The organism is Mesorhizobium sp. M0663, assembly GCF_040320585.1.
GTDB lineage: Bacteria > Pseudomonadota > Alphaproteobacteria > Rhizobiales > Rhizobiaceae > Mesorhizobium.
On the sequence record NZ_JAMYPX010000008.1, the window covers coordinates 57,672 to 223,624 of the forward strand.

At 63.3% G+C, this 165,953-nt stretch carries 160 protein-coding genes, 1 tRNA gene, 2 other RNA genes and 4 pseudogenes (1 of these 167 only partly in view); 60 read left to right on the forward strand and 107 right to left on the reverse strand.

The annotated features are described in order from the left end of the window. Positions 1–108: the end of a precorrin-2 C(20)-methyltransferase gene (locus NKI54_RS16715; RefSeq protein WP_352570392.1), read on the forward strand. 651 nt of this gene lie to the left of the window's left edge; only the last 108 of its 759 coding nucleotides appear in the window; its start codon lies beyond the left edge, outside the window; it ends in the stop codon at positions 106–108. Next, on the forward strand, positions 105–869 hold the full coding sequence (locus NKI54_RS16720; protein ID WP_352570393.1) for a precorrin-3B C(17)-methyltransferase: 765 nt from the start codon (positions 105–107) through the stop codon (positions 867–869). Before NKI54_RS16715 ends, NKI54_RS16720 begins: the two co-directional genes overlap by 4 nt. Here NKI54_RS16720 and NKI54_RS16725 read toward each other — a convergent pair. Further along, on the reverse strand, positions 833–1,615 hold the full coding sequence (locus NKI54_RS16725; protein WP_352636681.1) for a cobalt-precorrin-6A reductase: 783 nt from the start codon (positions 1,613–1,615) through the stop codon (positions 833–835). The two genes, NKI54_RS16720 and NKI54_RS16725, sit on opposite strands and share 37 nt — an antisense overlap. Before the next feature lies 1 nt (position 1,616). On the opposite strand from NKI54_RS16725, the gene cbiE reads away from it, so the two are divergent. The 8 genes from cbiE to NKI54_RS16765 are packed head-to-tail and all read left to right on the forward strand — an operon-like array spanning position 1,617 to position 8,668. Continuing rightward, positions 1,617–2,858: a precorrin-6y C5,15-methyltransferase (decarboxylating) subunit CbiE gene (gene cbiE, locus NKI54_RS16730; RefSeq protein WP_352636680.1), complete on the forward strand. Its 1,242-nt coding sequence runs from the start codon at positions 1,617–1,619 to the stop codon at positions 2,856–2,858. Further along, positions 2,855–3,235 carry a cobalamin biosynthesis protein gene (locus NKI54_RS16735; protein WP_352490360.1) on the forward strand — a complete coding sequence of 127 codons (381 nt, stop codon included), beginning with the start codon at positions 2,855–2,857 and terminating at the stop codon, positions 3,233–3,235. Before cbiE ends, NKI54_RS16735 begins: the two co-directional genes overlap by 4 nt. Then, positions 3,232–3,996, forward strand: coding sequence for a precorrin-4 C(11)-methyltransferase (gene cobM, locus NKI54_RS16740; protein ID WP_352636679.1), 765 nt, complete (start codon positions 3,232–3,234; stop codon positions 3,994–3,996). Before NKI54_RS16735 ends, cobM begins: the two co-directional genes overlap by 4 nt. Continuing rightward, a complete protein-coding gene (cobA, locus tag NKI54_RS16745; RefSeq protein WP_352636678.1) occupies positions 3,993–4,799 on the forward strand; it encodes a uroporphyrinogen-III C-methyltransferase in 807 nt (268 codons plus the stop codon). Before cobM ends, cobA begins: the two co-directional genes overlap by 4 nt. Beyond that, positions 4,796–6,109: a cobyrinic acid a,c-diamide synthase CobB gene (locus tag NKI54_RS16750; protein WP_352636677.1), complete on the forward strand. Its 1,314-nt coding sequence runs from the start codon at positions 4,796–4,798 to the stop codon at positions 6,107–6,109. Before cobA ends, NKI54_RS16750 begins: the two co-directional genes overlap by 4 nt. After that, positions 6,106–6,867 carry an adenosylcobinamide-GDP ribazoletransferase gene (cobS, locus tag NKI54_RS16755; protein WP_352636676.1) on the forward strand — a complete coding sequence of 254 codons (762 nt, stop codon included), beginning with the start codon at positions 6,106–6,108 and terminating at the stop codon, positions 6,865–6,867. Before NKI54_RS16750 ends, cobS begins: the two co-directional genes overlap by 4 nt. A gap of 23 nt (positions 6,868–6,890) precedes the next feature. Next, entirely contained in the window at positions 6,891–7,901 is a 1,011-nt protein-coding gene (gene cobT / locus NKI54_RS16760) for a nicotinate-nucleotide--dimethylbenzimidazole phosphoribosyltransferase (RefSeq protein ID WP_352691984.1), read from the forward strand. Positions 7,902–7,927: 26 nt separating this feature from the next. Further along, positions 7,928–8,668 (forward strand): hypothetical protein, encoded by a 741-nt coding sequence (locus NKI54_RS16765; RefSeq protein ID WP_352636674.1) that lies wholly within the window; start codon positions 7,928–7,930, stop codon positions 8,666–8,668. Between the two features lie 78 nt (positions 8,669–8,746). On the opposite strand, the gene NKI54_RS16770 is transcribed toward NKI54_RS16765, so the two are convergent. Beyond that, a tRNA-Lys gene (locus NKI54_RS16770) sits at positions 8,747–8,822 on the reverse strand. A 167-nt stretch (positions 8,823–8,989) separates the two neighbouring features. Continuing rightward, positions 8,990–9,895, reverse strand: a complete 906-nt coding sequence (locus NKI54_RS16775; RefSeq protein ID WP_352636673.1) for a PhzF family phenazine biosynthesis protein — start codon at positions 9,893–9,895, stop codon at positions 8,990–8,992. A gap of 111 nt (positions 9,896–10,006) precedes the next feature. On the opposite strand from NKI54_RS16775, the gene NKI54_RS16780 reads away from it, so the two are divergent. The 4 genes from NKI54_RS16780 to NKI54_RS16795 all read left to right on the forward strand — a co-directional run bounded on the left by NKI54_RS16780 (position 10,007) and on the right by NKI54_RS16795 (position 13,586). After that, entirely contained in the window at positions 10,007–11,299 is a 1,293-nt protein-coding gene (locus NKI54_RS16780) for an efflux RND transporter periplasmic adaptor subunit (protein WP_352636672.1), read from the forward strand. Between the two features lie 2 nt (positions 11,300–11,301). Beyond that, entirely contained in the window at positions 11,302–12,009 is a 708-nt protein-coding gene (locus tag NKI54_RS16785) for an ABC transporter ATP-binding protein (RefSeq protein ID WP_352636671.1), read from the forward strand. Between the two features lie 2 nt (positions 12,010–12,011). After that, entirely contained in the window at positions 12,012–13,229 is a 1,218-nt protein-coding gene (locus NKI54_RS16790) for an ABC transporter permease (RefSeq protein ID WP_352636670.1), read from the forward strand. 114 nt (positions 13,230–13,343) lie between these two features. After that, positions 13,344–13,586: a hypothetical protein gene (locus tag NKI54_RS16795; protein ID WP_352636669.1), complete on the forward strand. Its 243-nt coding sequence runs from the start codon at positions 13,344–13,346 to the stop codon at positions 13,584–13,586. Here the strand turns inward: NKI54_RS16795 and NKI54_RS16800 are convergent. Both NKI54_RS16800 and NKI54_RS16805 read right to left on the reverse strand, forming a co-directional pair. After that, complete coding sequence (locus tag NKI54_RS16800) at positions 13,583–14,311, reverse strand: hypothetical protein (RefSeq protein ID WP_352636668.1); 729 nt, start codon at positions 14,309–14,311, stop codon at positions 13,583–13,585. The two genes, NKI54_RS16795 and NKI54_RS16800, sit on opposite strands and share 4 nt — an antisense overlap. A gap of 7 nt (positions 14,312–14,318) precedes the next feature. Continuing rightward, a complete protein-coding gene (locus tag NKI54_RS16805; protein ID WP_352636667.1) occupies positions 14,319–15,431 on the reverse strand; it encodes an endonuclease/exonuclease/phosphatase family protein in 1,113 nt (370 codons plus the stop codon). Between NKI54_RS16805 and NKI54_RS16810 the strand changes: the two genes are divergently transcribed. The 3 genes from NKI54_RS16810 (at position 15,430) to NKI54_RS16820 (ending at position 16,664) form a co-directional block, all read left to right on the forward strand. Then, positions 15,430–15,567 (forward strand): hypothetical protein, encoded by a 138-nt coding sequence (locus NKI54_RS16810; RefSeq protein WP_156937338.1) that lies wholly within the window; start codon positions 15,430–15,432, stop codon positions 15,565–15,567. The two genes, NKI54_RS16805 and NKI54_RS16810, sit on opposite strands and share 2 nt — an antisense overlap. A 51-nt stretch (positions 15,568–15,618) precedes the next feature. Further along, positions 15,619–16,203 (forward strand): BA14K family protein, encoded by a 585-nt coding sequence (locus tag NKI54_RS16815; protein WP_352589629.1) that lies wholly within the window; start codon positions 15,619–15,621, stop codon positions 16,201–16,203. A 176-nt stretch (positions 16,204–16,379) separates the two neighbouring features. Then, positions 16,380–16,664, forward strand: coding sequence for a PilZ domain-containing protein (locus NKI54_RS16820; RefSeq protein ID WP_352570507.1), 285 nt, complete (start codon positions 16,380–16,382; stop codon positions 16,662–16,664). A gap of 10 nt (positions 16,665–16,674) precedes the next feature. On the opposite strand, the gene NKI54_RS16825 is transcribed toward NKI54_RS16820, so the two are convergent. The 5 genes from NKI54_RS16825 to NKI54_RS16845 form a co-directional block, all read right to left on the reverse strand. Continuing rightward, complete coding sequence (locus tag NKI54_RS16825) at positions 16,675–17,298, reverse strand: hypothetical protein (protein ID WP_352636666.1); 624 nt, start codon at positions 17,296–17,298, stop codon at positions 16,675–16,677. Further along, positions 17,291–17,812: a hypothetical protein gene (locus NKI54_RS16830; protein WP_023676659.1), complete on the reverse strand. Its 522-nt coding sequence runs from the start codon at positions 17,810–17,812 to the stop codon at positions 17,291–17,293. Before NKI54_RS16830 ends, NKI54_RS16825 begins: the two co-directional genes overlap by 8 nt. Before the next feature lie 501 nt (positions 17,813–18,313). Beyond that, on the reverse strand, positions 18,314–19,291 hold the full coding sequence (locus NKI54_RS16835) for a DUF3592 domain-containing protein (RefSeq protein ID WP_023676661.1): 978 nt from the start codon (positions 19,289–19,291) through the stop codon (positions 18,314–18,316). Positions 19,292–19,549: 258 nt separating this feature from the next. After that, complete coding sequence (gene ilvC, locus NKI54_RS16840) at positions 19,550–20,569, reverse strand: ketol-acid reductoisomerase (RefSeq protein ID WP_023676662.1); 1,020 nt, start codon at positions 20,567–20,569, stop codon at positions 19,550–19,552. A gap of 135 nt (positions 20,570–20,704) precedes the next feature. Next, the gene (locus tag NKI54_RS16845) at positions 20,705–21,358 is read right to left on the reverse strand and encodes a TetR/AcrR family transcriptional regulator (RefSeq protein WP_352570415.1); all 654 of its coding nucleotides are present in this window, start codon (positions 21,356–21,358) and stop codon (positions 20,705–20,707) included. Between the two features lie 153 nt (positions 21,359–21,511). On the opposite strand from NKI54_RS16845, the gene NKI54_RS16850 reads away from it, so the two are divergent. Then, on the forward strand, positions 21,512–21,940 hold the full coding sequence (locus NKI54_RS16850; protein ID WP_023676664.1) for an anthrone oxygenase family protein: 429 nt from the start codon (positions 21,512–21,514) through the stop codon (positions 21,938–21,940). Positions 21,941–21,977: 37 nt separating this feature from the next. On the opposite strand, the gene NKI54_RS16855 is transcribed toward NKI54_RS16850, so the two are convergent. Then, positions 21,978–22,430: a MarR family winged helix-turn-helix transcriptional regulator gene (locus tag NKI54_RS16855; protein WP_023676665.1), complete on the reverse strand. Its 453-nt coding sequence runs from the start codon at positions 22,428–22,430 to the stop codon at positions 21,978–21,980. A 100-nt stretch (positions 22,431–22,530) separates the two neighbouring features. On the opposite strand from NKI54_RS16855, the gene NKI54_RS16860 reads away from it, so the two are divergent. Next, on the forward strand, positions 22,531–22,836 hold the full coding sequence (locus NKI54_RS16860; RefSeq protein ID WP_352570416.1) for a Rieske (2Fe-2S) protein: 306 nt from the start codon (positions 22,531–22,533) through the stop codon (positions 22,834–22,836). Between the two features lies 1 nt (position 22,837). Then, the gene (locus tag NKI54_RS16865; protein ID WP_352570418.1) at positions 22,838–23,563 is read left to right on the forward strand and encodes a glutathione S-transferase family protein; all 726 of its coding nucleotides are present in this window, start codon (positions 22,838–22,840) and stop codon (positions 23,561–23,563) included. Here the strand turns inward: NKI54_RS16865 and NKI54_RS16870 are convergent. Next, the gene (locus NKI54_RS16870) at positions 23,511–24,749 is read right to left on the reverse strand and encodes an FAD-dependent oxidoreductase (RefSeq protein WP_352636665.1); all 1,239 of its coding nucleotides are present in this window, start codon (positions 24,747–24,749) and stop codon (positions 23,511–23,513) included. The genes NKI54_RS16865 and NKI54_RS16870 overlap by 53 nt on opposite strands. 74 nt (positions 24,750–24,823) lie before the next feature. Next, positions 24,824–25,234: a winged helix-turn-helix transcriptional regulator gene (locus NKI54_RS16875; protein ID WP_352450047.1), complete on the reverse strand. Its 411-nt coding sequence runs from the start codon at positions 25,232–25,234 to the stop codon at positions 24,824–24,826. A gap of 136 nt (positions 25,235–25,370) precedes the next feature. Here NKI54_RS16875 and NKI54_RS16880 point away from each other — a divergent pair, with 136 nt between their 5' ends. Further along, positions 25,371–26,261 (forward strand): SDR family oxidoreductase, encoded by an 891-nt coding sequence (locus tag NKI54_RS16880; protein ID WP_084641112.1) that lies wholly within the window; start codon positions 25,371–25,373, stop codon positions 26,259–26,261. Between the two features lie 41 nt (positions 26,262–26,302). On the opposite strand, the gene NKI54_RS16885 is transcribed toward NKI54_RS16880, so the two are convergent. From NKI54_RS16885 to NKI54_RS16895, 3 genes are all read right to left on the reverse strand, one after another. Then, positions 26,303–28,222, reverse strand: coding sequence for a potassium transporter Kup (locus NKI54_RS16885; protein ID WP_352450049.1), 1,920 nt, complete (start codon positions 28,220–28,222; stop codon positions 26,303–26,305). Between the two features lie 158 nt (positions 28,223–28,380). Next, on the reverse strand, positions 28,381–30,300 hold the full coding sequence (locus NKI54_RS16890) for a potassium transporter Kup (RefSeq protein WP_352456499.1): 1,920 nt from the start codon (positions 30,298–30,300) through the stop codon (positions 28,381–28,383). A gap of 97 nt (positions 30,301–30,397) precedes the next feature. After that, positions 30,398–31,138, reverse strand: coding sequence for a pyridoxine 5'-phosphate synthase (locus NKI54_RS16895; RefSeq protein WP_352570420.1), 741 nt, complete (start codon positions 31,136–31,138; stop codon positions 30,398–30,400). Between the two features lie 115 nt (positions 31,139–31,253). Here NKI54_RS16895 and NKI54_RS16900 point away from each other — a divergent pair, with 115 nt between their 5' ends. Continuing rightward, positions 31,254–31,658, forward strand: coding sequence for a SpoIIAA family protein (locus NKI54_RS16900; RefSeq protein WP_352691990.1), 405 nt, complete (start codon positions 31,254–31,256; stop codon positions 31,656–31,658). Positions 31,659–31,668: 10 nt separating this feature from the next. Here the strand turns inward: NKI54_RS16900 and NKI54_RS16905 are convergent, their stop codons facing one another. The 13 genes from NKI54_RS16905 to NKI54_RS16965 all read right to left on the reverse strand — a co-directional run bounded on the left by NKI54_RS16905 (position 31,669) and on the right by NKI54_RS16965 (position 45,397). Beyond that, positions 31,669–32,796, reverse strand: coding sequence for an ATP-dependent DNA helicase (locus tag NKI54_RS16905; protein WP_352636691.1), 1,128 nt, complete (start codon positions 32,794–32,796; stop codon positions 31,669–31,671). 147 nt (positions 32,797–32,943) lie between these two features. Then, positions 32,944–33,276 carry a nitrile hydratase accessory protein gene (locus NKI54_RS16910; protein WP_156937343.1) on the reverse strand — a complete coding sequence of 111 codons (333 nt, stop codon included), beginning with the start codon at positions 33,274–33,276 and terminating at the stop codon, positions 32,944–32,946. Between the two features lie 19 nt (positions 33,277–33,295). Further along, positions 33,296–33,955 carry a nitrile hydratase subunit beta gene (gene nthB / locus NKI54_RS16915; RefSeq protein ID WP_352636664.1) on the reverse strand — a complete coding sequence of 220 codons (660 nt, stop codon included), beginning with the start codon at positions 33,953–33,955 and terminating at the stop codon, positions 33,296–33,298. Beyond that, complete coding sequence (gene nthA, locus NKI54_RS16920) at positions 33,952–34,557, reverse strand: nitrile hydratase subunit alpha (protein ID WP_352636663.1); 606 nt, start codon at positions 34,555–34,557, stop codon at positions 33,952–33,954. The genes nthB and nthA overlap by 4 nt, the downstream gene beginning before the upstream one ends. Before the next feature lie 56 nt (positions 34,558–34,613). Beyond that, the gene (locus tag NKI54_RS16925; protein WP_352636662.1) at positions 34,614–37,772 is read right to left on the reverse strand and encodes an efflux RND transporter permease subunit; all 3,159 of its coding nucleotides are present in this window, start codon (positions 37,770–37,772) and stop codon (positions 34,614–34,616) included. Further along, on the reverse strand, positions 37,769–39,019 hold the full coding sequence (locus tag NKI54_RS16930; RefSeq protein WP_023676678.1) for an efflux RND transporter periplasmic adaptor subunit: 1,251 nt from the start codon (positions 39,017–39,019) through the stop codon (positions 37,769–37,771). The genes NKI54_RS16925 and NKI54_RS16930 overlap by 4 nt, the downstream gene beginning before the upstream one ends. 169 nt (positions 39,020–39,188) lie before the next feature. After that, positions 39,189–39,785 carry a LysE family translocator gene (locus NKI54_RS16935; RefSeq protein ID WP_352691993.1) on the reverse strand — a complete coding sequence of 199 codons (597 nt, stop codon included), beginning with the start codon at positions 39,783–39,785 and terminating at the stop codon, positions 39,189–39,191. Between the two features lie 60 nt (positions 39,786–39,845). Continuing rightward, complete coding sequence (ilvN, locus tag NKI54_RS16940) at positions 39,846–40,418, reverse strand: acetolactate synthase small subunit (RefSeq protein WP_023676680.1); 573 nt, start codon at positions 40,416–40,418, stop codon at positions 39,846–39,848. Between the two features lie 66 nt (positions 40,419–40,484). Beyond that, positions 40,485–42,236 (reverse strand): acetolactate synthase 3 large subunit, encoded by a 1,752-nt coding sequence (locus NKI54_RS16945; RefSeq protein WP_352570430.1) that lies wholly within the window; start codon positions 42,234–42,236, stop codon positions 40,485–40,487. Between the two features lie 352 nt (positions 42,237–42,588). Then, positions 42,589–43,749, reverse strand: a complete 1,161-nt coding sequence (locus NKI54_RS16950; protein WP_352691995.1) for a PcfJ domain-containing protein — start codon at positions 43,747–43,749, stop codon at positions 42,589–42,591. Between the two features lie 219 nt (positions 43,750–43,968). After that, a complete protein-coding gene (locus NKI54_RS16955) occupies positions 43,969–44,496 on the reverse strand; it encodes a GNAT family N-acetyltransferase (RefSeq protein WP_352644864.1) in 528 nt (175 codons plus the stop codon). 21 nt (positions 44,497–44,517) lie between these two features. Next, entirely contained in the window at positions 44,518–44,829 is a 312-nt protein-coding gene (locus tag NKI54_RS16960) for a hypothetical protein (RefSeq protein ID WP_352575156.1), read from the reverse strand. Position 44,830: 1 nt separating this feature from the next. Further along, positions 44,831–45,397 (reverse strand): helix-turn-helix domain-containing protein, encoded by a 567-nt coding sequence (locus tag NKI54_RS16965; RefSeq protein WP_352644866.1) that lies wholly within the window; start codon positions 45,395–45,397, stop codon positions 44,831–44,833. 150 nt (positions 45,398–45,547) lie between these two features. On the opposite strand from NKI54_RS16965, the gene NKI54_RS16970 reads away from it, so the two are divergent. Beyond that, positions 45,548–47,374 carry an ATP-binding protein gene (locus tag NKI54_RS16970; RefSeq protein WP_352644867.1) on the forward strand — a complete coding sequence of 609 codons (1,827 nt, stop codon included), beginning with the start codon at positions 45,548–45,550 and terminating at the stop codon, positions 47,372–47,374. A gap of 36 nt (positions 47,375–47,410) precedes the next feature. Here NKI54_RS16970 and NKI54_RS16975 read toward each other — a convergent pair whose 3' ends face one another. The 3 genes from NKI54_RS16975 to miaA form a co-directional block, all read right to left on the reverse strand. Next, positions 47,411–47,797: an ester cyclase gene (locus NKI54_RS16975; protein WP_023676687.1), complete on the reverse strand. Its 387-nt coding sequence runs from the start codon at positions 47,795–47,797 to the stop codon at positions 47,411–47,413. 132 nt (positions 47,798–47,929) lie between these two features. Next, positions 47,930–48,724 carry a GGDEF domain-containing protein gene (locus NKI54_RS16980; RefSeq protein WP_023676688.1) on the reverse strand — a complete coding sequence of 265 codons (795 nt, stop codon included), beginning with the start codon at positions 48,722–48,724 and terminating at the stop codon, positions 47,930–47,932. Between the two features lie 104 nt (positions 48,725–48,828). Next, the gene (gene miaA, locus NKI54_RS16985) at positions 48,829–49,797 is read right to left on the reverse strand and encodes a tRNA (adenosine(37)-N6)-dimethylallyltransferase MiaA (protein WP_352644893.1); all 969 of its coding nucleotides are present in this window, start codon (positions 49,795–49,797) and stop codon (positions 48,829–48,831) included. Here miaA and serB point away from each other — a divergent pair. Together serB and NKI54_RS16995 are read left to right on the forward strand one after the other, a co-directional pair. Continuing rightward, a complete protein-coding gene (serB, locus tag NKI54_RS16990; RefSeq protein WP_023676799.1) occupies positions 49,787–50,674 on the forward strand; it encodes a phosphoserine phosphatase SerB in 888 nt (295 codons plus the stop codon). The genes miaA and serB overlap by 11 nt on opposite strands. Then, on the forward strand, positions 50,671–51,243 hold the full coding sequence (locus NKI54_RS16995) for a GNAT family N-acetyltransferase (RefSeq protein WP_023676690.1): 573 nt from the start codon (positions 50,671–50,673) through the stop codon (positions 51,241–51,243). The genes serB and NKI54_RS16995 overlap by 4 nt, the downstream gene beginning before the upstream one ends. Before the next feature lie 47 nt (positions 51,244–51,290). Here NKI54_RS16995 and NKI54_RS17000 read toward each other — a convergent pair whose 3' ends face one another. The 5 genes from NKI54_RS17000 to NKI54_RS17020 form a co-directional block, all read right to left on the reverse strand. After that, on the reverse strand, positions 51,291–52,808 hold the full coding sequence (locus tag NKI54_RS17000; protein WP_352691997.1) for a DegQ family serine endoprotease: 1,518 nt from the start codon (positions 52,806–52,808) through the stop codon (positions 51,291–51,293). Positions 52,809–52,952: 144 nt separating this feature from the next. Next, entirely contained in the window at positions 52,953–53,915 is a 963-nt protein-coding gene (gene hflC / locus NKI54_RS17005) for a protease modulator HflC (RefSeq protein WP_352644869.1), read from the reverse strand. After that, positions 53,915–55,009 carry an FtsH protease activity modulator HflK gene (hflK, locus tag NKI54_RS17010; protein WP_023676693.1) on the reverse strand — a complete coding sequence of 365 codons (1,095 nt, stop codon included), beginning with the start codon at positions 55,007–55,009 and terminating at the stop codon, positions 53,915–53,917. The genes hflC and hflK overlap by 1 nt, the downstream gene beginning before the upstream one ends. A 162-nt stretch (positions 55,010–55,171) precedes the next feature. After that, positions 55,172–55,690, reverse strand: coding sequence for a dihydrofolate reductase (locus tag NKI54_RS17015; protein ID WP_023676694.1), 519 nt, complete (start codon positions 55,688–55,690; stop codon positions 55,172–55,174). Beyond that, positions 55,690–56,700, reverse strand: a complete 1,011-nt coding sequence (locus NKI54_RS17020) for a DUF4424 domain-containing protein (protein WP_352636652.1) — start codon at positions 56,698–56,700, stop codon at positions 55,690–55,692. Before NKI54_RS17020 ends, NKI54_RS17015 begins: the two co-directional genes overlap by 1 nt. A 140-nt stretch (positions 56,701–56,840) precedes the next feature. On the opposite strand from NKI54_RS17020, the gene cobF reads away from it, so the two are divergent. Beyond that, positions 56,841–57,614, forward strand: coding sequence for a precorrin-6A synthase (deacetylating) (gene cobF, locus NKI54_RS17025; protein WP_352636651.1), 774 nt, complete (start codon positions 56,841–56,843; stop codon positions 57,612–57,614). Between the two features lie 33 nt (positions 57,615–57,647). On the opposite strand, the gene NKI54_RS17030 is transcribed toward cobF, so the two are convergent. From NKI54_RS17030 to NKI54_RS17055, 6 genes are all read right to left on the reverse strand, one after another. Further along, on the reverse strand, positions 57,648–57,989 hold the full coding sequence (locus NKI54_RS17030) for a winged helix-turn-helix domain-containing protein (protein WP_023676697.1): 342 nt from the start codon (positions 57,987–57,989) through the stop codon (positions 57,648–57,650). 81 nt (positions 57,990–58,070) lie between these two features. Continuing rightward, positions 58,071–59,183 (reverse strand): molybdenum ABC transporter ATP-binding protein, encoded by a 1,113-nt coding sequence (gene modC / locus NKI54_RS17035; protein WP_352692000.1) that lies wholly within the window; start codon positions 59,181–59,183, stop codon positions 58,071–58,073. After that, a complete protein-coding gene (modB, locus tag NKI54_RS17040; RefSeq protein ID WP_023676699.1) occupies positions 59,180–59,884 on the reverse strand; it encodes a molybdate ABC transporter permease subunit in 705 nt (234 codons plus the stop codon). The genes modC and modB overlap by 4 nt, the downstream gene beginning before the upstream one ends. Positions 59,885–59,899: 15 nt before the next feature. Beyond that, positions 59,900–60,691, reverse strand: a complete 792-nt coding sequence (gene modA / locus NKI54_RS17045; protein WP_352589558.1) for a molybdate ABC transporter substrate-binding protein — start codon at positions 60,689–60,691, stop codon at positions 59,900–59,902. A gap of 286 nt (positions 60,692–60,977) precedes the next feature. After that, a complete protein-coding gene (locus NKI54_RS17050; protein WP_023676701.1) occupies positions 60,978–61,772 on the reverse strand; it encodes a thymidylate synthase in 795 nt (264 codons plus the stop codon). A 113-nt stretch (positions 61,773–61,885) separates the two neighbouring features. Beyond that, a complete protein-coding gene (locus NKI54_RS17055) occupies positions 61,886–62,197 on the reverse strand; it encodes a DUF2853 family protein (protein WP_023676702.1) in 312 nt (103 codons plus the stop codon). A gap of 162 nt (positions 62,198–62,359) precedes the next feature. On the opposite strand from NKI54_RS17055, the gene ssrA reads away from it, so the two are divergent. The 3 genes and pseudogenes from ssrA to NKI54_RS17070 all read left to right on the forward strand — a co-directional run bounded on the left by ssrA (position 62,360) and on the right by NKI54_RS17070 (position 64,282). Next, positions 62,360–62,715: a transfer-messenger RNA gene (gene ssrA / locus NKI54_RS17060) on the forward strand. A gap of 113 nt (positions 62,716–62,828) precedes the next feature. Further along, positions 62,829–63,368 (forward strand): annotated as a pseudogene (locus NKI54_RS17065) (AAA family ATPase). A gap of 173 nt (positions 63,369–63,541) precedes the next feature. Then, complete coding sequence (locus tag NKI54_RS17070; protein WP_352692002.1) at positions 63,542–64,282, forward strand: SDR family oxidoreductase; 741 nt, start codon at positions 63,542–63,544, stop codon at positions 64,280–64,282. A gap of 72 nt (positions 64,283–64,354) precedes the next feature. Here NKI54_RS17070 and NKI54_RS17075 read toward each other — a convergent pair. Together NKI54_RS17075 and NKI54_RS17080 are read right to left on the reverse strand one after the other, a co-directional pair. Beyond that, positions 64,355–65,170: pseudogene (locus NKI54_RS17075) on the reverse strand (LysR family transcriptional regulator); the annotation flags it as partial. A gap of 101 nt (positions 65,171–65,271) precedes the next feature. Further along, complete coding sequence (locus NKI54_RS17080) at positions 65,272–66,477, reverse strand: multidrug effflux MFS transporter (RefSeq protein ID WP_023676705.1); 1,206 nt, start codon at positions 66,475–66,477, stop codon at positions 65,272–65,274. A 168-nt stretch (positions 66,478–66,645) separates the two neighbouring features. Between NKI54_RS17080 and NKI54_RS17085 the strand changes: the two genes are divergently transcribed. From NKI54_RS17085 to NKI54_RS17100, 4 genes are all read left to right on the forward strand, one after another. Next, the gene (locus NKI54_RS17085) at positions 66,646–67,335 is read left to right on the forward strand and encodes a TetR/AcrR family transcriptional regulator (protein ID WP_352636646.1); all 690 of its coding nucleotides are present in this window, start codon (positions 66,646–66,648) and stop codon (positions 67,333–67,335) included. A 134-nt stretch (positions 67,336–67,469) separates the two neighbouring features. Then, complete coding sequence (locus NKI54_RS17090; RefSeq protein WP_023676707.1) at positions 67,470–68,006, forward strand: SspB family protein; 537 nt, start codon at positions 67,470–67,472, stop codon at positions 68,004–68,006. A gap of 18 nt (positions 68,007–68,024) precedes the next feature. Next, positions 68,025–68,228 (forward strand): DUF4169 family protein, encoded by a 204-nt coding sequence (locus NKI54_RS17095; protein ID WP_023676708.1) that lies wholly within the window; start codon positions 68,025–68,027, stop codon positions 68,226–68,228. Positions 68,229–68,248: 20 nt separating this feature from the next. After that, a complete protein-coding gene (locus NKI54_RS17100; RefSeq protein WP_352450079.1) occupies positions 68,249–68,470 on the forward strand; it encodes a ribbon-helix-helix domain-containing protein in 222 nt (73 codons plus the stop codon). Between the two features lie 3 nt (positions 68,471–68,473). On the opposite strand, the gene NKI54_RS17105 is transcribed toward NKI54_RS17100, so the two are convergent. After that, entirely contained in the window at positions 68,474–70,267 is a 1,794-nt protein-coding gene (locus NKI54_RS17105) for a chloride channel protein (protein ID WP_352636645.1), read from the reverse strand. A 154-nt stretch (positions 70,268–70,421) separates the two neighbouring features. Between NKI54_RS17105 and NKI54_RS17110 the strand changes: the two genes are divergently transcribed. Beyond that, positions 70,422–70,859: a MarR family winged helix-turn-helix transcriptional regulator gene (locus tag NKI54_RS17110; protein ID WP_352622738.1), complete on the forward strand. Its 438-nt coding sequence runs from the start codon at positions 70,422–70,424 to the stop codon at positions 70,857–70,859. Positions 70,860–70,870: 11 nt separating this feature from the next. On the opposite strand, the gene NKI54_RS17115 is transcribed toward NKI54_RS17110, so the two are convergent. Both NKI54_RS17115 and NKI54_RS17120 read right to left on the reverse strand, forming a co-directional pair. Next, positions 70,871–74,992: an AsmA family protein gene (locus NKI54_RS17115; RefSeq protein ID WP_352636644.1), complete on the reverse strand. Its 4,122-nt coding sequence runs from the start codon at positions 74,990–74,992 to the stop codon at positions 70,871–70,873. 94 nt (positions 74,993–75,086) lie between these two features. Continuing rightward, positions 75,087–76,502: an FAD-binding oxidoreductase gene (locus NKI54_RS17120; protein WP_352636643.1), complete on the reverse strand. Its 1,416-nt coding sequence runs from the start codon at positions 76,500–76,502 to the stop codon at positions 75,087–75,089. A 119-nt stretch (positions 76,503–76,621) separates the two neighbouring features. Here NKI54_RS17120 and NKI54_RS17125 point away from each other — a divergent pair, with 119 nt between their 5' ends. Both NKI54_RS17125 and NKI54_RS17130 read left to right on the forward strand, forming a co-directional pair. Further along, entirely contained in the window at positions 76,622–77,107 is a 486-nt protein-coding gene (locus NKI54_RS17125; protein ID WP_352589543.1) for a thioesterase family protein, read from the forward strand. A gap of 147 nt (positions 77,108–77,254) precedes the next feature. Beyond that, positions 77,255–77,452, forward strand: a complete 198-nt coding sequence (locus NKI54_RS17130; protein WP_023676715.1) for a hypothetical protein — start codon at positions 77,255–77,257, stop codon at positions 77,450–77,452. 72 nt (positions 77,453–77,524) lie between these two features. Here NKI54_RS17130 and NKI54_RS17135 read toward each other — a convergent pair whose 3' ends face one another. After that, a complete protein-coding gene (locus NKI54_RS17135) occupies positions 77,525–78,004 on the reverse strand; it encodes an Lrp/AsnC family transcriptional regulator (protein WP_352692070.1) in 480 nt (159 codons plus the stop codon). Positions 78,005–78,094: 90 nt separating this feature from the next. On the opposite strand from NKI54_RS17135, the gene NKI54_RS17140 reads away from it, so the two are divergent. Next, positions 78,095–78,991: an EamA family transporter gene (locus NKI54_RS17140; RefSeq protein ID WP_352692006.1), complete on the forward strand. Its 897-nt coding sequence runs from the start codon at positions 78,095–78,097 to the stop codon at positions 78,989–78,991. On the opposite strand, the gene NKI54_RS17145 is transcribed toward NKI54_RS17140, so the two are convergent. After that, positions 78,992–79,891: a dienelactone hydrolase family protein gene (locus NKI54_RS17145; protein WP_352692008.1), complete on the reverse strand. Its 900-nt coding sequence runs from the start codon at positions 79,889–79,891 to the stop codon at positions 78,992–78,994. It lies immediately after the preceding gene. A gap of 266 nt (positions 79,892–80,157) precedes the next feature. Between NKI54_RS17145 and NKI54_RS17150 the strand changes: the two genes are divergently transcribed. Then, a complete protein-coding gene (locus tag NKI54_RS17150) occupies positions 80,158–80,307 on the forward strand; it encodes a hypothetical protein (RefSeq protein WP_023676719.1) in 150 nt (49 codons plus the stop codon). Between the two features lie 9 nt (positions 80,308–80,316). Next, a complete protein-coding gene (locus NKI54_RS17155) occupies positions 80,317–80,748 on the forward strand; it encodes a hypothetical protein (RefSeq protein ID WP_352692009.1) in 432 nt (143 codons plus the stop codon). Positions 80,749–80,758: 10 nt separating this feature from the next. Here NKI54_RS17155 and NKI54_RS17160 read toward each other — a convergent pair whose 3' ends face one another. After that, positions 80,759–83,071: a glucose/quinate/shikimate family membrane-bound PQQ-dependent dehydrogenase gene (locus NKI54_RS17160; protein WP_352692010.1), complete on the reverse strand. Its 2,313-nt coding sequence runs from the start codon at positions 83,069–83,071 to the stop codon at positions 80,759–80,761. A 252-nt stretch (positions 83,072–83,323) separates the two neighbouring features. On the opposite strand from NKI54_RS17160, the gene NKI54_RS17165 reads away from it, so the two are divergent. Next, entirely contained in the window at positions 83,324–86,047 is a 2,724-nt protein-coding gene (locus tag NKI54_RS17165; protein WP_352692012.1) for an ATP-dependent helicase, read from the forward strand. A gap of 9 nt (positions 86,048–86,056) precedes the next feature. Here NKI54_RS17165 and NKI54_RS17170 read toward each other — a convergent pair whose 3' ends face one another. The 5 genes from NKI54_RS17170 to NKI54_RS17190 form a co-directional block, all read right to left on the reverse strand. Next, a complete protein-coding gene (locus NKI54_RS17170) occupies positions 86,057–87,106 on the reverse strand; it encodes an ABC transporter permease (RefSeq protein WP_352692014.1) in 1,050 nt (349 codons plus the stop codon). Then, positions 87,103–87,900, reverse strand: a complete 798-nt coding sequence (locus NKI54_RS17175; protein WP_352692016.1) for an ATP-binding cassette domain-containing protein — start codon at positions 87,898–87,900, stop codon at positions 87,103–87,105. The genes NKI54_RS17170 and NKI54_RS17175 overlap by 4 nt, the downstream gene beginning before the upstream one ends. 86 nt (positions 87,901–87,986) lie before the next feature. Continuing rightward, complete coding sequence (locus tag NKI54_RS17180) at positions 87,987–89,000, reverse strand: substrate-binding domain-containing protein (RefSeq protein ID WP_352692018.1); 1,014 nt, start codon at positions 88,998–89,000, stop codon at positions 87,987–87,989. Positions 89,001–89,165: 165 nt separating this feature from the next. Then, positions 89,166–90,071: a sugar phosphate isomerase/epimerase family protein gene (locus NKI54_RS17185; RefSeq protein WP_502896976.1), complete on the reverse strand. Its 906-nt coding sequence runs from the start codon at positions 90,069–90,071 to the stop codon at positions 89,166–89,168. Continuing rightward, positions 90,071–91,105 carry a Gfo/Idh/MocA family protein gene (locus NKI54_RS17190; RefSeq protein WP_352692020.1) on the reverse strand — a complete coding sequence of 345 codons (1,035 nt, stop codon included), beginning with the start codon at positions 91,103–91,105 and terminating at the stop codon, positions 90,071–90,073. Before NKI54_RS17190 ends, NKI54_RS17185 begins: the two co-directional genes overlap by 1 nt. Before the next feature lie 195 nt (positions 91,106–91,300). On the opposite strand from NKI54_RS17190, the gene NKI54_RS17195 reads away from it, so the two are divergent. Continuing rightward, positions 91,301–92,326 carry a LacI family DNA-binding transcriptional regulator gene (locus NKI54_RS17195; RefSeq protein ID WP_352692022.1) on the forward strand — a complete coding sequence of 342 codons (1,026 nt, stop codon included), beginning with the start codon at positions 91,301–91,303 and terminating at the stop codon, positions 92,324–92,326. A gap of 10 nt (positions 92,327–92,336) precedes the next feature. Here NKI54_RS17195 and NKI54_RS17200 read toward each other — a convergent pair whose 3' ends face one another. From NKI54_RS17200 to NKI54_RS17225, 6 genes are read right to left on the reverse strand one after another with little or no spacing between them, the layout of a single operon-like run. Beyond that, entirely contained in the window at positions 92,337–93,254 is a 918-nt protein-coding gene (locus NKI54_RS17200; protein WP_352692024.1) for a ribokinase, read from the reverse strand. A gap of 31 nt (positions 93,255–93,285) precedes the next feature. Then, complete coding sequence (locus tag NKI54_RS17205) at positions 93,286–94,161, reverse strand: MurR/RpiR family transcriptional regulator (protein WP_352692026.1); 876 nt, start codon at positions 94,159–94,161, stop codon at positions 93,286–93,288. Further along, a complete protein-coding gene (locus NKI54_RS17210) occupies positions 94,158–95,135 on the reverse strand; it encodes an ABC transporter permease (RefSeq protein WP_352456543.1) in 978 nt (325 codons plus the stop codon). Before NKI54_RS17210 ends, NKI54_RS17205 begins: the two co-directional genes overlap by 4 nt. A 16-nt stretch (positions 95,136–95,151) precedes the next feature. Continuing rightward, positions 95,152–96,684: a sugar ABC transporter ATP-binding protein gene (locus tag NKI54_RS17215; RefSeq protein ID WP_352636635.1), complete on the reverse strand. Its 1,533-nt coding sequence runs from the start codon at positions 96,682–96,684 to the stop codon at positions 95,152–95,154. Between the two features lie 56 nt (positions 96,685–96,740). Further along, the gene (locus tag NKI54_RS17220) at positions 96,741–97,799 is read right to left on the reverse strand and encodes a sugar ABC transporter substrate-binding protein (protein WP_352636634.1); all 1,059 of its coding nucleotides are present in this window, start codon (positions 97,797–97,799) and stop codon (positions 96,741–96,743) included. Positions 97,800–97,841: 42 nt separating this feature from the next. Beyond that, positions 97,842–98,831, reverse strand: coding sequence for a TIM barrel protein (locus tag NKI54_RS17225; protein WP_352636633.1), 990 nt, complete (start codon positions 98,829–98,831; stop codon positions 97,842–97,844). 247 nt (positions 98,832–99,078) lie between these two features. On the opposite strand from NKI54_RS17225, the gene NKI54_RS17230 reads away from it, so the two are divergent. After that, complete coding sequence (locus NKI54_RS17230; protein ID WP_352636632.1) at positions 99,079–100,557, forward strand: esterase-like activity of phytase family protein; 1,479 nt, start codon at positions 99,079–99,081, stop codon at positions 100,555–100,557. A gap of 146 nt (positions 100,558–100,703) precedes the next feature. On the opposite strand, the gene NKI54_RS17235 is transcribed toward NKI54_RS17230, so the two are convergent. Continuing rightward, a complete protein-coding gene (locus tag NKI54_RS17235) occupies positions 100,704–101,492 on the reverse strand; it encodes a L,D-transpeptidase (RefSeq protein WP_023676737.1) in 789 nt (262 codons plus the stop codon). Between the two features lie 191 nt (positions 101,493–101,683). Here NKI54_RS17235 and NKI54_RS17240 point away from each other — a divergent pair, with 191 nt between their 5' ends. Next, positions 101,684–103,156, forward strand: coding sequence for an MATE family efflux transporter (locus NKI54_RS17240; RefSeq protein ID WP_352636631.1), 1,473 nt, complete (start codon positions 101,684–101,686; stop codon positions 103,154–103,156). A 196-nt stretch (positions 103,157–103,352) separates the two neighbouring features. On the opposite strand, the pseudogene NKI54_RS17245 reads toward NKI54_RS17240, so the two are convergent. After that, a pseudogene (locus tag NKI54_RS17245) lies at positions 103,353–104,402 on the reverse strand (MFS transporter); the annotation flags it as partial. Positions 104,403–104,525: 123 nt separating this feature from the next. Between NKI54_RS17245 and NKI54_RS17250 the strand changes: the two are divergent. Beyond that, positions 104,526–105,101 (forward strand): TMEM175 family protein, encoded by a 576-nt coding sequence (locus NKI54_RS17250; RefSeq protein ID WP_023676740.1) that lies wholly within the window; start codon positions 104,526–104,528, stop codon positions 105,099–105,101. A 7-nt stretch (positions 105,102–105,108) separates the two neighbouring features. Here the strand turns inward: NKI54_RS17250 and NKI54_RS17255 are convergent, their stop codons facing one another. Continuing rightward, positions 105,109–105,390: a hypothetical protein gene (locus NKI54_RS17255; RefSeq protein ID WP_023676741.1), complete on the reverse strand. Its 282-nt coding sequence runs from the start codon at positions 105,388–105,390 to the stop codon at positions 105,109–105,111. A gap of 129 nt (positions 105,391–105,519) precedes the next feature. Between NKI54_RS17255 and NKI54_RS17260 the strand changes: the two genes are divergently transcribed. Further along, a complete protein-coding gene (locus NKI54_RS17260) occupies positions 105,520–106,392 on the forward strand; it encodes an SDR family NAD(P)-dependent oxidoreductase (RefSeq protein WP_352636630.1) in 873 nt (290 codons plus the stop codon). A 69-nt stretch (positions 106,393–106,461) separates the two neighbouring features. Here the strand turns inward: NKI54_RS17260 and NKI54_RS17265 are convergent, their stop codons facing one another. The 3 genes from NKI54_RS17265 to NKI54_RS17275 all read right to left on the reverse strand — a co-directional run bounded on the left by NKI54_RS17265 (position 106,462) and on the right by NKI54_RS17275 (position 108,288). Continuing rightward, positions 106,462–106,893 carry a low affinity iron permease family protein gene (locus NKI54_RS17265; protein WP_031211766.1) on the reverse strand — a complete coding sequence of 144 codons (432 nt, stop codon included), beginning with the start codon at positions 106,891–106,893 and terminating at the stop codon, positions 106,462–106,464. A gap of 168 nt (positions 106,894–107,061) precedes the next feature. Continuing rightward, complete coding sequence (locus NKI54_RS17270; protein ID WP_352589494.1) at positions 107,062–107,703, reverse strand: DapH/DapD/GlmU-related protein; 642 nt, start codon at positions 107,701–107,703, stop codon at positions 107,062–107,064. Between the two features lie 96 nt (positions 107,704–107,799). Further along, positions 107,800–108,288 (reverse strand): CreA family protein, encoded by a 489-nt coding sequence (locus tag NKI54_RS17275; protein ID WP_352636629.1) that lies wholly within the window; start codon positions 108,286–108,288, stop codon positions 107,800–107,802. 206 nt (positions 108,289–108,494) lie between these two features. Here NKI54_RS17275 and NKI54_RS17280 point away from each other — a divergent pair, with 206 nt between their 5' ends. After that, complete coding sequence (locus tag NKI54_RS17280) at positions 108,495–109,073, forward strand: SCO family protein (protein ID WP_352570473.1); 579 nt, start codon at positions 108,495–108,497, stop codon at positions 109,071–109,073. An 11-nt stretch (positions 109,074–109,084) separates the two neighbouring features. Then, a complete protein-coding gene (locus tag NKI54_RS17285; protein ID WP_352570474.1) occupies positions 109,085–109,957 on the forward strand; it encodes a 50S ribosomal protein L11 methyltransferase in 873 nt (290 codons plus the stop codon). Between the two features lie 39 nt (positions 109,958–109,996). On the opposite strand, the gene NKI54_RS17290 is transcribed toward NKI54_RS17285, so the two are convergent. Continuing rightward, a complete protein-coding gene (locus NKI54_RS17290; RefSeq protein WP_352589485.1) occupies positions 109,997–110,341 on the reverse strand; it encodes a hypothetical protein in 345 nt (114 codons plus the stop codon). A 36-nt stretch (positions 110,342–110,377) separates the two neighbouring features. Between NKI54_RS17290 and NKI54_RS17295 the strand changes: the two genes are divergently transcribed. Continuing rightward, positions 110,378–112,222 carry an aminopeptidase P family protein gene (locus NKI54_RS17295; protein WP_352692032.1) on the forward strand — a complete coding sequence of 615 codons (1,845 nt, stop codon included), beginning with the start codon at positions 110,378–110,380 and terminating at the stop codon, positions 112,220–112,222. Here NKI54_RS17295 and NKI54_RS17300 read toward each other — a convergent pair. The 24 genes from NKI54_RS17300 to mraZ form a co-directional block, all read right to left on the reverse strand. Continuing rightward, entirely contained in the window at positions 112,212–113,102 is an 891-nt protein-coding gene (locus NKI54_RS17300) for a LysR family transcriptional regulator (protein WP_352692034.1), read from the reverse strand. The genes NKI54_RS17295 and NKI54_RS17300 overlap by 11 nt on opposite strands. A 316-nt stretch (positions 113,103–113,418) precedes the next feature. After that, a complete protein-coding gene (locus NKI54_RS17305; RefSeq protein ID WP_352692036.1) occupies positions 113,419–113,715 on the reverse strand; it encodes an AzlD family protein in 297 nt (98 codons plus the stop codon). Continuing rightward, a complete protein-coding gene (locus NKI54_RS17310) occupies positions 113,712–114,440 on the reverse strand; it encodes an AzlC family ABC transporter permease (protein WP_352575100.1) in 729 nt (242 codons plus the stop codon). Before NKI54_RS17310 ends, NKI54_RS17305 begins: the two co-directional genes overlap by 4 nt. A 120-nt stretch (positions 114,441–114,560) precedes the next feature. Next, on the reverse strand, positions 114,561–115,253 hold the full coding sequence (locus NKI54_RS17315; protein WP_352692038.1) for a DUF2461 domain-containing protein: 693 nt from the start codon (positions 115,251–115,253) through the stop codon (positions 114,561–114,563). Beyond that, complete coding sequence (ligA, locus tag NKI54_RS17320; RefSeq protein ID WP_352692040.1) at positions 115,253–117,460, reverse strand: NAD-dependent DNA ligase LigA; 2,208 nt, start codon at positions 117,458–117,460, stop codon at positions 115,253–115,255. Before ligA ends, NKI54_RS17315 begins: the two co-directional genes overlap by 1 nt. A gap of 140 nt (positions 117,461–117,600) precedes the next feature. Continuing rightward, complete coding sequence (recN, locus tag NKI54_RS17325; RefSeq protein WP_352692042.1) at positions 117,601–119,274, reverse strand: DNA repair protein RecN; 1,674 nt, start codon at positions 119,272–119,274, stop codon at positions 117,601–117,603. A gap of 13 nt (positions 119,275–119,287) precedes the next feature. After that, positions 119,288–120,157 carry an outer membrane protein assembly factor BamD gene (locus NKI54_RS17330; RefSeq protein WP_023676756.1) on the reverse strand — a complete coding sequence of 290 codons (870 nt, stop codon included), beginning with the start codon at positions 120,155–120,157 and terminating at the stop codon, positions 119,288–119,290. A 203-nt stretch (positions 120,158–120,360) separates the two neighbouring features. Further along, positions 120,361–121,308 carry a UDP-3-O-acyl-N-acetylglucosamine deacetylase gene (lpxC, locus tag NKI54_RS17335; RefSeq protein WP_352692044.1) on the reverse strand — a complete coding sequence of 316 codons (948 nt, stop codon included), beginning with the start codon at positions 121,306–121,308 and terminating at the stop codon, positions 120,361–120,363. Positions 121,309–121,587: 279 nt separating this feature from the next. Next, positions 121,588–123,258, reverse strand: a complete 1,671-nt coding sequence (ftsZ, locus tag NKI54_RS17340) for a cell division protein FtsZ (protein WP_352692047.1) — start codon at positions 123,256–123,258, stop codon at positions 121,588–121,590. 68 nt (positions 123,259–123,326) lie between these two features. After that, on the reverse strand, positions 123,327–124,634 hold the full coding sequence (gene ftsA, locus NKI54_RS17345; RefSeq protein WP_023676759.1) for a cell division protein FtsA: 1,308 nt from the start codon (positions 124,632–124,634) through the stop codon (positions 123,327–123,329). Next, positions 124,631–125,572 carry a cell division protein FtsQ/DivIB gene (locus NKI54_RS17350; protein ID WP_023676760.1) on the reverse strand — a complete coding sequence of 314 codons (942 nt, stop codon included), beginning with the start codon at positions 125,570–125,572 and terminating at the stop codon, positions 124,631–124,633. The genes ftsA and NKI54_RS17350 overlap by 4 nt, the downstream gene beginning before the upstream one ends. Next, complete coding sequence (locus NKI54_RS17355; RefSeq protein WP_023676761.1) at positions 125,560–126,486, reverse strand: D-alanine--D-alanine ligase; 927 nt, start codon at positions 126,484–126,486, stop codon at positions 125,560–125,562. The genes NKI54_RS17350 and NKI54_RS17355 overlap by 13 nt, the downstream gene beginning before the upstream one ends. Positions 126,487–126,801: 315 nt before the next feature. Then, complete coding sequence (gene murB / locus NKI54_RS17360) at positions 126,802–127,767, reverse strand: UDP-N-acetylmuramate dehydrogenase (RefSeq protein ID WP_031211769.1); 966 nt, start codon at positions 127,765–127,767, stop codon at positions 126,802–126,804. Beyond that, positions 127,764–129,170: a UDP-N-acetylmuramate--L-alanine ligase gene (gene murC / locus NKI54_RS17365; protein ID WP_352456166.1), complete on the reverse strand. Its 1,407-nt coding sequence runs from the start codon at positions 129,168–129,170 to the stop codon at positions 127,764–127,766. Before murC ends, murB begins: the two co-directional genes overlap by 4 nt. Beyond that, positions 129,167–130,291, reverse strand: a complete 1,125-nt coding sequence (gene murG / locus NKI54_RS17370) for an undecaprenyldiphospho-muramoylpentapeptide beta-N-acetylglucosaminyltransferase (RefSeq protein WP_352456167.1) — start codon at positions 130,289–130,291, stop codon at positions 129,167–129,169. Before murG ends, murC begins: the two co-directional genes overlap by 4 nt. Position 130,292: 1 nt before the next feature. After that, positions 130,293–131,444, reverse strand: a complete 1,152-nt coding sequence (gene ftsW, locus NKI54_RS17375) for a putative lipid II flippase FtsW (protein WP_352456168.1) — start codon at positions 131,442–131,444, stop codon at positions 130,293–130,295. Then, positions 131,444–132,844: a UDP-N-acetylmuramoyl-L-alanine--D-glutamate ligase gene (murD, locus tag NKI54_RS17380; RefSeq protein WP_352570481.1), complete on the reverse strand. Its 1,401-nt coding sequence runs from the start codon at positions 132,842–132,844 to the stop codon at positions 131,444–131,446. The genes ftsW and murD overlap by 1 nt, the downstream gene beginning before the upstream one ends. A gap of 8 nt (positions 132,845–132,852) precedes the next feature. Next, positions 132,853–133,935, reverse strand: coding sequence for a phospho-N-acetylmuramoyl-pentapeptide-transferase (mraY, locus tag NKI54_RS17385; protein WP_023676767.1), 1,083 nt, complete (start codon positions 133,933–133,935; stop codon positions 132,853–132,855). A 24-nt stretch (positions 133,936–133,959) separates the two neighbouring features. Beyond that, positions 133,960–135,393, reverse strand: a complete 1,434-nt coding sequence (locus NKI54_RS17390) for a UDP-N-acetylmuramoylalanyl-D-glutamyl-2,6-diaminopimelate--D-alanyl-D-alanine ligase (protein ID WP_023676768.1) — start codon at positions 135,391–135,393, stop codon at positions 133,960–133,962. Continuing rightward, a complete protein-coding gene (locus NKI54_RS17395) occupies positions 135,390–136,844 on the reverse strand; it encodes a UDP-N-acetylmuramoyl-L-alanyl-D-glutamate--2,6-diaminopimelate ligase (RefSeq protein ID WP_352636623.1) in 1,455 nt (484 codons plus the stop codon). The genes NKI54_RS17390 and NKI54_RS17395 overlap by 4 nt, the downstream gene beginning before the upstream one ends. Before the next feature lie 54 nt (positions 136,845–136,898). Continuing rightward, positions 136,899–138,626: a peptidoglycan D,D-transpeptidase FtsI family protein gene (locus NKI54_RS17400; RefSeq protein WP_352636622.1), complete on the reverse strand. Its 1,728-nt coding sequence runs from the start codon at positions 138,624–138,626 to the stop codon at positions 136,899–136,901. 14 nt (positions 138,627–138,640) lie between these two features. After that, a complete protein-coding gene (gene ftsL / locus NKI54_RS17405) occupies positions 138,641–139,018 on the reverse strand; it encodes a cell division protein FtsL (protein ID WP_023676771.1) in 378 nt (125 codons plus the stop codon). 4 nt (positions 139,019–139,022) lie between these two features. Beyond that, positions 139,023–140,054 (reverse strand): 16S rRNA (cytosine(1402)-N(4))-methyltransferase RsmH, encoded by a 1,032-nt coding sequence (gene rsmH, locus NKI54_RS17410; protein WP_352636621.1) that lies wholly within the window; start codon positions 140,052–140,054, stop codon positions 139,023–139,025. Continuing rightward, a complete protein-coding gene (gene mraZ / locus NKI54_RS17415; RefSeq protein WP_352456172.1) occupies positions 140,051–140,509 on the reverse strand; it encodes a division/cell wall cluster transcriptional repressor MraZ in 459 nt (152 codons plus the stop codon). The genes rsmH and mraZ overlap by 4 nt, the downstream gene beginning before the upstream one ends. Positions 140,510–140,914: 405 nt before the next feature. On the opposite strand from mraZ, the gene NKI54_RS17420 reads away from it, so the two are divergent. Beyond that, positions 140,915–142,030: a cystathionine gamma-lyase gene (locus NKI54_RS17420; RefSeq protein WP_352636620.1), complete on the forward strand. Its 1,116-nt coding sequence runs from the start codon at positions 140,915–140,917 to the stop codon at positions 142,028–142,030. On the opposite strand, the gene NKI54_RS17425 is transcribed toward NKI54_RS17420, so the two are convergent. The 7 genes from NKI54_RS17425 to NKI54_RS17455 all read right to left on the reverse strand — a co-directional run bounded on the left by NKI54_RS17425 (position 142,010) and on the right by NKI54_RS17455 (position 145,992). Continuing rightward, positions 142,010–142,294: a type II toxin-antitoxin system RelE/ParE family toxin gene (locus tag NKI54_RS17425; RefSeq protein ID WP_352636619.1), complete on the reverse strand. Its 285-nt coding sequence runs from the start codon at positions 142,292–142,294 to the stop codon at positions 142,010–142,012. The two genes, NKI54_RS17420 and NKI54_RS17425, sit on opposite strands and share 21 nt — an antisense overlap. Next, complete coding sequence (locus NKI54_RS17430) at positions 142,291–142,566, reverse strand: type II toxin-antitoxin system ParD family antitoxin (protein ID WP_023676776.1); 276 nt, start codon at positions 142,564–142,566, stop codon at positions 142,291–142,293. The genes NKI54_RS17425 and NKI54_RS17430 overlap by 4 nt, the downstream gene beginning before the upstream one ends. Before the next feature lie 151 nt (positions 142,567–142,717). Next, positions 142,718–143,116, reverse strand: an RNA gene (gene rnpB / locus NKI54_RS17435) — RNase P RNA component class A. Positions 143,117–143,175: 59 nt separating this feature from the next. Beyond that, entirely contained in the window at positions 143,176–143,919 is a 744-nt protein-coding gene (locus NKI54_RS17440; protein WP_352575073.1) for a lytic transglycosylase domain-containing protein, read from the reverse strand. A gap of 185 nt (positions 143,920–144,104) precedes the next feature. After that, positions 144,105–144,872 (reverse strand): N-acetylmuramoyl-L-alanine amidase, encoded by a 768-nt coding sequence (locus NKI54_RS17445; protein ID WP_352636618.1) that lies wholly within the window; start codon positions 144,870–144,872, stop codon positions 144,105–144,107. Next, the gene (locus NKI54_RS17450) at positions 144,869–145,588 is read right to left on the reverse strand and encodes a J domain-containing protein (RefSeq protein WP_023676779.1); all 720 of its coding nucleotides are present in this window, start codon (positions 145,586–145,588) and stop codon (positions 144,869–144,871) included. Before NKI54_RS17450 ends, NKI54_RS17445 begins: the two co-directional genes overlap by 4 nt. Before the next feature lie 197 nt (positions 145,589–145,785). After that, on the reverse strand, positions 145,786–145,992 hold the full coding sequence (locus tag NKI54_RS17455; protein WP_023676780.1) for a hypothetical protein: 207 nt from the start codon (positions 145,990–145,992) through the stop codon (positions 145,786–145,788). Between the two features lie 181 nt (positions 145,993–146,173). Here NKI54_RS17455 and NKI54_RS17460 point away from each other — a divergent pair, with 181 nt between their 5' ends. The 5 genes and pseudogenes from NKI54_RS17460 to NKI54_RS17480 all read left to right on the forward strand — a co-directional run bounded on the left by NKI54_RS17460 (position 146,174) and on the right by NKI54_RS17480 (position 152,795). Further along, positions 146,174–150,049 carry a hydantoinase B/oxoprolinase family protein gene (locus tag NKI54_RS17460; RefSeq protein ID WP_352692054.1) on the forward strand — a complete coding sequence of 1,292 codons (3,876 nt, stop codon included), beginning with the start codon at positions 146,174–146,176 and terminating at the stop codon, positions 150,047–150,049. Between the two features lie 82 nt (positions 150,050–150,131). Then, positions 150,132–151,379, forward strand: coding sequence for a BtaA family protein (locus NKI54_RS17465; protein ID WP_023676782.1), 1,248 nt, complete (start codon positions 150,132–150,134; stop codon positions 151,377–151,379). Further along, the gene (locus NKI54_RS17470; protein ID WP_023676783.1) at positions 151,376–152,041 is read left to right on the forward strand and encodes a class I SAM-dependent methyltransferase; all 666 of its coding nucleotides are present in this window, start codon (positions 151,376–151,378) and stop codon (positions 152,039–152,041) included. The genes NKI54_RS17465 and NKI54_RS17470 overlap by 4 nt, the downstream gene beginning before the upstream one ends. A 135-nt stretch (positions 152,042–152,176) precedes the next feature. Then, positions 152,177–152,464 (forward strand): annotated as a pseudogene (locus NKI54_RS17475) (type II toxin-antitoxin system RelE/ParE family toxin); the annotation flags it as partial. A gap of 22 nt (positions 152,465–152,486) precedes the next feature. Then, positions 152,487–152,795, forward strand: coding sequence for a HigA family addiction module antitoxin (locus tag NKI54_RS17480; protein ID WP_023676785.1), 309 nt, complete (start codon positions 152,487–152,489; stop codon positions 152,793–152,795). 24 nt (positions 152,796–152,819) lie between these two features. On the opposite strand, the gene NKI54_RS17485 is transcribed toward NKI54_RS17480, so the two are convergent. Continuing rightward, complete coding sequence (locus tag NKI54_RS17485; protein WP_352692056.1) at positions 152,820–154,199, reverse strand: serine hydrolase domain-containing protein; 1,380 nt, start codon at positions 154,197–154,199, stop codon at positions 152,820–152,822. Between the two features lie 406 nt (positions 154,200–154,605). Between NKI54_RS17485 and NKI54_RS17490 the strand changes: the two genes are divergently transcribed. After that, entirely contained in the window at positions 154,606–155,403 is a 798-nt protein-coding gene (locus tag NKI54_RS17490; RefSeq protein ID WP_023676787.1) for a glycoside hydrolase family 25 protein, read from the forward strand. Between the two features lie 80 nt (positions 155,404–155,483). Continuing rightward, positions 155,484–156,656 carry a lytic murein transglycosylase gene (locus tag NKI54_RS17495; protein ID WP_352465171.1) on the forward strand — a complete coding sequence of 391 codons (1,173 nt, stop codon included), beginning with the start codon at positions 155,484–155,486 and terminating at the stop codon, positions 156,654–156,656. A gap of 150 nt (positions 156,657–156,806) precedes the next feature. Here NKI54_RS17495 and NKI54_RS17500 read toward each other — a convergent pair whose 3' ends face one another. After that, entirely contained in the window at positions 156,807–157,700 is an 894-nt protein-coding gene (locus NKI54_RS17500) for a LysR family transcriptional regulator (protein ID WP_352692058.1), read from the reverse strand. Between the two features lie 123 nt (positions 157,701–157,823). Between NKI54_RS17500 and NKI54_RS17505 the strand changes: the two genes are divergently transcribed. Beyond that, a complete protein-coding gene (locus NKI54_RS17505) occupies positions 157,824–158,555 on the forward strand; it encodes an SDR family oxidoreductase (protein ID WP_352692060.1) in 732 nt (243 codons plus the stop codon). A 164-nt stretch (positions 158,556–158,719) separates the two neighbouring features. Here the strand turns inward: NKI54_RS17505 and NKI54_RS17510 are convergent, their stop codons facing one another. Continuing rightward, complete coding sequence (locus NKI54_RS17510; RefSeq protein ID WP_352456188.1) at positions 158,720–159,940, reverse strand: alanine racemase; 1,221 nt, start codon at positions 159,938–159,940, stop codon at positions 158,720–158,722. A 225-nt stretch (positions 159,941–160,165) separates the two neighbouring features. Here NKI54_RS17510 and NKI54_RS17515 point away from each other — a divergent pair, with 225 nt between their 5' ends. Beyond that, entirely contained in the window at positions 160,166–161,083 is a 918-nt protein-coding gene (locus NKI54_RS17515) for a DMT family transporter (protein ID WP_352692062.1), read from the forward strand. A gap of 35 nt (positions 161,084–161,118) precedes the next feature. On the opposite strand, the gene NKI54_RS17520 is transcribed toward NKI54_RS17515, so the two are convergent. The 4 genes from NKI54_RS17520 to NKI54_RS17535 all read right to left on the reverse strand — a co-directional run bounded on the left by NKI54_RS17520 (position 161,119) and on the right by NKI54_RS17535 (position 164,790). Continuing rightward, positions 161,119–161,808, reverse strand: coding sequence for an RES family NAD+ phosphorylase (locus NKI54_RS17520; RefSeq protein ID WP_352570502.1), 690 nt, complete (start codon positions 161,806–161,808; stop codon positions 161,119–161,121). After that, the gene (locus NKI54_RS17525) at positions 161,809–162,246 is read right to left on the reverse strand and encodes an MbcA/ParS/Xre antitoxin family protein (RefSeq protein WP_023676794.1); all 438 of its coding nucleotides are present in this window, start codon (positions 162,244–162,246) and stop codon (positions 161,809–161,811) included. 604 nt (positions 162,247–162,850) lie between these two features. Beyond that, on the reverse strand, positions 162,851–163,768 hold the full coding sequence (metF, locus tag NKI54_RS17530) for a methylenetetrahydrofolate reductase [NAD(P)H] (RefSeq protein ID WP_023676795.1): 918 nt from the start codon (positions 163,766–163,768) through the stop codon (positions 162,851–162,853). Next, complete coding sequence (locus NKI54_RS17535) at positions 163,768–164,790, reverse strand: ArsR/SmtB family transcription factor (protein ID WP_352692065.1); 1,023 nt, start codon at positions 164,788–164,790, stop codon at positions 163,768–163,770. Before NKI54_RS17535 ends, metF begins: the two co-directional genes overlap by 1 nt. Before the next feature lie 123 nt (positions 164,791–164,913). Here NKI54_RS17535 and tsaA point away from each other — a divergent pair, with 123 nt between their 5' ends. Continuing rightward, positions 164,914–165,474, forward strand: coding sequence for a tRNA (N6-threonylcarbamoyladenosine(37)-N6)-methyltransferase TrmO (tsaA, locus tag NKI54_RS17540; RefSeq protein ID WP_502898227.1), 561 nt, complete (start codon positions 164,914–164,916; stop codon positions 165,472–165,474). After that, positions 165,471–165,782 carry a DUF2293 domain-containing protein gene (locus NKI54_RS17545; RefSeq protein ID WP_023676798.1) on the forward strand — a complete coding sequence of 104 codons (312 nt, stop codon included), beginning with the start codon at positions 165,471–165,473 and terminating at the stop codon, positions 165,780–165,782. The genes tsaA and NKI54_RS17545 overlap by 4 nt, the downstream gene beginning before the upstream one ends. Positions 165,783–165,953: the final 171 nt, after the last annotated feature.

Consider the following 165,953-nt stretch of genomic DNA (forward strand, 5'->3'; position numbering starts at 1 on the left):
GTCTCGATGCGGCTTGCCGACAAAAAGGATGGCCAGGCGCCTTATTTCGCCATCGTGCTGGTGGCCGGCTGGTCGGGCCGGCCAAACGCATTGAGAGCCGAAGCATGAGCGGCCGCCTCACCGTCATCGGCCTCGGGCCCGGCGACGCCGACCAGGTGACGCCGGAGGCAAGCCGCGCCGTTGCCGAGGCAAAATTCTTCTATGGCTACAAGCCTTATCTTGACCGGCTCGATCTGCGCCCCGACCAGATTCGCGTCGCTTCCGACAATCGCGAGGAACTCGCGCGCGCCAAGGACGCGCTGCTGAAGGCTGCGGAAGGCCACGATGTCGCCGTCGTGTCGGGCGGCGATCCCGGCGTCTTCGCCATGGCCGCGGCCGTCTGCGAGGCGATAGAGGCGGGCCCACCCGAATGGCGCGCGGTCGACATCGCCATCGTGCCCGGTATCACCGCCATGCTCGCCGTCGCCGCCCGCATCGGCGCGCCGCTCGGCCACGATTTCTGCGCCATATCGCTGTCCGACAATCTGAAGCCGTGGGACCTGATCGAGCTACGCCTGCTGGCGGCAGCGGGCGCCGGCTTCGTCATCGCGCTCTACAACCCGATCAGTAAGGCGCGCCCATGGCAGCTAGGCCGCGCCTTCGAATGCCTTGCTGCGATCCTGCCCGGCACCACGCCGGTGATCTTCGGCCGTGCCGCCGGCCGTCCCGACGAGCGCATCGAGGTTTTTCTGCTGGCGGACGCCGATGCCGCGAAGGCCGACATGGCGACCTGCATCATCATCGGCTCGCCGGAAACCAGGATCATCAAGCGGGGTGACAAGGCCGCGCTGGTCTACACGCCGCGTTCGGCAGCTGGCCCAAGAACATGACCGACCAGAAAATGATCGACCATCGCGGCAAGAGATTCGACGGTCTCAGCCGACGTGACGTCCGGCAGCGCCGGCCTGCGGATCATCACCACCTCGATTCCCAGCGCTCGCGCGGCCGCGATCTTGCCGTAGGTTGCCTCGCCGCCGCTGTTTTTGGAAACAACGACTTCGATGTGGTGTTGCAGAAGCAGGGCATGTTCGTCGACTTCCCGAAACGGCCCGCGCGCCAAGAGATAGGTCGCGTCGGGCACAGCGAGCCTGGGCTCGACCGGGTCGACACTGCGGATGAGATAATGATGCTGGGGAGCGGCCTTGAAGGCAGCGACCTCCTGTCGCCCGAGCGCCAGGAATACGCGGCGCGGCACCGATCCCAAAGCCGTCACCGCGCTGGCAACGGTGTCGACCAACATCCAGCGATCACCTTCGACCGCCTCCCATCCGGGACGCCTGAGCGTAACGATAGGCACGCCGGTCATGCGCGCTGCTTCCGCCGCATTGGCGGAGATTCGCGCCGCATAGGGATGCGTGGCGTCGATCAGCAGGTCGATCTTGTTCTGGCGGAGATACGCCGCCAGCCCGCCGGCACCGCCGAAGCCGCCGACCCGCACCGGCACCCCCTGCGCGGCCGGGTTTTCGGTGCGGCCGGCCAGCGACAGTATGACCGAAATATCCGGGCGCGCGGCCAGCTTTCCGGCCATTTGCCGGGCTTCGGTGGTTCCGCCGAGGATCAGAATGCGGTGGGTCATCATGCCTGCTGAAGCTCCGCGCGGCGCCAAGCTCACCTCAAAGTGGCTCACGATCATCGGCATCGGCGAGGACGGTGTAGCGGGTCTCGGCGACGAGGCCAAGCGGTTGATCGCGGAGGCCGAATTCGTCTTCGGCGGCAAGCGCCACCTTGCCCTCGTCGCGTCGCTCGCCAAAGGTGAAGCGCGCGCCTGGCCGACACCTTTCGATGCCGAGCTGCGCGACGTGCTGGCGCTCTCCGGCAGACGCGTCTGCGTGCTGGCCTCCGGCGATCCCTTCTACCACGGTGTCGGCGTCACCCTTGCCCGCAAGGTCGCTGCAGAGGGTATGCGGGTGATCCCCGCGCCCTCGGCCTTCTCGCTGGCCGCCGCCCGCCTTGGCTGGCCGCTGCAGGATATCGAGACCGCCTCGCTGCATGGTCGCTCGCTCGACCTGATCCGGCCGTTGCTGCATCCTTGCACCCGCATTCTCGCGCTGACCTCGGACAGCGATGCACCGGGAGCGATTGCCCGTCTCATGACCGAACTTGGCTTCGGCGCTTCGCGGTTGACGGTGCTGGAGGCGCTGGGTGGGCCGAACGAAAGGCTGCGCTCGGCGAGCGCCGGCACTTTCGACCTCGAAAAGATCAACCCGCTCAACGTGCTCGCGATCGAAGTTGAATCGACTTCGCAAGCACGCATCCTGCCGCTGACAGCGGGACTTGCCGATCATTTGTTCGAGCATGACGGCCAGATCACCAAGCGCGAAGTGCGCGCCGTCACCCTGTCCGCTCTCGCGCCAAGACGCGGCGAACTGCTGTGGGACATCGGCGCCGGATCGGGCTCCATCGGCATCGAATGGATGCTGGCCCATCCCTCCATGCGCGCCATTGCCGTTGAGGCCGATCCGGCCCGCGCCACCCGCATCCGACGCAACGCCCCGGCCTGCGGCGTTCCCGGTCTCACCGTCGTCGAAGGTTCGGCACCGCAAGCTCTTGCCGGGCTGGAGACGCCCGCGGCGATCTTCGTCGGCGGCGGCGGCAGCGATGCCGGCGTGCTGGAGGGAGCCATCGATGCCTTGCCTGCCGGCGGCCGCCTTGTCGCTAATGCGGTGACCCTGGAGATGGAGGCGCTGCTGCTTTCCCGTCACGCCGCGCACGGCGGCCAGCTCACCCGCATTGCTATATCCCGTGCTTCGCCGGTTGGTTCGATGCAGGCCTGGCGGCCGGCTATGCCGGTCACTCAATGGAGCTGGGTGAAGCCATGATGGTCGCGGGCATCGGCAGCCGCAAAGGCGTCAGCGCGCGCGACGTGCTTGCCGCGGTAGAAACCGCCCTGGAAGCGCACGGGCTTGCCCTGCCCGCGCTTTCAGCCCTCGCGACCGCGTCTCTCAAGCAGGATGAAGCGGCAATCTTCGCCGCCGGACGCGAACTCCGCCTTCCGGTGATCGTCGTCGAACAGGATGAACTCAAAGCCGCATCTACGACCAGCCGTTCCGACCTATCGCAGGAGCATGCCGGCACGCCGTCGGTTTCCGAAGCCTCGGCGCTTGCCGCCGCCGGCAAAGGCGCAAAACTGCTCGGGCCGCGCACCGTGCTCGGTGCTGTCACTTGCGCCATCGCCATCAGCGGAGATGCGGTATGACCGTTCACTTCATCGGTGCCGGCCCGGGTGCTGCCGACCTCATCACCTTGCGCGGCAGCCGCCTGCTCGGCAGTTGTCCCGTCTGCCTCTATGCCGGATCGATCGTCGCGCCGGAGCTGTTGCAGCACTGCGCGCCCGGAACGAGGTTGATCGACACCGCGCCGATGTCGCTCGACGAGATCGAGGCCGAATATCTGGCCGCCCACGCGGCCGGCAATGATGTCGCCCGCCTGCATTCCGGCGATCTTTCGGTGTGGAGCGCCGTTGCCGAGCAGATCCGCCGGCTGGAAAAGCACGGCATTCCTTACACGCTGACGCCGGGCGTGCCGTCCTTCGCCGCTGCGGCGGCAGCGCTGCGCCGCGAGCTGACCATTCCAGAAGTCGCGCAAAGCCTGGTGCTGACCCGCATCTCCGGCCGCGCCTCGCAAATGCCTCCCGACGAAACGCTGGCCGGCTTTGGCCGCACCGGCGCCACGCTGGCCATCCACCTTGCCATCCACGCTATCGACCGCGTCGTCGCCGAGCTAACGCCGCATTACGGCGCCGACTGCCCGGTGGCGGTCGTCTTCCGTGCCTCCTGGCCGGACGAGCGCGTGCTGACCGGCACGCTGGCCACCATCGAGGCGCAACTGGCCGCCGATCCGATGGAACGCACGGCAATCATCTTCGTCGGCCGCTCGCTGGAGGCGGAGGGCTTTGGCGAAAGTTCACTGTACGACGCGCACTATCAGCGACGCTTTCGCGGACGGGACGGATTGTGAGCGGCAGCAACAGAAACACTACGGTCGAGCAGGCGCTCACCCGGCTCAACTTCAAGCCGCGCCAGCTTGAGCCCGGGCATGTCTGGCTGGCCGGCGCCGGCCCTGGCGATCCCGGCTGCCTGACGCTGGAAGTGCTAGCCGCCCTCGGACAGTGCGACGCGCTGGTTTATGACGCGCTGGTCTCGCCAGAAGTCGTCGCTGTCGCCGAGGGCGCGGAACTGTTCTATGCCGGCAAACGCGGCGGCAAGCCGTCGATGAAGCAGGACGACATAACCGCTCTGCTGGTCCGGCTGGCGCGCGCGGGCCGGCGCGTCGTCAGGCTCAAGGGCGGCGACCCCTATATTTTCGGGCGTGGCGGCGAAGAGGCGCTGGCGCTGGCCGGGGAAACTATCCCGTTCCGCATCCTGCCTGGCCTGACGTCCGGCCTCAGCGCGCTGGCCGCGACCGGCATTCCCGGCACCATGCGCGGCATCAACAAGGCGCTGATCCTGGCGACCGGCCATGCCGCCGGCACCGATGATGATCTCGACTGGGCGGCAATCGCCCGCACCGGCCAGCCGGTGGTCATCTATATGGGCATGGCCAATCTGCCGCTGATCGCCGCCTCGCTGCTCGAGGGCGGGCTGGCGCCTTCGACGCCCGCCGCGGTGATTGTCGCTGCGACGACACCGCAGGAACGGATCGTCGTCGCCACGCTCGCCACGATTGCCGAGGAAACGGCCACAGCCGGCTTGACCTCGCCGGCGCTGATCGTCGTCGGCGGTATTGTCGCGATGCGCGCGGCACTGGCGGGTGAGTCATGACCCGCGCCATCATCATCGGCGCGCCGCGCTCGGGCTCGGGCAAGACCAGCGTCACCATCGGCATTTTGCGCGCACTTGCCCGGCGCGGCCTGAAAGTGCGCGGCGCCAAATCCGGCCCGGACTATATCGATCCTGGCTTCCACACCGCCGCCACAGGCTTGTCCGGCATCAATCTCGACAGCTGGGCAATGCCGCCCGCCCTGCTCAACGCACTGGCCGGCGAAGCGACCGAAGATGCCGATTTCATCTTCCTCGAAAGCGCCATGGGCCTGTTCGACGGGATCCCTGCTGCTCCAGGCCGTTCCGGCTCGGCTGCCGACCTTGCCCGGCTTTACGGCCTGCCGGTGCTGCTGGTGCTCGACGTCTCCGGACAGTCGACCACGGCGGCGGCCGTCGCCAAGGGTTTTGCCACTTACGATCCGGATGTGCGCATGGCCGGGGTCGTGCTCAACCGGCTGGGCAGCGAGCGCCACCGCCGGTTATGCGGCGATGCCATCGAGGCACTCGGCCTGCCTGTCGTCGGTGCCATCCTGCGCGATCCCTCGCTCAACCTGCCCGAGCGCCATCTCGGCCTCGTCCAGGCCGGCGAATATGAGAATCTGATGGCGCATCTCGACCGCCTGGCCGACATGGTCGAGCGCTCGCTCGATCTCGACGCCATCATGGCGCTGGCGGCGCCATTCACGCCTGCGCCGGGCAATTTCGGCGACGCGCTGCCGCCGCCCGGCCAGCGCATTGCACTCGCCGAGGACGCCGCCTTCACCTTCCTCTATCCGCATGTCGCCATGCATTGGCGCAAGGCCGGCGCCGAAATCGTGCCGTTCTCGCCGCTCGCCGATGAGGCGCCTGGCGACGATTGCGATATCTGTTGGCTGCCCGGCGGCTATCCCGAGCTTCACGCCGGCCGCCTCGCCGCCGCCGCGAATTTCAGGGCGGGCATGGCGAGGTTCGCCGCCACGCGGCCGGTGCATGGCGAGTGCGGAGGCTTCATGGTGCTCGGCGAGGCACTCGAGGACGCGTCGGGCGAGACGCATCGGATGCTTGGCCTCCTCGGCCATTCGACCAGCTTCGCCAAGCGCAAGATGAACCTCGGCTACCGCGAGGCACGGCTGCGGTCCGGGTGTCCGCTCGGCAGCCAAGGCACGCTGATCCGCGGTCACGAATTCCACTATGCGCAGATGATTGCGACCGGCAGTGACGAGCCGCTGGCCGACCTCGCCGACGGGCAAGGCAATCCGCTCGGCGCCTCCGGCTACCGGCGCGGCAATGTCAGCGGCACGTTCTTCCATGCCATTGCGAGGGGCGGATGAACGCCTCGCAACGGCAGCTCCTCGAAGACATCGCGCTTTGCCTCGTCTTCTTCACCCGGCTGCCGCTGCCCGGAACCGACTTCCGTGGCCGCAGCTTTGCCGCTGCGATCTGGGCTGCACCGGTCGCCGGTCTCGCCGTCGCTCTGGCCGGTGCGCTGGTCTACGCCATCGGGACAAGGCTCGGCCTAGCCGCAGGTCCTGTTGCCGCGTTGGCCCTTGCCGCGATCTTGCTCGCTACCGGCTGCCTGCATGAGGACGGGCTTTCGGATGTCGCCGACGGTTTTGGCGGCGGCAAGACGCGCGACAGAAAGCTGGAGATCATGCGCGACAGCCGCATCGGTGCCTACGGCGCTTGTGCACTTGCTGTCTCGCTGCTGATCCGCTGGAGCGTACTCTCTGGATTCGCCGGCCCGGCTCATGTCTTCTGGGCCCTCATTGCCGCGCATGCCGCTTCGCGCGGCCTGCTCGGCGCCTTCATGCACCTGCTGCCGCCGTCCCGCAGCGACGGCCTTTCGGCCGAAGCGGGCACCGTCTCGGCTAAAACAGCTGGCATCGGTGCCGTACTCGGTGCGGTCGCGCTGCTGGCGCTTGGGTTCAGTGCTGCCATGTTCGCGCTCATCCTGCTTGCGTTCTTGTTTGCCGCGTTTCGAGCGCTTTGCCTCAACCAGATCGGCGGCCAGACCGGCGACACCGTCGGCGCCCTGCAGCAGCTCGGCGAGATCGCAATCCTGCTCGTCGCTTCCGTTTCCCTGTCTTGACTCTGTTTCGGAGATTTTGCCCCATGCCTTTCAAATCGCTCGATGAACTGCGCGCCGCCTGCCTCGACCTGCACAGCGGCAGCGACGCCGCGGCCAACGCCGTCGCCCACCGCCAGGACACGCTGACCAAGCCGCAAGGCAGCCTCGGCCGGCTGGAGACAGTAGCCGCCTGGCTGGCGCGCTGGCAGGGCCGCGACATACCAAAGCTCGACCGCGTCAAGGTTTTCGTCTTTGCCGGCAACCACGGCGTCACCGCGCAAGGCGTGTCGGCCTTCCCGTCGGAGGTCACCGTGCAGATGGTGGCGAATTTCGCCGGCGGCGGCGCCGCCATCAACCAGCTTGCCCGCATCGCCGGCGCGGAGCTGGACGTCATCCCGCTCGATCTCGATCGCCCGACCGGCGACTTCACGCAAGAGCCGGCGATGGAGGACGAGGTCTTCCTCGCCGCCGTCTCAGCCGGCTACGACGCGATCAGCAAGGAACTCGACCTCGTCTGCTTCGGCGAAATGGGCATCGGCAACACCACGCCGGCGGCGGCCATCTCGACCGCTCTGTTCGGTGGCGGCGCGGAACGATGGACAGGGCGTGGCACCGGCCTCGACGATGCCGGCCTTGTGCGCAAGATTGTCGCCATTGAGGCCGGCCTCAAGCGCCACGCCATGGCGCTGGCCGATCCGCTGAAGATAGCGGCAGCCCTCGGCGGGCGCGAGCTTGCGGCGATCTTGGGCGCAACACTGGCGGCGCGCCATCTCGGCGTGCCGGTGCTGCTCGACGGCTTCGTCTGCACCGCCGCCGCGGCACCCTTGGCCGGGCTGCATCCCGCCGGCCTTGCCCACACTATGGCCGCTCACGTATCGGCCGAATCCGGCCACCGCCGCCTGCTCGAAGCGCTCGGTCTGCCACCCTTGCTCGACCTCGGCATGCGGCTCGGCGAAGGCTCCGGCGCCTGCCTCGCCATCAACATCGTCCGCTCGGCACTCGAATGCCACGCCCGCATGGCAAGCTTTGCGGAGGCTGGGGTCTCGGAGAAGTAAGGCGGAGCCAAGCGCGGATCGCGTTGATGAACAAACGCTCACAGATCTTCGGAGACCCGAAACAGGGGCTTCGCGATATTCTTGCTCGGATCATCAGAGATTTCGACAGCAAGAGCGGCGCCTTTGCCGGGCTGAAATACAATTCGCCGTGGATACTCGCCACCGAGGATTGGGCAGAGCGATCGGGCCATACGGTCGAAGAGCTATGCGAGATGATTTCTCAATGGCGAATCTCAATCTTTTCTGGCGAGCAGACAGACCCGAGAATCGTTCAGATTTTTGAAGATCTTCGCAGCGCCGCGGAAGATTGGCGAACCGAGACAGACTACATCGGTCCACCCCTTCCCTACGATCCTGAAGAGGCAAAATTCCCCAATCGCAAAGAACTGAAAGCGCATACCCTCAGGGCTTGGGATTCTTTGGGATTATCGACGCAGTGGCATCACTACGATGCCCGAGACCTTAGTTTTAGCGGAATTGTCGAAGATAGATTTGGTCACGAAATTAGATTCTCGATGACCTTCAAGCTGGCATATGGTGGTCCAATAAGGTTGTTCTTCCAATTTCCTTACTATTCGGAAGGCGATCCGAGACATCTAGACCTCTTTATGCTTTCAGGCTGTTTTGTCTGTCAGGACCTCCGTTTGCCCGAAGCACTCGACCTTAAATGGACCGTCGGTAAAAGCAGGACAAACTTCGATGCCGTCGACGGCGTCTTGGCCATAGTGCGGGCGATCCTCAGCTGTCTGCGGCCGACTATCCAATAGCGGTTGCATAAATGCGGCCACCCGATAGCGGCGAAACATCCGGCTTTCTAGGTCTTTCCACCAATTTTCTGAAAAATTTGGTGGGTGCGCACAGGATTGAACTGTGGACCCGCTGATTAAGAGTCAGCTGCTCTACCAACTGAGCTACGCACCCACTCGGCCGGCAAAACCGGCGTTGGCGGGCATATAGCCGCCGATATCCGCCATGTCCAGCCCTGCCGGATTCATTTCCCGACAAATCGCACGGGGTCTCGTCATCCCTGGGCGGAGCGAACGCGAAGCGGAGCGCAGACCCTGGGATGACGAAACGTAAGGGTAGGATCAGACAAAAAACCTGCCTTCAGCCACCTTCACCGCATGGCCGCCGATGCGGGCGGCCGCCAGTTTGCCGCCTTCGACATTCAGTTCGAGGCGAATGCGCGAAGGCCGGCCCATCTCCAGCCCCTGCTCGATCCATAGTTGTGAAACACCGTCGGTCGGGCCGTCGAAATGCATGATCGCGCCGGCGAACGCGGCCGCCGCCGACCCGGTCGCCGGGTCTTCGTAGGACGGATTGCCAGGCACCATCATGCGGACATGGAAGGCGCTGTCGTGATGCACCGTCTCGCGGCAATAGACATAGGGGCTGGCGAAGGCCCAATCGCTCTTGCGTGGTGCGAGCTCCGACCAGGCCTGGTTGTCCAGCCTGATCCGGGCGGCCGCCTCCAGATTGGCGACGGGGATGGCCACGTAGGGCACGCCCGCCGACCAGAACGAAACGCGGTGGTTCTCGAAGCCGATCTCGTGCGGTCCGAGGCCAAGGGCGGCGCCGATCGCCTCGGGATCGGCCGACAATGCCAGTTGCTCCGGCAGTTTTGCCAAGTCGAACTCGGCGAAGGTCGAACCGTCGTGCTTGCTGACAGCGCAGCGCACCGGGCCGATATTCTCCTCGAGCACGAAGATGCCGGCGGCCTCTCCCGCCATTTCGGCGAGCGCTATCGCCGAGCCGACGGTTGGGTGGCCGGCGAACGGCATTTCATAGTCGGGCGTGAAGATACGGATGCGGGCCCGGTGCTTCGGGTTGTCCGGCGGCAGCACGAAGACGGTTTCGGAGAGGTTGAACTCGCGCGCCACCGCCTGCATCGCCGCAACGTCCAGCCCATCACAGTCGAGCACCACGGCCAGCGGATTGCCGGCCAGCCGGTTGGTGGTGAATACGTCGTAAAGCAAGTAATTCCGCGGCTGCATCTCAGTAAGTCCTCTGCCTCATTCCCAACATGAGCGAAATTTAATTTGAATTTTGAACCATAAGGCCTGATTTGTGCACTGATGGGATATCACTGAACATAGGGGTCCGGCGTGGACCAGATTGTCAACCTGCCAAAGACGGAATCCGCTTCCGCCATCGAGACGGCGCTCGGGCTCGACCACCAGGGCCTGAAGACAAAACGCCGTCGCGGTTGGCTTTACGCAGTGTTCGCACTGCTTGCCGTCGCCGCGAGTGTCGTCGGCTACCAGTGGTATGCGGGCTCGCCCGCCAAGATCGAGTATACCACGACACTGGCCGCCATGGCCGACCTTACCGTCGCGGTTTCGGCTACCGGCACGCTGCAGCCTCTCACCCAGGTCGATATTTCCAGCGAACTCTCCGGCGTCGTCCGCTCGGTTTCGGTCAACGAGAACCAGCTGGTGAAGAAGGGCGATGTGCTGGCCGCGCTCGACACCGCCAAGCTGGAGGTGCAGATCGAGCGCGCCCAGGCCTCGGCCAAGGCGGCGACGGCGAGCGTCGAGGACGCCACCGTGACCGTGGCCGAAAACGAAAAGGCGCTGGTGCGCGCGGCACAATTGACCAAGCGCGGCATGGCGACGGACCAGTCGCTTGAAGCGGCAATCGCCACCCGCGACCGCTCGAAGGCGGCGCTTGATATCGCCAAAGCCAACCTCGCCATGGCCAATGCCGATCTCAAGGCGCAGCAGACGGATCTTGCCAAGAGTACCATCTACGCTCCGATCGACGGCATCATACTGACGCGCTCGGTCGACCCCGGCCAGACGGTCGCCTCCTCGCTGCAGGCGCCGGTGCTGTTCGTCATCGCCGCGGATTTGAAGAACATGGAATTGAAGGCTGCGGTCGACGAGGCCGATATCGGCGCCGTCAAACCCGGCCAGCATGCGCGCTTCACCGTTGACGCGTTCCCCGAACGGCCATTCGACGCCGAAATCCGCGACATTTCCTATGCCTCGGTCACCACCGACGGTGTCGTTACCTATGATGCAAGACTCGACGTCGACAATAGCGAGCTCCTGTTGCGGCCCGGCATGACAGCCACCGTCTCGGTCGTCACCAAGCAGGCCAGGAACGTGCTCACCGTGCCATCGATCGCCTTCCGCTACCGGCCGGCGCAGACGGCGGAGCGCGGCTGGAGCCTCACCGACCTGTTCACCGGCCGCATGGGGCGCCCGGGCGGCAACCGCCAGCGGCAGGCGGCGACGAAGCCCATCAACGGCTCGCGCACGCTTTACGTGCTGGAGAATGGCCGGCCGCATCCGGTCAACGTCAGGGTCGGCTCGACAGATGGCGAACTGACCGAGATCGTTTCCGGCCTGGAGGAAGGCGCGCAAGTCATTACCGCCTCGCAGCAGCGGAGCTGATCGTGGCATCGGGCGCGACCCTCATCGGCTTCGACAAGGTCTGGAAAAGCTATGGCCAGGGCGAGGCACGGGTGCATGCGCTGGCCGGCGTCGACCTCGCCATCAGACGCGGCGAATTCGTCGCCATCATGGGTCCGTCGGGCTCAGGCAAATCGACGGCCATGAACATCATTGGCTGCCTCGACACGCCGACGGCCGGGACCTACAGCTTTCAGGGCATCGATGCCGGCCGCCTCGACCGCAACCGCCGCGCCGTGCTGCGCAACCTCTATGTCGGCTTCGTCTTCCAGGGCTATAATCTCTTGCCGCGCACCACGGCGGCGGAGAATGTCGAACTGCCGCTGATCTATCGCGGCGTTGGTGCCCGCGAGCGCCGCGGCCTGGCCATGCAGGCGCTTGCCGAGGTCGGCCTTGTCGGCCGCGAGCATCATACACCGGCCGAGCTCTCCGGCGGCCAGCAGCAGCGCGTGGCGATCGCCCGCGCCATCGTCACCAGGCCGACGCTGCTCGTCGCCGACGAGCCGACCGGCAATCTCGACACCGCCCGCACGCACGAGATCATGGAACTCCTGACGCAGCTGAACAGCGAGCTCGGCCTGACCATCGCCATGGTCACGCACGAAGCCGATGTTGCCGGCTATGCCCAGCGCACGATCCGTTTCCTCGATGGCCATGTTGCCTTGGACACAGCCAATCTCGAGATGGCCTAGCCATGATCTGGGAAACCGTTCGCCTCTCGCTCCGCTCCATCCGCCGCAACGTGCTGCGCTCGTTCCTGACGCTGCTCGGCATCGTCATCGGTGTTGCCGCCGTGATCGCCATGCTGACCATCGGCTCGGGGACCACCGAGAAGGTCAAGTCCGACATTTCCAAGCTCGGCAGCAATCTGCTTGTCATCCGTTCCGGCCGTCCGGCCGGGCCTGGCGGCCCGGGAGGGCTCGACCAGGTGGTCCGGCCTCTTGCCTACAAGGATCTCACCGCGCTTGTCGCGCATCTGAACGGCGCGCGCGCTATCGCGCCGGCGTCGCAAAAGCAGGTGCGCGTCATTTTTGGCACCGAAAGCCTGACCTCGGGCGTCACCGGCACCGACAGCGCCTATCTCGATGCCCGCGACTGGAAGCTGGTTTCGGGCCGCCCGTTCAGCGATTCGGAAACCCGCTCGGGGACCGGCGTCTGCCTCATCGGCGAGACGGTGCGCCAGCAGTTCTTCGGCGCCGGCGACCCCGAAGGCGAGATCATCCGCGTCAACCGCACCTCCTGCAAGATCATCGGCTTGCTCGAACCGAAGGGCTATACCGGTTTCGGCCAGGACCAGGACAATGTCGTGCTGATGCCGCTCGCCGCCTATCAGCGTCGCATTGCCGGCAATCGCGACATCGACTCGATCTATGTCGCCGCCGACGACCGTACGCCAACCACAGTGCTGCAGCAGCGCGTCGAGGACATCTTGCGCGACACACGCCGCATCCCGCCCGACCGCGACGATGATTTCTCGATCCGCGACATGACCCAGATCGCCGATGCCATGGCCAGCGCGACCACCACCATGACTGGCATGCTCGGCGCCGTCGCCGGCGTCAGCCTGCTCGTCGGCGGCATCGGCATTATGAACATCATGCTGGTGTCGGTAACCGAACGCACGCGCGAGATCGGCATCAGGCTCGCCATCGGCGCCCATGAAAAGCATATCCTCATCCAGTTTCTGGTCGAGGCAACCGTGCTGTCGCTGCTTGGCGGCATCATCGGCATCCTGATCGGCCTGGCGCTGGCCGGCCTCGCCTCGGTGACGCTGACGATCCCGTTTGCGCCAAGCCCGGCGGTCATCCTGCTTGCGGTCGGCTTCTCCGCGCTGATCGGCATGGTGTTCGGCTTCTTCCCGGCGCTGCGCGGCGCGCGGCTTAACCCGATCGACGCGCTGAGGCATGAATAGGCATTTCAGCAAGTGTCGCCTCCAGACGCTGCCAATTTTTTATGCAACCTGCCCTTGTCGCAGCACATTCTGCAATGATAACAATGCTGTTGGGGACTAAGGGGGGAACAATGGATGAGCAAGAAAGCGCGACTGGCTCTGGCGATTGTGATCGTCGAAGCCGCCTTGGCAGGGCTTTGGTGGAATTTGATCCTTTATGGGATGGACAATCCCGATCGCGTCACCGCTGACTTCCAGCAGGTAATTGGGCAGACGATGGGAACGGCGATGGGCGCGCTCCTGGGTCTCGGCGTGCTGTTGTATTTTGTTGCCGCCCGCAACGACCGCAAGGCCATTGAAGGTAGGCTACGACGTTAGAGTTGGAAACCTTGCTCGCTCGCAAAGTGCCATTCGATCAGCGGTCTCATATGCGGCATCAGCCCGTCCGGCAGGTCGGCTGCATTGCGGATGATTACGGGGCCTTCGATTTCAGGCTCTGACTCGGCCGCGACGAAAGCGCTGATCCGCTGTGCCAGGTCGTCGGCGGAGGCCGTCTCGCGGTAGCGGCGAAAGATCACCGTGCCGCTTGCCGTCGACAGGGCGTAATGGCGCCTGCCGCGTGTCGCGCCTGACAGGTCGAGACCGGTCTCTTCGCGCACCTCGCGGATCATGTTGAAGTCGACGTCGACAAGGCCGTCGCGGAAATCGGTTGGCTCGAACGAACCGGCGGCGAAGTAGATGCGGCCGGCATTGACCGTATGCGGCGCCATGCGGATCGCCACAAGCGCATTGTCGCCGGCGACCAGCATGGCATGGGCGTAGGCATGTTCGGCGCCAGGCACCTGTCGATTGCTGCGCCAAAGCATGAAGGTCGAATAACGCACCGCATGGCAACGGCCGACTAGGCGATTGTCGCGATAGCTGAGAGCGGAAAGCAGCACCACGGTGCCGTCGAAAAGCGCCGGCTTGGCCGCGGTCTCACGCCGCCAGTTCTCGGCGATCGCGTCGGCATGATCGCGCTCGAACGGATGCGGGCCGGAATCGAGCCTGACGTCGATGGCATCGACCGGCAGGATGACGTTGCGCGGCAGATCGAAACTCACGCCTGTCTCACACCATGTCGAGGGCAATTGCTACCGGGCAATGGTCGGATGCCTTCGGCCGGTCCCACCCGGCACGTGGGAAGCGCTCGACCTCCTGGCCCGCTGGAAATATGGTGCGCCAAGGCTGGCCGTTGCGGATGATATCGGGAACCGCGGTGGCGTTCTGCCTGGCCAGCGCGCTCGACAAAAGGATGTAGTCGAGCTGGCAGAGATGCCGCTCTTCCGGTCCGCGTGTGTGATAGAAAGTCCAGCGGTCCATTTCCGGCCGCCGCTCGACCGCGTTTTCACAAAAGCCGCCGGCAGTGAGCACATCGATGCAGGACCGGCTCTCGTCGATGACCTCGAAACGGTAGCCGTCGACGGCATCGCCGGTAATCTTCACGCGCTGCCGGTAGTCGTTCATATCGCCGCAGATTGCCCAGCGCTTGTCGGCGGCATGGTCCTTGCCGAAGCGCTCCTCGATGATCCGGCGCACTGCTTGAGCTTCGGCGATGCGCAGCGGCATTGTCGCTTCACGGCCGTCGAGGCCGTTGCGGGGCGAGCCCATCGACTTGAAATGCACGAGGTAGAGCGTCAACGGCGCGCCAGCCACCGTCAGATCGATTTCCAGGCAGTCGCGCCGGAAGATGCGCTCATTGGCCTGATACCCAAGCGCTGCCAATTCCGGCGTGTGCAGGCCGAATTGCTCGAACGTGACATAGGCGTAGCTGGTCATGCGCACGAATTCGATCGGCTGGCCCTGCGCGGTCTCGTTGCGCATCATCACGGCGACGTCGATGCCGCGCGAATCATTGCCGGCGGTGGTGTATTTCTGCCGGTAGCCTTGCCCCACCATCTTGAACAGATAGCCATATTCGAAGGCCCTCAGCGCCTCGATATTGTCGACCTCCTGCATGCAGATGATGTCGGCGCGGGTGGCCGCGATCGCCAGCGCCGTCAACTGCCGCGTGTCGTCGGATTGGGCGATGGCCCGCGCCTGCTCGAGCATCTTGTATTCGGCCTCGCTCTGAATGTCGAAAAGCGCCAGCGTGCGATCTTCGTTGAGCTGATTGCGGTATCCGGAATAATCAAACCTGTTCATCAGGTTTTCGACGTTGAAGGTGGCAAGGCGCAGCGACATGGCTTTGACCTTTGCCCGCAAGCGCGCCCGAAAACAAGGGCGCAGAAACCAGGCGGCTCTGATTGATCGCGCGCTCGCCATGGTTGACGGAACCTTTTTGTTCATCTTCCGTTCAGATGGAAAGTTCCATCAATAGGCCCTTCCCCGGGGTATTCTGGGCGTGGGGCCTGAATCTTCGGAGAGTGCGATGAAACCGCTCTTTTTATCTTCTGTCAGATCCGGGCTGATGGCCCTCGGTCTGATCGCCGGCCTCTCGGCCCCTTCGCTTGCCGGGCCGATGCCCAAACCCCTGCTGCCGGTGGCGGGCAATGCCGCCGACATCGTGCAAATTCGTGAAGATTGGGCAGGCGGCAATGACAGGCAGATCTGGCGTTGGCGCAATCACGGCGTTCGGCAATGGCACGGCGGCAATGATTGGAGATGGCGGTCCAACAATTTCCGCGGCCGTCATTTCTCGAGACACTGGGACAATGGCGGCTGGGACGACAGCTGGCGTTGGCGCCATCACCGCCGCCATTACCGCGGCGGTTACTACGATGATGGTGCCGGCGCCGCGATTCTTGGGCTGGGCCTGGGGTTTGGCCTCGGCAGCCTATACAACAATTACAACTACTACGATGCGCCCGCACCGCGGCGCTACTACCGGACACAGCGGCTTTCCAGCGCGCATGTCCAATGGTGCTACAATCGCTACCGGTCGTACCGCGCCTGGGACAACACGTTCCAGCCCTATAACGGGCCGCGCCAGCAATGCTACTCGCCCTATAGCTGAGCAGGCCGGTAATAATATCGTCTGGCGCCGCGCGTTGCGGCGCCGATTTTTTCTTACGGCCAGCAACCGCGAAAAATCGCCAGCCTCCACTGGTGATAACGCTATTTTTATCAGGCAGGTCTAATAATCCTCCCGATCAGAACGCCCGAGACGCGAAGATGGCTGGATTGCGTGCGATGGCCGAGGACGAACAGAGGGACAAACACCGGCAGCGCGTCTTGAAGGGCGCGGCGATCCTGACCGGCATGACCAACTCCGAGGTCACATGCACACTGCGCAACATGCATGCCGGCGGTGCCGAATTGAAGGTCTCGATCGACGCGCGCGTCCCCGATGAGTTCCTGCTCTATGTTCCGACCGACGGCATTGCCTACAAGGCGGTGGTCCGCTGGCGCCGCGAGGACCGAATTGGGGTGATGTTCACCGGCACCGAACCAAAGCCCAGCTGGCACTACGGCTGAGATCCCGGCGCTATCCGGGTGGCAGGACTTGCAGTGTCTGCTCGTCAAACAGCGGCTCATCCTGGCCGACGCGAACGAATAGAAGCTTCCGCAGTTCGGGTGATTGCACCTCGAAATACTGAATGCCGTCCGGGGCTTCGCCCCATTCGCCGCACGGCGGTTCGCCGACCTCGTCAGGGTTGGCGACGGTCTTCAATTCCTCACGATAGGCGGCATCGGGACTGAAAACATACCGGAGGATGCGCGCGGGCGTCGCCCCTTCGGTGTAAGGCATGAGCACGCAACGTGTGCCGATGGCTTTCTCGGTCTTCTGCGTAAAAATGCGCTGCAACGCAGCATCGGCGGCCTCGCCAGGCAGCATATCGAAGACTTCGACGACGGGATCGGCCGGCCCGCCGTCGCTGTATTTGATGGCAAGAGCATTGCCGCCAAGCTCGAAATGAATCCGGCGAAAACCGAAATCGCAGCGCTGCACCCAGGCAGCCAGCCCGACATCCTTGTCCGCCAGCCGTTCCCAAGCGCATTTGTCGACAGGCGGACGCGACGGCTTGCTTTGGTCGGCACGAGCGCCGGTTGCCATGGCCATAAGGACCGGCAGGGCGAAGATGCAGGCCGGCAGTCTCTTGCTATTCATCGCTACAACCCGTCAAGCTAAAGGCGTCCCAGGCTGAACCGTCGGGATTGGCTTTGGCGAAATCGGGCCATTCGGTAAAAATCGCGCCGAAGTCAGGCAACAGCAACCCTGCCGGTGCCGGCGAGGCTTCGCGGGAACTCAACTGCTCGGCACCGCCTGCATTGAACGCATAGACCTGCCCATCCCACACTCTGCACAGCCCGGTGCCGTCCTCGAGACCAGCCTCACGATCGTCGTCGGTGCAGGTGTGCCGGATCGTGCCGACAGGAAACGAGTACTTGCCATTGGTCCAGGTAATGTCCGACGGCAGACGAATGTCGGTGTTGGGCACGATCAACGAAAAGACCTCGGTCGTCAGCGCGGCCGGCTCATTGTTGGTTGGCCGGAACTGTATCGTCGCTCCCGAACGCGGCTCGCGATAGGTCGCATGGCTGAGCGAACATTCTGTTGCGTTCGCTGCTTGCAACAGGCTCAGCATGCTCAGAAAAATAGCTGCTGCTTTGTGGATGATCATTTAAGTCCCTTGGAGCAGCATCATTGTGAAGTCTGAGCATCGATGCTTTAGCATGGCCCAAGGCCACGTCGAAAAGAAGAATCGATCATGCGAAATCTCTTGATGCTCATTTCGATCCTAGCATTTTCGTGCGGCCACGCCTTCGCCGCGGAACAGTATGTGGGCATATGGTCCGGGAACAGATCGAACTGTACCGCCGTTGCGGATGTTCAACGCCAGACTGTCTACACATTATACCGCGACGCGCTGTCGGTCCCTGCTCTCGGCTGCGAACACGCAACGTTCCTCAAGACGCCCACGGGCTGGGTGGCGCGGGCCAGCCAATGTTACGGATCCGACCCGTCGGCCGAAGAGCCGTTCTCCCGTGTCATCCATATTGTGGTCGACGGGGCGACGTTGAGACTGACATGGCCGGGCTTCGACAGCGGAGTTCTTGTCAGGTGCTGACGACAAGTGTCCTCTTCCTCTGGATCTACAGCGTCTAGGACGGCAGCTTCAGCATTAGATCACCCCGACAAGCAGCGCGGCTCCACCTATCAAGCCAACGGCGCAGACCCACAGGAGCCAAAGCCCGCTCACCCTGCATTCGAGAACCGCTGCAACTGGGTTGTCGGGATCGTAGTGGACCTCAACCTTGTCGCCCTGGAGGTAGCGCTGCGATTGACCGCTGACGAGCCTCGGCAGCGAAGCCGTCACGTTTGCGCCGAAAGCGATGCGATCGGCGGCGTAGCGCTGGCCGGCGACGCTATAGCTGTAGACGATGCGGGATTTGAAGACTGTTCGCCAGGGCCGATAGCCGCCTCCGGACCTGTCGCGGGTCTCGAATTTCTGCAGGCCCGAGGCGTCGATGCGTCCTGCCGTGATGGGCCATTTGGCCGCCTGTTCCGCAAGTGACTTCTGGGCAAAGCCCATGCGCAGGACAAATAATCCCATGAAAAGCAGCAGGGCCGCGGCGCCGAGGTTCTGCGGCTTGGGCAAAAACGGCCGGACCGCTTCGAGGACGCCGCCGACGGAGAAGACCAATACAAGCGCGCCGACCACCAGCCCGGCCGAAAGCTGGACCATGAACTTGAAGGAGCCGTCGGGCATGGTGCGTTCGATCACGGCCTTGGCTGGATCGGCCGGATTGTAGAAGACGGTTACGCCGGCCCCGTTTGGAAATTTCGCAAGGGTTTCCGCCACGGCAAAGTTTCCAAGGTTCTCCTGCACGCTGTAGTGCGAACTGCGAAATGTCTTGCCGTTCACTTTGTATTCGAAGGTGATTGCCGGGAAGTTGCGGATTTCGGTCGACCCTCTGCTGTCCGAACCGGATCCCGAACTGGTCACCTCGCGAGCCTCGACCCGCGACGAGATGATCTTTCCCGGCGTAGGAGACCAGTGGCTGACCACCCTCACCTCCCACCACTTCAGCAAGGTGACGAGGGAGAGCATGCCGGCAACCGCGCAGGCAAACCCGACCAACAGAAATTTGAGTTCCAACTCTCACCCCCTTTGGCACTTTTGTGCCATGCCCCGCACAGGCATATCACGGTGATGAGGATAGTGCGCCTGTGCAGAAGCCTGGAAACCACACAATCTTGATGCGAAAAGGCCGGCGGATCGCTCCGCCGGCCTTTCTTGATTGGCAATGAAATTGCGATCAGTTCTTGGCCTTGTCGACCAGCTTGTTCATGGAAATTCCCACGCGCCCGCAGGGCGAAGCCCGAGGACGGGTAACGAAACGAACGTGGATTTCCTTCAGTTCTTGGCCTTATCAACCAGCTTGTTCTTCGAGATCCACGGCATCATCGCGCGCAGCTTGGCGCCGACTTCCTCGATCTGGTGGCTGTCGTTGTTGCGGCGGATGCCCTTGAAGCGCGACATGCCGGCGCGGTATTCCTGCATCCATTCCGAGGTGAACTTGCCGGTCTGGATATCCTTCAGCACGCGCTTCATCTCGGCCTTGGTCTCGGCAGTGATGATGCGCGGGCCCGAGACATATTCGCCCCATTCGGCGGTGTTCGAGATCGAGTAGTTCATGTTGGCGATGCCGCCTTCGTAGATCAGGTCGACGATCAATTTGACCTCGTGCAGGCACTCGAAATAGGCCATTTCCGGCGCGTAGCCGGCTTCCACCAGTGTCTCGAAGCCGGCGCGGATCAATTCGACCAGGCCGCCGCACAGCACCACCTGCTCGCCGAACAGGTCGGTCTCGCACTCCTCGCGGAAATTGGTCTCGATAATGCCCGAGCGGCCGCCGCCAACGCCGCAGGCGTAGGAGAGCGCCAGGTCGAGCGCATTGCCCGAAGCGTCCTGGTTGACCGCGACCAGGCACGGCACGCCACCGCCCTTCTGGTATTCGCCGCGCACCGTATGGCCAGGCCCCTTCGGCGCGATCATCACGACGTCGACCGAAGCTTTGGGCTCGATCAGGCCAAAATGCACGTTGAGGCCGTGGGCGAAGGCGATTGCCGCGCCATCGCGGATGTTTGGCGCGATCTCGGATTTGTAGATGTCGGCCTGCAGCTCATCCGGCGTCGCCATCATCATCAGGTCGGCCCATTTGGCGGCATCGGCTACGCTCATCACCTTGAGCCCGTCGGCCTCGACCTTCTTGGCGGTCGCCGAGCCGGCCTTGAGGCCGATGGCGATGTCCTTGACGCCGGAATCCTTGAGGTTGAGCGCATGCGCCCTTCCCTGGCTGCCATAGCCGATGATAGCGACCTTCTTGCCCTTGATCAGGTTGAGATCGGCGTCGCGATCGTAATAGACACGCATTTTTCTTCCTTCCCGTTTTGAACCAGAGCATGATGCCGAAAAGTGTGAAGCGGTTTTCGGACGACATCATGCTCCATCTTTTAGTGTAGAGCCGGATTCAGATTTCAGGTCGATTTGACCTGAAATCATCCGGCTCTATGGGCCCTGCGGCCCGGTTTTTGCCCCGAAAAGAGCGAGAAACTGCTGCGTCGCCCGGACGGCGTCGCCGCCGATCGCCACATCAGTCAATTCCAGCCGGTCGCCAAGCAGCAAGCGGATCTGCACGTCACGGGCGACCAGCCCGAAAAAGGTGCGGAACGCCGTCTCCGCGTCCGAAAATTCAAGGAACCCGGCCTGTCTCCCGGCCTCCAGCACCGGCTTGAGGCGCTTGGCCAGTGCGAAGCGGCCGTTCTCCAGCACGATGGCGCCGAGATCGTCCTTCCCCGAACTAGCATGGCCGACCGCCACCCTGTTCAGCGCGATCGAGGTGTCGCTCGAAATTACCTTGAGCCAGTCCGAAGCGAAGCGTTCGAGGCTCGCCGTCAGCGAAGGGAGGTCGAGCCCCTTGCGGTCGACCGGCACTATCCGCACCTTGGACGCCTGCCATTGTACCGTTGCCGTCAACAGCCCGTCGCGATCGCCGAACCATTTGTAGAGCGTCTCCTTCGAGCAGCTCGCCCGCCGCGCCACGGCGGTCATGGTCAACTGATCGCCCTCTTCGACCAGCAGGCGAAGGGCGGCGTCGAGCACGTCCTTCTGCCGCTCCGTCAGCGCCTCGCTGGTGTCGATGTCGGTCACAGCGTGCAACACAGTTTTTCCTCAGGAGGCAAACTCACCCGCAGTTCAGATACGAGCTCGATGGCGTACCGTACGTTACGGTTCGGATTTATGGCGTATTGCCCGACCCGACGCAAGCCTTTATTTCTGTTTGCTCCATGCGGGGCATCACGGGAGACACGGATCATGCTCGCCGGATTGCTTGCCTTGACCGTTGCCGCAGTGTTCGCTGGCGCGGCTATCTACGTCAGCGTCGCCGAGCAGCCGGCGCGGCTTCGCCTCGATGACAAGGCATTGCTGCAGGAATGGCAGCCTTCCTACAAGCGCGGCGCCGCCATGCAGGCCTCGATCGCCGTCATCGCCTGTATTCTGGGCCTCGTCGCCTGGTGGCTGACCGGCAATCTCGCTTATCTGGTCGGTGCCTTGCTGATCATCCTGCCTTGGCCATGGACGCTGCTGGTGATGATGCCGGCAAATAGGTTGCTGGAGGCGATGGACGCGAACTCCGTCAATCCTGAAGCTCGGACATTGATCGCCAAATGGGGCAATCTGCATCTGGTCCGCGTCGGGCTTGGCGTTCTGGCGACGTTGGCATTCCTCTTGGGCAGTGCCTGACCTCGCCAATCGGTGCCATCTTCGTCATGAAGGCGTGTCACTCCAGGGCGGGCGGATCTCGCAGGCGCCCAAGCAGAGCTGACAGCGCGTCGAGCTCATCATTGGAAAGCCGGGAGCCGACCAACTCCGCGATCGACCGGCCGTAGACAGCCCACATGCGGCGGCGCGTCTCGCGTCCCTTGTCTGTGACGCGGACTGTTTGCCCGCGGCCGTCATCGGCAACTGGAAGCTTCTCGACCTGCCCGTCGGCTTCGAGCCGCGCCAGCAGCCGGGAGATGTTGTACTGCGCAAACAGGGTGCGCTCGGTGAGTTGGAACGGCCGCAATCCGCCCTCGCCCGCCTCGGCAAGCTCATGCAGGACGTCGTACCAGGCAAGCGGCGGCAGGCCACTGTCCTTCAGCGCGTCCTCGGCTCGTTCCAACAACTGGCGCGAAACCCGCATCAGGCGGGCCCAGGCCTTGATGGCTGGAGGTGAAGGAATCCCGGTCATGATTGCATCGTAGGTGATAGATGCAATTGCATCAAGCTTGACGATCGATGCAAATGCATCTATATAGATGCAATCGCATCAATCATGAGAGGCAATTCCGATGAAGCATGAAATCTGCAAGATCGCCGACATTCCGGAAACAGGCAGCCTGATCGCTCCGTTCTTCGGCCGCGAGGTCCATGTCTACCGCAGCGGCGAGCGTATCCGCGCCGCCGCCAACGTCTGCCTGCATTTCGGTGGCCCGCTCGACTGCAAGGACGGCAAGCTCGTCTGCCAGTGGCACGGCGCCTCGTTCGACATGGCGAACGGTGATCGCCTCGAAGGCCCGGCGCGGAAGGGCTCCCGCCTGATGTTTCTCTCCACCCGCGTCGAGGACGGTGCCTTGAACTATGTCTGGGGGGAGTGAGATGACCGACAAGCTCACTCTCGTCAGCCATCATCTTTGCCCCTATGTGCAGCGCGCGGCGATTTCACTTCGCGAAAAGGGCGTGCCGTTCGAACGCATCACGGTCGATCTCGCCAACAAGCCTGCCTGGTTCAAGGCGATATCACCGCTCGGCAAGGTGCCGCTGCTCCGCGTTGAGCATGACGGCCAGGAAACGGTGATCTTCGAATCGCTCGTCATCCTCGAATTCCTCGAGGAAACCCAGCCCAATCCGCTGCATCCCACCGACCCCTATGCCCGTGCCCGGCATCGCGCCTGGATCGAGTTCGGCTCAGCAATCCTCAATGCCATCGGCCGCTTCTATTCAGCACTCACCGAAGCCGCCTTCATCGCCGAACGCGGGGCTCTGGCAGCAATGTTCGATCGCCTGGAAGTGGAACTGGCGAACGGCGCGGCTGGACCATGCTTCGACCGCGAGCGTTTTTCACTGGTCGACGCGGTCTACGGGCCGATTTTCCGTTATTTCGAGGTCTTTGACCGGATCGGCGATTTCGGCATCCTGGACGGAAAACCGCATATCCAGGCCTGGCGCAAGGCATTGCACGAACGCCCATCCGTAAAGGACGCGGTCGCTCCCGATCATGCGCAACGCCTCCATGCATTCTTGCAGGCTAAGGGTTCGCACCTTTCGGAAATCATCCGCCAAAACGATCCGGCCACAGCGCTTCCGCAAGCCCGATCGGCTTGAATGGATTGAGCACCGTTCCTGTAACCATGGAAGCAAGAAACTGCGGCGCCGGCGGGACTTTTGCCAGCGTCGCCACCAGCCTGTCGCGGACGAACGGCATCACAATTGAATCCGATTGATAAAACGGCGTCAGCACCAGCGACAGCGCCTGGAAGACCCGCACATGCCATCGCCGCGCCCCGACATAGGCCCCCAGCGCGGTATCGATACGGTCCGTTCCTATGAGCGCGTAGTTGAGCGCAGCTGCATCGAGCAGCGCCATGTTCGCGCCCTGCCCGAGTTGCGGGCTTGTCGAATGGGCCGCGTCGCCGATAACGGCCAATCGCCGTCCGGCTGGCGTCTTCATCGTGTGATGGCCATAGCGCGCCAGCGAAAGCTGGTCGAAACTGTCGATCTGGTCGGTGAATGCCGCGCATGCAGGCCACAGCCCGGCCAATCTCGCCTTCCATGCATCGAGACCTGCCGCCCATACGCACTCGGCATCCGCCGGCTTCAGGCTCCAGAAGAATGCCGCCATCTTCCCGGCACCGGGCTCAGGCCGGCCGATCGGCAGCACGCCGATCATCACGCTCGCTTTGTCGTAGCGCTGCAGCAGGGCGTGCTCGTCGAAACCCTCGCCGCGCCAGCCGAGCGATGCCCAGAACGCGCCATAGGCGAGCGATCGCGGTTCGCCCGGATTGGTTACGCACCGCCGCAGTTTGGAGCGCGAACCGCTGGCATCCACTACCAGGTCGAACGACCCTATCCGTCGTCCGTTGCCGCAGATCAATGTTGCCCGTTCGCCGGTTTCCAGCGTCTCGAGCTCGATACCTGTCTCGATGGTGATCGCCTGGCGCCGGGCGGCGCGGAAAAGCACGCCGAACAGAGCCGCGCGGTGCACCGCCAGCCCGAAGCGACCGCCGCGCTGGGCATCATAACGGACATCCAGCACGGTGCGGCCAGTTCTGGCGTCTGCACCATGCAGGCGGTCTATGCGGCTGCCCAGCGCCAGAATGTCGTCGAGCAGGCCGAGATCGGCAAGCACCGTCAGCCCGGTCGGCTGCAGGATCAGCCCGGACCCGACCGGCTTTGGCTGGTCGAAGCGCTCGAAGATGGTGACCCTATGTTCGGCGCGCGTGAGATAGAGCGCGGCGGCACGTCCAGCCGGCCCGGCGCCGGCAATCGCGATGTCCAGAGAATTGCCCATCTGCCCGACCCAACCCAGGCCGGACAATCCTTCAGCGCTGTCGCTAAATCAAGCCGCTGTCTCGGCCTTGAGGCTCAGCCCTCGGCAGCATCGAAAATCTTCCGCGCCTCGCGTACAGCGCCGTGATTGAGCTCGGCCCATTGGATCAGCTGATGCAAGGGTCCAAACATCGAGCGCCCGAGATCGGTGAGGCTGTATTCGACGCTCGGCGGTTTGGTCGGAAACACCTGGCGATGCACATAGCCGTCGCGCTGCAGATCGTGCAGCGTCTGGGTGAGCATGCGCTGTGAAATATCGGGCACCAGCCGCCGCAATTCGCCGAAGCGGTACGGCTTCTCGGCCAAGGCCTCCATCAGCAGTGAACTCCATTTATTGCTTATGCCCTGGATCACGTCGCGAACCGGGCAATCCGCAAGGTTTCCGCCACCGCTGCCTGCTTTGTATATCTCGAGCTTCGATCTCAGATTGACGATCTTGCCGTCCATGGCTGGTTCCCTGGATGTGCCTACCTCCCGCAAAACTGCCTTCTTTACGAGGATGGGTCAATTCCTATTTTAGTGCTGGTCTCTTTTTGAGACTAACATATGCACCCGCCGCTCCGGCGCAACGTCAGGACATCTCATGACCGACACCCTTCTCGTCACCGGCGCCTCCGGCCAGCTTGGCCGCGGCGTCATCAATCATCTGCTTGACACGCTCAAGGTCTCCCCTCAGCGCATCATCGCCGCCACCCGCAATCCGGAAAATCTGGCCGATCTGGCAGCCCGAGGCGTCACCATCCGGGCAGTCGACTTCGACGACACCGCGTCGTTGGCCAGTGCATTCACCGGCGCCGACAGGGTTCTGATCATTTCGACAAACGAGCTCGCCGTTCCGGGCAAGCGCCTGAAGCAACATGAGGCCGCGGTCGCCGCCGCAAAAAGCGCCGGCGTTTCGCATCTGCTCTACACGTCGATGCCCAATCCGGAGCCAGGATCGCCGGTACTGTTTGCGCCCGATCACCACGGCACCGAGCAGGCGATCAAGGCGAGCGGTATCCCCTACACCATCTTCCGCAACGGCTGGTATCAGGAGAACCTGTTCATGGCGCTGCCGCACGCCATCGCCTCGGGGCACTGGTACACATCCGCTGGAGACGGCCACATTGCCCATGGCGCGCGCGACGATATGGCAGCCGCGATCGCCGCCGGCCTTGCTTCGAGCGCAACCGAAAGCACGACATACACGCTGACCGGCCCCAAGGCCCACACGATGGCCGAGATTGCAGCCCTCGTCACCGAGGTCACCGGCAAGCCGATCGAAGTTATCCAGCTTTCGGATGAAGCGCTGACCGAGGGATTGAAGGCAGCCGGCGTTCCCGAAGCTTTTGCGCCTGTCATCGTTTCCTTCGACACCAACACCCGCTCCGGCCGGATCGGCATGGTGACCGACGCGGTCGAGACGCTGTCCGGCAGGAAGCCGCAGCCGCTGAAGCAATTTCTTGAAGCAAACAAGGCGGCTCTGGTGAGCTGAGCCTCACAATGGCCGTGCCCTCAAAGGGCACGGCCATCTGTTCAGATAGCCACCTGCGTCCCGATCTCGACCACCCGTCCGGTCGGGATCTGGAAATATTCCGTCGCATCGGCCGCCGTGCGCGCCAGCCCGATGAACAGCTTGTCCTGCCAGACCGGCATGCCGGAATTGGGCGAGGCCTTGAGAGAGCGCCGCGACAGGAAGAAGGACGTCGTCATGATGTCGAACTTCCAGCCCTGTTTGCGGCAGATCGCCAGCGCACGCGGGATGTTGGGCTGCTCCATGTAGCCGAAGGTCAGCGTCACCCGCATGAACAGCTCGTTGACCATTTCCATCTTGACGCGCTCGCTGTCGGGCACAACCGGCTGCGGTGCCGTCACCACCGAAAGGATGACGTTCTGCTCGTGCAGCACCTTGTAGTGCTTCAGGCTGTGCATCAGCGCGGTCGGCGCGCTCAGCGGATCGCTGGTCAGGAACACCGCGGTGCCCGACACCAGATGCGGTTTCTTCTTCAGCAGATTGCCGGCAAGGAAATCGAGCGGGATCTCGTTCCGGCGCGTCTTGTCGAACAAATAGCGGCTGCCGCGGATCCAGGTCCACATAGTCATCACGATAACTGCGGCGATGGCAAGCGATGCCCAGCCACCTTCAAACACCTTGACTATGTTGGCGGCAAAGAAGCCGGTATCGACGAAGGCGAACACGGCCATCAAGGCGATCGCGACGCCGAGCGGCCATTTCCAGATGCGCGTCATCACAACAAAAAGCAGCACATTCGTCACCAGCATGTTGCCGGTCACCGAAATACCGTAGGCCGAGGCCAGGCGGCTGGATTCGCCGAAGCCGACCACCAGCAACATCACCACCAGCGCCAGCATCAGGTTGATGCGCGGCAGATAGATCTGGCCCGACTGTTTTTCCGACGTATGCTGGATAACGAAACGCGGCAGCATATTGAGCTGCACCGCCTGTCTGGTCAGCGAAAAAGCGCCGGAGATCACCGCCTGGCTGGCGATGACGGTCGCCGCCGTCGCCAGCACGACCATCGGAATAAGCGTCCAGCCCTGGTTCATCTCGAAGAATGGATGACCGACAACGCCGCCATTTGCCAGCACGAAGGCGCCTTGCCCGACATAGTTGAGCAACAGACAAGGGAACACGATTGCCAGCCAGGCGAGTACGATCGGCTTGCGGCCGAAATGGCCGAGGTCGGCATAGAGCGCCTCGGCGCCGGTGACGGCGAGGAAGACCGCACCAACCGTGACGAAGGCGACATCGGGCGAGTTGACCAGGAACGACACGATGTAATGCGGGCTGATCGCCAGCAGGATTTCCGGATCGGCGATGATGTGGTTAATGCCGGAAAGGCCGATGGCCAGGAACCACAGCGCCGTGACGGGCCCGAACACCAAACCTACGCCGCCGGTGCCGAATCGCTGTACCGCAAACAGGATCGCCAGGATGGCCAGTGTCAGCGGCACCACATAGGGCTGGAATGTCGGCGTGACGACATTCATACCTTCGACCGCCGATAGCACCGAGATCGCCGGCGTAATGACTGCGTCGCCGAAAAAAAGCGCCGCGCCGACGATGCCGATGCCGAGGATCACCGCCGAGCGCGTCGGGAAACTGTTGCGCGCCAGCGCCATCAGCGACAGCACCCCGCCCTCGCCTCGATTGTCGGCGCGGAGCACGAACATGATGTATTTGATGGTGACGGTGATCGTCAGCGACCAGATGATCAGCGACAACACGCCGAGGATGTCGCCACGGTTGGCGACGTTGCCACCGGCCGATGCATGCAACGCCTCGCGAAATGCATAGATCGGGCTGGTACCGATATCGCCGTAAACCACGCCGAGCGCGCCCAGCATCAGCACCTTGGTGCTGTGCTGCTCAACCTCAGAATGGCTGGATTGTTCGACAGGTTCTGCCTCGTTACCAGCATTGGTAAGGGCCATGGACGACACTCCGGTAAGCGGGCGGTGCTCTACGCTTGCTGCGCTGCAATATCAAGTGCCGTCACGTAATGGCTCCGTCCCGATATTGCGAGTCCTCCACGACTTGGCAGACTCAGTCCGATCGACAGACCACCTGGAATGTCGCAACGGACACGTTTTTAAATAGCCACCTGCGTCCCGATCTCGACTACCCGTCCGGTCGGGATCTGGAAATACTCCGTCGCATCGGCCGCCGTGCGCGCCAGCCCGATGAACAGCTTGTCCTGCCAGACCGGCATGCCGGAATTGGGCGAGGCCTTGAGAGAGCGCCGCGACAGGAAGAACGATGTCGTCATGATGTCGAACTTCCAGCCTTGCTTGCGGCAGATCGCCAGCGCGCGCGGAATGTTGGGCTGCTCCATATAGCCGAAGGTCAGCGTCACCCGCATGAACAGCTCGTTGATTTGCTCCATCTTGACGCGCTCGCTGTCGGGCACGACAGGCTGCGGTGCCGTCACCACCGAAAGGATGACGTTCTGCTCGTGCAGCACCTTGTAATGCTTCAGGCTGTGCATCAGCGCGGTCGGCGCACTCAGCGGGTCGCTGGTCAGGAACACCGCGGTGCCCGACACCAGATGCGGCTTCTTCTTCAGCAGATTGCCGGCGAGGAAATCGAGCGGGACCTCGTTCCTTCGAGTTTTTTCGAACAGGTATCTGGTGCCTCTTATCCAGGTCCACATGGTCATGACAATCACTGCGGCCACCGCCAGCGAGGACCAGCCGCCTTCGAACACCTTGACAATGTTGGCGGCAAAGAAGCCGGTATCGACGGAGGCGAACAACGCCGTCAAGGCCACTGCAACGCCGAGCGGCCATTTCCAGATGCGGGTCATGACGACAAAAAGCAGTATGTTGGTCACCAGCATGTTGCCGGTCACTGAAATGCCGTAGGCCGAGGCAAGCCTGCTGGATTCGCCGAAGCCGACCACCAGCAGCATCACCACCAGCGCCAGCAGCATGTTGACGCGTGGCAGGTAGATCTGGCCGGACTGTTTCTCCGACGTATGCTGGATCTCGAAACGCGGCAGCATGTTGAGCTGCACCGCTTGCCTGGTCAGCGAGAAAGCGCCGGAGATCACCGCCTGGCTGGCGATCACGGTCGCGGCGGTCGCCAGCACGACCATGGGAATGAGCGTCCAGCCTTCGTTCATCTCGAAAAAGGGATGACCGACAACGCCGCCATTGGCCAGCACGAAGGCCCCCTGCCCGACATAGTTGAGCAGCAAGCAAGGGAATACGATCGCCAGCCAGGCGAGTACAATGGGCTTGCGCCCGAAATGGCCGAGATCGGCATAGAGCGCCTCGGCGCCGGTAACGGCGAGAAAGACCGCGCCAACCGTGACGAAGGCGACGTCAGGCGAGTTGACCAAGAACGAAACGATGTAATGTGGGCTGATTGCCAGCAGGATTTCCGGGTCGTCGATGATATGGTTGAGGCCGGACAGTCCGATGGCCAGGAACCACACCGCGGTGACGGGCCCGAACACCAGTCCGACGCCGCCCGTGCCGAACCGTTGCACCGCGAACAGCATCGCCAGGATGACCAGCGTCAGCGGCACCACATAGGGCTGGAACGCCGGCGTGACGACGTTCATGCCTTCGACCGCCGATAGCACCGAAATTGCCGGCGTGATGACTGCGTCACCGAAAAAAAGCGCCGAGCCGACGATGCCTATGCCGAGGATCACCGCCGACCGCTTCGGGAAGCTGCCGCGTGCCAATGCCATCAACGACAGCGTGCCACCCTCGCCCCGGTTGTCGGCGCGCAGCACGAACATGATGTATTTGACGGTGACAGTGATGGTCAGCGCCCAGATGATCAGCGACAGCACCCCGAGGATGTCGCCGCGGTTGGCGACATTGCCGCCAGCCGAAGCATGCAACGCCTCACGGAACGCATAGATCGGGCTGGTGCCGATGTCGCCATAGACCACGCCGAGCGCGCCGAGCATCAGGATCTTGGTGCTGTGCTGCTCGGCCTTGGAGTGGCTGGATTGTTCGATGGGTTCCGCCTCGCTACCAGCGTTGGCAAGGGCCATGGACGACACTCCCATAGACGTGCGGCGCTCTATGCTGCGGGGATGGAAAGGACGCGCTGCCGTGCCGGGAACGCACGGCCTATCGGCTCGCCTTTCTCTACCAGCCACAAGCCTTCAGAAACCGCCTGACCGTTGCGGCCATGCCATACTCCAACGCATCGGCTGTCAACCCATGTCCGATCGACACTTCGGCCAATGCCGGGATGCGCCTGGCCAGCGCCGGCAAATTGCTCACCACAAGGTCGTGCCCGGCATTGACCTGGAGCCCTGCGGCCAATGCGGCATCCGCCGTCTTTCCCAATTTCTCCAATTCCTTCGCCGCTTTTGCCGAATCGGAATGATAGCTGCCGTATGGACCCGTATAGAGTTCGATCCGATCGGCGCCGGTGTCGCGAGCGGCTTTCATGCCAGCGGGATCCGGATCGGAAAACAGCGATACGCGAAAGCCTCCCTTCTTCAGGCGCTTGACAACCGGTGTCAGGAACGCAGCCTCGGCGGCGAAGTTCCAGCCATGGTCGGAAGTCGCCTGCGCCGGGTCGTCGGGCACCAACGTCACCTGCTCCGGCTGGTGCTTTTCCACAAGCGCCAGGAAATCCTCGGTCGGATAGCCCTCGATGTTGAATTCCGCATTCGGGAACTCGTCGTCGATCAGCGCCCTGATCTGCGGCAGATCGGAATGCCTGGTGTGCCGCTCGTCGGGTCGCGGGTGCACCGTCAGCCCATGCGCGCCGGCGGCAAGCGCAATGCGTCCAAGCCCGGTCACGCTTGGCCACGGAAGGTCGCGTCGGTTGCGCAGCATGGCGATGGCATTGAGGTTGACGGAAAGCTTTGCAGGCATTTGCACGGCTCCAGGCTGATCTTGGCGCGCATCTATACCGCCTTTAACGGGAACAGACAGAGGGTTTCAGGTGTTCCAAGGTGTGCGAAGAAAATCGAGCGCAAGGAGTTCCCTGTTGAATTTTCTCGAGGCCGTGCCGGCGGTTCGCCGCATCGACACCGATCGCGAAGATCTTTTCGCCATCGATGTCGTCGGCCATGTCGCAGCGGCTGACGCCGAAAACCTGTTCGGATTGCTGGAGGCGGCCTATGCGCTGCATCCGAAGATCGACGTGCTGGTGCGCCTGATCGACCATGAGGGTGTCGACTGGGCCGACGTATCGGACGAGACGATCGAACAGGGCATAGCTCATGCCGTGGAGCATATCGGCCGCTGCGCGGCGATCGGTGAGCCGAACTGGATACCGGAGGCAATAGCCTTTTTGCCTGCCTCCTTGCCTATCGAACTCCGGCATTTCGAGGCCGAGGACGAGGCCGCCGCCTGGGAATGGCTTGGCGCCAACCCGATCGCCCAGCGCTGATACGACCGCCCTATCGGACGATCGTCAGCCGTTCGGCCGCGCGCGTGATAGCGGTGTAGAGCCAACGCTGCCGGGTTTCCTTGAACGCCCAGCTTTCGTCGAAAAGCACGATCTCGTTCCACTGCGAGCCCTGCGCCTTGTGCACGGTCAGCGCATAGCCATAGTCGAAATCGTCGAAACGTTTCTTCTGCTGCCAGGGGATGTCGCCGTCCGGATCTTCGAATGCCGCCTTGAGCAGCTTGATCTTGGCGACGCCGCGATCCGGGTCGTCTTCCTCCGGCGAAACCAGCAGATTGATGCCAGGCTTGACGGTCTCGCGCGACGAGGTCATCACCTTCCACAGCGACCCGTTGAGCAGTCCCTTGGCCGGATCGTTGCGCAGGCACACCAGCTTGTCGCCGGCTTGCGGATAATCGGCGTTGAACCCCTTCAGCTCGCGCAGCCGCTGGTTATAACGGCGGCGCGTACGGTTGGTGCCGACCAGCACCTGGTCCGCCTTCAGCACCAGTTCCTGGGTGACGTCTTCCTTGCCGATCACTTGCGCCGCGCCATAGTCGCCGCGCATGAACTCGCGGCCCTCGCGCACGTCAAGCGCAAGCCGGATGATCGGGTTGTCGCGCGCCTGGCGGTGGATTTCGGTGAGCAGAATGTCCGGCTCGTGGTCGGTGAAGAAGCCGCCGCCGGAGATCGGCGGCAACTGGCCGGGATCGCCGAGCACCAGGATTGGCGTGCCGAAGCTCATCAGGTCACGGCCGAGTTGCTCGTCGACCATCGAGCATTCGTCGATGACGACGAGCTTGGCCCGCGAGATCGGGCTCTGCCGATTAAGCGAAAAGGTCGGCGACATCGAGGTCTTGCCGGTCACCTCGTCCGCTACTGATTCCTCGCCTTTCGGCCGGTAGATCAGCGAATGGATGGTGCGGGCATTGACCGCGCCCTTGGAACGCAGCACCTGCGCCGCCTTACCCGTAAACGCGGCGAACTGCACCTGGCCGTCGACATGCTCGGCGAAATAGCGCGCCAGCGTCGTCTTGCCGGTGCCGGCATAGCCGAACAGCCGGAACAGCTGCGGCTTGCCGGCTTTCAGCCAGCCGGCCACCGCCTTCAGCGCTTCGTCCTGTTGAGGAGAGAATTCCATCAGCGCGACAGACCGGATTCGCGAGGGAAAGACAAGGTGACTGCCGTCACCATCAATTTTCATCGCCGGCAATCACGCCGCTGCGACAGGGTCAGGCTATCAGTGACGAACAGGAACGTAAAGAGAACAAGGCCAGGCGACCGCAGCTTACCCGGCCCGCTGTGGATCGTTCTCCAGCTGGATCGGCTTGCCATGCGGCGTTGCGTGCGCGGCGCGTTCCCAGGCAGCGGCGAGCGCATCGACGTCGCGCTTTCCGGCAACGCCCTTGGCCAAAAGCAGCTTTTCCAGCGCTGCCAGCCAGTGCTCGTAGTAATCGTGACCGTCGCGCGCGGCGCCCGGCCGCTTCACCTCTGCCGACAAAGCATCCGCCCATTCGCTCCACGAAAACAGCCCGTTGTCGTGCAGTGCTACCGTCATGGCAAAGGCCTCTGCTTGCCACGGCTCGGCAAACACAGGCGCCTCGACACCGGCGGGCAGCATGGCGGCGACTGAGCCCGTCTCACGCCGGCTCAAGGTAGCTCTCCCAGGCATCGATCGACACGACAAGTGTCGGATCGGCGCCCTCGCCCCAGATTTCGCCGCCGGTGAAGGACACCGTATAGACCCATTGCGGGTTTTCGCCCTGGCCGTGCGCATTGGTGTCGGGAAAGACAAAGCCGTCGCGCACAGCCTCGACGACGCCTCGCTTGCCGCGTGCATAGCGCGGCAGTCTGGTGTGGCCGGTCGGATGAAAGTTCTTGGTTCGCACGGGGTCGCCCGCCTTGAACCGCGCAGGCGCGGCGACAGGCCGGTCGGAGCGCCCGCCCTTGGCCAGCACCGCCGGAACGTCCTTAGCCTTCAGCACCCGTTTGGGTGTCGCTGCCGGGTCGACTGCGTCGCCCGTAGCCAGGTCGCGGTCGCTGACGAAACCATGGCGTTTGAGCAGCACCTCCAGCGCCTTGATCCATATCTGGTAGTAGCTTGAGGCATAATAATCCGCTGGATGCAGCGATTCCCGCGCGTGCCGACTCTCGTCGATGGTCCAGGCGCCTATGGCGCCGGCGCACAACGTCACGCCCAGCGCCCGCCTTTCCCAATCGGCATGGAAATAGGGTTCGTCCGGTTCGGGCGCGACCGGCCCGAAACCCATCTGGCCGCCGAGATCCTGCGGCCCGTTCATGCCGGTTCCCGCACCAACGCCGTGCCGATCATGGCATCGCGCGTCACCAGATCGGCGAGCCGTGCCTCATCCCAGCCCTCCGTACCCCGGGGGCGCATCGGGACCACCAGATAGCGCAGCTCGGCGGTCGAATCCCACACCCGGATTGTCGTCCTCGCCGGCAAGGTCAGGCCGAATTCCTCGAGCACGCCGCGCGGATCGATCACTGCGCGCGAACGGTAGGGCGGCGCCTTGTACCAGACCGGCGGCAGGCCGAGAACCGACCACGGATAGCAGGAGCATAGCGTGCAGACGACGAGGTTGTGCGTTTCGGCCGTGTTGAACACCGCCTGCATGTGCTCACCTTGCCGGCCGGTGTAGCCGAGCGATTCGATGGCCGCCGTCGCATCACGCTTCAGCCATGCGGCAAACCCGGGATCAACCCAGGCCTTCGCCACCACCTTTGCGCCGTTACGCGGCCCGATCTTGGTCTCGTAGGTGTCCACTATGGCATCAATCGCCGCCGGATCGATCAGGCCTTTGCGGGTGAGAATCGTCTCCAGTGCGCGCACGCGCGCCGCAAAAGGATCAAGCTCGTTGTCATGGTGGTGATTATGCGGCATGGCGTCAAATTACGATCGCGGACCCCCGGCCGCAAGCACCACGGCTTGGGCCAGCGCTATTCGGCTGCCGCCTTCTGCGGCACCGGTTCTTCCTCCTCGTCGAACAGTGACGGCTGGTCGACCGCTTCGACCGGGCTCGGCTCGCCCCGGCGCCGTGCCCACAGCCTGACCAGCCAGCCGGAAAAATGCTCCATGTAGACGTAAATGACGGGCGTGACGAACAGCGTCAGTGCCTGCGAGGCGACAAGACCGCCGACCACCGCCACGCCGAGAGGCTGGCGCAATTCCGCGCTGGCGCCGGTGCCGAGCGCGATCGGGATGGTGCCCATCAGCGCGGCAAGCGTGGTCATCATGATCGGCCGGAAGCGCATCAGGCAGGCCTTGTGGATGGATTCGACAGGCGACATCCCCTCGCGCCTGAGTTCCAGCGCCACGTCGATCATCATGATGCCGTTCTTCTTGACGATGCCGATCAGCATCAGGATGCCGATCACCGCGATCACCGAAAGATCCATCCCCGCCAGCCGCAGTGCCACCAGCGCGCCGAGCACCGCCGATGGAAGCCCGGTCAGGATGGTGAGCGGGTGGATGAAGCTCTCATAGAGCATGCCGAGAACGATATAGATGGTCAGAATCGCGCCGCCGATCAGCAGCCCCTGGTTGGAAAGCGAATCCTGGAACGTCTTGGCCGTGCCCGAGAAGGCGGTCGAGATCGTCGGCGGCATGCCGATCTTGTCCTTCAGCGCGTTGATGTGGCTCACGCTGTCGCCGAGGGCCACGCCTTGCGGCAGATTGTAGGAGATGGTCACTGCCGGAAGCTGGCCGAGCTGGTTGACGGTCAAAGCACCGGCGGTCCGATCGACGCGGGCGAACGCACCGAGCGGCACCAGGCTGCCGCTCGCCGTTCTCACCTTGATGGCCAGCATCCGCTCGGGCGACCACTCGATCTTCGGATCGAGCTCCATGATCACGTCGTAGCTGTCGGCCGAACCGAAGATGGTCGACACCTGCTGGGTGCCGAAACCGCCATAGAGGCTGGAGCGCAGCGTGTCGGTATCGACGCCGAGGTTCGCCGCCTTGTCGCGGTCGATCACCAGCGTCGCCTGTAGCGCGTTGTTCTGCAGGTCATTGGTGACGTCGGTGAAGGCGGCATGATCGGCAGCCATCGCGTCCGTCAGCCTCTGCGCCCAGACGTTCGTCAGGCCGGTATCGAGGCCCTGAACGGCAAGCTGGTAGGCACTCGCCGAAGAACGCGCGCCGAGCCGCAGGTTCTGCACCGGCTGCATGTAGGTTTCGATGCCGGGCACATTGGCCAGCTGGCGCCGCAGGTCCGTAAGCACCTTGTCGATGTTCGGTCGGTGGTCCTTGTCTTTCAGCTGCACAAACAGTTGGCCCTGGTTGAGCGCATTGTTTCCACTGCCCGCCGACCAGCCGACATGCGCGACGTAGGGCGAATGGGTGAAGACATCCGCCACTTGCCCCTGCAGCTTCACCATCGCGTCAAACGAAATGTCCTGGCGCGCGATGGTCGTCACCGAGACCTGGCCGATATCCTCCTGCGGGAAGAAGCCCTTCGGCGAAATCTGGATCAGCCACACCGACAGCCCGGCGGTCACGAGGAAGACAAGGAAGACAAGGAAATTGTGGCGCAGACAGAATGTCAGCAGCCTGTCATAGCCCCGCATGAAGACGTTTTGTCTAGGGTCCCCGCCATGCGCTGCTTTCTGCTCGGCTTTCGATAATGACAACAGCCGCGAGCACAGCATCGGCGTCAGCGTCAGCGAGACGAACATCGACGCCAGGATGGCGACCGTCACCACCACTGCGAATTCGTTGAAGATGCGCCCGATCACGCCGCCCATCAAAAGCACCGGAATGAACACGGCGACCAGCGAGATCGAGATCGAGATGATGGTGAAGCCGATTTCGCGGGCGCCCTTGAGCGACGCCTCCATTGCCGAGAGCCCGTCCTCCTCCATATGGCGGAAAATATTTTCCAGCATGACGATGGCATCGTCGACGACAAGGCCGACCGCCAGCGTCAGCCCCATCAATGAGACGTTGTCGATGGAAAAGCCGAACAGGTACATCACGCCCAGCGTGGCGATGAGCGAAATCGGTACCGCCACCGCCGGGATGATCGTCGCCGTCACCCGGCGCAGGAACAGGAAGATCACCATCACCACCAGCGCGATGGTGAGCAGGAGCGTGAACTGCACGTCATCGACCGCCTCGCGGATCGATGTCGAGCGGTCGTTTAGCAACTGGATGCTCGCCGCTGCCGGCATCTGATCGTCGAAGGAAGGTAGCATCGCCTTGACGCGGTCGACGACGTCGACGGTATTGGCATCCGGCTGGCGCTGCACGGCCATGATGATGGCGCGGGTGCCGTCATACCAGCTTGCCGTCGTCGTGGTCTCGACCGAATCGATGACGCGGGTCACCTCGCCGAGCCGCACCGGATGGCCGTTCTTGGTGGCGATGATGATGTTGGAGAATCCCGCCGCATCGGTCAGCTGCGTGTTCGCGGTGATTGTCAGCTGCTGTTTGTTGTTCTTGAGCACGCCGAGCGGCGTGTTGCTGTTGGCCGAGGCGATGGCCGTCTGCAGCTGATCGATCGAGATGCCGCGAGCGGCGAGCGCCGTCGGATCGATCTGGACGCGGACAGCGTATTTTTGCTGGCCGTAAATCGAAACCTGCGCAACGCCGTCGATCGTCGACAGCGACGGCGAAATCACATTCTCGGCAAACGCGTCGAGATCAGTCAGCGGAATTGTGTCGCTGACCAGCGACATCAGCAGGATCGGCGCGTCGGCTGGATTGACCTTGCGGTAGCTCGGCGGGCTGGTCATCTCCGGCGGCAATTGTCGTTGCGTACGTGCGATCGCTGCCTGCACGTCGGCGGCGGCTGCATCGATGTCGCGGTTGAGTACGAACTGAATGGCGATCGAGGTCGAGCCGAGCGAGTTGGTCGTCGAGATCGAATCGATGCCGGCGATGGTGGCAAACTGCTTGATCAGAGGCGTTGCCACCGACGTCGCCATGGTTTCCGGCGAAGCCCCGGGCAGCGAGGCCGAGACGTTGACAACCGGAAATTCGGCGCTTGGCAGCGCCGCGACCGGCAGGAATTTGTAAGCAAATAGTCCGCCCAGAACCAGGGCGAACGACATGAGCAGCGTGGCGACGGGCCTGCGGATGCAGAATTCGGAAATCATGGCTGTGTTCCGCCCGTCCGGTCAGCCTCGGCAACCTTCGGAGCCGCCTGATCGCCGGTGCCGGTCGAAGCCTTGCCTTCGCGCACCGCCGCGCCGTTCTTCAGTTTGGTCTGACCCTCGACGACGACACGCTCGCCGCTTTTCAATCCTTGGCTAATTGCGGTGTTGGTGCCTTCTGTCAGCGCGACCTGCACGGGCCGCATTTCAACGGTGTTGTCCGGCTTGATCACATAGACGAACGGGCCCTTCTGGCTGGGCTGGACGGCGACCGTCGGAACGGACGTCATTTGTGGCATGATGCCGGCATCGAGCACGACGTTGACGTATTGGCCCGGCCATAGCGAAAGATCGGCGTTGGGCACACTGGCCCGCGTTGCGATCGTGCCGGACGCCGTGTCTACGCTGGAATCGACGAAATCCAGCGTTCCCTTGCCGATCGGCTTCGGGTCGCCGTCCTTGGTCAGCGTCACCGCACCTTGCTGCGGCGCTGCCAGCGCCTTGTGCAGCAAGGCAAGATCGCTTTCGGGGAGATTGAAGTTCACCTGCAGCGGGTCGACCTGCGTGATCGTCACCAGTGGAGTCGACGTGCTGCTGCCGTTGCTGGTGGTGACGAGATCGCCGACGGCGACGCTGACTGCGCCAAGCCTGCCGGAGATCGGCGCCCTGATCGTGGCGAAGCCAAGCTGGATTTGGTCCGCATCGATCGTTGCCTTGTCGGCGTCGACGGTGGCCGCGGCGGATTTCTGTGCCGCGACGGCCTGATCGTAGGTCTGCTGTGTTCCGGCCTGCCTGGCGACGAGATTTTTGGCGCGCTGAAGATCGGCCGTGGCGCTGGCAAGCAGCGCCTGGTCTTTTGCGAGCGTCGCCTGATCGCGTGCCAGTTGCGCCTTCAACGAGCGATCGTCCAGCGAGAAAAGAAGGTCGCCGGCCTTCACCATCTGTCCGTCCTTGACCGCGATTGCGACGATCTGGCTCGAGACCCGCGCGTTGATGCTGACCACGGCAGGAGAGGACACAAAGCCGATGGCATAGCGCCGGACCGGGAAATCGGCCGTCGAAGCGGTGGCGGCAACCACCGAAGTCGAACGAGCGGCATTTGCTGCTGCAGCGGGTTTGTCCGCCGCCGCCGTGGTCTGCTTCGCCGACAGCATCTGCTGAAGACCGGTCATTGCGGTGGGCGAAAAATAGAGCCACGCCGCCGCAAGGCAGGCTGCAGCGATCACCGCAAATACGATCTTTCCGCGCATCGACAAAAGGCCTTCTCAACGCGACACGCCGATTTCCGCTGGTCGCACTCTAGCTCAACTCGCAGCCTCTTGCCGCGATTTTGCCAGATAATAGAGGATGCCGAAGGCGAAAAAGGGCCAAAACCCGTCATTACGAAGATTTAATGTGCAGTGCACAATAAAACGGCAGCTAGCGCAGCATCGGCCACAATGTCGCCGCCAGCATCACACCCATGGCGATGTTGAACCATTTGAGCCGCGCCGTATCCGCCAGAAAACCGCGCAGCGCCATGCCGAAACCGGCCCAGGTCGAAATGCTCGGCAGCATGACGACGGCGAAAGCGGCTCCGATCAGCACCACCGACACAAACGGGCGTTCCGGATTGGTATAGACGGCCATGGCTGTAATCGCCATCACCCAGGCCTTGGGATTGACCCACTGGAAAGCCGCAGCCTCGACGAAGCGCATCGGCTGGCCCTTCGCCTCGCCTTCGCCGCCGAGCGAGCGCGACATGGCGATCTTCCAGGCGAGATAAAGCAGGTAAAGGCCGCCGGCGATCTTCAACCCGGTATGCAGCACCGGAAAGGCCGTCAACACGGCGCCAAGCCCGAAGCCTACGGCAAGCAACAGCACGAGGAAGCCGAAGCCGATGCCGAGCATGTGTGGCACGGTCTTGACCAAGCCGAAATTCACGCCCGAGGCCAGAAGCATGAAATTGTTCGGACCCGGCGTGATCGAGGTCACGAAGGCATAGACCAGCAGGGCGAATAATGCGTCGAATGTCATGCCGTTCCCCTAATCAATGCGATCGGTGGCAAAGCGACGAGATAGAGCCAAGCTGGATGACTACATCCCTTGCGGGCCGCGGTTCATCGCCGCCACTCCGGTACGGCAGATTTCAACTAGCCCGAGCGGTTTCATGATGGCGATGAACTGATCGAGCTTGGAGCCCTTGCCGGTGATCTCGAAGATGAAATGCTCGGTGTTGGCATCGATGACGCTGGCGCGGAATGCATCGGCGAGCCGGAGCGCCTCGACGCGGGCTTCGCCGGTGCCGGCGACCTTGACCAGCGCGAGTTCCCGCTCCAATGGCCGCTCCTGTCCGAATTCCTGCGACCGCACGGTGAGATCGACGACGCGGTGCACCGGCACGATGCGCTCGAGCTGGTGCTTGATCTGCTCCAGCACGTGCGGCGTGCCGCGCGTCACGATGGTGATGCGCGACAGGTGCTTTTCGTGCTCGGTTTCCGAGACCGTCAGGCTCTCGATGTTGTAGCCACGTCCGGAAAACAGGCCGATGACCCGCGCAAGCACGCCCGGCTCGTTGTCGACCAGGACCGAAAGCGTGTGGTTCTCTGGTTTTTCCGTCTCCTTGGCGATAAAATAGGCGGAGCCGGTCGGTTGCAACTGTGCGTTCATGACATGGATCTCGATTTCAAACTTTTGCGCTAATCTGCTGTTTCCGCACAGCTTCCTCGAACCAGGCTACACCAGTTCCCTGCCCTTGGCGTCGATCGCGTTGGCTACAGCTTCGTCGGTCGCCTCGTCAGGCAACAGCATCTCGTTATGCGCCTTGCCCGACGGAATCATCGGGAAGCAGTTGGCGAGCGTCGCCACGCGGCAGTCGAACAGGACGGGCTTCTTGACCCCGATCATCTCCTTGATAGCGTCATCGAGCTCGTCCGGCTTGTCGCAGCGAATGCCGTGGCCGCCATAGGCTTCGGCGAGCTTGACGAAATCCGGCATCGCCTCGGTGTAGGAGTGCGACAGCCGGTTGCCGTGCAGCAGCTGCTGCCACTGCCGCACCATGCCCATATATTGGTTGTTGAGGATGAAGATCTTGATCGGCGCCTCGTGCTGCACCGCCGCGCTCATTTCCTGCATCGTCATCTGCACCGAGGCGTCGCCGGCGATATCGATGACCAGCGCATCCGGGTGCGCGATCTGCACGCCGAGCGCGGCCGGCAGGCCGTAGCCCATCGTGCCCAGTCCGCCGGAGGTCATCCAGCGGTTCGGCTTCTCGAAATGATAGTGCTGTGCCGCCCACATCTGATGCTGGCCGACCTCGGTGGTGATGTAGGTGTCGAGGTCCTTGGTCAGCGCATAGAGCCGCTGGACGGCATATTGCGGCATGATCACCTCGTGGTTCATCTTGTAGGCGAGCGAATCGCGCGCGCGCCATTTGGCAATCTGCTCCCACCACGGGTGAAGCGCTTTCTTGTCGGCCTTGGCGGTTGCCCGCCACAGCCGCACCAGATCCTCCAGCACACGCCCGACATCGCCGATGATCGGCACGTCGGTGTGGACGTTCTTGTTGATCGACGACGGGTCGATGTCGATGTGGATCTTCTTCGAATTCGGCGAGAACGCGGTGAGCCGCCCGGTGATGCGGTCGTCGAAGCGCGCGCCGATGCAGAGCATGACGTCGCAATCGTGCATCGCCATGTTCGCTTCATACGTGCCGTGCATACCGAGCATGCCCATCCAGTTCTTGCCCGACGCCGGATAGGCGCCGAGGCCCATCAGCGTCGAGGTGATGGGAAAGCCGGTGAGGTCGACCAGCTCGCGCAGCAGATGGCTCGCCTCCGGGCCGGAATTGATGACGCCGCCGCCCGAATAGATGATCGGCTTCCTGGCGCCGGCCATCAGCTCGACCGCCGCCTTGATCTTTTCCAGATCGCCCTGGACCTTCGGTTGGTAGCTGGTGCGCGGCGCCGTCTGCGGCGGGACATAGATACCCTTGGCGAACTGCACGTCCTTCGGAATGTCGACGACGACCGGACCGGGGCGCCCTGTGGTTGCCACATGGAAGGCCTCGTGGATCGTTGCCGCGAGCTCGTTGACGTCCTTCACCAGCCAGTTGTGCTTGGTGCAGGGCCGCGTGATGCCGACCGTGTCGCACTCCTGGAACGCATCCGAGCCGATCAGCGAAGTCGGCACCTGGCCGGTCAGGCAGACCAGCGGGATCGAATCCATCAGCGCGTCCTGCAATGGCGTCACCGCATTGGTGGCGCCCGGCCCTGAGGTCACCAGCATGACGCCGGCCTTGCCGGTCGAGCGCGCATAGCCTTCCGCCGCATGGCCCGCGCCCTGCTCATGGCGGACGAGGATGTGCTCGACCTCGTCCTGCTGGAAGATTTCATCGTAGATTGGCAGAACCGCGCCGCCCGGATAGCCGAAAACATGCTTGACGCCGTTGTCCTTCAGCGCCTGCACCACCATTTCGGCGCCAGTCATTTCGCCCCTTGGCATTTCAGTTCTTGGCATCTCGCGCCGCTCATTCTGTCCACTGCTCATCGGTCTGGTCCCGTACTGTTCGCCATCTGGCGATTGCTGGTCGTTTAGTCGTATTTCGGGCAATAAAAAAGGCCCCCGAGGGAGCCTGTGTCTTGCGCATGGGAGGTCACCGCCCGGCGGTTACACCGCCTTGCCCACGCGCTTTCCTACGAGAATGAGTGCCTTTTTCATGGTGGCGGACAATAGAATTGGTTTGACGCCGCTGTCAACGGCGAATGTGCACTTGGCCTGACGTCGGCACATCCGCCCATTGTGCACCCGCGCCGCCTTTCCGCCGCGCGGGTCTTCCGTTTCAGGCGCAGAGCACCACACCCCTCGCCTTGGCCCAGCGCTCGATGATCTTGCGCTCCTCGAGCGAGGCGAGACGGTTGCCGAAACCGCGCACCTGCACCGCACGGTTTTGCGGGTCGAGTTCGATCGTCAGCAACCGCTCGATCTTGCCGAGCGCCGAGCGCCGCAGCACCCAGATCGAGGCATTGCCGGTGATGCATTTGGCCGCGTATATCGAGACGCAATGATGCATCGCCCGGCTCTCGGCGACCAGATCCTCGGCTGTCTTCAACTGACGGATGAAGAAACGCTCGCCATGCGCCTTTGCCTCCTTGGTCGACGGCTGCCAGTCCCAATCGTCGAGGCGCGAGCCGTCCCAGGCGCGACCCTGCGACTGCGTCCCGGCAGTATGCGTGGCCCGCCCGGCAGCCCGGCGGCGCATTGCCTCGATGCGTTCGATCGCGGCAATGTCTCGATGCCATTCCAGCATCTGCCGACGCAGCGAGGCGAGCGTGCGACCCTTCAGGCTGTACGCCGCATCGCGCTGGTGCACGGCGCCGATATAGTCGCATAGATCGTCGATCTCCTCCTTCGACGCGGGTTGCCCGCAGAAGAACCGTGTCACCTCGCGCCAGAAGGCCAGATCGTTACGTGGCGTGCGCGCGATTTTCGACTTGGCAAGTCGGGCCGCCAACCCGGAATCATCCGTGTAGGACCGGACGATCGCCACCCAAAAGGCCTCGTCGAACGTGAAATCGCCGGGCAAGTTCAAGAAGCAATGCACCTCCTTGCGAGACAGCCACGCACAGGCGCCCGCCTTGTAAAGCGAGTCACCACGCGCCACTGCGATATACCAAGCCTTGCGAAGCGCGATCTCGCCGGCATTCAACGCCGAGCTGTCCAGCCAGATCCCCTCGAGCGCGGCTGTAACCGGGTAGCGCGCATAGAGATGACGCGCCGCGGCCAGCCGCAGCCGCGCGGGGTCGCGCGTCTTCAGCTTTGGACGCCACAGCGCGCCGTCGCGGATTGCCATGCCGGCAAAGCCCCGACGTGCCTCGTCGAGCGCCCGCTCGAAATCCGGAGCGGGACGCGGGACGGGAAAAACCCGCCGCAGCGTTACGGCATATGCTTCAATGCGTTCGCGCTCGGCATCCTGCCTGCGCTGGATCATGGACTTTGCCATGGCCGTTCTTCCTGATTGGAACCCTGTCGGCCGCACGCAATTCCAGCGTCGGCACGGAATGTGTCGATCTGGATCGCCGGGTCATTGACAGGTCTCCTTTCAGGACGACGGATCAGAATGGGCGGCTTCTCTAAGGTCGCCGCCAATTTGACGCAAGAGCTATTCTTTCCATGCCCGCGATGGTCTGACTGGTGTTGCAAAGGTGCATCGTTGTCGCCATCAGCGTGTCCGGCCGACGCGTTTCCAGTAGATGAGGGTGCCTGTCAGCCCGCCATGCGGCTTCAGCGCATAATCCGGTATTTCGCCGGCCAGCGTGAAGCCGAGCTTTTCATAGAGGCCGGAAGCCCCCTCCTCTTTTGCCGTGTCGAGGACCAACAGCGTGCGGCCTTTCTCCACGGCAACGGCTTCCGCCGCCTCCATCAGGCGGGTTGCGATGCCCTTGCCGCGATAATCGAGGCGGGTCATCAGCTTGGCGATCTCGGCCCGGTGCGGCTGGTTGGGAGGGCAGTCGAGCAGCAAGGTGACGGTGCCGACCAGAGCCTCGCCGTTCCAGGCCCCAAGCACCGCCCTTTCGCCTCTGGCGGCCGCATGAAGCGACCTGTTCCAGAAGGCCGCGGCCATCTCCGGCGCCAGCGGATGCATGAAGCTGACCGAGCCGCCGGCGGCGACTGTCCCGATCAGCAGATCCGCCAGCATTTTTTGCGTTCCGTCAGTCCTGGTGAGTGGCCTGATTTCGATCGAACTCATGTGGTTCCCCTGCGCCGTCCGTCAATCGAAATGACTGATCCGCTTCCGCTTCCTGGCCCGCCGGATTTCCGCGATGCGATCGGCGTCTTCCTCTTGCAGATGTCGCCCGCGTTCCAGCAGTTCGAGCGTGTATTCCTCATAGGTCAGGCCCAGCCGCTCGGCCTTGTCCAGCCGCATCAGCATGATCTCGCGGCTCGGCACTTTCCATGCCTGGGCATGGGCGGTCCGCCAGGCAAGAAACACATAGGGCTCACCCTTGCCCCAGGGCGGACCGTTATAGTCGTCAAGCGGCGGACCGCCATTGTCGGAGCGTTTCGGACGGCGCGCCTTCACCTCAGCTCCTGGCCAACGCAACCAGATAGTCGGCGGCGTCCGGCCCCGGAGCGTGAAAGACGCAATCGGATGGCGCGCCGAGCGCCAGGCAGTCGCCGGGTTCGAGCCGGTGAACGATGTCCCCCTCGGTGAATTCCAGCCGCCCGGAGATCAGCCATATCTGTTGCCTGATGAAGGCATAGGACGCCGCCGGGAAACTTACCTTGGCGCCGGCCGGCAACTGTATCCGGATCAGTTCGAGGGGTATGTCGGAGACCGGCGAAAGATGCCGCCGCACATAACCCGTAGCCGGATCGCGCCAGAGCGGCTGGTCACGTTCGCGAAGCAGGCCACCGCCCTGCAATTCCGCCCTTGCGATCAATGTGGACAGCGTCATGCCGAAGGCGGCCGCAATGCGCACAAGGAGCGCCGCCGTCGGGCTGGTCATACCGCGTTCTACCGTGCTCAGCATGGCTTTCGAAACATCGGACCGCTCCGCCAGCTCTGCCAGGGACCAGCCTCGAGCCACTCTTTCGGCATGTATTCGTCTGCCGATGGTCGAGGAGATGTCGTTCGCTATATCATCCATTAATCCAATATATCGAAATTTTTCTACGGAGCAACGGCCGTTTCATCCATTTTTCGCAAACTCCTTAATGTCCGCTAAACCATCCGGCCTCATCCCACCTTAACCCCGTTCGCCTAGGCTCATCGCTTGGAAAAAGGGATCGGCGTGTCCATGCTCGTTGAACGCGAAGCCTCCATTGGGGAACCAACTTTGCTGGAGCGCCGCAGGGCGGAGCAGAACGACAAGCGCATTCTGGGCAATGTCGTGCAATGCGACGGCGCGCGCGCCACCATCAGCGCCTATGCCGACGATATCGAAGGCACGGTCACCGGCCTGTGGAGCGTCGGCAAGATGATCTCGATCAATCTCGGTACATCACGAACCGTCGGCCTGGTCTATGAAATCGGCAAGTCGGATCGTGCCTGGAGCAGCGAGGGCCAGAATCCGATCGAGGTCAGCATCGAATTGATCGGCGAGGTGCGCGACGGTGCCGAACCCGGCGCGAAGCCGATCTTCGACCGTGGCATCACAACCTACCCGCATATCGGCGCCATTGCCCATCGTATCCGCAGCCGCGACCTGCAGGCCGTCTACGATCTCGCCGGTCGTCATTCGATCACCATCGGCACGCTGTCGCAGGACGAGGCCATCGACGCCAATATCGCCATCGACGATACGCTGGCGCGCCATTTCGCCATTGTCGGCACCACCGGGGTTGGCAAATCGACCGCCGTGTCGCTGCTCTTGCGCAAATCGATCGCCGCCCGGCCCGACCTGCGCGTGCTCATCCTCGATCCACACAACGAGTTCGCCGCGTCGTTGCCCGAATATTGCGTCAGGGTCGATTCGACGACGCTCGACCTGCCCTTCTGGATGTTCAAGCTCGAGGAATTTGCCGAGGTGCTGTTTCGCGGCCGCGAGACGGTTCCGGAAGAGGTCGACGCCTTGCGCGATCTCATTCCCGCGGCCAAGAACCTCTACCGCAATCCGAACTCCGGCAACTATCTACGGCGCAGCACCGATGCGCTGACCGCCGACGCGCCGGTGCCCTATCGCATTGCCGACCTCATCAAGCTGGTCGACGAACGCATGGGATTGCTGGAAAGCAAGAACGATCGCCCGACCCTCAGGTCATTGAAGACACGTATCGAATCGGCGGCATCCGATCCGCGCTACCGTTTCATGTTCAACTCGCGCCTGATCGAGGACACCATCCACGAGACGATCGGCAACATCTTCCGCGTGCCGCATCACGGCCGCCCTGTGACCTGCTTCGAAATGGCCGGCATGCCGTCCGAGGTGGTCAATTCCGTATGCTCGGTGCTGGCGCGGCTGGCCTTCGACCTGGCGTTGTGGAGCGAGGGCCGCCTGCGGCTGCTCTTCCTGTGCGAGGAAGCGCATCGCTATATGCCGGCCGATCCGCGCCTCGGTTTCGCGCCGACGCGGCACGCGCTGTCGCGCATCGCCAAGGAAGGCCGCAAATATGGCTGCTATCTCGGCGTCGTCACCCAGCGCCCGGGCGAGCTCGACCCGACCATCCTGTCGCAGTGCTCGACGTTCTTTGCCATGCGGCTCGCCAACGATCAGGACCAGGCGATCATCCGGTCGGCGATTGCCGATTCCTCGGCTTCGACGCTGGCGTTCCTGTCTTCCATGGGCCAGCGCGAGGCCATCGCCTTCGGGGAAGGCGTGGCGACGACGATGCGGATGAAGTTTGAAAAGCTCTCCGAGGATTTGATCCCAGGCACGGCCAAGCGCGAGGACGCCTTGCCGTCCGAAACCGGCGACCAGGTCGACCTCGTGGCGATCGTCGAACGGCTGCGCAACGTGCCGAAATCACGACAGGCAATGCCTTTCGCGGAAGTCGTCGATTCGGGCCGGCAGGCCGGCGATTCGGACTATCGCAAGCCGTCGGCCGCACGCACCCAGCGAAACGACGATTTCGACTTGCGCTACGGCCTCAAGCCGGCGACCTTCGGCCTGCGTCCCCCAGAATGATTGAGCCGAGCGACTTTTAGGCAGCGCTCGCAGATATCAAAGCTGAGTTTCGATGGCTGTCTTGTCTATAACTGACCACACCTGGCGAATTTTCCCTCTCTGAAACTCATAAAATACGTTCTCGGCAAACGAAATTCTCTTCCCGCTTACATCGAGCCCAAGGAACGTTCCCCTTGGCGCGCAGTCGAAGCTTAGCCGGCTCGCTACATAAGGCGGATCGGCAACCAATAGCTGAATGTCGAAGTAAAGGTCCGGAATTTCGTCGAAGTCTCTCACCAACATTTCGAGATAGCCGGACAATCCGAGCTTGCGACCGTTGTGGGTCACTTCATCATGAACAAACCGCCCCAGATTTGGCCAATCCTGCTTGTTCAGGCATGCAATATAGCCTCGGTAAAGACCGGAGAGATCGGATTTAGTCACGGCAACACCTCTATTTCCGCCAAGCCCCGCAAAGGCAGCATCTCAGCTTGAATGGGTGACGTCGGTCTGCGTGCACCGGAAACACAGAAAACGATACCAGACGGCCGGCATCACGAATTCAATGACGGAATTTCAGGCACAGACGCGGTTGCGCCCTTGCCTCTTCGCCTCATAGAGCTGGCGATCGGCGCGGCGATAGAACTCCTCGGCGGTTTCCTTGCGATCCCAGACGGCAAGCCCGACGCTGGTGGTGATTTTCAGTCGGACATTGCCCGTCAGCACCGACATGTTGGCGATCGCCTTGCGGATGCGCTCCGCGAATTTGGATAGCAGCTCGGCGTCCATATTGGGCGTGACCACCGCGAACTCCTCGCCGCCCAGGCGCGCCACCACGTCGTGATAGCGTGTCATGTCCTTGAGACAGTTGGCGACCGCCCGCAACACCTCGTCGCCGACATCGTGGCCGTGGCTGTCGTTGACCTGCTTGAAATGGTCGAGGTCGAGGATCATCAGCCCTACTGGTTTCTCGATGCGACGGAACTCTTCGAGATATTCCTTCAGCGCATCGTCGAAATAACGCCGGTTCTGCATGCCGGTGAGGCTGTCGGTGAGCGCCGCATGCTCTAGCGTCTCCGAACGCGCGCTGAGCGAAACGGTCATGGCGCGCAGCTTGCCTTCTTCCGTCGCCTGCTTTCGGATCAGCGGGTAGATGAAGAAAATGCCGAAGAACAGCGCAGTCGCCAGCAGCACGCCCGTCGCAAACAGCAGCTTGTTGAGATAGACGATTTCATCGAGTTCCGAAGGCGTATTGCTAATGTCGGCGGCCAGGGTTTGCAGGAGCCCATAGGCGTAAAGCGTCACCAGGCCGGCGGCCAGGATCACAAAAATAAAGACGAAAAAGGCTGATTCCGCCTTGTGGAAACGCATCTGCTCCCCGTTGGAAAGTTCGTAACGATCTTATGGCATGCGGGAACTTACGGACAGTTAACCTGGACAACTTCAACGCGAAATGTCCCCTCGGTGTCGACTTTTCAGGTTGCGCTCGAAGGAGGGAGTGAGAGTATCGAGTCGATCCCCTCACCAGGACGCAATCTCTGCCATTCCGGGCCCAATTGGTGCCTGAACCAGGTCGCCTGCCGTTTGGCATATTGCCGCGTCGCGGTTTTCGCGCGCTCGATGGCCTCGGGAAAACTGAAGGCGCCGGCCAGCGCGGCCTGAAGCTCGCGAACACCGATTGCTTTCATCGCCGGCAGGTCGGGATCGAGGCCGAGCGCTGAAAGCTGTTTCACCTCGTCCAGTGCCCCCTTGTCCAGCATGCGGTCGAAGCGAGCATCGATCCGCTCCACCAGCGCCGCTCGCTCCGGCTCGATGACGAAAAAGCGCGCGCTGCTCCTGTCGATCAACGGCCGGCCACGCGCGGCCTGCCAGTCCAGGATGGAACGCCCCGACGCGTCGAGCACCTCCAGCGCCCGCACGATGCGCTGGCCATCCGTCGGCTTAAGCATCATGCCGGCCGCAGAATCCTCGCGCAACAGGATGCGGTGCAATCTCACTGCGCCCTGTTCCTGGAGCTCGTAGCGCCAGCGATCGCGGATCGACTTCGGAATGTCGGGCATCTCCGAGATACCTTCCGTGAGCGCCCGGAAATAAAGCCCGGTACCGCCGACGAAAATCACTGGCCGCTCCGAGAGCGTGCCGTCGTCGATCAGCTTCGTGACATCACGCAACCAGGCGCCGGTGGAATAGGCGGTGGACGGATCGACGTGTCCATAAAGAAAGTGGGGGACGCGGGCGAGTTCGGCAGGACCAGGCCGCGCCGTCAGCACGTCGAGCACCGAATAGCCTTGCATAGAATCGGTGTTGACGATGACACCGCCATTGCGCTCGGCGAGGTCGAGTGCGAGCGCCGACTTGCCGCTGGCGGTCGGCCCGGCTATCAGGATCGCGTTCTTCACGCGGCCTTCGCCCGCCTGTCCGCTGGAATTTTCGATGCCGCTGATCGCCACGCTTCTATCCCATCCCGCCGGCCGCGCATTGACGCCGACGCTAGCGAATATGGCCTCGCGGTCGGTCGGCGCAAGCGCTGTTCGCTGGCTGGCCGAAGGCATCGCCTGCGAACTCGACTTGCCGGAGACCGCCGACGCTTCCGAAATAACGGCGCGCCTGCAGGCCGCGCTTGCTTCCGAACCGATCGACGTGGCCGTCCAGCCGGCTGAGAACAGGCGCAAGAAGATCCTGATCGCCGACATGGATTCGACAATGATCGACCAGGAATGCATCGACGAGCTTGCCGACGAGATCGGCGTCAAGGATCGCGTCGCCGCCATCACGGCGCGATCGATGAACGGCGAGATCGCATTCGAGCCGGCCTTGCGCGAGCGTGTGGCGCTGCTCAAGGATCTCGATGCCGCAATCATCGACCGCATCATCGACAATCGCCTGACGCTAGCCTCCGGCGGCCGCACGCTCGTCCAGACAATGGCGGCCAATGGCGCCTGGACGGCGCTGATCTCCGGTGGTTTCGACATCTTCACCACCCGCATCGCAGCATTGCTCGGCTTTCACGAAAATCGCGCCAACCGCCTGATCGAGCAGGATCGCCGCTTCACCGGCTTGGTCGCCGAACCGATCCTCGGCCGCGCCGCCAAGGCCGAAGCCCTTATCGAGATTTCCGCCCGCCTCGGCCTGACGCCTGCCGATGCCATTGCCGTCGGCGACGGCGCCAACGATCTCGACATGATCCGTCTTGCCGGCATCGGCGTCGCCTTGCATGCCAAGCCGGCCGTGGCAGCCGAGGCAAAGATCCGCATCGACCACGGCGACCTCACCGCCTTGCTTTATCTGCAGGGTTATCGCCGGGAGGAATTTGTCGAATGACGCCGATCCGCACCGAGCGCCTGATCCTGCGCAACTGGGGAGATCGTGACCGCGAGCTCTTCCATCGCATCAATTCCGACGAGCGCGTCATGGAATTCTTTCCGTTTCGGCGCGACCGTGCCCAGTCGGACGCCAAGATGGAGGAGTTGCGCGCGGCTATCGATCGCGACGGCTTCGGCTTCGCGGCCGCTGAGATCGCAGCCACAGGTGAATGCATCGGCTTCGTCGGCATAACCCGAACCGATCATTTGCCATTCCTGCCGCCCGGCACGATCGAGATCGGCTGGCGGCTGGCACCCGAATTCTGGGGCCGCGGCTATGTCACCGAAGCAGCCGAAGCCTGGCTGACCTATGGCTTTGAAAGACTTGGCCTCGACGAAATCGTGTCCTTCGCAGTCAAGGATAACAGCCGGTCCACTGCCGTCATGGAGCGCCTGGGCATGATCGCCGACCCGGCCTCCGACTTCGACCATCCCGGTGTTCCGGACAGCCACACCGCACTCAGGCGACATGTCTTCTACAGGCTGCCACGCACAGACTGGCAGGCAAGAAAAAGGGCGGCCCGCTAGCCGCCCTTTTTCGTTTCAAGATCAGAGTGTTGCAGGCTCTTCCGGACTCAATCCATCCGGATTGTCACAAACCTCAGCTCGCCGGTCTTCGACGCCAGCATCAAAAGCGCGTTCTTGCGCCCCTGCTCCTTCAGCGCGCCGATCCGGTCCATGACGTCCTTGGGCGTGGCGACCGATTCCTGCGCGATCTCGGTGATCACCTCGCCCGGCTGGATGCCGCGTTCGGCTGCCGCCGAATCCTTGGCGACGTCCGTCACGACGACGCCGGAGACATCGGTGGCGATGCCGAATTTCGTGCGCGTCTCCTCATTGAGCTCGCCGATCGTCATGCCGAGCACGGCAGCCGTCGAAACCGCAGGCGCCTTGTCGGCATCGTCCTGGTCGGTGTTGCCGTTTTCACCGCCGCTGGCAAGCTTTTCGCCGTCCTCGAGCCGGCCGAGCGTCACCTTGACGGTCTGCTCGACCCCTTTGCGCACGATGATCACGTCGACCGCCTTGCCGACCGGGCTCTCCGCCACGACGCGCGGCAGGTCGCGCATTTCATGGATGTCCTTGCCGTCGAATTTGATGATGACGTCGCCGGCCTGGATTGTGCCGTTGTCGACCGGCCCGCCCTTGATGACGCCGGCGACCAGCGCGCCCTTGGCGGTCGCCATGCCCAGGCTTTCGGCAATGTCGTCGGTCACCGGCTGGATGCGCACGCCGAGCCAGCCGCGCCGCGTCTCGCCGAACTGGCGAAGCTGGTCGACGACGCCCGAGGCAAGCTGCGACGGGATCGAGAAGCCGATGCCGATCGAGCCGCCCGATGGCGAGATGATTGCCGTGTTGATGCCGATGACCTCGCCGCTGCTGTTGAACAGCGGTCCGCCGGAATTGCCGCGGTTGATCGCGGCATCGGTCTGGATGAAGTCGTCATACGGGCCGGAATTGATGTCGCGATTGCGTGCCGAGACGATGCCGACCGTCACCGTGCCGCCGAGACCGAACGGATTGCCGATCGCCATCACCCAGTCGCCGACACGCATCATGTTGGAATCGCCGAACTTCACCGCCGTCAGCTTGTGCCCTTTCGGATCGACCTTCAGCACCGCGACATCGGTCTTGGTGTCGGTGCCGACCAGCGTCGCCTTGAGCGTCACCCCATCGGAGAAATTCACCTCGATGTCGTCGGCATCGGCAATGACGTGGTTGTTGGTCACCACGATGCCCTGCTCGGCGTCGACCACGAAGCCGGAGCCCAGCGACTGCACCTTTTGGCCGCCGCCGCCCTTGTCGCCGCCACGGTTCTTGAAGAAATCGTCGAAGAAGTCCTGGAAGGGCGAGCCCTCCGGCAGCTGCGGCATCGGCACTGCGCCCGGCCCCTCAGTGCCTTTAACAGTCTGCGACGTCGAGATGTTGACCACGGCGCCAAGCAGGCCGGCGGCGAGATCGGCAACCGAGGGCGGCCCGTCGGCTGCCATCGTCGGCGCCACGAACGACGGAACGGCAACGGCGCCGACCAGAAGCGCAGCGGCCCCGGCGATGAACGTCCGCCTCGCTGCACGCAGAAGGGTGGTGGATGTCATCGAAAGGCCTCCGGGTGTTCTGAAAAAAACCGCTTCGGCAAAAATGCCGGTCCGCGTCATGTTGGCAAGAAATAAGGCACGTTTGCGGCTATGGCTACCGCCAGAGGATAAATCCTCCGTTACGCCGGCGCCCCTGCACCGGCCCTACTGGCCGGTGCCTGGCTGTGCCGCCGGTGCGGCGGGAGCGGCAGGTGCTGGCGCTGGTGCCGCCGGTGCCACAGGCGTTTCCTTGCTGTTCGGGTCGCGGAAGAAGCGGAAGAACTCGGAATTCGGCGACAGCACCATCGTCGTTCCGGCGCTGTTCAGCGCCGTGCCATAGGCATTCATCGACCGATAGAAATCGAAGAAGGCCGGATCGCGCAGATAGGCCCCGGCAAACGTGGCACTGCGCTGGGCTTCACCTTCACCCCGCAGGATTTCAGACTCTTTTTGCGCTTCGGCGACGATTTCGACCACTTCGCGGTCGGCGCGAGCCCTGATCCGCTGCGCTGCCTCGTTGCCGCGCGCTCTCAGCCGCTCGGCTTCGGCGAGACGTTCGGCCTTCATGCGGTCGAAGGTCTGCTGCGAGACTTCGGCCGTGAGATCGGTGCGGCGGATGCGGACATCCTCGATCTGCAGGCCAAGCGAGGTGGCATCGGGCCTCAGCTGATCGCGCACCTCGCGCATCATCACCGCGCGCTCTTCCGAGAGCGCCGCCTCGAAGTCTCGCAGGCCATAGACGCGGCGCAAGGCGGCGTCGAGACGCGTCCTAAGCCGGGCCTCGGCCAGTTCGATCTGGCCGGACACCGCGGCGCGGAACACGCGCGGATCCGAGATACGATAGGCGATAAAGGCATCGACTTCATAGAACTTGCCGCCCGAAACCTGGACGCGGATGTTGTCGAGGTCGAAGCGCAGGACCCTGTTTTCGATCAGCTGGACGGTGTCGGCATCGAAGAAGGAGAATGGCGCCTTGAAATAGATGCCCGGCTGGTTCTTGACGTCGACGATTTCGCCGAACCTGAGCACCAGCGCCTGCTGGCGCGCATTGACGACGAAGACCGACGAATAGAGCAGGAACAGGATGACCGCGGCGATGACCGCAATGACGGGAAGACGGTTGGCCATCACTGGTTTCCTCCGGTGGCCGGTGCCGGCGCCTTCTGCTGCAATGCCGGCAGCGGCAGGTAGGGAACGACCCCTTGCCCGTTGCCTTGCTCGACGATGACCTTGCTCGAATCCTTCAGCACCCTCTCCATCGTTTCCAGGTAGAGTCGCTTGCGCGTCACCTCCGGCGCCTTGGCATATTCGTCATAAACCGAGATGAAGCGCTGCGCCTCGCCTTCGGCCTCCTGCACGACCCGGTTTTTGTAGGCGGCCGCGTCTTCGCGGATCTGTGCGGCCGCACCGCGTGCCTGGCCGAGTTTCTGATTGGAATACTGATTGGCCTGCTCGACGAACTTGTCCTCGTCCTGCTCGGCGCGCTGCACCTCGTCGAACGCGTCTGCCACCTCGCGCGGTGGCGCGGCGTCCTCGATCGAAATGGCGTTGACGTTGAGGCCGGCCTTGTAACCGTCCAGCGTGGTCTGGATGATCTCACGCACCGACGCCGCGATGCCTTGCCGGTCGTCGCGGAAAATGTCTTGCGCCGGGCGCCGGCCGACCGCTTCGCGCATCGCGCTTTCGGCGACCTGCTGCAGCATGCCGTCCGGGTCGGACACGTCGAACAGATAGGCCTTAGGGTCGGAGACCTGATAGGCCACAGAGAACTGCACATTGACGATGTTCTGGTCGCCGGAAAGCATCAGGCCATTGCCGCTGGAACTGCCGCCGCCGATACTGACAAGCTGCTCGGCGATGTTGGCGGTCTCGACCGTTTCGATGGGCCACCAATGGAAATGCAGGCCAGGCTGCGACAGCTCCGCCTTCGGCTTGCCGAACCTGAGTTCCACCGCAACTTCGTCGGGCTGCACGGTGTAGACCGCCTTGAACGCCCATAGCACCACCAGCGCCGCGGCAATCAGCCCGAACACGGCAGGGCTCGCGCCACCGCCGCCCGGCAGCGCGCGCCGCAACCTGTCCTGCCCGCGCCGGATGATATCCTCGAGATCGGGAGGCGAGCCCTGCGGGCCGCTGGGTCCTTTTGGTCCCTGACCCCAAGGCCCCTGATTGTTGCCGCCGCCCCACGGGCCGCCGCCGCCGCTCTTGTCGTTCCAGGGCATGAATGTCCTTTCGCTTGGAATTCCCTCAAGCGCCGGCTCACCGGCGCAAAATCCAATATTATTATTCTATAGGGATGCAGCGGCACGCTTTCAACGCGATCGGCTGCCGCCACTGTCCGCCTTTTGGGTCCATCTAGACCTGTCGCGACCCCTTTGTCGCCTTCAATGCACGTCGCGGCGCCGCTCGTAAACCGAATAGCGTGTCGCATGGCTGTCCTTTTCGCCAGCCTCCACCTCCTGCGAGCGGACGATCCGCCACAGCGCCGGATCGATCGGCGGGAAATGGGCATCGCCGTCGACCGCGGCCAGAACATGGGTCACGTGTAGCCGATCGGCCAACGGCAGCGCCTGAGCGTAGATCTCGCCGCCGCCGATGACGCAGATCTCGTCGGCGCCGGCCATGCAGCGCCCGCGCACCGTCGCCAGCGCGATTGCGTCCTCGATCGAGTGCGCGACTTCGACGCCCTCGGCGCGCCATGCCCTGTCTCGTGTCACCACGATGTTGAGCCTGCCCGGCAATGGGCGGCCGATGCCTTCATAGGTCTTGCGGCCCATGATGATGGGCTTGCCCATCGTATCGGCTTTGAACCGCTTGAGATCGGTGGACAGCCGCCACGGCAACCCACCCTCGCGCCCGATCACGCCGTTCTCGGCGATGGCGACATAAATCGCGAGGTCCATCAGCCGCCGTTTCCGCCATCGGATGGCTCCAGCAGCAATATGTCGATGTCGTGCTCGGGGTAGAAGTTCTGCGCCTTCATCTCGAACGTCGTCGGTCCGATCTTCCTGACGTTTTCGCCGCAAAACGAGACCAGGTTCTTCGGATCGCCCTTGTCGACGGTCAGCTTGAACGTGCCGATGTTTCCCGACGCCCAGTTGCCGCCGGTGGTCAGGATATAGGCGATGCGGTTCTCGAAATATTTAGGGTAGCCGTCGGGATCGTCCTTGGCTGCCTTGCGCACGGCGTTTTCGAAGGCATCGTCCATGCAGTAGCGGGTCTTGTAGGCGGCATACTGGCCCTGGAACTGGCCATCATAGAAGAAGCTGACCGAGGAGGTGCCGCCGACGCTCGGCTTGTAGCGATGCGAGACATGGACCGCCTTGTTGGCCGGAAACGTCGAGCGCCACCAATAGGTCGAGCGCAATTGCCAGAACGGCGTATAGACGGTCTTCATGCCCGAACCGTCATCGGCAGTGTCCTCGATGATGATGCCGCGGTTGACCCAGTCGTCGGCGACCGCTTGCGGCAGCTTTGCCAGCGCTGCCTTGGCCGCATCGCCGAACGGATAGAACGGCACGCCCTGCGCCTTCAGGTCAGCGCCGATGTCGATGCCGAGCGCGAACACCTTCTGCTCGAGCTGCGGCTTTGCCGGCACCCCGTCGATCGTCACTTCGAAGCCGAGGAAATTGTCGCTCTGCGCCTCCGGAATCGCCGGTATTTCTTCGGGGTCGCCTTCGATGTCGGGCATCGGAAAGGCGACGATCGCATCGACATTCTTGTCGGTGTTGTTGCGGAAGACGTAATCGACCGTCACTTTTTCCGGCGAGATGTAGAGATCCTCGCTTTCCATCGCCACCGCATCGCTGCGCGAAAGGATCAGCCCACCGGTGCCGAGTTCGGCGACCGAATCATTGGCGAGCGCAGGCGTAGCCGAGAGCGCCAAGGCTGCGGTCAGGACGTAACGGAACATGGAAGCTCCCCCGGCGAGATGCCAATATGACTCTAGCTGTTCAATGTGGCGTTTCAAAGCCTTTCGGCAAATGCGCCGGCGCCTGCCGGCATGTCGTGTCGGTCTAGACACGCCGGTCCCGATCGGGCAGGAGTTCGCCCATGCGCAAGCTTCTCGTCATCGGCATCGGCGCCGGCAATCCGGAGCACATGACGGTCCAGGCCATTAACGGTCTCAATCGGGCCGACGTGCTGTTCATTCCCGACAAGGGCGCCAAGAAGAACGATCTCTCCGAATTGCGCCGCCAGATCTGCGACCGCTTCGTCATTAATCCGAACTCGCGCCGTGTCGAATTCGAGGTGCCGGTGCGCGCCGAGCCGGCGCCTTCCTACCGCTCGACCGTCGACGACTGGCACGAGGCGATCGCCGCGATCTACGAAGGCCTGATCCGCGATGAACTCCCTGAAGATGGCTGCGGCGCCTTCCTGATCTGGGGCGATCCGTCGCTCTACGACAGTGCGCTGCGCATCCTCGACCGCGTGCGCCTCAGAGGCAGTGTAGCGTTCGAGCTGGAGGTCATCCCTGGCATCACCGCCATCCAGGCACTCGCAGCCAGCCACAAAATGGCATTGAACCGGATCGGCGACGCCATTTTGATCACCACCGGCCGCCGGCTCGCCGAGGAAGGTCTGCCCGAAAACGCCGGCAGCACCATCGTCATGCTGGACGGCAAATGCGCCTTCAACACGCTGGACGACAACGACGTCACCGTCCACTGGGGCGCCTATCTCGGGACGCCCGACGAGATCGTCATCTCGGGCCGGATTGGCGACGTCGGCGACAAGATCGTGAGCACCCGTGAGCAGGCCCGCCGGAAAAAAGGCTGGATCATGGACACCTATCTGCTGCGCAAGCCGGGCGAGCCTAAGAAGTAACAGGGATCACACGCGGCATGAATTCCGCCGGCGTCACGCTGCGTCGATCTCGGCCTGCAGCGCCTCCATATGCGCCGCCGCTGCTGAAGACGCAGCCCGCTCGATCGCGCGGAAGCGGCTGACCACAGCAAGCCCGACCGACGTCAACTGGGCGCCACCGCCTTTTTTGCCGCCCGTCTGTGCCGCAACCAGCGGCTTGCCGAACACGCGGTTCATGTCTTCGACCAGATCCCAGGCGTGCTTGTAGGACATCTCCATGCCGCGTGCCGCGGCCGAAATCGAGCCGAAGGCGGCGATCTGTTCCAGAAGCTCGATCTTGCCCGGTCCGATGCGGCCATCTGGATCGAGATTTATCCGCAAACTCAGCGACGGCATTTGCTCCTCCGCGGTGACGCTATTCTACAAGTTCTGCAGCGATACCGCTATTCCAAAACGATATAGCGAATCATCGGCCGTTCACTCATCCGCCTCGGCGGGCAGGCCGGCGCCGGTATTCGCCCGGTCGAAGCTCACCGTCTTGACCACGCCGAAGACCTGTCGACCAAGCCGAAGCCCCAGTGTCTGCCGCGACTGTTCGGTGATGCGGGCAAGCACGGTTGCGCCATTGCATTCGAGGCCAATCTCGACCGTAGGCCCTTCGCCCGGCTCTATTGCCACGATCGTGCCCGGCAATATGTTGAGCGCGCTGAGGCCAACCGGCTGCTCGGTGGCGATCATCACGTCGCGGGCACGGATGCGGACGCGCACCGGCGCACCGACTGGCGTTGCCAGAAGCGGCACCCGGATCTCGCCCGCCAATGAGCCTAGCACCGTCATGCCAAAGGCTTCGTCGTGGCGCAGAACCGCGGTATCCAGCACGGCACCGCCCTCGCCGCGCTCTTCGGCCGGCAATAGATCCAGACGCTGCATGATCGCTCCGGTCGGACCGGAAGCGGCGACCTTTCCTTGCATCAGCACCACGACGTCGCTCGCCAGCCGCGCCACTTCGGCGATCGAGTGGCTGACATAGACGATCGGGATTTTCGTCTCGTCGCGCAGCCGCTCGATATAAGGCAAGATCTCGGCCTTGCGCCCCTCGTCGAGCGAAGCCAGCGGCTCGTCCATCAGCAGCAATTTCGGACTGGCAAGCAGCGCCCTGCCGATTGCCACACGCTGCTTCTCGCCACCGGAGAGTTTTGCCGGCCGCCGGTCGAGCAAATGGCCGATCCCGAGCAGTTCGACCACGCCATTGATATCCGCGTAACGCTCGGCAGCCGGCGTGAACCAGCGGCCATAGCGCAGATTGCTCGCCACGCTCATATGCGGAAACAGCCGCGCATCCTGGAACACCATACCGATCCGCCGTTTGTGCTTCGGCACGAACAGACCGGCATCGCTATCGACCAGCACGCGGCCCTCTGCCGCGATACGACCTTTGTCGGGGCGGATCAGCCCGGCAATCAAATTGATCAGCGTCGTCTTTCCGGAGCCGGAAGGCCCGAACAGCGCAGTCAGCCGCCCGGCGCTTTCGAAGCGGGCATTGACGGTGAAATCGCCAAGCCGGTGGCTGATGTCGACCTGAACCGTCATTCGATGTCCATCCGCCGGCCGACGCGCCGCGCCAGCACTTCCGAGGCAACAAGTGCCGCCATCGAGATGACGATCGAGATCAGCGTCAGCCTGAGCGCGCCGGCGTCGCCGCCGGGAACCTGCGTGAAAGTGTAGATCGCCGACGGTAGCGTCTGCGTCTCGTTCGGAATGTTGGAGACAAAGGTGATCGTCGCGCCGAATTCGCCCATCGCCTTGGCGAAGGAGAGGATCGCACCGGCAATCAGGCCGGGCAGGATAAGCGGCAGCGTGATCGTGCCGAATACCCATAGCGGATTGGCGCCGAGCGTGCCGGCGGCCGCCTCGATTTTGCGGTCGACGGCCTCGATAGACAGCCGGATGGCCCGCACCATCAGCGGAAAGCCCATCACGCCGCAGGCGAGCGCGGCGCCAGTCCAGCGGAAGGAAAAAACGATGCCGAAATGTTCGGCCAGGAAAGCGCCGGCCGGACCACGTTTGCCGAAAGTCAAAAGCAGCAAATAGCCGGTCACCACCGGCGGCAGGATCAGCGGCAGATGCACCAGACCATTGAGCAGCGTCTTGCCCCAGAACTGGCCGCGGGCAAGCACAAGAGCGATCAGAATGCCCGGCGGCAGGCTGGCAATCATCGCCACGGTCGCCACCTTGATCGACAGCCGGACCGCATTCCATTCGTCGGGAGCGAGATCCAGCAGCCAGTTCATGTGCGGTGCCGTACGTCAGTTGCTCGGCGCGAGGATTGTAAAACCTTGCGCCTTGAAGAGTTCGCCAGCCTTGGCGGATTGCAGGCATTTCAGGAATGCCGGGGTATCCCTGCTCTTCGAATCGGCAAGCTGGGCGACCGGATAGATGATCGGCGGATGGGTACCCGCGGGGAAAGTGCCGACCACCTTGACGCCAGGCTCCGCATGCGCATCCGTGGCGTAGACGATGCCGAGTGCTGCCTCGCCGGTCGATACCAGTTTTAGAGCGGCGCGGACATTCTCGGCCTGCGCCACCTTGCCTTCGACCGAAGACCAGGCACCGAGCGATTCGAGGGCTGCCTTGCCGTATTTGCCTGCCGGCACAGCTTTGACATCGCCCATGGCAAGTTTGCCGTCACCGACGAGCTTGGCAAGATCGAAACCCTTTTCGATCCTGGTTTCAACCTTGGAATCCCGCGGCGCAACCAGCACGATCTGGTTACCGAGCAATTTCACTTCGGTGCCGGGCTTGGTCAGCTTCCTGTCGGCAAGATATTTCATCCAGTCGAGATCGGCCGAGATGAACAGGTCTGCCGGCGCGCCGCTTTCAATCTGCCTGGCCAGCGCCGAGCTCGCCGCGTAGGAAATGGTCGCCGCCTCGCCGACATCGGCCTCGCAGGCCTTGTTGACGGCATCGAGCCCATCCTTCAGGCTCGCCGCGGCAAACACGACCACCTTGTCATCGGCATGGGCCGCCGGCACCGCGGCCATCAGCATGGCGGCGAGACCCGCGATGGCAATCGTCGTCGAACCTTTGCGCGCCAGCATGAAACTCTCCTCGTCTCAGAACGCCCGAAGCCGTCCATCGATATATCCATGTGAACATAACAAGGAAAGGCTCTTTACCGCCGACGGCATTCTGAGCTGAGGTTTTCCCGGCCTGCGATAATCTTCGTTGGATACAGCGGTACCGAGGCCGAAGGAAATATTCACATGAAAATCAGCGACCAGGGATTGCCCGTCAAGTCGACGTCGGCCAATCAAGATGGATGCTGACAACGCCCGAGGGCGCAGCCGCAGTAGGCAATGTCGATATGCACGGTCAGCTATGGTGCTAGACCGCGATCGGCGCCTTGATCGTCGCGTCGGCGAAATAGTTCTCGAGCCGGAAATCCTCGAAGCGGAAGGCAAAGAGATCCTTCACCTCGGGATTGATCCACAGCGTCGGCAACGCCTTGGGCGTGCGCCGCAATTGTTCGCGCGCCTGCTCGAAATGGTTCGAGTAAAGATGCGCGTCGCCGAGCGTGTGGATGAAATCGCCGGGTTTCAATCCGGTCACCTGCGCCACCATCAGCGTCAGCAACGCATAGGAAGCGATGTTGAACGGCACACCGAGAAAGATATCGCCCGAACGCTGGTAGAGCTGGCAGGAAAGCTTGCCTTCCGAAACATAGAACTGGAACAGGCAGTGGCAGGGCGGCAAGGCCATGGCCTCCACCTCGGCCGGGTTCCACGCCGAAACGATCAGCCGCCGCGAATTAGGATTTTTGCGTATCTCCTTCAGAAGATTCGCAATCTGGTCGATGGCGCCGCCATGGCCGTCCGGCCACGACCGCCATTGTTTGCCATAGACCGGGCCGAGATCGCCGTTCTCGTCGGCCCACTCATCCCAGATCGAGACGCCGTGATCGTTGAGATATTTGATGTTGGTGTCGCCGGCCAGGAACCACAAAAGCTCGTGGATAATCGACTTCAGGTGCAGCTTCTTGGTGGTGGTGACCGGAAAGCCGCGGGCCAGGTCGAAGCGCATCTGGTAGCCGAATACCGAGCGCGTTCCGGTGCCGGTGCGGTCGCCGCGATCAGCGCCGTTTTCCAGCACATGCTTCAGAAGGTCGAGATACTGGCGCATCGGCTCCGGTCCGATTCGGGTTGTCAGCCATCATAGCCGAATGACCGTCGGCCGAACACAGCAAAGCGAGACGATTCCAGCAGAAGCCTCACCAGCACCGGCGGCGAGGTTGCTCAGAGCGAGCCGAGCATGCCCAGATCCTTGGCGACGAGGTAATAGAATGTCACCCGGCTCTTGCTGTTGTCGGCCGCCATAGCCTTGCAGGTCTTTTCGATAGCCGCATCCGCCTTGGCACCGTCGGTGACGCCGAGCTTGCCGGCGACCCAGCTGTTCCTGACGCGCTTCAGTTCCTCCGGGTCGGTGCAGGACACCAGCGAGGAATCGCGGTTCCTGAGCGCGATGCCCAGATGCTTGACGATCTTGGCGACCGCGTCGGCATCGGCCGCCGCATCATATTTCTTTACGTCTGCGAGATAATCGGCCATCGAATTTCCCCTCGTCGGCGCCACGGGATCCGGTCGATGAGGATTGTGGCGCGCTGCCGCAAGTATGCGCTAGGTCTCCTCACCGCCACAAAGCTTCGGTTGAGACCGGCTGCAAGTCAACCCCTTGATGATCCACTTTGGCACGGACGAAAGTGGCATTCCGGCCTTTCATTTTCCACCGCCAGTCCCTATATTCGCTTTGTCGGCTCGACCGACTATGGCGATAAACAGGCGATGAAATAAGCCGTTCGGACCCGGGGGCGGTACCCGGCGCCTCCACCAAAAACCGCTGCTCAGGAGCGGCTTTTGCTGGGGGCGAAATAGGATCGACGAAGGTGTAAAGATCGTACTTTTGCCCGGCATTGTACCACCGTTATCGGGCTAAACTTATAGTTGCCAACGACAACTATGCGGAAGCACGTCTCGCCGCGTAAGCGGTGCGATAGCTTCAATTCAAGCCCTAGTGGTTCGCACTTCTAGGCGGGGTTCGGAGGTACCTGGCAACAGAAACCTCCATTTCTCCCTCTCGACATATGCAGAAGCAGGCCCCGCCGGCCGGGCTTTCATGTGCCCTGACGGGTCCAAAAAATCCCTGTCTTCATACTTCCCCCATCCAATCCATGGATCAGAAATGCGAAACGATTCCAATCGGTTTTTCGTGCTGACCGGCGGTCCGGGCTCAGGCAAGACAACATTGATCGACTCTTAAGGTGGCAGGCCTCGCAACCTCGGGCGAAGCCGGGCGCAGCATCATTCACGACCAATTGGCGATAGGCGGCAAGGCCCTGCCCTGGCGGCTCTGTTCGCCGAGTTGATGCTGTCTTGGGAGTTGCGCTCCTACCGGATCGCGGGCGAGCAATCCGGCCTGGTCTTCTTCGATCGCGGCGTGCCGGACACTCTTGGCTATCTGCGCCTGACCGGGGTGCCGGTTCCCGATCACGCCACGAATGCCGCCCGACGCTTCCGCTATGCCAGGCGCGTCTTCGTCGCGCCGCCATGGCCAGAAATCTTTCGGCAGGACAACGAGCGCAAGCAAACGATGGACGAGGCTGAACGCACCTTTCACGCACTCGTCGCCGTTTACACGGAACTAGGCTACGAGCTGGTGCCGCTGCCCTTGGCGCCCGTCGAAACGCGGCTGCGGTTCGTCCTCTCCGAGACAGCGTCGTAGCGAAGCGCCGCAAGCGACGGTTTTGCGAAAGCCCAAGGGCCTCCCATCATCGGAACCTCCGATGGCAGCATTCGTTTCTTCCCGTTTCCCTTCTTCCACGCCTTTGCGGGACAAGGCCTCAGTTTCTCGCCGCGTGTGGTCATGCCCGGCGAGCTGCCTCATGGAGAGATAAGATGAACCAGGAAACCACACCGAAACACGAACGCATCCTGATCGTTGGCGGCAGTTCCGGCATGGGGCTGTCGCTGGCCGAACAGCAGCTTGCCGCCGGCGCCGAGGTTACGATCGTCGGCCGCTCCGAGGACCGGTTGTCGGCCGCACGGCAGCGCTTGCCTCACCCGGAAGGGCTGAGGACGATCGCAGCCGACGTCACAAGCGAGGACGAGGTCCAGCGCCTGTTCCAGGATGTCGGCACGCTCGACCACATCGTCTCGACCGCCGCCGACGTTACCGGTGTCTATGTGTTGCTTCCCGAGATGGATATCTCGGTGGCGCGGAAAGTGATGGATTCCAAAGTCGTCGGACCGCTTCTTCTTGCCAAGCATGGCGCGCCTCGTCTGACGCCCAGGGGATCGATCACGCTGACCTCAGGCATCGCCGCCTATCGTCCAGCGGCGAAAGGCTCGGTGGTGGCAGCCGTCAATGGGGCACTTGGCTCACTCGCCTACGCGCTTGCCGTCGAACTGGCGCCGATCCGCGTCAACGTCGTCTCGCCGGGCTGGGTCGACACGCCGATTTGGGATGCCGTCGTCGGCAGCGGAAAGGCGGCCGCGCTGGAGGCCATGGCAAAGCGTCTGCTCGTCGGCCGGATCGGCCAGGCAGCCGACATTGCCCAGGCCATCACGTCCCTCATGCACAACGGCTTCATCACCGGAACCGTGCTTCATGTCGATGGTGGCCAGCGGCTGGTCTAGTGATGGCCAGATTTCGCGGACCATTGCGAGGAACAGCCGCAAGACCGGCGCTTGAATGCGCCGGTGGCGCCATACCATGGTGACCGGCGTCACCGGACTGCTTCCGACCCAGGGCAGCACGACGAGATTGGCGTCAGCCGCGGAAGCCACGAGACGCGGAACCAGCGCGCAGCCAAGACCGGCTGCGACAAGGCCCCGTATCGCACCCATGCTGGCGAACTCGCCAACCAGCCTCGGACCGTCGGGCAGCGTCGCTGCGAACGCTTCGTCGAACATCCGCCTATAGACGCAACCGGGCTGGGTGACGAGGAAGGCCTCGTCGGCCAGATCGTCGGGCGTTATGGCAGAATATCCGGCCAACCGGTGATTTGCCGGCATTATGGTGACGAACTCTTCCACTGCCACTTGCTCGCTTCGCAGCTCCGGCGCCGCCGCCGGGACGGCTCCGAAATGGAAAGATACGTCCAGCGCCCGGCTTGTCACGCCGGCACGCAACCCACTGCTCTCGTCCGCCCTGAGGTTCAGTTCCACATCGGGATGGCGCCGATGGAATTCCGCCAGCAGAGCTGGCAAGCGTGTCGAGCAAAGCGTCTCCAGGCCGCCGACAGTCAGGCGACCGGCAACCGTGCCGCTCGCGTCGGCGACTGCGGAACGGGCTTCGTCCGCGAGGTCGAGGAGATCGTTTGCGTAGTCCAGCAGGCGTTGTCCCGCCGCCGTCAGCTTCAAGCCACGCCGTGATCTGTCGCACAGCGACGTGCCTAGATCGCTTTCCAGCGCCTGGATCTGTTCGGTCACGCTCGATTGGGCAAGATGAACCCGCTCGGAGGCGCGCGTGATGTTCAAGGTGGTAGCGACCGCCACGAAGGTCTTGAGATGTCGAAGCTGCATGTCCTGAACCCGTCATATAGGCATAGGCTGCTTTGAACCGGGACCGCAAACGTGAAAAGGCCGGGAACATCGCCCGGCCTTTTTGTCTCGATAGGCGAAGTTTACTCCGCCGGCGCTTCCGCGACGTCCCGGCTGCGGCCGAGCGTTATTTTGGCCAGTGTGAAGGAGATCGCCGCGCAGAGCGTGATGCCCGCCACCATCGGCAGCGGCGTGCCGTCGAAAAACACGCCGGCGACGCCCATGGCGACCGCGCCGATGGCGAAGTGCAGCGTGCCCATCAGCGCCGACGCGGTACCGGCGATCTCGCCATGCTCTTCCATGGCCAGCACCGACGTCGTCGGGATGACCAGGCCGAGAAAGCCGTAGCCGATGAACAGCAGCGCCGCCATCACGTCGAGCCGGTCGACACCCGATGCCATCACCGCGAACAGCACCACCATCGTCGTCGCATAGCCGGTCACCGCGACGCGCACCACGCGCTGCAGCCCGAACCGCTCCGACAGCAACCCGGTCAGCTGCGACATGCCGATGAAGGCAACCGCATTGATCGAGAAGAACACGCTGTAGACTGAAGGCGACAGCCCGTAATGATCGATCAGGATGAAGGACGAGCTCGACAGATAGACGAAGAAGCTCGCAATGCCGAAGCCGGCGATGGCCGTCAGGCCAAGGAAGTTGCGGTCGCCCATCAGGAAGCGGTAGCCGGAAAGTGCCGTCCCGAAGGACGAACCGGCGCGCTCCTCGACCGGCCGTGTCTCCTTGAGCGAGGTCGCCAGCAGGATGGTGGCGAGCACGGCCGCGCCCGTCACCGTCCAGAACACGGCGCGCCAGCCGAAATTCTCGATGATCTGGCTACCGGTCAGCGGTGCCAGGATCGGCGACACCGAAAACACAAGCATCAGCAGCGACATCAGCTTGGCGGCCTCGGTGCCGGTATGCAGGTCGCGCACGATCGCGCGCGGCACGGCCATGCCGGCGCTGGCGCCGAGCCCTTGCAGGAAGCGGAAGGCGATCAGCCATTCGATCGAGGGAGCCAGCGCCGAGCCGACGCCGCCGACCATGAACAGCGCCAGGCCGCCGTAGAGTGGCAGCTTGCGGCCGACCATGTCGGAGATCGGTCCGACGACGATCTGGCCGAAGCCCATGGAAAGAAAGAAGATCAGCAGGCTCATCTGCACCGCGGCAGTGCCGGCATGCAGATCCTCACCGATTGAAGGCAGGGCCGGAAGATACATGTCGATGGCAAACGGGCCGATCGCGGACAATAGGCCGAGCACGACCGCAATGCGGAGGAATTTGGCGTTCATGATAGCAGGCTCTTTCGAATTCTGGTTGCCGCCGAGGACCGGCGTGTAACCCTAGGACGTTCCATCCCGTGGAGTTCCGACTCTTCTGCGGAACGAAACCCCCTTCGTGCAAGTCCACAAATTTAGACAGGCTTGTCTAATTCGTCAACCACCTCTATATAGTTTTGCATGAAGGCCAACGTCTCTCCTGACATTTTCCCGCCGCGAGGCCACGAGGCCAAGCGCATGTCGATTGTCGATGCCGCCGCCTCGGTCTTCTGCCGCGAAAGCTTTGCCGGTGCCAATATCGACATGATTGCCGCCGAGGCCGGCGTCTCCCGCCAGACCATCTACAATCATCACGGCGACAAGGAAAAACTCTTCGTTGCCATCGTCCGCGACCTCACCGAACGTTGCAATGCCGGCATCTTTGCCACGATTTCCACTTTTCCCGATCAGCCGAAGGATCTCGAGGCCGACCTCATCGCCTTTGCTGTGCGGATGAATCACAACTGCATCTGCAACCGCGACGGCAAATTCCTGCGCAAGCTGATCCAGACCGAGGGCGGGCGCTATCCCGAGTTGTTCGCCGAATGGCGCGAAGAAGGACCGGGCAGGACATGGCCAGCGATCGCCGCCCGCTTCGCCCGCCTCGCTCATGCCGGCTTCCTTGGTATCGACGATCCCGATGTCGCAGCGCGCCAGTTCATGGCGCTTGCCAATGCCGAGTTGCAGACGACGTTCATGCTCGGCGGCACACCGACCGAGGACGAGGTGGTGCAGTCGGCGACAAATGGCGTGCGCACCTTCCTGCGCGCCTTCGGCAAGCGGCAGCCTGTGGCCCGGGCGAGCAAACAGGGCGCGCTGGCCAGCGCTTGACGATCAAAGCCGTTTGACGATCAAATCGTCGCCAATTGGCTTCGCTTCCGCACGCCGGCGATCTATATCCGGTTTACGCCGCGCTCAAGCTTGATTACAGCTATCAGGACGATTCAACGGAACCCGACAGCCACATGGCCGACGACCACATCCGCTACGACATTCTGGCCCAGGAGGCGTTGCGCGGCGTCATGCGCAAGGTCCTGGCCGAGGTCGCGCGCACCGGTCTCCCGGGCAACCATCATTTCTTCATCACCTTTCTCACCGGCGCGCCGGGCGTGCGCGTGTCGTCGCGGCTGCGCGAGCGCTATCCCGAACAGATGACCATCGTCATCCAGTTCCAGTATTGGGACCTGAAGGTGAGCGACACCGGCTTTGAGGTCGGGCTGTCGTTTTCCGACGTGCCGGAAAAACTGGAAATCCCGTTCTCGGCCGTGCGCGGCTTTTACGACCCGTCCGTCAACTTCGAGCTCGAATTCGACGTCAAGACGGATACCCCGGCTGAACAGGAGACAAAGGCCAAGCCTGCTCCCGAACCGCTGGCCATCGTCGCCGAGAAAAAGCCCGAGACGAAGAAGAAAACCGCCGAGGCGGAAAAGAAGCCTGCCGCGGCCGACGCCGGCGCCAAGGGCGCCGACGTGGTGTCGCTTGACGCCTTCCGCAAGAAGTGACCCGACGGGCGGCGTGACATGGCCGAGATCGTCAATCTCCGTCAGGCACGCAAGCAGAAGGCGCGAGCCGAGAAGGAGCGCCTGGCCGAACAGAACCGGGCGCTGCATGGCCGTTCCAAACCCAGCCGGGATCGCGACCGCCTGATCGCCGACAAGGCCGATAAATTCGTCGCCGGCCATCGCCGCGAAAATTCGGGCGATTCGGACAAATCCGATGCTTGAAGTGTGAGTAGGATCGTCTCGTGAGCCCGGTGGAAAAGCGCTCGGTCACCATTCGCGGCCACCGCACCAGCTATTCGCTCGAAAAGCCTTTTTACGACGACCTGGTCGCCATCGCGGCCGTGCGAAAACTGACGCTCGCCGCCCTTGTCGCCGAAATCGACGAGAGCCGCCCGCGGGATGCCAATCTCTCCTCGGCGCTCCGGCTCTATGTGCTGGATTGGGCCAAGCGCGGCAAGTTGTAGCCTTCAGGCAACGCTATCCTGTTTCCTGCGCCGCGTGCCGAAGCCCAGCAAAGCCGAGCGGTCGCGTTCTTCGGCCTGTTTCTTCGATCTGACGCGCATCAGGTCCTTCCAGCCGACATAGCCCACCAGCCGGGCATTTTCTCGCGTGACGACCGGCAAATGGGACACGTTCGCCATCAGCAGCTTGTCGGAGAGGCCCTCGAGATACTCATCCGGATAGGCCAGCGTGACCTTGCTGCCGGCCAGCAGTTCGCCAAGCGGCGTCGTGCGGTGCTTGCCGGCGCGTCTCCAGCGCAGGATCGCCGGCGGGTCGATGACGCCGAGCACGTGGCCTTCTTCATCGACGACCGGAAAGCTCGGATGCCGCGTCTCGGGTGTGGTCAGGAACGCTGCAGCGCCATGCAGCGTCATCGTCGCCGGCACGCTTTCGACCTCGCTGGTCATCACCTCGCGCACCCTGGTCAGGGCGAACGGATCGACACGGTATTCGCGAACCATGTGATGCCCTCGCCTTGCGATTTTTTCGGTGAGGATCGAACGCTTCATCAATAGCACGGTCACCGCATGCGCGGTGGCAGTCGCCGCAATCAGCGGCACCAGGACATGGGTGTTGCCGGTCAGTTCGACCGCAAAGAAGGTGGCGGTCAGCGGCGCACGCATGGTGCCGCCCATCGTCGCCGCCATCGCCAGCAGTGCCCAGCAGCCCGGATCCGCGGCCGGCAGGAAGCCGGCGAGGACCGCGCCCATCGCCCCGCCGATGATCAGCAGCGGCGCCAGCACACCTCCCGACGTTCCCGAGCCGAGTGCGACCGACCAGATGATCGCCTTCACCACCAACAGGGTGAGCGCGGCGGTCGCTATCGTGCGGCCATCCAGCATGTCGGCGATATTGTCATAGCCGACGCCGAGCGCCTGCGGCTCGATCAGCCCGCCAATGCCGACCACCAGGCCGCCGAGCATCGGCCACCACATCCAGTGGATGGGCAGCTTCTGGAAACCGTCCTCGCAGGCATAGACCATCTGGGTCAGCAACCCCGATAGCAGCCCGGCTGCCATGCCGACCAGCACCCAGCCGGCAAGGCCGGGAAATGAAACCTCCATGCCGCCCTGAAACGGGAAGATCGGCCCCGGCAGATGCAGCATGGTGCGCTCGACCTCGGCAATGATCGAGGCGACCGCCACAGGAATGAAGCTGCGCGGCGTCCATTCGAAGAGCAGCAATTCCACCGCAAGCATGATGGCGGCGATCGGCGTTCCGAACACGGTAGTCATGCCGGCCGCCGCACCCGCCACCAGCAGCGTCTTGCGTTCATTGTCGCTGACCGGCAGCATCTGCGCGATCAGCGAACCGATGGCGCCGCCGGTCATGATGATCGGCCCTTCCGCGCCGAATGGCCCGCCGGTACCGATCGAGACCGCCGACGACAACGGCTTCAGGATTGCCACCTTGGCGTCGAGCCGCGAGCGTCCGAGCAGGATCGCCTCGATGGCTTCGGGAATGCCATGGCCGCGAATCTTTTCGCTTCCGAAGCGAGCCATCACACCGATGATCAGTGCCCCGATGACCGGAACAAATACCGAGGCATAGCCAAGCGGCGTATCCTGCAGTTTCAGGTCGGCGAGCGTGAACTGGCCAAAATAGGCGATGTTCGTGGCAAGCCGGATCAGCTTCAAAAGGGCAATGCCGGCAAACAACCCCGCGGTCGCAACCACCACCGCTATGCCGGCAATGAGCAGCACCCGGGCATCGGTGGTAAAATCGCGCAGATGGCCGGGGTTGGCGTGATCGGACTTCATTTGCAAACCTTGCTTTCTGGCGGCGTGCCGACTTGCGGATGGGTCGCTGGCCGTGCCACCGAAGATGGCGGGCACGAGCCATGTTGGTGCGCTCTGTATCGTAACACGATATAAATGTTCAAGGCCCGTTTGCGGCTTTGTCGGAAAGGAATCGATGGCAGACACTTCGAAGCCACAAAAGCGCGGCGCAACGATCGGGCCGGCCGACTACCAGAGGCTGTCCGAATTTCGTTACCTGATCCGCCGCTTTCTCGAATTCAGCCAGATCCAGGCGCAGGAAGCCGGCCTGACACCACGCCAGCATCAGGCCCTGCTTGCAATCAAAGGGTTTCCCGGCGGAGGGCCAGTGACCATTGGCGACCTCGCGGAGCGCCTGCGCATCCGCCATCACAGCGCAGTGGAATTGGTCAACCGTCTTTGCGAAGCCGGGCTCGTCGCGAGGGACCACGACGAGGAGGACCACCGCCGCGTGCTGCTGCGGCTGACCGAGCGCGCCGACGACAGTCTCGCCGATCTGTCAGCCGCTCATCTCGACGAACTCGGGCGGATCGAGCCGATGCTGAAGCGCTTGCTTGCTGGACGCGACACATAAGGGATGCGCCGTCACCCGCCATTCAGCGACTTTAGCAGATCGTCGATCGACGAGGGATCGAACTTGAGCTTTGGCGGGGGCTGCACTGGCGGTGGCACGTTATTTGCGGCCGGTGGCGCCCGTTCCGCTCGCTCCGCCGCGGCCTTGCGTTCGGCGTCGAGCCTTGCCTTCTCTTCCGAGGCGATCCGCAACGCCTCTTCCGCCCTCTGGCGTTGCTGTTCTTCGGCCTGCGCTGCTTCCTCGGCAGCCTGTTGCGCCGCCTTGGCTTTGGCTTCGGCATCCGCTTCGGCCTTTGCAGCCGCCTCGGCTTTCGCCCTGGCCTCGGCTTCGGCCTTCGCCGCTGCATCCGCCTTCGCCTTGGCTTCAGCCTGCGCCCTGGCCTCCGCTTCGGCTTGGGCCTGCGCCTCAGCTTCGGCCTTTGCCTTGACGTCCGCTTCAGCCTTCGCTTTGGCCTCAGCCTGCGCCCTCGCCTCCGCATCCGCCTGTGCCTTGGCGTCCGCTTCAGCCTTCGCCTTGGCTTCAGCCTGCGCCCTCGCCTCGGCTTCGGCTTGGGCCTGAGCCTCGGCTTCGGCCTTTGCCTTGGCGTCGGCCTCGGCCTTCAGCCGCGCTGCTTCCTGTTGTCTGCGCAGTTCCTCCGCCGCTCTTTCACGCTCGGTTTGCAGCGCAGCGTAGTAGCGCACCTCCCGCCGCAGCCTTTGTTTCTCGAGCAGTGCGGCTTGCATGGCTTCGACCCGCTGCTGCTCCTTTTCCAGCGCACGCTGGGTCAGGAACTGTGCCAGCGGCTCGCTGTCGAACTGCCGTTTGGTGGCGCCAAACGGCCCGTCGACGCTGAAATTCAAAATCGGTTCGGAGCCGACCAGCGCCTCGTCGCCGGGCCGGTAAGCGACCTCGCCCTTGGCATCGACGGTGCTGGTGTTCAGATCGGCGGTGATGTCGGCGGACAGCGTCGCGCCCGGGCTTTCGAATTTGACCGGCGGCGCCCTCAGCGTGCCGCCGGCGATGGTGAAGGCAATATCGGTGTCCTGCGCCGGAAAACTGCCCGCCGCGGCGATCTGCGGCACGAAGCCGGCAGTCTTCGACGCGTCGATATCGCGCCCTATCGCATCGGCCTTGGCGATGAATGCGCCAAAGGCATCGGGATTGAAGCCGGCAATAGTCATGCCCTTGAGCGTTGCCGTGCCGGAACCGGACAGCGCCGCAACCATCGCGTCGACCGATTTGCCGCTGGTCGAAAGCGCCGTCGAGAACTCGCCGCTTCCGCTGATGCCGGCCTCCGGCAGCACGGCTGCCAGATCGGCGCCGGCGAGTTTCATCTGACCGGAGAAAAGCCCGGTGCCGTCATTGTTCTTGAGCTCGAACAGGCCACTCAACGCGCCGCCGAGGAACTTTGCCTTGAGGTCGGAAACGCGGATGCCCTCCTGGTCGAGCTGCAGCGACAGCGCAGCGTCATAGGCGGTGGCAAGCGGACCGGCGGCAAGCGACGCCACCGTCAGATCGAGATCGGCGGTAAATGGCAGACTGGATTTCTGGCTGAACGGTGCCGTCGGCCAGGTCCTGTCATTGACAAGGAAGGCCTGGTCGCCGAACAGCATCACCGCGATCGGATCGAGGTCTAGCTCATCCAGCGACAGCGCGCCGGCAAGATGCGGCAGCCCCTCTTGGATGTCGATATTTACGTCACCGGAAACCGCCGCTTCGTTGACGGCGCCGCTGAGGCCGCTCAGCACCAGGAGACCATTGCCGTAATCGGCATCGGCTGCAAGCGACGTCGACATGCCGGTGCCCATGCCGGGCAGGCCGACGCCGGTCGTCATCAGCCATGGCTCGATGTCGGCCGTTTCAAGGCTGACCTTGCCCTTGGCGGCCGCGCCTTGAGGCGTGTCGGCAATTGTCCCGTCGAAACCAGCTTTGAAGTCATTGCCGGCCAGGCTGAAGCGTGTCGCCAGGCCGCCGCCAAGCGTGCCTTTGGCCGAGACGTCGGTGGTCGCCTCGCCGAGCATGCCGAGCGGCAGTGCCGGCAGACCGTAAAGCGCCAGAAGTGCGGTGGCGTCGGCATTCCTTGCGTTGAAGGTCAGTGTCACCGGCGCTTCGAGAGGCCGGTCGAGCGCCCCTTTGCCGGACAACGACGCCGAAAAAGCCGAGCCACCGGCCTTGCCCTGTGCGCTCATTGCCAGTCCGGTCGTACCGTCGCCATTGTCTGCGGCACTCGTGACCGCGTCGATACGCGCATCCTGGAACAACTCGGGATAGGCAGCAGCACGCTCCGCCAGCCCCTTCAGCACCGCATTATCCGGATAATGCCGGACGGCGACGTCGATCAGCGGCTTGAGGTCGACGGCGACCACCGAGGCGTCGAGCTTGCCGGTCGGGCTCGCCGGGAAATCCTTGATCCGGCCGGTGGCGCTGATCGAGGCGCCGGCAAGTCCGCCGACCGACAGGCGATCGATCTCAAGCAGCCCCTCGCGCAATCTAAGCGCAGTATCGACGCTATCGGCGGTCAACCCGCCGGCGCTGACCGGCCCGGCCTTGATCTGGAAATCGAGGTCGCGGTCGGAAAAGCGGTTGGCGCCCTTGTCGCTGACGAAGATCGAGGCGAAGGCGGCGAGCCCATCGACATCGAGTTCGCCACCTTCCAGTTGCATCAGCACCGATGGCCTTGTGTCGTCGGGCTGGCTGGAATCGATGCGGCCGGAGAACTTCGCCTTGCCTAGGATGAGTTCGAGATCGCTGAAGGCCTGGTGCTTCTCGCTCAAATCCACCTTGGCCTTGAAGCCGGCGGCCGGCAAGCGGCGGATCGCCTCGTCGACGTCCTTCGACAGCCATGCGGCAAAGCCGGAGGGCTGCGCCACCGCCAGAAGCAGCGATCCGGTGAAACCGAAATGGTCCTCGACGCTGACCATGCCGTTGGCTTCCAGCTTGGCGCGGCCGGGCAGCGTGGCGGCCAGCGATTTTACCGCCCAGCCGCCCTCGGCTGGCTCGGCGGACAGGTGCACGTCGCGAACGGTGGTATCGCCTGCCACCACCGCCGGCAGTTTCACCTCGACCGTGCCCGGTATGGTCGGCTTCGGCAGATCGAGCAGCGCCTGCTCCAGCGCCGCCACCCGCTCGGACAGCGTCAATCCGGCACCGGCCGCCGCCCCCACGGCCTCGTCGAACTGCACCTGCGCGCCATTGGCCTCGATCGAGAAATGCGGCTTCAGCCCAAGGTCGACCGCAGCCTTGCCGTCGGCTGTGTAGGGATTGTCGCGTGGCCCGGTCTCGAAGCGGAATTCGTCGACGCCGAGCTTCTGGTGGTCGAGCGAAAACTTGCCGTTCAGCCTGAAGCCCGGGTCCGGTTTGCCGGCGCTGACTTTCAGCGCCTCGCCGCCGGTGCCGCGCAGCTGCGCCGCAGTTCGGTCTGCGCCCGATATTTTGAACTGGCCCGAATAGACGGCGGCGCCCTCGACGAGGCCCACATTGCCGTCGGTCTCGATGACCAGCGGATAGGCGTCCGGCTCGGCCTTGAGCCTGAGCCGCATTTGCCCGTCCGGTTCGGCCTTGCCGGTGGAAGCGGCGATCGTGGTCCGCAACCCGTCCAGCAACAGCGAGCCGTCCAGCCGCCAGGGGCCGGCCAGCGACTTGGCCGAGATCGTCGAGTTGATCTCGGAAATGAGATGGCTGCGCCCGCCTGCGGCGTGGCTGAGCGCGATCTGTCCTTCCGTCACCGTCAGCTTCTCGATGGAGATCTGGCCGGGATCGAAGGGCGAGGACGGCCGTATCGTCCAGTCGACCGTGCCGTCGGCGGCGATGTCGATCGTCGCCTTCGGCCGCACCAGCCGCATGTCGAAGATCAGCACCTCGCCGCGCAGGAATGGCGCAAGTTCTGCATCCATCGAAAAGGTTTCGACGGTCATCGCCGGCTGGCCGTTGGGGCCACCGGCAACGGCGACGTTCGAGAAGGTCACCGAGGGGAACGGCAGCAGCCTTGCCGTCGCATCGCCTCGCACGGTCACCTTGCGGCCCAGGACGGCACTGGCCTCGCGCTCGAAATCGGCGCGGTAACCCGTCCAGTCGACAAAGTACGGCACCACCAGCGCCGCACACAGCACCAGCACAAGAAGCCCACCGAAGATCACGAACAGGCGTGCGAGCATGAACTCCTAGACAGTTGATAGTAAAGTCAGTGGCACTCTACCCGCATCAGCGTGTCGATAAAGAGGCAAATCGGGGCGCGGCAGCGGCCTGATGTCAGTCCTTTCCCGGCAATATCTTGCCCGGGTTCATGATGTTCAGCGGATCGAGCGCCTGCTTGATCGTGCGCATGATGTCGACGCCATGGCCAAGTTCGTGCCGCAGGAAGCCGATCTTGCCCTGCCCTATGCCATGCTCGCCAGTGCAGGTGCCGTCCATGGCGATGGCCCTCATATTGAGCCGCGCCACGAATTTTTCCGCCAGCGCGATCTCTTTCGGATCGTCCACGTCCATCAGCACCAGCACATGGAAATTGCCGTCGCCGGCATGACCGACGATCGGCGCGATCAGGCCCATCTCCGCGATATCCGCCTCGGTCTCGGTGACACATTCGGCAAAGCGCGAGATCGGCACGCAGACATCGGTCGAGAGGCCCTTGGCGCCCGGCCGCAGCGTCAGCGACGACCAATAGGCATCGTGCCTGGCTTTCCACAATTTTGTCCGCTCTTCGGCGACGCTGGTCCACAGGAACGGGCCGCCGCCATTTTCCTCGGCGATCATGCCGAAGGTCTCGGCCTGCTCGGCAACGCCGGCATCGCTGCCGTGGAACTCGACGAACAGGCAGGGGCTCTCCGGATAGTCTAGCTTCGAATAGGTCTTCATCGCCCGCATCTGCAGCGCGTTGACCAATTCTATGCGCGCCACCGGAATCCCCATCTGGATGGTCGCGATCACCGCGTTGCACGCCGCCTCGACGCTGGGAAACGGGCAGACGCCGCCTGAAATCGCCTGTGGAATGCCCTGCAGCTTCAAAGTCAGCTGTGTGATGATGCCAAGCGTGCCTTCCGAACCGATCAGCAGCCGCGTCAAATCATAGCCGGCCGAGCTTTTCTTGGCTCGCTTGCCGGTCGTCACTGCTTCCCCGTCGGCCATCACCGCGGTCAGCGACAGGACGTTCTCGCGCATCGTGCCGTAGCGCACCGCGTTGGTGCCCGACGCTCGTGTCGCCGCCATGCCGCCGAGCGAGGCGTTGGCGCCCGGGTCGATCGGAAAGAACAGGCCGGTGTCGCGCAGGTGCCGGTTGAGGTCCTCGCGCGTGACGCCGGGCTCGACGGTGCAGTCGAGGTCCTGCGGATTGACCGCAATGATGCGGTTCATACGTGACGTATCGAGCGAGATGCCGCCGCCCGGCGCATTGGTGTGGCCTTCCAGCGAAGAGCCGACGCCGAAGGCGATCACCGGCACGCGATGCGCCGCGCATGCGCGCACGATCTCCTGCACCTCCTCCGTCGTCTCGGCAAAGGCGACGCCGTCCGGCGCCTGCGTCGGAATATAGGTCGTGGTGTGCGCGTGCTGGGCGCGGATCGCCTGGCCGGTCTGGAATCGCTCGCCGAGCCGCTGCTTGAGGATGCCGAGTACGGCGGCAATGCCTTCTTCGTTGCGCTCGACCGGATTGAGGTCGCTTAGAGCCATCGATTCCTCCGCGAATGGACCAGCGTCCACCCTTGTTCTGCATCTAGGGATGCGTAGTCTCACCAACCACGCTCTGTCCAGTCCATGCTCATCCCGGCATGACGAGAAGGAAGTTTCCGATGCCCATCCCCGCCCCTTTCGTCTCTCGCGCCATGGACATCGAGGAGGCCTGGATCGACTACAATGGCCATCTCAACATGGCCTATTACAACGTGCTGTTCGACCGGTGCTCCGACGAAGCCTTCGAGATGATGGGGATGGGGCCGGACTATGTAAGGGAACGGCGGCTGACCATCTACACGGCGGAAGTCCATGTCTGCTACGTCCAGGAGTTGCATCTCGACCACAAGGTCACGGTCTCGTTCCAACTCCTCGACCATGACGAGAAGCGGCTGAGGGCCTATCAGGAAATCCGGCATCTCGACGGCTGGCTTGCCGCCACGTCCGAAACGCTGTCGCTGCACGTCGACATGGCTGGCCCGAAGGTAGCGCCCTTCCCCGCCGACGTCCTGGCCAGGGTGGAAGCGATGCGCGCCGCCCATGCCGCCCTGCCGATGCCGGAGCGCGCCGGCCGCTCGATCGGTATTCGTCGTAAGCCGGCTTGAACCACGGTCAAACCGCCGTTAACCTTACCGAGGTTTTAACGTGAACAAGCCGAATTGAGACGTTGAACGACTCAGCGCGGCGTTGGAAAACCGTCCGCATCGAATTGCGATACGGGCGGCGGAGCAGCAGCGGTTCGGGGAACGTGCATGAAAACCGATATCAAGGTCGAGGCGGACAGGCTGGCGGCTGATCCACGCATCACCGACTATGATTTCTGGCGCTCGCTGAAGAACCTCAATAACGAGATCTTCCACATCGCCAACAACAACGAGCCGATCCCCTTCGCCATGATCCGCTGGCGCGCCATCCTGAAGCAGGCGCGGATGAAACGCGGCCACGCCTGAACGGTGGGGGAAGAAACAGACCGGCCGTCCGGTTTGCATTTCTGATGATGTGCTGACGAACGATCCCAAGCGTCAAGGCTGGCGCTTCACCGCCCCGAGCGGCGACCGCGGCGCCACCGGCGACGACTGGATGATCGCCGTGTTGGTCATCGCATAGGGAATGATGCGGTCGATCACCCGTTCGAGTTCAGCCACCGAGCCGACATGCGCCAGCGCGATGAAACAGTCTTCACCGGTGACCCGGTCGCATTGGGCGATTTCCGGCAGGTCGCGGATGATCTCGGCGACGACGGCGAGCTGCCCCGGCACTGGCCGAATGCGCAGCCATGCCGACAATTTCATGCCGAGCGCGGCCGGATTGATGCGCACCGTGTAGGCCTCGATCACACCGCTTTCCTGCAGTCGCTTGATGCGCTCGGCAACGCTCGGCGCCGACAGGCCGACCGAGCGGGCCAGTTCAGCGGTGCTGGTGCGTGCATCCTCTTCCAGCAAGCGCAGGATTTTCAGGTCAGCCGCATCCAGATCGGAATTTTCATTTCGAAGGCGTTTCAGCGCAATGTTCCTTGCTTTCAGAAAGGGAAAAGGCGTAATGCCCGGCCATCATCCATATCAATGGCAAAAATCGCCTGCGATACTGATCCTATGGAAGATCGGACGCAAGCCCCAGCAGCAAGTCCGGCACTCGCCGGCCCCGCCTTTACCCTGGCGAACTCGGTGCCACCGCATCTCTGGTTCGGCGTCAGCGCCGTGTTCCACTATCTCGGGCCGGCCTTCGCGGTGCTGCTGTTCCCGCATGTCGGCGTGCTCGGCATGGCTTGGCTGCGCATCGCCACCGCGGCACTCGTCTTTGCCCCATTGACCCGGCCATGGGCGGTCTTCGCCCGCGCCGATCGCGCGACGCGGTTGTTGCTTGTGGCTTTCGGGGTCTGCCTTGGGGTGATGAATTGCTCGTTTTACCTGGCGCTCGACCGGCTGCCGATCTCGCTGGTGGCGGCGATCGAATTCGTCGGCACCATCGGCGTTGCGCTTGTTGGCCTCCCGCGCAATCTCGCCGCCCTCGCAATCGCTGTCGCCGGCACCCTGTTGCTGATCGACGTCAAATGGTCGAGCGATCCCGTCGGCCTGTTCTGGGCCTTCCTCAACGGCACGCTGTTCGTTGGCTACATCGTGCTCGGCCACCGCGTCGCGCGCGCCGGCGCCGGCGATGGCATCGCCGGGCTGGGTGCCGCCATGGCGGTCGCCCTTCTCGTCGTTCTGCCGATCGGTTTCGCCGATGCTCTGCCGGCTTTCTCGGCGCCGCCGCTGCTGCTTGCGGGGGTCGGCGTCGGCATCTGCTCGTCGGTCATTCCCTATATTTGCGACCAGCTTGCCATGTCGCGGCTGCCGCGCTCCAGCTTCGCGCTGATGCTGTCATTGCTGCCGGTCACCGCAACGTTGATCGGCGTCATCGTGCTGCGGCAGGTGCCGAGCCTCACCGACTGCCTTGGCATCGCCCTGGTGGTGGCCGGCGTGGCGTTCCATAAGCCGGCGCCGGACTGATCAGGCCAGCTTCTCCTTGAGGAAAGCGATCGTCCGGCCCCAGGCGAGGTCAGCCGCCTTCTTGTCGTAGCGGGCCGCCGACGTTTCGTTGTTGAAGGCATGGTTGGCGCCTTCATAGACATAGACCGAGTATTCGACATGGGCCGCGTCGAGTGCCTTCTTGAAGGCATCGATGCCGGCATTGGTGCGGGTGTCGAGCCCGGCATAATGCAGCATGAGCGCGGCCTTGATCTTCGGCACGTCCTCGGCCTGTGGCTGCATGCCGTAATAGGCGACGGCGGCGGCGAGGTCCGGCGCGTTGACGGCCAGCATGTTCACCGTGCCGCCGCCCCAGCAGAAGCCGACAGCGCCGACCTTGCCGTTGCCGTCCTTGTAGCCTTTGAGGTAGGCGACAGTTGCCACGGCATTGGCGGCGACCTGTGCTGGATCGAGCTGGGAAAACAGGTCACGTGCCCTGTTTTCATCGTCCGGTGTGCCGCCGAGCGGTGTCATGAAGTCCGGCGCAAGCGCCACGAACCCTTCCAGCGCCACGCGCCGCGCCACATCGCGAATATGCGGGTTGAGACCCCTGTTCTCGTGCACCACGATGACCGTGCCAAGCTTGCCGGTCTGGTCCGCCGGCCTGACCAGATAGCCCTTCATCTCGCCGGCGCTGCCGGGATAGCTGATGTCCTTGCCTTTCACACGCGGATCGTCTTCCGCCACGATTGCCGCCTGGGCCGAGTTCGCCGCCAGCAGCGGCGCGATCGCGGCAGCTGCCGCACCCGATCCGGCAAGCCTGGTCAATTGCTCCATGAAGCGCCGTCGGTCGAGCGTCAGATGCGTGTATTCGTCATAGGCATCGATCATCGCCTGGGTAATGACAGGCTCGACGACAGTGGGTCCGGCAGGTGTTGTCATGGCGCGCTCCTCGTCGGCCCCCCGCGGCAACATAGAGCCGAAGCTTGCCTGGTCCAGTCACGGCTGAGTGAGGCTGCCATAAGTCCCTGCACGAGGCCGTGATGCCTCGCGCCGCACTGTCGTTAAATTTTGGTCCTTTGTGGCAATGCTAAATGCACGCACCACAATGTAAAAAGAAGGGCTATGCCATACTCGGGCCATTTGGCGAACGAGAATGGCCATTTGGCGGGAAAAGAATGCCTGATTGACGACGAAGGAATACGCCCATGACCTTTCCCTCCCCGCTTCTGGCAAGTGGGTTCGCCCTCGCCGCTATGGCTTTGCTGGCGCTGCGGTTCACGGCCTTCACCGCCTTCAAACGTTCGTTGATCAAGATCCGCGCCAACCGGCACCCGCCCGCAAACACCAAAGCCTGAGGAAAGGTCATGGACGTTCAGGACATCATCAACACCGTCTCCCAGAAATCCGGTCTCAACCAGGCTTTGACGGAAAAGATCGCCGGCACGATTTTCTCGGTGCTCGAACACGAGGCGGAAGGCACGACCCTGTCGAACTTCTTCGCCAAAATCCCGGGAGCAGACGCCCTGGCCAAGCAGTATGATGTCATGGCTCCCGGCGCGGCTTCCGGTGGTGGCCTCCTGTCCTCGCTGGAGGGCGCGCTCGGTGGCGCTCTCGGCGAAAAGACCGGCGCGCTGATCAACGGCGTCGCCATACTCAAGGCATCAGGCCTTACGCTCGCACAGATCAGCCAGGCCGGCACGATGCTGGTCCAGCAGGCCGAGACAGCCGCCGGCCCGCAGCTGACCAGTGAGGTACTTGCATCGGTACCCGACCTGAAAGGGCATCTCGGGCTCTGAAGGAACTTCTCTATTTCGGCAGCGTATAGGCCATCACATAGTCGCCCGGCTTGGTACCGACCGAGCCGTGGCCGCCGGCAACGATGACGACCAACTGGCGCCCGTCGGCTACCGTGTAGGTCATCGGTGTCGACTGCCCGCCCGCCGGCAGCCGCGCCTGCCAGAGCTGTTTGCCGGTCGTCAGGTCATAAGCGCGCACATAGTCATCGACCGCCGCACCGAGGAAGGCGACGCCGCCGGCAGTAATCATCGGCCCGCCAATGCCGGGCACGCCGACCTTGAATGGCAGCGGCAATGGCGTCATGTCGTAGACGGTGCCGTTGCGATGCTTGTAGACGATCTTTCCGGTCCGAAGGTCGGCACCCGCCACATAGCCCCAGGGCGGCGCCTGGCAGGGAATGCCGAGCGGCGACAGGAACGGCTTCAATATTACTGCGTAAGGCGCACCATCATTGCGGTTCAGGCCCTGTTCGCTGCCCTTGGTGTCGCCGGGCGGCGGCACGTCGGCGCGCGGCACCAGCTTGGAGATGAACGCCAGGTATGTCGGCATGCCGAACATCACCTGCCGGACCGGATCGACTGCCACGCCGCCCCAGTTGAAGGTGCCGAAATTGCCGGGGTAGATCAGCGAGCCCTGCAGCGACGGCGGCGTGTAGCGGCCCTCATAGCGCAACTTCCGGAGCTCGATCCGGCAGGCCAGCTGGTCGAACATGGTGATGCCCCACATGTCGGCACCGGTCAGCGGTTTCGGACTGAAGCTCAGGTCCGAGAGCGGCTGCGTCGGCGAGGTATGGTCGCCCTCGATCGCGCCGCCCGGCGCCGGTACTTCCTTGACCGGAACGATCGGCTCGCCGCTGCGCCGGTCGAGCACATAGAGGTCGCCCTGCTTGGTCGGCCCGACCAGCGCCGGCACCACGCCACTTTCCGTGGTGATGTCGACCAGCGTCGGCTGCGCCGGCACGTCCATGTCCCAGAGATCGTGGTGCACGGTCTGCCGCACCCAGTGCAATTGTCCGCTGTTGAGATCGAGCGCGGTGATCGAAGAGGAGAATTTCTCGTCATTGGCGCTGCGTCCGGCACCGAGTTGGTCCGGCGTCTTGTTGCCGAGCGGCACATAAAGCAGCCCGAGCTTCTCGTCGACGCTCGCCGTCGACCACATGTTGGGTGAGTTGTTGGTGTAGGTCTGGTCCGGCGGCAGCGGCGTCGTCTGATCCGGATTGCCGGAATCCCAATTCCACAACAGCGCGCCGGTGTCGGCATCGTAGGCACGGATGACCCCGGACGGCTCCTGCGTCGAATAATTGTCGTTGACCGCGCCGCCGACGATGATCTTGTTGGCGACGATCAGCGGCGCCGAGGTCGAATAATAATAGCCCGGCTTCGGATATGGCATGTTGGCGAGCAGGTTCAGCGTGCCGCCTTCGGCGAAAGTCGGGCAGACCTGGCCATTCGCCGCATCGAGCGCGATCAGCCGGGCGTCGGATGTCGGCAGGTAGATGCGTGTGGCGCAGGGCTGGCCGGCGGCGACCTTGGCATCGGCATAATAGGACACGCCGCGGCAGGTCTGGTGCTGGCGGTCCTTGTCGAGCTTGACCTGCGGATCGAAGCGCCATTTCTCCTTGCCGCTCGCGGCGTCGATGGCGATGGCGAAATTATGCGGCGTGCAGATGTAGAGCGTGTCGGCGATTTTTAGCGGCGTCACCTGATAGGTCGTCTCGCCGATGTCGTCGGGCCCTTTCACGTCGCCGGTGCGATAGGTCCAGGCCGGCTGCAGATTGGCAACGTTTTCGGCGGTGATCTGGTCGAGCGGCGAATAGCGCTGGCCATATTGCGTGCGGCCGTAATAGTGCCATTCGCCAGCCGGCACGTTGCCGCCGAGATCGGCCGTCGGCGTCACCTTGTCGGTGTTGAGTTCACCCGTAATATCCTTTGGATCGGTCGTCATCGAATAGCCGGCGACCGCAAGCGAGGCCAGCACGGCGAGGATCAGCGGCGCGCGTCCGTCGGGACCGGTAAGCCCGCGCCGCGCCCATGGCGTCAGCAGCCACAGCGCGACAAGCACGATGATGCCGCCGCGCGGGCCGAGCTCCCACCAGTCGAAGCCGATCTCCCAGACCGCCCAGGCGAGCGTGCCGAGCACGATCGCCGCGTAGAGCCACAGCGCCGTGGATCTGCGCCTGTAGAGCAGCCAGGCCGCGACAAGGAAAGCTAGACCGACGATGACGTAATACCAGCTGCCCCCCAGCGTCACGAGCCAGATGCCGCCGCCGCCAACCGCCAGGCCGATGAGGAAAAGGATCAGGGAGGTGATGACCACAGCCAAGACGGTGCTCCTTCGACTGGTGCGCTCCGCGACGCGTCCATGGGCAACCCCGCATTGCGTTCCTGCCCCCACGCAACTTTCTCCGGCCCGCCTCCCCTGTCAAGCAAGCTCGGCGTTTTACGGCGCCGGCCCATCGCAAGCCCGGCGTTTTGGTTAGCGGACCCATTCAGATTGTGAGTCTACCGACTGGACAGAGAACAAAACGGAGACACTTCTGGCCTTTCGCTGCCGAATCACTACATTCGGGGGGAGATGTCCGGCTTTTCGGAAGACATGCCCTTTTTTGACGAACCGAACGCGCGGCCCGTGGCCCCGTCGGGCATTGCCGCGCGCGCCATGGCTGCCCGCAGCAACCAGAACAACGCGCCCGATTATCTCAACGGCCTCAACCCCGAGCAGCGGCTGGCGGTGGAAACCACCGAAGGCCCGGTGCTGGTGCTGGCCGGCGCCGGCACCGGCAAAACGCGCGTCCTGACCACCCGCATCGCCCACATCCTTGCCACCGGCAAGGCTTTCCCCTCGCAGATCCTCGCCGTCACCTTCACCAACAAGGCGGCGCGCGAGATGAAGCAGCGCATCGGCCTGTTGATCGGCGAAGGCAATGTCGAGGGCATGCCGTGGCTCGGCACCTTCCACTCGATTGGAGTGAAGCTGCTGCGCAGACATGCCGAGCTGGCCGGGCTCAAATCCGACTTCACCATTCTCGACACCGATGATGTCGTGCGCCTGATCAAGCAGCTTATCCAGGCCGAAGGGCTGGACGACAAGCGCTGGCCGGCCAAGCAGTTCGCCCAGATGATCGACGGCTGGAAGAACAAGGGCCTTGGCCCCGCCGACATCCCCGAGGGCGATGCCCGTGCCTTCGCCAACGGCAAGGGCCGCGAGCTCTACAAGGCCTACCAGGAGCGCCTGAAAACGCTGAACGCTTGCGACTTCGGCGATCTCCTGTGCCACCCGATCCGCATCTTCCGCGCCAATCCGGACGTGCTGAAGGAATACCACAAGCGCTTCCGCTACATCCTCGTTGACGAGTATCAGGACACCAACACCGCCCAGTACATGTGGCTGCGGCTGCTGGCGCAGCGGCCGCAATCCTCCCCCCTTGAGGGGGAGGTGCCCGCGAAGCGGGCGGAGGGGGTCGCCGCAGAAGGCACCGCTAGAGCGTCGAGCACTGCCGCCGGTAGGTCGAGCACTGCCGCACGGACCCCACCCGACCGGGCTTCGCCCGGCCACCCTCCCCTCAAGGGGGAGGGAAGTCCGCGCCTGTCCACCGTAAATATCTGCTGCGTCGGCGACGACGACCAGTCGATCTATGGCTGGCGCGGCGCCGAGGTCGACAACATCCTGCGCTTCGACAAGGATTTCCCCGGCGCCACCATCATAAGGCTGGAGCGCAATTATCGCTCCACTGCGCACATCCTCGGCACGGCGTCCCACCTGATCGCCCACAATGAGGGCCGCTTCGGCAAGACGCTGTTCACCGAAAAGATCGCCGAGGACGACGAGAAGGTGCATGTCCATGCCGCCTGGGATTCCGAAGAGGAGGCCCGCGCCGTCGGCGAGACCATCGAGGCCTATCAGCGCCAGAAGCACAATCTCAACGACATGGCGATCCTCGTCCGCGCGTCCTTCCAGATGCGCGAATTCGAGGACCGCTTCGTCACGCTCGGCCTCAACTACCGCGTCATCGGCGGCCCGCGCTTCTACGAGCGCCTCGAAATCCGCGATGCGCTGGCCTTTTTCCGCGTCGTCGCGCAAGGCGCCGACGACCTCGCCTTCGAGCGCATCGTCAACGTGCCGAAGCGCGGCTTGGGCGAGGCCACCATCCGCCAGATCCACGACACCGCACGCGCGCTGCGCATCCCGATGCTGGAGGCGGCGGCAAAACTCGCCGAGAGCGACGAGCTGAAGCCGAAGCCGCGCGCCGCGCTGCGCGAGGTATCGGCCAATTTCGAGCGCTGGCAGAAGGCGCTGGAAACCACGCCGCACACCGAGCTCGCCGAGACCATTCTGGAGGAGAGCGGCTACACCGACATGTGGAAGAACGACCGTTCGATCGAAGCGCCCGGCCGGCTCGAGAACTTAAAAGAACTGATCCGCTCCATGGAGGAGTACGAGTCGCTGCGTTCTTTCCTCGAACATGTCGCGCTGGTGATGGACGCCGAGCAGAATGCCGAGCTCGACGCCGTCAACATCATGACGCTGCATTCGGCCAAGGGCCTCGAATTCGAAACCGTGTTCCTGCCCGGCTGGGAAGAAGGCCTGTTCCCGCACCAACGCTCGCTCGACGAGGGCGGCCGCTCCGGGCTCGAGGAGGAACGCCGCCTCGCCTATGTCGGCCTGACCCGCGCCAAGAAGAACCTGCACATCTGGTTCGTCTCCAACCGCCGCATCCACGGCCTCTGGCAATCGACCATCCCGTCGCGCTTCCTCGACGAGCTGCCGGAAGCCCATGTCGAAGTTTCCGAGAGCGGCAACTCCTACGGCGGCTACGGCAATGCCTATGGCGGCGCCTCGTTCGCCTCCGGTCGCGGCGGCCAAGGGGCAGGCAGGCAGAATCCTTATGGGGCGTCGCGCTTCGACAACATTGGCGGCAATTCCGGCGCCGAGAAATCCGGCGCTTTCTCCAGCACCTATGCGACGCCGGGCTGGCAGCGCGCCCAAGCCAACCGCACCGAGGCCACCGACCGCAATTGGGGCACCCGCTCCGGCCACCAGGTCGAGCGCATCGGCTATGGCGAAACCGACTCCGGCTACGGCGCCGGCCGCACCTCGGTCAAGGGCCGCACCATCGACGGCGAGCTGGTCGCCAAATCCGTCGCCGACACGCCATCCCCCTTCAGCGTCGGCGACCGCGTCTTCCACCAGAAATTCGGCAACGGCAACATCTCGGCCATCGAAGGCAACAAGCTGACCATCGACTTCGACAAAGCCGGCCAGAAACGCGTGCTGGACGGATTTGTTACTGGGGTTTGAAATCGCCCCTCATCGATACCGCGCCTGGTTCCATTTATGGCCGAGCAGCGACAGGATGATGATCAGGCCGTTGAAGAACTGGACGTAGAAGCCGCTCAGGCCTGCCGCGACGACGCCAGTCTGGATGAAAGAGACCGTGACCGCGCCGATCGCGCCGCCGACGACGGTGCCGATTCCGCCCCAGGTCGGGGTGCCGCCGACGAACACCGATGCCAGCACCGGCAGGAGATAGCCGTCGCCGGCGGTCGGCCACCAGGTGAAGTTGATCATCACCGAGAACGTGCCGGCGATTGCCGCGCCGATGCCGACGAAGACGAACACTTTCACCCGCACGCGCTTGACGTCGATACCCATCTGCTGGGCGCTGTCGGGATTGTCGCCGACCACCTTGACCTGCGCGCCGAAGCGATGGCGGTTGTAGAGCAGCGCCGACAGTACGACGAAGCCGATGGCCCAGAAGATCTGCACCGGAATGCCGTAAAGCTGGCTGGAGAAGATCTTGTAGGCCCAGCTGTCGGCAAGGCCGGTCAGCGCCGTCGACCTGCCCTCGTTGATGATCTGGATCAGGCCGCGCAGCAGGAAGTTCATGCCGAGCGTCGCGATCAGCGACGACAGCCCGCCATAAACGACCAGGGAGCCGACCAGGAAGCCGAGCAGCATGCCGGTGACCATTGCGGCGGCGATGCCGAGGAACGGGTCGTAGCCGGCCTGCACGACCAGCGCAAACACCCAGGAGGCAAAGCCCATCGTCGCCGGAAACGACAGGTCGATCTCGCCGCAGGTGACGACGAAGACCAGCGGCACCACCACGAACAGCGCCACCGGCAGCGTGGTCAGTACGGAGCTGTAGAGATACCAGGTGGTGAACACGATCGGGTTGGCGATCATGAACACCGCCATCATGACGATGAACACGGCAAGCGTGCCGAGCGCGGCGCGGTTGTCGAGGATGAACCCGCGCAGCCAATTGTCAGACGGGTGTCTCCACTCTTTCCCGGCGGTTTCGCCATGCGTGCCGCCGAGGGGGCTCTGCAGATCGGGTTCCATGGTCTTGCTCATCGTGCCGCCCTCTCCGCATCGCCCGCGTCGTGCAACCCCGGCAATCCGCTGGGGTGGGCGACGTCTTCCATGAAATTGATCAGATCCTCGGCCGATTTGACCTCGCTGCGGTCGGCGGTGAGCGCGACCTTGCCGCGGTCCAGCACCACGAAGCGATCGGCGATATCGAAGACGTGGTGGATGTTGTGGCCGATGAACAGGATCGAGCGCCCGCTCGCCCGCACCTGGCGCACAAAGTGGAAGACCTTGGCGGTCTCGGTCAGCGATAGCGCGGTCGTCGGTTCGTCGAGGACTATCAACTCCGCCTTCTTATAGATGGCCCGCGCGATCGCCACGCCCTGGCGTTCGCCGCCCGAGAGCTGGCCGACGATCGACTGTGGCGTGAACACTTTCGAGGTGAAGCCGATCTCGCGCATCAGCCGGCTCGCCTCCGCGATCTCCTTGTTGACCTTTAGCCAGCCAAGCCAGCCGGTGAGCTCGCGGCCCATGAAGATATTGCGCACGATCGTCTGCTGCACGGCGAGCGCCCGGTCCTGGAACACGGTCTCGATGCCAGCGTCGCGCGAGCGCGCAGGGCTCCATCCGGTCACCGGCTTGCCGCGGACGAGAATCTCGCCGCTGGTCGGTTTGACCACGCCGGACAGGATCTTGATCAGCGTCGACTTGCCGGCGCCATTGTCGCCGATCAGGCCGACCACCTCGCCGCGATCGACGCTGAGATTGACCCCACCCAGCGCATAGACCTGGCCGTAGGACTTGCTGATGTCGCGCAGTTCGATGATGCGTTCGGCCATGGCGATCCTCGCTTGATTGTCGCGTGCCGGCCTTTTCGCCGGCGGTCCCGCCGGCCGGGCTCGATCCCGGCCGACGGCTTGGGAGGTCAGCGCAGCGCCTGCTTGGCGAGCTCGGCGACGATCTCGTAATTCTGCGGCGTGACGAAGCCGGCGCCGGTGTCGACATTCATCGGCGCAAGGCCGAGCACCACCTGCTGGCAGAGGCTGAGGATCGGCAGATAGCCTTGCAGGAACGGCTGCTGGTCGGCCGTCAGTTGCACCCAGCCGCCCTTGAAGCCCTCGACGATCTGCGGGCTGGTGTCGAAGCCGAAGTTGAAGATATCGCCGGGCTTCCTGCCCGCCGCCTGCATGTAAGTCGGGACGTTGCCCAGCATCTGTCCGCCGGGATAGCCAACCGCCTTGACATCGGGATTGTTGAGCAGTGCCGCGGTGATCACCGGAATGGCCAGATTGGGGTCGGAAGCCCATTCGCCGCTTGGCGGCGAGGAGAGCTGTATGACCTCGACGCCCGCTTCCTTGAGGGCAGCGACCGTGCCGCGCTCGCGCGCCCCGCGGCTCTCGTTCTCGAACGGGCCGATCATGATCGTCTTGTCGCCGGCCTTGAGCCCGGCCAGCTTGACCGCCTCGGCGCCGAGCGCGCGGCCCTGCTGCTCCTGCTGGGCGCCGACATAGCCGCCGCCGAACGCCGCCGTGACCTTCGGCACCGGCACGTTCTGGTACATCATCTTGATGCCGTCCTTGTGCGCCTGTTCGGCCAGCGGCATGATCGAAGCGTCGCCGGGGTGGCCCATCATGGCGATGCCTTGGGGCTTGACCGCGACAGCCTCGCGCAATTGCTGCACCATCTTCTCGACATCCCACTGGGAAAAGATGTAGTCGACCTTCGGTCCGAGATCGGCTGCCGCCTGCTTGGCGCCATTGTAGACGATGGTGCCGAAGGCATCGCCCTCGGCGCCGCCGACGAAGAAGCGGATATGGACATCCTTGCACCACTGGGCATCGAGCGCCTGCGCCGGCAAGGTCGAGAGTGCGGCGGCGAGCGCCATCGCGGCCGCCGCGACGGTCGAGCGCAGAACTGTCCTTCTCATCGTAATGCTCATGCACTTATCCTCCCTTTGTTCCCTCGCTAGCCGAGGGGTTTTGACGATCGCTTCGGCATTGCGCCGCAATCTTTCGCTGGCCGGCACCTCCCGCCGGCTTGTCCTGTTTTTATGCATGTCGTTATCGCAAAACCGCTGGGCACTTTTGCGCGACATGCATTAGCCTCACACCGGGTTCGGCAGATAGCTCGCGCCTCCCCGGCATTGTTGGAGATAATCCAGTGCCCGCGCCTGGCCGGTGATCTCAAGATCGCCGCGGTAGACCGGGTCGTGCCAGCCCTCGATGTCGATGGCGCCCTTGTAGCCGGCCAGCCGCAGCTCGCTGATCACCCGCGTCCAGTCGCTATCGCCGAAGCCAGGGGTGCGCATCTGCACGAACGGCAGGCGACCGAACACGCCATGTTCGCGGATCACGTCCCAGCGCACCGTCGCGTCCTTGCCGTGGACGTGGAAGATACGCGGCGCCCATTTGCGGATCTGCGGGATCGGATCGATCAGATAGACCAGCTGGTGGCAGGGCTCCCACTCCAGGCCGAGATTGTCGTCCGGCAATTCGTTGAACATCAGCTCCCAGGCGTCCGGATTGTGGGCGATGTTCCAGTCGCCGCTGGCCCAGTTGCCGTCCATGGCGCAGTTCTCGAAGGCGATGCGCACGCCCTTGTCGGCGGCCCGCTTTGCCAGCTTCCCCCAGACCTCGCGGAAGCGCGGCAGGCTGTCGGGCAGCGGCTTGCCGCGGATGCGGCCGGTAAAGCCGCTGACCACATTGGTGCCGAACAGATGCGCGTTGTCGATGATCGTTTCCCACGCCTGGAGCACGCCGCGATCGACTTCACCGCTCTCCAGCGGGTTGCCGAACACCCCGATCGACGAGACGACGACATCGGCATCGCCGATCGCCTCGCGGATCTCGCCTGCCAGCCGTGGAATGTCCTTGCCGCCCAGCGTCTGCCAGAAGAACGGCTGGATGCTCTCGAAGCCGAGCGGCAGAATCTGCCTGACATAGGCGGCCGGGTCGTCCAGATTGGCCCGCACCATTGTGCCGATCCTGATGTCGAGCAGCGGGTTTGGCATCATGATCCTTCCTGTTGAGCGATGGCGACCCGGCGCCCGGTTTCGGCGCTCTCGATCGCAGCGAAAACCATGGCCAGGCTCTTGATGTTGTCGGCGCCGCGCGTCTCCGGCTCGGTGCCGGTTTCGACGGCGCGGACGAAATCCTGGATGATGCCGAGATGGCCGCCGACGCGATCTGCCGGGTCGAGCGGCGGCACGGCTATCGGTTCGGTGCGGTCGAACAGGCCTTCACGGACCGGCCGCACGACTTCCGCCTTCAATCCGTCCGCGCCGTCCCAGACAATGCTGCCGCGCTCGGCGACGATCCGCCATGTACTGTCCCAGCTTGTACGGAAGCCGGCCGCGCACCAGCTGCCGGCATAGGTGAACAGCTTGCTGCCGCCGAGGTCGAAGCTTGCGGTTGCCGACGACCCTTGCCGATACCAGGAGTTGGCCGGCTCCCACTCCTGGCAATAGACGCCGGCCGGCTCGCCGGCGACCATGTAGCGGGCCGCATCGAATGTGTGGATCGCCATATCGAGCAGCAGCACATGGCGCATCTCTTCGCGAAAACCGCCGAAATGCGGCGCAACGAAGAAATCGGCGTGGATGCTGGTTGGCGCACCAATGGCGCCGGAATCGAGAAAGCGCCGGATGCGCCTGACATTGGCGACATAGCGGCGGTTCTGCACGACGGCATGGATGCGGCCGGCGCTGCGGGCCGCCTCGACAATGGCACGCGCATTGTCCGGGCTGTCGGCCAGCGGCTTTTCGGTCAAGAGATGGCAATGGTGGGCAAAGGCGGAAAGCGCGACCTCGCGGCGGGCGGCGGGAACCACGACGTCGAATACCGCGTCGGGCCTGGTCTGGTCGAGCACGGCGTCGAGCTCGGTTCCGATGACGGCGCCGGAAAGCTCGTATTCGCGCGCCCTTGCCCGCGCCCTTTCGGCGTCGATATCGACCAGGCCGACAATGGCGAGCCCGTCGATCTGCTTGGCCGCATCGAGCCAGGCTTTGCTCATCGCGCCGCAGCCGACCAGGACGACATTGATCATCCAGCACTCCTCCCTCTCGGCCCCTCCAGACCGATCGTCACGGCGTTCACGGCAGGGCCGCAAACGTTCTTCCGTAAACGTTTACGAGAACACACCCGATGGCGTAGAATGTCAATTGGCCGATAGCGAAAAACGTGATGCCGGCTTGGCCTGAAGAGCGGCCGGTGCTAGCCAAGCAAGGGGGAGAACTGTCCTTTGGCGTCCAGTATTCACGACCTTGCACGTCACCTGAATATTTCCATCGGCACGGTGTCGCGCGCGCTCAACGGCCGCGCCGACGTCAATGCCGACACGCGTCAGCGCGTGCTCGATGCGGCCAAGAAGCTGAACTATTCACCGAACCAGTCCGGCCGCAGCCTGCGGCGCGGCGCTACCCATTCGATCGCCTTCATGCTGCAGCCGCATCCGGGCGACCAGGAATATGGCGAGCCGTTCTTCATTCCGTTCCTGACCGGGTTGCAGGCCAAGCTCGCCGAAAGCGGCCTCGACCTGATCGTAGTGATGGGCGCGCCGGGCGACTATCAGCAGGAGCGCCTGCGCCGTGTCGTCGAGACGCGGCGGGCCGATGCGGTGGTGCTGGCCTGGACGCGGCGCGAGGACGAGCGCATCGACTATCTGACCCAGGCCGGTTTCCCGTTCGCAACGCTCGGCCGCAGCCGCTCCGGCGGCGATTCCTATCCCTCGCTCGACCTCGATTTCGAAAAAGCCGGGGCTGACGCGGTCGATCGTCTCGTCGCGCGCGGTCACCGCCGCATCGCCGCCATCCGCCCGTCGCTCGACCTCAATTTCGGCTATCTGTTCCTCGCCGGCTATCGCAAGGCGTTGCGGCGGCACGGCATCGAGTTCGACCCCGATCTGATCGCCGACGGCTTCATCAACGAGGCCGGCGGCTACGCCGTGACGCCGAAGGTCATGCGCTCCAAGGACCCGCCGACGGCCATCATCTTCAACAATGACGCGATGGCGCTTGGCGGCTGCAAGGCGCTGGCCGAGGCGGGCATCAAGCCCGGCCACGACGTCGCGGTGATCGTCATCGTCGACACGCCGCTTTGCCGCTATTTTTCGCCGGCGCTGACCGGCTTCCGACCGGCGCTGGAGCCGATGGGCGAGCGGTTGGCCGAAATGCTGCTGGCATCGATCCCGGCTTACGCCGGCGCCGAAGGCGCACGCATCATCCGTGAAGTCTGGCCGCTGGAACTGATCGCGCGCGACAGCGATTGAATCGCGGCGGTCACTGAGCAGGCTCAGATTGAACAAGACCCCCGCGCTCGCGCTCCGGCGTTGCGACCAGCGAGGCAGCGGCGGCATTGGCGGCGGCAAGTGCCGCCTCGACGGGCTCTCCACGCGCAAGCCACGCCGCAAAGGCGCCGACGAATTCATCACCGGCACCGTGGGTGCTGACCACCTCCACCGGCATCGCCGGCAAGGCGAATGCCTGGCCGTCGCGGTCGCAATAGGCAACGCCCTCGCCGCCGGCCGTGACGATTGCAGCCGGATAGAAACCGACGAGCATGCCGGCCGCCTTCGCAGCACCCTCGAGCGTGTCGACGACCGAAACGCCGGCCAGGAACTCCGCCTCGATGGCGTTGACGATGACGATGTCGGTCAGCGCGATCAGTTCGGCTGTCAGCTTTCGCGCCGGCGCCGCATTGAGAACGACGCGGCCGCCATACGCCTTCACCGCTCGCGCCGCGGCGATGTTGGCGGCTTCCGGTACCTCGTTTTGCAGCAGCAGAACCGCCGTTTGCGCGATCAGCTCGGCCGCCTCAGTAATGTCCTTTTCGCCGAGAGTGAGATTGCTGCCCGAGACGATCACCGCGCCATAGTCGCCGCTGTCGTCGAAAATCGCTACGCTCATGCCCGAGCCGGCGCCCGAAGCCACTCCCACGAAGCGCTGGTCGACGCCGTTGCGATCGAGATTGTCGAGAAGCGCGCGGCCGAAATCATCGTCGCCGACAGCTCCGATCATCGCCGCACGCACGCCGGCCCGCGCTGCCGACACCGCCTGGTTGCCGCCCTTGCCGCCGCATTTCGGATGCCAGGCATGGCCGGTGACCGTTTCGCCCTTGCGTGGGCGATCGGGGGCTTCGACCATGATATCGTAATGCAGGCTGCCGAATACGGTCACCAGCGGCGGAGGAGCCGTCATGTGCCCCAGACCTTCATGAGCCGCTTGCCTTTCATGAGTTCTTGTCTTTCCGTTTCGACGTCACCGCAGACATGGTGCGGCCGAGATTGCGCTCCGCCGCCTGGTAGTCGCGTTGCGCGACCGCGACGAACAGCGCGTCGAGAATGTTGAGCTGGGCAATGCGCGCCGCTGCGTTCTCACCCATCAACGGCGAGCCTTGGGCGGTCGAGCAAAGCACGATGTCGGCGACGGCTGCCAATGGCGAGTTGTCATAGTTGGTGATGGCCAGCGTGCGCGCGCCGCTTTTGCGCGCAAGTTGGGTGGCGTCGATAACAGCGCTCGTGTTGCCGGAATGCGAGAAGCCGACGGCGATGTCGTCGGCGCCGAGCAGCGAGGCGGACATTAGCATCATGTGCGAATCGTCGTAGACAGAGGTGCGGATGCCGATGCGCAGGAATTTGTGCGAAACGTCGCGTGCGATCTGCGCCGAGCCGCCGACGCCGTAGAAATCGCGATTCCTGGCGCGGTAAAGCAGATCGGCGGCACGGTCGAAATCGTCCATGTCGAGGATGGCGAGCGTCTCCTCCAGCGCCTGGATGGAGGTGCGGAACACCTTCTGCACGATCTCGGCCGAACTGTCGTCCACCGACAGCTCCTGATGCATCTCGGCGGTCGGCAGGCGGCTGTATTCATAGACCGCCGTGCGAAAGTCGCGATAGCCGGAAAAACCCAGCTTCTTGGCGATCTTGACCACCATCGCCTCCGAGACACCGGCCTCCTCGGCGATCTGCTTGAGCGGTATGGTCTCGTCGAAGCCGCGCCGTCCGAAGACCGTTTCAACCACCTTCGCCTCGAGCGGCGTCAGATGCGGCATCATCATGCGAATGCGCGGTCCTACTGCTTTCAGGTCCAGCCCGGTCAAGGTCATCCACGTCCCCTCGTCACGCGATCGATAAGCATCGCGGCGAGGATTATAAGGCCAGTTGCCAGGAGCTGATAGAAGGACTGCACGTTCATCAGCGTCAGGCCGTTGCGCATGCTGCCAAGAATGACGGCACCCAGGATGGTGCCGACGACGCTGCCCTTGCCGCCCATCAGCGAGGCGCCGCCGATCGCCGCCGCTGCTATGGCGTCGAGCTCCCAGAGATTGCCCAGAATGGGTTCGGCCGCACCCAGCCGGCCGATCAGGATCTGCGCTGCAAGCGCTGCCAGCAGGCCCGAGATCATATAGGCGGCGATCTTGGTGCGGGCGATCGGCACGCCGGCTATGTAGGCCGCCTCCTCATTGCCGCCGACGGCGAGCAGATATTCGCCGAACGGCGTCTTCTTGAGGATGATCCAGGCAATCAGCGCGACCACCGCCACGATGATGACCGCCAACGGCAATCCGAACAGCGAGCCGTTGAAGATGGCACGGAAGCCGGCAGGCAGGCCGAGCACCGGATTGCCGCCGGTATAGATCAGCGCCAGCGCCCGGTAGGTGCTGAGCGTTCCCAGCGTGACGATGAAGGGCTGCAGCCCGACATAGGCGACCAGCACGCCGTTGAGCAGTCCGCAGGCAAGGCCGATGGCGAAGCCAGCGGCGATGGCCAGCGGAAACGGCACACCGGCAACCAGCATCGAGGCCGAGATGACCGCCGAAAGGGCTGCCGTCGGCCCGACGGACAGGTCGATGCCGCCCGAGATGATGACCAGCGTCATGCCCAACGCCAGGCAGGCATTGATGCTCGATTGCTGCAGGATGTTGATCAGGTTACGCTCGGCAAAAAAGCCGGGGACCAGCGCCCCGAAGACGGCAAGGATCACCACCAGGCCGATCAGCGTGCCGGCGTCGCGCACGGAAAACCGGTGCAGGAAATCTGCCCTTGGGCGCGCTGCTGTGTGTTGGGTTATATCGGTCATCCGCTGGTCCTGTCCGTTATGCACCGGCCCGATGGCCTTGCGCCTTGCCGGCCTCAATCTCCGTTTGGGGTATGGCGTGCGCGGCGATCGCGTGTTCGCTGAGACTTGCGCGGCCCAGTTCGGCGGCGACCATGCCGTCGCGCATGACGAGCACGCGGTCGGCGAGCCGGATCACCTCAGGCAACTCGGACGAAACGACGATAACCGAATGGCCTTCGGCGGCGAGCTCCTCGATCAGGTGGTAGATCTCCGCCTTGGCGCCGACATCGATGCCGCGCGTCGGCTCGTCGAACAGAAGGATCCGCGTTCCCGCCGCCAGCCAGCGGCCGATGATCGCTTTCTGCTGGTTGCCGCCGCTGAACAGGCGGATCGGCCGATCGAGCAGGAACGGCCTGAGATTGACTCGCTTCATCTTCTCGGCTGCCACGCGCTTCAGCCGGCGATGGTCGATGAGGCCGCGCGGCGCGAACACGCCCATCGACGCCAGCGCCATGTTGCTGGAGATCGACCGCAACGGCACGATGCCTTCGCGCTTGCGCTCCTCGGGCACCAGGCCGATGCCGGCCGCGATCGCGTCGCGCGGACTGGAAAGTTTTATCGCCTTGCCGTCGATCTCCATTGTGCCTGATGAGGCCCGGTCGGCGCCGGCCAGCAGCCGCAGCAGCTCGGTGCGGCCGGACCCGACCAGGCCGGCAATGCCCAACACCTCGCCGCGATGCAGGTCGAACGAAACGTCACGGACCTTGGTTGCCGAGGCGAGGCCACGCACGCTCAGCCTGATCTCGGGGGAAGCATGCGAGCGGTGTTGTTCCTGGGCAAGCTCGCGGCCGACCATCATCGAAACGACGGCCTTTTCCGACACCTGCGCGAGATCGACGGTTTCGACCACAACGCCGTCGCGCATAACAGTGGCGCGCTCGCAGATGCCGAACACCTCGTCCAGCTTGTGCGAGACATAAACGACGGCGACACCGTCGCGTGCCAGACCGGCAATGACTTCCGCCAGCCGTTCGAACTCGCTCGGCGTGAGGCTCGACGTCGGCTCGTCCATCGCCACGATCCTGGCGCGGTCGAGCAGCGCCCGGGCGATCTCGACGATCTGCCGCTGCGCCACCTTCAGGCTGCCAAGCGGGGCTGCCGGATCGATGGTCGGGTCGATGGCGGCCAGGGCTTCCGCAGCGCGGCTTTCCTGCTCGCGCCGTGCGACGAAGACGCCGCCGCGCGTCAACGGATGGCCGAGAAACATGTTCTGGGCGACGCTGAGGCGTGGCACCTGCTGTAATTCCTGATGGATCATCGCCACGCCCGCGGCGCGTGCGGCGACCGGATTGTTCAGCGTCACCGGCTTGCCATCGATCAGCACGCTTCCCGCCGTCGGTCGGTAGACGCCTGACAGTATGCGCAGCAGCGTCGATTTGCCGGCGCCGTTTTCACCGAGCAGCCCATGGATTTCGCCGGCGCCGACCGAAAAGGACACATCGCTCAGCGCCCGCACGGCCGGAAACACCTTGGAAATGCCCTCGAATTGCAGCCGGGAGATGACTGACATTGCTTCGGTTCTCCAGGCAAGGTGCCGACCCAAGGCCGGCACCTGCCGGCCCTGCTCTACTGGCCCGCTGCCGCGTCCTCGAGCAGCGCCTTGCGCACGGCGTCGCCGGCGCCAGAGTAGCGGTCGGCATTGTCCTTGGTGATCAGCGCCTGCGGCGTGGCGACGACGCGCGGCAGCTTCTGCCCGGCCACCAGTCGCAGCGCCGATTCCAGCGCCACCTCGCCGGTCAGCACCGGGAACGAATCGACGGTGCCGGTCAGCTCGCCGGCGCGGATCGAGGCATAGGCGTCGGAGATGCCGTCGGTGCCGAAGACCGCAACCTTGTCCTGCAGCCCGGCAGCCTTGACCGCCTCGACGATGCCCAGCGCCATGCCGTCATTGTTGGCATAGAAGCCGATCAGATCGGGGTGCTGCTGCAGGATGTTGGTGGCCGCGTCGTAGGAGGTCTGACGATCCCAGTTGCCGGGGACGCTGGCCACGACCTCGAACTTGCCGGCTTCGGTGATGGTGGTCTTGAAGCCGTCGGTGCGCTGGACGGCGGCGTAGACGCCGGCCTGGCCTTCGACGATGGCGACCTTGCCGCCATCCGGCCGGTTCTTGATGAACCATTTGGCGACGCGCACGCCGTTGTCGCGCTGGACATTGCCGACATAGTGCTCAGCCTGCGGGATGACCGCGTCGTTGACGTTGACCACCGGCACATTGGCTGCCTTGGCCTGTTCCATGATCGGCTGCAGGTTGGAGTCGGTCTGCGGCGAAACGAGCAGCACGTTGTAGCCTTGCGTGACCAGGCCTTCGGCGATGGTGAGCTGGCCGAGCTGGTCGCCCTCGCTCTGCGCCGCCTGGTAGACCACGGGCACGCCGGTGCGGTCGCCGAACGACTTGTAGCCCTCTCCCAGCGAGCGCCAGTATTCGTTGGTCAGCGTCTTGGAGACCGCACCCGCCTTGGTGCCCTCGGGCAGCTTGGGGAAGGCCCCGAACTTGGCCTCGAGCTGCGACCAGTCGATGCGATCCTTCTCGGTGTCGGAATTGAGCGGCGCGAGGTCCGCGGAAAACGACGAGCCTATAGACAGCGCCATCAGGGCAGCGGTGGCGGTGGCAAGCAGAAATTTCATGGTCTTTCCTCCCTGGTTGAAAACGGTGATGGCGCCGGAGCTTCAGCTGTCCGGGCCGAGCATGGCTTCCTGGATAATGGCTTGCGACGCGATCGCGTCCTGACGGTCGACGGCGGCTAACATGCGGTTGTCCCCGTCCAGCCGATCGACGACGCGCAGCATGCGCTTGACAGTCGCGATGTTGACTTCGCATTCGTGGATCGGGTCGAGCCCGGTCATATCGGGAAACGTGTCGAAGTAGATGGCGCCGGCGTAGCCGTCGCGGCCGATCTGCCTGAGCAGCTCGATCGTCTGCAGCGTATGCACGGCACCGACCATCAAGCCGTCGTCGCGCTTGGCGTAGCCATCGTTGAGGTGCACGCCGAGCAGCTTGCTGTGGCGTGCCACGAGGGCGGCGGCGAAAGCCGGCTGCTCGTCGGCATAGAGCACATGGGCGAAATCGAGCGTCACGCCGAGATTGGGCAGGCCGATCTCGCGGATCGCCAGCAATGTCGTCGCCGCATCCGGCATCAGGCTGTAGGAGCGCGGCTCGTTGGGTTTGTATTCAAGGCTGATTTGGCAGCCCGGATCATGCGCCGCAACTTCACGAATGCCATCGATTTCGTGTTGCCAGAGCGCTGCGTAGTCCGCCTGGAAGGCATAGTCGAAGCCATCCTGCCCGAGCCACAAGGTCATCAGGCTGGCGCCGGCCTCGCGCGCGGCGTCGATCCCGGCCTTGGTCAGGTCGATGGCCTCGCGGCGAACGGAAGGATCCGGGTTGGTGAAGGCGCCGAGCTTGAAGGCCGGGTTGGAGTAGTAGCGCATGGCGAAACCATTGATGGAAAGCCCGATATCGCCGAGTTTGCGCGCTATTTCCGCAGGCTTTTCATCGACATGGTCGGGGAAGTTGAGGTCGAGATCGGTCAACTCCGCAACCTTCGCCGCACGTGCCGCCATTTGCAGCATGGACGGTTTGCCGACAAGATCGGGCCACTCGGCCTGTGGCCGCGAGGCAAAGGAATTGAGGCGGGTGGCGAAACGATAGGCTGTCATCGGGGACCTTTCATTGTCATAACTTTACATTAGAACTATTATTTGTAAAGTTGTTAATTGCTCGCTCGGCGACGACGAATTCGCCATACCCAGGCCAGTTGCGACCACGAGGGACAAGCAAGCCCGGCACTGTCACGCAAGTATCATGTTCGCGTCCTAGATCGCTTCTCCGAAGGCTTTCGCGGCATCCTCGATGCGACGCGGCGCTTTTTCGGGCCCCGGCAGCTTTGTCACAAAGAGGATTTCCATGAAAAACCTGCACCGAACCGCGTCCCTCGCCGTCGCGCTGGCGATGTTCACCGCCTTGACTCCGGCCTTGGCAGAAAATGCCGCGACCGTCGGCGGCGTCAGCTTCGTCAACAAAGGCTTGGTCGGTGTCGGCCGCATCCCGGCCAGCCAGAAGGACAAGTTCGGCGAGACGTTTGGCTCCGGCTCAGGGATGTCGATCGATGCTGCCGGCTGGACGCATGGCGCCGACGGCTACAAGGGCTCGTTGTGGCTGTTGCCGGATCGCGGCTACAATGTCGTCGGTACTACCGACTACCGGCCGCGCCTCAACACGATTGCCATCGAGTTCGCCCCGATCGCGCCGGGTGCAGTGCCAGCCGCCGGCCAGGAACAGTCGGGCCTCAGGGCGACGCTTGCCGACACCATGCTTTTGACCGACGACAAGGGCGCCGACGCAACCGGGCTCGATCCGCTCAACGGCGTGCGTGCCGCGACCGACGACATGCCGATCCTGCCCGAAGCCAACGGCAAGCTCGCGCTCGATAACGAAGCGATCGCACGGCTGCCCGACGGCACGATGTTCATCTCGGACGAATACGGTCCGAACATCTACCGCTTCTCCGCCGATGGGCGTCTGATGTCGGCAACGCAGCCGCCGGCGGCGCTTGTCCCGATGCGTCACGGGACGCCAAACTTTGCTTCCAACAATCCGGGACCTGGCGCGGCAGACCCCGATCCGAAGGATCCCGAAACCGGCCGTCAGAACAACCAGGGCCTCGAAGGCATGGCGCTGACGCCGGACGGCAAGTTCCTGATTGCCGTGCTGCAGTCGGCACCCAGACAAGATGGCGGCGATTCCGCCTCGACGCGCCAGAACACGCGCGCGCTGGTCTACGATGCCTCGGATCCCGGCCAGCTCAAGCTCGCGCATGAATATGTCGTGCCGCTGCCGGTGTTCACCGATGCCAAGGGCAAAACCAAGATCGCCGCGCAGAGTGAAATCGTGGCGCTGTCGGACAAGACCTTCCTGATGCTGGCGCGCGACAGCGGCAACGGCCAGGGGCTGAAGGGCGACACCTCGCTCCATCGCGAGATCAGCGTCGTCGATGTGTCGGCGGCAACCGATATCGCCGGCACAGAGTTCGACAAGGACAAGCCGCTGGCGCCCAAGGGTGAGCTCGATCCATCGGTGACGCCGGCCAAGCTGACGCCGTTCATCGACATCAACGACAAGAGCGAGCTCGGCCGCTTCGGGTTGCACAATGGCGCGCCCAACGACCGCAACAACCTTTCGGAGAAATGGGAGGCGATGTCGGTGGTGAGCGTCCTCGATCCGAAGCTGCCCGACGACTATTTCCTGTTCGTCGCCAATGACAATGACTTCCTCACGCAGGACGGCTTCCAGGTCGGCGCGGCCTACAAGGCCGAGGATGGCGCCGATGTCGACACCATGTTCCTGGTCTATCAGGTCACGCTCCCAGGCCTCGCCAAGAAGTAGCGGCACCCATACAGGCGGAGGCGCCGAGCGCGTCCGCCTGAGCTGGCGCGATTGAGCGGTCGTGCCCCTTCAGTTGCGGCTCGCCCGCGCAAGGACGGTGTCCTAAGCATCGCAAAACCTGCGACTGACGATCCAGTCGAAGGCACTTACCTCAACATCTCCGCGTCCCTTGGCACGCCTGCATCGATCGGCTCGGCCGTCCTGTTTGACACGGCGGCGATCTTCCCGGCGGCCGACAGGTTCGGGCGCACGAAGACCGGCACGACGCCATCGACGCGGCTGTAGAGGTCGATAATGTCCTGATTCATGAAGCGCACACAGCCGGAGGAAGCGTTCTTCCCAATGGAGTCCCACTCCGGCGTGCCGTGCAGCCTATACATCGTGTCCTTGCCGTCACGGAAGAGATACAGCGCGCGGGCACCAAGCGGGCTCTGCGGGCCGGGCGGCATGCCGTCCTTGTATTTCGCCAGTTCCGGCCGGCGTTGGATCATTTCCGGCGGCGGCGTCCAGACCGGCCACTTCTTCCTCGCCTGAACCACGGCGCTGCCGGTCCATCCGAAACCGGCCTTGCCGAGGCTGACGCCATAGCGAATTGCCTTGCCGCCGTCGCGCACCAGATAGAGGAAGTGCTCGGAAGTATCGACGACGATCGTGCCGGGTTTTTCTCCAGTCGGGTCGGCCACGATTTGACGCACGAATTTCGGATCGACCTTGGCTACCGGGATTGCCGGCAGTTGATAGCCCTCGTCGATGCGCGCGGCATACATGCTTGCGGCATCGCCGAGGGCCGGATCGCTTGGTGCCGCGGGCACCGGCGGCGCCGCCACGTCCGTCGTGGTGCACGACGAAAGAGCCACGGAGGCCGCGCCCAGAGCGGATGCACCAAGAAAGGCGCGCCGGTTCAGGCGCTCAAAAAACAACGGAATATCGGACATGAGCCCCCCGGCTTGCCCTGAGATCCAGGAAAATGCGGCCCCACGCGTGCGGGATCAATATACGATTCCGAAAGGTTTGAGAAATGCTTAGATCAAGGCACGCCAGGCGGAATTTACAGCGCCGCATCGACCTCTCTCGCTAAATCGGCAATCATTGCGGACTCAGACAAGCCTTCGCCGAGTTGCCTGCCATGGACGACAACATGCCCCCGCGCCGGCAGACCGGCGACCTCACCAGTGGGCCTATCCCGCGCACCCTTTTGCTGTTTGCCCTGCCGGTGCTCGGCTCCAATGTGCTGCAGTCGCTCAACGGCTCGATAAATGCCGTGTGGGTCGGCCGTTTCCTCGGTGAAGCGGCGCTGACCGCCACGTCCAATGCCAACCTCGTGCTGTTTCTCATCCTCGGCACCGTCTTCGGCATCGGCATGGCGGCGACCATCCTGGTCGCACAATCCGTCGGCGCTCGTGACCTGCCCGAAGCCCGGCGCATCGTCGGCACCAGCGCCACCTTCTTCTTCCTCGTCTCGGTGGTGTTCGCGGTCTGCGGCTGGATCTGGGTCGATGCGATCCTCGATGCGCTCGGCACGCCGGCCGATGCGTTGCCGCTGGCGCGCTCCTATCTGCGCATCATCTTCCTCGCCGTGCCGATGATGAACCTGCTGTCCTTCGTCATGACGGTGCTGCGCGGCGCCGGCGATTCGCGCACGCCTTTCCTGTTCATGGCGCTGGCCGTCGTGCTCGACGTCGTTTTGAACCCGTTGCTCATCCTCGGCATCGGCCCGTTCCCCGAACTCGGCATCGCCGGCTCGGCCGCGTCGACGCTGATCGGCCAGACGGTAAGCGTGGTTGCCATCCTGATCGTGCTTTATGCGCGCAAGCACCCGCTGCGGCTGGCCGGCGCCAATCTCGTTCTGCTGCGGCCGGACCCGGCGCTGCTGCGCATTGTCGTCTTCAAGGGCGTGCCGATGGGCCTGCAGATGATCGTCGTTTCGGCCGCGGCGCTGACGGTGATGGGCATGGTCAACTCGTACGGCTCGCAGGTCGCGGCTGCCTACGGCATAGCCGCACAGCTCTGGACCTATATCCAGATGCCGGCGCTCGCCATCGGCGCCGCGGTGTCGTCCATGGCGGCGCAAAATGTCGGCGCCAGGCGCTGGGACCGGATTGGACGCATCGCCGCCTCCGGCGTCGGCTTCAACCTTGTGCTCACCGGCATGCTCGTCGCGCTGCTGTTCGTATTCGATCGCGCGGTGCTCAGCCTCTTCCTTGGCAGCGACAGTGCAGCAATCGAGATCGCCACTCACATCAACAAGATCGCGTCGTGGTCCTTCATCCTGTTCGGCATCACCATCGTGCTCTTCGCCACCGTGCGTGCCACCGGCGCGGTGATGCCGCCGCTGATCATCCTGGTGATCTCGGTGCTGCTGGTGCGCACCAGCTTCGCCTATTTCTTCCGAAGCGTGATCGGCGAGGAAGCTCTGTGGTGGAGCTTTCCGGCTGGCTCTATAACCTCGCTCGTGCTGGCCGCGACCTATTACCGCTTCGGCCGCTGGCGCAGCCTGCACATGATCGAGAGCCGGCCGGCTGCCGGCGAACCGCCGGATACCGGCCTCGGCGTACCGCGCCAGCGCGCGCATCTTTCGCCCGAGACACCGAACGGCTGAAAGGTCGGCTCAGCGCGCGTATTTCGCGCCAAACCCGAGAGCGACCAGGGAAAAGACGACAATCATGCCGGCAAAGGCCAGGCTTGCCACGGTCGCACCTGCCACCGTCGACAGAACGCCGATGCCGATGACCGGCAGCGCCGCAAAAACAGCAGATGAAGAAGGCCGAGACGACTTCGGCGCGCCGGTCCGCCGGCGCGATCTCGTTCACCACTTGCAAGCCGCCGCGATAGCCGAGCGCTGCCGCCCCGCCGCACAAGGCGGTCCCGGCAATCATTATGGCCATCGAGGCGAAGACCTGCGCCGCAACGACCAGTGCGACGGTTGGGATCATCAGCGCAAGTGCCGCGAACATCGCGGCTCGGCTCGAAAGACGTGCCGTCGCTACAATGGTGGCGGCCGTCACGATTGCCAATTCAAAGAACAGAGCGCCGGCTTCGGCATGGTTGGTTACCTGCAGTTGCTGCGCCAAAATGCTCGGTGCGAGTGCTGCATAAAAGCCGACCAGCGCCATTGCGCCAAAGCCGGTCACCGCCGGCGCAACGAAACTTGCGCGGATGTCATCGGGCACGGAAAGCCGCGGTCGCATCGAAACGTCAGCCAGTTTCCCCGGCCGCGAAACGGTTTCCCGCGTGCGCCAGACCAGCAGGGTTACAGTCGCGAGCATCGCCAGGTAGACGACGAATGTCAGCCTGAGCGGCCAGGGCGCGTATTCGGCGAGCAACCCGGCCCCCAGCGCACCGAGGCCGAGGCCGAGAAAATTGGTGCTGGTGGCAATCGTCGCCGCCTGTGACTTGTCGTCGGTCGGGAGCAATTCGGCGAGCCAGGCGGTGCCGGTGCCCGCGCCAACGCCGATTCCCAGTCCGCTCAGAATTCGGGCGATATCGAGCCAGGCGACATTTTCGGCGAAGAGGAAAACCACCGCGCTGACGACGGCCACCGCCATCCCGGCCAATGCCATTGGACGGCGCCCGATGACATCGGACACACGCCCTAACATCAGAAGCGCTGCCAGATTGCCGATGACATAGACGGCGTAGACCAGCGTCAAAGTGATCTGCGAGAAGCCGAAGAGCTGCTTGTAGATGATGTAAAGCGGCGTCAGCGCCGTGCTGCCGGCGAAAAGAGCCGCAATCATGGCGGCCACGGCGGCCGCTGCAGCGCGGCCGCCGAGTTCGTGATCGCGCGTCATGACTTGAGCGTGAGCTGTCATTTTTTCGACCTTTTGCTGTTCGGGATCTGACATCCTAACGCCTTTTTCGCGTCAGCCGTTCCCCCTCCCCGGCTTGCTCCTGACAAGTTTGGCAGCTTTGCCGATGGCGCTGAGCGAGATCCTCTTTTAACTTCAGCGGATTGTCAGGGGAGATTCATGGGCAAGGGACGAGTCGAGGCATTCACCGATGGCGTGGTCGCCATCATCATCACCATCATGGTGCTGGAATTGAAGGTGCCGCATGGCGAGGATTTTTCCGCGCTGGCACCACTCTGGCCGATCTTCCTCAGCTATGTGCTGTCCTTCATCAATGTCGGCATCTACTGGAACAATTTGCACAACATGTTCCATACCGTGCAGCGGGTCGACGGCCGCGTGCTGTGGGCGAACCTCAACCTGCTGTTCTGGCTATCGCTGATGCCGGCGACGACAGCCTTCATGGGTGAGAACCATTTCGCGCCGGTGCCGGTTGCCGTCTATGGCGTCGACCTGGCGCTCTGCGCCATCGGCTTTAACATCCTCACCATGGCCCTGCATCGACTGCACGGCAATGAGACTCTCTTCGCCAGGGCGTTGGGCAATGACCTCAAGGGAAAGATCTCGCTGGTCCTCTATCTTTCCGCCATCGCGCTGACCTTCGTCAATCACTGGATCGGTGTCTCGATCTATGTCCTGGTGGCGATGATCTGGTTCGTGCCGGACAGGCGCTTCGAGCGGCTGATCGAGAAATAGGCCCCCTCTAGCCTCGCATTGCTTTCAGCTTTTCCGCTACCGAAGCGGCAAGGTCGGCGTAGCGCTCCTCCAGCCGCTCGGCCGCCTTGATCACTGAAAAATCATGGCCGAATTTTTCCAGCGCCATGCGCAGCTTTTCGACGAATTCGGCCTGTTTTTCGAGCGCCGAAAACAGCGTCATAACTTGCGCTTCGCTGATGTCGGGATTGGCGAGCATTTGTGGCACCTCGCGGCTCATCTGGTCGCCGGTGGCGGTCTGTTCTTTCAGGATCTCGATCCAGTCGGTCAATCGTCAGGTCTCCTTTTCGATATCAGCATGCGCAGCGCCCGCCGATGCGGTCAACCCGAAGATGCCGGCACCGGCTTGCGCGAGCCTCTTTCCGCGCTAAGTTCGCCGCGGCCAGAACAGGAGAAAATCATGACCACCGACGCCGAGATCCAGACCGCCCTGCCCGCACTTGCCTCCGGCAATGTCGCCGTCATCACCGGCGCGGCCAGCGGCATCGGCCTTGCCGCGGCCAAACGGCTGGCGGCGATGGGCATGAACATCGTGTTGGTCGATATTGGCGGCGCACGCCTCGATGAGGCCCGGCGCGCCGTCGCCGCCATCGCCGGCGACAGCGCCGTGATTGCCATTGCCACCGACGTTTCGAAAGCCGACGAACTCGACCGCCTCGCCGAAAGGACATCCGGCACTTTCGGCGACGTGTCGCTGCTGATGAACAATGCCGGCGTCGGCAACAACCCCGGCAAGCCCTGGGAGAACCATGACGCCTGGAAGCGACTGCTGGACATCAATTTCTGGGGTGTCGTGCATGGCGTAGAGGCGTTCGCGCCACGCATGCTGGCGGCGGGAAAGCCCGGCCTGATCGTCAACACCGGCTCCAAGCAAGGCATTACCACGCCGCCCGGCAACCTCGCCTACAACGTCTCCAAGGCTGGCGTGAAGACCTATACCGAGGGCCTTGCACACGCGCTGCGCAACGAGCCGGGCGCCAGTGTCGCGGCGCATCTGCTTATCCCCGGGTTCACTTTTACCGGCCTGACCGAAGGTGCGACCGAAAAGCCGGCCGGCGCCTGGACCGGCGAGCAGGTCATCGACTTCATGCTGGCCTCGCTACTACGTGGCGATTTCTACATCCTGTGCCCCGACAACGAGGCGACCCGGTCCATGGACGAAAAGCGCATGGCCTGGGCGATTGGCGACCTCATCGAGAACCGCCCTGCCCTGTCGCGCTGGCACCCGGACTACAAAGATGCTTTCGCGGCATTCATGACACGCACCGCATGATCCCGAACCGAAGATCACCGTAGCAAAGAATCGGATCCGATCTTCGCAGGTATGCGCCGGACCTTTATATCACGCCGCCGCGTGCTTCTTCGTGTTCCGCTTCTTCGCCATGGCTTTCTCGGCTGCCAACTCGGCAAGCTTCTGATCATGCCGCTTCGCTGCCTGTTCGCATTTCTTGCGGATCTCTTCGACCTCGGTCTCAGTCAGGTGTTCGATACCGATGAAGGTGTTCTGGGCTGTGCTGACCCGGATCAATTCGTCGAGCTTCGCCTGGATCGCAGCGCCATCGCGGTTCTGGGTGTTCTGGATGAGAAACACCATCAGGAAGGTGACGACCGTCGTGCCGGTGTTGATGACGAGCTGCCAGGTGTCCGAAAAGCCGAACATCGGCCCGCTTGCCGCCCAGACGACGATGATCAGGAAACAGACGGCAAACGTCGGCGGCAGGCCGGCAAAATGGGCGACGTTGTTGGCGATCCTGGTGAAAAGCTTCTCAATCATTCAAACTCCCTCAACAGCCGGGCGACGAACCCGGACGGAAGCCGAGTTCATTGTGTCTGCAGAAACAGTTGGCAGCCGCTCCTGGTTCCCTCGTGGCGGAAGGTCGCGGGTACATTGTTGGAGGAGCAGATCGCGCAGGCCGTCGGACCGCTTGCAGATACGCCCGAGTCAGGCGGCGCCGTTTTCCCAGCGGTCGAGGAAAGCCTCGATGGGCAAGGCCTGCATGTCGGGGACTGCCCTGGCCAGTTTCTCGAGCGGCCAGTCCCACCAGGCAAGACGTTCGATCCGGGCCGCAGTTCCCGCGCTGAAGCGCTGCCGCAATGGCCTGGCCGGAACGCCGGCGACGATTGCATAGGCCGGCAGGTCTCGCGTCACCACCGCATTGGCACCGACGATCGCGCCGTTGCCGATCACTATGCCAGGCATGATCACGGCGCCATGGCCGATCCAGACATCATGGCCGATGCTGACGGCTCTCGCCCGCCGCCGGTCGCGGAATGCCTGATCGACACCCAGCCAGCGGAAGTACTCGTTGGGCCGATAGCTGATTTTGTGCTGCGTCAGCCGCTCGACCGGATGCTCCAGCGCATTGATGCGGCTGTTGGCGGCGATCGAGCAGAATTTGCCGATCGTCGTATAGATCGCCTCGGCGTGGCGCTCGAAGTAGGAGAAGTCGCCGACCGTCACCTCGCGCAGGATGACCCGCTCGCCGATCGACGCGTGGCGTCCAAGCTTGCACGCCTTCAGCTCCGCCGTCGGATGGATGCGCGGCTCGGGATCTTTCAGGACAAGGTGTTCGGGACGGTCCATGCGCGCGCTTTACGCCCGCGCGGATAGTCTCGCAAGCCGAGTGCAGCGCCGCGCATCCGTTTGGACGCGCCGAGGACCCTGTAGCACCTTAAGTCTCTATTTCGGCTTGCCGCTGGTCCACACCACGTTCTGGCCGTAGAGCGGCACGGTCGTGACCGACATTTTTGCCGAGCCGTCCTGCACCTGGCGTGAATGCGACAGGTAGATCAGGGTCTCGTTGGCCTTGTCGTAGATGCGGTTCACCACCTGCTTCTTCCAGATCAGGCTGATGCCTTGCTTGAACACCTCCTCGCCGGCCTCGCTCATGTCGATGTCGCCAATGGTGATCGGCCCGGTCTGGCGGCAGGAGATCGAAGAATCGGACGGGTCCTCGAACCAGTTGCCTTTCTGCAGGCGGTCGATCACGCCACGGTCGAAATAGGAGACGTGGCAGGTCACGCCCTCGACCTTCGGATCCTTGATCGCCTCGACGATGATATCGTTGCCGAGCCAATCGACGCCGACCTTGCCGATTTCCTCGGCGGCGGCCGCGCCGGCGCCAATGACAAGGCATGCGGCTAACGCGCCGCCAATCAGTTTTCGCAAAGAGGCCTCCTGCGGTTCGAATTTTGCCGACCTCAGGTGGGACGAACGGCAGCGCTTTGCAAGCAGATCGCCTCCCACAGGATTGCCGGTTGCGGCAACGCGACATCTTTGCGTCGGCGCGACCGAACCGCTAAGAGTGTTCGCCAAAGCCAGGGTCTTCACGGCGCCAACCCGGCGCCCGATGGAATAACGACGGACTTTCACTGATGATGCGTTCAATTCTGGTCGGTATTCTCGTCCTGATGGCCGCCGGAATCGGCTGGCTCACCTTCGACTGGTACCGCGGACATTATGGCGGCGAGCCGTTCGGAGCACCGTTCACGCTGGTCGACCAGAAGGGCGCGCCGGTCACCGAAGCCGCGTTTCGCGGCCACCCCAGCGTCGTCTTCTTCGGCTTCACGCACTGTCCGGAAGTCTGCCCGACCACGCTTTTCGAGTTGGCCGGCTGGCTGAAGACGATGGGCGACGACGGCAAGAACCTGCGTGCCTATTTCGTTACGGTCGACCCGGAGCGCGATACGCCCGAAATCATGAACACCTATGTCAGCAATTTCTCCGATCGCATCCTCGGCATATCAGGCGATCCCGACAAGGTCCACGCCATGGCCAAGTCCTTCGGCATCTACTGGAAGAAAGTCGACACGAGCGACGGCGACTACACGATGGACCACACTGCTTCGGTGCTGCTGCTCAACGCCAAGGGCGATTTCGCCGGCACCATTGCTTATGGCGAAAGCCCGGATGCCGCCATCGCCAAGCTCAAACGGCTGGCGGCGGAAGGTTGACATATCCGGTAATGACGCAGACGCGTTTGTATTTCACCGCGGGCAAGATCGAGGCTGATCGCATCTTCGCGGCGCTCGGTGCGGCATTCGACGATGAGGGCCTGCCGATTGCGGTGCTCGAGGTCGACGAGGACCGCGACATCCACGAAGTATCGCTCTATGCCGACGACGACGTCGATGCGGTCGAGGCGCGGCTTAGGGACATCCTTGCCGGACTGTCGCTGTCGAAACCGATAGCGCGCGAAGCGCTGCCCGACATCGACTGGGTGGCGCGCTCGCTGGAGGGATTGAAGCCGGTGCGGGCCGGGCGCTTCTTCGTCCATGGCGCGCATGACCGCAGGAAGCGCCACAGCGGCGAGCTCGCCATCGAGATCGAGGCCGGCCTTGCCTTCGGTACCGGCCATCACGGCACCACCGCCGGCTGCCTCGAAATGCTGGAGCAGGTCATACAGCGCGAGCATCCGCGCAACGCGCTCGACCTTGGCACCGGCAGCGCGGTGCTCGCCATCGCAGCGGCCAGGCTCGCGCATATACCGGTGCTGGCGACCGACATCGACCCGGTCGCCGTCAAGGTGGCCGCCGCCAATGCGCGGCTGAACCAGGTCAAGGGGCTCATTGAAACGGTGGCGGCGCCCGGTTTTCATCATCCGATCTTTGCCGCGCGTGCGCCCTTCGACCTGATCGTCGCCAACATATTGGCGCGGCCGCTGATGCGTCTGGCGCCGCAAATGGCCGGACATATCGCGCTCGGTGGCTCGATCGTTTTGTCGGGCATCCTCGAGCGCCAGCGCGATGCGGTAATCGCGGCCTATGTCGGCCAGAAATTCCGGCACGTCCGCACCTTGCACCGCGGGGGCTGGGTGACGATTCACCTCAAGCGCTGAGGCGCAGCGCCTTCAACGCAAGCCGGAATCAACTCGGACCTAGCGCGAGTTCGCCGCTTTCTTCAGCTGTTCGCGATCGTAGCCGTGAGCTTTCAGCGTTTCGTCGTCAAAGCCAAGCAGAACGCCGCTCACATACCGGCTCGCTTCGCGCTGGCGAGCTTCGATCAGCGCTTTCACAGCGTTTCTGAAAAATCCGCGTCTAGGTGAAATCGTGGACATGACGGTCTCCTTTGCAGGGCAATAGGACTCTTTCCTCCACGTGAAGAAGGTAAGCCTTGCTGACGCTTTTTGAAATCGCCGATTCTGCATGGCCTCCATGCGCAAAGAGACACGCAGCAACCGGGAATGATCGTTCCGAAAATCGATTCCGATTTTCGAGGTCATGCGCTACGGTCGCGCCAGCATTCGAGGAGAGCCGACATGTTCCAGACCTTCGATTCCGCCGGCGATCCGGCCGTTGGCAAGCCGCGCGTAGCAATGCTGCGCCAATGGTTGGCGGCGAACGGGCTGGATGGCTTCATTGTGCCCCGTGCCGACGAGCACCAGGGCGAATATGTCGCCGATCGCTCGGCACGGCTGAAATGGCTGACCGGCTTCAGCGGCTCGGCCGGTGTCGCCATTGTGCTTGGCGAGCGCGCCGTCATGTTTGTCGACGGGCGCTACACGCTGCAGGTGCGCCAGGAGGTCGATCTCGACATCTTTTCGATCGAGAGCCTTGTCGACAACCCGCCGGCCAACTGGATCAAGGACAATCTCGGCAAGGGCGTGCGGTTGGGCTTCGATCCGTGGCTCCATACGATCAGTGACGTCAAGGCGCTGAAGGCCTCGGCCGAGAAATCAGGCGCGATACTGGTGCCGCTCGAAGAGAATCCAATCGACGCCATCTGGCAGGACCAGCCCGGGCCGCCACTGGGGCCGGTCGAGATCCACCCGATCGGCTTTGCCGGCGAACTGGCCAAGGACAAGCTGGTGCGGCTGGCGGCGGCCACCGAGAAGGACGGCGCCACCCATGCCGTATTGACCGACCCCTCCTCCATTGCCTGGGCGTTCGATATCCGTGGCGGCGACGTACCGCACACACCGCTGGCGCTCGGCTTTGCCGTGCTCGCCGCCGACGGCTCGCATCTGCTTTTCATGGACCAGCGCAAGTTTTCGCGCACCGTCGCGGCCTACCTGACGCAGCTCGCCGAATTGCACGAACCAGGTGAATTCGAAACGGCAATCGTCACCCGGGCCAAGGGCGGCGCAAAAATCGCGCTGGACCCGGTTCTCGCGGCGGACAAGCTCAGAATGCTGGTCGAGGATAATGGCGGCACCGTCATTGCCACGGCCGATCCGGCCCGCATTCCACGCGCAACAAAGAACAAAGCTGAGATCGCCGGCGCACGCGCCGCACATCGCCGCGACGGCGCCGCGGTCGCCAAGCTGCTGTGCTGGCTCGACCGCCAGAAGCCCGGCACGCTCGACGAAATCGCCGTTGTCACAAAGCTTGAGGAGACGCGCCGTCAGACCGGCGAAGAAACGCAGATGCCGCTGCGCGACGTATCGTTCGATACCATCTCCGGCGCTGGTCCTAACGGAGCCATCATGCACTACCGCGTCTCCCGCGCCACCAATCGCAAACTGGAGCATGGGGAGCTGTTCCTGCTCGACTCCGGCGGACAGTACCAGGACGGCACCACCGACATCACCCGCACCGTGCCGATCGGCACGCCAACCGAGGAGATGCGCGAGCGCTTCACGCTGGTGCTGAAAGGCATGATCGGCATCTCCATGCTGCGCTTCCCCCAGGGCACGCGCGGCTCCGAAATCGATGCAGTGGCGCGCCTGGCGCTATGGAGACACGGCTGCGATTTCGCCCATGGCACTGGGCACGGTGTCGGCTCCTATCTTGCCGTGCATGAGGGCCCGCAGCGTATCGCCAAGACCGGTACCGAAAAGCTGCTGGCCGGCATGATCCTCTCCAACGAGCCCGGCTATTACAAGGAAGGTTCCTACGGCATCCGCATCGAGAACTTGATTCTGGTGACACCGGCCGAGGCAATCGAGGGCGGCGACATCGCCATGCACGGCTTCGAGACGCTGACGCTGGCTCCGATCGACAAGCGGCTGGTCCGATCGGACCTTTTAACCCGCGACGAGTTGCATTGGCTTGACGAATACCATGCGCGCGTACTGGCCGAGATCGGACCGATGCTCGACGGCGAAACGCTGGCCTGGCTGGAAAAGGCAACCGCGCCGCTGCCGCACGACTTCAAGCAATAGCCGCGGCGGCAACGCCGGTTGACAGGCTCTGCTCCGCAAGCAGTCCCTGCAAAGCGGTGACGTTGGGAGAACCGGCTCCCTTGCGCCAGAACAACACCGTCACGGCATTGTCTTCGTCAGAGGGCAGTTCGTGCAGCTTTAGCCAGCGGCTTTCCGGGAAACCCGAAAGCACGCTTTTCGGCATCAGCGCTATGCCCATGCCAGCCACCACGCAACCAAGGATGGCATGGTATGAACCAAGCTCGATGGTTTTCTCGGCCATGAACCCTCTGCGCGCATACCATTGTTCCAGCCGCTTGCGGTGCGGACAGCCGTGCTCGAAGGCTATCATGGTTTTGGGCATGTCCAGGTGGTCTTCGACCGAAACGCGCGATGCCGCCGAGACAATGACCAGCTGCTCGTGGAATGCGGGCAGCTTTTCGAACGGAACGTCAGCGATCGGCTCGGCGGCGAACGCTGCATCGAGCTCACCGGCGAGCATGGCGGTCGCGAGAACCTGCGGATTGCCGGTGCGCAACTGGATTTCCACTTCGGGATGCCGTGCATGGTATTCGGCGAGCAGACTTGGAAGCCGTGCCGCGGCGGTGCTCTCCATGGCACCTAGGCGAAGAGTGCCGCGCGGGCGTGGATCGAGCATCGCCGTTCGCGCCTCCTCCGCAAGCGCCAGCAGCCGATCCGCATAGCCGACCAATTTGTGACCGGCCGGCGATACGTGCAGGCGCTTGCCCTCCCGGATAAACAGCTGCACGCCGAGATCCTCCTCAAGCTGCCGGATGCGTGTGGTCACGTTCGACTGCACGCGAAACAGTTTTTCCGCCGCCCTAGTGATTCCGCCCTCGCGCACCACCGTGCGGAAGATGCGCAGATCGGCCAAATCCATACATCTCTCCTGGAGAACATAACGATCTTATTTATTCATTTTAACTGATTATGCCTTTCCCGTAAATCGCCGGTGTAGCTGCCGATCAACACGGCAAACCAAGGGAGATGGAAATGTCGCGTGAGCCCTTCGGCATCCAGCCGATCGATCTAAGCGCATTGACGCCGAAGCAGCGCGAAGCGCTCTATAGCGACGCCGTGCGTGGCGCCCACCAGGAGAGAGCGGAGGCGATCCGGCTGAGCCTGTCGCGGGTCGGTGCGGCAATAGTCGCTGCGGTAAAGCGCATGTGTGCTCTCGCCGCCAAAGCAAAAGTCGATCAGCCGACGAGCTGCCGCGCGAGGATCAGCACGGCAGCACCGGCCAGGAACAGCGCCATCAGGCCGCCGCGCAGCGAGACCAAGCCGGCAACGATCAAGGCTGCCCATTCCGCCGGCCCGGCGCTGAGCGCCGCCGGCGCCACCAGCGTGGTCAGCACCGCCGCCGGCACGGCGCTGAGCCCGGCTTCGACGCGCGGATGGATATGATCGAAGCGGGAGATCACCAGATGACCGCCGATGCGGGTCAGATAGGTCGCGATCGAAGCGGCGATGATGATCCACAAGGTCGTGCTCATGGCCGTGCCTCCACGCCGCTGTGGCGAGGCGGCAGGATGACGGCGAGCAGCACGCCCGCCAGCGCACCTATGGAGACATGCCAGGGCGAGCCGACCGTTTTGTATGCAATGATGGAGGCGGCAGCGCTGGCGACGACCACCGGCAGCCACAGCGGCCGCTTGCGGAAGCTCATGACCAGGCCGAGAAAATAGATCGGCAGCAGGAAATCGATGCCCAACGCATGGGTGTCGGGAATAAGCTTGCCGAACATCGCGCCGAGCGCGCTTTCGATGATCCAGAAAACATAGACCGGCAGCCCAAGCCCCATATACCAGGTGAACCCGACGGTCTCGCCGGCCTCAGCCTTGCGCTCGGCCACCGCGAACTGCGGATCGGTAAGCACGAAGTAGCCTATCGCCTGCTGGATCAGCGGCCAATGCGCGATGCGTCGGCCGATGCCAGCCGAATAGAGGACATGGCGAAAATTCACCGCGAAGATCGACAGCACGATCAGCCACGGCGCGACATGCTGGCCGAACAGCTCGATGCCCACCATCTGGCTGGCGCCGCCGAACACCGTTGCGCTCATCAGGAACGCTTCGAGCACGGAAAACCCGTTGTCGACTGCGAGCGCCCCGAACAGCAACGCGAACGGCGCCGACGCCACCACGACGGGCATGCTGAGCCGCACGCCGTCCCAGAAATCGCTTTTCGCACTGTTTTCGGAGATTGCTTCCGCTGACATCGACCGCTCCTCGGGAAGCGCCTATGTAGGGAGGGCGGCGCGGCTTGTCACACCAATTCGCTTGAGGCAAACGATCAGCGGAAATGACAGCTGAAGCGTCGCGCAAACGCGCTTCCGTGCCTAGCGCGGCGAAGCCTTGCCTTCGATCGCCCTGCCCCAGTCAAGCAGCGGTTTTGCCCGCATGACGAAGTCGACGAGTTCGTCGACCAATCCAGCTCCGTAGATATCGGCCGGCTCGATTGCGTGCCGGACGGCAAAATGCCGGTTGCGGATCGCGGCAGCGAGATCGGGCTCGGCGATATGCTCGAAGCCGCGCGGCGTGCGCTTCATGCAGCCGTCCGGGTCGAACTCGAGGCCGTTCTTCTTCAGCGCCGCAACGAGGCTGCGGAATTCAGCGGACCGCTTCGCGATCGCGTTGCGCAGCGCCAGCAATAGCTCCGGTCCGGGCTGCCACCAGGCAACGGCGGCAAAGCAGCGCTCCAGCCCAATATGGACGTAAAACACGCCCTGTTCCATCTTGGTGCCGTCGGGCGAAAGGATCGCCGACAAATGCCGGTTATAAGGCCGTTTGTCCTTGGCGAAACGCACATCGCGATTAATCCGGAACAGCGACTTCTTGCGGTCGCCGCGCAGGCCGAGCCCCAATGCCATGAAGCGCTCGGAGAGCGTCTCGACCAGATCGCCGAAAGGATCGCGCAGGTCGCGCTCGAAAAGGTCGCGGTTTTCCAAAAACCACTCCCGGCTCTGATGAAAATCCAGCGCCTTGAGGAAGGGAATGGCCTTTTGCCCAAAACCATTGAAGGCAGCAGCCATCACGCGCCCTTGCCGATCCGCTGCAACCAGGTGTCCTCGTCGATCACCTCGATGCCGAATTTGGTCGCATCCTTCAGCTTGGAACCGGCGCCTGGCCCTGCCACCAGAAGATCGGTCTTCGCAGAAACCGAGCCGGCGACCTTCGCGCCGAGGCGTTCGGCCATCGCCTTGGCCTCCGGGCGCGTCATCTTTTCCAGCGTGCCTGTAAACACGATTGTCTTGCCGGCGACCGCACTATCGGCTGAGACGTTCACAATGTACGGCTTCGGGTGGACCTGTGTGAGCAGCGCTTCAAGTACGGCGTCGTTGCGTTCATTGCCGAAGAAATCGCGAAGGGCGCCTATCACCGTATCGCCGATGCCGTTGATCGAAGGAAAAACGGTGTGTGGATCGGCTGCCGCTGCTGTCTCCTTGCCAATGCGGATCAACTCCTCGATCGTCGAGAAGGTTCGGGCGAGCACAGCGGCCGTCGTTTCGCCGATATGGCGGATGCCCAGCGCGAAGATGAAGCGATCGAGTTCGGGTTCGCGGCGGGCGTCGATGGCAGCGAAGAGCTTGTCGAGGCCGTCATAGTTGCGTTCCTCGACGCTGCGTACATTCTTGCGCGTTTTGCCCGATGCGGCCTCGCGCTGCCTGGCCTGCTCCTCCCGTCGCTCCGCCAGCGCCTTGGTGACGGCGGGACGGCGGTCCCGGAGAGTGAAGATATCGGCGGCTGTCTTGACCAACCCGGCATTGAAGAACAGGTCTATGTTTTCAGCGCCCAGGCCTTCGATATCCATGGCGCCGCGCGACACAAAGTGGCGCAATCCTTCGACGGCCTGCGCAGGACAGATCAGTTCGCCGGTGCAACGTCGGCGGGAATCTTCCTTGCCGGTCTTCTCGTTGATCTCGCGCGTTGCCGGCGAGCCGCAGATCGGACATTTGTGCGGGAATTCGTAGGGCACCGCATCTGGCGGACGCTTGTCGGCTACGACGCTGACGATCTGCGGAATGACGTCCCCTGCCCGCTGGATGACCACCGTGTCGCCGATACGCACGTCATAGCCGTCGCGGATCGGCTGGCCGTTGCTGTCCAGACCCTTGATGTAATCTTCGTTGTGAAGCGTGACGTTTTCGACCACGACGCCGCCGACCGTGACGGGCGCAAGCCGGGCAACGGGCGCCAGCGTACCGGTACGGCCCACCTGAATGTCGATCCTGAGCACGGTTGTCATCGCCTGTTCGGCTGGAAATTTGTGGGCAATGGCCCAGCGTGGTTCGCCGGTGACGAAACCCCATCTGCGCTGCAATTCCAGCTGGTCGACCTTGTAGACGACGCCGTCGATGTCGTAGCCGAGCGATGAGCGCTGGGTCTCGATTAGGTGATAGTGCGCGACGAGTTCCTCGACCGATTTTGCTCGGACCATCAGCGGACTGACCTTGAACCCCCACTCCGCGAATTTTTGCACGGAATCGTATTGGGTCGGAGCTGGATCCTTTGAAGTATAGCCCCAGGCGTAAGCAAAGAATTTAAGGTTGCGGCTGGCGGTAACTAACGGGTCCTTTTGGCGGAGCGACCCGGCCGCCGTGTTACGCGGATTGACGTAATCCTGGCCGCCTATCGCCGCCGAACGTTGCTTCAGCGCCTCGAATTCCGCGTAGGTCATATAGACCTCACCGCGTATTTCGATGACCTCGGGCCAGTCCGATCCCTTCAAGGTCTTGGGAATATCGGCGATGGTCTTGAGATTGGCGGTGATGTCCTCGCCGACGACGCCGTCGCCGCGCGTTGCTCCCTGCACGAACACACCGCCTTCATACCGCAGGGAAGCCGATAGCCCGTCGATCTTCGGCTCCGCCGTGAAGGCGATGTTCAGATCCTTGTCGCGGTCAAAGAATCGCCGGCCCCGTTCTATGAAGTCCGCGACGTCCTGGTCGGTATAGGCCTTGGCAAGGCTGAGCATCGGCACCGCGTGGCGCACCTTGGCAAAACCTTCCGCCGGCGGCGCGCCGACCCTGCGTGAGGGCGAATCCTCGCGCACAAGATGCGGGAACCGCTGCTCGATGGCGAGGTTGCGCCGGGTCAGCGCGTCATATTCCGCATCCGTGATTATCGGCGCGTCCTCGCCATGGTAGCGCCGGTCGTGCTCGGCGATCTCCTGCGCCAACCGCTTCAACTCGCTTGCCGCCTCGCTTTCGCTGAGCGAATCGACTGGTTTTTCGTCCATGCACGGCTCCCTTCACGGTGGCGCGACACAATAGAACAGGATTCTCTCATGAGGGAGAGACCAGACACGGAAAATCATTCCTGAACAGCAGGATGGAGCCATACCCTGACTCAGGTCGCGAGCGCCGGAAACGAACTTGTCTAGGCTGCCGCGGTGTTCTCCCGCAGCAGCCGCTCGGCCGCCGCACGCGCCTCGTCGGTGATGGTGGCGCCGGCGAGCATGCGTGCGATCTCTTCCTGCCGCGCCGCCCGGTCCATCTCGGCGATGCGGGTCGAGACCCGGTCGGCCCCGCCCGATTTGGAGATCAGGAAATGCGTCGCCGCGCGCGCCGCCACTTGCGGTGCATGCGTGACCGACAGCACCTGCACGCGTTTTGCCAGTCGCGCCAGCCGCTGGCCGATGGCGTCGGCAACCGCGCCGCCGACGCCGGTGTCGATTTCATCAAAGACCAAGGTCGGCGCCGAACCCCGGTCAGCGAGTGCTACCTTCAACGCCAGCAGGAAGCGCGAAAGCTCGCCGCCGGAAGCGACCTTCATCATTGGACCGGGCCTGGTGCCGGGATTGGTGCGCACCCAGAACTCGACCTGGTCGATGCCTTGTTCCATGCCGTTCTCGGCATCGCTTGCGATCTCGACGATGAACTCGGCCCGTTCGAGCTTCAGCGCCGGCAGTTCGGCCATTACCGCCTTGGTCAGCCCGACGGCCGCCGCATGGCGAAGCGACGACAGCTGGGCCGCCGTAGTGTCATAGGCCTGGCGCGCCGCCGCAGCCTGTGTCTCCAGCGCATGCAGGCGCTCCTCGCCGGCGTCGAGATCGGCAAGATCGGCCGCCATGGTGTCACGCAATTGCGCCAGGTCGTCGACGGCGACGCTGTGCTTGCGCGAGGCGGCACGCAGCGAAAACAGCCGCTCCTCGGCTTTCTCCAGCCGCTGCGGATCATATTCGGTGGCGCGCAGTGCGGCTTCGACGCCCGACTGCGCCGCGTCGAGCGACAGCATCGCCTCGTCGAGCGATTTGACGACATCCTCGAGCAAGCCGGGCGCTTCGGTCACCTTGCGCTGCAGCCGCCTGAGCAGGCTGGCCAGTTGCGGCAAGGGCGAGGACGGACCCGAGAGCACATCCTGGGCATCGTGGACTTCCGAGGCGATCTTTTCCGCCCGCATCATCGCGGCGCGCAGTTCGGCGAGCTCGGTCTCTTCGCCCGGTTGCGGATCGAGCCTGGTCAATTCGGCGACCGCCGCACGCAGATAATCGGCCTCACGGGCAGCTGCTTCGACTTTGGCCCGGTGCCGTGAAAATTCCTGCTCGCAGGTACGCCAATGCCGCCACGCCTCGCCGGTTGCCCGAGCAGCGCCGAGATGGCCGCCGAAACTGTCGAGCAACTCGCGATGGGCGCCGGGATCGACCAAAGCGCGCTCGTCATGCTGGCCGTGGATCTCGACCAGCGCACGGCCGATGTCGCGCATCAGCGTCACGCTGGACGGCTGGTCGTTGACGAAAACGCGCGTGCGGCCGTCAGCCGTCTGGACGCGGCGCAGGATGATGTCGCCGTTGTCCTCGATGGCATTCTCGGCAAGCAGCATGCGAGCCGCGTGGTTGCGCGGCACGTCGAACACGGCGATGATCTGGCCTTGTGCCGCGCCATGCCGCACCAACGAGGCGTCGCCGCGGGCGCCAAGCGCCAGCGACAAGGCGTCGAGCAGGATGGACTTTCCGGCGCCGGTTTCGCCGGTCAGCACCGAAAGGCCGGACGAGAAGTCGATGTCCAGCTTCTCGATCAGAACGATATCGCGGATCGACAGCCTGGAGAGCATGGTAACGCGCCGCTCAGGCGCCGGTGATCAGCTTCCCGGCCTTGGAGATCCACGATCCGGCATTCTCGCGCGGCTCGAGCCCACCACTCTGCAGGAGCTTGTAGGAGTCCTTGTACCACTGGCTGTCGGGATAGTTGGTGCCGAGCACGGCCGCAGCGGTCTGCGCTTCCGACGTCAGCCCCATCGCATAGTAGCTCTCGGTCAGACGCGCCAGCGCCTCCTCGACATGACGTGTGTTCGAATAGTTCTCCACCACGTTGCGGAACCGTTTGACGGCCGCGATGTATTCGCGGCGCTCGAGATAATAGCGGCCGATCTGCATCTCTTTGCCGGCGAGCTGATCGTTGGCGAAGCGGATCTTCTCCTTGGCGTCGTCGGCATATTCGGACGTGGGCCAGCGCGTCACGAGGTCCTGCATCGTCTGCACGGTAAGACGCGCTTCCTTCTGGTCCTGGGTGACGTCCTTGATCTGGCGGTAGTAGCTCAGCCCGATAATATACTGGGCATAGGCCGCATCGTCGGTCGACGGGTACAGGGTCAGGTAGCGCTTGGCCGAACCGATCGCCTCGTCGTAATTGCCCTGACGGTAGTCGGCAAAGGCACCCATCACCATCGATTTGCGGGCGAATTCGGAATAGGGATGCTGGCGGTCGACGGCATCGAACTTGCGGCTTGCCTCCTGCAGTCGCCCGGCATTCAGATTGGCGAGACCCTGATTGTAGAGCACGTCGGCCGGCTCGGTCTGATCGACATAGGTCGATAGATCGACGTCCTTCTCGGACGACATGCAGGCCGACAGAAACAGCGATGGAACGACCACCGAAAGCGCCAGGAAAACAGCCCGCCGCAGCGCCTTCGATTGACCAACTCGCTTGAAAAACATGTTTGGATTCCGCCCTTTCGGCGTCATTTCAGTCGACGGCAGCAGCCATAAACCATAATTGCCTTGCCCGGCAACGCTATCCCCGGCCAATCGCACATTTTTGTGGCGGTTTGGCGCCACCTGGAAAGCTGTGTGATTTGGCCGGCCGGTGATGCATCCATGCAACACAGCTTGACCGCAATGTGGCCGCAAGACCTTAGGAATCAGATCATCCAGGGCGCATAGAGGGGTGCGTTGACGGCGCTCATCTCGGCGGTACGCCCGCGCTCGCGGCGCGTCGTCTCAACGATCTCGAAAGCCGAACGGTCCGACAAGAGACGGCGCAGCGCAGCTGCGTTCAGCCTGTGGCCGCCACGATAGGAGCGGAAGCAGCCGATGAACCGGGCACCGGCGAGCGCCAGGTCGCCCATCGCATCCATCGTCTTGTGGCGCGCGAACTCGTTGGGATAGCGCAGGCCTCCCATGTTGATCACGCGGTTGTCGTCGCCGATCACCAGGGAGTTTTCCAAAGACGAGCCGAGCGCATAGCCGGCCGCCCACAGCCGCTCGACGTCCTTCATGAAACCGAAAGTGCGGGCCCGCGCGACGTCGCGGCGGAAAATGTCGGCGTTCATGTCGGATGCAAAAAGCTGGCGCCCGATCGCCGGGCTTTCGAAATCGATCTCGATCTCGAAGCGCGTGCCGTCATAGGGCCTGAACTCCGCCCAGCAGGCGCCGTTCTCGATGCGAACCGGCTTGACCACCCTGATGTAGCGACGCTTGACCGGCAGCGTTTCGATGCCTGCCTGGTCAATGGCCTCGACGAACATCACTGCGCTGCCGTCGAGGATAGGCACCTCATGGCCGTCGATTTCGATGACGAGATTGTCGATTCCAAGCCCGAAAAGCGTCGCCATCAGATGCTCGACCGTGGCAATGTGCTCGCCTTGCGGATCGCCAAGCATGGTGCAGAGATCGGTGGCGCCGACCTCGGAGACGAGCGCGCGAAATTCGTGGCTTCCGCTCGCATTCGAAAGCTGGAAGACGACACCCGTATCGGCATCCGCCGGCAGGAAATGGACGGTGACCGAATTGCCACTGTGAACGCCGATGCCAGTCAGCGTCGCGCGCGATTTAAGTGTCGTCTGATAGTCGTGCAAAACAATCCCCATAGCCCACGCTGCCTAGGTCCGCTTCATCTGCCCTGAGGGCGCGGCTCTTGATTGATCGGCAGGCAGGGCCACTTCCCCGAGACTCCCAGCAAACCGACTTTGGTCGGTGGCGAAGATAATGATCCCGCAGGGAGACTCCAAATCACGGTTTCTTACTCTTTGTAACTGCGGTCCAGCGCGGGATTGCCCCATAAGTCCTTGTTTTACAATCACTTTTAACGTTTACAGGCGAACAGTTTCCTGCTCGCCTGTTAATAACTGTTACGAACCGTTAACAGATCAATTGGCCTGTCGGCGCAGGAAGGCGGGAATCTCCAACTGATCGTCTTCCTGGACAGCCCGGCTCTGCGGCGTCAGGCGGCCCTGCTCGTCCAGTTGGCCGCGGCGCGGCGCGTAAAGCTGCGGATCCTGGCTGGCTAGGCGGCGCACTTCGGCCGGCGCCTGGCGCAGTTTCGGTTCGCGCGGCTGCGCCGGCTGCAGCCGTGCAGGCTCCTCTTCGCGGCGGGTCAGACCGTTGGTCAGGCGCTTGAGCAACCCCATCGGGCCGCTGTTCTCGTGGTCGGCCGGGCGGATCTTGGCTTCCACTTCGGCCTTCACCTGCGGCGGGAAATCCTCGACCCGCGGCATGCGCTGGGGCGCTGCGGCAACCGGCTGCGGCATTTCACGATGCGGAGCCGGCTGCATCGCTTGCTGAACCACTGGCTGCATCATCGGCTGCGGCTGAGCCGGTGGCGCCTGGAAGATCTTGCTCTGCGGGCGGAAGTCTTCCGCATGGGCGACCGGTGCCGGGCGGGCCTGCGCCATCGCTGCCGCATTCGCCTCGGCGAGCTGAATGGCCTCGGCGACCGGATCGGCAGCACGTGGTTCATAGATCGGCTGCTGGACAGGCGCCGGGCGCATTTCCGTGACCTGAGCCGCCGGGCGGCTGGCCGCCTTCGGCGGAGCCGTGCGGATGGCGATCGGCGCGGCAGCGATTTCGGCCGCCGATTTGTCGATGCCGGTGGCGACCACTGACACGCGGATAACGCCTTCGAGTTCCTCGTCGAAAGTGGCGCCCAGAATGATGTTGGCATCCTGGTCGACCTCTTCGCGAATGCGGGTTGCCGCCTCATCGACTTCGAACAGGGTCAGGTCGCGGCCGCCGGTGATCGAGATCAGCAGGCCCTTGGCGCCCTTCATCGAGGTCTCGTCGAGCAGCGGGTTGGCGATGGCGGCTTCCGCCGCGGCCATTGCACGGCCCTCGCCCGAAGCCTCGCCAGTCCCCATCATCGCCTTGCCCATTTCGCGCATGACCGAGCGGACGTCGGCGAAGTCGAGATTGATCAGGCCTTCCTTGACCATCAGGTCGGTGATGCAGGCAACGCCCGAATAGAGCACCTGGTCGGCCATGGCGAAGGCATCGGCGAAGGTGGTCTTGTCATTGGCCAGCCGGAACAGGTTCTGGTTGGGAATGACGATCAGGGTATCGACGCATTTCTGCAGTTCCTCGATACCCATGTCGGCCGTCTTCATGCGGCGCTGGCCTTCGAAGTGGAACGGCTTGGTGACGACGCCGACGGTAAGGATACCCTTTTCGCGGGCAGCGCGGGCAACGACGGGAGCCGCCCCGGTGCCGGTGCCGCCGCCCATGCCGGCAGTGACGAAGCACATATGCGTGTTGGAGAGATGATCGATGATCTCATCGATGCATTCCTCCGCCGCCGCGCGCCCGACTTCAGGCTGCGATCCGGCGCCGAGACCCTCGGTGACATGCGCGCCGAGCTGGATCAGCCGCTCGGCCTTCGACATCGTCAGTGCCTGCGCGTCGGTGTTGGCCACCACGAACTCGACGCCGCGCAAGCCGGCGGTGATCATGTTGTTGACGGCATTGCCGCCGCCGCCGCCGACACCGAACACGGTGATGCGCGGCTTGAGCTCGGTGATGTCCGGCTTCTGCAGATTGATGGTCATTGTCTTCGTCCTTTGCCTTTCCCGCCGCTTCGCCGCCGCGGCCGCCTATGGGGCTGTCCCCGTCAAAATTAAAAACTGTCTCTCAACCACTGACTCATTCGATGCAGTTTTCCGCCTGTTCCGGTCATCCGAAGACCGGAAATTCCCTTCGCCGGCCGGCTCTCGAAGCTCGCCATCTGTGGATAGATCAGAAGTCCGACCGGGGTCGAGAAAGCCGGCCCCTTGGCCGCCTCGGGCAAGCCTGCCACGCCAAGCGGGCGTCCGATGCGCACATTGCGGCCGAGAATGCGGCGTGCTGCTTCTGGCAGGCCGGCAAGCTGGCTGGCACCGCCGGTCAGCACCACACGCTTGCCGACGGCGTTGCCGTAGCCGGATTTGTTCAGCCGGTCGCGCAACAATTCCAGCGTCTCGTCGATGCGGGCGCGGATGATGCGCGTCATCACCGAGCGCGGGATCTGCAACGGCACCTCGCCGTCCTCGCCGATCGGATGGATGGAAACCAGGTCGCGGTCGTCGGCACTGCCAGGCAGCGCCGAGCCATGCATCACTTTCAGCCTTTCGGCGGCATCGAGCGAGGTCGACAGGCCCTTGGCCATATCCAGCGTGACGTGGTTGCCGCCGATCGCGATGGCATCGCCATGGACGAACTTGCCTTCCGAAAACACCGAGATCGTCGTCGTGCCGCCGCCCATGTCGATGCAGGCCGCGCCCATTTCGAGCTCGTCGTCGACCAGCGCAGCAAGCCCACTGGCATAGGGCGTCGCCACCATGCGTTCGACCGACAGATGCGAGCGGTTGATGCAGAGCTCCAGATTGCGCAAGGGCGCTGCGTCGCCTGTCAGCACGTGCATGTCGACGCCAAGCTGGTCGCCAACCATGCCGCGCGGATCGCGCACACCGCGCTCGGCATCCAGCGAAAAGGCTACGGGAAGCGAATGGATCACCTCGCGCTCGGCCCGCAACGCCTGCTTGGCGCCGGCGGCAAGCACGCGCTTGATGTCGGCCTCGTCGGCCTCATGGCCGCCGAGATTGATGGTGGCCGAAAAAGCCTCGCTCTTCAGCCGGCCGGCAGTCATGTTGACGATCAGCGAATCGACCGTCAGTCCCGCCATGCGTTCGGCGGCGTCGACGGCAAGACGGATGGCGTGCTCGGCACGGTCGAGATCGATGACGACGCCCGATTTCACGCCTTGCGATTTCTGGTGGCCGATGCCGATCACCTGGACGCGATGCGAGCGTCCGCGCAGCAGCTTGCCATCGTCGCGCGGCTTGAGTTTGGCCACCACGCAGCAGACCTTGCTGGAGCCGACATCCAGCACCGTCAGGATGCCGGACCGGCGCGACGAGGCATCGCTATTGCCGCCAAGCCAGCTCATATCTTCGTCTCCGGCTTGCGCTTCAGCATCTTGGGCTTTTCGTCGAGCGCGGCTTGGCGCTGTGTCGCCGCTTCCGGCGTCAACTGGACGACCAGACGATCGGAAAGGCGCATGTCGACGGCGGCGATGTCGCGCGTCAAAAGCCCGTTCTCGTGATCCATCCTGACCAGGTCGGCAATCGCCTGATCCTCACCGTCTTCGGGAAGCTTGATCGTGATGCCGTTTTCAAGCTTGAGGTCCCAGCGCCGTTCGCCGATGCGGATATAGCCCTTGATCCGCGCGGCGAGCTCCGGATAATTCTTGATCTTGGCTAGGAAATCCGGCGCTTTGGCCGGTGCGCCGGTGCCGATGATCAGCGGCAGCAATATCTGTTTGCCGCCGGAGAATGGCGCAATGACGGTGCCGGATTTCTCGATGACCGAAAGCGCGCTGCCTTGCTGCCACAGCGCGAACGGCTCGCGCTCCTCGACGCGCACTTCCAGCGTATGCGGGTAGACCTTGCGCACTGCCGCGGCTTCGACCCAGGGTAGCGTGGTGATGCGTTCGCGCGCGGCTTCGGCATCGAAGCCGATCAGCGAGGTCCAGCCGTCGAGTTCCAGCCTGTCGAGAATATCGATCTCGGACGTTTCGCGGTTGCCGACGACCTTGACCTGGTCGACGGCAAAGCCGGTGCGGGCGGTGACACTCTGGACGATGGCGTCGGAATATCCGCCGAGATAGGCGCCATAGGCACTGCTCGAAACAAGCAGTGCCGCCGACAGCATGGCAGCGCAATAGGGCGGCGCTTCGAAGTCGCCTTCGCCGAGGCGCGCCAGCACGCGCACCGGCCGGCGGAGCAGGCGCGGCAGCACGAAATGGTCGAACGACAACGGCATGCCGAACAGCGCCGGCCCGGCCGCGCCCTTCCCGTTGCCCTGTCCCCACTTCAACGCAGACACGAAGCGTCCTCCACCATCCAACTCAACAAATCGCCGAACGAGTGTCCCGCTTGCGCGGCGATTTCCGGCACCAAAGACGTCGGCGTCATGCCCGGCTGGGTGTTGACCTCGAGCCAGACAATTTCGCCGTTTTCGGAGTGACGATCGTCATAACGGAAGTCCGACCGGGAAACGCCCCGACAGCCGATAGCTTGATGAGCCTTGAGTGCCAGTGTCTGTATTTTTTGGTAAATATTCGGTGAAAGTTTTGCCGGGCATTCGTGTTTTGATCCTCCCGCGACGTATTTTGAATCATAGTCGTAAAAGGAATGGCCGGTCGGGATGATCTCGCAGACACCGAGCGCCACATCGCCCATCACCGCGCACGTCAATTCCCGCCCGTGCACATAACGCTCGACCATCACCGCGTCGCCATATCTCCACTCGGACGAGCCGATGATCTGCGGCGGATGCGACTGGCCTTCATGCACGATGACGACGCCGAAGCTCGATCCTTCGTTGACCGGCTTGACTACATAGGGCGGCTTCATCGGGTGCTTGTTCTGGATGGCGAAGCGATTGGCCACCTTCGATTCCGCCACCGGAACGCCGGCCGCCTTGGCGACCTTCTTGGCCTGTTCCTTGTTCATCGCAAGCGCCGAGGCAAGCACGCCGGAATGGGTGTACGGAATGGCGAGGTACTCGAGGATGCCCTGGATGGTGCCGTCCTCGCCGAAGGGGCCGTGCAGCGCATTGAAGACGACGTCAGGCTTGAGCTCGGCGAGCACCGAGCCGATGTCACGCGAGACGTCGACGCGGGTGACCTGGTAGCCCTCCCCCTCCAGCGTATCGGCGCAGGCTTTGCCCGACGACAGGGATACGGGCCGCTCGGACGAGAATCCCCCCAGAAGGACGGCCACGTGCTTGCTTGTCATTCCCCGTCATTTCCTCTCACAGCAGGCCTGCACCATCATGCATGGCCCGAAAAGCATCGCGCGCACTCAAATGCGCCCGAGCAACTTCGCTCCCGTGTTTCCGCAACATTGAGTCCGAGTCTCCCGGCAGGTTGCCCCCCCAGACGGAAACGCGAGTAACGCGTCGAAACGACTCAAATCAGGAAACGCTTCAGGGCAGAGAATCAGAGAGTTGATTCGCTGGCAAGTGCTTACGATTCCGATGGATTCACTTTCCGCAAAAACGGCAGCAAAATGTGAATTCATGACTCCGAAAGGCAACGGCGGTCAGCTTGCCTAAAGCAACTGCCCGAGAAATTCCTGGACGGCATGGCCCGGCCGAAAATTACCGATGCGCTTGATCTCCCACTGCAGCCGGATACCTGATCTTTCGAGCACGCGCGCACGCACCGTCTCACCGAGATATTCAAGCTCGTAGCCCGTGGCGGTTCCGGTGTTGATCATGAAGTTGCAATGCATCGGCGACATCTGCGCCCCACCAACCATCAGGCCGCGGCAGCCGGCCTTGTCGATCTCCTTCCAGGCCGAGGTGCCCTCAGGATTCTTGAAGGTAGAGCCACCGGTCTTTTCGCGGATCGGCTGCACGGTCTCGCGATGGTTCTGGACAGCATCCATCGCGGCCTTGATCGCCGCCTTGTCCTCAGGAATGCCTTCGAGCAGCGCCGACGTGAAGATCAGCCCGGACGGCGCCGCTGAATGGCGATAGGCATAGCCCATATCGGCATTGCTCAGCGTATGAACATTGCCCTTGCGGTCGAGTGCCCGCACCTCGACCACGCGCTCGCGCGTCTCGACGCCATTGGCGCCGGCGTTCATCCTCAGCGCTCCGCCAATGGCGCCGGGAATGCCGTGGTAGAAATGAAAGCCACCGATGCCTGCCTCGTAGGCAACGGCCGCAAGGCGCTTGTCGGGTGTCGCGGCGCCCGCCTTGATCGTGGTCGGCGCAATTACTTCGGTCTCGCCAAAGCCTTTGGCCGAAAGCCGGATGACAAAGCCCGCAATGCCGCCGTCACGGACAAGCAGGTTCGAGCCGACGCCGACGATGGTCAGCGGAATTTCCTCCGGCACCGCCTTCAGGAACGTGGCAAGATCGTCCTCGTCGGCCGGCTGGAACAATGCGTCCGCGAGCCCGCCGGCTCGAAACCAGGTGATCTTGTCCATCTCGGCATTGGGCGTGATGCGGCCGCGCAGTCCGGCAAGCCGGTCGCCAAGCTTCTCGATCAACGCCTGGCCGCGCATCATGAGATGGTCCCGCCGAGTTCCTTGGGCAGCGCATAGGCCCATTGGGTGATGTTGCCGGCGCCGAGGAAGACGACGAAATCGCCCGGCTTCGCCACCTCGCGCACGATCGGCGCAATCGCCGCCGGACCTTCGATGTAGCGTGCGTCGCGATGGCCGCCGGAGCGGATGCGCGACACCAGTGCGTCGGACGTGACGCCGTCGATCGGTTCCTCGCCGGCCGCATAGACGGGCGCCACCATTACCGTATCGGCGTCGTTGAAGCAGACGGAAAACTCGTCGAACAGATCGCGCAGCCGGGTGAAGCGATGCGGTTGTGTAACGGCGATGATGCGACCCTTGGTAGCGCTGCGCGCAGCTTTCAGTACCGCCGTGATCTCGACCGGATGATGACCGTAATCGTCGAACACATCGACACCGTTCCACGAACCGGTATGGGTGAAGCGCCGCTTGACGCCCGCGAAAGACGACAGGCCCTTCTTGATTGCCTCAGCCGAAAGGCCGAGCTCATGCGCGACGGCAATCGCCGCCGTCGCGTTGGAGACATTGTGGCGCCCGGGCATGGGCAGCCGCAGGCCTGATATCGTTATCTGGCCGTGCGTCTTGCGGTCGCGGATCACCACGTCGAATTCCGAGGTCGGGCCGTCCATGCGGTGATTGGTGAAGCGCACGTCGGCCTGCGCATTTTCGCCATAGGTGATGACGCGCCGGTCCTCGATGCGGGCGACCAGCGCCTGCACCTCGGGATGGTCGGTGCACATCACACCAAAGCCGTAGAACGGCACATTCTCGACGAACTGACGAAACGCTTCGCGCACTTTGTCGAAGGAGCCGTAATGGTCGAGGTGCTCGGGGTCGATATTGGTGACGACGGCAATCTCGGCCGGCAGCTTGAGGAAGGTGCCGTCGCTCTCGTCGGCCTCGACCACCATCCATTCGCCGTCTCCCATGCGGGCATTGGTGCCATAGGCATTGATGATGCCGCCATTGATTACCGTCGGGTCGAGCCCGCCGGCTTCGAGTAGCGTCGCCACCATCGAAGTCGTCGTCGTCTTGCCATGCGTGCCGCCGATCGCGACCGCCTGCCGGAAGCGCATCAGCTCGGCCAGCATTTCGGCGCGCCGCACGATCGGCAGCAACTTCTCTCTCGCCGCCTTCAGCTCCGGGTTGGATTTCTTGATTGCGGTGGAGACGACGACCACTTCGGCCTCGCCGAGGTTTTCGGCCTGATGGCCGACGAAGCATTCGATGCCCTTGTCGCGCAGCCGCTGCACATTGGCGCTGTCAGCCTGATCGGATCCCTGCACCTTGTAGCCGAGATTGTGCAGCACCTCGGCGATGCCGCTCATGCCGATGCCGCCAATGCCGATGAAATGCACGAGGCCGATCGTCTGTGGCATCTTCATGCGTGCGTCTCCTTCCTGAATTCCGAAACGGATTTCCTGGACGCAATAGCCTCTGTCAGATCGGCGAGCAACCGCGCCGCGTCGGGTCTTCGCACCGAGCGGGCCGCCGAGGCCATGGCGGCGAGCCTGTCGCCGTCGCCCAGCAACTCCACGATCTCGCCTGCGAGCGCCGCCGCGTCGAGGCCGGGCTGGCGCCGCATCACCGCGCCCCCCGCATTGACGAGGATCTGTGCATTGTGGCCTTGATCGTCGTCGAGGGCATGCGGAAGAGGCACGAGGATGGCCGGCCGGCCGATCACCGAAAGCTCGAGCACCGTCGACGCGCCCGAGCGTGAGACGACGAGATGCGCGGCGGCCATGCGCGCCGGCAGATCGGAGAAGAACGACGCGACCTCGGCCTCGATGCCGAGAGCGCGGTAGTGCTCTCTCACCCGCGCCTCGTCCTCGCCGCGTGCCTGCTGCACGATGCTCAGCCGCGAGCGCATTGCGCTGGGCATCGCCGCCACCGCCTCAGGCACAGTGTCGGAAAAATAGCGCGCGCCCTGGCTACCGCCGAAGACGAGCAGCCGCAGCGGTCCGCCGGGCTCGGGCACGGCATAGGGCCTGCCGGCCACGTCGAGCACCGCCTGCCGGACCGGATTGCCAGTCTCCACGATCTTGGCCGAGAAGGGACCGGAGGCCTTGAGGAAGCCCCCCGCAATCGCCGTCACCCGCGGCGCGAGCGCCTTGTTGGCGCGGCCCATTACCGCGTTCTGCTCATGGATCAGCGTTGGCGCACCGCGTCGCGTCGCCGCGAACAGCGGCGGCAGCGTCGGATAGCCGCCGAAGCCCACCACCGCATTCGGCCTCAGCCGGGCGATCAGGGCGGACGACTGGCGGAATCCACGCCACAGGGTCCAGAAGGTCCGCGCGACAGTCAGCGGATTTCTCGACCCGAAGGTAGCGGAGGCGATAGCGTGGACGCCGTCGCCGGGGAACCTGCCGGCATAGCGCTCGGCGCGGTCGTCGGTGGCCAGATGTACCGCCCAGCCGCGCGTCTTGAGCTCATGTGCCAGCGCCTCGGCCGGGAACAGATGTCCGCCGGTTCCGCCTGCCGCCAGAAGGATGACCCCCTTCGCCATCTCACTCCGCCGGCATCGCACGCGGCGACGGCATGAAGCCCAGCTGCTTGCGCTTTTCCGGGCGCTTGCGCGTCAGCGCCAGCACCATGCCCATCGAGATGGCGATCGCGATCTGCGAAGAGCCGCCGTAGGAGATGAACGGCAGCGTCATTCCCTTGGCCGGCATCAGCTGCAGATTGACGGCCATGTTGATGACCGACTGCAGGCCGAAGACCGTGACCAGGCCGCCAACCGCGTAGCGGGTGAAATCGTCCTGCTCCCTGAGCGCCGTGTTGAGACCGCGCAGCACGATGAAGCCGAAGATGGACATGATGAAGAAACACATGATCAGCCCGAATTCCTCGCCGGCGACAGAGAAGACGAAGTCGGCGTGGCTGTCGGGGATGACCCGCTTGACGGTACCCTCGCCCGGCCCGACGCCGAACCAGCCGCCATTGATCAGCGCCTCGCGGCCCATGTCGACCTGGAACGTGTCGCCCTCGCCGGTCATGAAGCGGTCGATACGGCCGGCAACGTGCGGGAACACTGCATAGGCGGCGAACACGCCGCCGACGCCTGCAGCACCCAGCGCGACGATCCACAGCCACGGCAATCCGGCCATGAAGAACATCACCCCCCAGGTGCCGAGCACCAGCATGGTCTGCCCAAGGTCAGGCTGCGCCACCAGCAGCGAGATGACCAGTGCAAGCAGCAACATGGCGAACAAATTGCCCGGAATGTCGGGCTGGCGCTTGTGCTCGGCGAACAACCAGGCGCAGATGATGACGAAGGCCGGTTTCAGGAACTCGGACGGCTGGATCGACAGGCCGGCTAGCGACACCCAGCGCCGCGCGCCCTTCACCTCGACGCCGATATAGAGCACCGCCACCATCAGAAACAGCATGATGCACAACATGACCAGCGCCATGCGCCGGATCTGCCTGGATTCAAGGAACGAGACGGCCAGCATTACCCCAAGCGCCGGAATGGTGAAGATAATCTGGCGTGTCGCGAAGTGGAAACTGTCTAGCCCGATGCGCTCGGCCACCGCCGGGCTTGCGGCGAAGGACAAAACGATGCCGAGCCCCATCAGCGACAGGAACGCCGCCAGGAACCAGCGATCGATCGTCCACCACCAGGTCGCCACAGGGCTTTTGTCGAGACGGCTTTGCATTATCGTGTCCCTCCGATGGGCTTCACGCCATCAATGGCGGTTGCGGCTTGCCTGAACGCCTCACCGCGCACTTCGAAATTCTTGAACTGGTCGAAACTGGCGCAGGCCGGCGACAGCAGCACCACTGCCTCGCCGCTACTATCCCTGGCCGCATCGCGGGCGGCGTGTTCGACTGCCGCCGCCAACGTGCCTGATATCTCGTAGGGCACCGCTTCGCCCAGCGTCGCCGAAAAGGCCGGTGCGGCTTCGCCGATCAGATAGGCCTTGGCGATGCGCGGGAAGAAGCCGCGTAACGGCTCGATGCCGCCCTCTTTCGGCAGGCCGCCGGCAATCCAGTAGATACGCGCAAAGCTCGACAGCGCCGGTGCAGCGGCATCGGCATTGGTCGCCTTGGAATCGTTGACGAACAGCACATGCCCTTTGCGGCCGACCTGCTCCATGCGGTGCGCCAGCCCAGGGAAACTCTCAAGTCCGGATTGGATCTCGCCGAGCTCGAGCCCGACCTTGAGGCAGGCGGCGGCGGCGGCCAGCGCGTTCTGCGCATTGTGCTGGCCGCGCAACGAGCCGATGCCTTCGAGGAAGGCGACACGGCTGTAGCGGCCGTGCACGGCTTCCATTAAGTTGGTGCCGTCAGCGAAATAACCGTCGGTCAGCGGCAGGCGCTTGGAGATGCGGATGACCTGCCGGCCGGCCCGCTCCAGCCGATCGGCGATCTGGGCGCACCAGGAATCGTCGACACCGATGATTGCCGTCTCGCTGCCGGCCACCAGCCGCTCCTTGATCGAGGCGTAGTGTTGCATCGTGCCATGGCGGTCGAGATGGTCCGGCGTCAGGTTGAGCAGCACACCGGCCGTCGGATTGATCGAAGGGGCAAGATCGATCTGGTAGGAAGAGCACTCAACCACATAGTGCCGTTCAGGCTGCGGCGGATCGAGCGTCATCACCGCGCGGCCGATATTGCCGCCCATCTGCGTGTCGCGCCCAGCCGATTTTAGGATGTGCGCCGTCAGTGCCGTGGTCGTCGACTTGCCGTTGGTGCCGGTAATGGCAATGAAAGGTGCTGCCGGTGCCAGCAGCATCCGCTCGCGGCAGAAAAGCTCGATGTCGCCGATGATCTCCACGCCTGAGCCCCGCGCCAACTCGACGGTCCAGTGCGGCTTGGGATGCGTCAGCGGCACGCCGGGCGACAGCACGAAGGCGGAAAACCTCGCCCAGTCCGCACCACGCAGGTCCGCTGTCGTGATGCCGACCGCGCCGGCCTTGGCGACGCTGTCGGGATTGTCGTCCCACGCCAGCACATCCGCGCCGCCCTCGATCAGCGCGCGCGCCGTGGCAATCCCCGAGCCACCGAGCCCGAAGAGCGAAACGCGCTTGCCTGAAAAGGATGCGGCGGGGATCAAGCGGCCTCCTATCTGAGCTTCAGGGTCGACAGGCCGACCAGCGCCAGGATGACGGCGATGATCCAGAAGCGGATCACCACCTGGCTTTCGGTCCAGCCGAGCTTTTCGAAATGATGGTGGATCGGCGCCATCAGGAAGACGCGCTTGCCGGTCATCTTGAAGTAGCCGACCTGGATGATGACCGAGAATATCTCGACGACGAACAGGCCGCCGACGATGACCAGCACGATCTCGTGCTTGGTCGCCACCGCGACCGTGCCGATCAGCCCACCCAGCGCCAGCGAGCCGGTGTCGCCCATGAAGATCGCCGCCGGCGGCGCATTGAACCAGAGGAAGCCAAGCCCGGCGCCGATCACCGCTCCAAGGACCACCGCAAGTTCACCGGTGCCGGGCACGAAATGGATCTGCAGATATTCGGCGAACACCGCGTTGCCGGAGAGATAGGCGATGACGCCGAAGGATGCGGCGGCGATCATGATCGGCACGATCGCCAGCCCGTCGAGACCGTCGGTCAGGTTCACCGCATTGCCGGCGCCGACGATGACGAAGCACGAGAACGGGATGAAGAACCAGCCGAGATTGACGAGAAACTCCTTGGCGAAAGGGAATGTCAACGATGACGAGAACGGCGCCTGGCCGTTATGCATGATCACCCAGGCGGCGATGCCGGCGATGACGAATTCGAGCCCCAGCCGCGCCTTGCCGGAAAAGCCGAGATGCGATTGCTTGGTTACTTTGAGATAATCGTCGTAAAAGCCGATCGAGCCGAATCCCAGCGTCACCAGCAGGACCACCCAGACGTAGATGCTCGACAGGTTCGCCCACAGCAGGGACGAACCGACGATGCCGGACAGGATCATCAGTCCGCCCATTGTCGGCGTTCCCGCCTTCTTGAAATGCGTCTGCGGCCCGTCGGCACGGATCGGCTGGCCCTTGCCTTGCCGCAGCCGCAGCGAATTGATGATGGTCGGTCCGAAGATGAACACGATCAGCGCCGCTGTGATCAGCGCTCCGCCGGTGCGGAAGGTTATGTAGCGGAAGACGTTGAAGACCGAGATCTTGTCCGCAAATTCGACGAGCAGTGTTAGCATGCGCTTGCGTCCCCCGGACCGATCCTAGGTCTGTCTGCTGGTTGTGGCTTCCGCCGGAAACTTGCCGAGCAACGCCTCGACCAGCTTTGAAAAGCCTATGCCCTTCGACGATTTGATCATAACCACGTCGCCGGGCTTCAATTCCGATAGAAGAACCGGTTTCAGATCTTCCGCACCGGCGCGGTACTCCGTCCTGATCTCGCCGGGCAAAACGTCGGCCAGCGCCCGCATCTCCGGGCCGCCGAGAAAGACCGTGCGCGTGTCGGTGCCGACGATCAGACCGGCAAGCGCGGCATGCAATTTCGCCGAATGGCTGCCGAGCTCGAGCATATCGCCGAGCACGGCAATGCGCCTGCCTTCGCCCGACACCGGCGTCGTGTTGAGCAGTGCCATTGCAGCGCTCATCGACGCCGGATTGGCGTTGTAGCTCTCGTCGATCAGCGTGATCGGCCCGTTGGGGTGACGCAACACATAGCGCTTGCCGCGTCCGCGTTCGGGCGAAAGATCGGCCAGCGCCTGCGCAACTCTGGTGACGTCGGCGCCGACCAGATGCGCGGCACCAAGCACCGCGAGCACGTTCTGCACCATATGGCGGCCCGGCGCGCCGATCCTGGCGACAATCTCGTGCCCGCCAATCTTGGCGGTGATGACCGAGTGATCGGCATTGAGCTCGCATTTGATCAGTTTGAAGGTCGCCCGGGCATTCTCGCCGAACCCGTAGACATGCTCGACGCCGGCCTCTTTGGCCATCTTCTCCAGCAGCTTCCAGCGCGCATCGTCGCGGTTGAGAAGGGCGGCGCCACCGGGCTCCAGTCCCTCGAAAACCTCTGCCTTGGCCTTGGCGATCTCGTCCAGGTTGCGGAAGAAGCCGAGGTGAGCCGCCGCGATCAACGTTACGATGGCGACATGCGGCCGGACCATCTTGACCAGCGGCCGGATCTCGTCCGGATGGTTCATGCCGATCTCGAAGACGGCATAGTCGAAACCCTGCGGCATGCGCGCCAGCGTCAGCGGCACCCCCCAGTGATTGTTGAACGACTGGGCCGATGCATGCACCGTACCGACCGCGGAGAGAGCGTGGCGCAGTGCTTCCTTGGTGGTGGTCTTGCCCGCCGACCCGGTCACGGCAATCACCCTGGCCTTTGAGCGTGCGCGCGCGGCAACGCCGAGCTTTTCCAGAGCGACAAGCACGTCCTCCACGACGATCATCGGTGCCGTCAGCCGCCCCAGCGACGGCAGCTTGCCCTCGGCGACGATCAGCACGCCGGCACCCGCCTTGATGGCGGCGGTGACGAAATCATGGCCGTCCATAGCCTCGCCCTTGATGGCGAAGAAAGCGTCTCCCGGCTGCAGGCTGCGGCTGTCGATGGAAATGCCGGCGATGCCTTCAGGCATCGGACCGAGCGGCCGGCCATCCATGGCGGCAACCAGCGCCTCGGAGGTCCACAGATAACTCACGCTGCTTGCTCCCGCAGCGCCGAGCGAACTTCTTCATGATCGGAAAAATGCAGCGTCTCGGTGCCGATGGTCTGGCCTTCCTCATGGCCCTTGCCGGCCACGATCAGCGTGTCGCCAGCGTGAAGCATCCCGACCGCCTCGTGGATGGCCTTGCGCCGGTCGCCGATCTCGATGGCGCCAGGTGCGGCCTCCAGGATCGCGGCGCGGATCGTCTCGGGTACTTCCGAGCGGGGATTGTCGTCGGTGACGATGACGACGTCGGCCAGCCTTGTGGCGATCTCGCCCATGATCGGCCGCTTGCCCCGATCGCGGTCGCCGCCGCAACCGAATACGACGATGACGCGGCCGGTGGTAAAGGGGCGCACCGAAGCCAGCACGTTTTCCAGCGCATCCGGCTTATGAGCGTAGTCGACATAGACGGGCGCGCCGTTGGCGGCTGTCCCGACAAGGTCGAGCCGTCCCGGCGCGCCCTTCAATTTCTCCAGCGCCATTAACGCCTTGGCAACAGATGTTCCAGTCGAAATGGCGAGGCCGGCCGACACCAGCGCATTTGCAATCTGGAAGTCGCCGGCCAGCGGCAAGTCGACTTCATGGAGAACGCCGTCCGCTTCGACCTCGGCGCGCTGGCGGTGGCGCTCGTGCTCGACCCGCTTCAGCCGCAGGAAATCGCCGTGGCGGCCGACCGTCAGCACATTCAGTCCCCCTGCCCGCGCCGCCTTGATCGTCGGCTCCGACCACGGGTCGTCGGCAAAGATGACCGCCGGCGCGCCCTTCGGCAGCAGCGCGTCGAACAGACGCAATTTGGCGCGATGATAGTCCTCGACCGTCGGATGATAGTCCATATGGTCGCGGCCGAGATTGGTGAAGCCGCCGGCCGCAAGCTTGACGCCGTCGAGCCGGCGCTGGTCGAGGCCATGGCTGGACGCTTCCATCGAGGCGTGGGTGACGCCGGCCTCCGCCAGCTCCTTGAGCAGCCTGTGCAGTGCCACCGGATCCGGCGTGGTCAGCGAGCCATATTCGTTGCGGCCCGGCGCCACCACGCCGGTCGTGCCGATCGAGGCGGCGGCGAAACCCGCCTGCTCCCATATCTGCCGGGTGAATGCGGCGACCGAGGTCTTGCCGCTGGTTCCGGTCACCGCGACCATGGTTTGCGGTTGCATACCGAAAAAACGTGCAGCACTCAGGGCCAGTGCAAGGCGCGGATCGTCTACGACAAGAACCGGGACTGGCAGCCCGGCGACGGCACTGCCCTTGCCGACCACGATCGCTGCAGCGCCTCGGCTCGCGGCATCGGCTGCGTAGGCTGCGCCATCCGCCTTGGAGCCGGTGAGCGCGAAAAAGACGACGCCCCGTGTTACCTGGCGGGAATCCGACGAAATCCCTGTAGCCTCCATGTCGAAGGAAGCTGTCCCCTCGACAGGCAGGATACCGGCTAGATTTTTCAGCTTCATCGAACCCCGTTCATCGCAACAAAATAGCGCGCAGTTGCCGGCGCGCCCCAAGAATCACTGATAGGAAACCAGCGTTGCACCATTTTCATGGCTGAAATCTGGCTTCACGCCAAGCATGGAAGCCGCACGTCGGATGATGTTTGCAGCCATGATGCCCGCGTTCGAGGCGGCCGTAGCACCCATGCCGGGCTTTTCCGGCTTCGGTTCGTCGGCGATCGTAAGCACTATGTATTGCGGATCGTCCATCGGGAAAGCCGCAACGAAGGCGTTGAAATTCTTTTCCTTCGAGTAACGGCCGTTGACGACCTTCTCCGCCGTTCCCGTCTTGCCGCCCACCCGGTATCCTGGCACCCGTGCATTGCGGCCGGATCCCTTTTCAGCATTGAGTGCATAGAGATAGCGCATGCCCTCGACCGTCTTGTCGCTGACCACTTTCTTGGCCACCGCCATCGCCTGCTCCTGCGTGCGCGGCAGGAAGGTCGGGTCCATCAGATAGCCGCCATTCATCAGCGCGGCGCAGCCGACCGCTGTCTGCAGCGGCGTCGTCGACACACCGTGGCCGAAGGCGATGGTGATCGAATTGACCTGCTTCCAGACCTTGGGCTCGGTCGGCCGAGCGACTTCCGGCAGTTCGGTCTGCATCTTCTCGAGGATTCCCAGGCGATGCAGGAATTCGCGGTGTCCGTCGATGCCAACCGCTTCGGCTTCCTTGGCAGAGCCGATATTGGAGGAGTAGATGAACACTTCCGGCACCGACAATATCCGGCCCTTGCCATGGAAATCATGGATGGTTTGATGGCCGATCCTGATCGGGCGCGACGCGTCGAAACGGCTTTGCAGCGTTATCTTGCCGGAATCGAGCGCCATAGCGGTGGTGAAGCTCTTGAAGGTCGACCCCATTTCATAGAGGCCGGCCGACATACGGTTGAGCCTGTCCTTGTCCTGCGCGTTATAGGGGTTGTTCGGATCGAAATCCGGAACCGACGCCATCGCCAGCACCTCGCCGGTCTTGACGTTGAGCACGACGGCGCCCGCCGCGATGGCGTGGTACTTTTCCATGCCGGTGGCGACCTCGTCGCGCACGATATGCTGGACGCGCAGGTCGATCGAGAGCTGCACCGGCTTCAAATCCCTGGCCACCGCCAGGCCCGACGCCTGAAGGTCGCTCAAGCCTTGTTCGTCGATGTATTTCTCCATGCCGGAGATGCCCTGATTGTCGATGTTGGTGAGGCCGACAATGTAGGACGAGGTTTCGCCGGCCGGATAGAACCGGCGCTTTTCGGTGCGAAAGCCGAATCCGGGGATGCCGAGTTGCATGATGTCGGCCTGCTGCTTCGGCGTCAGTTGCCGCTGCAGCCAGACGAACCCGGCGCCGCTCTTCAGCTTGTTATATGTCTGCTCGTAGTCGATCTCGGGAAGCACCGTCGACAGCTTTTCGATCGCCTCGTCGGCATCGACGATGCGGCGCGGTTCGGCAAACAGCGACGCGGTCTTGATGTCGGTCGCCAGCACTTCGCCGTTACGGTCGACGATGTCGGGTCGCGATGCCGTCACCCGGCTCTGCGGCCCGCCCGACAGGTCGGGATTCTGGAAACCCAGATAGACCAGCCGCCCGGCAATGGTCGAATAGATGCCGAAGAACACCGCCATCGTCATGACGATGCGGGTCCTGCCCTTGCCACCGGTCGCCTTGCGGGCACCTTCGACCACGATCGATCCGCCCGCGCCGGGCTTCGAACCGCGCTTCAGCAGCCTGCCAATCTTTGGAAATCTGGCAGCCATTGGAAATCCGGTGATCATTGGACGATGCCTCCGGTCACCACGGGATCCTTGCCGCCGATATCGGCCATGCCGCCCAGCCGCTGCGATGAAAGGTCCTCGATGTTGACGGGTTTCGCCGGCAGATCGTCCAGCCCGACGATCTGGCGCGCATTGACCGGCTCGAGTCCGAGTTGCGATTTGTAGATTTCGGTGAGCTTCTGCAGGCGCGACGGCTGGGTAAGCAGGCTCCAGTCCGCCTTGAGCAGGTCGATCGTGTCCTCCTCATAACGGATCTGCGCCTGGATCTTGTGCACTGCCGCCAGTTGCTCCTCGGCCTCGCGCTTGGTCTTGTAGGTCAGGGCAGCCGCCGAAACCATGACGGCGATCAGGACTATGTCGCTGGTACGAAACACGTGCTCACCTCTCTCCCGGTCGATCGGCGCCGGGAAGCTTTGGGCCAGGCAGTTTTGGCAGGCCGAAGATCGAAAAATCGCCGGCACGCGCCGGCGCCTCTGTACGGATTGCAGTGCGCAGCCTTGCCGAGCGCGCCCGCGGATTTGCCGATATCTCGGCATCGCCAGGCGTCACGCCGCCGCCCTTCTTGGTGAAGGTGGCGGTGCGCGCCTGCGCCTCGGGCAGGTGCCGCGATCCGGTCGCTGAATCGGCTCTGTCGGCGATGAAGCGCTTGACGATGCGGTCCTCGAGGGAATGGAAGGTCACCACGACAAGCCGCCCGCCCGGTTTCAGCACGCGCTCGGCGGCAAACAGTGCCTTGGCCAGTTCGCCGAGTTCGTCATTGACGAAGATGCGCAGCGCCTGGAAAACGCGGGTGGCCGGATGGATCTTGTCTTTCGGCGCGCGACCGATATGCGTCTCGATGGCATCGGCAAGGTCGAGCGTGCGCTCGAAGGGGCGTTTTTCGCGACGGCTCTCGATCATGCGGGCGATGCGCCCGGCATGGCGTTCCTCGCCGAGAAAACCGAAGATGCGGGCAAGATCGCCCACCTTGAAGGTGTTGACGACGTCGGCGGCGCTCAGGCCCGCCTGCGCCATGCGCATGTCGAGCGGTCCATCGGCCCGGAATGAAAAGCCGCGCTCCGGCTGGTCGATCTGCATGGAGGAGATGCCGATGTCGAGCACGACGCCATCGGCACTTTCAACCTGCTCGTCGAGCGTCGAGAACGGTGCCTGGACAAGCCTGAGCTTGCCGCCGGACTGCTGTTCAAGGGCCCGCCCCGCCGCGATCGCATCCGGATCGCGGTCGATGGCGACGACCGAGGCTCCGCTTGCCAGAATGGCCTTGGTGTAGCCGCCGGCACCGAACGTGCCGTCGACGATCACCTCGCCTTTTGTCGGCGCCAGCGCCCCCAGAACTTCGGCAAGGAGGACCGGAATGTGACGGGCTGGTCCGCCAACGGCATGAACTTCATCGCCGTCGCCCGCCATCATTCCGGCCGCTCCTCGGGCTTCGTCCCCTGCCGAAGCTGCAAAAGCCGGGCGCGTGCTTCCGTCCCATAGGCGCTGAGCCGTCCCGGCTCCCAGATCTGAAAGAAATTGCCGCGGCCAACGAAGGCCACTTCCGCTGAAATGCCGGTATGCTCGCGAATGAAATCGCTCATCGTGATACGGCCGTCCTGGTCGAGCTTCAGAAACGTTCCATCGCCATGGCAGAAGAACGACATATCGTCCGCCGTCTGCAGGAACGGGTCTTCCTGGGCGATACGCTGCTCGTAGCGATCGAGCAGGTCGAGCCCACCGACATCCATCGCCGGGCGATCCAGGCAGCGTAGCGCATAAAGTTCCGAATAGCCGCGTTTCTGCACAACGGCACGGAAATGCGCCGGCACGGACACCCGTCCCTTCGCATCGATCCTGTTCACCGCGTTCGACAGAAACCGGTCCATTACGCGTTACGGCCGCTTGCGCCGCCGCACCCCTCTGCATCTTCCTGTCCGCGCCGCCCCGGCCCGGTCGACGTCCAAAACCCGCTTCGTTGTGACGGGCGAACGCAGGCAAACGCGCTGCCGCCGCGGCTGCCCGATTGGCGTACGCTTCACCCTGACACGGAACGAAGGCTTGAGTATCGGAATGGGATATCATGGGGTGTTATGGGCGTCAACGGGAACAGTCTTCAAAACGCGCTTGCCACGACTGGGGAGAGCAGCTTTGACGGCACTCCCGTCTTTATCGTCTATTAAGCCTAACGAAGCGTTTAGAGCCGTGTGGCCCAACCGGAGCCGGCTTGCTGCGGATCGCTGCCGCGCATAGCCTCGGCATCTCCTTTTCCGGTCAGTAACGAGGTTGAAACCATGTCCGAAACAGCCAAGTCGCGCGCCGCGGCACTTCCCCATCTGTATCGCGGCAGGCTTGCCAAGGGCGACCCGATCCCCTTGCCCCTGACCATGGCCGCCATCTTTCATGCGCCCGGCGACGCCACCGGCTACGATCAATATGGCCGCTTCAGCAATCCGACCTGGGATGCGGTCGAGCACATGCTGGCGCATCTGGAAGACGCCCCATGCGTCGCCTTCCCCTCGGGGATGGCTGCCATCTCGGCGGTATTTTTCGGCCTGCTCAAAGCCGGCGACCGTATCCTGCTGCCGTCCGACGGCTATCACACGACGAGGGCGCTGGCAGAGCGCTTCCTGAAGTCCTTCGGCGTCGCTTATGATGTCCGGCCAACATCGAGCTTCCTCGACGGCGGCTTCGATAGGTATCGGCTTGCCTTCGTCGAAACGCCCGCCAACCCAGGACTGGACATATGCGACATCGCAGCCGTCGCCGAGGCCGTGCATAGAGCGGGTGCGGTGCTTGTGGTCGACAACACGACGATGACGCCTTTCGGCCAGCGCCCGCTCGATCTCGGTGCAGATATCGTCATTGCCGCCGACACCAAGGCACCAAACGGCCATTCCGATGTGCTGTTCGGCCATGTCGCCAGCCGCGACGCGGACATTATCTCGAGGGTGACCGACTGGCGCGAGGCGTCGGGCGCTATCCCCGGGCCGTTCGAGGCATGGCTGGTGCATCGCGGCCTCGAAACGCTGGACGTGCGCTTCGACCGCATGTGCGCTTCCGCCGAAATGATAGCGCGACGGCTGAAAAACCATCGCGCGATCAGCGGCTTGCGCTTTCCGGGACTGGAGAGCGATCCATCGCACAATCTTGCCCGCGCCCAGATGGAGCGCTTCGGCTTTCTCATCTCGTTCGTGCTCGCCTCGGAGGACAGGGCCGAGGATTTCATCAACAATTGCGCCTTGATGCAGGCAGCGACGTCGTTCGGCGGCGTGCACACTTCGGCCGAACGGCGATCAAAAAGGGGAGATGCCGTTCCGCCCGGCTTCGTTCGCCTGTCGATCGGCTGCGAGCCGGTGGAAGAGCTTTGGCAGGCGATCGAGGCGTCGCTAGACGCAATCGGTGGCTGAATCGGCGTCGATCTTGCGCCGGCCGTGGAGGACGCGAACGATTTCGATCGCCTCTTCGACGCCGACGATCAGGTGACGGATGCCGGGCGCGATGTCTTCGCGCGGGGCACCTGAGAAGGGATAAGTGGCCACTTGCTGCCAGCGGGCTTCGATCCGATCGAGCAATCGATCGGCCGCAGCCTCGCTGTCTTGCGCAACATGAAGCCAGATCGCGATCAAATCCTCTTCCGCATTTGCGGTTCGGATGATGGGCAGCAAATTCATGCCGCGCTGTCGGGTTTCAATCGTCTCCGCGCTTCGGCCTTTATTTCGTCGATCGACGCAAACCGTCCCGGTCCGCTGTCGATCCCCTCCTGCACCAGCTTGCGCAATTCCTCGACCGTGTAGCCGAGCAGGTCGCGCCGGTCCTTCCATTGCCGCAGCGCGTCGCGGATCACCTCGCTCGCCGAGGCATATTCGCCGGCGGCGACCACGTCGTCGACCGCCGCCGCCAGTTCCGGCGATAGCGTGATGCTGCGTTTGTCAACGTGGCCCATGGCGCACTCCTGATCAATCTCTCAATGGTACGATTAAATCGTACCAATTTCAAGGATTGTCGCGCTCGGCTGCAGGGGTCGAAAGTGAATCAACGGCTGCGCCCGAAGACGCAACCTGCTGATATCAGGAGATTTCCTTTTGTCGGGGAAAACTGCCAGCTGGCCTGTAAGCCGGGTTCTGTATGGCCCTCGCCCCTTACGGGGCGAGAACGTGGCGGCCATTCATCTTGGGCGCATGTTGCCATGCGCCTCACGCAACCTACCCGGACGGTGAGCCGGAAACAGCCCTCGAGGGTTTCCCCTCGCACCGCCCCTATTCGGTCTTGCTCCCGGTGGGGTTTACCGTGCCGCTCCTGTTGCCAGTCGCGCGGTGGGCTCTTACCCCACCCTTTCACCCTTGCCACGATTGGATCGTGGCGGTTTGCTTTCTGTGGCACTTTCCCTGGGGTCGCCCCCGCCGGTCATTAACCGGCACCGTGTCTCCATGGAGCCCGGACTTTCCTCACCCGCAGCCTTTCGGCTTCGCGGGTGCGGCCGCCCGGCCAGCTGGCAAGGCGTATAAAGGGGTTCAGGCCCGAAAACGCAAACGAAAAAGCAAGTTGTCGCTTGTCAGGCGGGCGCTCCAAGTGCTGCCAGCTGCACCTTGACCTTGCCGCAATAGGCTGCGGACACCGGGTTCATCCGTGTGGCGGCGTGGCCGGCATTGTATTTCAGGATCGTGCCGCAGGTCGTGCCGCCGCCGAGATCCCGCGCCATGGCAAGGTACTTCATGCCGTATTTGATGTTGGTATCGGGATCGTAGAGACCCTGAACCGAACCGCTATAGCCCATCATCCTTGCCGTCGCCGGCTTGATCTGCATCAGGCCGATCTCGCCGGCGCTGCCGACCTGGTTCGGTTGGTAGTTGCTTTCGATCTTGATGACGGCGTTGGCGAGCGACACCGGGACGCCATAGCTGGCGGCATAACGCGCAATGATCGCCGAATACTGTCCGCTGCCGCCGACTACCGCCGCCTGAGGCGCTGGCCTGCTCTTCGGAGCGACTGACGCCGTTGCCATGCGGTCGATGCGTTTGCGGCTACGCTTCACATGCTGTTTGGCGATTGTCTTTCTCGCAGCGGTTGGCCTTTTCGCGGAGACTGGCTTTTTCGTCCTTACCGCGGCCGCTTTTTCCACTTTTGCGGTGGCGGTCTTCTCTACTTTTGCACCACCCTTCGGCATGGCGGTTTTGCCGGCTGCGGCACTGAAGCCCTGATCGGCCCGCTGGCTCAGCGGTGCGCTGTTCGCCGCACTGAAGGCAAAAGTCATTACGCCGGCAGCAATGGCTGCCGTTAAAACGGTCAATTTCTGCATGTGATCCTGTTCTGTTTGATCTGCACAAAGAACTTCGCGCAGATACCCTCAATCAACATCGGAACATTTGGGGGGATAGACGTCCGACAATCTGTACGGATCGCCTTTGACGACGGAATTGGCGCCAAAGAAGGCGACGCAAGTCACTTTGAGTAACAGATTGTAATTTTTAAGCTGGCAAAAGATTATTTGAGAGAGGCTATCCTTACGGAAGCGAGCAGCCTTTCCAGCGTGCGGATCGTCGATCCGTCAGCCATGCCATCGACCAGGCGCTGCCGGAAATGCCGCTGAAATGCCTCGACCACGATTTCGGTCTGCCGGTCGAAAGTGCCGGTGATCTCGACGCCATAACCATAGAGCGCCAGCATCGACTGCAGCGCCTCTACCTCGGCGCCGGTATCGCCTGGCTTCAGCACGGCGCCGCGCCGGATCGGTGCTGCCGGCACAACATGGCCGATACCGGCAGCAAACAAGGCCTTCCATGGAAATTTCTCGCCTGGATCGACCTTTCGCCCCGGTGCCACGTCGGAATGGGCAAGCACCCGCTGCGCCGGAATGGAATGGCGCTCGACGATGCCGGCGCACAGGCCGATCACCGCGTCGATCTGCGGTTTTGGAAAGTTGCGATAGCCGAGCGTATGCCCCGGATTGACGATCTCGATGCCGATCGAACAGGAGTTGACGTCGTTCAGCCCGAACCACGAACTCCTGCCGGCATGCCAGGCGCGGTCGCTTTCCCTTACCATCTGAACAATGCGGCCGCCCTCATGGACCAGGTAGTGCGACGAGACCTCGCTTGCCGGATCGCAAAGCCATGCCTCGGCACCGGCGCCGGTAGCCATGCCGGTGTAGTGCAGCACGATCATATCGGGTCCGAGCGTCCCGCGCCGTGGTCCGAAATTCGGCGATACCCTGACCTCGGCGCTCGGCTCATCGGGCGGAAAGCCGCTCATGCGTGCCGCAGGCCCCGCTCGATCATTTCATAGGCCGCGTTGATCGCCGCCAGCCTGGTCGTCGCGATCTTGATGAATTCCTGCGGCAGGCCGCGTGCGATCAGCCGGTCCGGATGATTGTCGGAGACCAGCTTGCGGTAGCGCCTGCGGACCTCCTCGAACGGCTTCCCACGCTCGATGCCGAGCACAATATAAGGATCGGCCGCACCCAGATCGACATGCCGGGCCAGGATGCTCTGGTAATGCGCCTCATCGATGCGGAATATCTCGGCGATGCGATGCAGGAATTGGCCCTCGCGCTCATGCACCAGCCCGTCGGCCTTGGCGATGTGGAACAGCCCGTCGAGTATGTCCTCGAGCATCAGGCAGTTCGAATGGCCCGAACCGCAAAGCTGCGCCATCCGCTCGGCATAGGTCTCGAAACCGGCAATGTCGCGTTTGGCCAAATCGTAGAGCCGCGCCACATTGCGCCTCTGTTCCTTCGGCACCTCGAATATTTCCTGGAAGGCGCGCACCTCGTCTTGCGTGACGATGCCGTCTGCCTTGGCCATCTTGGCCGACAGGGCGATCATCGCCACCGAGAAGGCGACGCGCCGGCGCAGATCGGCATCGCCGGAGAAAACCGTGCGCACGGCCTCGACCACTTCGGCGACGCCTGACGACGCTGAAGATGAAACGCGTGTGACGAAGTCACCAAGGCGGTCCCAAATCGACATGGGGGCTTCATAGGGCTAACCACCCATCGCTATCAAGCCAAGACAGTGACGCAGGGGCTGGCCCAATCGATTTGGCGCAATGCCTGAGGCGGCTGGCGCCAGCGCTCACGTCGTCGCACTCGGCCGCCAGGCGCTGGCATCGTAAGCAGCAGAAAGGCCGGCCTATGAGGCCAGCCTTTCCTTGGTTGTCACATTGACTACTGAGCCGGAGCAGCCGGCGCAGGCGCCGGAGCCGGAGCCGGCTCGGCAGGCTTGTTGGCGTCAGGAGCAGCCGGCTTCATCGTCTGGTCGGATGCCGGCGGGTTGGTGCTCTGCGTCGTGGTGTTGTCGGTGCCGCTGTTGCTGCAGGCGGCAAGGCCAAGCAACGCAAGCGCCGACACCGACGCAAGAATGAGTTTCTTCATGATATCTCTCCTCTAATCACGCCTCCGTTACCGGCGGCGGTCGAGGACACAATGCGTAAGCTGCGCATGAGTTTCGTAACGTTGCATTTCTGCCTGTAACATATTCCAATCACTTGACGATTGCCGGTCAGGGCCTCGCGAGCTAACAGATCGAACAGGGAAAATCCCGGGAGCCACTGCCATGACCGCAAAATGGGATTTCTGGATCGACCGTGGCGGCACCTTCACCGACGTCATCGGTCGGGACCCGGAAGGCGCGCTCAACCCGCGCAAGCTGCTGTCCGAGAATCCCGAAGCCTATGCCGACGCTGCCATCCAGGGCATTCGCGAGCTGCTCGGCGTCCAACCCGGCGCTCCAATCCCCTCCGCTCTGATCGGCGATGTCAAGATGGGCACCACGGTTGCCACCAATGCCCTTCTCGAGCGCAAGGGCGACCGTGTGCTGCTGCTCATCACCAAAGGCTTCCGCGATGCGCTGAGGATTGCCTATCAGGCCAGGCCCGATATCTTTGCCAAGCAGATCATCCTTCCCGAACAGCTCTATGAGCGTGTCGTCGAGATCGACGAAAGGGTTCGCGCCGACGGCAGTGTCGAGCGCCTGCTCGACATTGCTTCGGTACGCCCGGCTATTGAGCAAGCCAAGGCGGATGGCATCGATGCGGTCGCGATCGTCTTCATGCATGCCTGGAAACATCCCGAGCACGAAAAGGCGGTCGCCAAAGTCTGTCGAAAGCTCGGATTCTCGCAGGTCTCGGTCAGTCACGAGGTCTCGCCGCTGATCAAGCTGGTCGGCCGTGGCGACACCACGGTGGTCGACGCCTATCTGTCGCCGATCCTGGCAAGGTATGTGCAAAGGGTTGCGGCGGAACTGGGTGCCGCGCCAATCTCCCCCCTTGTGGGGGAGATGGCTGCGCAGCAGCCAGAGGGGGTCATCTCAGAAGGCACCGCCAGAGTGTCGAACCCAGTCGAGCCGACCCCACCCGGCGGCTTCGCCGCCACCCTCCCCTCAAGTGGGAGGGAAAGCCCTCGCCTCATGTTCATGATGTCGTCGGGCGGCCTCACCGCCGCCGACATGTTCCAGGGCAAGGATGCGCTGTTGTCCGGCCCGGCCGGCGGTGTCGTCGGCATGGTCGAGACGGCAAAACTCGCCGGTTTCGGCAAAGTCATAGGCTTCGACATGGGCGGCACCTCCACCGATGTCGCCCATTACGATGGTGACTACGAGCGCGCCTTCGACACCGAGGTCGCCGGCGTGCGCATCCGCGCGCCGATGATGCGCATCCACACCGTTGCTGCAGGCGGCGGCTCGATCCTCCATTACGAGGCCGGCCGCTTTCGCGCCGGGCCGGATTCGGCCGGCGCCAATCCCGGCCCGGCCGCCTATAGGCGCGGCGGCCCGTTGGCCGTCACTGACGCCAATGTCATGCTGGGCAAGCTGCAGCCCGAGTTCTTCCCGGCTATTTTTGGACCGGGCCAGGACGAACCGCTCGACGTCCAGACGGTTCGCGAAAAATTCACCGCACTTGCCGCCGAGATCGGCGACGGCCGCTCGCCGGAAACCGTCGCCGAAGGGTTCATCACCATCGCCGTCGAAAACATGGCCAACGCCATCAAGAAGATTTCGGTGCAGCGCGGCTACGATGTCACCGAATACCTCCTGAACTGCTTCGGCGGCGCCGGCGGCCAGCACGCTTGCCTGGTCGCCGATGCGCTCGGCATGGAGGCGGTGCTGATCCATCCCTTCTCAGGCCTGCTCTCGGCATACGGCATCGGCCTATCCTCTGTATTTGCGTCACGCCAGCAGGCGCTGCTGAAGCCGCTGGCGGACAATTCCGGGCCAGCGATCGATGAACTCATCGCAACGCTGCGCAAAGCCGTCATCGACGAACTCGCCGCGCAAGGCATCAGCGAAGACGCGGTCGCCTCGAGACCGGTGCTGCAGATCCGCTACGACGGCACCGATACCGCGCTGCCTCTGAACTTCGGGCACGGCTCGATTGCGCAGGCCAAGGCGGACTTCGAACTGGCGCACAAGGCGCAGTTCGGTTTCGTCTACGACGACAAGCCGATGATCGTCGAATCGGTCGGCGTCGAGGGTACCGATACCGGCGGCACCGGCCGCGACGAAAGCGATTCAGTTGTTGAAGACATGGCCGCAAGTCCTTCCGGGAACCGGAAAATCTTTGTCGACGGCGTCTGGCGCGACGCCGGCATCTTCCCTCGCGAAACGCTGAAGCCTGGTAACAAGATCGCCGGCCCTGCTTTGATCATCGAGCCGAACCAGACCATTGTCGTCGAGCCGGGCTGGCAGGCCGAGATCACCGCCAAGGACCACGTATTGATGCGGCGCGTCGAGAAGAAGCGCCGACAGGCCGCACTCGGCACCGAAGCCGATCCGGTGATGCTGGAGGTCTTCAACAACCTGTTCATGTCGATCGCCGAACAGATGGGCGTAACGCTGCAAAACACTGCCTATTCCGTCAACATCAAGGAGCGGCTCGATTTCTCCTGCGCCGTCTTCGACCGGAATGGCGCGCTGGTCGCCAACGCACCGCATATGCCGGTGCATCTCGGCTCGATGGACCGCTCGGTGGAGACCATCATCCGGCTCAATTCCGGCGACATTCGCCCCGGCGACGTCTTTGCGCTGAACGCACCTTACAATGGCGGCACCCATCTGCCTGATATCACAGTGGTGACGCCGGTGTTTTCCCTCCCCCTTGAGGGGAGGGTGGCCGCGAAGCGGCCGGGTGGGGTCCTCGCAGAAGGCACCGCAAATGCGTCGAGCACTGCCGCAACGACCCCCTCCGGCGGCTTCGCCGCCACCTCCCCCTCGAGGGGGGAGGAGATCCTCTTCTACGTCGCCTCGCGTGGCCATCATGCCGACATCGGCGGCACCGCGCCCGGCTCGATGACGCCGCTTGCCACAACCGTCGACGAGGAAGGCGTGCTGTTCGATAATTTCCGCATCGTCGATCGCGGCCGGTTCCGCGAGAAGGACCTGGAGACGCTACTCACCAACCACCCCTACCCGGCGCGCAATCCGCACCAGAACATCTCCGACCTCAAGGCGCAGATCGCCGCGAACGAAAAGGGCGTCGCCGAGCTGCGCAAGATGGTCGCGCATTTCGGCCTCGATGTGGTCGAAGCCTATATGGGCCATGTCCAGGACAATGCCGCCGAAAGCGTGCGCCGCGTTCTGGAGCGGCTGCCCGACAGTTCCGAATACGAATATCCGACCGACACCGGCCAAATGATCAAGGTGAAGATATCGGTCGACCGGCGGAAGCGCGAAGCGACCGTCGACTTCACCGGAACGTCGCCGGTGATGAAGAACAATTTCAATGCGCCAGAGCCAGTCGCCCGAGCCGCTGTGCTTTATGCCTTCCGCGTCATGGTCGAAGACAACATCCCGATGAATGCCGGATGTCTGCGGCCGATCAACATCGTCATTCCCGACGGCTCGATGCTGAAGCCCGCCTATCCCGCGGCAGTCGTCGCCGGTAACGTCGAGACCTCGCAGCACGTCACCAACGCGCTGTTCGGCGCCATGGGCGCGATGGCCAATGCGCAAGGCACGATGAACAATCTCACCTTCGGCAACAAGCAGTACCAGTATTACGAGACGATCTGCTCGGGCTCGCCGGCTGGCCGGATGAACGACGGCCGCGGTTTTGCCGGCACCTCCGGCGTCCACACCCATATGACCAATTCGCGCCTGACCGATCCGGAAGTGCTGGAACTGCGTTTCCCGGTATTGCTCGAGGATTTTCATATCCGCGAAGGCTCCGGCGGCGAAGGCAAATGGAATGCCGGCGACGGCACCGGGCGCACCATCCGCTTCCTCGAAAAAATGGAATGCGCGATCCTGTCCTCGCATCGCAACCGCCCGCCGCGGGGACTGGACGGAGGCGGCGATGGCGAGGCCGGTTCGACCAAGGTCCGCCGCAAGACCGGCGCGATCGAGACGCTGAAAGCCTGCGATCAGACCATCCTCGACGCTGGCGAGGCGGTCATCGTGACGACGCCGACCCCAGGTGGATTTGGCAAGGCCTGAACTCGCGTCAACAGGCTGTCACTGGCCTGTCATCACCCTGCGCTACCCGCTTGCGGCAAAGCAAACGGGGAATCGCCTTGCCATGACGGACATTTCTGGGGACCTGGTTTTTCGCCGCGGCAAGGAAGTCGGCAAGGCCGTCTACCAGAACCGCCCGCTGTCGAAAGCCGGCATCTCCGAGCGCCTGTTCGCCTTCCTGTTCTCCGGCCTCGTCTATCCGCAGATCTGGGAAGACCCCGAAATCGACATGGACGCGATGCAGCTCGGGACGGGCCACCGCATCGTCACCATTGCCTCCGGCGGCTGTAACATCCTTGCCTATCTCACCCGCTCGCCGGAAAGGATCGATGCCGTCGACCTCAACGCTGCCCATATCGCGCTGAACCGCATGAAGCTCGAAGCCGTCCGTCACCTGCCGTCGCAGGGCGACCTGTTCCGTTTCTTCGGCGCGGCTGAGACCGGGCACAATTCACAGGCCTACGATCGCTTCATCGCACCGCATCTCGACCCGGTCAGCCGCCATTATTGGGAGCGCCGCAACTGGCGCGGCCGTCGCCGCATCGCCGTCTTCGACCGCAATTTCTACCAGACCGGCCTGCTTGGCCTGTTCATTGCGATCGGCCATCGCACCGCAAAATTCTTCGGCGTCGACCCGGCCGGAATCATGGACGCCAAGACCATCGCCGATCAGCGCCGCTTCTTCGACGAAGAGCTGGCGCCGGTCTTCGAAAAACCGCTGCTGAAATGGGCGACCTCGCGAAAGGCTTCGCTGTTCGGCCTCGGCATTCCGCCGGCCCAGTACGATTCGCTGATCACCTCGGGTGACGGCACCATGGCCAGCGTGCTGAAGGCACGACTGGAAAAGCTCGCCTGCGATTTTCCGCTGAAGACCAATTATTTCGCCTGGCAGGCTTTCGCCCGCCGCTACCCTGATCCGGGCGAGGCCGCCCTGCCCGCCTATCTCGAAAAGCGCAACTACAAGACGATCCGCAACAATGTCGATCGCGTTGCCATCCACCACGCCAATCTGATCGAGTTCCTTGCCCGCAAGGATGCCGGCTCGGTGGATCGCTTCGTGCTGCTCGATGCACAGGACTGGATGACCGACGACCAGCTCAACGAGTTGTGGGCCGAGATCACCCGAACCGCCTCCACCGGCGCCCGCGTCATCTTCCGCACCGCAGCGGAACCCAGCCTGCTGCCCGGCCGCGTCTCGAATTCGCTGCTCGATCAGTGGCGCTACGAGAACGACGCCTCGCGCGAGTTTTCGGCGCGCGACCGCTCGGCCATCTATGGCGGCTTCCATCTCTATGTGAAGCGGTCCGCATGAGCACGACCGACTTGCCGGCCAGCCATGCCGAACTGATGGACGGCGTCTACCGCTGGCAGCGTCATATCTACGACCTGACCCGCAAATATTATTTGCTGGGCCGCGACCGGCTTATCGCCGGACTGGATGTGCCGGCCGGCGGCACCGTGCTCGAGCTCGGCTGCGGCACCGGCCGCAACATCATCCTCGCCGCCCGCCGCTATCCCGGCGCGCGCTTCTTCGGCCTCGATATTTCGGCCGAGATGCTGGAGACGGCCACTGCCGCCCTCGCGCGCGAAGGCCTCTCCGGCCGCGTCACGCTGGCGCGCGGCGATGCCACGAATTTCGACGCGAAAGCGCTGTTCGGCGTCGAAAGTTTCGACCGCGTCTTTGTCTCATATTCGCTGTCGATGATCCCCGGCTGGGAAAAGACGGTATCCGCGGCTCTTGCTGCTCTGTCACCGGGTGGCTCGCTGCATGTCGTCGATTTTGGCCAGCAGGAAGCCTTGCCCAGCTGGTTCCGCAAGCTGTTGCGCGGCTGGCTGAAAAAATTCCACGTCGAGCCGCGTCAATCGTTGCGCGCGATTCTGGATTCGGAATCTGCAAGAGTTGGCGCAAGCGTTCGATTCAAAACACTTTATCGCGGCTACAGCTGGCTCGCCGTGAGCAAGATCGCCATCTAATATCAATTTTGCCGTGGAAGGTTTTGGGGCTCCAATCCTAAATGAGGGCCGTGGCTGAAATCAGTTAATTGGCTAAATCACACATTGCCATATGACCCAAGGAGTGGTACATTATCTCCTCGCCGGAAGCATGGGATCATCATCGGCTTTAGAGATGGATGGCTGCGGGCTTTCTTCGTGGACGACACCCACTCCCGCAATATTCCGTCCGATCTCGAAAGCCGCTTGTTCCGCAAGCTCCAGATGATTGACGACGCGGCGATCGATCAGGATTTGCGTGTGCCGCCCAGCAACCATTTCGAGAAGTTGCGCGGCAATCTCGAAGGCTTCCATTCGATCCGTGTCAACAAACAATGGCGGCTGGTCTTCCGCTGGGACGGGGGCCGGGGCGAGGCGTCGGACATCTATCTCGACGACCACAGTTTATATATAAGTGAGGTGAGACATGTTGATGACCGCACGCAAGCCAGCAACGGTTGGCGAAATTCTTACGGAAGAATTCATGCAACCACTCGGCCTGACACAGGCGGCTTTGGCCGAAGCTATGAGCGTCCAGCGCAAGCATGTGAACGAATTGTGCAACGGCCGCCGCAACGTGACGGCGGCTACCGCGCTCATTCTGGCGCGGGTGTTTGGCAACAGCCCGGATTTCTGGTTGAACGTCCAGCGCCGTAATGATCTTTGGACGGTTATGAACTCACCCGACGAGCGGGCGCGTGTTGATCGCGCCAAACCTTTGGCGACAGTCGCATAGACAAGACTGCGACCGCCGCATTCCTCAGTGCAGCGCCTTGATCAGCGCCGCCACCATCGCCTGCGGCCGATAGCCGAGCCTGGCCGGCGTCAGCCCGAGCCGCACCACAACCAGCTGCTCCGAGGGGATGATGGCAACCGTTTGCCCATCATGCCCCTCCATCCAATAGGTGTCCTTGGGCAGGCCGGCGGCAGTGCCGGCGCCGGGGTTTTCTTCGTCGCCCGGTCCTTCTATCCATAATTGCCCCTTGCCGTAGACTTTCGAGGCAGTTGCCGGTTCCCGCATCCAGTCGACGAAGCCGGCGGGCAGGATCTCCTGGCCGTTCCAGACGCCGCCCTGCAGCAGGAACTGGCCGAAGCGCGCCCAGTCGCATGCCGTGGCATAGAGATAGGACGAGCCGACGAAGGTGCCGTGCTCGTCGGCCTCAAGCACAGCGCTCTGCATGCCGAGCGGATCGAACAGCGCGGTCCTCGGCCACGCCAGTGCCTTGTCCTTGTCGCCGATTGCGTCCTGCCACAGCCTGGACAGCATCACCGCCGTGCCGCTCGAATAGGAAAACACCTTGCCGATCTCGCCGGTCAGCGGCTTGGATCCGGCAAAGCCCGCCATGTCCGGTTCGAGATAGAGCATGCGCGTTACGTCGGCGACGTCGCCATAATCCTCGTTGAATTCCAGCCCGCTCGACATCGCCATCATGTCGGCGAGGCTGATCACGGCGCGACCATCTCCCTTCCAGGGACCGAACAGACCCTGGTTGGTCATCGCCAGCTTGCCCTCCTTCACCAGCGTGCCGACGATCGCCGCATTTACGGTCTCGGTCATTGACCAGCCCAATAGCGGCGTCTTTTCGGAAAAGCCGTCGCCATAACGCTCAGCGACGATGCGGCCGTTCTTGACCACCACGACCGCCCGCATGCCGGCGCCGGTCATTGCTGGATCGTCGAGGACTTTCGCGACCTCGGGATCCTGCGAGGCATCGGCCTTGTCGCCCTCCGGCCAGATCAGATCGGGCAGCGGCGCCGGCGTCGGTGCAGCTCCGGCGACAGCCTTGGCGGCGGCAATATCGCCGTCGGGAACCGAGGCGCAGCCGAGCCCGTCGCGCGCAACCGCGACACTTTTGCCGAGCACACCGAACAGGCCGGCCGAAACCGTTCCCTTCTCCTTGTCGACCGACACTCTCATCAGCTTCAGCAGCGGATGACCCGGCGCCTGCACATCGACGGCAAGCACATCGTCGGCGTCTCGCCCGGCGATGAAGACGTTCGAACAGACGATCTTGGCGGCATAGCCGGAACCGACGCGGATCAGTTCCGGCGGCGCGAAATACAGCCAGCCGGCGAGTACCGCGGCGGCCAGCACAGCCAAGCCGAGCAGCCATTTGACGAACTTCAAAAGGATCTGCATTTTGAGTTCCCCCGGGCGCGCTCGATCTATGTCATCGATTTGCCGCCATTGTTTCGGCAAAATCGCGGCTCTTGTCGAGCGCCGTCAACCGAATATCAACCATGATCGGCGATCACAGGTGCATGTCGCCCAGAAGTGCGCAGCGGTTTTGGGACAACGACATGCATAGACAAAAGAGCTAAGCGCGTCGAAGCGACGCGCTTAGGACAGACCGGGCGATCCTGTGGGGTGACCGTCCGGCGGGGCTTGAATGCGTGCGTCCCAAACTGCGTAACGGTTTGGGAATGCATGAAACGAAGATCCAGGCGCGTCGCGTAAGTCGGTTTCAAACGCGCCGCGCCCGGTCGAGGGGCCACCCGCGGAAAGACCCATCAGCGGCCGGCTGAAACCGGCTCGGGAAGTAGCGATGCGCCGTTTCGCGGTCCTCATCACGCTGATGCTGCTTGGCGCCTGCTCGACGGTCGAGGATCTGACGCCATCGCTGTCGTCGTCCAGCGCCTCGATGGTTGCGGTACGCGCGCCGCGTTTTGCCGATTCCGACCCGCATGAATGGGACAGCGGCGCACCGTGGAGCTACGCCGTCCACGGCACCGACGTCTCCAAATACCAGACATCGATCAACTGGCCGGCGGCCAGGGCCAGCGGCATCTCCTTCGCCTTTATCAAGGCAACCGAAGGCGGAGACCGTTTCGATGAAGCTTTCAACGAGCATTGGAGCCGCACCAGGGCCTCGGGCATCCCCCGTGCCGCCTATCATTTTTTCTACTTTTGCACGCCGGCCGCTACCCAGGCGCGCTGGTTCATCCAGAACGTGCCCAAAGACGGTTCGGCGATGCCGCCGGTTCTCGACATGGAATGGAACCCGAAATCGCCGACCTGCAAGCTGCGGCCCGATCCCGCCACGGTACGCAGCGAGATGAGCACGTTCCTCGAAATCGTCGAAAAATACTACGGCAAGAAGCCAATCATCTACACGTCTGTCGATTTCTTCGAAGATAACGGTTTATCGGGCTTCCGCAATTACCCCTACTGGCTGCGCTCCGTCGCCGGCCACCCGCGCCAGAAATACGGCAGCCATCCCTTCACCTTCTGGCAGTATACCGGAACGGGCGTCGTGCCGGGCATGACCGGAAACGCCGACATCAGCGTCTTCAACGGCTCCGAAGCCGCGTGGAAGAAGTGGTTGCGGCAGAACACCCGTTGACACCAGGCCTGCCGCCTGCTTTTCGACACAGCCAATGACGGATGCCCGCAACCGCTGGTAATCTTCTCGGAAGGATGGCGATGCGATCGCGCTTTGGATTTCTCGCGGCGCTGCTCCTGAGCGCCGTGCCGGCCGCGGCACAGCAATGCGGCGGCGATTTCGAGGCATGGAAGCAGGGCGTGGCGGCGGAAGCCAGGGCGGCCGGCGTCGGCGCTGCCGGCCTTTCTGCGCTGGAAAACGCCACCCTCGATGAAAAGGCGCTGGCACGCGACCGTGCCCAGGGCGTCTTCACCCAGACCTTCATCGAATTCTCGAACCGTATGATCTCGTCCCATCGGCTGAAGCAAGGTGCGGCCAATCTGCAAAAATATGCCGAGGTCTTTGTCCGCGCCGATCGCGAATACGGCGTGCAGGCGCCGGTCATCGCCGCTTTCTGGGCCCTGGAGACCGATTTTGGCGCCGTGCAGGGCGATTTTCATACGCTGAACGCGCTGGTGAGCCTCTCGCATGACTGCCGCCGTCCGCAGTTGTTCCGGCCGCAGATCGTGCCGCTGCTGATGTTGATCGATCGCGGCGTGGTGCCGGCCGACGTGACCGGTGCCTGGGCCGGCGAGATCGGCCAGACGCAGATGTTGCCTTCCGACTATCTCGGCCACGGCGTCGACGGCGACGGCGATGGCTTGGTCGACCTGCGCGGCAGCGCGCCGGACGTGATCATGAGCACGGCCAGCAAGATCCAGTCGCGCGGCTGGAAGCGCGACCAGCCCTGGATCGAGGAAGTCCGTGTGCCCGACGATTTGCCGTGGGAGCAGACGGGACGCACCAACAAGCTGCCGTTGACGCAATGGAGCCAGTGGGGCGTTACCAGGCCCGACGGTACGCCGCTTCTCGACAACGGCCTGAAGGCCGGCCTGGCGCTGCCCATGGGTCGCAAGGGGCCAGCCTTCCTGACCTACGACAATTTCGACGTCTATCTCGAGTGGAACCAGTCCTTCACCTATGCCCTGACCGCGGCAAATCTTGCCGCCCGGCTGGGGGGCGCGCCGCGATTCGATCCGCGCAACCCCGAACCCGGCCTCAACGGCGACCAGATGAAGGCGCTGCAGACCAAGCTCGAGGCGAAAGGCTATGACGTCGGCACCGTCGACGGCATACTGGGCACCAACACCCGCGAAGCGATCCGCAAGGAGCAGAAGCGGCTGGGCCTGCCGGTCGACGGCTGGCCGACGCCGGAGCTGCTGGCCAGGCTGTGAAGGTGGTGAATGGTGAATGGTGAATGGTGAATGGTGAAAAGAATAGCACCGGAGCCGCATTGAGCACCAGAGCTACCACTATTCACTATTCACTATTCACTATTCACTATTCACTATTCACTATTCACTATTCACTATTCACTATTCACATCACCGCCTGGCAAGCAGGAAATCGATGAACGCTCGCAACGGCGCCGGAACCTGGCGGGAACTCGCGTGATATAGATAAAAACCCGGAAATCTCGGCGACCAGGCGTCGAGAAAGCGGACGAGCTTTCCCGCTTCGATCCATGGCCGGACCTGATATTCCAGCATGTACGCCACGCCGACCCCATCCAGAACCGCCCCGATCATCAGTTCCGTATCGTTGACCGTCAGGCCGCCGCTGACGGCCACTTCCAAAGCACGTTGGCCTCGGGCGAACTCCCACCGGTAGATGTTGCCGCCGCTCGGCCACTGGAAATTGATGCACTGGTGGTGATGAAGGTCCGCGGGGTGACGCGGTATCGGGTGATGCTCCAGATAGCTCGGCGCCGCCACTGCGGCCATCTCGAGTTCCTCGCTGAGTTTCACCGCCACCATGTCCTTGTGCAGCCGCTCACCCAATCTGATTCCGGCATCGAAGCGGCCCTCGACGATGTCGGTGAGCATGTCGTCGACAATGATTGTGAGGGCGATATCGGGATAGGCGCGGCGGAAATCGCCGAGGATCGGCGCGATGAAACGCGTGGCGGCGATGCGCGGAACATTGATGCGCAGCGAGCCTGCCGGCCGGCCGCGTGATGCATGCGCGTCGGCGACGGCCCCTTCCAGTTCGCTGAACGCCGGTGCGATGCGGGCAAACAGCTTCTCGCCCTCAGCCGTCGGCGACATGCTGCGCGTGGTGCGGTTTAGCAGGCGGACACCGAGACGCTCTTCCAGCCCACGTATCGTCTGGCTGAGTGCTGGAGGCGAAATCCTGAGTTTGGCCGCGGCGCGGACGAAGCTGCCCTCTTCGATGATTGCTGCAAATGCCGTGAGTTCGGAAAACTCGGTTCCGCGCATTATGTACCCCAGGCTTAACAAGTCAGTAAGATAATAGGCTATTCTCTGAGCAATAGCATGCCCATAGCTTTCCCTGGAACGCCGCTCGATCGAGGCGGCCGTAATCAGACGGAAGGAACAGCCATGCATCGTCCACTCGAAGGCAAAACCGCACTTGTGACCGGCAGCTCGCGCGGCATCGGGCGCGCCATCGCCGAGGGGCTCGCGGCCAAGGGTGCTGCCGTGGTCGTCAACTATGTGGGCAACGAGAAAGCAGCCAGGGAAGTGGTTGCCGCCATTGAAGGGATTGGCGGAAAGGCCGTCGCCATCCAAGCGGACGTCTACAGCATCCCCGACATTCGCAGGCTGTTCGACGAAACCGAACGGCAGATGGGGCCGATTGACATCGTCGTCGCCAATGTCGGCGTCGCCGTCATTAAGCCGCTCGTCGAGGCCACCGAAGCGGACTTCGATCATGTGTTCGGCACCAATGCCAAGGGCACCTTCTTCACGCTTCAGGAGGCGGCGCGCCGCGTTCGCGACGGTGGCCGCATCATTGCCGTCTCCACCGGTGGAACCAGGATGTTCTTCACGCAGACGGCGCTCTATCTCGGCAGCAAGGGAGCCGTCGAGCAGTTCGTCCGCGTCCTCTCGCGCGAAGTCGGCCCGCGCTCCGTTACCGTGAATGCGCTTTCACCAGGCTTCACCGACACCGACCTGCTTCCCGAACGGGACCGCGCCGTGGCCGCCGGCATGTCGCCCTTCGGCCGGATCGGAGCGCCGCGCGACGTCGCCGATGTCGCGGTTTACCTGGCTTCCGACGAAGCTCGCTGGCTAACCGGCGAGAACATCCAGGCTGGCGGTGGCGTGGCCTGACTGAATGGTGAATGGTGAATGGTGAATGGTGAATGGTGACAATTCACCGAAGCGGACGGAACGCAAGAACTACTTCTATTCACTATTCACTATTCACTATTCACTATTCACTATTCACTATTTCACTATTTCATTATTTCATTATTTCACTTATTCACCATTCACTAATCCGCCATCGTCTCCAGGCTGGCAAACCCCTGCGGCGCATCGCCTTCGTCGAATGGCGTTGCCACCTCGACGAAAGTGTCGGGATAGAAGCCGTTGAACCGTGTTCGGAGCGACAGCGAATAGGCGCCGATATGGCCGATCTCGATCCAATCGCCGGTATCGACGGTTTCGGGCAGCCAGAACGGCCGCGACAATATATCGACGGAATCGCAGGTCGCGCCGCAGACCTTGAACGGCACGATGGTCTTGTCCTCGCCATTGCGCGAGCGGATCGCCGGATCGGGGATGAAGCGCGCCGGCAGCGTGATCTTGCCGGTCCATGAATCCGACAGCGACGCCCAGATGCCGTCATTGATGTAGAGCCTTTTGCCCTTGCGCAGCAGCACGCGCACGATCAGCGACAGGCAGCGCGCCACGATCACCCGGCCCGGCTCGGCCACCAGCGGCATCTGGTCGAACTGGTACTCCTGGAGGTCGCCCGACAGCCGCGACATGATCTGGCCGAGCGACGGCATTTCCGGCTTGCGGCTGTTCGGATCATGGCCGTATTCGGCGGGAAAGCCGCCGCCGACATCGAGCCCGGCAATGTCGAAGCCGACGCGGTTGCGCACCCAGTCGGCGGAGGCCAGCGCCCGCTCATAGGTGTCGGGATCCTCGATCTGGCTGCCGACGTGAAAGCACAGCCCGACCTTGTAGCCCGTCCGGTTCAGCCGTTCGGCCAGTTCGACCGCATTGGCCGGTCCGGCGCCGAACTTCTTCGACAGTTCGTAGGCCGCCGAGCCTTTCGTCTGGATGCGCACGAACACGGTGATGGCGCCCGGATCGATGTCGAGCGCCCGCACCACCCTGGTCAGCTTGGTGACCTCGTCCTCATGGTCGAGCGAAATGACGCGGATGGCGTATTTTTCCAGCGCCAGCCTGATGTCCGACTGCGCCTTCACCGGGTGCATGTAGAGCATCTCGGCGTCCGGCGAGACGGCGCGCACGGCGGCGAATTCGCCGGGCGAGGCCACATCGAAGGCACCGACGCCGGCCTCGACCAGGGCGTTGAGCACGATCCGCTCGCCATTGGTCTTGACCGCATAGGCGGTCTTGCCGGGAAACATGCCCATGAACTGTTTGGCGTCCGCCTTCAGCACCTGCGGGCGGAAGCAATAGATCGGATCGTCCGGGCGAAGCGCCAGCGCTGCCTCGCGGGCATTTTCGAATCGCTGCATGGACGAATCCCTTGACTGAGGCTGCGCACAATTAATCCAAGCTAGCGGCTAATGAAAACAATTCTATGTCTCGCCGCCCTGGCTTCGCGGCGCTACGCCGGTGCTGCAGGCCGGTTATGAGCGAGCTAGGCCATCGCTCAGGTTTCGGGTGGCCCTTGCGGCCGGATCGGGTATGGCGTGAACAGACGCCTGAAGAGCAAGGCATCTCGTCTGGGAGGACGACCAATGGCGATAGCTGCCACCACCACGATGCGCGGTCCGATGGTGCTCAAGGACTGGGCGCAGCTTCTGCTGCTCGGCGCCGTCTGGGGCGGTTCGTTCTTCTTTGCCCGCATTGCGGTGGCGGAACTTCCGCCGCTGGTGCTGGTGCTGTTCCGCGTCACCATCGCTGCGATCGCGTTGCAGCTCTATCTTGCGGTCCGCGGCCCGTCGTTTCGCCTCGCCTTGCCGCATGCCGGCCTGTTCTTCCTGCTGGCGCTCGCCAACAATGTCATTCCTTTCTCGCTGATCTTTGCCGGCCAGACCGAGCTTGGCGCCGGTGTCGCCTCGGTGCTCAATTCGACGACGCCGTTCTGGACGCTGATCCTCGCCAACGCCCTGACCAGCGACGAAAAGCTGTCGTGGAACAAGCTTGCCGGCATCGCCCTTGGTATCGCGGGAACGGCGGTGATGATCGGCCCCGGCCTCGTCGCCGGGCTCGGCGGTCCGGTCTGGGCGAAACTCGCGCTCATCGGAGCGTCGCTATCCTATGCGGCTGCACTGATGATTGCCCGCCGCCTCAAGGGCGTGCCGTCACCGGTCATTGCCGCCGGACAATTGACCTGCTCGACCATCATCATGATCCCGGTCGTTCTGTTCACCTATGATGCCGCCAATCTGTTTTCGGCCTCGCCGCCGGTCTGGGCGGCGGTGCTGGCACTGGCGCTGCTGTCGACGGCCTTCGCCTACATCCTCTATTTCAATCTCGTCGCCTCGACCGGCGCCACCAACGCCTCGCTGGTCACGCTCATCGTGCCGGCCAGTGCCATCCTGCTCGGCTTCCTGTTCCTGGGCGAGCGGCTCGAACTGTTCGAACTCGGCGGCATGGCGCTGATCGCCCTCGGCCTCGTCACCATCGACGGTCGCCTGTTCGGGCGGCGTTAGAGATGGCGCAGCGAAGTTGTCGCTCCGATCGTGCGCTATATGGGCGTGATCGCGGGAACAGATGAACCCTGCCATTCCAGACGCCAGATACCGCCTTGCCGGAGATTCTGAACGAGATCGGGAAGGAAGGCGGCAAGGCAGGTCCCGCCGACATGTCTCACGGAAGGATACACAAAACCGGTCGCGGCGTCTTGCTTGCGAAGTTGCTTCGCCAGCGCCTGACCGGCAGGATAGGCTAAGGCGGTATCCGGATCGAGCACCGGGTCCTTGCTGAACTCAGCACCGCGCAGATCGTGAAACGAGCCTATGAAGTCGGCAACGAGCTCCGCGTAGTCGGTGACGTTTTCGAACCGTTCGATCGCGGCAAGCTCGCGCGTCAGATGAAACGAGACCTCGCCGAGCGCGGTTTCCGCATCGAACCCACAGTACCAGACGCCCCTGGCATCATCGTTGAAACGATTGCCGCCCGGACGGGTGTAAGCGAACGCCGCATTGATGAAGGTGTAGCCCGGCCTCCCGAAAACCAGTTCGCGCGGATCGAGGTCGGGCAATCCCCCTTGCTGCGCCTGAAGGCGGCCGCTGGTGGCTCCTTCGAGCTCCGCAAGGTCCTCCAAATCTCCATGATTCCTGGCCAATGGCATCAGGACCGGTTCCTTGAGCCTGCCTGTCGAAATCAGCCGGATCGTGTCGCGCTGGGAAATGTCAGCGCGCGGCGGGATCTGCATTCAAAGTCCACCGCGCAAAGCGTCGATATGTTGGCGAACCTGCAGCAGCTTCGGAATGCCGCCCTCGATCATAACGTCCAGGGGGCGCCGGCCACCATAAAGAGGCCCTTTGTTCGGCAACCGCACCCATTCATCGGCAAGCGCTTCGGAGAACAGAAGCCGCAGTCCCTTGAAGATGCCGATCAGGGCGCTGATGCGTGTCAGCGAATCCTGGGAGAGAACGCCCTCCCACTCGCCTTTCTTCATGCGGAACCAGGTTCTCTCCGACACGTCGCCGATCAAGGTACAGATCTCGGTGCTGGTCAGATGCCAGATGTCTGCGAGCCTGACGATGCCGGCAACAGCCGCTGGCGTGAGCCGCGCCCGTGCCGAGGCATCCGCCAGATTTGCCGGCAAAGCCTGATTTGCAGGATCGCGAACCGCATAAGCGACACTCATTCCGACCTCCATCACTTGGCAGTCAATATACTGCCAATTGGCAGAAAATTCAAGTCCTGGCTATCTCACAACGCTGCCGATTGCCCACCGCATTCGTATAGGGTGCGTATAGCGTGCAGCATCCGGTTGGATGCGCAAAGGACGCGTCGAATCTTCAGTCGTTCCGAAAATCGATTCCGATTTCTGCTGCGGTAGCGCTGCCATTCTCGTTGCTGCCACGGCTTTGCCACAAATTATTCACAGGTCCCGAGCCGGCTTTTGACAAAGAGTTTCAATGCCTAACGGCAAACGGCAGGTCGCAAATTCCACAATCTCGTCGCATTGCAGCAAAGTTTCTGCTTGCCTGTGGCACAAATGACCCTAGACTCTCGCCATAGCTCTTTAAGAGGAGGCTATGACATGGGACTGACGAGGCCGATCAACGCATTGATGATTTGTGCTGCGTTTGCATTCATCGGCGCCCTCATTATGGGCGTCCTTCCATAAAGCCGCTGAGCGGGGGAAGACCAGCACCGAATAGTCCAAACCATTTGAAAGGCCGGGCGTTTTGCCCGGCCTTTTGCATTCCCCCGATCTTTGACATTTCAAAAAGGTGCCTGCCGCCTTACGCCGCGGCTGATCCCGCCGCCTCGACTTCATGCGACCTGATGCCTATCATGTGGCAGATGGCGAAGACCAGATCGGCCCGGTTCATCGTATAGAAGTGGAAATCGCCGACGCCGCGCTCGACAAGGTCCAGCACCTGCTCGGCGGCCACGGCAGATGCCACCAGCGCATGCGTTTGCGGATCGTTCTGCAGCCCATCGAAACGCTCGGCCAGCCATGCCGGCACCAAGGCGCCGCACCGCGCCGAGAAGTTGGCGACCTGGGTGAAATTGTGCACCGGCAATATGCCCGGCACGATCGGTATGTAGATGCCGGCCCGCCGTGCCCGCTCGACATAGCGCTCATAGAGATCGTTGTCGAAGAAGAACTGGGTGATCGCCCGCGTCGCTCCATTGTCGGCCTTGCGCTTCAGCATGTCGAAATCGGTGGCGAAATCCGGGCTTTCCGGATGTTTTTCCGGATAGGCCGAGACCGATATGTCGAAATCGCCGGCGCCCTTCAGCGCATCAACCAGTTCGGCGCCATTGGCATAGCCTTCCGGATGCGGCCGGTAAGCCGCGCCGACGCCCTCGGCCGGATCGCCGCGCAGAGCGACGAAACGCTTGACGCCCATATCGGCGAACTCCCGGATCACCGCATCGACCTCGTGACGCGCCGCATCGACACAGGTCATGTGCGCCGCCGGCGTCAACGTCGTTTCATTGAGGATGCGCTTGACGGTGCGGGCCGTCCGCTCGCGGGTCGAACCACCGGCGCCATAGGTGACCGAGACGAATTTCGGCTTGAGCGGCTCAAGCCGGGTGACCGTGTCCCACAGCCTTGCTTCCATCTCATCGTTTTTCGGCGGAAAGAACTCGAACGAAACCCTGACCTTGTCGCCGATGTCGGGGCGGCGGGAGAAGCGGAACTGGTTCATCAGGCGGTTTCCCCTATCGGATACGCATTGGCCGGTTGTCTGTCGTTGGAAGGCTCGGCAATCAGCATGCGCCGATCGCGGCCGAGCCAGAGTTTGACGGTGAGCTTGGCCTCGTTGCCGCCGCGCGGCTCGAATTCCTGGCTGTCCTCGAGGTCGAGGCCGGCCTCGGAAAACCAGTCGCCAATCTGCCGGTCGGAAAAGCCGAGACGCATATGCGCGTGCTCCTCGCGCAAGAACTCCAGCGCGTGCGGCGCGAAATCGACGATCACCAGCCGGCCGGCCGGGCGCAACAGACGCGCCGCCTCGCGGATGGCGCGGGCGGGATCGTCGAGATAATGCAGCACCTGATGGATGGTAACGAGATCAAAGGCGTCGCGTTCGACCGGTGGCGCAAAAATGTCGCCCTGGCGCACTTGCGCATTCGAAACGCCGGCCTTGTCGAGATTGGCGCGCGCCACCGTCAGCATCTCGCGCGACATGTCGATGCCGACACCGCGCCGATAGAGCGGCGAAAAGATCTCGAGCAGCCGTCCGGTGCCGGTGCCGAGATCGAGCATCGACTGAAACGGCCGCTTGCCGACGAGCTTGATGAGGGCTGCTTCGACCGCGCGATCCGGCACATGCAGCGAGCGGATATGGTCCCAGCTTGCGGCGTTTACCGAGAAATATTCGGCAGCCCGGTCCTGCCGCTTGCGCTTGACCGCGGCCAGCCGTTCGAGATCACGCTCGACCTGCGGATCGGCGCCGCGGATGCCGGAGACCAGCCTGAGCACGAAATCGCGCGACGCGTCGGAATCCGATAGCCGGAAGAACGCCCACGAGCCCTCCTGGTAGCGGCCGATCAGCCCGGCCTCCAGCAGCAATTTCAAATGGCGCGAGACGCGCGGCTGCGACTGGCTGAGGATTTCGGTGAGATCTGAAACGGTCAGATCGCCGCGCGACAGCAGCGCCAATATGCGCAGCCGGCTGGATTCCGCCGCCGCCTTCAATGTATCTACCATCGTGTCGAGAGCGACATGCATGCGAGCATTCTCTTTGAAAAGATATAAACATATGTTTATGTCGGTTTGGATAGGCTTGCAAGCGCTATGTCGCTTCCGGACAAGAAAATGACGCATGCGTGGCGGATCGCGCAAAACGGACGCATGATCGGGGCGAGAACTATGTTCGAAACGCGCAGCGGCGAAAAGCTTCTGGAAACCGACCCGGCAACGATGCCGCCGGATGGCAATGTCGTCTTCATCGGCCGTATCGCTTCGCCTTGGACGACACGGGAAACTTGCCCCAAGAACATGAAGGCGGCGCGGGAGACGGGACAGCCGGCGCACTTGGTCATCAACCCGCCTTATCGTGATGGCTTGCTTGGGCTGGAACGCGCCAGCCACGTGATCGTCCTGTCCTGGCTGCACCATGCACCGCGGCAACTGATTGTCCAGAAACCCCGCCATGCCACGGAGCCGAAAGGCGTCTTTTCGCTGCGCTCCCCTGCCCGGCCGAACCCAATTGGGCTGCATGTCGCCAGGCTGGTTGGCGTCGACATCGACACCGGCCGCGTCGATCTCGATGCCATCGACGTGCTCGACGGCACGCCGGTCATCGACATCAAGCCTTATTTCGCCTCGACCGATGCCTTCGCCGAGGCGACCATGTCCGGGCGGGACGAGTCGTCCAGATCGGGCGAGCCCCCCAGATGGGATGAGCAGTGAGCGCGCCGACCGGCCGCCGCCGCGCTATCGCCAAGGCGCTGACAGCGCTCCTGCCGCTGGCGCCCTATGCCGACATGGAAAATATCCGTGCCGATGCCGGCGCCGTGCACATGAAGAGCTTGCCGCCGAGCATTGCCGTATGGCTGGCGACGATTGCGCATATTCGCCACGCCCACACCGACTACGAAAAGCTGCTGGCCGAAGGCTATGACCGCGATTCCGCGCGCTTCTTCGTCATCGAACAGACCAACATCGTGCTGACCCGCTGGCGCGCCACCCGGCTGCTCGACGATGAGGATGAGGCGTAGAGAATGGCAGGCACACGCGTCGAGTTCTACGGCGCCCCCCTCTGGCCTGCCGGCCATCTCCCCCTCCAGGGGGAGATCAGCAGCTTCGCCCTAGCCGCCAATCCTGCAACGTTGGTGATTGGCGGAAGCAGACAAGATACCCAATCTCCCCCCTTGAGGGGGAGATGGCCG

What these genes read in the sequence shown, in the direction of transcription:
- NKI54_RS17300 (WP_352692034.1), bottom strand. Translation starts at nt 113,102, where the DNA reads ATGGATTTGGCCGATCTGCGCATCTTCCGCACGGTGGTGCGCGAGGGC.
- NKI54_RS17295 (WP_352692032.1), top strand. Translation starts at nt 110,378, where the DNA reads ATGTTCCAGACCTTCGATTCCGCCGGCGATCCGGCCGTTGGCAAGCCG.
- NKI54_RS16875 (WP_352450047.1), bottom strand. Translation starts at nt 25,234, where the DNA reads ATGGACGGCAAGATCGTCAATCTGAGATCGAAGCTCGAGATATACAAA.
- NKI54_RS16970 (WP_352644867.1), top strand. Translation starts at nt 45,548, where the DNA reads ATGCTCGTTGAACGCGAAGCCTCCATTGGGGAACCAACTTTGCTGGAG.
- ilvC (WP_023676662.1), bottom strand. Translation starts at nt 20,569, where the DNA reads ATGCGTGTCTATTACGATCGCGACGCCGATCTCAACCTGATCAAGGGC.
- NKI54_RS17490 (WP_023676787.1), top strand. Translation starts at nt 154,606, where the DNA reads ATGCGCCGTTTCGCGGTCCTCATCACGCTGATGCTGCTTGGCGCCTGC.
- NKI54_RS17465 (WP_023676782.1), top strand. Translation starts at nt 150,132, where the DNA reads ATGACGGACATTTCTGGGGACCTGGTTTTTCGCCGCGGCAAGGAAGTC.
- NKI54_RS17220 (WP_352636634.1), bottom strand. Translation starts at nt 97,799, where the DNA reads ATGAAATTTCTGCTTGCCACCGCCACCGCTGCCCTGATGGCGCTGTCT.
- hflC (WP_352644869.1), bottom strand. Translation starts at nt 53,915, where the DNA reads ATGGCCAACCGTCTTCCCGTCATTGCGGTCATCGCCGCGGTCATCCTG.
- NKI54_RS17450 (WP_023676779.1), bottom strand. Translation starts at nt 145,588, where the DNA reads ATGTCGATTTGGGACCGCCTTGGTGACTTCGTCACACGCGTTTCATCT.
- NKI54_RS16825 (WP_352636666.1), bottom strand. Translation starts at nt 17,298, where the DNA reads ATGAATAGCAAGAGACTGCCGGCCTGCATCTTCGCCCTGCCGGTCCTT.
- NKI54_RS17155 (WP_352692009.1), top strand. Translation starts at nt 80,317, where the DNA reads ATGGACGTTCAGGACATCATCAACACCGTCTCCCAGAAATCCGGTCTC.
- NKI54_RS17355 (WP_023676761.1), bottom strand. Translation starts at nt 126,486, where the DNA reads ATGACAAGCAAGCACGTGGCCGTCCTTCTGGGGGGATTCTCGTCCGAG.
- lpxC (WP_352692044.1), bottom strand. Translation starts at nt 121,308, where the DNA reads ATGGGGATTGTTTTGCACGACTATCAGACGACACTTAAATCGCGCGCG.
- NKI54_RS16945 (WP_352570430.1), bottom strand. Translation starts at nt 42,236, where the DNA reads ATGACTGGCGCCGAAATGGTGGTGCAGGCGCTGAAGGACAACGGCGTC.
- NKI54_RS16895 (WP_352570420.1), bottom strand. Translation starts at nt 31,138, where the DNA reads ATGCCTGCAAAGCTTTCCGTCAACCTCAATGCCATCGCCATGCTGCGC.
- mraY (WP_023676767.1), bottom strand. Translation starts at nt 133,935, where the DNA reads ATGCTAACACTGCTCGTCGAATTTGCGGACAAGATCTCGGTCTTCAAC.
- NKI54_RS17520 (WP_352570502.1), bottom strand. Translation starts at nt 161,808, where the DNA reads ATGCAGATCCCGCCGCGCGCTGACATTTCCCAGCGCGACACGATCCGG.
- ilvN (WP_023676680.1), bottom strand. Translation starts at nt 40,418, where the DNA reads ATGAACGCACAGTTGCAACCGACCGGCTCCGCCTATTTTATCGCCAAG.
- NKI54_RS16880 (WP_084641112.1), top strand. Translation starts at nt 25,371, where the DNA reads ATGACCGACACCCTTCTCGTCACCGGCGCCTCCGGCCAGCTTGGCCGC.
- NKI54_RS17145 (WP_352692008.1), bottom strand. Translation starts at nt 79,891, where the DNA reads ATGACAACACCTGCCGGACCCACTGTCGTCGAGCCTGTCATTACCCAG.
- tsaA (WP_502898227.1), top strand. Translation starts at nt 164,914, where the DNA reads ATGATCGGGGCGAGAACTATGTTCGAAACGCGCAGCGGCGAAAAGCTT.
- NKI54_RS17270 (WP_352589494.1), bottom strand. Translation starts at nt 107,703, where the DNA reads ATGGACCGTCCCGAACACCTTGTCCTGAAAGATCCCGAGCCGCGCATC.
- NKI54_RS16750 (WP_352636677.1), top strand. Translation starts at nt 4,796, where the DNA reads ATGACCCGCGCCATCATCATCGGCGCGCCGCGCTCGGGCTCGGGCAAG.
- metF (WP_023676795.1), bottom strand. Translation starts at nt 163,768, where the DNA reads ATGAACCAGTTCCGCTTCTCCCGCCGCCCCGACATCGGCGACAAGGTC.
- NKI54_RS17180 (WP_352692018.1), bottom strand. Translation starts at nt 89,000, where the DNA reads ATGAGCATTACGATGAGAAGGACAGTTCTGCGCTCGACCGTCGCGGCG.
- mraZ (WP_352456172.1), bottom strand. Translation starts at nt 140,509, where the DNA reads ATGGACCGGTTTCTGTCGAACGCGGTGAACAGGATCGATGCGAAGGGA.
- NKI54_RS17150 (WP_023676719.1), top strand. Translation starts at nt 80,158, where the DNA reads ATGACCTTTCCCTCCCCGCTTCTGGCAAGTGGGTTCGCCCTCGCCGCT.
- ftsW (WP_352456168.1), bottom strand. Translation starts at nt 131,444, where the DNA reads ATGCAAAGCCGTCTCGACAAAAGCCCTGTGGCGACCTGGTGGTGGACG.
- NKI54_RS17430 (WP_023676776.1), bottom strand. Translation starts at nt 142,566, where the DNA reads ATGGGCCACGTTGACAAACGCAGCATCACGCTATCGCCGGAACTGGCG.
- NKI54_RS16905 (WP_352636691.1), bottom strand. Translation starts at nt 32,796, where the DNA reads ATGGAATTCTCTCCTCAACAGGACGAAGCGCTGAAGGCGGTGGCCGGC.
- recN (WP_352692042.1), bottom strand. Translation starts at nt 119,274, where the DNA reads ATGCTCTCCAGGCTGTCGATCCGCGATATCGTTCTGATCGAGAAGCTG.
- NKI54_RS17260 (WP_352636630.1), top strand. Translation starts at nt 105,520, where the DNA reads ATGACCACCGACGCCGAGATCCAGACCGCCCTGCCCGCACTTGCCTCC.
- nthA (WP_352636663.1), bottom strand. Translation starts at nt 34,557, where the DNA reads ATGCCGCATAATCACCACCATGACAACGAGCTTGATCCTTTTGCGGCG.
- NKI54_RS17240 (WP_352636631.1), top strand. Translation starts at nt 101,684, where the DNA reads ATGGACGACAACATGCCCCCGCGCCGGCAGACCGGCGACCTCACCAGT.
- cbiE (WP_352636680.1), top strand. Translation starts at nt 1,617, where the DNA reads ATGCCTGCTGAAGCTCCGCGCGGCGCCAAGCTCACCTCAAAGTGGCTC.
- modC (WP_352692000.1), bottom strand. Translation starts at nt 59,183, where the DNA reads ATGACGGTTCAGGTCGACATCAGCCACCGGCTTGGCGATTTCACCGTC.
- NKI54_RS17115 (WP_352636644.1), bottom strand. Translation starts at nt 74,992, where the DNA reads ATGCTCGCACGCCTGTTCGTGATCTTCGGTGGGCTTCTTGTGCTGGTG.
- NKI54_RS16720 (WP_352570393.1), top strand. Translation starts at nt 105, where the DNA reads ATGAGCGGCCGCCTCACCGTCATCGGCCTCGGGCCCGGCGACGCCGAC.
- NKI54_RS16910 (WP_156937343.1), bottom strand. Translation starts at nt 33,276, where the DNA reads ATGCTGCCCGCCGGTGTCGAGGCGCCTGTGTTTGCCGAGCCGTGGCAA.
- cobF (WP_352636651.1), top strand. Translation starts at nt 56,841, where the DNA reads ATGCGCAAGCTTCTCGTCATCGGCATCGGCGCCGGCAATCCGGAGCAC.
- cobM (WP_352636679.1), top strand. Translation starts at nt 3,232, where the DNA reads ATGACCGTTCACTTCATCGGTGCCGGCCCGGGTGCTGCCGACCTCATC.
- NKI54_RS17140 (WP_352692006.1), top strand. Translation starts at nt 78,095, where the DNA reads ATGGAAGATCGGACGCAAGCCCCAGCAGCAAGTCCGGCACTCGCCGGC.
- NKI54_RS17310 (WP_352575100.1), bottom strand. Translation starts at nt 114,440, where the DNA reads ATGTCAGCGGAAGCAATCTCCGAAAACAGTGCGAAAAGCGATTTCTGG.
- NKI54_RS17265 (WP_031211766.1), bottom strand. Translation starts at nt 106,893, where the DNA reads ATGATTGAGAAGCTTTTCACCAGGATCGCCAACAACGTCGCCCATTTT.
- NKI54_RS17280 (WP_352570473.1), top strand. Translation starts at nt 108,495, where the DNA reads ATGATGCGTTCAATTCTGGTCGGTATTCTCGTCCTGATGGCCGCCGGA.
- NKI54_RS17330 (WP_023676756.1), bottom strand. Translation starts at nt 120,157, where the DNA reads ATGTTTTTCAAGCGAGTTGGTCAATCGAAGGCGCTGCGGCGGGCTGTT.
- NKI54_RS17500 (WP_352692058.1), bottom strand. Translation starts at nt 157,700, where the DNA reads ATGCGCGGAACCGAGTTTTCCGAACTCACGGCATTTGCAGCAATCATC.
- NKI54_RS17055 (WP_023676702.1), bottom strand. Translation starts at nt 62,197, where the DNA reads ATGGCCGATTATCTCGCAGACGTAAAGAAATATGATGCGGCGGCCGAT.
- NKI54_RS17070 (WP_352692002.1), top strand. Translation starts at nt 63,542, where the DNA reads ATGAACCAGGAAACCACACCGAAACACGAACGCATCCTGATCGTTGGC.
- NKI54_RS17230 (WP_352636632.1), top strand. Translation starts at nt 99,079, where the DNA reads ATGAAAAACCTGCACCGAACCGCGTCCCTCGCCGTCGCGCTGGCGATG.
- NKI54_RS17395 (WP_352636623.1), bottom strand. Translation starts at nt 136,844, where the DNA reads ATGAAGCTGAAAAATCTAGCCGGTATCCTGCCTGTCGAGGGGACAGCT.
- NKI54_RS16735 (WP_352490360.1), top strand. Translation starts at nt 2,855, where the DNA reads ATGATGGTCGCGGGCATCGGCAGCCGCAAAGGCGTCAGCGCGCGCGAC.
- NKI54_RS16775 (WP_352636673.1), bottom strand. Translation starts at nt 9,895, where the DNA reads ATGCAGCCGCGGAATTACTTGCTTTACGACGTATTCACCACCAACCGG.
- murG (WP_352456167.1), bottom strand. Translation starts at nt 130,291, where the DNA reads ATGGCGAAGGGGGTCATCCTTCTGGCGGCAGGCGGAACCGGCGGACAT.
- NKI54_RS17085 (WP_352636646.1), top strand. Translation starts at nt 66,646, where the DNA reads ATGAAGGCCAACGTCTCTCCTGACATTTTCCCGCCGCGAGGCCACGAG.
- NKI54_RS17215 (WP_352636635.1), bottom strand. Translation starts at nt 96,684, where the DNA reads ATGTCAGTCATCTCCCGGCTGCAATTCGAGGGCATTTCCAAGGTGTTT.
- NKI54_RS16805 (WP_352636667.1), bottom strand. Translation starts at nt 15,431, where the DNA reads ATGTCGCTGCGCCTTGCCACCTTCAACGTCGAAAACCTGATGAACAGG.
- NKI54_RS17440 (WP_352575073.1), bottom strand. Translation starts at nt 143,919, where the DNA reads ATGCAGAAATTGACCGTTTTAACGGCAGCCATTGCTGCCGGCGTAATG.
- NKI54_RS17525 (WP_023676794.1), bottom strand. Translation starts at nt 162,246, where the DNA reads ATGAGTGTCGCTTATGCGGTTCGCGATCCTGCAAATCAGGCTTTGCCG.
- NKI54_RS17400 (WP_352636622.1), bottom strand. Translation starts at nt 138,626, where the DNA reads ATGGCTGCCAGATTTCCAAAGATTGGCAGGCTGCTGAAGCGCGGTTCG.
- NKI54_RS17510 (WP_352456188.1), bottom strand. Translation starts at nt 159,940, where the DNA reads ATGCAGCGATTCGAAAATGCCCGCGAGGCAGCGCTGGCGCTTCGCCCG.
- NKI54_RS16765 (WP_352636674.1), top strand. Translation starts at nt 7,928, where the DNA reads ATGAACAAACGCTCACAGATCTTCGGAGACCCGAAACAGGGGCTTCGC.
- NKI54_RS17235 (WP_023676737.1), bottom strand. Translation starts at nt 101,492, where the DNA reads ATGTCCGATATTCCGTTGTTTTTTGAGCGCCTGAACCGGCGCGCCTTT.
- modA (WP_352589558.1), bottom strand. Translation starts at nt 60,691, where the DNA reads ATGCTGGCGCGCAAAGGTTCGACGACGATTGCCATCGCGGGTCTCGCC.
- NKI54_RS16870 (WP_352636665.1), bottom strand. Translation starts at nt 24,749, where the DNA reads ATGGGCAATTCTCTGGACATCGCGATTGCCGGCGCCGGGCCGGCTGGA.
- NKI54_RS17165 (WP_352692012.1), top strand. Translation starts at nt 83,324, where the DNA reads ATGTCCGGCTTTTCGGAAGACATGCCCTTTTTTGACGAACCGAACGCG.
- NKI54_RS17495 (WP_352465171.1), top strand. Translation starts at nt 155,484, where the DNA reads ATGCGATCGCGCTTTGGATTTCTCGCGGCGCTGCTCCTGAGCGCCGTG.
- cobS (WP_352636676.1), top strand. Translation starts at nt 6,106, where the DNA reads ATGAACGCCTCGCAACGGCAGCTCCTCGAAGACATCGCGCTTTGCCTC.
- nthB (WP_352636664.1), bottom strand. Translation starts at nt 33,955, where the DNA reads ATGAACGGGCCGCAGGATCTCGGCGGCCAGATGGGTTTCGGGCCGGTC.
- NKI54_RS17170 (WP_352692014.1), bottom strand. Translation starts at nt 87,106, where the DNA reads ATGAGCAAGACCATGGAACCCGATCTGCAGAGCCCCCTCGGCGGCACG.
- NKI54_RS17315 (WP_352692038.1), bottom strand. Translation starts at nt 115,253, where the DNA reads ATGGCTGCTGCCTTCAATGGTTTTGGGCAAAAGGCCATTCCCTTCCTC.
- murB (WP_031211769.1), bottom strand. Translation starts at nt 127,767, where the DNA reads ATGATGCGCGGCCAGGCGTTGATCGAGAAGCTTGGCGACCGGCTTGCC.
- NKI54_RS16860 (WP_352570416.1), top strand. Translation starts at nt 22,531, where the DNA reads ATGAAGCATGAAATCTGCAAGATCGCCGACATTCCGGAAACAGGCAGC.
- NKI54_RS17175 (WP_352692016.1), bottom strand. Translation starts at nt 87,900, where the DNA reads ATGGCCGAACGCATCATCGAACTGCGCGACATCAGCAAGTCCTACGGC.
- ligA (WP_352692040.1), bottom strand. Translation starts at nt 117,460, where the DNA reads ATGGACGAAAAACCAGTCGATTCGCTCAGCGAAAGCGAGGCGGCAAGC.
- NKI54_RS17210 (WP_352456543.1), bottom strand. Translation starts at nt 95,135, where the DNA reads ATGACCGATATAACCCAACACACAGCAGCGCGCCCAAGGGCAGATTTC.
- NKI54_RS17020 (WP_352636652.1), bottom strand. Translation starts at nt 56,700, where the DNA reads ATGTTCCGTTACGTCCTGACCGCAGCCTTGGCGCTCTCGGCTACGCCT.
- NKI54_RS16980 (WP_023676688.1), bottom strand. Translation starts at nt 48,724, where the DNA reads ATGCGTTTCCACAAGGCGGAATCAGCCTTTTTCGTCTTTATTTTTGTG.
- NKI54_RS17080 (WP_023676705.1), bottom strand. Translation starts at nt 66,477, where the DNA reads ATGAACGCCAAATTCCTCCGCATTGCGGTCGTGCTCGGCCTATTGTCC.
- NKI54_RS16965 (WP_352644866.1), bottom strand. Translation starts at nt 45,397, where the DNA reads ATGGATGATATAGCGAACGACATCTCCTCGACCATCGGCAGACGAATA.
- NKI54_RS17420 (WP_352636620.1), top strand. Translation starts at nt 140,915, where the DNA reads ATGTCCGAAACAGCCAAGTCGCGCGCCGCGGCACTTCCCCATCTGTAT.
- NKI54_RS16890 (WP_352456499.1), bottom strand. Translation starts at nt 30,300, where the DNA reads ATGGCCCTTGCCAACGCTGGTAGCGAGGCGGAACCCATCGAACAATCC.
- NKI54_RS16950 (WP_352691995.1), bottom strand. Translation starts at nt 43,749, where the DNA reads ATGGCAAAGTCCATGATCCAGCGCAGGCAGGATGCCGAGCGCGAACGC.
- NKI54_RS17515 (WP_352692062.1), top strand. Translation starts at nt 160,166, where the DNA reads ATGGCGATAGCTGCCACCACCACGATGCGCGGTCCGATGGTGCTCAAG.
- NKI54_RS16925 (WP_352636662.1), bottom strand. Translation starts at nt 37,772, where the DNA reads ATGATTTCCGAATTCTGCATCCGCAGGCCCGTCGCCACGCTGCTCATG.
- NKI54_RS17470 (WP_023676783.1), top strand. Translation starts at nt 151,376, where the DNA reads ATGAGCACGACCGACTTGCCGGCCAGCCATGCCGAACTGATGGACGGC.
- NKI54_RS17425 (WP_352636619.1), bottom strand. Translation starts at nt 142,294, where the DNA reads ATGAATTTGCTGCCCATCATCCGAACCGCAAATGCGGAAGAGGATTTG.
- NKI54_RS17485 (WP_352692056.1), bottom strand. Translation starts at nt 154,199, where the DNA reads ATGCAGATCCTTTTGAAGTTCGTCAAATGGCTGCTCGGCTTGGCTGTG.
- NKI54_RS17105 (WP_352636645.1), bottom strand. Translation starts at nt 70,267, where the DNA reads ATGAAGTCCGATCACGCCAACCCCGGCCATCTGCGCGATTTTACCACC.
- NKI54_RS16850 (WP_023676664.1), top strand. Translation starts at nt 21,512, where the DNA reads ATGCTCGCCGGATTGCTTGCCTTGACCGTTGCCGCAGTGTTCGCTGGC.
- NKI54_RS17110 (WP_352622738.1), top strand. Translation starts at nt 70,422, where the DNA reads ATGGCAGACACTTCGAAGCCACAAAAGCGCGGCGCAACGATCGGGCCG.
- NKI54_RS16815 (WP_352589629.1), top strand. Translation starts at nt 15,619, where the DNA reads ATGAAACCGCTCTTTTTATCTTCTGTCAGATCCGGGCTGATGGCCCTC.
- modB (WP_023676699.1), bottom strand. Translation starts at nt 59,884, where the DNA reads ATGAACTGGCTGCTGGATCTCGCTCCCGACGAATGGAATGCGGTCCGG.
- NKI54_RS16930 (WP_023676678.1), bottom strand. Translation starts at nt 39,019, where the DNA reads ATGCGCGGAAAGATCGTATTTGCGGTGATCGCTGCAGCCTGCCTTGCG.
- NKI54_RS17095 (WP_023676708.1), top strand. Translation starts at nt 68,025, where the DNA reads ATGGCCGAGATCGTCAATCTCCGTCAGGCACGCAAGCAGAAGGCGCGA.
- NKI54_RS16820 (WP_352570507.1), top strand. Translation starts at nt 16,380, where the DNA reads ATGGCCGAGGACGAACAGAGGGACAAACACCGGCAGCGCGTCTTGAAG.
- NKI54_RS17000 (WP_352691997.1), bottom strand. Translation starts at nt 52,808, where the DNA reads ATGACATCCACCACCCTTCTGCGTGCAGCGAGGCGGACGTTCATCGCC.
- NKI54_RS16865 (WP_352570418.1), top strand. Translation starts at nt 22,838, where the DNA reads ATGACCGACAAGCTCACTCTCGTCAGCCATCATCTTTGCCCCTATGTG.
- NKI54_RS16855 (WP_023676665.1), bottom strand. Translation starts at nt 22,430, where the DNA reads ATGACCGGGATTCCTTCACCTCCAGCCATCAAGGCCTGGGCCCGCCTG.
- NKI54_RS17305 (WP_352692036.1), bottom strand. Translation starts at nt 113,715, where the DNA reads ATGAGCACGACCTTGTGGATCATCATCGCCGCTTCGATCGCGACCTAT.
- NKI54_RS16790 (WP_352636670.1), top strand. Translation starts at nt 12,012, where the DNA reads ATGATCTGGGAAACCGTTCGCCTCTCGCTCCGCTCCATCCGCCGCAAC.
- serB (WP_023676799.1), top strand. Translation starts at nt 49,787, where the DNA reads ATGCCGCTGATCGCCACGCTTCTATCCCATCCCGCCGGCCGCGCATTG.
- NKI54_RS16795 (WP_352636669.1), top strand. Translation starts at nt 13,344, where the DNA reads ATGAGCAAGAAAGCGCGACTGGCTCTGGCGATTGTGATCGTCGAAGCC.
- NKI54_RS17290 (WP_352589485.1), bottom strand. Translation starts at nt 110,341, where the DNA reads ATGACCTCGAAAATCGGAATCGATTTTCGGAACGATCATTCCCGGTTG.
- NKI54_RS17205 (WP_352692026.1), bottom strand. Translation starts at nt 94,161, where the DNA reads ATGACCTTGACCGGGCTGGACCTGAAAGCAGTAGGACCGCGCATTCGC.
- NKI54_RS17050 (WP_023676701.1), bottom strand. Translation starts at nt 61,772, where the DNA reads ATGCGCCAGTATCTCGACCTTCTGAAGCATGTGCTGGAAAACGGCGCT.
- NKI54_RS17250 (WP_023676740.1), top strand. Translation starts at nt 104,526, where the DNA reads ATGGGCAAGGGACGAGTCGAGGCATTCACCGATGGCGTGGTCGCCATC.
- NKI54_RS17505 (WP_352692060.1), top strand. Translation starts at nt 157,824, where the DNA reads ATGCATCGTCCACTCGAAGGCAAAACCGCACTTGTGACCGGCAGCTCG.
- NKI54_RS16935 (WP_352691993.1), bottom strand. Translation starts at nt 39,785, where the DNA reads ATGACATTCGACGCATTATTCGCCCTGCTGGTCTATGCCTTCGTGACC.
- NKI54_RS17090 (WP_023676707.1), top strand. Translation starts at nt 67,470, where the DNA reads ATGGCCGACGACCACATCCGCTACGACATTCTGGCCCAGGAGGCGTTG.
- NKI54_RS16885 (WP_352450049.1), bottom strand. Translation starts at nt 28,222, where the DNA reads ATGGCCCTTACCAATGCTGGTAACGAGGCAGAACCTGTCGAACAATCC.
- NKI54_RS17130 (WP_023676715.1), top strand. Translation starts at nt 77,255, where the DNA reads ATGAAAACCGATATCAAGGTCGAGGCGGACAGGCTGGCGGCTGATCCA.
- ftsA (WP_023676759.1), bottom strand. Translation starts at nt 124,634, where the DNA reads ATGAGCTGGCTTGGCGGCAATAGCGATGCCTCGTCGCGCCGGTCCGGC.
- NKI54_RS17120 (WP_352636643.1), bottom strand. Translation starts at nt 76,502, where the DNA reads ATGGCTCTAAGCGACCTCAATCCGGTCGAGCGCAACGAAGAAGGCATT.
- NKI54_RS16995 (WP_023676690.1), top strand. Translation starts at nt 50,671, where the DNA reads ATGACGCCGATCCGCACCGAGCGCCTGATCCTGCGCAACTGGGGAGAT.
- NKI54_RS16725 (WP_352636681.1), bottom strand. Translation starts at nt 1,615, where the DNA reads ATGACCCACCGCATTCTGATCCTCGGCGGAACCACCGAAGCCCGGCAA.
- murC (WP_352456166.1), bottom strand. Translation starts at nt 129,170, where the DNA reads ATGAAGATGCCACAGACGATCGGCCTCGTGCATTTCATCGGCATTGGC.
- NKI54_RS17460 (WP_352692054.1), top strand. Translation starts at nt 146,174, where the DNA reads ATGACCGCAAAATGGGATTTCTGGATCGACCGTGGCGGCACCTTCACC.
- cobT (WP_352691984.1), top strand. Translation starts at nt 6,891, where the DNA reads ATGCCTTTCAAATCGCTCGATGAACTGCGCGCCGCCTGCCTCGACCTG.
- NKI54_RS17015 (WP_023676694.1), bottom strand. Translation starts at nt 55,690, where the DNA reads ATGGACCTCGCGATTTATGTCGCCATCGCCGAGAACGGCGTGATCGGG.
- NKI54_RS17190 (WP_352692020.1), bottom strand. Translation starts at nt 91,105, where the DNA reads ATGATCAATGTCGTCCTGGTCGGCTGCGGCGCGATGAGCAAAGCCTGG.
- ftsZ (WP_352692047.1), bottom strand. Translation starts at nt 123,258, where the DNA reads ATGACCATCAATCTGCAGAAGCCGGACATCACCGAGCTCAAGCCGCGC.
- NKI54_RS17455 (WP_023676780.1), bottom strand. Translation starts at nt 145,992, where the DNA reads ATGAAGAAACTCATTCTTGCGTCGGTGTCGGCGCTTGCGTTGCTTGGC.
- NKI54_RS17200 (WP_352692024.1), bottom strand. Translation starts at nt 93,254, where the DNA reads ATGACGGCTCCTCCGCCGCTGGTGACCGTATTCGGCAGCCTGCATTAC.
- rsmH (WP_352636621.1), bottom strand. Translation starts at nt 140,054, where the DNA reads ATGATGGCGGGCGACGGCGATGAAGTTCATGCCGTTGGCGGACCAGCC.
- NKI54_RS17535 (WP_352692065.1), bottom strand. Translation starts at nt 164,790, where the DNA reads ATGCATGTCGCTCTCGACACGATGGTAGATACATTGAAGGCGGCGGCG.
- NKI54_RS17125 (WP_352589543.1), top strand. Translation starts at nt 76,622, where the DNA reads ATGCCCATCCCCGCCCCTTTCGTCTCTCGCGCCATGGACATCGAGGAG.
- NKI54_RS17285 (WP_352570474.1), top strand. Translation starts at nt 109,085, where the DNA reads ATGACGCAGACGCGTTTGTATTTCACCGCGGGCAAGATCGAGGCTGAT.
- NKI54_RS16810 (WP_156937338.1), top strand. Translation starts at nt 15,430, where the DNA reads ATGGCTTTGACCTTTGCCCGCAAGCGCGCCCGAAAACAAGGGCGCAGA.
- NKI54_RS16955 (WP_352644864.1), bottom strand. Translation starts at nt 44,496, where the DNA reads ATGAGTTCGATCGAAATCAGGCCACTCACCAGGACTGACGGAACGCAA.
- NKI54_RS17030 (WP_023676697.1), bottom strand. Translation starts at nt 57,989, where the DNA reads ATGCCGTCGCTGAGTTTGCGGATAAATCTCGATCCAGATGGCCGCATC.
- hflK (WP_023676693.1), bottom strand. Translation starts at nt 55,009, where the DNA reads ATGCCCTGGAACGACAAGAGCGGCGGCGGCGGCCCGTGGGGCGGCGGC.
- NKI54_RS17445 (WP_352636618.1), bottom strand. Translation starts at nt 144,872, where the DNA reads ATGAGCGGCTTTCCGCCCGATGAGCCGAGCGCCGAGGTCAGGGTATCG.
- NKI54_RS17225 (WP_352636633.1), bottom strand. Translation starts at nt 98,831, where the DNA reads ATGACAGCCTATCGTTTCGCCACCCGCCTCAATTCCTTTGCCTCGCGG.
- NKI54_RS17480 (WP_023676785.1), top strand. Translation starts at nt 152,487, where the DNA reads ATGTTGATGACCGCACGCAAGCCAGCAACGGTTGGCGAAATTCTTACG.
- NKI54_RS17185 (WP_502896976.1), bottom strand. Translation starts at nt 90,071, where the DNA reads ATGCCAAACCCGCTGCTCGACATCAGGATCGGCACAATGGTGCGGGCC.
- NKI54_RS16830 (WP_023676659.1), bottom strand. Translation starts at nt 17,812, where the DNA reads ATGATCATCCACAAAGCAGCAGCTATTTTTCTGAGCATGCTGAGCCTG.